Raw genomic sequence first — 227,822 nt, forward strand, 5'->3', positions numbered from 1 at the left:
TTCGGCTGCGAACAGCCAGAAATCCCCGGCCAGCGACCCTGGCGTCCGCGGCTATGCCGCGTCGCTCGGGAAAGCACCGCTCTGCCGGTGACGCACGCACTGGAGCGCAGCGAGCAGCGAGACCTCGGCTGTTCGACAGGGTTCGGCGCAACCCGTGAGAACGAAACGACCCGTCGAGGCCGCGGGAGCTGGGAATGCGGGGACTCGCTCTCTGAACTGCTTCCCGCTACCCGACACACGAGGCTCATCGACCGAAACTACCACGTCTCGGCTCCAGGACCCTCACCCCAAGTCCGCGTTGGGTTGGCAAGGCCACCAGCAAACGTAGTGAAACCACGAGAGAAGTCCACATTAGAACTCTTCGGCGGTAGCTCATCGACAATCGCCCATTCGACATCCGGGGATCTGAGAAACCGATACGCAGTGCAGGAATCCACGCCGATGAGTTCAAACGCTTAGATCCGCCCGAAAGACTCAACCAGAACCACATCTTTCCTCTTGGACTGCCCCGGTCGCTGGGAAATGGATTTGGGAGCGATAGATGAACGAAACGACGCCAAGATGAAAAGCATCCCTACGGAAGCAAAATTGTAACCGAAATATCGATCGACGGAGCCAATCGACATCGAAGCGTGATGTACCACAGAGGGTTCCAACCCCCAGACCACTGAAACCGTATCGAGAAACGGCCGGTAACCGAAGGCCTACAACCAATCAGCTGTCCGCGGATGCAATGCCAACTCATCTCGAACGCTGACGTGCCGTGAGTGGTTTTGAACCAACATATTACTGCCGCCCCATCACGGATGGACGATATCGGGACCGAAGATGCGCTCTGCCCCGGCCCCCATTCAGTATGGTGGAGCCGTGTTTTCGAACGATGACCCCCAGGGTTTGACCGCCGAAAAGAGGCCTTTGTGCACACGGGCATATTTGTTAGTGTATCGTCAAGACACGGCCCTGTGCAACGGTGAATTTAGTTATCCGTGTATATGCAACTATACGATACCTAGTATACATAGATTTACGGAATAAAAACCGCATCCCTCGGGGAGAGATGGTGATATCTACACGGATAACCCCTCTTATCGGCAATTGTAGGGACAGATTGAAGGTGGGACGAATCGAACGACCGAGCATGCCGGATGAAGAGTCGACGTCCCGAACAGCTGTCAAGACGTACGTCCCGGCCTACCAAAAAGATGCCTGGCAGTCCCATGCCGACGAACTTGGGATGAGCCAAAGCGAGTTCGTCAGGACGATGGTCCAGGCCGGACGGCGGCATTTTTCAGAGGACGAGACAGTTGACGCTACTCGGACACCTCAGCCGAAACCCACTGACGTTAGCCAGACAGGCGAAGGTGGCCTGGCCGATCGCGTCCGCGAGCAGCTGTCAAGCGCGGGCGCACTAACATGGGACGAGCTGGTCGCCGCCTTGACAGACGACATCGAGGCACGGCTCGAAGATACACTGGACGAACTCCAGGAGAAAAACGCCATCAAGTATAGTGGCCGTGAGGGCGGCTACACCCTGGTCGAACCATGAGTGCCGGTACTGCCATCCCAGAGGAGGTTGAAGATCCGATCGAGTACTTCCTGACGGATATTACCTACCAGGGAAAGAGCCAGCGGACGAGTGACGCTTACGAACGGGTCCTCAGGGACTTCGAAGCATCACTCCGTGAGAACGGCGAGAAGCCCCTCGCTGTGGCCTCACATCGTGATTGTATGGCGTGGATCCATTCCCAGCGAGAAGAACTCTCAGAGAGCACTGTGGCCACGTACGCGTCCTATCTACACCGATTTTACGCCTATATGACCCAGATCGGCGTCTTCGATTCGAATCCGATGGCGATCGTCGTCGAAGAGATGGACGAACGGATCGACGCTGATCCGGCTCGTCGCGACGTTTCGATCCCGGAAATGCAGGGCTTCGTCTCCGGAATCGATCATCCGCTGGACCGTGCGGTAATCGTCACGTTGCTGAAGACCGGGATGCGAGTCGGCGAGCTGTGTAATCTCGATCAGCGCGACCTCCATCTGTCCGATGATCCCCGCGAATCGGTAACGACACGACCCGCCCTCGATGGGCGACCCGACTCACTGTTCGTCGCAAGTGAGCCCTCCCGGGGTGCAACAGTGAATGGCGAGCAGCGGGCTGCCTCGAACAAGCGCCGGCGAGACACAGTCGTTCCTGTCGATGACGATCTGGCCGAGACGCTCCGGGCCTGGCTGGATGTTCGTCCTGACCCGGTTTCGTCCGCGCGTCCGCTGTTTACCAGTACGACGGACAACTGGGGCCAGCGGATCACGACTGATGGGGTACGTCACATCGTCACCAGCCACGCAAGTGAGCATGGGTGGTACGACAACGGTGGCGGTGTCGAGGAAAACGTCACTCCACATTACTTCCGGCACTTCTTCACCACACACCTTCGAGATCGAACCGGTGACCGTGGGATCGTGAAGTATCTGCGCGGTGACGTCGCCCAGGATATCATCGATACGTACACCCACGATTGGGGAGATCGGGTTCGTGACGTATACGAAAATCACATTTATCAGCTTCCGGTGGCTGCATATTGTACGATGCCAGAGACATAAATCACATATCGCTATATAGATATCGGCCCCATCCGGGACGCATGGTTGCACCCACAAACGCGACAATGAGCGCTAGCTGATCGGCTCGATACTGGTTTGGGTGAGGTACGAGCGAGCGGAGCGCGGTACGGCCTTCGTGTCCGTCACGTCGAACGCAGCAGTGTCGACGATATCGGCCGCGGATGTGCCGACGCGGAGTTCGTATGGCCCCTCTTCGACGACGAGGCTCATGGCCAAATCGTGGTAGGCAAGCCGAGTCATGTCGATTTCGAAGCTGACGCGCTTTGACTCGCCGGGTTCGAGATGCACGCGCTCGAAGCCGAGCAGTTCCTGGACGGGACGGGCCTGGTTCGGGTTCTCGGCGTGCTGGTAGAGCTGGACGACGTCGTCACCGGCGACGTCACCTGCATTCGTAACTGTGATAGTCGCAGTAAGTGTCCCCATCGGCGCGACCGTCTCGGCGTCGAGTTCGAGATCGCCGTACTCGAAGTCGGTGTAACTCAGCCCGTAGCCGAACGGATACAGCGGCTCGCCATCGTCGTAGACGTGCTCCTCGTTCGCGGAATTGGGTTTGCGGCTGTAGTAGACTGGCTGCTGCCCGACGGATTTAGGGATCGAAAGTGGCAGGTGTCCGCTCGGATTGTGGTCGCCGAACAGCACGTCCACGATTCCGTTGCCGCCCTCCTCGCCGGGTAGCCACGCGTGAAGCAGGGATGAGACTGTCTCGGCAATCTCCGGGATCGCGTGGGGTTTGCCGCTGACCAGCACGACGATCACCGGCGTCTCCGTCTCGGTGAGGCGGTCGAGCAGGTCCGCCTGCACGCCCGGCAGCCCGAGATCGGTGACGTCGCTCCCCTCACCGCTGGTCGGGATCATCGACTGGTTGCGGTGCGCGAGATCGTCGTCGGAGAGATCGACGGCCGAGCGTGCGCCGACGCAGGCGATCGCCACGTCCGCATCCGTGGCTGCCTCGGCAGCCATCTCGAACTGCTCGGTCGAGGGGCCGGACGTGGTACAGCCTTCGACGTATTCGACGGCGAACCCAGCGTCTATACCGCGCGTTTCGAGGGCGTCACGTGGCGTCGTCGCCTCGAAGTCGGTTTCTTCCTGATTGAAGTGCGCGGGGTATGCGTAATCACCTAGGAGTTCCTGATCGTCGTCGGCCTTCGGGCCGAGGAGGGCGACCGTGTCGAGGTCGCCTCCCAACGGAAGCAGCCCATCGTTTTCCAGCAGCGTGATCGACTTACGGGCCGCCTTCTGGGCAAGTCTGGCTTGTTCGTCGGTGTTGAAGGCTTGCGGGGCAGCTTCGGGATCGACGAACGGATCATCGAGCACCCCGGTTTCGATCTTCGCCCGGAGGACGCGACCGACGGCGGTGTCGATCGTCGCTTCGCTTACCTCTCCCGCCTCGAACGCTTCGAGCAGTGGGTCACCGTAGCAGTCGGTATTTGGCAACTCGACATCGAGACCGGCCTCCAGTGCGGCCACGCCGGCCTCGCGTTTGTTGGCGGCGACGCCATGTTCGCCATCGAGCAGAGCGACGCTGCCGTAGTCCGAGATGACTGGCCCCTCGAATCCCCACTCTCCCCGGAGGACGTCCGTCAGGAGCCACTCGGAACTGGCACAGGGGACGCCGTCGATGTCGTGATACGCGTTCATGATCGAGGCGGCGTCGCCGTTCCGGATCACCGCCTCGTAGGGGTAAAGGTGGACCTCCCGGAGTTCACGCTCACCGAGCTGGACCGACGAGCGGTTCTTGCCGCCTTCCCCCATTGCGTGGCCAGCAAAGTGCTTGAGTGTGGCGTGGACGTCACGACCGTCTCCCCGAACGGTGTCCGTGGCCTGTAATCCCGAAACGTAGGCACGCGCCATCGCTGCCACGAGCTGGGGGTCTTCGCCGAACGTCTCCTCGACGCGGCCCCAGCGGAGGTCGCGCGCGACGTCGAGCACCGGCGAAAGCCCGTGGACCGCACCGATCGCCTGCAGCTGGGTTCGGACCACGCCGGTGACCGATTCGAGCAGTTGCGGCGACCACGTGCTCGCCATGCCGATCATCTGCGGGAAGACGGTTCCCTGGGGACCCATGTAGCCGCTCAGGCACTCCTCGTGTGGAATCGCCGGAATCCCGAGCCGCGTTTCCTCGATGAGGTACTCCTGGAGTTGGTTCGTGAGTAGCGCGGCCCGTTTCGGATCGAGATCGCCCTCGCCGGCAGTGCGGGTGAGATGACCGATCCCGTCGCGCAGCTGTGCTTCGACGCCGTCTCTCTCGAGCGTTTCGTCCTCGATGAAATGCGACGGATTGGCCGAGCCGAGTTGTGCAACCTTCTCCTCGATGGTCATTCGGTCGAGCAGGTTCGAAACCCGTCGTTCAGTGCGTCCCGTGGTTTTCCGCTCCGAATGATCGTCTGATGGGGCCACAACGACGGTCCGTGCTCGGCACGCGGAGTTGAACGTTTCGGAGGCAGGGGGGACCGGGGAAGACGGTTACCGGACCGAGAAATCGAACTGGCCGGCGTCGACAGCCAGGACAACCACGTCATCCTCGTAGTCGATCGATCGGACTCCCTCGGGTGTGGGAGTCGCCTCGACGGATAGATCGACTCCCGATTCGGACACCGACCTACCGGCCGCGTCGGGGAGCCTGATGGTCGCCGACGTGTTCCAGGGCACCCACACCGACAGATCGTAGCCCCCGCCGGTCCGCTCCCAGTCGACGGCCAGTTCACCGTTGCGTGTCTCGTAGCTGGCTTCGACCCATTCCAGGTCCTCGACGAGCGAGGGCGCGATCGTGACGTGGTCAGTCACTGGCCGGTCCCCGATATGGATCCCGGCCAGCACCTCGTAGAAGTATTCCGAGACGTGTGTGAGCGGGGAGTGGTTCAGCGAGTTCATGCCCGAGCCGATGCTGTCGTCCGAATTCCAGCGCTCCCACATCGTGGTCGCGCCGTTACGCGCCATGTACACCCACCCCGGCCGTTCGGGCTGGCTGACAACCTCGTATGCCAGGTCGTCGTAGCCGTGTTCGGCGAGCGTCTGAATGAGTGGGCGAGTTCCCAGGAACCCGGTCTTGAGCTTCCCGCCGTCGGAACGGACCTCCTCTGCCAGCCCAGCCGCGACCGTCTCGACGTGTTCGTCGGGGACGAGCCCGAGGAACAGCGCCACGGCGTAGGAGGCCTGCGTCCCGGGCCGATAGCGGCCCGCCGCGGGTTCGAAGAACTCCTCGTTGAACGCCGTCCGGAGCCGATCAGCCCACTCGCGATAGCGGGCGGCGTCGCCATCATTGTCGACCACATCGGCGATCTTCGCGAGAACAGCCGTGATCTGGTAGACGAACGCTGTCGTGAACAGATCGTAGGGGAGGCCACGCCGACCGTCGGTGTTCTCGAAGGCCAGCCAGTCGCCGAACTTGCCGTAGGATGGGGGAACCAGATCGTCCTCGGTCACCGACAACCAGTACTCGACGTGTGCGCGCATGCCCTCGAACTGTTCTTCGAGAATGCGCTCGTCGCCGTCGTGGCGGTAGCGATACCAGGGAATCACGACGCGGGTAATCGTCCACGTCGGGTCGCCCGGGTTCTCCGGGGCCTTATTCGGAATGACGTCCGGCGCGTACCCCAGGTCGCTCGCCGCATCGTCGTGATCGTGCGCCCACTTCTCGTGGAAGCGTGCGGCGTCGAAGTTGAACGCAAGCGACTGGGCGGCGATCTGGGCGTCACCGGTCCAACCGAAGCGTTCGTCGCGCTGTGGACAGTCCTCCGGGATCGAGTGGGCGTTACCGGCCAGCCCCCAGACGGCGTTGTGCTGGACCTGGTTCAGGTCGTCATTCGAGCAGGCGAACTCCCCGCGTCGATCGATCGCCGTGTGGACGACCTTCGCCGTGACGGCGTCGGGATCAATATTGCCTGGGTATCCTTCGATCTGGGCGTACCGGAACCCGTGGTAGGTGAAGCGGGGTTCATACGTCTCGCTATCCGCTCCACGCGCGACATACGTATCAGTCGCGTCGGCACCGCGGAGATCGACCGTCGCGAGGTTGCCCTCCTCGGTCAGCGTTTCGGCGTGCTGGAACGTGATCTCGTCGCCAGCCGCCGGGTCCTCGATTTCGATTTCGAGCCACCCGGTGAGGTTCTGGCCGAAGTCGAGGATCGGCCCGTCCGGGTGTTCGTGGACCGCCTCGACGTCGAACGTCTCGACAACTTCCATGGGTTCGATCCGCTCAGGTCTGAGCGTTCCTCCCGGGGAGTCGACGATTTGGGCCCCGTCCCACCCGGACGCGTCGAAGCCCGGCTGTCGCCAGCCGTCGGCTTCGCGGCGGGCATCGTAGGTCTCGCCGTCGTAGATGTCGTTTTCGACGATCGGGCTCTCCCGGGCCGCCCAGTCGCCGTCGGTAGATATCCGGCGGGTCGTCCCGTCCGTGAACTCGACGGAGAGGACGGCCCTGGCTCGCGGGGAGCCGTCGGCAACCCAGTAGGCCCCGCGTTTGGCGAACCAGCCGCGACCGAGCCACAGCCCGACGGCGTTGTCGCCCTCGGTCAGCTGCTCGGTGACGTCGTACGTCGAGTAGAGGACACGCTTCTCGTACTCGGTCCAGGCCGGGTCGAGCACGCGGTCGCCGACTTTCTCGCCGTTGATCGAGAACTCGCCGTACCCGACCGCAGCGACGTGCGCACGGGCCCGTTCGACCGGCTTCGCCAGTTCGAACTCCCGGCGGAGCTGCGGCGACGTCGACGCCAGTCGCGAGTCGGTGTGGCCGTCCAGGAGATGCTCGCGGCCCCAGGTCGCCGTCTCGACCGACGAGGCGGTGTCCACCGCTGCACTCTCGGTCAGGTCTGCCCCATCGCCGTCCCGGACGGTGACGCCGGCGAGGGCGAAGCACTGCCAGGGGTGGACTTGCTCGGTCTTGCGGGAGTCGGCCGCGTCCCGGCGCGTCGAGGGGACGAACTCGAAGAGGTCGGTCGCCGTGATGCGGAGGTACCGCCCCCCGGCGTCGAGGCCGTCGTGGGTCTGGGGCGGCGTCGCGAGGTCGGTCGGGAGCCCATCGGTCGTGCTTTCGCCCTGGTCCGGCATCCTCCGCTCGGCGACGACGGTACTCTCCGCGAAATCGGGGTCCTCGGACAGTTCGATCCGGTAGGTCTCGGGGAAGCCAAAGCCAGCGAGTGGGTTCGACGACCAGTGGATCGTCACCGCCACATCGTCGGGGGTCCGCACGACCGAGATCGGATCGGCCGGCTGGAGCGTGATCTCCTCGACCGAGCGGGTCTCACCGAGGTCGATCTGGACCCACTCCTCGGCGTCCTCCTCGGGACGGTGCCACTGGCTGCGCCAGCCGTCGGTGTCGCCGACGCCGGGCTGGTGGGCGATCCACTCGCCCGACCAGTCCGCGGGACGGAGCGCCGTCGCGAACCTCGCCGCTTCGGCCCAGTCGGTCTCGCCTTCGTCCGTCCAGAGCTTCACCGACCAGTGGTACGTGGTGTCGGCCGCGAGGTCGGGACCGTCGTAGACGACGTTCGTCGCGCTGTCCGAGGTGATCTTTCCGGAATCCCACAGCGTCCCTTCGCCGTCAGCGACCGCGTCGGGGTCGCGACCGACGACGAGGCGGTAGGCCCGCTGGACCGCGCCGCGACGATCCGTCACGATACGCCAGGAGAAACGGGGCGGACGCGACGGGTCGACGTTCGTCGGCGATGTCTCGTACTCGACGCGGAGGTGAGTCGGTGTCGCGTCCGCCGGTGTGGCCATGGCCGCGGATGAGGATGGCAGCGGGCAAAACACTGTGGGTCGCGGGACAGCCCCTCACTCTCAGTCCTCGATCTCGCCGGTCAACAGATCGACGTGGTGACCGAGGTGCTCTTCGAGAAACGCGTAGTGATCGTCCTCGTATTCGCGAAGCGTCGCCAGCAGGTCGTCTTTGAACCGGAACTCCCCGTTTTCATCCGTGGCTGACAGCACCGAGCCGTAGGTGATGTGTAGCAGCTGTCGGCCGTCGTCGCCCTCGAGGATCGTGGGGAGTTCGTCGTCCGCCAGGTCGTCGATGTCCGGCACGTTCGAGAGGTCGGTGTTGACGTGGTAGGTGGCCTTGTCCTCCTCGAAGCGTTCGAGGGCGAACGCGTGAATCTCCCGATAGAGATCGGGATCGTGCTCGGCGACGACGCGGATCGCCTCGAGATAGCTCGTCCCGGCGGTCTTGACGTGCTGGTAGTCGCTGGCGTACTTCTCAAAGAAGGGGTAGATGCTGAACTTGTCCGACCCCGAGTGCAGCGAAAGGCGGTAGGGGCCGTAGGTCTCGGCGATCGCGACGTGTCCCCTGAGATGTTCCTCGAACTCGTCGCGGTCGCCGATGTAGTCGATGCCCTTCTCCAGGGAGCCGACGAACCGCGGGGCGAGGCTGGTCACCTCGACGCCGCGGCGGTCGAGTTCGCTAGCGATGAGGGCGTGTTCGAGGTGAGTCGTCGGCGTCTCGGTCTCGTCGACGGAGACCTCGAAGTCGAAGTCGCCGTCGACCGCCGCTTCGACCCAGCCATAGAGCTTCTCGGCAAACTCGATGGCCGCGTAATACTTCACCGCCGCCCGCTTGAGTTCGATCTCAGAGAAGGAGTCCGACCAGGTGTACCCGTCAGTCTCGGCCTCGAAGGTCTCCCCAGCGTAGCGATCAAGGATCGCCTCGCTGTCGTCGAGGTCGGCGAAGGCATCCTCGACTGCAGCCTCGCTCATCGAGTCCGCGTCGGCGACGACGTGCTCGCTCGGATCGCAGGTGAACATCGTGAAGCCGACCCCGGCCGTGCGTTCGACGTCCTCGCGGGCCATGAGGTGGTCGGCGTCGGCGACGAATCCGCCCTCGTAGCCCTCTTCGAAGACGCCGAAGATTGCCGTCGCGAGGACGTCCTTAGGCGAGCGCCCGGTTCGATCCATCTCGCGGATCGACTGCTGGGCGAACACCGGGACGAGGCCAGAGTCACGCACGGCGCGGACGTGGCCCGGCGTCGCCAGACCGATCCGGTCGCCGAAGCCGAAGGCCGACTGCCGACCGGCGGTTGTCGGTTCGAGCCAGGGGAAGACATCGGCCAGCGCCGTCGCGTTCCCGTAGGTCAGCGGGAAGACCTGGCCGTCGCCCTGGACTGTGCCACCGTCGAAGTCCGTGGCCGCCGGTCCCTCGACGTAGAGACGGCGGATGCCGTCCGCATCGTTGACGAGGGCGAACGTCGAGTCCCCCTCGCTGTAGACCGATCGTTCGTAGACAGTCACGTCCGGGGGTAACGCCGCCTGGAAGTCTTCGGTCGCCATGGCGGGTCGTTCTCCGGTGGGTCCCATAAGCGTTCATCCAGCCGGGCAGTGATATGAGCGAACGCAGAATTCGTTCACCAACGGCGTCGCAGAATCGACCGTTCAGTGAAGGGATTCGTGCTGGCGCTCGTGCTCATGACGAATCCCTGAATTCCGTGTCTTCCACCTCCTGATCGTACCCCTCTTTGAGCCACTTATACAGGAACGACACGACGAGTGCGAGAATCGGCAGGAGGATGATCAGCGACCCGACCAGCATCTCGGTTCCACCTGGTATCGGCATACGTCGGAGTTTTTTCCTATGCTGTTATATTTCTTTTTTGGTAGTTGTTGGGAGCTAACGACAAGCCATGAGGGGATCGGTGAACAGACGAAGAGACGGACCGAACCACGCGGTGGGGAAGATTGATTCGACCCTTCGCCGAAGGCCCTGCCATGGCGTTCATCGACGACGAGTACCTCCTCGAGACGGAGACGGCCGTCGAACTGTACGAGGCGATCGGCGACGCACCGATCCTGGACCCGCACAGTCACGTGGACCTGCAGGAAGTCGTCGCAAACGACGGCTGGTCGGACATCTGGGAAGTCCAGGGGGCGACCGATCACTACGTCTGGGAACTCATGCGAAAGCGCGGGGTCCCCGAGGCGAAGATCACTGGTGACGCCTCGAACAAGGAGAAGTGGCTCGCCCTCGCGGAGATTTTCCCCGAATTGGTCGGCAATCCGACCTACGAGTGGGTCCACCTCGACCTCAAGCGCCGATTCGGGATTGAGAAACGGATTTCGCCCGAGACAGCCGAGGAGATCTGGATGGAGACGAAAGACCTCCTCGATCAGCCCGAGTACAAGCCCCAGGCACTCCTCGAGGACATGAACGTCGAGGTGATGTGCTCGACCGACGATCCGACGGATGACCTCGCTCTTCACGAACGTGCGGCCGAAGAACTCGACGGGATCGCGGTCAAGCCGACCTGGCGGCCCGACCGGGCGATCAAGATCGCCGACGACGGCTGGCGGGATTTCGTCGATGAACTCGAAGAAGCGCGCGGGATCGAGACGACTACGCTCGATGGGTTCCTCGCCGCAATGGAAGACAGCCACGACCACTTCGACGACCACGGTTGCGTCGCAAGTGATCTGGGAATCAAGCAGCCGATCTCGAAACCCGTCAGCGAGGAGCGCGCCGCGCGGATCTACAAGCGAGCAATCGCCGGCGCGAACCTCGATCCCGACGAAGTCCGGGACTTCGAGGCGTTCATGCTCGAGCAGATCGGCGAGTGGAACCGCGAAGCCGACTGGGTGACCCAGCTCCATATCGGGGCTGTCCGGGACTACCGTCAGGACCTCTACGAGGAGTTGGGTCCCGACACCGGCGGCGACATCTCCACACAGGACATCGAACTCGTCGATGCGCTGGAATACTTCCTCAATACCTTCGACAGAGAGCTCGATATCGTCCTCTACACCGTCGACCCGACGCACTACCCGACGACAGCGACGATCGCGCGGGCGTTCCCGAACGTCAGCCTCGGCGCAGCCTGGTGGTTCAACGACAGCCCGTTCGGGATGGAACAACAGCTGAAGTACGTCGGGACGGTCGATCTCCTCTCGAACTATGCGGGGATGGTCAGCGATTCTCGAAAGCTCGTCTCGTATGGCTCGCGCTTCGAGATGTTCCGCCGGAGTCTCGCCAACGCCGTCGGCGACATGGTCGAACGCGGGCAGGTTCCCAAGCCGGAGGCCCGCGACCTCGTCGAACGGATGGCGTACGACCGGCCGAAGGAACTGTTCGGATTCTGATCGACTCCGCGCCAGACCGCTCTCTCCGAGAAGCCGGAACCAGTACTTTCCTGGGCTCTGCTTTCCTGGTGCTTGCTATGCGTGAGTCCCACGAGGAAGACGGCCGGTTCGAGGACGTGACGATCGGGTTCGTCGGCGGTGGTTCTCGCGACTGGGCGGCGAAAATGATGACGGACCTTGCCACGCAGGACACCCTCCACGGCGAGGTTCGCCTCTACGACGTCGATCGGGCGAGCGCCGAACAGAACGCGCGCCTCGGGAAACTGATCCAGGACCGCGAGGAGGCGATCGCCGAGTGGGACTACCGGGCCGTCCCGTCCCTCGCCGACGCGCTCGACGGCGCGGACGTCGTTGTCCTCTCGACGCAGGACCCGCCGGCCGAGACATTCGCCCACGACCTCGACATCCCCGCCGAGTACGGCATCTACCAGTCCGTCGGCGACACGGTCGGCCCCGGTGGGACGTTCCGAGCGATGCGGGCCATCCCCCAGTACCGCGAGATCGCGGCCGCGATCCGCGAACACTGCCCCGACGCCTGGGTACTCAACTACACCAACCCGATGACCGTCTGTACCCGGACGCTCTACGAGGAATTCCCTGATATACAGGCCGTCGGGCTCTGTCACGAGGTGCTCCACGTCAAGGACGATCTCGCCGAGTACGTCGAGAAACACCGAAACTTGGGGGAGGGTCAGTCGGTCAGCGGCGACGACCTCCGGGTGAACGTCAAGGGAATCAACCACTTCACCTGGATCGACGACGTCCGCTTCCGGAGCGAGGACGTCTTCGACGTGATCGACGCCGAACTCGATTCCCAGCGCCCACTCCTCGGCGGGTTCGAACCCGGCGACCTCGACGACGAGACGTTCTACGTCAACAACGACCGGATCGCGCTGGATCTCTATCGTCGCTTTGGGATCTTTCCCGCCGCGGGCGACCGCCACCTCGCCGAGTTCGTCCCGTGGTACCTGAACATCGACGATCCGAAAGACGTCCAGCGGTGGGGCATTCGCCTAACGCCGAGCGAGCATCGGATCGAGCACTGGCCGGCGAACGAACGGGAGCGCGAGCGCTATTTGGCGGGCGAAGAAGCGTTCGAGTTCACCGACACCGGCGAGAAAATGGTCGATATCATGACGGCACTGCTGGGCGGCGAGGAACTCGTCACGAACGTCAACCTTCCCAACCAGGGGCAACTTTCCGGGGTTCGCGAGAGTGCGGTCGTCGAGACGAACGCGCTGGTGACGGACGACGACATCGTCCCGCACGCCGCTGGGGAGCTTCCGGAGCAGGTCCGGAGCATGGTCAGGACACACGTGAGCAACCAGGAGACGCTCATCGAGGCCGGGTTCGACGGCGACCTCGATCTGGCGTACCGGGCGTTCCTGAACGATCCACTCGTGACGCTGCCGCCCGAGGACGCCCGAAACCTCTTCGTCGACCTCGTCGACGCTGAACGCCCCTATCTCACTGACTGGAATCTAGACGAGGCAACAGTCCTCGAAAGATAACGCCGGGTCGGTTATTGCTCGCCCGGGTCGTCAGGTCCGGCCCGGAGCTCTCGTAGTCGTCCAACGGCTTCCGCGACGGACAGCGGCAGTTCGTCGAACCCTGCCTGCCGGAAGATTTCGACGAGTTGAGGCGGCGAGACGCCCACGTCCCGCAGGAGATCCCCGTCGGTGAGCACTGCCCTGACCGGGCCGTCCCGGACGACCGATCCCTCGCGATCCAGCAGGACGACGCGATCGGCGACTTGTGGGACCAGGTCGGCGTCGGGCGTCGAGACGACGATGGTCGTGCCTGCCTCGTGCCGTCGATCGAGCGCGTCGAGAATCGTCGCCCGGTGGTCGGCGTCCACGTCGGCAACCGGTTCGTCGAGCAAGAGCAGGTCGGGCTCGACGGCGAGGGCGGCCGCCACCGCGGCCCGGCGCTGTTCGCCGCCGCTCAGCCGGAACGGTGGTTTCTCCAGCAGGCCGTCGAGATCGAACTCGGCGGCCAGGGCGTCAACTCGCTCATCCGCTTCCCGGCGATCGATTTCCAGTTGTGCCGGCCCGTACTCCAGATCCTCGCGGACGGTCGCGTTGAAGAGGTAATCGGCCGGCGTCTGCGGGCAGTGGGCGATCCGATCCCGAAGTTCGTCGGCCGGCTCGTCCGTTCCGAAGTACCGAACCTCGCCACTCGCGGGGTCGCGCAAGCCCGCCAGCAGCGAGAGCAGCGTGCTCTTGCCCGCGCCGTTGGGACCGAGGATCGCCACGCGCTCGCCCGCCTCGATCGTCAGGTCGATCCCCTCCAGAGCGGTCGTCGCGTCGGGGTACGCGAAGGCGAGGTCACGAGCGTCCAGAGCGTTCACGCCAGTAACACCCCCGCGGCGACGGTCGCGAAGACGACGAACGCGAAGGCGGCGTCGGCCGTCCCGACGGCCTGCCGGCGGGTGTACGCCCGGCCCGCTGTCCCGCCCCGCGAACGGGCCGCCCGCCCGACGCGCTCGCCGCGGTCCAGCGCTCGCAGGAGGAAGGTTCCGAGCAGCGAGCCGGCTTCACGCCAGGACTCCCGCAGCGTCGCGGGCCGGACCCGACGACTCCGCCTCGCGAGTACGAGCCGCGAGAGTTCTTCGAAGACGACCAGCAGGTACCGGTAGGTGATCGCCAGCAGCGTGACGGCCGTTCGGGGGACGCGGAGGGTCCGCAGAGCGCCCACCAGCGCGGCGAACCGCGTCGTCGAGAGCAACAGCCCGAGCAGCGAGACGCTCGCGCCGACGCGGAGGGTGAACGTCGCCACGTAGGTCGAACCCGGAACGGTGACCGGCCCGGCGAGTGTTGCGCCCGGAAGGAGGACGGCCTGTGGCGCGACGATCAGCAGCGAGACGGTCATCGGCACGCCCGTCCGGAGCGCGTGGGTGCCCAGCGGGACCCGGGAGAGGACTGCCGCGAAGACAGTCATTGCGAGCATCGCGGCGGGTGGCCCCGGCCGGTCGAACGTGACGGTGACGACCAGCAGCGCTAGGACGCCGAGCAGTTTCAGAACGGGGTGGACGGCCTGGAGCCAGCCCCGTCGATCGGCGACGCGCTCGTCGGCCAGGAGACCCCGCGCCCGATCGGTCAGCGTGCCCGCCGATCGGCTGACGGGATCAGCGCGGGTCACGTTGGGCGGTCAGCGGGCGGCCGGCGAGCCAGCCGATCACAAGGACGAGCGCCGCACCGACGAGCCCCGAGACGAGCGTCCCGACGTAGGGATCGACGCCCGCGAGCCCGTAGTCCGGAAGCAGGGCGGGCAGCGTCGAGACGGTGTGGGCGGTCGCGCCGGTCGCGCTCGCAGCGTGTTCCAGCGGTTCAGTGTAGCCAACCTGTCCAGCCGCCCAGGCAAAAAGCGGCGAGAGGACGACCAGGGCACCGACGACGCCGGCCCCGCGGCGGAGCAGACGTCGGCGGTCGATCGTTGGCGTCCGCTCGGCGAGCAGGTCGGGGCGGGTTTCGGCGACGAACTCGTAGGCCAGCAGCGTGATCGCGCCCTCGGCGATCCCCAGGAGGACGTGCCAGCCACCGACGATCGCCAGGACGGTCGTCAGTTCGTAGGCGAAGGCCTCGGAGATGCCGAGCATGACCGCCGCGACGAGGGCGGCCGCCGAGATGCCGACCCAGCCGGCGGCGAAGACGGCCCCGCGCTCGTGATAGGGGGCCAGCGCCCGGTAGACGGCGTAGCCGACGTAGACCTCGACGATCGCCATCGCGAAGACGTTCCCCCCCATGACTACCAGGCCGCCGTCGCCGAACACCAGCGCCTGGATCGCGAAGACGCTGGTCATCGCCAGCGCCGCGAGATGGGGGCCAAGCAGGATGGCAGCGAAGGCCCCGCCGACGAAGTGGACGCTCGTCCCGCCGGGGATGGGGAGGTTCAGCATCTGTGCGGCGAAGATCGCGGCCGCCGTGACGCCAAGCAGCGGCGCGCGCGGGCCCTCAAGGTCGCCCGCCGAGCGCCGCGCGGCCCACGCCAGGGCGACGACCGACAGCAGGCCAGCCCCGGCGGCGATCCAGAGGTCGAGGTATCCATCGGCGATGTGCATCGATGGACGGGAGTAGGCCACTCCAGGTAATAATACGTTTCGGAGTTTCGGTAATACTGGGAACGCGAGTTACAAGCCTGATATGGCCACCAGTCCAATCGGCCGTATGGCCGACGATCTCGACCGGGTGAGCCTCACCTTGCCGCCCGAGATGACCGACCGCCTCGACGGGATCGTGGCGGACTGGAACTATGGAAGCCGATCGGAAGCGGTCCGGGACGCGCTGCGGGACTTCTTTACGACGTACGAATGGGAGGGTGGCGACGAGACGCGCCATTACGGCACGATCGTTATCGCCCACGAACATGACCACGACAGTGACGTGGCGAGTCGGCTCCAGACGATCCAACACGAATACGCCGACGTTGTCACGTCAGTCCAGCACATCCATCTCTCGGAAGACCGGTGTATGGAAACCCTCGTCGTCGATGGCACCGCCGGCCAGATCGATGAACTCGCCAATCGCTTGCGAGCGCTTGCGGGCGTCAAGCAGGTGAAAGTCGTCGTAGTCGGCGGCGATGCCGACTCGGGCGACGGACATGAACACGATCAGGGCAGCCGCCGACCCGATCACGGTCACGAACACTGAGGCCATCGGTCACACGACACCGGTGAGTGCAGCCCCCCGGTCTTCTTAGGCTGAGGACTCGTCCGTCTGTCGTTGCCGTCCGGACTCCATGCCCGACTGCATGAACTGTGCGAGGATGCGACCGATACTCGACTCGGCCGTCCACAACGCCTCCTCCTCGGTGCCACCCTCAGCCCTCGCGACGGCAAGCAGGACCGTTGCCTCGTCGACCATCAGTGCCCGTCCGGCGAAATCCGCCGGATTGTCTTCCCCCATGACAATCACGTGGACGGGGTCAGCATCGAATCGATCACCGAGTGCCGGTTCAGCGGTGACAAGCACGACATTGACGCCCGTGGTGGCCCGTTCGCGTAGCGATGCCGCAATATCCGGGGAAAGGGACGATCCCGCCGGTGCGACGAATACCGCAGAGTCCCGGGCAGTTTCGAGCAGTGCGATGATACGTTCGTCGATCGGTTGCCGCCCGCGCACCGTCGAGACGCCCTGCACCCGTCGGTCGTGGGCTGCTTCGTCCTGTAACGCATCGAGGTTCTCGAAGGCACGCTCACGTTCACGTTCGATCCGTGCGGTGAGTTGCTCGCGTGCCGCTGTGAGACTCACTGGCCGGTATTCCTTGGGGGTGGACTGAGTCACCTCCACCAGCCCGCGTTCCGCCAGGTCGTCGGCCGCACCGTAGACCTGCGAGCGGGGCACGTCCGAGGTGTCGCTTATCGCTTCGGCCGTTCCCGATCCAAGCTGCTGGAGTGCAACGAAGACTCCCGCCTCGTACTTCGAAAGGCCGAGTCGCCTCAGGGACTCGACTGCATCTTGCGTGCTCATACAAAGACTGCCAATCCGATATTTGGGAACGAAACACATCAATCGAGCGGTTGTCCGACGGAGAGTCAGTATCCGATACCCGCCAGAGATGGTACCAAATGTCGACCAGGAAGGCATAGAAGTATTGGACTACCAATAGTTTTAAAAGGATATCCTGTTGATACTACACACTATGGCAGGCGATCTAGAACGCAACGAACAGGAGTATGAACGACACCGCGAAGAACTGAACGACGAAGTCGACGGCGGTGGGTGTGCGGAGACCTGGGAAACGCTCTCGGAGAAGCGAACTCCCGATGATGAGGCGAGTGACGAGCAGACTCAGGACGTCGAATCGATCCTGCTCGACATCGACTGTCTCCAGTTCACCAACGACAACAACGATTTCGAACTCGACCCCTCGTTTCGGCGTGCCTGGCGATCCGCGATCGACGATCTCGACGACTCAGCGCTCGATTCTGCCATTGCGGACATTTTCTCCGTCGACGAACCGGTCCAGATCGAGGAGACCGAACAGGCAGTCCATGCTAATCGAGACGGACGGCTGCTCGCCCAGTGGGTATCACATCCGGCGATGGTTGCCGACCTCGCCGCGTGTCGCGTGTTCGAACACCGGGATGACGACTGGGACGACCGGTCACCCGGGAAACGGAGCCAATTGGCCGGTAGCGTCCGACTGTACCTGGAGTTCTGCCCCGACTGTGGCGGGCGAGCGACCTTCGATACGGAAGTCGTGACCTCCTGCTGTAACGATTTCGAGGTCGCAACCGTCTCCTGTGATGACTGTGAGGTAACACTCTTCGAGATGCCGGTGTCTACAGCAGAATCGTAAGATCTGGATAAAATAGTGGCCTACCGACGGAGCGATCGGTTGTTTCACACCGGCCGATCACCCACGAAAGTGATCGACCGTCCGGAAGCACACGTAGAGGATAGCGTTGAGGATCCCCGTCAGCCAGAATATCGACCCGACACTCAGACCGAAAGCTCCGGGGCGGCTCGCCGCGATGATGTCGTCGAACACCCAGGCGACCGCGACGGCGATGATCCCCCAGACGAGCAGGATTGCGGCGATTCGTGCGCCCTCTTCGATGTAGTCGGTGAGCGGATTCGCATCGCTCGGAGTCGAATCGAGTGGCATACTCATCCGTCCGCTCTATCCGGGATAAGTCTTCCCCAGAACACTCACCGGTTCCCGGCCAGCCGTCGCCCGGCGTCCAGTCCCGTCTCCAGGGCCGCGTGCGTTCGTCCGGTTCCCGCGAGCCAGTCCCCCGCAAGCCCGAGATCATGAGCGAGGGCTTGCTCGAACAGCGCCGGATTAACCCGGTCACCCGGCAGTGCGTGCGTGAACCGTTCGTGATCCCACCAGTCCGGCTCGGCCAGTCGGTCGTCGCCGAGCAGGGTCGCGGCGTGAGTGCTCGCGGCGTCGGCCGCTTCCGTCGGCGTCGCGTCCGGGCGTCCGGCTGCCCAGGCTGGACTCAACTGGACGATCAGGATTTCCTCGCCATCGGGGACGTGGCCAGGTTTGCACGACTCCCTGGAGAGCCACCCGACGGCGTGTTCCTTGTCGGTGTTGACCAGGGCGTAATAAGGGACGTCAATTTCGAAGGGATAGTGCAGCGCGACCGAATCGATCGTTCGATAGGACTGTCGCTGCCGGGCGGCCACCAGCGTTTCTCGAAAGTCGGCTTCCCAGTCCGCGCTGGCGAGGAGATCCCCGGTCGGCGGCGTCACGACGATCGCATCGGACGCCAGCCGTTCGCCGTCGGCGACAACCGTCCAGCCGTCCGCCGTACGGGCGAGGCGGTCGACTGTCGTGTGCTCCTGAACTGTCGCTCCGCTGGCATCGAGGAACGCACGGACGATTTCGTCGATACCGTCACGCCCGGTCAGTTTGACCCCCTGATTCGGCCGGCCTTCCTCGATCTCACCGGACTCGTCAAAGATCCATACGTCGCCGGTCGTGACGGCGAGTTGCTTTCCGACGATCGAACGGAAGCGCTCTTCGACGCGGTCGTTCGGTGGATCGACGTAGTTGGCACCGTAATCGTAGACACAGCCGTCCCGGTGGCCCGAAACCATCCGGCCACCGACAGTCCCGGCCTCGAATACCGTCACGTCGGCCGCTTCATCCAGCGCGTGAGCGGCACCTGCCCCGGCAATTCCGGCTCCGACGATGCTTACCTTCGGTGTCACGCGTTTGGATACGGGAGCCAGCGGGTAAAGGAATGGGGCGGCCCCTAGAGACGGCCGTCAGCTGTCGCCGCATTCATCAGGTCGGCAACGGGTCCAGCGCCACGAATTCCAGGTCGTTCTCGGCCAGGAGTTCCTGCGCCCGGTCCGTCGCCGAGGGCGCAACGAGGACGCCACGAATCTCCCGGTCGGCGTGAAGATCGCGGGCCAGCGCCCCCACGTAGCGATCAAGTTGGCCGACGGCATCCGGCCCGACGCGTCGGCGTTTGAGTTCGACCACGACTGCCCGGTTGTCGCTATCCTCACCGTAGATATCTATCGCGCCGGCGGGCGTCGGTCGCTCGGTCGCTAGCGGTTGGAACCCGGATTCGATCAACCCGGGCGACTCCAGAACCCGCTCGCGGAGGTCTTCCTCCGTGCCGGACAGCGAGAGGTCCTCCGGATCAGTCACGTCGACGGTCGTGACGTATTCGATCGACTCGAACGTGACTTCGAGGTATTCCTCGGGGCCTGTCCGGTGACTTTCGACCTGAAGCTGGTCGTCCTCGACCCTCACGTCGTGCGTCGAGCCCGGTGGCTGCCAGTTGACCGGCTGGTGGCCTTCGTCGGTATGGACCAGGGCCGTGCCGTCGGGCTTGAGTACGAGCAGTCGATCCCCGGGACCGAGTGTGCTTTTCGCACGGCCGTCGTACTCGACGCGACACCGACCGAAGACCGTCACCATGTCGCCCCGATCGACGGCTCGCGCGACCCGTTCACGCGCAGTCTCTGCCGGCGGATCGACCACGGGCTCGCGGTTGCCCTCGGCTCCCTGCTTGCGTCCGTCGCCCGTGTCAGTCACGGCCCTCAGTAGCTCGTCCGGTCACAAAAGCGTCGCGAGTCGCGATCACTCCCAAATTTCCCGACCGCCATTTCGCGATTTCCCGCTCGTTGGCGAAGGCCAACCAGCAACTGCCGTCGTCCGGCCATGATCGACAGCTCGTTCGCACGGACTGCGTCGGCGACAGTCGCTTTCGCCCCTCGGAGCCAGGTTCGCAGTGCTGTCTCTTCCCGGGGGGAGTAGATCGCAACTACCGCCCCGTCACCGCATGGTTCCGGGACTGGCTTCCCCAGATAGTGCTCGACCGCCAGCCAACAGGCCAGAAACGCGGTCCACTCGCCACCTGCGCGGCGGTACATGCCGTCAAATCGGGCGAAATCCAGCGACCCAACGACGTCCCGAAGCGAGTCTGACTCGAACGGCGTTTCTCGAGGGGGTCGCCAGCCATCCGGTGGTTCGGTTCGGTCTTCCCGCCAGACTGTTTCACCACGTAGCCACCCACTCTGGCCGGAAACGACGACGAGGGCACGATGACTCACCGTAGCTTCCCCCGTTGGCCGTTGGCTATGGACGCTTGTCCGATCATAGCGGCCGTGGTTCCGGCACGGTATATGAATCTGCGGGGCGAAAGCGACGAATCACGAGAACGTCTTCGGCGTGGCCTATTTGACGTGGGATCCCGTTGTGTGGATAGATGCTGGAAGACGACTTCGGTCGCGAACTCACCGGCCTCCGGGTGTCGCTGACCGACCGGTGCAATTTCGATTGCGTGTACTGCCACAACGAGGGACTGGGCGACACGCGCGGGCCGATGGCTCCCGCAGAAGGCGAACTCTCGACCGGGGAGGTCGTCCGCATCCTCGAGGTCGCCAGCGACCACGGCGTCGAGGCCGTGAAGTTCACCGGCGGCGAGCCGATGCTCCGGGCCGACCTGGAAGAGATTGTCCGCCGGACGCCCGACGAACTGGAAGTCTCGCTGACGACCAACGGCACGTTCCTGCCCGACCGCGCCCAGGCACTCGCGGACGCTGGCCTCGAACGCGTCAACGTCTCACAGGACGCCCTCGATCCGGAGGACTTCGCGACGCTCACACAGTCGGGGGCTTACGACCAGGTACTCTCGGGCGTCGAGGCCGCCCTCGACGCCGGACTCGCGCCGGTGAAACTCAACATGGTCGTCTTCGAGCACACGGCGGGGTACGTCCCGGAGATGGTCGAGCACGTCGCCGACGGCGACGGCCTGCGCCTGCAACTCATCGAGTACATGCCCGAACTCGCCGGCCGGCCCGAGTGGGCGATCGACATCGACCGCGTCCACGACTGGCTGGCCGAGCAGGCCACCGACGTCACCGCGCGGGAAATGCACGACCGGACGCGCTACTGGATCGACGGCACGCCCGCGGACGACGCGGGCGGCCTCGTCGAAGTGGTCGACCCGGTCGGCAACACGGACTTCTGTGAGAACTGCCACCGGGTCCGGGTCACCCACGACGGCTATTTGAAGGGCTGTCTCAACCGCAACGACGACCTCCGGTCGCTGGGCGATCGCTCCCGGGAGGCCATCGAGGCCGCCCTGCGGGACACCGTCGCCGAGCGCGTCCCCTACTACGGCGAGTACCTGATTGAAGACGACAACGGCGAGTGGGTGCCCAATCCGGAATACGCGGACAGCGAGGGCGACCGTGCGCCCTACGAGTACGCCCGGGACGAGTCATCGGCGAGTGACGAGGCTGCGCCAGCGGAGGGCGAGGAGGCCGGGAAGGCGGCCCCCGATGGCGGTGACGTGGTCGGCGACGAAGACAGGTGAATGACATCACCAGCAAACTTTTGGAGATCCACTCTAACCCGTACGTATGAGTCTCACGACGGATGATTTCGAAGATCTTAAGGCAGCAGATCCGGACGACGACGAAACGATCCCGTTCGGAGATGCGCTGGCCGAGTTGGCGGTCGACGTTGACGTGGATTCCGTCGAGGCAGTTCGTGACGTTCGAGAGCGCCTCTGAAGGTCTTTCTTGAATGTGCCTGACCGGAAAAGTCAGTCCGCCCGCCCGCTCTCGGCCAGCGCCGCGGCAGTCTCGACAGGTGCCAGCCGGACCGCACACTGCTTGAAGTTGGGTTCGTCCGAATCGGGATCGGTCGCGGGAATCGTGAGTTCGTTAACCGCCGGGTGGTGGATCGGCAGCCAGACGATCCCCGGCGGGATCGCGTCGTCTTCGTCCACCTCGGTGGTCACGCTGCCGCGCCGCGAGGCGATCCGAACGCGCTCGGTCCCACTCGGGCCCGCGCAGTGGGTCTCGACGGTCTCGGGGTGGACCCGGGCCACGAGGGGATCGGGCTCCTCGGGGGCCGACCGCGAGCGAACGCCCGTGTTGTAGCCGTCGGCCTCGCGGGCGGTCGTCAGCGTCAGCGGGTACGCCTCGTCGGGCGGTTCGGGTTGCTCGCGGCCGGTCCCGCCGGCGAAGCGGGCCCGACCCGACGGGGTTGGGAACTCCCATTCGCCGTCTTCGCCCCCGTCGTAGCGATAGCCCGCGTCGGCCGTCTCGTCGGGTGCCGGCCAGCGGATCGCCAGTTCCTCGGCGAGGCGATCGTAGGAGATGCCCGAGCAGTCGGCGGCCGTGCCCGCGGTCAGGTCGGCGAACTCTTCGAAGACCATCGCGGGGTCGGTGTCCGGGAACAGATCGTCCCGGAGGGCGTTGCCGATCGTCGCGATGATGTCGAGATCGGTTCGGACGCCCGGCGGGAGGTTCGAGGCCGCCCGCACGCGGGAGACCCGTCGCTCCATGTTCATCGTCGTGCCCTCGCTCTCACCCCAGGTCGCCGCCGGCAGGATCACGTCGGCGTGCTCGACGGTCGCCGTCCGGAAGGCGTCCTGGACGACGAGGAAGGCCTCATCCAGCGCCGCCGAGACGTTTCCGGCGTCGGGCGCGCCCGCGACGGGGTTGGTCGCGACGGCGTAGACCGCCTCAACCGGGCCATCCTCGATGGCTTCGATGATCCCCACCGGGCCTGGCCCGGTCTCTGCGGGCAATCGCGCTTTCGGCACGTCCCAGGCATCCGCGATGACCTGGCGGTGGTGCGGGTCGTCGAAGGCGCGGTGGCCGGGCCAGGTGCCTTTCGATGAGCAGACCCGGGTGCCCATCGAGTTGGCCTGGCCGGTCAGCGAGAACGGGCCGGTCCCCGGGCCAAGGTTCCCGGTCGCCAGGCAGAGGTCGATCAGCGCGCCGGCGGTGTCGGTCCCCTGGACGGACTGGTTGACGCCCATGCCCCAGTAGATGAGCGTGTCCGATTCGAGCAGGTCGACCAGTCGATCGACTGCGTCCATGTCGACCCCTGCCTCTTCGGCAGCCACCTCGGGATCGGGGAGGTCCGCAACCAGTTCTTCGAAGCCAGTCGTCGCCTCCGCGACGAACTCCCGGTCGACGCAACCGGACTCGACGAGTCGCGCGAGGACGGCCCGCGCGAGGTCGAGGTCGCCGCCGGGGTCGGGCGCGACGTGGCCGTCGGCGGCCTCGGCGGTCTCGCTGTGGACGGGATCGACGACGACCATCTCGCTCCCCTCGTCGTCGGCGCTGTCGGCGAGCCACCGGAACATGACTGGGTGGGCCACGCGGGGGTTGGCCCCCCAGACGAGGTGGGTCTCGGCGTCGGGGATGTCGTCGTAGGTCGGCGGCGGGGCGTCGCTGCCGAAGGCGTCGTAGTACGCCGTGACGGCCGAGGCCATACACAGCGTCGTGTTGGCGTCGTAGTACTCGGTGCCGATGCCGCCCCTAGCGAGTTTGCCCAGCGCGTAGGCGGCCTCGTTGGTTTGCTGGCCGCTGCCCAGGACGGCGATCCGGTCGGGCTCGTCGAGTCGATCACGGAACTCGGCGACGATCCGGCCGATGGCGACGTCCCAGGTAGTGGCTTCGAGGTCGCCGTCCCGGCGGATCACTGGCTGTGTCAGCCAGTCACCCTCGGGTTCGGCAGTCTCCTTGATTCCGCGCCCGCAGGCCAGCCCCTGGTTGACGGGATGGGCCGAGTCGCCGCGGACGGTGTCGAGCCCGTAGCCGTCGTCGACGCCCATCTGGACGTGGCCACAGCCGACCGCACACCGCATGCAGGTCGTCGGTACCCAGTCGCTCACGGGGACACCGTCCTTCTCGCAGCCTGGCGGATCGGGCCGCGGCCACTCGTTCGCCCCCGGACACGGCTCCGACGCCCGTTCGTGAAGCAGTTTGCAAGCGAGTCAACTTCCTGTGTAGTGAGTGCTCGTGACATGATCAGTCACCGAGACGGCGCGGTCGCGTCACGTCACGTGTTTCGCCGGCCGCAGATTCGAGTGCAGCAGCGAGATCTCGGGCGCGATCCGGCGACAGCCTGAGCCGGTCCATGTGTTGATCCACGTGGGCCTGATCGGCCGGGTCGAGTTCGAACGCGAGGACGACTGCGTCGGGGTCGTCGCGCGGGGTGTACACGTCGAGGACGCCCACCCCCTCGTCAGTCCAGTCGGCTCCGCGAACGCTTCCCTGGACGTGGTCGAGGGTGGTGCTCGCTGTCACGTCGAGGAGTCGGCCCGCCATCTCAGTCACCCATCTCGATCGGCGTCCCGTCGGGTTTGGTCGGCGCTGGGCTCGGGCCGGAATCGAAGGGGTACCAGGACTGTTTGGCGTCGTGCAGACAAGGGTCCTCGTAGCCGGCGACCTCCTCGGGTTCGGCGAGGTCGACGATGGCCTCCTGTCCCGTGGCATCGACCCACTCCCTGAACGTCTGTCCCTCCTCGCGGAGTGCTGCATACGCCTCAACCATGTTGGCGATCATTCCCGGCACTTCGTCGGCGGGAACGCGCTGGCGGACCCACTCGATGAAACGGGGGTCCTCGCCGATCCCGCCCCCGACGCCGACGTCCAAGGCTTCGACCATCTCGTCGTTCTTGCGAGCACGCATCCCTTGCAGACCGATGTCGGCGGTCATCGCCTGGCCGCAGTCGGCGGTACAGCCCGAGTAATGGATCTTGATCCGGTCGACGTCGTCGGGCAGGTCGGTGTTCGCACCGAGCCAGCGTAGCATGCGGGCCATCCGGGCCTTTGTCTCGGTCAGTGCCAGCGAGCAGAACTCCGTGCCGGTACAGGCCATCGCCCCCCGGACGAACGGGTTGGGCTCCGGCGGGTACTCGGAGAGCAGCGGCTCGTTGAGCAGGTTCGCGAGGTTGCCGTCCGGCACGTCCATGATCAGGGGGTTCTGCCGGCGGGAGAGCCTGATCTCGCCGCTCCCGTAGGCGTCGGCCAGGTCGGCGAGTTCTATCGCGTCTTCAGCGGGCATTCGCCCCACCGGGACCGAGAGGCCGACGTAGTTGGTGCCGTCTTCTTGGTCGTAAACCCCGACGTGGTCGTGAGCGCCGCGCTCGACCGGCTTGCCCGCGTTGTAGGTGTACTCCCCGCGGAAGTCCGTCCCCGCCGGTTCGGGCTCGAAGGAGAGCCGGTCGACCATCGCCTCGCGGATCTTCTCGGTGCCCCACTCGTCGACGAAAAAGCGCCCGCGGTTCTTCGAGCGGTTCTCGCGGTTGCCCTCCTCGTGGTAGAGTTCGACGAACGTCCGGACGGTCTCGTAGGCCTGCTCGGGCCGGACGAACATGTCCAGCGAGCGGGCTTTGCGGGGCTCGCGGCCGCCCAAGCCACCACCCGCACGGACGTTGAATCCCTTGACTTCTTCCCCATCGATAATGGTGTGGGCCGCTTCGAGGCCGACGTCGTTGATCGAGTCCTGGGCACAGCCCTGCCGGCAGCCAGTCACCGAGATGTTGAACTTCCGGGGCATGTTGGCCAGGGCGTTGTCCCCGCGAATGCCGTCCTGGATCTCGTCGAGCAGGTCGCGGCTCTCGACGTACTCCTCGGCCTTGCCGGCGACCGGACACCCCGAGATGTTGCGCATCGTGTCCCCGCCCGCGGAGCGCGAGGAGACGCCGACGGCCTCGAGTTTCTCCCAGATATCGGGGATGTCCTCGAGTTTGAGCCAGTGGAGCTGGATGGATTGGCGCGTCGTGAAGTCGATCCAGCCGTTGCCGAACTCGGGGTTCTCGACCGGCCCCTGGGCGTACTCGCGGGCCACCTCGCCGATCGTTCGGAGTTGGTCGGGTTCGAGGACGCCCCCGCAGTTGGTCAGGCGCATCATGAAGTAGCTCTCCTGGCCGCCCCGATGATGGAAGACACCCCAGAACTTGAACCGCGAGAACCACTTCTCGCGTTCCTCCTCGGGGATGGAGTCCCAGCCCGTCTCGGCGAACTCCTCGATCTTTTCGCGCACTTGGTCGCCGTACATCTCCGCTTTCCAGTCTTCTTTCTTGTGTGGCATTGTGTCGATCACTCCGTCCGCAGTCGCTCGATCCGTCGGTCGATACAGGTCGAACCGCGACGATCCGCCGCATCAATCGTCACCACCCGGTGGTGCCGACGTCGTCCCGGCATCCGATCCGATGAAGCCAGCCTCGTTGGCCACATTGGCGATCTTCGGCCGGAACACCCAGGCCGTCAGCGCGACGATGGGGACCATCGACGCGGCGACCACCGTGTAGCCCATGTGGAGATTTGGCATCGCCGCCGAGGAGTACACCAGCGGGTAGACGATCCCGCCAACGGTACCGACGCCGCCGACGACGCCCGCGACCGCGCCGGAGCTGTTCGGGAACATCGCCGGGACCTGCGCGAAGATCGATCCCTCCGCGAACGCACAGGCCATCCCGACCATGAACCCGGCCCCGACCGCGAGCAGGACCTCACCCGAGAGGCCCGCAAACGTCATGCCGACCATCGTCACGACGACGAAACACAGCGTGACGAACGTCCACTGCTCGCGGTACCGGCCGGTGAAGACCGGCAGGATGTTCTTCTCCTTGCGGGCGAGCACGTCGCTGACGTAGCCGCCGATCGGCCGCAGCAGGCCGGCCGCGACCGAGAACGTCGCCGCGAAGTAACTCGCCAGCTCGAGACTCTGGTTGAACCCTCGGTCGTAATAGGTCGCCAGCCAGCCGTTCATCGATAGTTCCAGGCCGAAGGTCATCACGTACGCCAGCGCAAGCACGACCGTCCCGTAGCGCGTGGCCGTGTGGATCCAGTCGTCGAAACTGGCCTTCTCGGCGGTGGCCTGGCGCTTGTGCTCGCTCTTTGCGGCCTCGCCCAGCAGGTAGTAAGCGATGCCGAGGAAGATGGCGACGACGCCCGTGTAGAAAAAGGCCGCCCGCCAGCGGGTATCGAAGATCGGCCCGCTCCATCCGGCGTAGAATACGGTCGGGAGGATGAGTGCGCCGGCAGCCGCGCCGGCGTTGCCGATCCCGGCGTAGATCCCCTCGGCCATCCCGAGGTTCTCCTCCTCGAACCACTCCGAAACGTGCTGGATCCCGATGACGAAGGTGATCCCCGCCGTCGCGACGATCAATCGCTCGACGAAGAACACCTCGTAACTCTGGGCGAACGCCGAGGCCATCGAGAACACACCGACGTATACCAAGACGATCGCAAACACTGTCGGTGCGCCGAACTTGTCCGAAAGCCACCCCGTCAGGATCCGCCCGAACGGGGCCAGCCAGATCGCCGCGCTCGCCAGGATCCCGATCTCGGCCGTCGAGAGGCCGAACTCCTCGGCCATCGGCCCCGTGAAGGGTGCAAAGGAGAACCAGATCAGAAACGAGAAGTTGAATCCGATCGTGGCGAGGATCAGCGTTCGCCACTTGGTCATCCTGATCAGGCCCACGTCGATCCCTCCGCCGAGAATCCGGCGATGTCCGGCCACGACCGACCCGCCGCCCTCTCCGTCGGTGGGAGGATCTCCGCATCCGATATCTGACGAACGATTAATTCATGGCTATACTTTACAATCATCGTCCACCTTTCGGACCCAGTGGTGAGACTTCAGCTACTACCATTCGACTCTGTCGATCAATCGAACACTTATATCTGTTTTCAGCAAACACTCTAGGGAGATCGGTGAGACCTGTTTTAATAACCCCAAATATAAGGGGTTATAACGGTACATGTTCGGCACAGCGCAAAGGTGGCGCTACAGCGGAAGATGTTCGTCCAGCGACGGGCTAGGGGTCCGTCGCGACGCCCGGGCGACGAATCAATCCCTTCAAGTTACCCGCGAGCGTCGATTCACCCGTATGACAGACTGTCCGGAATGCGGGGCCGAGGTCTCCCTGCACGACGACGTCGAAGTCGGAGAGATCGTCGACTGTGCAACCTGCGGTGCGGAACTCGAAGTCGTCGCGGATGAGCCCGCGACGCTCGAACCCGCCCCGGAACTCGAAGAAGACTGGGGCGAGTGACGACGTTACCTTTTCGAGCAGACACCGACGACCAGCCCTAGCCCTCCCGCCAGATGACCGTGACCGTCGCGTCGTCTGTCTCGACGGTGTCATGAGAGAGACCGCGATCGTCGAGTTTCGGATAGAGGTGCTGTGGCGCGCGATCGTTGTACTGGACCAGTACTTCGTCCTCGGCGAGGTCGGCCGTCGCTTCCAGCGTTTTCTGCAACGGCTTGGGCGGGCCGAGGTTCCGAACGTCCAATTCGATGCTTGAGCGACCGCCCGGGGCCTCACTCGCCGCCACCGGATCCTCGGCGTTCATGGCGATCCCTCCGTGAGGGCATCGGGACCTGGAACTTCGCCAGTCTCCTCGAAGATATCTTCAAGACGCTGGAGGTCGTCGTTCAGCGACTCGCTCTCGTTGTGCATCTCGGCGACACGGACCCGAACGAGATCGTAGTCGTGACGCTCGGAAAGTCCGTTCCAGGCCCGGAACGCGCCGATCGCCAGGGAATTGCCCGCCGGACAGAACTCCGTCGTCGGCGTGAACTCCGCCCTGAGGACGCCATCTTCGTCGGCGTCCTCAGCGTAGCGAAAGCCAGCCATCGGGTGGCGTGTGTCGAGATTCAGCTTCGCCAGGTTGTAGCCGAAGGTCATGTCGTAGACGCCGCGTTCCTCGAAGAGGTCCCAGGTCGTCGCGTGAAAGTCGACGTGGTCTTCGCCCGCCAGGACGTCGTGCCCGTCGAGAAATGCGTCCGGTTCAGGCACATTCTCGGGGACAAACGACCCTTCCTCGTCGAACGTGTCGCTGCTTGCACCGAGTCGCTTCATGGTTTCACGTATGTCTCCGGGGCCCCCGGAGGTTGTGCCGAACGTGTTCGGGTTGCTTGCTGATATCGTCCTCTCACGCCGGTTGTCGTCAGGCGTCCTCGGCTGGCCCAGCCGACAGCGACGGGAGCAATAGCCCACTCAGCGAGTGCGGTCCGTGGTGGCGGACAGTGAGCGCGAGGTTGAGGGCGACGATGACAAAGCCAGCCCCAATAGCAACGACCCCTGCGAGTTCGATCGTGGAACCGACGTCTATGACTCCGCTGACGGCCTGAACGAGCACGCCAGCCAGGAGGACGACCAAATCCGCGCCGGCGAGCCGGCTGTCGTAGAGGTCTTCGACCATCGGCACGGGCTCGTAGCCGATGCGGTCGCTGTAGGTTTCCAGCCAGACCAGGAACGGCACAATGTGATACAATGTGCCGATGACGACGAACCCGAGCACGCCGACCAGCAGGACGGGCTCACTTGCCGGCGTACCGAGCACTGTCAGGCGGTTGGTCGGTTCGGCCAGCCAGGCCGGCAGTGTCAGCCCCGCCCAGGTGACCATTGCGACTGCCACGACCGCGTATCGCCTGAGAACGGTCGATATCTCGGTCCGGGCCCGGAATAGCTTCCGGGCGAGATAGAGTCCAACGATGGCGATCGATCCAGTCACGAAGACGACACCGATCCGGGCGACCGTGGCCTGACTGAGCAGTCGACCCAGGGCCAGGGCGGCGACGCCGAACGGGTACGCGACGAGTTCGCCGCGCTGGACGAGCCTGTCGAGGCGGTCGTCGTCAGCCTGCGTGAACATCTCGCCGAGTTGGTAGAGCGCGCCGATCACCGTCGTCAGAAAGGCCCCGAAGACGGCGACGGTCACGTGCGCGCTCGCCACGCCGGTTCGGGTGATCGCACGATCGACGAACAGCGGCTGGGTGTAATCAAGCGAGAGGAGGTACCCCAGTATCGTCAGGACAAAGAAAGCCAGCAGCGCGATGGCGAAGTGCCACTCCGTGATGTCGAGGGGCCGCGCCCGCCAGAGCGTTCGTGCGATGTTGTAGACGAATACCCAGATCCCGGCGACAAGCAAGGTGCCGGCGACGTGCAACATCGTCAGTTCGGCGGTAAGCATCGACGCGACGAAGCCGATCAGGCCGGCGACGACCAGCCAGGCTTCGACCGCACTCAGCCGCTGGGAGTACAGTCCAACGCCGGACCAGACGGGGACGAACTGGGTCATCGCTCCCATGATCGTCACACCGACGAAACCGGCGAGAAACAGATGGGTGTGAGCGATCCCCGAGAGTCCGATCGGGGTATCGACGGTCGCCGCAGCGAGTATCTGCCCGGCGAGTGCGACCAGCACCGCAAGGGCCACGTGATGGAGCGTGATCGCGACCGGCGGCCCCTTTTCAGTATCTACGTCCTGCGTGAGGGTACGCATACGTCCCCGTTGGACCGCTCGCATCCTGCCACATTTGCCGAACATGTTCGATAGCGTTCCACCAACCGCGTCGATGGGCAGCGATGGCACGGCGGCTTGCTATCGGGCCAGCGAAAATGGGGAAGGGAGCGATCCGATCAGGCTTCCTCGGGTTCGGGGGGTGCGTCGATATCGACCGCCGGCTCGTCAGTGTCGTCCTCGCCACGTTCGAGTAGCAGACCCGTGATTCCCGCGGCGAGAAGTCCAATGCCGGCCGCTCGCACCGCATCGAGATACCACGCTTTGGGCTCGAGTTCCTCGGGATTTTCGAAGCCACATAACGAGAGCCGTGTTGAAAGTTTCACCAGCTGTTTCGGCAGGAGGGCGGCGAGCAGTCCCTGCAGGGCGATCCATCCGTATCCAACGCGGCGGAGTATTCCGAGCATCGCGTTCGTTTGGACCCGGAAACCCCTCAACTTGTGGGTCCGGGACAGTAGGCACGATATCAGCCGTCGTCCAATAGCGATCAGTACGTACTCCGATTGGGATGCGCACTGAATCGGGCCTAATCCAGTCTTTGCGTTCCGAGACCCGGTACTGGTATTCCCCTAGTCTTCTTAGGTTTCTGGCAATAACTATGTGTATGGACTGGCTTGCATCGTGGTCAAATGAAGCGTGGCCTAAACAAGGGCTCGTCGCTGATTTCTGGGCATCGCTTTCCCGGTGGGAGCTGACACCCGGGCGTATCGCTGCTGTGTACCTCCTCTTTGGATTCGTCGGGCTGTATATCTCAGATGTCATATTTGCCAGTATTTTCGCCGAACCCCTTCGCAGTCAGATCCAGGCGCTCAAGGGCGCGGTCGAGATTCTGGTCACTGCCGGGTTCATCTACGCCATCAGTGTCGCGAGTCGCCACCAGCTCGAACGGACTAATCGCCGACTCGAACGGCGGAACGAGGAATTGCACGTTCTCCATCGAGTACTGCGGCACAACCTTCGCAACGACCTCAACGTGATCGAGGGCCACGCCGAGTACGTCGTCGAATCCCAGCGTGATGAGGAGGATCTATCCGAGCCATGTAAGACGATTCTTCGGAAGACGGAGGCGATCATCTCCTACATTCAACGTGCGGGCCAGATCAGACGGTTAAACGAACGGGAGTCCGTCGAGACGTACGACCTCCCGGAGATCATCCCTTCTGTCGTCGAACGCAGCGAAGCGATCACGGATGCAGTGGATGTGACGACCGAGATACCCGAGGAAGCCACGATCTGGGCCAATCATATGTTTCCGGCCGCGCTCGATGAACTCCTCACGAACGCGGTCATCCACGCCGACAGCGATACACCCCAGGTTTCGATCAGCGTCTCGAAGACTGATGGACCAGACGGAATGACCGCCGTCGATATCGCGGACGATGGTCCCGGCATCCCCGAGTCAGTCCGACGCGTCATCGAGTCCGACGAACACGACCAACTGGCCCATCTCAGCGGGCTCGGTCTGTGGTTCGTCCACTGGACACTCACCGACGCCGGTGGTTCCCTTTCGTTTGACACAGATGGAGACGGAACGACGGTCCGGATGCTGGTTCCGACCGCCGACAGTTCGTAACGAGCCCCATAGAAGACGCCGTTTTCGCTTCGCTGTTTGATGACGCCGAAAATCTCGCTGTAGCCTCCTCGACGGGCCCATGGTCCATGATTGTCCGATTTTGGAGCCAGAGCCCCCTCCAAGAAACAGGCAAAAATAACCGCATAATGCGACACAATTCGGCTTTGTCTTGCGTATGGGCCCATATCAATAACGATTTATCAACTTATATGCAGTGGACAGACGGTTTCGGACGGCGCTCATAATAGCCCCCAATATCGGGGTTGGCCACTCACGGGAAAACAGCATCTCTCGGAAAGAATATATATTGGCGGACCTGGTGACCTGGGCCCAGAGATTGAAAGAATCAAACTCTGTCCGAATATATTCCAACAAAGTGAATTATACCACGGATAAGTCGATATATTTTCGTCATGGGGCGCGGCAAGAGATGGGCCGAAGCAGGCAACTATGACCGGTAAGGTTCGAATACTGAGTACTGTCACATGAGTGCTATCGAATTCATCCCGCCGGCTGCGCTCGGCGACCGAGACGCGGCGATCGTCGACGTCCGCGAGGCGTCGGCGTACACCGACCTCGGTCACGTCCCGGGCGCAGCCAATATCCCCGTCGATCGGTTCCGGGACCCGACCGGGATCGCAAGGGGGATGCTGCCCGATCCGACGGACCTGGCAACGTGGCTCGGTGAGGCCGGAATCAGCCCCACCGATCCAGTGATCGCCTACGACGACGACTGTGGCGTCTACGCCGCTCGCTTCCTGGCAACGCTTGGGGCGTTCGGTCACGACGGCGACCTGTATCTCCTGGACGGGGACTACAGCGTCTACGAACGCGAGGCAGACGTCACGGTCGAACAGCCGGACATCGAGCCTGTCGAATACGAGCCGGGCGACCTCGACGAGACTCTTCTCGCCGACCGCGAGGACGTCGAGGCGGCAGTCGACGGCGAGGCGATCGTCGTCGACACCCGGACCGAACCGGAGTTCGAGCAGGCCCACATTCCCGGGGCCGTCCAGCTCGACTGGAAGGCTTTCGTCGACGACGAGACCGGACGACGACGGAGCGTCGAGGCGGTCGAGTCAACCCTCGCTGAACACGGCCTCGAACCCGATCGACCGGTCGTCCTCTACTGTAACACGGCTCGCCGACTGAGTTACGTCTTTGCGGTACTCGAAGACCTCGGCTACGGGGACGTCAGATTCTACGAGGGGAGTCTCGAAGACTGGCTTCGCACCGAGACCGACGACTGGGACCCCGCCGAGATCAAGCGCCGCGTCCGCGAACACGCCAACGAGGGACCGGAGACGGTCAAAGAAGCCCTCGGGGAGGACGCCGCGGCGAAGCTCAAGCTGGTCGGCCTCTACGAGCAGAAGCAAAGCGGCTATTTCATGTTCCGGACGAAGATTCCGGGCGGTGTCCTGACAGCCGACGCGGCCAGGGCGCTCGGGACGGTCGCCGAGGAGTACGCCACGCTGCCCGAAGAGCGCGACCCCGAACGGTCGCCGTTCGGTGACGGCTATCTCGACGTGACCACCCGACAGGACGTGCAGTTCCACTGGATCCGAATGGCGGACGTCCCCGAAATCTGGGAGCTGCTGGATCCGGCCGGCGTCTCGACGTTCCAGACCGGCGGCAACTCCGTCCGGAACGTCGTCTCGTGTCCGGCAGCGGGCGTCGCCGACGACGAGGTGCTCGACGCCCGCCCGGTCGCCGAGGCGATCACCGAGGCGTTTCTGGCCGACCGCCGGTACGCCAACCTGCCCCGGAAGCTGAAGGTTAGCGTCAACGGCTGTCGCGGGGCCTGTGCCCAGCCGGAGATCAACGACCTCGGATTCACCCCCGCGCGGAAGGGCGATCGGGTGGGCTTCAACCTCGCCGCCGGGGGCGGCCTCTCGGACAGTCCACGCGTCGCCAGCGACCTCGATGTCTTCGTCGAACGGGACCAGGTCGTGGACGTGGTGCGAGCCACGGCGGACCTGTTCATCGAACACGGGAGTTATCTCGACACGGCAGTCAATCGCCTGCGCTTTCTCGTCGAGGAGTGGGGGGCCGAACAGTTCCGCGAGGAACTACAGCGCTTTGCCCCCTTTGAGTTCGAATCTGCCGGTGAGGACCTCGTCACGCATCACCACCCCGACCACGTCGGCGTCCACGACCAGGCCGACGGAGACAAGTACGTCGGCCTCTCGATCCCGGTCGGCCGGATCGACGGGACGGACTTCCGGGGGATGGCCGATCTCGCGGGATCTTACGGGAACAGCGAGATTCGACTGACCACCCAGCAGAACCTCCTGCTTCCGGACGTTGCCGATGGGGATCTCGACGACCTGCGAGCCGAACCGCTCCTCGACGAGTACTCCCCCGATCCCGGGCCGTTCACACGCGGCGTCGTCACCTGCACCGGTCGGGAGTTCTGTAATTACGCCCTTGTCGAAACAAAAGCCCGCGCGAAACGCTGGGCCGCCGAACTCGACGAGCGGGTCGACATCGATCAGGATCGGGTCGGGTTGCGCTTCAGCGGGTGTACCGCTTCCTGCGCCCAGCCACAGATCGACGACATCGGCCTGCGTGGGGAAACTCGCCAGACCGACGACGGAGTGGAGAGTGCTGTCGACATCGCCGTCGGCGGCAAACTCGATGTCGATCCACAGTTCGCGACCTGGATCGCACCACGCGTCCCCATCGAGTCCGCCCCCGATGCGATCGAGCGACTGGTCGCGGTCTTCGAACGCGAAGGGCGCGATGGCGAGCAACTCCACGAGTTCTGTCGACGGGTGGACGATGATCGACTCGCGGAGGTACTGCATCCAGCAGCAATCGATCCTGTCGAAGCCGCTGCAAACGGAGGGCGAACCGATGCCGACTGAGAAATCACCACAGCCCCGTGCGCCCGCAGTGGGCGACGATCCACGGGAAGCGACGACCGACGTACAGCCACCGGACGGGAAAGTGCGCTTTCGCCACCTCGACGAGGCCGTCATCGAGGCCGATCGGTGTGTGCAGTGTGGCTCGTGTGTTGCCGCCTGCCCCTCGGACTCGATCGGAATCGCCGACAGCGATCGCCGGCCGACCCTCGTGAAAATGTGTACGGGCTGTTCGCGCTGCTGGGACACCTGTCCGCGGGCCGGCCTCCGGTATGAAAGACTGCCGACGCTCGACGGTGCCGATCCCGAAACGGTCGACGGCGGCATCGGTCCGATCGAGGACGGCTACGCCGCAAGCGCGGCCGCCGACGTGGCCGGCGCACAGCACGGCGGGGTCGTCACTGCATTGCTTGCGGCCCTGCTCGAATCCCCCGATGGGATCGACGGGGCCGTTGTCGCCACGGAAGCAACGGACGGCACCGGACTCGCCGAGCCGGCGCTGGCGACCACGCCAGCCGAGGTTCAGGAATACGCCGGGACGTTGTTCACCCAACCGCTGCAACTTGCAGCGCTTGAGGAACTGCTCGCTGCTGCTGACTTGCCGGCGGACCCGAGCCTGGCACTTGTCGGCACGCCCTGCGTGATCGAGGGTGTGGCTGCACTCGACCGGAGTCCCTACCGCGAGGATCGCTTCGACGAATCGCGACCGCTCGATCACGTCGACCTGACGATCGCACTCACGTGCACGCAAGCGCTGGACGACGAGGGCCTCGAACACGTCCTCTCCCGGGAGTACGACCTCGATCCTGACGACGTGGCGGGCCTGGATCTCGTCGGCCAGGGGATCCGGATCGACCTGACCGATGGCGGAGACGAGCGCGCCCCGCTCGGGGACTTTCGGGGAGCGATCTTAGACGGGTGTCTGGAGTGTGCCGACGCGACGGGGGGGACAGCCGACCTCACGGTCGGGACCGTCGGCAGCGCACAGGGGGAGTCGACGGTGCTGGTCAGGACCGAGCGAGGGGCAGCGGCGTTCGACCGTGCTGAGGCTTCACTCGACGCCAGGCCACTCGAAGCCCTCGCGCCCGTCGAACAGCTCGCACAGTGGAACGCGGATCGCGCCCGAGAGGCGACGGCCCGCGATATCGACCCCGAGGGCGACCTGTGGATCCCCTACAGCGCCCACCGGGAAGCGTACGATGACACCGACCGCGCGCCGGTCGCGTTCAACCCGGCACGCGTTCACCAGTACGAGGAGTGGTGCTAAGATGTCCGACACAAAACAGTCGACGACAGACGACGAGCAGACGGACGGAGCACAGTCCACTGAAGACGACCACCTCGAAGATGTCGAGGACGGGTGTGGGTGTGCGGAGGTCTGGGAACACCTCTCCGAACAGCGCGAGGACACCTAGGGGCGTCTCTGGAACGAAGGGGACACGGCAAACCGCTCGACACCATTATCAGCACACGGAACATATCCTCAGGTATGGGAAAGCGAATCGAAAAAGCGGTCAGTCGGGCAAAGTTCGCAGCCATCGGCGGGGCCATTGGGGCCGCTGTCGGCGGGTTCGTGAGCCGGAAGGCTGCCAGTACCGGAGCCGGCATCGGCGCGCTCGTCGGTGCGTCGATCGGTGAGAAGCGCGTCGACCTCGGCGAAATGGCCGAGAAGGTGACGGATCGCTCGGGCGAGTAACAGGGTTCACGAGAGAACCCCGGCATCTCAAAGCCTAAATGCGCCCGCGCCTCACACCGGAACAATGAACGGTAACAGCTTCGGTCGGCTTTTTCAGGTGACCACGTACGGCGAGTCACACGGTGAGGCGATGGGGTGTACGGTCTCGGGCGTCCCGGCGGGCGTCGAACTCGACGAGGACGACATCCAGCACGACCTCGACCGGCGCAAACCCGGCCAGTCGATGATCACGACCTCGCGGGACGAACCCGACGCCGTCACGATCAACTCGGGCCTGCAGGACGGCTACACCACTGGCACGCCGATCGGGATGGTCATCCAGAACAAGGATTCGCGTTCGGGCAAGTACGAGCCCTTCGTCACGGCCCCCCGCCCCTCCCACGGAGACTTTACCTACTCGGCGAAGTTCGGCACGCGCAACTGGGGCGGCGGTGGCCGGTCCTCGGCCCGGGAGACGGTCAACTGGGTCGCCGCGGGTGCCATCGCCAAGCAGGTCCTCGACCAGAGCGAGTACGATGTCCAGATCAAAGCTCACGTCAACCAGATCGGCGACGTCGAGGCCCCCGAGGTTTCCTTCGAGGAGATGCTCGAACACAGCGAAGAAAACGACATCCGGTGTGCTCACCCGGAAACTGCCGAGGAGATGCGCGATCTGGCCGAACAGTACCAACAGGAGGGCGATTCCATCGGCGGGTCGGTCTACTTCGAATGCCAGGGCGTCCCGCGGGGACTCGGCGCGCCCCGCTTCGACTCCATCCCTTCGCGACTGGGACAACTCATCTACTCGATCCCGGCGGTCAACGACTTCGAGTACGGGGTCGGCCGCGACGCCCGGACGATGGCCGGTAGCGAGTACAACGAGGACTGGGAATTTGATGAGAACGGAGACCCAACGCCCGTCGGCAACGACCACGGCGGGATCCAGGGCGGGATCACGACCGGCGACCCCATCTACGGCGAGATCACCTGGCATCCGCCGGTCTCGATCCCGAAAGCCCAGGAAACGGCCGACTGGGAAACGGGCGAGCGCAAGGAGATCCAGGTCGTCGGCCGCCACGATCCGGTCCTTCCGCCGCGTGCCGTCCCCGTCGTCGAAGGGCTCCTGTACTGTACGGTACTTGACTTCATGCTGCTCGGTGGCCGGATCAACCCCGACCGACTCGACGGCCGGCCCGGCGAGTACGACACCGACTACCATCCGTCGAGTCCCGTCAACGACCCCGACGACGCCGCGACGCAGGCCGAGACGATCGACGACGAGTGACGGCGACTCCTGTCACTCTCCAGCCGACGCGTCCCCAGCGACCAGCGACCCGTCCAGCGAGCGCCACCGACGGATCGCACACACCAGCGCGTCCAGGCCAACGATCGCGACGCCGACCATTCCGACCGCTTCGAGTGTCGGGTACTGGGCAAAAATGGACGTGAATTGCTGGATGGCGATGAACGCGACGAGGGACGCCACGCGGCCGATGCGACGCAGATTCATGGTCCAGTGTACGCGCGACAGAGCCAAGAACGTGTGGACTCCGGCAGCAGGCCGTTCGCCGCGACCGCGCGCGTTTTGAGTGGCCCGCCCTATCGACCACCCATGAGCCCAGACCTCCCGGATCCACGGAACCCCTACAGCATGGACGAGGACTGTACCAACTGTCCGGCACTGGTCGAATCACGGACCCAGGTCGTCCATGGCTACGGCGATCCGACGGCGGACGTGATCGTCCTCGGGTCGGCTCCGACCCCGGGTGCAGACCGGACCGGCATCCCGTTCACTGGCGACGAGACCGGCGAGACAATACAGGAAATTCTCGGGGCGGTCGGACTCAGTGATTCGCCACCCGACACCACTGAACCTGACCTCACGGAGGTCTATCTCACCTACGTCACGCGGTGTCATCATCCGGAGCGGGGGGCAACCGAGGAGGAACGGCACAACTGCGAGGGGTACCGGACGGCGGAACTCCGCCGAATCAATCCGGAACTGATTGTGGCTGTCGGGCAGGAGCCACTGGAAGCATTGGCGTTCGAGTACACGATGGAAAGCGCCGACGAACTTGACGTGACGGCCGAACACGCCACGACGATTCAGGGTCGCGGGTTCGAGATTCTGCCGCTGATCGAACCGGCGACAGCCAGCGAAGCCGAACTGACGGCCTTCCGCGAACATTTCGCCGACGAACTCGACCGGGACTACCGACAGACGAAAGGGCAGCGTCGGAAGTAGGTGTTCGCAGTTACCCGAACGAGCGAGCGTCCTTGACCGGAGGACCTCATACTCAAGCAGAACTCGGCCAGTGATGCATCGACGACCCAACACGAGCCTCGGGAACCAGCGCATACAAGAGCGCGAGTCACTCACCTACGCACATGGCCACCGTCGTCGTTCGCGCTGACGCACCGATTCCGGGGAGTGTGCTGCCACGACTCGTCGAAGGGACGCCACTGACTGAAGGTGACGTCGCCGACCTCTATCGGAGTGCACTACAGGACGTCTGTGAAGCTGTCGCCGGAAGCGGTGGGGACCTGCTCGTGAACTATCGCGAGCGCGAGGACCGCGACGAGGACGTCGAGGAAGTCCTTCGGGACGTGGTACCGACGGCGCTTGCCGATCCCGAGGCGGCACGCTTCGAAGTCCAGGTCGGCTCGACGCCCGGCGCCCGAATCGGCAATACAGTCACCCATCTGCTCGAATCGGAAGGCGAGTCCTCAGTCGCCATGCTGGATCCGACGGCCGTGCTGGCTCCCCGGCCCCGACTCGATCAGGCGTCGATGCAGCTTCGACGCAACGAGGTCGTCGTCGGGCCGGCGGTAAACGGCGAAGTATTCTACGCCGGCTTTACCGAACCGATCGATTTCAGCGACGTTGGGACTCGTCTGGGCATCGAAACGACCGTCGAGCGGGCAACCGACGCCGGCCTCTCGGTGAGTACCCTCGAGATGGCGCCGACGCTGCGAACGCCCGCACAGTTGCGTTCGGCCCTGCCGATTTTGCGCGCACGACGGGACGGCGGCCTCCCGGTTCCAGAACGGACGGTCGCGTGTCTCGACGCCCTCGGTCTCCGGACAGTCGAGACAGCGGACGGAGAAAACAGCATCGAACGAGCGTAATCGTCGGCGGCGTTACTGGAAGGTCTTGCCGACCTCGGGTTCGTCGAGTTCGTTCTCGCGTTTGTCGAAGCGCTGTTCGATCTCCTCGTATTCCTCACGGGTCTCTTCGTCGACGCTGGGGCCGACCTCGTTTAAGGCATGTTCGAAGTGGCTCTCGTCGATGAGGACGTTCCCCACACTGTCGTCGACCTCCTCGGGGTCGACGCTGTGGATGAACTCCCGGGTGGCAGCCATCGCGGCCTCGCGGGCGACCGCTTCGATGTCGGCACCGACGTACCCGTCCATACGGGCCGCCAGGTCGTCGAGATCGACACTCTCGGCCACCGGCTTGTCGCGGGTGTGAACCTCGAGGATCTTTCGGCGTGCTCCCTCGTCGGGTACCGGGACGTGAATGTGCCTGTCGAGCCGGCCGGGGCGGATGAGTGCGGCGTCGATGAGGTCCGGGCGGTTCGTGGTCGCCACCACGACGACGTCCTCCAGATCCTCGAGCCCGTCGAGTTCAGTCAGGAGCTGGGAGACGACGCGTTCGCCGACGCCCGAATCGCCCATGTTACGGCCGCGCTCGCCCGCGATCGAGTCGATCTCGTCGAAGAACACCACCGTGGGTGCGTTCTCCCGGGCCTTCGAGAAGACCTCGCGGACGCCCTTCTCGCTTTCCCCGACGTACTTGTTCAGGAGTTCGGGCCCCTTCACCGAGATGAAGTTGCTCTGGGCCTCGTTGGCGACGGCCTTCGCGAGCAAGGTCTTGCCGGTCCCGGGTGGGCCGTACAGGAGCACGCCCTTGGCGGACTCCATGTCCATCTGCTCGAAGACCCCCGGGTACTCAAGGGGCCACTGGATGGTCTCTCTGAGACGTTCGGTGGTGTCTTCGAGTCCACCGACGTCCTCCCAGGAGACGTCCGGGACTTCGACGAACACTTCCCGGAGCGCGGAGGGTTCGATGCCCTTCAGCGCCGCTTTGAAGTCGTCCCCGGTGATCTCCAGGTTTTCGAGGATCTCGGCGTCGATCTCGTCGGCTTCGAGGTCGATCTCCGGACGGATGCGCCGGAGGGCGTTCATCGCGCTCTCCTTTGCGAGTTGCTCGATGTCAGCACCGACGAAGCCGTGGGTCCGCTCGGCGTACTCGTCGATGTCGATCTCGTCGTTCAGCGGCATCCCGCGGGTGTGGACCTGCAAGACCTCCTTGCGACCCTTTTTGTCGGGCACGCCGATCTCGATCTCGCGATCGAAGCGACCGCCACGACGGAGGGCGGGGTCGAGCGCATCCAGGCGGTTGGTCGCGCCGATGACGATCACGTCGCCGCGCTCTTCGAGGCCGTCCATCAGGCTGAGGAGCTGGGCGACGACGCGACGTTCGACGTCGCCGCTGGTGTCGTCACGCTTGGGGGCGATGGAGTCGATCTCGTCGATGAAGACGATCGACGGGGCGTTCTCCTCGGCCTCGTCGAACATCTCCCGGAGCTGCTCTTCGCTCTCGCCGTAGTACTTCGACATGATCTCCGGGCCAGAGATCGTCGTGAAGAACGCGTCGATCTCGTTGGCGACGGCCTTGGCCATCAGCGTCTTGCCGGTCCCCGGTGGGCCGTGCAGTAGCACACCCTTCGGCGGCTCGATGCCCAGCTGGTTGAACAGCTCGGGATGGCGCATCGGCAACTCGATCATCTCCCGGACCTGCTCTAACTCGTCGTCGAGCCCGCCGATGTCCTCGTAGGTCACGTCGGGCGTCTGGCGGGCGTCCTCGGGTGCCTCACCGGTGATCTCCTCGGCCGGCTGCTGGCTAACCTCGATTTCGGTCTGCTCGGTGACGACGACCGTCCCTTCCGGGTCAGTCTCGGCGATCTTCAGCGGGATCTTCTGGCCACCGACACTGGAGACCGGGCCGAGCCCGAGCGAGAAGGGGACCGTCTGGCCGGTCGTCACGGCCTGCCCGGAGAGTTTGTTCCGGACGTGGGGGCCGATATTTCCGCGGACCCGGAGGTTCTGGGGGAGGGCGACCGAGATCGAGCGGGCGGGCTTGACGTCGGCCTTTTCGACGTCGATTCGATCGTCGATGCCGACGTCAGCCTCCTGGCGGAGTTGGCCGTCGATCCGGACGACGCCGTCGCCGGTGTCTTCGGGATAGCCGGGCCAGACTCGCGCGACGGCGCGGCCCTCGCGCCCTTCGAGAACCACGTAGTCGCCGTTCTCCAGGTCGAGTTGCTCCATCGCCGCGCGATCGATCGCGGCCAGCCCGCGGCCGGCGTCCTTCTGCTTGAGTGGCTTGACGGTGAGTTTCATCGTTTCACCTCGATAGTAAGGACGCCGTTTTTCATAAACGCTGTCACGTCATCGTGGTCGGGAACGGCCACGTCGTACTGCTCGTCGTCAGTGACGACGATTGCCGTGTCGCCGACCACGTCAACGGCGCCGTCGCGGCCGATATCGGCCACAAAGGTCGTCGCATCCTCGTAGTCGAACCGGCGGATCGCCGCATCGCCGACCGTCTGCTGTTCGAGTTCCATGCTAACCTTGAGTTAGTTCTAGTAGTATTTAAACTTGTCGCCAAATTCGACTCCACGTGGGGGCATATTCGAAGTTGAGTGGAAAAGCGGTTCACACCATACAGTCAGTGGAGATCGGGGTCCACTGCAACGGAGGTCAGTCGAGATCGAGATCCTCCGCAACGTGGCTGTGTTCCCCGGATGGGAACTGTCCGTCCTCGACGGCAGCAACGTAGTCATCGAGTGCGTCGGTGTAGGCCTCACGGACGTTGCCGAACGCCTCGGCGAAGGGAGGAGTCGACTCGCTGAGACCCACCGCATCGTCGACGACCAGCACCTGGCCATCACAGTCCGGGCCGGCACCGATCCCGATCGTCGGAATGTCGAGTGCGTCGGTGACAGCCGCCGCCAGGTTCGCGGGGACGTGTTCGAGCACGAGTGCGAACGCGCCGGCGTCCTCGTGGGCCGCCGCGAGATCGCGGATCTCCTCGGCCGCGTCCTGGGAAGTGCCCTGACGGGTGTATCCCAGCCGGTTGACGTGCTGGGGAGTCAACCCGAGGTGGGCCATGACCGGGATGCCGAGATCAGTCAGGCGCTCGGTCAACTCGACAGTATGGGGGCCGCTCTCGAGCTTGACCGCGTTCGCCCCCGCTTCCTTGAGCAGCCGGCCGGCGTTCTCGATCGAGTCGCCACGGTCGGCGCCGATACTTAAAAAGGGAAGATCCGTGACGACCAGCGCGTCGTCGGTTCCCCGGACGACCGCCGCCGTGTGACTTGCCATTTCTTCCATCGTCACCGGGAGTGTCGAGTCGTGGCCCAGTACCACGTTCCCGAGGCTATCACCGACCAGAATCACGTCGACGCCGCTCTCTTCGACCAGTTCGGCCGTCGTCGCGTCGTAGGCAGTGAGCATGGTAATCGGGTCCTCACCGGCCATCGCCCGGAGATCTCGCACCGTGGTCATGCGTAGTATTCCGTCACGGCTCGCTATTACGCCTTCGGGTCAGCCAGAACGATCCGCTCGGCCGGACCAAGCTGTCGGTGACCGACAGACGCAAGAACACGGCCGACACAAACGAAATTGTGGCCGAACCGAGTGCGCGTACGGATCCGGATGGTGTCGATTACGGGTGGGTCCTTCAGACAACGTTCGTCGTCACCATCGTCGTCGGCGCGCCGATCGTCGCCGTCCTCTCGCTCGACCAGTCACTGCCGACGTGGACGACGCGGGCGACCTTCGCCATCCGTGTGGGTGCGGTCATCTGGTTTCTGACCGCAGTCGGCGTCTTCGCGTACGCACGGCATCAATCCTGAGTCGCGGAATCGTTATCGCCTACCCGTCGATCCGGTCTGTGACATACTGAAACGCCATCCCGGCTCGCTGGGCTGTCCGCTCGTCTTTCGCCGAATCGCCGACGAACAGGGTCCGACTGGGCTCGACATCGAGCCGGTCCGCGATAGCCAACAGCGGCTCAGGATCGGGTTTCTGGGCCGAAAGCGTATCCCGGCCCACGACGGTATCGACGGCGTCGAGCAGATCGTGCCGTTCCAGCGCCGTGCGAACCGCCGCCTCGGCGTTCAGCGAGCAGACGCCGACCGGCACGTCGAGCGGAAGTTCGGCCGCGGCGGGCAATCGTTCCGCCGTCCGTGCGCCGACACGTTCGTGCGTCGCGACGACGTCAGTTGCCACGTCCAGTATCCCGGCAACTTCGGCGCGTTCGAGTAACTCCCAGAGACTCGCCCCCGTAGTGTCGATCCCCCGATCGCTGAGGCGGGACGCAACCTTCTGGGTCACCAACGTCCAGTCGACATCGAGCTGAACGAGGGTCCCGTCGAGGTCATAGATCACCGCCTCGTGCACCACTGTCATGCCATTGCATACGTCACCACGTCCCAAAATTGCTTCGTCACAGTTCAGCGGCCGAAACGCCGCTGACGCCGCTGGTAATCCCGAATGGCTCGAAGATAATCTCGCTCCCGGAAGTCCCGCCAGTTGACGTCGGTGAAGTACAGTTCCGAATAGACGGATTGCCAGATCATGAAATCGGACAGTCGTTCGGCTCCCGTCTTGATCACGAGATCCGGGTCCGACCGGAAGACCAGCCGGCGTTCGATTTCGGCTTCGTCGATGTCCGCGGGATCGAGTTCGTCAGCCTCGACCTCCCGGGCAAGTCCCTGGACGGCGGTCGCAAACTCGTGTTTTCCACCGAGTCCGATGCTGATCTGAATCGGCGCGTCGGCCCGGTGGTCGTCGCCGGGACCGCGGACCGCCATGTCCCGCGAGACGTCGATCGATTCGAGTTGCCGACGCAACGTGGGCACGGCGGCTTCATCGAGCACACTGACATAGAGGATAAGCTCCCGGGCACCGTATTCAAACGCCCACTCCAGGACGGATTCGAGGATGTCGTAGGCTCCCTGTTCCAGGAGATCCTGCTCTGTCAGAACGATCGCGACGCGTTCCGGGATTGCAGCGTCGCTCAGCCGGATTCGCGTCGCGAGATAGCGGTCGTACAACCCCACGACGACGGGTTGGCTGCCGACCAGTAAGAAGGTCACGGGATGGGATAGCGAGGACGACCGCGGGTCGGAACTGGTAAGTAGCTCTCGGGGAAACCGCCGGTAGTGACTTCCGCGCTCCGACGTGCGTCAGCGTTCGCACTCGTCGGGTTCGCGAGTGTGATCGCTCCCGTTGCGAACCGATTGTTCTCCCCGAACATCGGGACACTTCTGGCTGTCTCGCCGTTTTTGCTCCTGGCTGGGGGGTTGCACTTCGTCGAGTCGGGCGTCGTCTTCGAGCTGTTCGCGCGACCTGGCGACCGCCGGGATGGACAGCTCTACGGGCTGGCCGGCTTTTCGCTCTCGATCGCCGCACTCGTTTTGCTGGCGTTACAGTTCGACATGCCAGTGGCCGTTCCGGTGGCGGCCACGATGATCCTAAGCGTCGGCAATGTCGGCGCACGGCTGGTCCGGGCCACTGGCCGGGAACCGATCGCGGCGACGGCCGGTTTTGTCGTCGGTGGGTTCATCGCCGGTCTGGGCGGATTCGTGCTCTCGGGGTCGATCAGCGGCGTGCTCCCCTCGTTCCCGGTGCTCGTCTTTCTTGCAGCAAGCGGTGCCTTGCTCGCCGCATTGCTCCGCTCGATGCTGTTCGAGCGCGACGATCCGCTGGTAATCCTGTCGGTTGGACTCCTCCTGTGGCTGTTTGCGGACCTTTCGATCTCGGTGACGACAACCGGCATCGCGATCGCACTCGGCATCACGGTCGCACTCGGATACGTTTCGTATGCCCTCGAGACGGCGTCGCTCCCGGGCATGCTGACCGGCGTCCTTCTGAGCCTGTTGACGATCGTCATCGGTGATTACGGCTGGTTCGCCATGCTCATCACCTTCTTCGGCGGCGGCGGACTCGCGAGCAAGTTCAGGTACGACGAGAAGGTTACCCGGGGCATCGCCCAGGAAAACGAGGGTGCCCGAGGGAGCGGCAACGTGCTCGCGAACTCGCTGGTCGCGCTCTTTGCTGTCCTGGCTGCCGCGGCAAGCCCGCGACTGACTGGTGTCCATCCAGACCTGTTTCTGTTCGTCTTCGCTGGCTCGGTCGCGGCAGCGATGAGCGATACGCTATCGAGTGAGTTCGGTGGTCTCTACGACGCGCCGCGACTCATCACCACGTTCGAGCCGGTCGAACCGGGCACCGATGGCGGCGTGACGTGGCAGGGTGAACTCGCCGGCCTCGCCGGTGCCGCCGTCATTGCCGCCATCGCGTTCGTCGCCTTCGACACGATCACCGTCGGTGGCGCCGGCGTGATTGTCGCCAGCGGATTCATCGGCATGACCGTAGACAGCGTGCTGGGAGCGACCATCGAAGGGCAGTGGGTTGGCAACCAGGGCGTGAACTTCCTCGCCACGCTTTCGGCCGGGGTCGCCGGGGCCGCCCTTGCACTCGCCACGAGTATCGTGGTGGTGTGACGAATGGTGGCCCAGCCCACTGTGGACCTCAGAGACGTGCGACCCGAGGATCACGAACACCTTCGCCCAATCCAGAACGCTGCGATCGACGAACCGTCGCCCCAACTCCTCAGGGCCGCGGTCGACGGCCTCGGGATCGGCCTCGTTGCCGTCATCGATCGGCCGGTGGGATACGTCTTCGCGCTGGTTGGCGAAACCGCGGCGTATGTCCCCGAGATCGCCGTCGATCCGGCCCACCAGCGGCGGGGCATCGGGACTGCCCTTCTCGACGGCGTCGCCGAGCGAACGGCCAAAGCGGGGGCTTCGGCGCTTCGAGTGACTGTTCGCGTCGACGACGAGCGCGCGCAGGCCTTTTACCGGACACACGGCTTCCGCGAACACGAGCGCTTGCCGGAGTACTACGGGACGGAGCCGGCGGCCGGAATGGTTCTCTCCCGTCCGCTTTAGGCCGCTCCGGGAATCGTCACACGGACCGACGCCGGCTGCTTGACGAGATCGCCACGCTCGCTGGCGACGATCCGGGAGACCCCGCGTTGTGCGGAGACATCCAGTAGACGCTGAGTCACCGGGCCGTCGATGACGACCGTCCCGGGAACCGGGTCGGCGTCACGGATCGTGCCGAACGCCTCCTCGACCGGGGCTTCCGATAAGGTTGCCAGTGATTCATCGAGTAATCTGACCGCGCCGGAGGACTCGCCGATGACAGTCCGGACGTGATCTTCGAGTGATTCCGCGACGGTGAGCACCTCGTCAGTCTCCTCGGTATCCGACTCGGGCGTGACTTCGGTTCCGTCAATCTCCTTGCTTTCCGTGTCATCCTCGGAGAGAGTCCCATTGCCCGTCGTCGTTTCGACGACTGCCTCCCCGTCGCTGGGAACGGGCACCGCTTCGCCACCCTCCGTCGTGATCGTGTCATCCGTCACATCATCGCCGTCGGCTGCTGTCCCGTCGAGGGCCGGAGGATCCTCGCCAGTACTGTCAGTACCCGAGCCATTCGCTTCAGCGTCCGCGATGGCTTCCGGTGATTCGTCGCTCCCGCCTGACGTGCCAGTTTCATCCGGGGACGGCTCCTTCGATGAGTGCTCGGCCGTTTCTCCCGTTGTAGAACCCTCGTTGTCGGGGCTGTCGGGGGCAATATCCTCGAGGGACCCCTCGCCATCGGTGACAGACTCGTAGGGGACTTTCTCCCGAAGGGCGTCGGTAACGTCAGTCCGCGAGAGGTCCTCGACCGACCGGCCGGCCGGAGCAAAGGCGACGTAATCGACGCTGCCGACCTGTGCGAGTTCCTTCAGGATGAGATCGCCGCCGCGGTCGCCGTCGAGGAATGCCGTCACCGTCCGATCGTGAGTTAGTTCGGCGATCGGGTCCGGGACGTTCGTCCCCTCGACGCCGACAGCGTTCTTGATCCCGTACTGGAGAAGCGTCAAGACGTCCGCTCGGCCCTCGACGACGATGATCGCATCGCCGTCGGCGACTCTCGGACCTGCCGGGTATCCCTTGTACTCGGTAATACGTTCGACGCGGGCCCGGCGGCGGACCTCCTCGACGAGTTCGTGACTCGACATCACTTCCTCGTCGAAGCGCGCGAGCAACTCCTCGGCACGGTCGACGATCTGACGACGTTTTGCTGTCCTGACATCTTCGAGCTGCGTGATTTCCAAGGTCGCGCGACAGGGACCGACCCGATCGATCGCTTCCAGGGAGGCTGCCAGGATCGAGGTTTCGACGCGGTCGAGTCCGCTGGCGATCGTCACCTCGCCGATCGAGCGACCGCTTTCGGAATCGATCGTGACGTCGATGCGGCCGACCTTCGAGGATTCCTGTAACGTCCGGAGGTCGAGTTCGTCGCCGAGCAATCCTTCGGTCTGGCCGAAGATCGCGCCGACGACGTCACTCCGCTCGACCACCCCGTTGGCTTCGATCTGTGCGTGGATGAGATATTTCGCTGAATCTTGCATTGATGATCTGCCCGTCGTGCGGGCGTGATGTGATTGCCATGACCGAATCCATGGACGAAACAAGGTACGTGACGAGCCAGCAAATACCTGTCGGGAGAAAGACAGACGGCGGATGAAGTGTCTGCATGCGGGACTATCGGAGCCCCGCCCCCGTGGACCACCCCTCTCAACCATAATATGACAACTGAGTGTGAAAAGCGGTACCGGGTTTTGAATAGGTATTTTTATCAATAGTCTACATTGATGGGTGGTAGTAACTGTTAAGCCACTCTATCGGCAACACACGTCTACAGATGGCCGAACGGACCGTCGCGTTGTTTTGGGGGGTCGTGACACTCGTCCTGAGTGGACTTGCGATCCCGTGGTTCCTGTGGGGCACCGACAATATCGTTGCCGGCCTGCCAGTGTGGCTGTGGTGGCACGTCGGCTGGATGTTCCTGACGTCGCTCGTCTTCTACACATTCACCAGACACGCGTGGGGTGTCGGCGTCGAAAGGGGTGTCTGAGATGGCGAACGTCGCCCTGCAACTCGGGATCGTCGTCGGCTACTTGCTGCTCGCTCTGGGCGTCGGGTTGGTCGCGTATCGGCTGACCGAGCGCTCGGCGGAGGACTACTACCTGGCGAATCGGACGATCGGAACGGTCGTCCTCCTCTTTACGACCTTCGCGACGCTGCTGTCGGCCTTTACGTTCTTTGGCGGTCCCAATCTGGCGTTCTCGGCCGGGCCGGAATGGATCCTCGTCATGGGGCTGATGGACGGCGTCATCTTCGGGATCCTGTGGTACGTGATGGGGTACAAGCAGTGGCTGATCGGTCGGAAACACGGGTACGTCACGGTCGGGGAGATGCTTGGCGACCGCTTTGACTCCCGGACACTGCGCGGCCTGGTCGCCGGGATCAGCCTCTTCTGGCTACTGGAGTACGTCATGCTCCAGCAGGTCGGGGCCGGCCGGGCGCTGGAATCGCTCACTGAAGGGGCGATCCCGTACTGGGCGGGCGCGACGTTGATCACCGCATTTATGATCGGGTACGTCGTCCTCGCGGGGATGCGCGGCGTCGCCTGGACAGACACGTTACAGGGCGTGTTCATGCTCGTCCTCGTGTGGGTTGCCCTCGCCTGGATCGCCGTCTCGGCGGGTGGCCCCGGCGAGTTGACGGCGGCGATGGGCGAGGCCAACCCCGAGTTCCTCTCGCTTGGCGGCGGGTTGTACTCGCCCCAATACATGCTCTCGATGGCGATCGCGATCGGCTTCGGCGTCGCGATGTTCCCCCAGATCAACCAGCGCTTTTTCGTCGCCCGGAGCCAGCGCGTCCTCAAACGGTCGCTGGCACTGTGGCCCCTGCTGGTCATCCTGCTTTTCGTCCCCGCGTTCATCCTCGGGGCGTGGGCGACGGGACTCGGGGTCACGCCCAACGCCCGGGGGAACATTCTCCCGCCGTTGTTGAACGCCTATACGCCGACGTGGTTCGCCGCCCTGGTCGTCGCGGGCGCGATGGCCGCGATGATGTCCTCGAGCGACTCGATGTTGCTGTCGGGATCGTCGTACCTGACGCGGGACCTCTACCGGCCGTTCGTCGACCCGGACGCCAGCGACCGCCGGGAGGACCTCGTCGCCAGGCTGGCGGTCGTCGCCTTCGCGCTGATCGCACTGGCGATGAGCCTCGGGACGAACCTGACGTTGATCGAGATCGGCGCGACGGCCTTCAAGGGCTACGCCCAACTGACTCTGCCCGTGCTGGTCGCGCTGTACTGGCGCGGGACGACGCGGGCAGGGATGCTCGCGGGCGTCGGTATCAGCCAGGCGTTCTACCTGCTTGCGACGTTCACCGACCCCGTCCCGGCGACCTACGGGGGTTGGCAGGCCGGGCTGATCGGGATGGGGATCGGTCTCGTGCTGACGGTCGGCGTCTCGCTGGTCACCCGGGCCGCACCCGAGGAGAACGCCGATCGGTTCGTCACGCCCGAACGGACCGACGCTGAGTGAAGACTCTCGGCCGTTATCGAACACGGATGGCGTTCCCAGCGTTTCCGCCACCACGAATGTCCAGAACAACCACCGAGTTCGGGACAGGTAGGCCTGGATTCCGCTGAGCAACCGATTCGGGGATCAGATTCTTCAAAAATTGATTCGACGATACGTTTCCCCGACATTCCGCGACGTATGAGACTGGTTTTTTATCAAACCGGCCCGACATAGCGAGTATGCAAACACACATCGTCCCGGTCGGGTTCGACTACGACCGGCTCATCGCGCCGCTGGTCCGGGAGCAACGTACCGTCGATCGTGCGATCCTGCTGGAGGGAGCCATCGGCAACGAGGCCAACGCCGAATACTCCCGACTCCTGACGAGTCAACTCCAGAAGGACTTCCAGAACCTGCTGGGCTCGAAGACCGAGCGAATTCTCGTCGAGGACGTCTACGACTACGACGCCGCCTTCGAGCAGGGCTTCTCGCTCATCAGCGACGAACTCGATCGTGATCCTGACGCCGAAGTCTGGCTCAACATCTCCGCGATGCCCCGGACAGTCAGCTTCGCCTTCGCGACGGCCGCCCACTCGATCGCCGTCGAGCGCGAGGGTGACCGTCACCGGATCCACACCTACTACACCGCTCCCGAGAAGTACCTCGAAACGGAACTCGCCGAGGAACTCCGCAAGCAGATCGACCTGCTCGAGGACCTCTCGGACGACGTCGACGACGATCTCGTCGAGAAGCGCCTGGGAAGCGCACAGGATCTCATCGAGGAGTTCGACGAGCGTGGAACGACGATCGGAGCCAAGGAGATCAACGGCAGCTACATGGTCGAGATCCCCGTCGCTTCCTTCTCGAACGTCAAGCCCTTCGAGGAACTCATCCTCTTTACGCTGGGCGAACACGGCGAGTTCGAATCGGTCTCCGAATTGGCCCAGACACTGGCCGAAGACCTCGGCGAGGAGTACACCGACAGCTTCCGGTCGAAGGTGCTCTACAACGTCGATCGCCTCGGGCCCGGCGGGAAAGGCTACATCGAGCAAGAAGAGCACGGCAAGTCCTATCGGACGCGGCTCTCCCGGATCGGCGAACTCTGGGTACGCGCACACTCGGGTGAACGCCCCGATCGTGCGCCAGCAACGAATTGAGGCGAACGCGTTTCGGCACGGTCGGCTTACGCCGTCAGTGTCTCGGCGAGGTCGCCGCTCTCTTCGTGTTCTGCGAGAATGTCGCTGCCGCCGACGAACTCACCGTCGACGTACGTCTGTGGAATGGTCTCCCATCCGCTCTGTGCTTCCAGCGCAGCCCGGTACTCCGGGAGCGCATCGAGGACGTCGACAGTCTCGAAGTCGTCACGGTGGGCACGTATCAACCCGACCGCTCGCTGGGAGAAGCCACATTGCGGACGCTGCGGTGTTCCCTTCATGAACAGCACGACGTCATTTTCTTCGATCACGCGCTCGACGTATTCAGTGACAGTTTCGGCGTCAGTGGGAGTCTCAGTTGACATCGTCGGATTCAGCGCATCGGTCCGCCTATGACTTGGGGAACAGTCAAGGCATGCCTCTTTCTGCGACGTGCTATCAAATGACGTGTGGCGTTGGCTTGCGAGACGTCTCACTCAGCTTCTTCAGGCGTCCGGGTCGTCACCTTCAGGGCGTGGATCTCGGTCGTCATCGCCTCCCCCAAGGCGTCGTAGACCATCTCGTGTTGCTCGACGAGTGTTTTCCCGGCAAAGGCAGGCGAGACGACGGTGGCGGCCAGATGTTCCGTGTCGTTCGGCCGCGGATGGGTGACGGTCGCCGTCGCATCGGGGATCGCGTCCTCGATGCGGCGCTCGACTTCAGCGGATTCCATGTCCGTGCTGGCCGACGGGCGGCCAAAGGAATTGCGCTCGTGACAATCTGTGACGGACCGGCCGCCCCGGCCAGCGGCCGATCAAACACGAAACACTCAATCCGGATGAACTCACAGGGAAAGATATGTCACGCGTCCCGTCCGGCGTGGGCTCCGGATCGACGAACACGCAGTCTGCTCGCACCCCTCCTGTAGTAGGGGCGGTATAGCCCCACAGCTCCTTCTCACAGTCACGGACGGATCGCACGACGACCACTGACGCCACAAACCATGAGTACGGAACACGAAACTGACGACGAGCCGACCGACGAATCGACAGCCGAACCGTCGCTCGACGGGAGGTACGATCCCCGCGAGACCGAGCCCAGATGGCAGGACTACTGGGTCGACAACGACGTCTTCGCCTACGAGGAAAGCGAGACGCCCGACGCCGACACCCAGTTCACCATCGACACGCCGCCGCCGACCGTCTCGGGCAGCCTCCACATGGGCCACCTCTATCAGTTCACCCTCCAGGACTTCGTCGCCCGGTTCCGGCGGATGACCGACGACACCGTCTACTTCCCCTTTGGCTACGACGACAACGGCATCGCCTCCGAGCGACTCACCGAGCGCGAACTCGGGATCCGCCACAGCGACTTCGAGCGCCGCGAGTTCCAGGAGAAGACCCGCGACGTCTGTGCCGACTACGAGGACGCCTTTACCGAGGACGTCCAGTCACTCGCCATCTCGGTCGACTGGGATAACACGTACAAGACGATCGAACCCCGCGTCCAGCGCATCTCCCAGCTATCGTTCCTGGACCTCTACGAGCAGGGCAAGGAGTACCGCCAGCGCGCGCCGACGATCTGGTGTCCCGACTGTGAGACGGCCATCTCACAGGTCGAACAGGAGGATACCGAACAACACACCACATTCAACGACATCGAGTTCCCGCTGGTCGAGGACGGGAACGGCGAAGCCGACGACGGCGAGACGCTGACGATCTCGACGACGCGGCCCGAACTCCTGCCGGCCTGTGTCTCGATCTTCGTCCACCCTGATGACGACGCGAACGCTCACCTCGTCGGCGGGACCGCCGAAGTCCCCCTCTTCGGCCAGGAGGTCCCGATCATCGAGGACGAGCGCGTCGACTTAGAGACCGGTAGCGGCGTCGTCATGTGCTGTACCTTCGGCGACCAGACTGACATCGAGTGGTACCAGGCACACGACCTGCCCCTGCGGATCGCCATCGACGAATCGGGAACGATGACCGACCGCGCCGGCGAGTACGAGGGACTGTCGACGACCGAGGCCCGCGAGGCCATCATCGCCGATCTCGACGACGCGGGACACCTCCTGGAGAGTCGCGATCACCACCACTCGGTCCAGGTCCACGAGCGCTGTGAGACCGAAGTCGAGTATCTCGTGACCGAGCAGTGGTACGTCGACATGCTCGACTCGACCGACGACTATCTCGAGGCCGGCCGGGAGATGGACTGGTACCCCGAGAAGATGTTCACCCGGTACAAACACTGGATCGAGGGACTCGAATGGGACTGGTGTATCTCCCGCCAGCGTGACTCGGGTATCCCCTTCCCGGTGTGGTACTGCGAAGACTGTGGCGAACCCGTCTTCGCCGACCGCGAAGACCTGCCTGTCGATCCACTCAGTGACGACCCCCCCGTCGACACCTGTCCGGAATGTGGCGGCTCGGACTTCGAGCCGGAGAGCGACGTCTTCGACACGTGGGCGACCTCCTCGCTGACGCCGCTGATCAACGCCGGGTGGGATTGGGATGCGGACACGGAGACCTTCGAATTCGACAACCCGGAGCTCTATCCGATGAACCTCCGGCCACAGGGCCACGACATCATCTCCTTCTGGCTGTTCCACACCGTCGTGAAGTGTTACGAGCACACCGGTGAGATCCCCTTCGATACGGTGATGGTCAACGGGATGGTACTCGACGAGAACCGCGAGGCGATGTCGAAATCGAAGGGCAACGTCGTTTCGCCGGAGGCAGTCCTCGAAGACTTCCCCGTCGACGCCACGCGGTACTGGGCCGCCGGAACCTCGATCGGCGACGACTTCCCGTTCAAGGAAAACGATCTCGAGGCCGGCGAGCGCCTGCTACAGAAACTCTGGAACGCCTCGAAGCTCGTCGATCAGCTCGCACCCGGAAACAATTACGAGGAGCCCGAGGACCTCGCCGCGATCGACGAGTGGTTGCTGGCCAAACTCGACGCAACGGTCGGGAGCCTGACCGAGAAACTCGATACCTACGAGTTCTCGAAGGCCCGCAACGAACTCCGGACGTTCTTCTGGAATACGTTCTGTGACGACTACCTCGAAATCGCGAAACAGCGCAACGACGAGTCGGCGGCTTACACGCTTGTGACTGCCCATAGAACCTTCCTCAAGCTGTTCGCGCCGTTCCTGCCACACGTCGTCGAAGAGATCTGGCAGGCGAAATACGCCGAGCAGGTCGACGCGGCGTCGATCCACACGACCGACTGGCCCGAACCTCGCGGCTACGACGCCGACCTTGCCGCGGGCGAGACGGCGATGGCGACGATCGCCGCGTTGCGGTCGTACAAAACCGACCACGACATGGCGCTGAATGCGGATCTCGACCGCGTCGAAGTCTACGGCGACGTGACCGGTTTCGAATCGGCCATCCAGCAAGTCATGCACGTCGACGAGATCGCGGTCGTCAAGGACGATCCCGAGATCAGTACCGAGATCGCGGATATCGACCTCGATTACGCCACCGTCGGACCGAAGTACGGCGAGAAAGTCGGCGACATCGAAGGCGCCCTCGCGACCGACGAGTACGAACTCGACGGCGAGCAGCTCCGCGCCGGCGACGTGACGCTCGAAGCCAGCGAGTTCGAGGTGCGCGAGGAGCACACCTACGCTGGCGAGGGCGAACTCGTCGAAACCGAGGACGTAGCCATCGTCGTCCAGGCATAGAGACTGGGTGGTTTCGGGGGACACAACGAGGGCCGATTTTTCGATTGTCGGTGTGACCGCTGGACAGTCCGGACGTTTATATCCGAAAGTCAGGCGAATAGGTTCTGTTAGCGACGGAGGGCAACACGGACCTTCCGTCGTCAGTTGGGTGAGCGATGCATATCGAACAAACCTCTCCGATGGCCGGGCGACAGGACCGACGAAAGGACGAATCACGATCGAAGCGAGACTCCCGCCGATGACGGCGACCGCGCTTGCGATACTGCTGGGCGCAGGCTTCGGTCTCATTGTCGGGACCATCGTCGCCGGCACAACGGGAAGCATCGGGTTCGCCAGTCGATACGACAGGGGACATCAGCTGTCGACCGGTGCCGTCGTCGTTGTGGCGGGTTTGCTCGTCGGCGTCCTGTCTCTCCTGATCGTGACCGTCTCGCCGGGGATCGAATTCACTGCGACCGAACAGTACCACCTGTCATTCCCAACAGTTCGGGCGATGGTGGGTTTCGGTGTCGAACACGCGCCGTTTGTAGGCGTATTCGGGGTCGTGTCGACGCTGCTTGGAGTGTACGGGTACAGCCAGGGTGACCGGATCGCCGGCGATATGCCGGCAACCGAGACGTCCCCGGGATACAATCGACGAGCACTAGCTCCGAAGACAGTGGCCTCGGCTGACGCGACCGGAAACATCTCTCTCGACGTGACCCGCGATAACCGGCATGTCGAGAACGGCTACTCACTTTCGCGGGAACAGTGGCATGCCATCGAATCCCGGGCCTGGACAGTCCCGGTCGATCTGCCGATCGTGGAACTCGAATCGAGACTTGCGGCTCGTATTCAAACGACGGTCGGCGTCGATGTCTCCGCCGTTTCGATAGACCAGCAGGGACGAGCAACGGTTACCGCCGAACACTCCTCGAAATCGGTCGGGTCACAGTTGTCCGACGGGCAACGGGCAGTCACGGTGCGGACAGTCGTCCCCGCCGAACTGCAAGCCGGCGATCAGGTTACCCTTGTCAGTGACGCAGACGCTGTCGACGGTGTCGTTCTCGGGGTCGGTTCCGCTGGGAATCTGATCGATCCACCAGCGACCCAGCAACCGGAGACGTACCACGCCGGACCAGGGTCGCCGTCCGCTGGCCGGGCTGATCGAAGCGAAACCACCATCGAACAATCGGATCCCGCGACCGGCGAGGACCGTCGGGTTTCGGTTGCCGTCGATGTCGATGACGTCACCACGATCCTGACGTCGACGGGCGTCGATCTGTACGTGAACTCGTGTGATTCGAACGGGGCCTGCGGCGCATTTAGACAGTTGCAGCGCGCCGGACTGATTGTCCAGCACGTGACGGTCGACAAGCGGACCCGGGAACAGCTCGACGACCACGCCGGCGATATCGAGATCCTTGCATATCGTCGCCCGGCGGAATCGGGGGACCCAACTGCCTGGCAGTTCCGAACCGGCGAGCAGTCCGCACGCGTTGACGAATCCGACAGACCGATAGCTGAAAGTGAAGCCGACGGTGTGTCAGATCACTCCGAGAACCCACAACCGTCAGCAGCCGATACGACTGCGGGCGATATCGAGCCATCTATTCCGCCAGGAACGGAGGTATTCGTGATCGGCAACGAACGTGTCCTGGCTCGACTCGGTGAAGGCAAACCGGAGCTAGCCACGGGGGAAGCCCAATGACGGTTGCGTTGCTTCCTGTGATCGGCGGACTGCCGGGAGAACCCGCGCAACTCTCGGCGCTCGTCTCGCCGACCGTGCGCTCCGCAGCGATCAGTCTCGTCGGCTTCGCCGTTCTCGCAGTCCTCACAGCCGGCATCGGAGCGGTCGCCTATCGACGTCTCACATCGCGACCGATACCTCTCGGCACGGCCATCCTCCTTGGCTGGGTGTCCGTGGCAACCTGGCTTACGGCCCGAATTGCGGCCGGGAGCGCCATCGTGTCCGATCTATCGATCGTTCTCGATGCAACCGGCTATTTTCTGCTCGCGGCGTTCGGACTGAGTGGCGCTGTGTCGGTCGGCGGCCGACGACTTGGGGATGCCATCGCCGGTGAGGTCGCCGAGAGTCCACCCGACGAGCAGTCCGAACAGACGGCAAAGAGACGGCGCTCGGCGAAACAGGCTACAAGCGTTGAGCTGCCTGACAGGATCCGAACTCGATCCGGAAGCGAGCCCGTCGAAGAGGATCTGAAACGCGAACTCGAAGGGGATACGTGGCTGTTTCCGAGTGGACTCCCACCCGCAGCACTCGAATCGCGCTGCCGAGAGCGACTTGAACGGGACTACGGGATCGACCGTGTTGGGATTGAACTATCCGAAGACGGTGATATACGACAGCTCGCTATCGGGTATGAGCCGTCCGGGTTGAGTGTCACCCTCCCTCCCCGAACAGTCGGTGTCGCGATCCGAAAGGCAATGGTTCCGGACGCGGCACCTGGCGATCCGATCGAGCTATGGACGGCCGACGAGGAACGCGTCGAATTCGCCGGCAGCGCCACACTCCATTCGACACCTACCGATACCGCGACGCTCGTCCTTCCGGAACAGGCAGCCCGGACACTCGGCGATATCGATGGGTACAGCCTCACGACGAAACCGGCAGTCCCAGACGACGTCACTGATTTCCTGTCCGTCCTGCGGGCCTGTGACCACTCGATTACGATGCTATCGATCAGTTCGGGAGAACCACTGGAGGGCGAATTCGTCGGCTGGGTGGCTGTCGACGTGCTCGCGATTGTCAGGGACAGTACGGTACTCCCATTCCCTGACGAAACCGAAACACTTCGAAGCGGCGACGACATCTACGTCTTCGGCGGCCCGGCCGCGTTCGAATCGCTTGGGACGTTCGAGCGTGAGCGCCGATCGGAACTTCGGGATTGAGACGGCTGTAGTTTATATTCCGAAACGAACCCATAGGCCCCATGCTCGCAGTCGCAGGGACAAAGGGAGGCTGTGGAAAGACCACAACAGCCATCGGCATCGCCGAGGGGTTCGCTCGGGCGGACATCCCGGCAGTCGCCATCGACGCGGATCGACAGCTGCCGAACATCCACGTCATCGGTGGGGTCGACCGGGAGCCGACGTTCGCTTCCCTCGCTGACGGCGACGGACTCTCAACGGTGTCACCGAGTCCCCGGGAACCGACGGCCGGCCTGCTTCCGGCACCGTTACCCACCGAGGACGTCGCGCTCGAATCCGTGCTCGATCGCCTCGCAAACAGCTCGGTTCGGACCGTCGTCGATTGCCCATCGGGCGCTGGCCCGGACGCCGTCGATCCCCTCTCAGCCGCCGACCGTGTCATCGTCGTCACGACGGACACGACCCGAAGTATCGAAGGGGCAAAAGCGACGATCGACATGGCCGACCGTCTCGACGTCCCCGTCGCCGGGATCGTCCTCAATCAGTGTGATCGTGTGTCGCCGTCGCTTGTCGAAGCCATTGACCAGCCGATTCTGGCAGCGATCCCTGACAGGGAATCACCACTCGAACATCCGGAGACGTGCGAGGCCTACGATCGGATCGCATCGGAACTCAGCAACCGATGGGCTGAAACGAACGGGTCACCGGCAGCAGCCGATCGGCTCACGACCGGTATCGAACCACTCGATGCAGCACTCGGCGGTGGCATTCCACACGGCAACGTCGTCGCCGTACTCGCGGAGCCACCGAGCCAATCCGAGCAGCTTCTCTACGCGCTGACGGCCGCCCGCGGCACGTTATATCTCACCGTCGAACGCTCACGGTCGCATATCGAAGAATCGATCGACACAGCCCCTGTCACCGCCGGGAATCCGTCGATTCGACAGCTCGATGCCCCTGCTGTCTTGTCCGAGGCGAACGACTACGTCGAGAGCCTGCCGGATGGTGCCAATCTCGTCATCGACTCGATGGATGCCTTCGAGCGAACCGATCGCAAGCAGTTTCAGGCGTTTATGAACGGACTCGCCGAGCACGTGAGACGGACTGAGTCGGTCGCGTTCTTGCATTGCCTCGACAGCGAAAACCCGCCCGATCTCAGACCGCTGACGATCCACGTTGCAGATCTGGTCCTCGAGTTCGAGGCGTCGATGGACGTCACCGGAATCTCCCAGCAGGTGACCGTGCCCAAGGTCCGTGGCGAGCCACTCCCTGCGGAAACGATCGATCTTGATCTCGTCGCCGAATCAGTCCTCCCAACTCGAAGTCCCTCTCACGGGGACTGAATAGGGGGTCGGATCCGGAATCCGGCAAATCACTGAACCCACCGGCCGTCGATCCGATGGCGACACTCCGCTAGACTCGCTGCGAGTTCCTCAAATCGTTCGACTGGGAAACTCTCGGGAAACGCATCACGAACGGGCACCCAATCTTCCTGAGCCCTGTGAATAGTCGTCCGCTGGGGGACGTAAGTCACAGGAGCGTTGAATCGTTTCCGGACCTCGGTCCGGCGTCGTTCGTACGTGGATTCGTCGGTCTGATTGAGAACGACGGCAACCACTGGGGTCTCGAGCTTGACGGCGAGGTCGCGCGTCCGCGCTGCGTTGGCCAGTGCCGCCTCGCTCGGGTTCGTTACGAGCACCACAACGTCCGCACTCGCGATCTCACTGCCGACGTCTCGCGCCAGGCCGGCGGGGCAATCGATGACGACCGGACCAGACATCCGTTCGAGTCTTCCGACGACCGTCTCGAATGCCTGGAGATCAACTGCACGAGCCCCCTGAACAGTTCTCCCACAAGGAAGCAACTCCACGTTCCAGAACTCCTCGACCGCATCCATTGGATCGGCACGGCCAGCAAGCACGTCGTGAAGATCCGGACCGGTGCCACGAGGCAGGTCTGCAGTCGAGAGATCCCCATCGACCACGACGGCATCCAGTTCCGCAGCCAGATTCAGTGCGACCGTCGACTTGCCGACGCCGCCCTTGCCACCAGCGACTGCAACGATCATTGCCGATTTCGGACGATGTCCCTGGGCGGCCGCCACTCGTCAAGGTCACGAAGTACCGCCCCGGCGTCGTTTTCGAAGTCTGCTGGCGTTGCTCTGCGGATATCGACGACGGCTATCGGCGGGTCAGATGGTGTCGTCGGACTCGCAAAGCCAACTCCACGGGACTCTCCGGGCCGTAAAGCCGACTCCCAGCGGTCCCCATCCCATTGGGGCGCAGACACAGTCCCGTACTGGGGGTGCCAGGTTGGGCCCGCAAGTTGACTCGCAAGCCGGATTACCTGGGCTGTCCCGCGCGTGTTCGTGACTGTCGCCTGGACGAACGTAACTCCCTGTTCAACCGTCGTGTCGGCGTTCAATTCGACCATGTGTGAGTGAAATCTCCGGCCGATAACCGGGTCATTGCTGTCTGGCGACCACCAGCCCCCCACCCAGGAGCGCCACCAGTGCGACGGTCACCCCGAAGCCAGGGCCGTTGGTTGTTGTCGTCCCGTCGCCGTCCGGTGGGCCGGCAGTAGTCGCTGCGCTGTTGGAGTCACTGTCGCCACCAGCGGAACCGGTGGCTGTGGTGGTGTGGCTACCGGCATCCGACTGTACGGTTACCGCCTCGGTCAGGGAATCGTCGCCGGCTGTGACACCGAATTCGAGCGTTCCGGCAGCGCCTGCGGTCACGTCAATATCGATTTCCTGAGTTTCGCCGGCTTCGAGACTCGTGTTTTCAACCGTCCGCTCGTCGCCAGCAACGTCGAGGCTGACCGCCGTCGACCCACCGATATCACCGGTATTCCGCACGGTGGCAGTCACCGTCATCGTCTCACCCGTATCGACTGTTTCGGGCACGTCCAAACCAGCAACTTCGAACGTCGCTGGGGCGAGAATCGTCGTATTGGCCCGCCGCGTTGTCTCACCAAGCGACACCGCGTGTGTGATGGTGCGACCGGTGGGCTTCGATGCGTTCACGTCAAAGGTCTGGGTCGTTTCACCCGGTTGGACGCGAAGTCGATCCGCAACGATCTGTCCGTCGCCACGGAAAGTGACCGGAACCGAGACGGCAGTATCGGCGGTGTTCTCGAAGATCGCTTTCACGGCGTAGGTACCGCCGGGCGTGACGGTCTTCGGCGCGATGACGTCCCGGAGCCTGACGCTGTCGTTGTCGACGACAGTCAGCTCACCAACATCGTGATCGCCGAGAGTGATATCGTATGAACCCGCTTGTCCAACGGACCACGAGAACGTCGCTGTTGTCTCGTCGTGGCCGCCGACATGGACGGTATCCGAATGGACCGTCTCACCTTCGACGGTGGTCGAGATCGGCTCACTGCCGGGCATCCCACCGTCGTTTTCGAGCGTGGCTGTGACAGCAGCGGTCGAGTTGGCGAGGATCGCCGACGTGTCGAGTGCCGCGTCGGTCATGGAGATGTCTGCAGGCGTGCGAACGTCGAGCGTCGCCGTGTCGGTTTTGCCGTTGACGGTCACTGAAATGTTGGTTTTGCCCGTCTCGGCCGGGGTAAGGGTTCCATCTTCGATGGTGACGGCGTTGCCGTCGAGATTGTAGTCGGCAGTTGTCGTGGCCGTCGTCGTCGAGCCATCGTAGAGATCCAACCGGACGGTGATATCGGTCGTGTCCTCGACGCTGACGAGCGAATTCGTCAGCGAGACGTCGACGTCTTTGACGTGCTGTTCGAGAACCGGATAGCTATCCGTCGTCATGAAGTCCGTCCCGACGAACAGATACTCCATGTGCTCTTTCGCGGCTGAGCCAGTCATCTGCTCCGTCGTGAGGCCGGTAACGCTTCCCGGTCCCGCTCCGATTCCTTCTTCGATGCCGCTCTGTTCCGTGTCCCAATATGAAGATGAAATCTTGGGTGACCTAAATTCGTTAACTCGACCAACTAACCCGCCAATATCTTCACCACCTTGGACAGTACCGGTTGCATATGATCTTTGTACATTTTTCGAACTTTTACCGAGCATCCCAATTAAACCGCCTGCCGAAATGTCAGTTGACTCTATATTACTATGAGAAACGGATGAAGTGACGACACCACCAGTGCCAACATATCCAACCACTCCGCCAACATCTTCATCTCCCGTAACCCGGCCGTAAGTACTAGAACCGTGGAGGTTGGATTGATAAAGATCACCAACAATCCCACCAGTACCCCTTGATCCGCGTATCTCACCTGTTACAATTGACGAATTTATCTTTCCGTTTCTAAGGTGGCCAACAAGACCTGCAGTTAGAATATCTCCTTGAATGTCTACATTCTTAAGATGGACTGAACGAATAGAACCACCGTTAATCACTCCAAACAGACCAATATGATTTTCCGACATCCGCATTATTGTTAATTCATTGATTATATGACCATTACCATTAAATGACCCTTGAAAGGGTTCGTTCAAATCTGATCCAATTGGATCAAATCCTTTTCCACTGTTCCACTTTTCTGTCGAATTTGCCGCAATATCACTTCCAAGGACATAATTCGCTTCAAGATCCTCTTCCATGGCCTGTAATTCTTCCACATTATTAATTATATAAGGGTTATCTTGGGTTCCCGATCCATTCATTTTTTCAAGGGGAGTTTCTCCCGCTCCAAAGACAATCCCAGAACTCACTATGCATATCAAACAGATTCCGATGATAGCGATTGGAAGAGTTGTGGGAACCACTTTTGTGATTATATCGTTCATTATTAATGTTACAAAAATGTCCTTAGATAGTTATCGAATAACAACCAGTTTTTTCGTCTCTTCACTTGACTTATAATTTGAATCAGATGGAGGAACCACCTCGAATTCAAGATCTCCTCTAAATTGATCCGCCCGAAAGTCAACTTTTGGCTTTTTAGTACCAGTGTTATAAATTATGAATTTCTCCGAGCCACCCGTAGTATTAAGAACAGTTGGCTCATCCTTTAGAGTCAGACTCCCGCTCCGAACCAGAACGCGTGCACCCTCAACTGGCTCACCCTCGCTCGTCACGACACTCACGTTCGTGGATTCTCCGACTTCTACAAGTTCGTCACTGAACTCCACGGTCACCGTTTCGTCCTGAAAGCTGTCGTCGAACTGTCCAAGGACGTTCATCATGAGCGAGAGGGCGGCGACGCCGACGACCAGTGCGATGACTAGTCGGATCGGTAGCCCCTCGATCGCCCGTTCGTCCCCCGCAAAATCGTCGTTTCTCCGTCGCATACCATTCGTGGCTGCGCTATCTCTTATAAACTCCCGGACGCCCGGCCGTTCAAGTGCGATGGCGCGGCCACCGTCGCCATGACCTTCGTCATCGGCCGCGGGGAAGCGACCGACGAAGCACTGCCGAAAATGCGACTCGGTGCCTACAGAGCGCTCGACGGCAGTCACGGGGCCGACCTCTATCTCGATCTGGACGGCCCACACTCGATACTGGTCGTCGGCAAGCGCGGCTACGGGAAGTCATACACGCTTGGCGTCATCGCGGAAGGACTCTCGCGGACGGCTGGCGTCGCACCGACGGTTATCGATCCGATGGGGGTGTTCACCTCCCTGGCGAGCGATTCGAGCAGCGACTCGGGCCACGATTCGATTGCCGGGACAGTCATGGACGATCCAGCAGTCATCCCGGATTCGCTTGATCCTCGGTCGTGGTGTGCGCTTCTGGGTCTCGATCCCGAAAGCGGCGCAGGGAGTCTCGTCTGGCAGGCAGCACAGGAACGCTCGACGCTTGCGGGTATGGCTACCTCTGTCACCGAGCGCGATGCCCCCGCCCGGGACGAACGCGCTGCGGTCAATCACCTCCGACTCGCCGAATCCTGGGGCGTCTTCGACGAAAACGGCATCGACGCCGAGATGCTTTCGAGCGGCGAGATCACCGTCCTCGACGTCTCCGGGCTCGATTCCGCGCCGATGAACGCCGTCTGTCGCGGCGTTGGCGAGGCGCTGTACCGCGCCAGCGTGCGTGACACCATCGATCGCCTGCCGTGGCTGCTGGTCGACGAGGCACACACGTTCTTCGACGGCGTTGCCAGGAGTGCCCTCGAAACGATACTCACGCGAGGGCGTGCACCCGGCGTGAGCCTCGTCTCGGCGACCCAGCGGCCGAGTGCTGTCCCGGACGTGGGGATCTCTCAGTCGGACGTACTCGTCTCGCATCGACTGACTGCGGGGGCCGATCTCGATGCGCTCACGCGGGCGCAGCCGACGTATCTGAACGGGTCGCTTTCCGATCGAATGCCGACCGAACCCGGCAATGTCGTCATCATCGACGACGCGACAGAAACGGTCCACGCAGCCCAGGTTCGCGACCGCGAGACGCCACACGGCGGCGACAGCCCGTCTGTGAGCGAAATGGATGTATCGGACGGCAGTCCGTTCGGGAGCAAAACGGCCATGGATTAAATCATGCGGCTGACGCTCGTCCCTCGCGATTCGGCTCCGATGATGAGAGACAGGCCACTAATCTGTCGGTGCAGAGCGGACAAACTGCGTCGGTCAAATCCGCCGCGTTTCTCGACATACCGGTGGGAACTGTCTCGACAGATGATGAATGAGTGTGAGCGTCCCCAGACGCAATGATCCGATACGTTCTCGCGATAATCCTGACCACTGCACTGCTGGGAATCGGCGTTGCAGGCGTCGATCACGCCGCGACCGTCAGGAGCGAACAGCAGGTCGAAAATCAGATCGCCAAACTGGAAACGGCGGCGATGTCACTCCTCGAAACCGAAGAGCCGACACCACGGGGACAGAAGGGGCCACGACGCATCGTCGAACTCGATCTCCCGTCCGCTGGGTTCGCGTCCAAAACAGTCGACACGTTCCGAATCCGCCCGGATCCACGTGGCGTCTCAATCATCGAATACCGCGTTGACGAGCGAATGACACGAACGGAACACGTTGAGGCCACCATCAGGAACACGGACAGCTCGAACGGGATGACAGCGTTCGGTGACCACACAGGAACCGTGACAGTCGCCCTCTCACTTTCGCAAGCAAGCGACAGCCCTGACAACGATCGAGAGGTGTACATCGCCCTTCGTGTGGTGTCGAGAAATGAGTGATTCCAGTGGGGAATCGGCACTGCACCGTCGCGATCTGGACGTGCGGTGCGTGCGTTTATAATGGAGTGGGCAGCCAGCATCGCCATGCCGGATACGCCCGCTGGATCGTCGGCCACAGCCTTCGCCCGGAAGTTGGGGCTCGAAGCACTACTGGAGGTGATATCTGGAGACGGGGCAGACGCGTGTGACTGCCTGCCGGAACGAGACGGCGACCAGTTGCTCGTCGACGCAAGCGAGTGTGACGGCGATCTCGGGGCATCCCCGAACTGTCGGGAGACCGTCGTCGGGGAGCTCGTGGCCGATCCTGCCAAGGAGATCCTGGTCCGATCGAACGGCTTTCGCTATCGGTATCGACACGACGCAGCGGCGTTACTATCGGCTGCAGGTCGGTTTATCGGTCTGCTTGGCGACCGGGAGAACGCCGTCGAACAACGGGTCGTGACTGAGCCGCTCGCGGTCGCTAGCGAGCTCCGTGAGCGAGTCGATCCGATCGCGGACATCGGCGTCGAATCCGGACTGCTGGAAACGGCCGCCCGAATCGACGACGTACCCGACGTGCTGACGCCGGAACTCGGTCTCACGATCGGCCATTACTTCGTCGACAAATCGATCGACGAGGATTCCCGACTCAAGGCGGTCGTCTCCCTCGATACCGGCAGTGAAGCGCGGATATATGCACGTTCTGACGGCGTCCCTCTGTACGCGGTCGATCCGGTCGACCTCAAGCTGTCTGCGTCAGAGAGAGGGATTCTGCTGGATGGATACGAGCGGATCGCAAACGGCGAGATAGCCGGTGAGAGAGCCGCCACTCACGCGATCGAAGAGGCAAGCGACGGCGCAGTCGATCCGATGGTGGCGTCGATCCTTCGGAAACACACACAGGGGTACGGGATTCTCGAAGACCTCTTCGCCGACCCGGAAATTACCGACGTATACGTCACCGCACCGGTATCGCGGAATCCGCTCAGAGTGGTTCGCGGTGGCGAATCGATGTCGACGAACGTCTTTTTGAGCATCGACGGTGCACACGCCATCGCATCACGGATCAGACGAACGAGTGGGCGGGCGTTCTCGCGTGCGACGCCAACGGTCGATGCGAAAGCGACACTCGACAGTGAAACGGACGTGCGGGTGGCCGGGGTGACCAAACCGGTCTCCGACGGGATCGCATTCGCGTTCAGACAGCAGGCCGCGGACCAGTTCACCCTACCGAAACTCGTCCGGAACGGCACACTCTCTCCGGACGTCGCCGGGTTCCTGTCGGTCGCGGTCGAATCGAGTGCCGCAACACTCATCGCCGGCACGCGCGGGGCTGGAAAGACCACGCTCCTTGGCACATTGCTGTATGAACTCACAGCGGACACGCGAACTGTCGTGATCGAGGACACCCCCGAGTTGCCGATCGAATCGTTACAATCCGTCGGGCGGGACGTCCAGGCACTCCGAACGGGCACCGGCCACGGCCCGGAAGTGACGCCAGCCGAGGCCCTTCGGACGGCTCTGCGACTCGGAGATGGCGCGCTCGTGGTGGGCGAAATTCGCGGTGAGGAGGCCCAGGTGCTGTATGAAGCGATGCGGATCGGGGCAAACGCCAACGCCGTTCTCGGGACGATCCATGGCGACGGGGCGGACGACGTCTACGAGCGGGTCGTCTCGGATCTCGGTGTCGAACCCTCATCGTTCGCGGTTACCGATCTGGTAGTCACGACTCAGGCTACACCGACGCCACAGGGGCGTGATCGTCGCGTCTCCCGAATCGAGGAGGTGATATACGATGGCAGTGACGTGTGGTTCGAGCCGCTCTACGAGAGCGACGGCACCGCCGCACGACCGACTGGTCGGATCGAGCAGGGCGAGAGTCGATTTATCCATCAGCTGTCCGGTCCCGAGGAGGCTTACGCCGACGTCAGGGAATCGATCGCCGAGCGCGCCGACCGGTTGGGACGGCTCGCAGGGGACGGCCGAACCAAACCGACAGAGGTCGCCGGCGCGTACGCCGACCGCATCCGAGCCGACTGATGTCAGTTGGTTCCATGCTGCTGGTTGGTCTCGCACAGCTGTATCCCGTCGACGTCGATGTGAGTGCCGAACTCGCCGATTCGGTGACGTTTCTGGATTCGACCCATGCGCCGGAAACCTACGTCAGAGCCGGGTTCGGTGCCGGCATCGTCGGTGCAGTGGCTCCGGTTACCCTCGTACTCTGGCTGCCATGGTATGGCGCCACGTTCGCCTCGCTAATCTGCTCGCTGTCGGCGATACATGTGATACAGACGCTTCCACACGTACAGGCAGCGTTCAAACGGACCGAAGCGCTCGGCGACGCACCGAATCTGATCGGCCGGGCTGTCCTGCGAATGCAGATCGAACCCGCGACCGAATCCGCCGTCAGATTCGCTGCTGACACTGGATCGAGTTCGCTCGCGGCGAATCTGTCGACACATATCGACGCTGCCGTCGGCACACCACGAACTGGGCTGTTATCGTTCGCGGAAGAATGGGCCGACCGCTTTCCCGCGATGCGACGGTCGGCGTACTTGCTCGCAAGTGCACAGCAGGCCCCGGACGGTGAGCGAGCCCGGACGCTCGATCGGTCGCTCGCAGCCGTTCTGGATGGGACGCGTGATCGGATGGCCGAGTTCACGAACGCCATCCGTGGGCCGACGACGATGCTGTATGCCTTTGGCGTGATGGTGCCCCTCGCCCTTGTCGCGCTTGTCCCTGCCGTCGGGTTCGTCGGCTACGATATCAGCATCTGGTATCTCGTCGTGGGGTACGACATCGTCCTGCCGATTGGGCTTACCGGGGCGAGTCTCTGGCTGCTCAAACGACGCCCGATCGCGTTTCCGCCGCCGAAGGTAACGCGTTCCCATCCGGACGTCCCCTCTCGGTTGCTCCCGACGCTCCTGTGGGGGGCCATCGGCGTCATCGCCGGGTACACACTCGTGACGGTGCTGGGCGTGACACACCTGGCTCCAGTGACAGCTGCCGGACTCGGCATCGGAGCCATGTTGATCGCCTACGTCCGTCCGATCCTCCACGTCCGGACGCACGTTCGGGAGATCGAGTCAAATCTCACTGACGCACTCTATCTCACGGGACGGCTTGTCGACGACGGCAAATCCGTCGAGACGGCGATCCAGCGGGCTGGCGATCAGGTCCCGGCAGCGACGGGCGAGCTGTTCGAGCGAGCAGCCGGGCTTCAACGCCGGCTGCACCTGAGCGTCCAAGAGGCCTTCCTCGGGGAGTACGGGGTCGTGAAAGACGTACCCAGCCCGCGGGTCCGGGCGACCGTCGAACTACTCGCCATCGCGGCCGAGCAGGGCGCACCGGCCGGCCGCGCGATCGTCTCGATGGCCGACCACCTCGACGAACTCAGGGACGTCGAGGCACAGACGCGGCGACAGCTGTCGACGATTACGGATACGATCGACAATACAGCCACCTTTTTTGGACCGATGGTCGCCGGAGCAACGGTCGGGCTCGCTGGCGGGCTTTCAAACGATGGAACGGCAGTGCTTGCGGAGGCAACGACGTTGCCGACCGACCAGCTCGGCCTCGTGATCGGCGGCTACGTCATCTCGCTGTCGTTCATTCTGGTACCGCTCTCGGTCGCCCTCGAAGACGGTCTCGACAGGCCACTCATCGGGTACCGGGTCGGTCGGTCACTCCTCGGGGCCGTTCCGATCTACGTCATCACCGTGGTGGTCGTCGGCCTGACATTCTGAGTGTCTGCATCTCCGAGTTTAAGTACGATACCCGGGCCAGGGGGTGCAAGCGCATATGCAAGAGGACGAATCGCCGACCCGCGGACAGACCGAACCGCTGGCAGCACTCGCGGCAGTCGCACTCGTGTGTACGGCGATCACCCTGTATACCGGGTTGTATGGCGAGCTCTTCGACGGGGTCGGTCAGGACCGATCACTCGGTGAGGTCACGACCGAGCGGGTCTGGGAGGCGATCGGGGAGAACGCCATCTACGATAGTGACGACGATCTACCGACCCTGATCGAAGCCTCAACAGTCCCGCAGGGTGCGACCGTGAAAGTCACGGTAACGCACGTCGGCGACGGGGGTCGGATCGAAACAGCCGGGACAGCGACGTTCGACGCCCAGGGTGACGTGATCCGGACGGACCCGCCGACTGCCGCCGAGCGATACAACCGCTCAGTCCCGGTCCGAATCTCGCCGGGCGACGTCCAGCCGGGGACGCTCACGGTGGTGGTCTGGTCGTGATCGAGACGGACCGGGGGGTCAGTACTGTCGCGGACGTGACGCTCGCGATCCTGTTGGTCGTCGCTGCGATGGGCGTTCTCGTGACGGTCGTCGAACGCGAGGAAGCCGGCCACGACCCGATGACGGCGGAGTACACGGCCGAAACGATCGCGTCCGGGACGATGAACGTCACCTACGATGTCCGAGCGGCGCTCGAAGCGTACGACGGTCCCGGCGCGGCCCACGACGGGACGGACTACACCGACGAAGAGCTCCGCCGGCTCGCACATCGGCCAATGGTTGCTCACGCTGCAGCAGCCGCCGTGTTGAATCTCGAATTCGATCTCGGGAGGCTTCGAGGGGAAGCCGATCATGGGGCCGTCGAACTGTCCACGGAAGCCGCCGCATACGAACGCGCTGTCGATGAAGCATTCCAGACGCGCCTCGTCGAATCGAGTTTCGACACGCAGGTGATCGCCGTCTGGGAGCCACTCGACGGTGGACCACTGCGCGGGACGGCCGAGTTTGGCCAGCGCCCACCTCCACAGGCCGACGTAAGTGCCTCGACCATCACCGTCCCGGTCGACATGCCGTCGGTCCGGGAGCAGACAATCGATCGAGTCGACGATCCGGACGATTTCGACGTCGTCGCGACCGCCCTCGCCCGGTCGCTGGTCGAGGGATATCTGCCGGCCCGACGATCACAGCGAGCACTCGAAAGCAATGGCGTCGCCCGCGACCTGACGGCGTATCGATACCAGCGGTTTGCACAGGTTCTGGAGACTGAGACGAACGACGTCGAATCGACCGTCGCCCCCGCGCTTTCGCGGCGGACTGCCAACGCGACGAAAGCAAACGCGGCGTTGACCCGGGCCTTGGCGGCCCAGCTCGAAGCCTACCTCGAACCCGATGATTCCACGCAGCCAGCCGCCGGGCCGCTCGGGAACGCAACAACCGCAGCCGAGCGCATCTCGACCGGGGCAGTGCGTGTGACGGTGAGAACATGGCAGTGAGAGACAGCACCAAAAGTCCAAGGGCGCGTCGACAGGCAACTGCGACTCCCCACAGACAACTGGGGAACGATACTCGTGGACGGGTGCCGTTCGCGATCATCGGCGTCCTGCTATTGCTCACGAGCGTCACGTTCGTTGGCCACACCCTGACGCGATCGGCGGTAACTCCGAACGTCGACGCGAGCGTCGCCATCTCCCAGACGGAGGGCGTCACCCAGTCAGCGATCCGGACCGGCGCACAGCATGGGATCGAAACCGCCGCGTCCCAACCGTTGACCGAGACGAGCGATACCAGGTGGGGAGCGGTCCTCAATGCGAGCGACCCGGACACCGCCAGGGAGTCACCGGACAAACTGGTCGACGGGAAACTGGCATCCGGGACGTTCCGGAACTATCTCCGGGCGATGATCTATCTCGAAGTCCGATCGTCGCTGGAACGTGCTGGACAGCGGGTTGGCGACGTCCGGACGAATGTCTCGGTACCGAACGTGGGGAGTCCCGCTGCACTCCGGGCAGCGATCGATCGAGTCTCGCTTGGGGAGCCGGCCGAAGGCGTTCTCGAAGTGACGATCGAGAACGTGACAATCACCGCTCGGTCCGAGGGCCGGGTGATCGACGACCGCGAGACGGCGATCTCAGTGTCGATCGCAACGCCGATCATGCAACTACATCAGCGTGTCGAACGGTTCGAACGTGCCCTCGATGCTGGCGTGACCGAACGCGGTTTTTCACAGCGGTTCAACGCGCGGATCTACGCACTGGGCTGGGCACGGGGATACGCCCAGAACTACCAGGCACCGATCGCTCAGGTCCTCGCCAACAGACACATCGAACCCGCCGCAAACGACGCCGTCTACCGGACCCAAAAAGACGTCTTCGGCGCGGCCGACCCGGAGCTACAGGACGCCAACAGACTCGGCTGGACCTGTATGGCATTGAAAGACGGCGGGGCGATGTTCGACGAATACATGGGATCGAACGACGTCAGCTACCGGAACAGCACCTATACCGGTGACGAGCTGGTTTTCGATCGTTCGAACGGATCGGATCTCTCGGCCAGCGTCCCGACTGACGGCAAAGGTGTGGCAGACACACTTTGTTCAGGGGCGGAACTGGCGCTCGGCGATCAGGTGACCGGTGAGCTACCGGAAGCTCCGGGAACCCGTGACCTCCTCGGGGACGCGCCAGGGATGAACGCGACCGATACCATCGGCGTCAACCAGACTGCCTATGTGCCCCTTGCCAGGATGGCATCCGCGGATAGTACGCATTCCATCGACAGTGCCATCGACCGGATCTATACGATCGATGGCCGGGCGCATACTCGAAGCACAGTCGTCGATCCGCTTGACCTCTCCGGGAGCGCCACGTGCAACAACTCGGCCCACGCAGATGGAACGTACACGGTTACCGATCGGATATCAGTCGATGGCGAATCGATAGCAGAAGCTACCCCACAGGAAGAGTACTACGAGGCGACGTCGACTGTCGAAGCGAGGGTGACGAAGTACAAAAAATGTCATCCAGAGCCTGAGAACCCGATGATAGCCACTGATACCATGGAGCTGGAGGTTACAACGACGTTCGGGGAAGCCGATGCGAATCCGGCCGCCGAGATCGACGCGATACACTCGGTCCCGATCGGCGAGAACAAGTACAATCGAGGGAGTCGGATCGCCGGATTGCCGAGTGATTTCAGGAACTACGCCGGTGGGGGCAAAAAGGTGACAGCGTCGTTGCTCGGTGCTGATATCAGCCCGCACGCACACGCATCGTGGGTCGAATCAGCGGTACCGAACCGGATCGAGAGTGTAGCGGACGTTAGTGCAGGGATCGACGCCGAGTTGAACGTCAAGAAACGAGTAACACTCGATCACGAGAAGTTTCTCGACGCGAAACTCGCTGCAGCGATCGCTTCCGATCTCGCCGAGATGCAGCGGGACGCCGCGGCCATCACACACGAGTATTCGCGGACGGACTTGCTCAAACGCGGTGAGCAAAGTCCGTTCACCCGCCTCATCGAAAAGACAGAGACAACACTGAGCGAGCAATACCTCGACCGAACGAAACCCTACGATAGCGTGGGCCAGAAAGCGATCTACGAGGCTCGGTATGCCTATCTTCAGGCGTTGCTTGCGGAACTCGAAACTGTCGAGGACGGCCACGAAAGCGCAGTTGAGGGAATCGACGACAAGTTCGAAGCGGTCGATTTGAGTCTGGACAAAGCGCTGACCTTTCTACAGGCAGGAATCGCAGCCAAAGAACCCGATCCAGTCCCACTCGATTCATCGAATCTGACCGGGACCATCTCCTACGAGGTCACGGGCGCGCCGACCTACCTCGTCGCGGCAAACCTCACCAAACGGGATGTCCCGGCGATCGAGGCAAACACCACGTTCACACCACTTGCAATGCGAAACGAGGAGCTATTCGATTCCCCGCTCGACGACATCGTCGACGGCACTGTCGGGGCCGTGCTGAACGCGATCAACCTGGGGGGGCCGGACGCGACAGTCCCCATCAAGACGGCTGGGGATATACTCATGGCCGGGAATCTCGCAGAAGCCGCCGGCGATAACCCGATCACGAACAGGAGTTTCGAGCGGTCCCTGGACGCCTTCGAAGATAGCGTCAGCGAGTCGGTCAAGACGGTTAGCGAAACTGTCGCTGAGGACACGGTCCGCCAGTTGTATCCCACAGAAGCCGCAGCCTGCGTCGTGGGTGAGAATACGCGTGGCCGGAGAGTCGCGTGTTCGAGCCAGTATAGCGAGTCGCTGATCGAGACGATCAGGACTGCTCACGCGGAGATCAAACGGAGCACAGACACGGCCCTGGACAGCTACGACACGACGGCCCAACGAGCGGTCGCGATCGGCAACGGCACGGCCACGGAACGGATCGTTACAACGGTCACGCAAACCATCGATTCGGACGCCTATCGCCATCCGGCATTCACCGAGTCGTACGATGACGGACAATGGCGTCTGCTGGTCGAATCAGCGCTTCGCCCGGCGATCGAGAACGCCAGTGCGATCGAAGTTGACGTCGGGAAGAACAAAAACGTCGAAATCATCGAGGAGACGGTCAAGTCGAAGATCGGCGATGTCGCGTCGGAGGCTATCAAAAAACGGCTCGGCGATGTCGCGAAAAAGGCCAGCAAGCGGGTGAGCGACAAGATGGAGCAGTGGGCCGGATCGTGGTCGAAAAAGGCGAAGCGACCGGCCAGAATCGCAGCGGGGCTGCCGCTGCTGCCGGTTCCCACTCACTGGTACGCGACGATGAACGCCTGGGACGTCACCATCGCCGGCGAGTACGCACGCTTCGAAGTGACAGCGAACGTCGGGTCGCCAACGGAGACGACCGCGACGACGTACGTCCGTGAGAACCGGACCGTTACCGCCGACATCGCCGGTGAGTCACGCAGACTCGGCAGCGTCGAACCGATCAACTTCACTGGCCGCTCCGTCCTTATCGTCATCACGCCGACCGGCGTCGGTGTCGGTGATACCGACGGTGAGAACCCCGAGTGCTCGCCGACGTATCCGGAAGTGGGCGTCGTCGATCCGGAGGCCATGTCGTGTGCTCGATTCGGCCTGGGTGGTGGATGAAATCACATGGACTTCGAAGCACCAGTCGACGCGTGGTATGTCTGGATCGGCGTCGCCGTCGTGAGCGTGACGCTGGTTGGGTTCGTGCTTGGATTGCCGTCCCAGCCGCCGCCGGACGCAACGAAAGCAGTCAATACGATCGATCGAGTCGCCGGGGCAACCCAGGAATCAGCAGCGATCTATACCCACGACGCCGCCGAAATCAGGATCGATACCCGACGAGTTGCAATGCGAAACGACGGTGGCACCACCCGTGAGTCCGTCGCCTTTGGCTCACTCACACCAGTGAAAGCAGTCGAAAACGCCACTATGCGGGAGGCATTCGACAGAATCGTTCACGGTCAGCGGCCGGAATCCGTCATCGCAGAATACAGTTTCAACACGACGGCATTGCTCTCGAAAGCCGAGCGGACGCGCAAGCGGATCGACACCAACGGTGTCGCGTGGCGGCGGACCGACGGCGAGCTCGTCGTGCGTCGGATCGAGATCGACGGGACATCACTCGTGCTCATAGACGCATGAACGACAACCGAACTGCAGAGATCAGGGACGGACAGGGGACGACGACCAGCAGGGACATGGTGAATATATGAAAATTAACACGACAGTTAGCGAGGAAGTGGGAGGGGAACCGCTCAGAGCCGACAGTGGGGGGACGAACAGCCGTGACTGATATCGACAGCCTCGAACAGCGGCTCGCAGCCATCGAGCGGACCGTCGTCGACGGAGACCACGATGGGACAATGATCGATGTAGACGCGACATCGAACGCGGACATCGAACAGCTCGAATCCAGACTCGACGCACTCGATGCACGGGTCGCCGACCTCGAATCGACCGTTCAATCGATCGATGGCTACGTTTCGAACGTTGAATCGGTGAACGAGGACGTCGAACGCCGCGCGGATTCGGCGATCGCGACGGTTGATCGACTCGAACACCGGCTCGAAGAAGTCGAAGAGATGGCGACCGAGACGGCAGAGCGCCTCACGGAAATTCAACGGCATGGAGGGGAAAACGACAGTCCGGAGGCCGACAGAGAAGCTAGCAATCTGTCCGACCAGACAGCCCGGAACACCGCCAGCGCAGAGACAGCCACCGCAGAGACAACAAGTCAAGAGGCAAACCCCATTCGTGAATTTGTAGGATCGATCCAGCGGGGAGTCACATCGATCCGGGACAGGCTCACGTAGCTGCGTGGGAATCCACACGCTTCGATAGAACAGTCCCCGTTATGTCTGGGCTCGATACGTCCCAAGCGCGAGTACGATCGCTGCCAGCGTAAGAAAGACTGCGGCGGCGGCAGCCAGATCGTGGGCAACGACGGTGTGATCGAACGCGCCGTCGACGTACGGCTCAGCACGAAGCACGGTGTGATGGGGCCCGTCCAGTATCGGCCAGAAGTAATCGACCAGGTCGTTGAATCCGTACCAGGCGGTTGCGCCGCCGATTGCCGGCAGTGTGAACTGCGCGTAGCGATGAATCAGGAATGCCTCAACAGCCATCGCGAGGTGGCTCGTAATCAAGAATACGTACAGCCAGGTGGCGATTCCCTCGGGGCCATTGACGAACAGTTGCACGAACGGCGTCCAGAACCCCAGCTTGATACAGCCAAAGAAGGCGAGCACGTGCAGCCAGTTGGCCTGGAGATCCAGCCGCCAGGCGATCAGCGAGAGGGCGATGAGCAGGGTTGCGAGTGGGCTATCAGGGATCAGCGGCCAGGCCGAGAGGGGGGCAGCGCCAAGTTGCCCCTCGAGTAGGGGCGGCTCGACGTTGAGTGGCCGTCCGGCATAATACCAGAGCCCGAAGACCGTCCCGACGAGGTTGACGATCGCGATCGGCCACGCGAGCCGGAGGCCGATATCCTCGAGCCAGGTGGGAAGCGGTGCGATGAAGCGTGACCGCTTGTGGGTCGGCGGAAGTTCGACGTCAAAGAAAACTCGGAGAGTCCGTTCGAGGCGACGACCGACACCTGCCATAGACGCCTGGACGGAAGCCGCGCTCAAAACGATAGCGGTCGCGGGACCGTCTCTCGGGCAGCGTCGAGACGCCGCTGTGAGTCACTCACGCCATTCGTGGCCACAGGACTGACACTCGAAGTAGCGCCAGTCGGTGCCACCGGGGACGATGTCGGTTCGGACGCGATCACGGTCGTCGCTGCCACATGCCGGACAGCACCGGAGTTGGGATGTTTTCGTCGACATTGACATATCCTTCGACACGATCATTAAAAATTGTTAGAGAAGCGGCAATCCGCGCACCGTACGTTTTTCCGGGCAGGTGACGGACCAGGAACATGGACGAGATCCGGGAACTCGATGGGACGACGATCGAGCGTATCGCAGCGGGAGAGGTGGTCGAGCGCCCGGCCTCGGTCGTCAAGGAACTGGTCGAGAACAGCCTCGACGCCGACGCTTCCCGGCTTCGAGTCGCCGTCGAAGCCGGTGGGACTGAATCGATCCGGGTCAGCGACGACGGCGTCGGCATGACTGAAGACGACGTGCGTTCGGCGGTCCGTGAACACACGACGAGCAAGATCCAGGACATCAGTGATCTGGAATCCGGTGTGGGGACACTCGGATTCCGGGGTGAGGCGCTGCACGCGATCGGTGCGGTATCACGAATGACGATCACGACACGCCCTCGCGGTGGCGATCGCGGGACCCGACTCCGCGTCGAGGGTGGCGACGTGACGGCCGTTGGGGCCGCGGGCTGTCCCGAGGGAACGACCGTCGAGATCGAGGACCTCTTTTATAATGTCCCGGCCCGCCGGAAGTATCTCAGTCGGGACGCGACCGAATTCGACCACGTCAACACGGTCGTGACCAATTACGCACTGGCCAACCCCGACGTCTCCGTCGCGCTGGAACACGACGGCAGGGAGACCTTCGCCACCACGGGACAGGACTCGCTTCGCGAGACGGTCATGGCCGTCTACGGCCGCGACGTGGCTGAAGCGATGATCGACGTCGACCCCGGTGAATTGCCAGATGGACCACTCGACGGCATCGACGGACTGGTGAGCCACCCCGAGACCAATCGGGCGGACCGTGCGTACGTCGCAACCTTCGTCAACGGTCGGTACGTCCGCTCGAACGCGGCACGCAACGCTATCGTCGAAGCCTACGGCAATCAGCTCGCTCCCGATCGCTATCCCTTCGCTGTACTTGATCTGTCACTGCCCGCGGAGACGGTCGACGTCAACGTTCACCCCCGGAAGATGGAGGTCCGGTTCGCCGACGAAGCGGGACTTCGCGAGCAAGTGCGGACGGCCGTCGAGGAAACGCTGCTGGCGGAAGGACTGGTCCGCTCGAGCGCGCCCCGGGGGCAGTCGGCCCCTGAGCAGACTGAGATCGATCCCACGGCGTCGGCAACCCCCACCAGTTCGCCCGACGATGTGAACGATGACCAAAGCGAGCCCGCAGCGACCAGTCCTGCTGAGGAGGATCCGGCCCGGTCGACCCCCGGGCAGTCGACTGATTCGGCTGGAGGCGCAGACGAATCAAGAGAGAAGCGGACTACGGATCGCCGCCCGTCCACGGGGACAACGCCCAGTAGCGGCGACACTGCCGAACACGCATCCGATTGTGACACCGCGACAAGCGCACAGACGGACGATCCGACAGCGGACACCCGGCCACCGACATCAGCCGGTCGGACCTCATCTCCCGAAGCCGGGGCGTTCCCGAACGGCGCGACAGAGGGGTCGAAAACAATCAACAGCGGTGCACAGACCCGTCTCCAGGCTGGCGAACAGCCCCTCGATCGGGAGTTCGAGTCACTCCCGTCGATGCGAATTCTCGGCCAGTTACACGGGACGTACGTGATTGCCGAGACCGATACTGGCCTTGTGTTGATCGATCAGCACGCGGCCGACGAGCGGATCAACTACGAGCGCCTCCGGGAAGCGTTCACTGGGGAAACAACGACCCAGGCGCTTGCCGAACCGGTCGAAATCGATCTCACCGCGCGAGAGTCGGCCCTGTTTGCGGATTTCGAGCCGGCGCTCGCGCGACTCGGGTTCAGCGCCGAACGGATCGACGATCGGACTGTCGCCGTCACGGCCGTCCCCGCACTGGTTGCCGAGACTGCCGACCCCGAACTGCTTCGGGACGTGCTCTCGTCGTTCGTCGACACCGACGGTGATCCGGCGGCAACCGTCGAGGCGGCGGCGGACGAGGTCCTCGCTGATCTCGCCTGCTATCCGTCGATCACTGGCAACACGTCGTTGACCGAGGGATCGATCGTCGACCTCGTCGACCGCCTCGATGCATGTGAGAACCCGTATGCGTGCCCACACGGTCGCCCAGTCATTGTCGAGATCGACGCCGACGAACTCGCCGAACGCTTCGAGCGGGACTACCCCGGGCATACGACCAGGCGCCTGGATTGAACGACAGAACGGGAGATTGGATTCGGGTATCCGCCGGGGGCGGCCCCGTAATTTCGTCCGGTCGTCCCGTCGGAAAATGTGCTCGCCGTCTGAAAACAATTAAGCATGATGCCTCGGATGACTACGTTATGTCTACTCTCATCACGGTCGGTGAAACGCCACTCAGACTGAGTCCGCCCGGAAACCGCCGATTCGTCGGCAGTGAGACGGCCCGGATGACTGCGACAGGGACCGAAAGCAACGTGGCGATCGCGGCTGCCGCGCTGGATGCGGACGCAACCTGGGCGTCGAAGCTGCCGGCGACCCAACTTGGCAAACGCATCGTCAGCGAACTCAGGGAATACGGCATCGAAACTGACGTCTCCTGGACTGATGAGGGGCGTGTCGGACTCGAATTTCGACAGCCGGGTGTCCCGCCGAGAGAGCCCGTGATCATTCACGATCGTGCGGGGGCAACGGCCGAATCGATGACGCCGTCGGACATTCCGATGGACGCTGTCGAGACGGCCGACGGCGTCTTCGCATCCGGGAGTACGGCAGCACTGTCGGAGACGGCAGCAGAGACGATCTCGGCCGTTCTCCGGGCCGGTGGCAACGGCGATGATCTGGCGGTCTTCGAACTCGACTATCGGCCGCGTCTCTGGTCGCCGGAGGCGGCCAACGACGGGCTGACGCCGTTGCTGGAGCACGTCGACGTCTTGATCGCCACAGAGGACGAGTTGCGGACCGTCTTCGGACGGACCGGTGACCCGCGCGAGATAGCCCATGGAATCGCTTCAGAGTGGGACCTCGACATGCTCGCGATGACGCGGGGCGAATACGGTGCACTCGTCATCGACGACAGCGTCGTCCACGAAACCGAGAGCGTCGAGGCGGAGACCGTCGATGCCGCCGGGCAACACGACGCCTTCAGTGGGGCGTTCGTCCAGCGGCTTCTCGACGGCGATCGTCCGGACGAAGCACTCGCCTATGGCGTCGCCGCAGCCACATTGACCCGGACGACCCCGGGACCGATCCCCGCGTTCGACCGAGCGGACGTCGAAGGTGTCGTGGAACAACTGCAATAGGCGGTTCCCATCTGAGGGGTCGACTGGCCGATCAACGTGAGAGGAGTGCGCGCAACTGGGCACGCGAGAACAGCGAGGATGGCTCGTCCATGTGAACGCCGATTTCGCCGGCGAAAAGTCCGAGTCCGACACGCTGAATCGGTCTCGGCAGTGAGTAGCCACGACGGACCCAGGTTCCGAGGCGGATTTCCCGGCCCAGATCCCGCCGCCAGGCGCGTTCGTAGTCAGCCAGCGTGGCGGGGTCGGCTGGATCTATCTCACGTGCGGCGTGATCGGCAGCCGTCATCCCGTAGCGGATCCCGCCGCCGGTGAACGGCTTGGTCTGGGCGGCCGCATCGCCGAGCAGAAACGCCCGATCGCTCGTGACTGACTCCGGCGGGCCGATCGGGATCAGTCCGGAACACCGGCGATCCGTCTTTACGCCGTAAGAGTCGGTAAAGGTCTCGAAGCGCTCGCTTGCGGCTTCGCCCGGCGGCACCGCAAGCCCGTACTCGACGCCGGCGTCGCCACGGGGGATCCGCCAGGCGAAAAACCGGGGGACAGTCAGGTGAACGTCCACGAAGTCACCCCCGTCGGGATCATCGTCGAATCCCAGGACCCCGTGGAGAAGTTCGGCAGGGTCCGGGAGAGAGACGGCGTCCCGAACCCGGGACTGTGGGCCGTCACAGCCCGCAACCATCCGAGCGCGATGGGTTTCGACGCCATCCGGGCCGGAAACCGTCACGACGACGCAGTCGGTGCGTTCCGCAACGTCGGTGACCGTGTGTTCGTCCCTGACCTCCGCGCCAGCCTCGCTTGCAGCGCGGGCGAGCACCTTGTCCAGTTCGACGCGATCGATGACGTGTGAAATGACGGCATCCTTATAAAACGGGTACGCACGGCTGTCCGGGCCGCCGAGATGAAAGCGCGCGCCGTGTATCTCGTTTTGATGCAGCTGATCGCGGTCCTCGGGCGGCACGAACTCCAGGACGTCCGTACTGACGTGGCCCGAACAGGCCAGTGGCTCGCCGATTTCGCCCTGTTCGAAGACCAGGACATCGTGTCCATCACTGGCAGCCTGGCGGGCATAGCGACTGCCCGCGGGTCCCGCACCGACCACGATCACGTCACGCATATACTGGCGAAACAGGTCGATGCCTATAGGTCTTGACGGTCCGGCGCGTTTCGAACCTTCTCCGCCAGGCAAACTTACAAACGGGATGGACGCGAATCGAGGACTATGGCAGCCACGATCGACTCCGAGAAGGGCTTCGGGCTGACGATTCTCTTCGGCGTCCTCGCACTCGTCGGGGCGCTGGTTATGCTTCTGGGCGCAGCCGATAATCTGGTCGCCGCAACGGGTTTTGCCGTCGCGGTCGGTGCCGGATCGGCGGCCGTCGCCGCCCGTCACACCTTCGCGTGAACAAACGGCTTTTATCGCTACAGCCGTACTTTCGAGTATGGTCGAGTTGAGCGAGGAGGAACGGCGCATCCTGGAGTACCTGCGCACGCAGGTCGCCAGCGGTGACAGTTACTTCCGCGCGAAGAACATCGCCGAGAGCATCGGGCTCTCGGCCAAGCAGGTCGGCGTTCGGCTCCCACATCTCGCCGAGAAGGCCGACGAAGTCGACATCGAGAAGTGGGGACGAGCGCGTTCGACAACCTGGCGAGTCACTCGAAGCTAACGGCGGATTTTTTGGCATCCCGCCCCAGGGATCGGTATGTCGATCCGTCTGGAGCAGGTAATCGAAGTGTCAGCGACGCCAGAGGAAGTGTGGCGGTTTATCGCTGATCCGGAGCAACGGGCCAAATACATCAGCGTCGTCGAAGATTACAGCGTCGACGGCGATCGGTCTGCGACCTGGCACATCTCGCTGCCGATCCCTGTCATCAACCGGACGATCACTGTCGAAACCGAAGACGTCGAGCGTCGAGAGCCGGAGTTCGTCAAGTTCGTCGGGCGCTCGAAAGCGGTCCGGGTCGTCGGCGAACACGAACTCACGCCGACGGAGACGGGCACGCGCCTCACGAACACCTTCACTGTCGAGGGGCGGATCCCTGGCGTCGAACGGTTCTTCAAAAAAAACCTCGAAGCCGAGTTCGAGAACCTCCGGGACGGGCTCGATGCGTTTCTGGACGGCGAGTGAGTGAAATCGCCATGAGTGACTGGGTTTCTCGGGATCGGGATGCAGACATTTATTTGTCCAGAGATCGAAAATCCGGGTGCCGGCGCGGCGCTTTTCTCGCCTAGCCGGCAACGCCCGCCACGCATCCGCCACGCTGCTCGGCCGCAAGTCGACGCCGGTTGTCCGGACAACCGGCACCCGCCTCCTCGTCGGCCATCGGCCCGGATTAGACCTGTGACGGCTCGATCCGCTCGCGAGCCGCCGCGAAGTCCTCGCTCTGGATCATTACCTCCTCAGCGCGTTCGTTGGCGACGGCTGGCATCTGGTCGTCAGCGACCCGCCTGATCGCGCGCATCGACGCATCCCGGACCAGCGCGTCGAGATCCGCCCCGGAGTAGCCGTCGGTCGCTGCCGCGATCTCATCGAGATCGACAGCTTCTCCCAGCGGCTTCTCAGCCGTGTGCACCTCGAGGATCGCCCGCCGAGCCGCCTGGCTGGGCGCGGGGACTTCGATATGGGTTTCGAGCCGTCCGGGCCGGAGGAGTGCGTCGTCGAGTGCCTCCCGGCGGTTGGTCGCCGCCAGGACGACGAGGTTCGGATCCTCGCCCGCGGCGTCGAGTTCGGTGAGCAATTGGGAGACCACACGCTCGGTTACCTCGTGACCCTCGCCACGTCGGGCGGCGATCGCGTCGATCTCGTCGAGAAAGACGATCGTCGGCGCGGTCTGGCGGGCGCGCTCGAACAGTTCCCTGACTGCCTTCTCGCTCTCGCCGACGTATCGGTCCAGTAACTCGGGACCAGCAACGCGAATGAAGTTGACGTCGGTCTCTCCAGCCAGCGCACGAGCCAGTAACGTCTTGCCGGTGCCCGGCGGACCATAGAGGAGGACGCCTGTTGGTGGGTCTGTATCGGTCGCTTCGAACAGCGGGCCGTACTGGAGCGGCCATTCGACGGCTTCCCTGAGTGTGTCTTTGACGTCATCGAGACCGCCGACGTCTCCGAAGTCGACGGTCGGCGACTCGGCGACGTAGGCCCGCATCGCCGATGGCTCGACGGCTGCCAGCGCCTGTTCGAAGTCAGCCCAGGTGACAGAGGGATCCTCGCGTTCGCGCTGGAGGGCGGCCATCGCGGCCTCAGTGACCACCGACGCCACGTCTGCCCCGACGAACCCGTGCATCCGGCCGGCGAGGCGATCGAGATCCACGTCATCGGCGAGCGGAACGCCACGGGTATGGACTTCGAGAATCTCCTCGCGACCCTCTCGATCGGGGACGCCGATTTCGATTTCGCGATCGAAGCGTCCCCCGCGCCGCAGCGCCGGATCCACGGCATCGACGCGGTTGGTCGCGCCGATGACGACGACCTGGCCGCGGGATTCCAACCCGTCAAGCAGGGTGAGCAACTGCGCAACCACGCGGTTTTCCATGTCGCTGTCGTCGTCGCGCGCGCCGGCGATGGAGTCGATCTCGTCGATGAACAGGATCGACGGGGCCTCGTCGTCGGCCCGTTCGAAGGCGTCCCGGAGCTGTTCGGCACTTTCGCCCTTGTACTTCGAGACGATCTCCGGCCCGGAGATGGCCTCGAAGTACGCGTCGACTTCGTTAGCGACGGCACGGGCGATCAGTGTTTTTCCCGTGCCCGGCGGACCATAGAGCAGGACGCCCTTCGGCGGGTCGATCCCGAGGCGGGTGAACACGTCGGGCTCGGATAGCGGGAGTTCGATCATCTCCCGGACCCGGTCGAGTTCGTCGTCGAGTCCACCGATGTTTTCGTAGGTGACGTCGCCTGGTTCGTTCGTCTCTCCCGACCCCTCGGTCCCGGTATCGGGACTGTCGTCGGCAGCCATCGGCTGTCCCACGGAGATCGTGGTCCCATTGACAACCCTGACGGTCCCCTCCGGGTCCGTGTCTTCGACGTGGAAGGTCCCGACCTCCGGGACGGTCACCCGGTCACCGACCTGGACGGGGGTGTTCCCGAGTCGATCGTCGATCGTCGACTCGATGCTGCCTTCGATCGTGCCGTCGATCGGTCTCAGGTCGACTCGGTCGGCGTCCTGCAGCGATGCTCGCCGGAGCGTCACCTCCGAACCGACGGTCACCTCGGCGTTGGATCGCGTGTCGGCGTCGATGCGAACGTACGACCCAGTACCGTCCTCGGGCCAGACTTTCGCGACAGTCTGGCCGTCACCCTCGATGCGGACCGGGTCGCCACTCAGGACGCCGAGTTGGTTTCGAACTGGTTCGGGAAGCCGGGCGATACCCCGGCCCGCGTCGCGCTTTTTCGCCCCCTTGACGGTGGCCGAGATCCCGTCGTCGGCGTCTACCATGCAGGCTCATTTGAGTCGCTGGCCCTTGAGAATTCCCACCGCGTGATCGTATAACCGACAACCACGAAAACGCCTTTATTCACGCACAACGGACGCATACATATGGTAACAGAAACCGAGCGCGACGGCATGACCTGGTACCAGTGTGAGGGCTGCGGGATGCTCTTTGACAGTCGCGAGGACGCCCAACAACACGAGGACAACTGCGACGCCGAGGACCCTTCGTACATCCAGTGACGGCGGCACCGACAGCGGATCTGTCGATGGCACCTCGGTTGTCGGTCATGCACCGATCTCCCAGTGTTTGCCGGATCACTCGCCGTCTTTCGCCGGGGTGAGTTCGAATGATCGCTCGCCCATTTCGTTCTCCTCGAAGACGAACACCCGGCCGTCGACAGCCTCGAAATCCGCTTCGATGACGATACGCTGGGCCTCGTTGCGCGCTCGTACCCCGGGGAAGACGGTCGTCTCCTCGCCCGGTTCGAGCACGACGCGGCCGACGCCGGTCGATTCGAGAATTTCGGCTTCGGTGATTCGATCGTTGACGTACACCAGGACACCCTCCGTCTCGCTTTCGGCCGTCACGAGGACGTGGACCTGTTTGCCAGGCATCGTCCGTATCGATCCTTCCTGTCGGTTCGGAATCCCGTGATAGAACGTCTCTCGCCCGTCGACGTACTCGACGACGACCCCCTCCTCGGTCAACTCGACACCGACAGTCTCCGGTGGGACATCCGCTCGAATGCTCATATCGGGGCTGGGAACCGTGGATGGAAAAACGCCCCGCTGTGGGCGAACCAGCACACGTAAATATCGCCGCGGAGACCACAGCGTACATGGACGGGACGGCTGTCGCGCCGGCCGCCGGGACGGTCCTCAATGCGCTGGCGACGGGGACGGGATCGGCGTTCGCCATCGACGCGGAATTGCGCGCCGAGGTGAGCCTCGAACCCGACGGGCCGGTCACCGGGACGATCGCGGGCGAGCCCGACGGCGACACGACGTTGATCGAACGCTGCGTCGCGTTGGTCACCGATCGGTTCGGGGACGGCGAGGGTGGGACAGTCCGCACAGAGAGCGACATTCCGCTGGCTGCCGGCCTGAAGAGCTCAAGCGCTGCGGCAAATGCGACGGTTTTGGCGACGCTATCAGCACTTGACGCGACGTCGGAAGTATCCCGGGCGGACGCCGCACGCATCGGCGTTCAGGCGGCCAGAGAGGCCGGCGTCACCGCGACGGGAGCGTTCGACGACGCGAGCGCGAGCATGCTCGGGGGCGTTACGGTGACGAACAACCACGAGGACGAGCTGCTCGCCCGCGACACTGTCGAGTGGGACGTGCTGGTGTGGACGCCGCCCGAGCGAGCTTACAGCGCCGAAGCCGACATCGAACGCTGCCAGCAGGTCGCGCCGATGGCTGACCTGGTTGCCGACCTCGCGCTCGATGGCGCATACGAGCAAGCGATGACCGTCAACGGCCTGGCGTTTACGGCAGCGCTTGGGTTCTCCCCGGAACCGCTGATCGAGGCGATGCCCCACGCCGCCGGGGTCTCGTTGTCGGGGACTGGCCCGAGCGTCACGGCAGTCGGAAACCGGGATGATTTAGAGCGCGTCCGCGAAATCTGGGAACAACGAGAGGGCACGACATGGCTAACGACGACACAGACCGACGGTACCCGGACGAGATGAGTCTCGACGAGCTCCGCGAGGAGATCGAATCCATCGATCGCGAGCTCGTGGAATTGATCGCGCGACGGACGTACGTCGCCGATACGATCGCGGCAGTCAAGGAGGATCGAGACCTGCCAACGACGGACGAAAAACAGGAACAGCGCGTGATGGACCGTGCCGGCGAGAACGCCGAACAGTTCGACGTCGACGCCAACCTGGTAAAGGCCATCTTTCGGCTGTTGATCGAGTTGAACAAGGTCGAGCAGCGGGAAAGTCGATAGCGGCTGGTTGGGAGTTTTTCACTCCTCGACAGCGGATCGGATCTCGGCGGCGAGTTGTGCGTACTGCTCGGTTCCGGCTCCTTTTTTGATGTATCCGGTGAACGACTCCTCGTCGAGTTGGGCTTCGACATCCTCACGTTCTCGGCCGCTGAAGACGAAAAACGGCATGTCCGAATCCACCCCGCGAACAGCCTCCAGAAATGCCGCTCCAGACAGTTCCGGCATCGTATAATCGCTGATAACGCAGTCCGCAACAGTCGGGTCTGACTCGATCGTGCGGAGTGCCTCAGTTGCGCTCTGGTAGATCCTGACGTCGAGGTCGTCATCGGCCCGTTCGAGAAACGTCGCCGTAATGTCGAGGATATCGCGATCTTCGTCGACGAGGAAGACTGTGATTTCGTCTGGCATCGCCGTACGTCCCCCTTCATGCGCTATCCTATGTAATGTATCGGACTAAAAATCAAATATGATAATTAGGAGGGCTCGCGACCCGGCGATGCCAGTGGCACCCACACTGTCGAGGACCGGGGACCGATGACAACCGGAATGGGGACTTTCGGCTGCTGCAATCGGCGATTCATCTGATTCCATCCAGGGCGGCGGATACGCAGGTGTCCCGGGGTTGCAGACACGACTGCTCAGCCCCATTCAAATATGAGAATTAGTACCGATACCGCCCTCATTACCTGGGAGCGTCCAGAGTCGCTCCAATATTCAAGGGCGTCGACACCGTAGCAATGCTATGTCACTCTACACTGGCCGTGGCGACGAGGGAAAGACAGACCTCCACTCCGGCGACCGGGTCTCCAAAACGAGTCCCCGCATCGAGGCATACGGAACAATCGACGAACTCAACGCACTCATCGGGACGATCCACCCGACCGAACACGACGACGTGGCGGAGGTCCTTCGGAGCGTGCAAAATGATCTTCACGTGGTACAGGCGGAGTTCGCCACGCCAGCGGCGACTGACGACGATCCACTGATCGAAACTGAACACGTCGCGCAACTCGAAGCCTGGATCGACGGGTTTGATGCTGATCTACCGACGCTTGAATCGTTTGTCCTGCCTGGCGGGGGCGACGGCGCGAGCGCTCTCCATCACGCCCGGACGGTCTGTCGACGTGCGGAACGCCGCGCCATCGCGCTCGCGGAGACAGCGGACGACGGCGTTCGGAAGCCGCCGCTGGTCTACCTCAACCGGTTGTCGGACCTGTTGTTCGTCCTCGCCCGGACGCTCAACGACCGGGCGGGGGGTACGGAACCGACCCCGACATACTGACTCCTCCGGGACCGCCACAATGATTTTATCGCTGGTCCCCGTATCAATAGATATGAACAAGCACTTCGAAGACGCACGGTACTACCTCAAGCGAGCCGGCGAAACCGCAAAGAAGGGCGTCGAGGAAGAACTCGAACCCGTCCGGGAACGATTCACGGAGCTGACCGGCGAAGACGAACCCGAGCCGGAACCTGGTCGCTTAGAGAAGATACGTACAGACCTCAAGGGGGTGCAGGAGAACGCCGAGGGGGAGGCCAAGGAAGCTATCAAAGACGCCCGGAAAAAGATCGACGACTACCGGACGGAGTGAGAGCGCTAAAGCAATTCTTAAGTTCGCCCTGCCAGTAGCGGGTGATGCGGGTTGGTGATCTAGTCCGGTTATGATACCTCCTTCACACGGAGGAAGTCGGCAGTTCGAATCTGCCCCAACCCACTTTTGCCGCGAACAATCCGTGAGCGGATGTAATGTAGGCAGATTCGAATGCAATAATGTACCCAGTGAGATCGACTGGTCATCGGATATTGCACTGCGAAGAGTACTATCTCCCGATTAGAACGAAGAGTATCGGATTCGAGAACCTCGGAGGCAGATATATTACCGTCTCTATGCTAGGCGGGGTATGAATGAGCCGTCGTCGATCGACGTGTTACTCGTCGACGACAGTGGATTCTTTCGGACTGTCGTCTCGGATAAACTGGCCGGTTGGGAAGGGTTATCGGTCCGAAAGGCGAGTTCAGGGCCGGAAGCCCTGGAAGTGTTGGAACGTGAAGCGATCGATTGCGTCGTGAGTGACTTCGAAATGCCGGAGATGACCGGCCTCGAACTGTACGAACGCGTCGAAGCGGCGTACGGTTTGCCGTTCGTGTTGCTGACCGGCCAGGGCGACGAGGAAACTGCGAGCCGCGCGATCGGCACCGGTGTCGATGACTATCTGCGGAAAGCGGAAATCGCCGAGAGCGGACAACTGGACCTGCTGGCGAACCGCATCCGGAACGTCGTCGCACAGCGCCAGGCACGCGAGAAGTACGAACTGTTGGTGAACAACACGCCCGACGAGATATCCCAGGTCGGCAAGGACGGGACGATCATGGCAGCCAACGAGGCGACGGCACGGTCGTTCGACACAACGCAATCTGCGCTGGTCGGAAAACACCTGACGGATATCCTCCCGAAGGAGACGGCGGCCAGCCGCCTAGAAGAGGGGCGGAGAGCCCTGACGATCAATTCGGCAGTCACATTCCAGGACAGCGTCGGGTATCGCCACTTCCACAACGTCGCCGTGCCAGTGAGCGTCGGCAGCGAAGCGGACTCCTTCCAGTTGATCACGCGGGACATCACCCAACAAAAGCGACGCGAACAGCAACTCGAAGAGCGGACCGAGAAGTTAGCGGTCATCAATCGGCTCGTCCGCCACGACATCAACAACGACATCCAGTTGCTCATCGGGTGGGCCGATGGCGTCAGCGACCACGTCGACGAGGAAGGCCAGGCGTATTTAGACCGCATCCAGAACACCTGCGACCACATATCGGAGTTGACGACGATCGCGCGTGACTTCGTCGAGTCGATCGGGAGCGACACCGATCTGGAGTACTCAAGCGTGAATCTGCGGTACATCCTCCAGTCCGAAGTCGAAAAGGCCGAACGGCGACACGAGAATCTCGTCGTTTCGGTCGACGGTGAGGTCCCAAAAGCAACCGTGAGAGGGAACGAACTCCTGTCGTCGGTGTTCGGCAATCTCCTGAGCAACGCTGTCCGTCACAACAACGGGAGCGAACCGCGGGTAAACATCCGCGTCGAGGAGGGCGAGACGGACGTACGAGTCCACGTCGCGGACAACGGCCCCGGTATCCCTGAAGCGACTATCGACGGGATCTTCGGCAAAGGTGAAATGGGTCCCGAAAGCCCCGGAACCGGGATCGGTCTCTATCTGGTTCACACCATCGTCGATCGCTTTGGCGGGCAGGTCAGCGTCGAAAACACTTCAGATGGACTCGCTGGCGAGAAAGCGGCTGTGGCCGCGGACTCCACCGGCTGTGTGTTCACGGTCGAACTCCCGAAATACGTCTGAGCACTCGGTGTAGGGCAGTTTCTCGGGTACAGCTGGGTATGATGGTGCCTCGAAACGACGGACCCATGCAGGGTCGAAGTGTGCTAGCTGCGTCCGGAGTGGTGGCCCAACCAGACTGAATACGTGCCGGATCTGCCGTGTACAGAGAATCGTCGGCTCCGGAACTCAACCGAGGTGTGGCTCGTTCTCGGGATCGTTGAGAAGTTGGCGGACGCCCTGGCGGATGGCCTGGTCACTCGAAACGGACGGTTCCCAGCCGAGCGCGGCGAGTTTCTCGATCGAGAGGCGCATCTTGGGCACGTCGCCGGTCCAGCCGCGGTCGCCGCCGGTGTACTCGTAGTCGGGATCGACGCCCATCTCGTCGCTAATGATATCGGCGATCCGGTTGACCGACGTGGTCGTGCGCGTGCCCAGATTATAGGTGTTGACCGCGTCGTCGGCGTGCTCGACCACGTAGCACATCGCGTCGATGCAATCGTCGAGCGACATGTAGGATTTCTCCTGGCGGCCGTCGCCGCGAATGGTCAGCGTCTCCGGGTCCTCGGAGAGTTTATATATGAAGTCGGGGACGACGCCTGCACCGTATCGCGGGCCGACGATGTTCGCGAACCGGAAGTTCCAGACCGAGAAGTCATGGCTATGGGCGTACACCGACAGGAGACTCTCCTCGGATAGCTTCGCCGCGCCGTACTCGCTGATCGGTTCGAGCGGGGCGAAATCCTCGGGCGTGGGTCGCGGCGCTTCGCCGTAGACAGTCGAGGAAGACGTAAACGCGATATGCTCGACGCCAACGTCGCCCATGCGTTCGAGAACGTTGTAGGTCATCTCGCCGTTGGCCTCGAACTGCTCGCGTGGCGCGTCGGCGTTGACGTATTTGTCCGCTGCGAGATGAAAGACAATGTCGACGTCACCCGTAATAGCGTCGGCGACGACCGCCTCGTCGGTCAGATCACCCTCGATGAAGGTCGCTTCGTCAGGCACGGACGACCGGATGCCGTTCGATAGATTGTCGACGACGGTAACGTCGTTGTCCGCCACCAGTCGCCGGGTGAGTGCCGCACCGATCAGTCCGGCACCACCGGTCACGACGACCTGCTTGTCAGTCAGCTCCATGTCCCCAAGCCAGGGCATAGCTGGAAAAACATATCGGAGTGGCCATGGCCGAGGGGGCTTTCCCTGAGCCGTTCGTGCAGTCCGCGAAATTCCCACGGCGGCCTTTTTGCTGGTCGAGTCAAACAGAGAGGTACATGGTCGATTTCGAAGGGGGCTATACCGTCAGTTCCCCGGGTCGCGTCAATCTGATCGGGGGCCACACTGACTACACACTCGGGTACGTGATGCCACTGGCGACGGATCTGCAGACGCGACTCGAAGCGACCGTGAGCGAGGACGTACACGTGTCTTCGAGCGCGGTCGAATCGAGCTATTCGTTCGCGACCGACGATCTGGAACCGGTCGAGGACTGGGTCGACTACGTCAAAGGCTGTTATGCTATCTTACAGGCGGCGGGATACGATCCCGGCGGCTTTCGCGGCGACATCACCACGACACTGCCGATCGGGGCCGGGTTGAGTTCCTCGGCAAGCCTGGAGCTTGCGGTCATGGCACTGTTGAACGAGGCATACGACCTTGGCCTCTCGCGGGAGCGAATGGCGCGGCTGAGTCAGCGCGTCGAGAACGACTACGTCGGGGTCGCCTGTGGGATCATGGATCAGTTTGCCGTGGCACTCGGGCAGGACGGCCACGCACTCTCGATCGACACTGAAACACTGACGTACACGCCAGTCCCGTTTCCGGACGGAATCGAGATCCTGGTCTTTCACACCGGTGTCTCCCGGGGACTGGTCGAGTCGGCCTACAACCAGCGTCGGGAGACCGTCGAGGGTGCGCTCGAGAAACTGGACGTCGATTCGTCGACGGCCGTGACCGAGGCCGATCTCGTCGGACTGCCCCCGCGAGAGCGAGAGCGACTCGGGTACGTCGTCCGGGAGAACGCTCGCGTCCAACGGGCGCAGGCGGCACTCGAAGACGGGGAGATTCAGACGTTCGGGGAGATACTTCTCTCCGCACACCAGGACATCGCCGACCACTACGACGCCAGCTGTAAAGAACTGGATTTCGTCGTCGAGACGGCCCTCGAGGCTGGAGCCTACGGGGCACGATTGACTGGTGCTGGTTGGGGTGGGGCGGCGATCGCCATCGTCGACACTGAAACCGTCGAATCGGTCGCCACGTCCATCGAAGCGGCGTATCGAGAACAGTTCCCGGAACACGATCCCCACTACTACCGCATCGAAGCTTCGGACGGCGTCCGAGTGACACGCACTGGTTGACCGACAGCCCTACCGTGATCGATCGTGTGGGCGACGTCACTCACCGTCAGGTTCACGGACCGTAAGTACCGGGACGTCGGCTGTCCGAACCAGTTTCTCGGTGACGCCACCGAAGAGATACCGGTCGATCCCGGTCCGGCCGTGGGTTCCGACGACGATCAGATCGATCGGGTTCGCCGCGACGTACGAATCGATCTCTGCGTGGACGGAGGAACCGCGAACGACGGTCGTCGAGACGTCGGAAATCGACGCCTCCCTTGCCACCTCACCAGCGGCCTCGACGGCGTCGTGGGCACGCTCGTCCATTCGATCCCGGCTGGCCGTCGAGCGGACGTTGGCGTCGTGACGTGAGGGTTCGACGACCGAGAGGGCGGTCAGCGGGACGTCGGCCACGCTGGCGAGGGTAACGGCAACGTCGAGTGCCGCTCTGGCAGACCGGCTGCCGTCGGTCGGCACCAGCACTCGACGGTAGGGATAGCGCAACTCGGCGTCAGGACAGGCAGTCAGCACGGGAACGTCCGCAAGCCGGATGACGCGCGCCGTGACACTCCCGAGGAGGAGTCGTTCCAGCCCAGTCCGGCCGTGGGTCGGCATCACGATGAGGTCGACGTCTTCCGCGTCGGCGTATTCCAGAATCCGCTGATAGGGGCGCCCCGACCGGATCGCCGTCACCGGGTCGAGTCCGCGCTCGCGGACGCGATCGGCCGCCAGCTCGACCAGCTCGGTCCCGGCAGGCTCCTCCAAGTCGGCCGCCGTCTTCTCGTCCTGAACGGTCAGTACGTGGACGCTCGCATCGTGGTCGGCAGCGAGATCCAGCGCGTGTTCGAGCGTCGACATCGCCCCCGCGCTCCCATCGGTCGGAAAGAGAACTCGATCCACCATGTGTCTACGAGAACTGACAGCGGGAGGTGCCAAAAGTGTGCGTGCCGAAGGTGCTTGAAGGCCGTGGCCGACGCTCCGCTCAGAACGCCCGATCGTACTGTGGCGGTACGTCGACGCGATCCAGCGCGTCGAGTTGGTCGGCAGCGCGGATCGTGAAGTACGGGTCCCGAAGGTGCTCTCGGCCTACGATCGCGAGATCTGCCCGACCGTTGGCGACGATGCCGTCGGCCTGTTCGGGCGTCGTGATCTTGCCCACGGCCCCGACGAGCAGGTCCTCGGGCGTGCCGTCGCCGATCCGCTCGGCGTGCGGGACCTGATAGTTCGGTCCCGCTTCGTCGGGATACGAGGCGGGGGCAATCCCGCCGGAACTCACGTCGATCAGATCGACGCCCGCCTCATAGAGGCCCCTCGCCAGTCGGACCGACTGCTCGACTGTCCAGGACTCGCCATCGTCGATCCAGTCAGTCGCGGAAATCCGAACGAAAACGGGTTTCTCGTCGGGCCAGACGTCCCTGACTGCGGAGACAACCTCCCGAAGGAATCGCGTTCGGTCCTCGAAGCTCCCACCGTATTCGTCGGTCCGGTCGTTCGTCGCCGGCGAAAGAAACTCGTGGAGGAGATACCCGTGAGCGGCGTGGATCTCTGCAATCTCGAACCCGGCCTCGAGTGCGCGTTCGGCCCCGGTCCGAAACGATTCGATCACGGTCTCGATGTCGTCGTGATCCATCCGCCGATGGGGCGGGGCTTCGCCGTCGTACGGCCAGGCGTTGCCGCTCGGGCCGATCGTCTCCCAGCCGCCCGAATCGGGCTGGACGGGAGTGCTTCCTTCCCAGGGTCGACGCTTGGAGGCCTTCCGGCCGGCATGAGCCAGTTGGATCGCTGGAATCGAGCCTTCCTTGGCGATGAACGCCGTGACCGGCTGCCAGGCCTCGACGTGCTCGTCCGACCAAATGCCGGTATCCTCGGGTGAAATCCGGCCGCGGGGTTCGACCGCCGTCGCCTCGCTCATGACGATCCCAGCACCGCCGACGGCCCGGCTGCCGAGGTGGACGCGATGCCAGTCAGTCGGGAGACCGTCCCGATCTTCACAGGAATACTGGCACATCGGCGAAACCATCACACGGTTCGGCGCGGTCGTGTCACGCATGTCGAGCGGCGAGAAGAGATCGGGTGTCATCAGACTCGGATTGGGCTCCGGGACTGATGAACGTCCCGACTCGGGTGACACCGGTCCCAGTAGTGGGACTGCTGGTCGGATATGTTTGGCAATGATTGGCATCCAAGGAAGATTTACAAGGGCTCGACCGCGTAGATTTCATATGGCCGCATACGGCCGGCCGAACCTGAGAGACCTGTTCGACGATTCTCCGACGCCCCACATCGCCCACCCGCCACGGACTCATCATCGGGATTTCTATCTCGCCACCGACGGGTCCTTCCACGGGAACACGGGTGGTCTCGGCGTCGTGATCGAGACCCGTGATGGCGAGTGTGTCGCTCGCCTGTCAGTTCCGGATAGCGTTCCGGACAACAACATTGCGGAATATCGGGCACTCCACTTCGGACTGGATGTCCTGGCTGCCAGGACACCGTCCCGCTCTCGCGTTGGCGTCCTCGTTGATCACGACGAACTGGCGGCAAACGTCAACGCGGCCATACTGGACTTCGAGACGCCCGACGAGCCGTCCCCACACCGGATGTCGATTCCGCCGTCCATTACCAACCACTGGCGGGGCATCCAAGCGCGGGTGAGCGGCTTTCACGAACTCAGGGTCGCCCGGATCGAGAGCGACCGTAATCCCGCCCATCCGCTGGCGAACGCGCCGGAAGAATACGCCCACGTGAACGACGAATGCGAACAGTGTCTGCGCCCCGAGCCGCCGGCAGATGGCGACCGTCGTATCCCGCCGCCCTCACGCGCAGACCGACCAGCCAGTGATTAGGCGACTATCGCTACGTTTCCGACTGTGCGTCGACCACAGCGACACCGGCAAGGTGGACGATATCCTCGACGTCGTCGCCACGCTGGACGACGTGCACCGGGCAGTCCATGCCGGCCAGCATCGGCCCGACCGCGTCGGCGCCGCCGAGCTCTTCGAGGAGTTTGTACGCAACGTTGCCCGCTTCGAGATTCGGGAAGATCAGCACGTTCGCCGGTTCGTCGAGATCGGCAAACTCGTAGGTACCTGTCAGGACCTCTTCTACCAGCGCCGTGTCGGCTTGCATCTCACCGTCGACCGGGAATGTCACTGAGGGATCGCTCCTGAGGCGGCGAGTTGCTTCCCGCGGAACAGCCGTGTGTTCGTCCTCGACACTCCCGAAATCGCTATAGGATAGCAATGCAGCGCGAGGATCGACGTTGAACTGTCGAGCCAGGTCGGCCGTATGCTGGGTCACCTCGGCCAGCACTGCCGCGTCCGGTTCGGGATTGACGGTCACGTCGGCGACGAAGATAACTCGATTCCGGAAGGTGAGCATGTACACGCCTGCTGCGTAGTTGGCATCCGGGGCCGTCCCGACGACCTCAAGCGGCGGTCGGAGCGCGGAAGGATAGTGATCGGTCGCGCCCGTCAGCATGGCGTCCGCATCGCCGGTTTCGACCATCGCACTCGCGAGATAGTTGCCGTCGGTCAACAGTTCACGGGCCTCGTCCCGGGTGACCCCCTTTCGGTTGCGAAGTTCGTACAGTCTATCCGCATAACAGTCGACGGCATCGCCACCGGGATCGACGATCGTCGGATCGAACGAGAGCCCGAGTCTGTCGGTGCTGGATCGAATCTCGGCACGATCGCCGACGAGGATCGGCTCGGCGATGCCGCGGTCGAGAAGTTGGTACGCGGACCGGATCATCGTATCGTCAGCCCCTGCCGCGAGGACGATCCGCTGTGGGTCGCTTTTGGCTTTGTTGAGAATGATCCGCATCATCTCTCTGGATTTGCCAAGGCGCGCTTCGAGGGACTCGACGTACGTCCCGAAATCGGGCTCCCGTCGTGCGGCACCGGACTCGACTGCGGCCCTGGCGACGGCCGGGGCGACTTCGAAGAGAACCCGTGGATCCAGCGGTTTCGGGATCACGTATTCCGGGCCGAACTGGATCGGCTCGCCACCGTAGGCTTTCACGACGGCATCGGGAACGTCCTCCCGGGCGAGTGCCGCGAGTGCCTCGGCGGCCGCGACTTTCATCTCCTCGTTGATCCTCCGGGCGCGGGCGTCCAGTGCGCCCCGGAAGATGAACGGGAAGCCGAGAACGTTGTTGACCTGGTTCGGGTAGTCAGATCGGCCGGTCGCAACGATCGTGGTGCCCTCCCCGGCGGCTTTGGCGTCGTCGTAATCGATCTCAGGGTCCGGATTCGCCATCGGAAACACGATCGGATCCGCGGCCATCGAGGCAACCATCGACCGATCGACGATCCCACTGACCGAGAGGCCAACGAAGACATCCGCGCCAGCCATCGCGTCGGCCAGGTCACCCGCCGGCCCTTCGGTCGCAAACTCGGCCTTGTACGCGTTGACGTCGCCGGACTCGGCCCGCACGTCGGTGACGATTCCGCCGGAGTCGACCATCGTGATCGCCGATCCGGGGACGCCGAGCGATTCGAAAAAGCGGGCGGTCGCGATGGCACTCGCGCCAGCGCCCGAAAAGACGACCTCCAGCTCCGAAAGGTCCTTCCCGAGGATATCGATGGCGTTCAACAGTGCCGCGCCGGTGATGATGGCCGTCCCGTGTTGGTCGTCGTGAAACACCGGAATCGACAACGACTCCTGAAGCTTTTCTTCGATGGTGAAACACGCTGGCGCACCGATGTCTTCCAGGTTGACGCCGCCGAACGTGGGTTCGAGTGCCTCGACGACGTCGATCATCCGTTCGGGATCGTCGGCGTCGACCTCCAGATCGAAGACATCGATGTCGGCAAAGCGCTTGAACAGCACTCCCTTGCCCTCCATCACCGGTTTGGATGCGAGCGGGCCGATGTCGCCCAGTCCGAGCGTGGCACTGCCGTCCGAGACGACGGCGACGAGGTTGCCCTTTGCCGTGTACTCGAAGGCGTCGGCGGGATCCGCGTCGATCTCCCGACACGGCCCGGCGACGCCGGGCGAATACGCGAGGCTGAGATCCCGCTGGGTGTTTGTCGGCTTCGTCGTGGCGATCTCGAGTTTGCCGGGCGGGTCCCGTTGATGGTAATCGAGTGCGTCCTCTTCGAGGCCCATACGGGGAACCTCTCAGGCATGGACTAAAAGGTAGGTGACAGTCGCCAAATCTTGCGATGGCGCGGAAACGACCGGGACGACGTTCGGTCGCCGGAATGACGGAGGCTAAGTGAGTTCCGGACGAAGGGGACGCCATGAACCGTCGATTTCGCTCTCTCGTCGCCACGACGCTGCTGTTCGTCTTCGCGACGATATTGCTGGGCGTCGCCACGAAGTCCTACGGCGCTGGGCTGGCCTGTGAGGCGCGCTGGCCGGTCTGTGACGGCGGACTCCTGAATCTGTTTCCGGAATCGTTCCCGAGTTTCTTCGAGTGGATCCACCGGGTCGTCGCCGGCATCGGCGGGCTGTTCATCGTCGGGTCCGCCATCGAATCCTGGCGTCGTGAGACGCCCACGAGGATCCGGTACGCACTGACCCTCGGTGCGCTGTTGACGCCGCTGCAGGTGCTGCTCGGCCAGCAGACGGTGACCAACTTCGGGATGTCCGAAGTGCTGACGGCGCACTTCTGGACCGCTTTCACCATCTTTGGGGCGTTCGCCTTCGCGTTCGTCGCGACCTGGGCGGACTCGATCCGGTCGACGCATCTCGCCGCCGCTGCGGTCGGGGGGCTCGTGCTCTTTCCGGCCAACGTCCTGTTGACGCCACCGTTCATCAGCAGCTACACGCCCGTTCTGGGCACCCTGCAGTACGCGGTGTTGCTCGTGTTGGTCCTTGCTGTGCTCGTCCTCGTCGTCGTGGGCCGCGAGAAATTGTCCGGCACGTTCCGACACGCGCCGCTCGCTTCCCTGGCCGCGTTGCCGGTCGCGGTCTATCTCGGCCGCCATCTGATCGCCGCCTCACCACTCCACCAGACGGCGTATCTGCTCGCCGGTCTCGTCGTCTATGGCGGATTGGTCGGGAGTACTGTGGGTCTATGGCGGACTGAGAATAGCGCCGACCGGATCTAGACGAAGTCGCCGAGACCGGTCTGTTGATCGTCGGCCTCATCTTCCTCGACGCTCGTCTCAGCCTCGTCCGGAGCACTGCGTTCCTCGGCTTCTTGTGAGTCGATCGGTTCCGGTTGGCCGTCCCGTTGCTCACCGTCAGTGCCCTGGGACGACGAATCGCCGGTTTCACCCGGGTCGAACGCGCCTTCCGAGGCGTCGACGGCGGCCGTTTCCCGGCGTTCTGCCGCGTCCTCGACGATCGAAGCGATCTTGTTCGTGTCCGCACCGCTGCCCGTAATGAACGCCACGTGGTCGGCGTCGAGATCGTAGGCCGCCGTCATCGAAACCGTCAACTCGCGGTTCTTGCAGTGGTGGGTCATCGTCTCCAGATACGGCAACACCTCGCGGCGCGCGGTGGACATGCTGACGCCGCTGGTCGTCGCAATGGCGCGGGCGACATCGTCGCGCGTGTCCCGTGCGCCCCTGGTTCGACCGAGCTTCGACCAATAGCTCGGCGGGCCATAGCGCGTCCAGCCGCCCTTCTCACCGCTGCGTGCGGCCGCGACACCGGCTGTCATGGCGTCGGACGCATATCGCCAGAAGGAGTAGTTCTGGGTAGCCCGCACGCGACCGAGCCACCGGTCGGCGTTCGCGAGCGAGCGGTAGGCACGTGCCAGTTCCGCGCCCTCGTAGTCCTTGGGCACGTTGTCCTCGATCCAGGAGATGAGGTCGTCGGGCGTCTCGTCGACGTCGTAGGACGCTTCGAGGGTTTCCTGGGCGTCTGCTTCCTTCAGGACGGTATCGAGAAACGAAAAGATGTCAGTCGTCCGGTCGCGTTCGCTGGTCACGACGTCGTCTTCGGTCACCGTGTCCCGGCCCTCGGCGATGGCCTGCAGATCGTTGATCGCTCCCCGAAGATCACCGTCGTTCATCTCCGCGATCTTTCGGAGTGCCTCCTTCTCGAAGCCGACGTCCTCCTGTCGGCAGATATCACGGAGGACAGGGACGATCGACCGGGTGGAGACGTCCCGAAACTCGATGTCCCGGCAGGCGTTCCGGAGGCCCTTGCTCATCTCGTAGAACTCGTTGGCGATGAGGACGATCGGCTGTTGGGCCTCCTTGACCAGGGCCGTGATCGCCCGCGTCCCGCCGCGGTCGACGTTGCCGTGGAGGTTGTCGGCCTCGTCCAAGATGACGAGTCGCCGCCCTGATCCACCCTGGGCGAGCGTGCCGCTTTTGGCAGCCTCGCCCGCGACCTGCTCGATGACGTCTTTGGTCCGGGAGTCACTGGCGTTGAGTTCGATCGTCGGCCAGTCCATGTCGTTGGCGAGGGCGTGGGCCGCCGAGGTTTTCCCGATGCCAGGCGAGCCATAGAGGACGACTGCCTCGCGGTGGTCGGGCCAGGACTCGGCCCACTCCCGGAGGGCGTCGCGGGCCTTGTCGTTGCCCCGCACCTCCGCGAGCGTCGAAGGACGATGAATCTCCGTCCAGTCAGTCATTGTCGGGGGAAGGTGCGACCGGCGTTTAGCTTCTGCGGTGACGGCCGGAAGGGTGAGTCACTCTTCGAGAACTGTCCTCAGATCGAGTCGGGATGTGACTTGATCGTAGGTGTCGTCGCTGGAGACGATTGTCTCGCCGTCTGACTCGATATAGTGGAGCGCATCAAACGGTGTAAATCCGTAGTCATCGACGTACGTTGCCGCGGTCACGACCGTTTCGACGTCGCCGTCAACCTCAACAAGCGCGGCAGCGTTCGTCACGACTCGCTCTGCCTCCCGATCTTCGCGGTACGCGACGAGGAGCAGTTCAATAAGTGTCAGCTGAGATGTCCAGAGGTCCTCACGGTGAGTGGTATACACCTCCTCGGCAGCCTCCCCTAACCAGTCGTCGTCCTTGATCAGTGCGAGCAGAAAGTCAGCCTCGACGTACATTCACCGACCGGCCTCCTCGATGGCACCCGCCCGTGCCCCCTCACGAAGTTCACTGGCCGTCTTCTCTACGTCCGAAAACTCGTCTCGAAGCGCCCCAAGCGGATCGTCCGCGACGGGAACCAGCTTGATACCGTCATGGAGAGAAACAACGTAGTACGTCTCACCATACTCTTCACGCACTTCTTTTGGCAACGTCAACCGCCCCCGGTCGTCAAGCGTCGCTTGGGTCATGTTCGCTACTACGAGGGGCGAGTCAATAAGTATTCCCCAGATGACCACCCACACCCAAAAAATTACTATTTACCCACCAGTGCTGGCATAGATGGACGGCAACCCAGCGTCTACCAATCAGATCGCCCACAGCGTCGTCGTCCAGAAGTCATAGAACGCATCGTCCAGCGCCGGTTCGGGATCGCCAGTGGCGTCGACAGTCGCCGTCGCGTCCGCTTCGTCGGTAAACGCGTCCAGCACGGTCCCCTCGCCGACGACGTACAGCCGGTCGGTCGAGCGCTCCTCGAGGGCTACCTGGCACCGTTCGAGGTGTGAGTCGATCTGCTCGTCGCGAAGGCGTTCAAAGCGCGCCTGCGAGAAGCCACCTTTCGAATGATTCCGCCCCAGATCACTGTCGAAGCCGTGAAATGCGATCCGTTCGCGCCCGTGGTACTCACCCATGGCAAAGAGGTCAGAACGGACCAGCGCCAGGGTGAATTCCCCCGTCGGCTCGAAATGCGATCGATCGAAGACGAACCCGTCATCCCAGGTGACGAACGGGTCGGGCTCGATCGGCGGGTCCAGCGCCACGCTGAGGAGGCCGGCGTCGTCGGTGAACACGAAGCACGGGGCGGCCCGGGAGACAAGGCTCGCATGGTCGCCGAAAGCATCGCTGACAGCGTCCGGGAGCGGCCCGTCGTCGACGAACGCGGTTAGCGCACCTTCGGGACCAGTTTCGAACGAATCGAGACGGTCCAGGACCGACGTGAGCCGGTCACCGCGGAGTGTCTCACGGCGTCGAACCGACAAGTCCCGATCCGATCCAGAGAGCCGTTCGACGCGATCCTGTAGTTCCTGGACCCGGTCATCGAGCCGGTTCGCGCGGCGTTCGGCCGCCTGGCGCTCCGTCTCGATGTCCGCTCGCCGGTCGGACTCAGCGTCCAACTCCCGCTTGAGATGGCGATTTTCGTCTTCGAGTTCCTCGATGCGCTCCTTGAGCCGGGCGCGCCCGAGTAGCTCGTCGAGCATCACTCTGACTCGACGGGCCTGACGGGTTAAATCCCCGTGGGTTGCCCGCCATCAGAACGGAGTCCCGACGGGGCGCCGGTGAATCTATCAGGCGGATCCACGCTGCTGGTCAGCGATAACAGCTGATCGGCTCGATCCGCCGTCGCGAGCAGCACTTCCCGCAACGATGGCGGATGCTCGACCTGGGACTCCGATAGTATCTCGGGAGGCACTGCGAGTGTGTCCGCCGGTACGGACTCGACGCCAGTTACCGGGAAGTGCTGCTGGTCGAGTTTCATCACCAGCGGCGTATCTCGACCGCCCGTATCCGGGTCGTAGAGTTGTCGTCGAACCGATTCATACTGATCTCTGGCTATCGCTGGGGTCTCTCCATCACGCGGTTCGACGTACAACCGGCCGAGGTAGTAGGCTCCCGAGAACGGTTCGAACATGCTATACAATAACATACACCACACCATCGGATATAAATCTTCGGCAAACCGGTCCGAACGAACCGATAGGTGGCGGTTGGTAGTGAAAATTCCGAGCATCAAACGGATGCAGACCATAGGATGAACGCTATTGGACGATATGAGCCGCTCCTTTCGATCGCTGAACGGTGCAAACAAATATCCGGGTTTATACGTGGACAGACACAAGCAGGTGATATGAGATATCGGGTTCCCATTGCCGTGTTGTTGCTTGCGATCGGCGTTGCAGTGGGGCCATCGCTTGCGTCCGCCGTCGTCGCTTCCGCAACTGACGGGCCGGTCACCATCGCGGGAGACCCGGTCACCAACACGACGACAAACGAGAGTGTATCCTCCACTAACGAGACAGCTCCGACACTCGGGAGCAAAATGAGTGCGTTCATGCAATCAAGTACCGTCTCAGCCGATGCATCTGTCGAAAGCGGTATGTGGAAGGCGGGGGTGGCACGAGCGAACGCATCGACAGCTCGCGATGCAGTCGAACGACGTACCGCATCGCTCGAACGGCGACTTCAGGAGCTCAGGACGCGACTTGCCGCCCTCGAAAACGAAAGCGTCGACGTGCGGAATCCGAATTCCGCCGCGACCGTCTCTCGGCTCGCCGCAAGGATTCAGGCGCTGGAACGATCGATCAACGAAACGGGAGAGACAGCGCGGTCGATTGGTGTCAACACGACACGTCTCGAAACGCTCCGATCGCAGGCGTCGAACATGAGTGGCCACGAGGTCGCATCGATAGCCCGGAATCTCTCCGGGGGCCCCCCACCGGGAGTGCAGCGAGGCCCGCCGGTTGAACCGCCCGGCCGATCCAATGGATCCGACAATACCGGTCCAAACGGGCCCAACGGACCGGTGGCCCCCTCGGAGCCGAATGGCGCGACGGCACCCGGAACGAACGGTTCAACCCAGGGGGCAAACGGCACGATGTCAACGGGCCCGAATCGGACGAAGGCACCGGCGGCGAACGGAACTACCCAATCCACAGGAAACGAGACAGCGCCCGGTCCGAGCGGCGGTGATGGAAAAACGCCGGGCCAGGGTGGCGGCATGGCAGCGCCATCAAGTTCTGAAAGTGCAGCAAACGAAACTCGGTCCCCCGCAAACGGGAACGCTGAGAACAACGGGCCCGACAGGAACCGCTCACCAACCGGGATCGACACTGAACCGTCGTTCGGGAGCATACTAGCGGACATCTCACTCGGAGAATTAGCCAAGGTGGGGGACCGGACAGGCGGAGTTTTCACCGACCACCAGACGTCGGTCGGGGCCTGGTGAGTCAATTACTGGAACTCCTCAACGACGGGCAGTACCGTGATTGCCGAACACGCATAGAGGAATGCAGAATAGTATAGCCACGTGGCCACCAGTTCGCGGGGTGGACCCTCCCAAAAGATAGAGTTATATGTTAGAATCACTAACGTCACGTGAATGGAATCCGCCGAGTTACTCGATCTTCTGGGAAACGCGAACCGTCGACGCATCCTGCGTCTGCTGGCGCGCAAACCCTGCTACGTCACGGAGATCAGCGACTACCTCGGCGTGAGTCCGAAGGCCGTCATCGACCATTTACGACAGCTCGAAGAAGCCGGCCTCGTCGAGAGCCGAACCGACGAACGCCGTCGCAAGTACTTCTATATCTCACGCGGGTTCCGACTCGAAGTCACGGCCTCGCCGTACGATTTCGGGACCAAAACCGCGTATCCGGCCAGTTCCGGGTTGGACATCACCTCGTGTAAGCACCTCTCGATCGACGTCGACCCGGACGGTGCGTCCGAGTTGCCGGAACTCGCCGTCGAGATGCGTCGGCTCCGTCGGCTCCGCAACGAACTCTCGCTCGCCCAGCGGTGGGTCCAGGGCCGGCTGACGGACGTCATGGAGCGAGTTAGCGAGGAGATAGACGACAGCGACGATCGTCTCTACGTCGAGGTCATGGGAGCGATCGCCGATGGCGGTGCCGATCTCGATTCGATCAGTCGCCAGGTCGAGGTTCCGCCGCCGGTCGTCGAGGACATTCTCGGGTCGCTGCAATCGCGTGGCGTCGTCCATCGTGACGGCGATCAGTGGATGCTGCGACGGTAACTCAAATATCTCGCGTCAGTCCGGAGCGCAGATCACGGCCCACGTAGTGGCCGATCACGGCCGCGAGCAGGCCGCTGCTGACGCCGAACAGCACCACCAGGTCACTACGACCGGCCAGCGCGATGACCAGGAATTCCATCACAGCACCCAGTACGGCCGTGGCCGCGCCCGCGAGTCCGAGTTCGAGGTACTGCCGGCGATCACCCACGAGGCCAAATCCGAGTCCAACGGCGAAAATACCGACCAGCGCGCCGAGTGTATCGACGAAGGGAATCGCGAACCCGAAGCCGATCGCCGCGACGATACTTGCAACGAGGGCGGTCCCGAACGTTCGCACGGAAAAGAGTTGCCCCAGTCGGGAGCGAATCGATGCGAACGGCCGAGACACCGCTCCAGCGACAGCCGACCCGAGGCGATCACGGAGACCTGAGACCAGCCCCGAGTCAGCGTCCGCCGAGCGTGGGGCGTCAGTCGAGTCGCCCGCCACGTCGTCGACATCCGGGCCGGTGTCGAGGAGCTCTTGGAGGTCCTCGGTATCGACTTGCGATCGCTCGCGCGTTCGCTGGTCGGATCGCTCGGCCATACCCTTGCTGGGGCGGCCAGCGATATGGGCCTTTCCCGTGAGAGAAAGATGGTTTGAAGTCCACCGGTCCGGTAGCCCGGAGCATGAACCCAGGAGATCGCGTGGCGGTCGAGGACGGCGGCCGGACGTTCGAGGGTGTGTTACTCCCCTCCTCGGACGCGGAGACGCTCGTCGTCAAACTCCCGAATGGCTACAACGTCGGGATCGACCGGGCAACGGCCGAAGCAGACGTCCTCGAATCGGACGTCTACGACATCGAGCCGGGGGAAGCAAGCGAGGAATCGAAAATCGAATTCGACGAGGACCTCCCGACAATCTCGTTGATTTCGACCGGCGGCACCATCGCCTCCACCGTCGACTACCGGACCGGCGCGGTCACGGCGCAGTTCGACGCCGAGGACGTCCTCCGGGCCGTCCCCGAGCTCGCCGGCCTGGCCAACTACCGTGGGCGCGTCGTCGCGAACATTCTCTCGGAGAATATGACCCCCGATGTGTGGGTCGACCTCGCCCAGGCCATTCACGAGGAGATCGAAGCCGGGGCCGACGGCGTCGTCGTCATGCACGGCACCGATACGATGCAATTCACCGCGAGTGCGATGGCGTTCATGCTGGAAACGCCAGTGCCGATTGTCTTCACCGGCAGCCAGCGATCGGCCGATCGCCCCTCCTCGGACAACGTGATGAACGCCGTCTGCGCGGTCGAGGCCGCCAAAAGTGACGCCGCGGAGGTCATGATCGCCATGCACGCCTCCGAGAGCGACGACACTTGCGCCCTCCATCGAGGCACCCGCGCCCGAAAGAACCACACCTCCCGACGCGACGCCTTCGAGACGATCGGCCGGGAGCCCCTGGGGGAAGTCGACTACGAGACGAGCGAGGACGACGCAACCTCGGACAGTCGAGCGGCCGACGGCCGCGAGATTGCGTTCAACCGGGCGTACGAGGAGCGCGGCGACACCGAACTGGCACTGCGGGCTGACCTCGAAACCGACGTCGACCTCGTGAAGTTCACGCCCGGTGCGGGTCCAGCGATGCTCGACCCCGTCGATGGATCGGCGGGCGTGGTGATCGAAGGCACCGGGCTGGGCCACGTCAACACGGACTGGATCGACCGGATCGACGCGCTGGTCGAGGACGGCACGACGGTCGTGATGACCAGCCAGTGCATCGACGGCCGGGTCTGCGATCGCGTCTACGACACCGGGCGCGATCTGCTCGACGCCGGCGTGATCGAGGGCGAGGACATGCTTCCCGGGACGGCGATGGTCAAGCTGATGTGGGTGCTGGCCAACCGCGACGACCCCGCGAGTGCGATGTGCGAACCGCTGGCCGGCGAGATCACCGACCGATCGACACCCTGGGAATAGGGAAGACGACTCGAAGCGCGTTCTGTCGTAACCTGTTTACTCGAAAACAAACGCCGCACCGGTGGGGATGCCGTTCTCCGTGGCTGCCCGATCAGCGCCGACGACGGCCGTGGTTCCGTCACCGGCGAGTGCCAGTGACCGCCCGAATCGACCGTCCGACCGGCCGTCCCCGGCGTCGAGTACCGTTCCCCGAGGCCACGATCCTCCCGACCGAGTGACGGCCTCGACAACATTCTTCCGTTCGGTACTCGGCCTGACGATGAGGGCCCTCTCGCCGTCGGCGGAGAGCGCGACGTGTGCGTTCTTCCCGGGGTTGTCCGTCTGGCCGGGTGAGAGTGTCGCCGACCGGGTCCACTCGCCGTCTACCCATTCGAAGACGGACGCCGGGCCGCCGTAGTCCCCGACGACCGCCATGGTGCCGTCACTGGAGATGCCGATCACACCGTCGCGGTACAGGAAGGTATCGTCGTCGATCGGGAGCGTCGATGCTTCGGCCCAGGACTCCTCAACGCGCTCGAAGACGGTGACCGAACCGCCCCCCTGGGAGGCGACGAAGGCTTTCGACCCATCACCTGTGAGTGCGACCGCCGATCCAACGTGGTCTGGCCCCCGCCGTTCCTCGGAGGCGAATTTCGCGGCCTGGTGCCACTCGCCGCCGGATCGCTCGAAGACGAACGCCGCTCCCGGTGTCGGGCCGATCGAGTCGTTGACGGACGCGACCACGTCGTCGACGGCCGATCCACCGGAGACCGGCGGGCCGCCGCTGGTCGTACTGAAGACGTGGTAGGGTGCGCCGGCCAGCACCGTCCCCCCGTCGGTCGAGACCGCGACGGATTCGCCGAGCGCATTGGCAAACGCTACTGACCTGTCGGTGGCGTCATCCGCCACGTCCTCGATCAATCTCGCCTCCTGGCTCCACTCGCCGTCGACCCGTTCGAAGACGTACACCGCACCCGATGTCTGCATCTCGCGTCGCTCGTCGAACCCACACCCGACGACGGCCGTCGTGCCGTCGGCCGACAGCGCCACGCCGGCCCCGAACGAGTAGATGTCTCGCGAGGCGTCGGGAACGAGTTTTTCAGCTTGGGTCCAGGACTCATCGGCGCGTTCGAAGACGTAGACTGCGCCCGTTTCCGTTCCACTGGAGGTGTCGGCTTGATACGCACTGACCAGAATCGTCGATCCGTCCCGGGAAACGGCGACTTCGTTGCCGAACAGATCGTCCGCAGTGCCGTCATCGGGCCAAAGCGTCCGTCGGTTGCCAAAGGACTGGCCGGGGGCGGCAATGCCGCTGCAGCCAGCAACCGCCGTGAGACTGGCTGTGCCAACGAGTTTGAGGGCGGTCCGACGGCTTGGGTTCATATTCGGAGGCAGTATTCGCCCCGTATTATTTTTTGGGTGATACTTCCGGAAGACGGTAGCCATCTCCGTCGTGACGGGCGCTGGGCCACGCGAACCCTCAGTGTCCGCGTTGGGGAAATCAGGCGCGTTCGTCCCCGTTCGTTTCCGCTGTCGACTCTCCTGTGGCCTCCGTGGTCTCTTCGGGACCCGCATCTACTGCCTCACTCGTCTCCGCTGTCTCTTCACTCGTCTCACCTGTCCCCTCACCGGTTTCGTCCGATTCCGTAGACGCCGGTGTCCCCTCGCCCGGTGTCTCGTCACCCGACTCACTCGATCCAGCGGGCGACTGTTCGGTCCGTCCGTCGCCGTCAGCGTTCGCCGACTCGTTGGACTCGACCTCATCATTTTCGCCGGATTCACTGTCAGCGTCGGTCGATCCGTTCGGCCCCTCGGATGGATCCTCGGGTGTTTCAGCGCTCGTCTCGGCCGATCCGGTGGACGATTCCTCGGATTCGGAACTAGCATCGTCGACTGGCTGGGCGGACTCGACAGATTGGGACGCACGGACCTCGGAGATGGTGCTTGATGCGGACTCTCCCTCGCCGACGCCTTCGGCAGTGCCGGCCGCCTCCATCCGACGGATAGCGTCGGGCCGGGCGATGACGTACACCGAGTCACCGCCCGAAAGCACGCGGTCGCTGGCGGGCAGTGCCTCGATGCGATCGTCCGGGCCACCGGCGTGGATCGCGACGACGGTGGCATCGAGCGCCCCGACCGGCACCCCGGCCAGCGAACTTCCCTCAGCGATCTCGACGACACCGAGGGTCTCGTCGGCTGCCCGGAGCAGTTCCGTGAGTTCGCGATCGGCCCGTTCCTCGACGGGGAGGGTGGCGAGTTTGTACCGCGCCTCGGCCGACAGCTTCGAGGCGTCGGCGGCGTCGATCGCAAGCGTGACGACCTCGCCGGCCGTCCCCCGGACCTCGGCGTTCAGGAGTCGGCGCTGTGGATCGCGCTCCCACACCTGGACGAGATCGCCGGCGCTGGCCGCATAGGCGGGATCGGCGCGGATCGCCATCGCCGCGCTCTCCGGGGGTAGCGTCGGCCCGATCCCCGCGGCACGACTCCCCAGTCCAAGGTGCGTGACAGTGCCGCCGTCGTCGATCTCGATATCGACGTGGCCGACGCGATAATCCTCGCGCAGACGACGGGTGAGTCGGTCGCGCAACTCCTGGACGGTGAGGCCGCGTGGAAACACGAAGGTCTTCCCTTCGAGGGTCGCCCTGGTGTCGGCGTCGACGGGATCGTACCCCGGCACGTCCTCGATTTCGTCCGGAAGGTTGACAGTGATGACCCGACCGACAGCCCGGACGACACGACTCACCGAATCGTCGAGTGCGACCTGATCGGTCCCGCCGAGCACAGTTTTCGCCAGGTGATCGCCCACGGTGATTCCGAGCAGCGCCGCGGCCGTGCCGACCGCGAGGGCGCTCACGTTGAACATCGCAGCGCGGACGGTCAGGACGGCGGCCCCACCCGTTGGACCCACGACCTGTCCGAGTGCTGTCATAGCATTGAGCAGTAGGGCGACCGCGCCAAGGGCGATGAGAACGGCCGGCGGGTTCGAGACGCGCTCACGGGCGTACCAGCGGTACGCGATCGCGACGCCGCCGGCTACCGACGCGGCGACGACAGCGAGCCCGCCGATTTCGGCGGCCGCTTCCAACACGGTGCTCGCCCTGGCGCTGATCTGCAACGGACGGGCGGGTATCACGCTACCACCGCCCCGAGACTGTCGAGTCCGTCACGCGTTCCGACGACGTACAGCTCCGTCCCTGGTTCAATCGAGCGAGTCCCCGGCGGGTCGAACTCCCACCCACTCCCGTCCCGGACGGCCAGCACGACGACGCCAAACCGGTCCCGGAGGCCGGCCGACCCGAGCGTCCCCCCCGCGAGTTCGCCGCCCGCCCGGACGGTCAGGCGGCGAAACCGCTTGCCTGCTCGCCGAAGCAACGAGATTAGCGCGTACTCCCGGCGAGTGCCCCGCGCTTCGACGATGATCGTCGCCCGGTCCGACCGGAGCAGCGCTTCGGCGTCGGTCCGACCGACAGCGACGGTTACCTGGCCGTCACCGCCGGTTGTCGTCGGTGCACGGACCGATTTGGCGGGCTGTTGCTCCGGTCCGGAAGCCGATTCCACCGGTTGCTCCGGCGAGTCCGCCGGGCGGGGCGGGCCACTGTCGTCGTGGGAAGAGCGGGCACTCAGGACCGTCCCGCGGACCTGTGCGTCGGCCGTCGCGACCGTCACCACGTCCCCGCGGGCGAGACCGGTCGGAACCAGCGCGTCGACGGAGACGGCGCGTTTGCCTGACTCGACGCGCTTGGAAAGCCCCGAGAACGGCGGTGCGGCCGCGACGGTCGCCCGGCCGCGCTTGTCGATCGCGACCGAGACGTCACCCAGGGCAAATTCGTTGGTGAGTCGCTCCGCGAGTCTGGTCTCCAATTCGGGCAGGTCGAGATCGGCCGGGAACGTCCACTCGCCGGCCCGTATCTCCGCCCGGAGATCGTCCGGCAGCGGGGGGTAGCCTTCCACGTCGGCCACCTCACCGGTCACCCGCACGCGGACCTCGTTGCTGCCGACGGATTCGATCAGATCGAGAGCGAGCGTCCGTTCACCGAGGGTCCGAAGCGAGAGCTTCCGCGGCATTGCCGCGCCGAGTTGGTCGCCCTTGCTGTGGGCGTACAGCACCATCATCATGATTACCAGCAGGGCGAGGAGGATCGTCGGCGCATTGGCCGACCCCGTGATCGAGGGGTCCGCAAGTGCGAGCAACCCACCGTTGACGCCAGCCAACGCGACCCCGAGGACGACCACACCGAACCCCGGCAGCGTGACACCGGTGAGATATTTGAACAGGAACCCGAGCACCCAGGCGACCAGCGCCGGGATGATGCCGGTAAGCACGCCCAGGTAGACGCCAAAGAGCAGGGCAACTGGTAGCGATGGCATGTGCGCTGATGGACGGCCCTCGCTCAAATCAGTACCGGCGATCACCCTCTCCACCTGGCATGCTCCCGCCGTCCCGGCAGACTTTACTCCCGGCCTGCGGTGTGTGCGACTATGGACGAGATTCGGGATTGGTTGGGCTCAAGGCCGGCGATCTATCTGACGTCAGTCGTGGCCGTCCTGTCGGTCGCGACGGGGCTCGTACACGTCGGCTCAGCGTCGGTCTCGGGCCCTCTCGCGGAGATAATCCCGTCGACGCTTCAGCAGACTGCCGGATTTACCGGATCACTGACCGGCTTTCTCATGTTGGCGTCGGTCTTTGGCCTTCGGCGACGACTTCGGATCGCGTGGTTCTCGACGGTTGTCCTGTTGCCGGTGACAGCTTTCCAGGGACTCGTGCAGTCCTCGGTCGTCTCGATGCCGCTGGTCGTCCTCTCGGTGCTGTCGGTCCCGACTGTCCTGTTGAGTTACCGGCGGTTCGACCGGAAGATCGACCTCTCGCTCTCACAGCTTGCGGCACTGGCCGCGCTCGTCGGAACGATGACCTACGGCACTGTCGGCACCTATGCGTTGCGCGAGGAGTTCGCACAGGTCGAGACACTCACGGACGCGCTGTACTACACGGTCGTGACCGCGTCGACTGTCGGCTATGGCGACGTGATCCCGTCCAGTTCCGACGGCACTCGACTGTTCGCGCTGTCAGTCGTCGTTCTCGGAACGGCGTCGTTCGCGCTCGCCCTCGGCTCGCTGATCGGCCCGATGATCCAGGCCCGGTTTGCACGCGCACTCGGCACTATGACACGCACACAACTCGACCAGCTCGAGGATCACGTCCTCGTGCTGGGGTACGGCGACCTCACGGAACCGATCCTCGAAGAACTTCAGTCCGAGACGGCCTTTATCGTCGTCACGCCCGACGACGACGCGGCAACCGCACTCGGCAATCGGGACATCAATGCGATCGTTGGCGATCCCAGCGACGACGAACCCCTTCAGCGGGCCGGCATCGATCGCGCCCGCGCGGTGCTGGTGGCAACCAACGACGACGCCCAGGATGCTCTCGCGATCCTGACCGCGAGACAACTCAATCCCGAAGCCCGGATCGTCGCCGCCGCGACTGACCGCGCAAACATCGAGAAGCTCCGGCGAGCGGGGGCCGACTCGGTCATCAGCCCGGCAGTTATCGGCGGGCATCTTCTGGTCCAGTCGGCCATGGGCGGGGACGGTATGGAATCGATCGCCGACCGACTGCTCGCGGTCAAGGACGAAAACGATCTCTGAGATACAGGGAGCCGGGACCGGCCCCAACCACGGCATTCCGATCAGTGACGGAGCGCTAACGGTCGTCGACGTAATTCCGATCGACGATCGCGACATCAGTCGCTACGTCTTCGAGGCGTTCGAAGGTCGGCGGCGAGACGAACCGCGAGGTCGTACTCCGGTCCTGACTTGAGCCGATGATGACCAGATCGTATCCCGGCGCGTTCTCCGTGAGAAACGACTGGAGATCCTCGGCCGCAACCCGGGTTTCGATCCGACCGGTAAACGTCTCGACGAGGTCGGCGAGCAATTCCTCGGCCTGGCGACGTTGTTGGGCTGCGGTAATACAGTGACACACGCTGACGTGACCGGTCCGTCCGGCGAGCCGCGTCGCGAAGTCGATCATGCTGTGGGCAACGCCTTTCGTCCGGACCGGGACGAGGATTCGCTTCCAGCGGGTGCGACCCTCGTGAGACCGATGGACCAGCACGTCGATATCACCAACGAACAGCTGTTTGATCGTCGGCGACAGCCCGCCGTGGCGTTCCTGGTACGGGACGGCGATCAAGTCACAGTTTGCCTGCTTGGCAGTGCGGGAGATCGTATCTGCAGGTGAGTCACCGTCGGCGGCGACGATCACGTCACATGGTACGCCAACCTTCGTCTCGATACGGGCAGCATCGGTTTCGAGACGGTCCGCCGCGGCCGAGACGGCGTGTTTCTCCGCAATATCGTCGAGCGTCGCTGCATCGAAATCGGCCGCTTCGAGATCATCCCGATCCGCTTGAGTCAGCGACGCATCGCCCGCGTTCGCCAGCCAGTCCGCATCGCCGCTGTAAGTCGCGTCAGTGTCGATGAGTTCGCGCTCGACGCTGGCGACCGCTTCGTCGTCGACGATGTCGAGCAGGACGACTTTGCCGGCGTCGTGGGCCCCAGCGAGTCGAGCGGCGAGCATCGCCGTCGCGTCGGCCTCCTCACAGAGCAACGGAACGAGCACGCGGTCGTCGCCGCGGATCGAATCGTAGAGCAACTCCGCCCGGTTTTCGTAGACGCCACGACGCCAGGCAACGAAGACACCGGCGACGATCGTCGACGACACGAAGACGCTCAGGACGTACTCGATCTGTGCCGTCCCGGTGACGTGAACGAGCAGCGCCGTCGAATACGCCGATGCCTCGCGCAGGTTTAACGCCCACGTGACGGCCCCGGTCAGAAAGAGGCCAAGCGCAACCGCCCCACCGTGAACCTGATACTGTCCCGGTGGGACCTGATACCAGTACCGGGCCGTCACGGCGAGTGCGATCCACCCACAGAGTGCGCCGGCGGTCAGCCCCCCGATGAACCGGCGTGGGGAGGACGCGGGGCTTTCCGGGTTCGTGAACAGCGAGTACGACCCGGAGGCCAGCGGCGGGAACAGCAGATACGGGAGAATCCCGAGAAAGTTCGAGAGCCACGTCACGACACCCATCAACAGCGGGATCGCAACGAGGACCGAAAGGTGGACGAGATTCCGGGTGTGCTCGACCCAGCGGCGAAACGCGCCGGCTCGATAGCGCATGCGCCGACGCAATCTGCGGTAGGCAGCCCCCGACCGTCCACTCATGTGACTCGGCTATTCGAGCCGTGCATGAAAACTCCCCCGATTCCGTCAGCACCGACTGGGTTACAGTTCCGTCACGGCCGTGAGCGCCATCTCGATCATTCGTTCGACGTTATCGTGTGCTTTCGCCGGCAGTTCGTCGTCCTCGGTTTCGCCCTTCTGGGTCCCCTCGACCAGATTCCCGTCGACGGTGCAGATCGCGCCCGAGCGAAGTCCCTTCCGACGCGCCAGCGAGAAAATCGAGGCCGCTTCCATCTCGACAGCGAGCAAGCCAGCGGCTTCCCAGTCGGTGACGGCCGAGTCGTCCTCCGCGTAAAAGGCATCGTCTGTCACGATCGGCCCGACGTGGACCGGCTCGTCGCGTCGTCTGGCCGCCCCAACCAGCGTCGACACCACCTCGTGGTCCGGGACGGCCGGAATCGTCGCCGACTCGTAGCGTTTCGTGGTCCCTTCGTCCTTGGCCGCGCCGGTTGCGACGATCACGTCGCCGATCTCGATGTCGGACTGGAGTGCGCCGGTCGTCCCCACGCGCAGGAACGTCTCGACGCCGACGGCCGCGAGTTCCTCGATGGCAACTGCCGCCGACGGACTCCCGATCCCGGTCGAACAGATCGCCAGTTCCCGGCCCTCGTAGGTCGCGGTGACGATCCGGTATTCGCGGTTGTGCGTCACCGTTTCGACGTTCTCACAGTGGTCGGCGATGCGATCGACGCGGCCCGGATCACCGGGAAGCAACACGACGTCGGGCAGGTCGCCCTCCTCGACGAGCAAGTGCGGTTGTTTCGCCATGCGTGTGGCTGTGATCGCGGGGACTAAAACAGTTGAGAACTGCCATCACTCCGCGCCGTCGCCCCCGTCACGACGATCGCCCCCGGATTATCCCAGCGTGAACAGCACGAAGTTGTTCACCGCCGGTCCGAGCCCGACAGCCGTGATGACAACGAAAAAGAGGCTGCCGTAGGTCGGTTCCTCCTCAACGTAGTCGGCAAACGTGACGACAACGAACGTCGCGATGAGTACCTTCACGACGAGAAACAGCCATCCGGAGCCGATGTATGCGGCTGTCGGCAGCGAGCCGGCGAAATCCATGATCGCCGCCGGGATCGGCGTTCGCTCAGTCGATCCCAGGATGTCGTAGCCGATCATCGTGATCACACCGTCGAACGTGTGGGCGAAGACGACGGCCGCGCCGGCGATCCCCGTCCGAGCGACCGCCCCAGTCCAACGGAGACTTACCAGGAAGTACGTGACTGCCGTCACCGCAAGCGAGATTACGAACGCGAGGGTCGGCCACATCGGCGAGAACTCGACCGCCGGAGCGATCCCCTGCCAGACCATCGCGCCGAGGAAGACGATCAAGACACCGAGACCAGCCGCCCCGAGATACGTCCCGACGCGACCGAGATTGCCCGTGGCTGTCCCGAGGAGGATCAACAGCAGCCAGACAGTCGCCACCAGGACGTAGGTCGTCACGTACACTGTCGGAGCTGAAAACAGCGGCGCGACCCACGCCGGGTACAGTCCCGGCACCTGATAGAACCCGTGTGCGATCCCCCCGATCGCCATCCACGGAAGCAACGCAACGACGTGTCGTTTCCCCACCGGCGGCTCGAACCCAAACAAAAGCAGTGTCGTCAGCAGCGCCCCCAGCCCGAGTACCACCAGATACGGCAGCCCCGGAGCGACCAGCCCGCTTGGAAGAATTGCCATATGTTGGTTTACTTAGGCATCCATGGAAAACGTTCCGGTCTTGGGAAACCGACGCTTCATTGTCGTGGATCGAGTTCGCCAGTCCGGTGTGGACCCACGACGGAAATGAGGGTAGTGTTCAGATAAGGGGTTGAATTGAGTGAGACTGCTCTGAAAGCCCTCGCCAGTTCCGGTCCCGCGACTCGCTGCGCGCTTCGAGCCTTTCAGGCTCTGCAGTGCTTGCATCGTCGGGGTTCCCGGAACTGACTCGCCCTTTCAGTCCACCAGGATTCGGTTGTGTAGCCGGCAAAAAGTCGCTCTTTGATCGGTGCTTATCTGAACACCGCCGAAATGAGACAGTTGACCTTTATGTCCTCCGGGTTCCTCCCAGACGTATGCTCCCGGAAGACGTTCCCGCACGAATCGAACACACCGTGCTCGGCCCGGAAACGACACCAGCTGCCGTCATCGACGTGCTCGATGACGCGATCGAGTACGGGATGGCTGCCTGCGTCCCGCCGTGTTACGTCGCCCAGGCGGGTACATACGCACCCGAGGTCAGACTCGCGACTGTCGTCGGGTTCCCCCATGGACAGCATGCGTCGTCGGTCAAAGCGGCCGAGGCAGCCCAGGCCGGCGACGACGGTGCCGACGAACTCGACATGGTCTGTAACATCGGGCAGCTCAAAGCCGGCGAAGACGAGCTCGTGAGGACGGACATTGCGGAAGTCGTCGCGGCCACGTCGCTGCCAGTCAAAGTCATCGTCGAAGCACCGCTGTTGACTGACGCCGAACTCGACCGCGTCGGGCAACTGACCGCTGAAGCTGGCGCTGACTTTCTCAAGACATCGACCGGATTCAACGGCGGTGCGACAGTGGCCGATGTCGAGCGGCTGAGTCGGTATCTTCCGGTCAAGGCCAGCGGCGGGATCGGCTCCTGGGAGAAAGCAAAGGCGATGTTCGAGGCCGGGGCTGAACGGATCGGAGCCTCACGCGGCGCGACGATCGTCGACGAATACAGACAATCCGAGTCGTAAACTACGCCACCCTACTCGCGTCGCCCTTCCGACTGGCGTCGGAAGTCCTCGCTCTCTTCTCACGGGCGCGAAGCGCCCGTTCGAACGGTCAAGAGGGACCTCCGGTCCCTCACGACTTGAGGCCGGAGGCTCCGCCTCGAAATTGCTGACACGCGGGGCGAAGCTACTCATTTCTCATCACAGCTGACGGTTCGGATAAATGACGCGAGAAAATCGAGGGCGTCGTCAGTGACGACGCAAGCCGATCATCGCCACGGCGAGCGTGGCGACCACGGCGACGACGACGCCGAACCCGGGACCAGTCGAGGTGGTCGTCTCGGTGGGTTCGTCGGTCGTCTCAGTATCGTCCTCGCTCGATTGGTCGGTCGGTTCATCGGTGGACGACGACTCACTCGTCTCGTCGTCGGTCATCTCATCGTCGGATTGCTGGGCGTCGTCGTTTGCTACCGGCAGCGCCATACTCGTCTCGGCCGAGGAGTCCGGGACCGTGACGGACTGTGTCTCGGTGTCCCATTCTCCCGGCAGGTAGATGTTCGTCTCGTCGGAGATCATCTCGTGTTCCCGGAGCGTGGTTTTGTCGGGACTGTCAGACTCGACGACGTTCTCCAGTCGGACGTACGTCGTTGCACTGTCGCCTTCCGCATCGACGTAGATCTGTTCCATCGAGCCGGCGTCCATTTGTTCGTCCATCAGGCTCGTCAGCGCCGAGAGGTTGCCGAATTCGGCGTGTCCATCCATAGCCACGGCGGTCTCGTTAACCGAGGCGTCGAGGCGCGAGCCAACGAAGTCAGCCGCGTTGAGTCGCGCGAACGGGTTGATGTCAGGCGTCCCTGCGACGGAGGAAGACTGTTCGAAACTCCGTTCGAGGCTCTGGAGGGTCTGTCCGTACATGTCCTCGCGCTGGACGAGGAACGACCCGTTCATGACCACCTGATCGGCCTCCGTGGCTGCGTCGAAGGCGAACCGCTGGGTGCCGACCGCCGGCAGGTCACGGGCATCCCGTTCGGCGACGTACGCCTGCCAGTTGTCGGTCCGCTGTTCCATCGAGGCATCCGCCTGGATGGCTCCGTCAGTCGTCGTCGAAACGGCGATATCCCACGATCCAGTCTGTGAGTAGTTCGCCGATTGCATGGCTGCGAACTGCGCTTCGAGACGATCCGACTGGTTGGCGATCATGCCACTATCGTCGGTGGCCTCCATGACATCCATGTACGCGAGCATGAGCTGGTCGTAGCCGTCGACAGCCACGTCCCAGCTTGCGGATCCGGATCCCTGATTGACGTCAACTGAAACCGAGACTCGGTCGATCGAGACGTCGTCAAGTTCGACGTCGAGGTCGTTCATCGAGTCGCCGAACTGTGGGCTCTCGGACAGGGACTCCGCAAGCCCCTGCTGGAGGAATTGGTGGATCCCCTGGAGTTCGACGGTGTATTCGACATCGAGATGTCCGCCGTCCTCGGTCGACTCGAAGTCATACGCGTCCATCGTGAGATTGCTGGACCCATTGACCATCTGTGCGACCATCGAGAACTGCCCCTCGAGGGACTCGGTGGCCTTCTCGCGAGTGTTCCACTGCTCGGCCGCGAACGAGCTGACGTTGTAGGACTGGCTGGCTTCCAGCACGTGTCCCTTCTCGGTCGCCCGCAGGTCGAACGAATGCTCCTGGGCGTCCATGCCGAGCGCGGCCGACCAATTGGCACTCCCCTGCATCTCGAGGGCCGAACCGCTCGTTGTGGCCGTGCCAGTGGTCGTGAACTCGTCGAACAGCATCGTGAGGGCACTGGAGTCCTCGGGGAGGGCAACGGTCGCTTCGAGGTCCATGTCGCTGCGGGAGTTCTCGGCATTGGTGGTGCTTTCGATGGTCGCATCAAGCGACTGGAGGTTCTCGGGCCGTGGCATCGCGAGCGAGCCCGACGCGTTGACTTGTGACTTGTTGGCGGCCATCGCGAACTCGCCCGTCACGTTTGTCTCGACTGGTTCGTGGTAACTGCCATACACCAGTCCCTCCGTGACGTTCATCCCGAGTTCACCGGTGCCCGCGGCACCCTCACTCTGAGAGACGACGATCACGCTGCCATCGTCAGTGACGTATGCCCCATCCGCAGTGTCTGTCTCGTTCGTTATCGGTACGCCTGGATCCCCATTGTCCGCAGCCGCGACGGCTGTGCCGGCGAGGACACACGCCGCGACCACTATCAGGACGGCAAGGTTTCTCTTCGTCATCGTTGCGCCTAGGTGTACTGTAATCGGCCCAATAATTGTTACGACACGATACCTGTCGAGAAACAACGCGTGAACAAGTACCACAAGATGGGTGTCTGAGACCACCGCTTTCGCCGTGCTTTTGCCTCCCGGACCGTAGTGACACCTACGGATGGCCCGCTATCACATCGAGACGTACGGGTGTACGTCAAACCGCGGCGAGAGCCAGGCGATCGAGCGCCGGCTCCGCCAGGGCGGCCACTACCCCGTCGACAGTCCCGCGCGGGCCGACGTCGCGATCCTCAACACCTGTACCGTCGTCGAGAAGACCGAACGGAACATGCTCCGACGGGCAGCGGAACTCGACGAGGGGACGCCCGGGGATCTCGTCGTCACCGGCTGTATGGCGCTCGCCCAGGGCGAGGCGTTCGACGATGCCGACGTGGACGCCGAGATTCTCCACTGGGACGAGGTCCCCGAGTACGTCCGCAACGGCGAGTGTCCGACGGCGACACCGGATACCGACGCCGTGCTCGACGACGTGACTGGCATCTTGCCGATCGCCAGGGGCTGTCTCTCGGATTGTTCGTATTGCATCACCAAGCAGGCCACCGGCACGATCGACTCCCCGCCGGTGGCGACGAACGTCCAGAAGGCCCGTGAACTCCTCGCGGCCGGCGCGCGCGAGATCCGGATCACGGGCCAGGACACCGGCGTCTACGGCCTCGAAAACGGCGAGCGAAAGCTCCCGGAGCTCCTCACCCGCATCTGTGAGCTCCCGGGCGAGTTCCGCGTCCGAGTCGGCATGGCGAACCCGAAAGGCGTCTACGGCATGCACGAGGAACTCGCCGATGTCTTCGCAGCCCACGACGAACTCTACAACTTCCTGCACGCGCCGGTCCAGTCGGGCAGCGACGATGTCCTCACTGACATGCGCCGCCGTCACCGGACGCCGGAGTTCGAGGAGATCGTCGCGGCCTTCGACGACCGCCTTGACTACTGGACGCTCGCGACAGACTTCATCGTCGGCTTCCCGACCGAAACCGACGCGGACTTCCAGCAGTCGCTGGAGCTCCTTCAGGAAGTCGAACCCGAGAAGGTCAACGTGACGCGTTTCTCGAAGCGTCCAGGGACGGACGCCGCCGAGCTGGACGGCCTCGGCGGGACGATCAAGAAAGAGCGGTCCTCGGCGATGACCGATCTGAAGATGGACGTCGTCGGCGCGGCCCACGATGCGATGGTCGGCGAGGAGCACACGGTGTTGCTGACCCAGGACGGCACTGAGGACTCGCTGGTTGGCTACGACGAGGCCCACCGTCAGGTCGCCATCCCTGAGGCAGAATCGATGGGGCTGGAGTTGGGGGACTTCGTCGACGTCGAGATCACCGGCCACAACACCGTCTATGCGCTCGGCGAGCCGATCCGCGCCGTCGCGAAGACGGCCTGATCAGGCTGCCTCGCTGGCCCCGTCACGGACGGCGACCGACGCGTATCCGACTACTTCGTCTCGCGAACCGGCGGTGTCGCCGCTGGTGGCGTGTGCGAGGACGTCGACCTGACTGTCCGCACCACTCGCCCACAGCATCGCGGCGATCGCCCCGTAGCCACAGACCGACAGTCCCTCGCGTTCGACGGTCTCGATCAGCCCCGCCGGATCGGTCGCGTCGATCCGATCCAGCGCCAGTTCGTCGCGGTCGATCGCCACCTCGTGTGGCTCGTAGTGGGTGAAGTCACTCGAAGCGATAACGACCGCCCCCTCGCCGGCATGTGTTTCGAGGACGTCACCGAGTGCTTGGGCCACGTCGGCGTCCTGTCGTCGGAGGGAGATCGGGAGCACCGCCAAATCGTCGTAGAGGTGTTGCAGGAAGGGGAGTTGGACTTCAGCGGCGTGCTCGCTCGCGTGGGCACGGTCATCAACACTTGCGTCGGTCTCGGCGACAATTCGATCGCGGAGGCCGTCGTCGATCGGAACTGAGCCAAGCGGCGTTCGCCACTCGTCGTCGCCGGGAACGGCAACGGCCGCGCCGACGCCCGTGTGGTTCGGCCCGACGATGACGACCGTCTCGGGCGTTCCGGACTCGGCGAGTGCCGCGTAACTGTGGGCGGCGACGGGACCGGAGAACGGCAGGCCGGCGTGTGGCGCGACGACTCCGGCGATGTCGGGCGAGCCCGCCGCCGGCGTCGGTACCGATCCGGGACCGATCTCGTGGGCGAATGCTGCTTCGACCTGCTTGCGGAGCGACGGCTCGTCGCCGGCGTAGAACCGTCCGGCGACCGCGGGTTGGCGGGTGCTAGCCATCTCGCTTACCTCCGAGCGGTCCGTCGAGACAATGCGTCGCTGTAATGGTGGTGTACGGGCGAGCCATACGAGACAGTACGACCGCCAGTAGTTCAACGTTGAGGGGGATCCCCCCGATCTCGCGACAGATTGGGACAGCGTTCAGGGGCTGGTTTCGTTCGCGGCGCGCTCGTCGTCGGGCGCGACGATCTGGGTGTCCTGGCCGCGTTCGACCGGGATACGATCGACGATGTCGCCGTTCTCGTCGGTGATGAGGACGTAATAGAGGATGTTCTCGTCGTCCGGTGCCGGTTCGACATCGGTCCCGTTCTCGCCGGGTGTGAGGTCGCTATCGTCGATGTCGCCACGGAGGAACTCCCGGATCGCCGCGTCATCATTGAGTTCGATCGCATTGTTGGCATCGGCGTTGACGAAGACGCTACGGGTCACATCTGTGAAGTCGACCGGCGCGACCTTGATGTGCCACCAGAGGTCGCCGTCGACAGTCACCGGTACTGGCTCAGTGACCACGAAGTTATCTCCCCAACCAGTCTGGGAATCTGCGTTCCGGGCCATTCCCATCGCTTTTTCTGGCCCCGTCAGCGTCTCCTCGTCGGTGCCGAAGTAGGTGTACTCCCCGGTGTCGGCGTCGGCGAACCACACCTCATCGAGGCCGCGGGTGTCCTCGCCGTAGGGTTCCATGGCCGTGACGTAGGACATCTGCTCGCCCTCGAGATCGATCACGAACGGCTGTTCGTTGTCGGCACCCTCCGGCAGAGCAGCGACCTCAATTTGTCCCTCGTGTGCGCCGATGACCGGCATCTGGTTGATGATTCCCTCGCGGTACCCCAGCGAACCCGTCTCCGAGCGCGTCAACGTCATCGGATAGAGGCGCTGGCCATCGAGAATCTCGTTCGCCTGTGCCTCCTCGGGTGTGAGATGTTCGATGGTCCCGTCGGGATGGACCAGGGCCCCGCCGTTCCATTTCGGCGTCGTGTGCGGGAACGGAAGGAGGTGCCACTCGTGGCCCGTCTTCGGATAGTAGAGGTACGGCGTGCCGTCGTGGCTGAACTCGACGGCATCGTCGTTGTACTTCGAGAAGAACCCGCCGAGTTTGACGTTCCACCGTGCCGAACGGTGCAGCCACATCCCCTCGCCGTACGTGAAGTCTTCTTCGTAGACGTTGATCTGTTGGGCGTCCATCGACGTCATGTTGGCGACGAGGACGCCGCGTTGGTTGTCCAGTAGCTTGTTCCGGGCGCCGTCCGGTTCGATGGGATAGGACCACGCCAGCGAGCCGTCTTCCTGTCTGGCGATGTCGCTCGTCCCGAGGCGGTGCGTTCGGTAGGACACCGACCCGCGGGTCGTCACGTCCGAGACTTCACGCGGAATAACACGCGGGTTGTTCGCATTGGCCTGTGGGAACTCCTGAACCTCGGTCGCGTCGGCCATCGTCTGCTGGGCCAGGGTCCGCTGTTCGAGCGCGCCCGCCGGCACGCTTGCGAGGATCGAGAGGACGAACAGCACGCTGAGGACAGCCCCCAAAATCCGAAGTTTTCGCATCGCCGATCCACCACCCACCACGATCCCGTCGACTGACGTCTGGTCGTCCTCGAACAGCATCGAGACAAGGTTCGATTCTCGTTTCTCACGTTCGAGTCGCCAGGGCGGGTAAAACCACAGTATCAGCGCCGTGACGGTGCCACCGCCAATCAGGACCAGTCCGGAGGGGGAAAACAGCGCGGCGTAGACCACACCGTGGACCAACGGCCGAACCAGGAATACGATTCCCACGACGATCGCGAGTATCACGATTCGCTTTCCCAGGAAGTACGGCAGCGGGGACCCCGACGACGGGGCATCCACGTCGGACCCATCGTCGTCACCGGAGATGTCGATGTCAGCCATGTATGGGGGATCGGCCGGTTCGATTAAATACTATGGGTTGTCCGGATCGTCGAGTCCTTCCTTACCGCGATTTCGATTCCTCCCGTCGAAGGCGCGGCGGTTCGGTCTCATCTGAGAGAAAGATGCTGTCGGCGTCGGGGTCGAAGTACACTTCGAGCGCGCGAAGTGCGCCGGCGTACGCCGAAATCATGATGAAGGCGAACACGAACACGGCAGGCAGGACAAGTTGGAGGACCATACCATCAATAGGGACCCTCGTTCCCGAAAACCTTGATATTTCGGCCGCGGCCGAACGCCGTCATCTCACGCCCCAAAACGATTACTCGTGACCGGAAACCGGAACTGGCTCGTACGGTTCTTCCAGATAGGCCTGATCGGATTCGCTGAGGTCGATCTCCAGGGCTTCGACGGCGTCTTCGAGGTGCTCGACGCTCGTCGTGCCGACGATCGGCGCGTCGACGGCGTCCTGATGGAGGAGCCACGCCAGCGCGATCTGGGCCATCGTCACGCCGTAGTCGGCAGCGAGTTCGGCGACGCGCTCGTTGATCTCCCGGCCGCCGCCATCGAAGTAGGGGTGTTCGCGGGCGTAGTCGTCGGTTTCGCCCCGGGTCGTCGCGTCGAATTCCTCGTGTGGCCTGGTGAGATAGCCACGCGCCAGCGGACTCCAGGGAATGACGCCGGTCCCCTCGCGGTCACAGAGGGGCAGCATCTCCCGTTCCTCCTCGCGGTACAGCAGGTTGTAGTGGTTCTGCATCGTCTGAAATCGTTCCAGTCCCTCGCGCTCGCTGGTCGCCAGGGCGTCGGCGAACTGGTGGGCCCACATCGACGAGGTGCCGACGTGACGGGCCTGCCCGCGGCGGACGGCATCGTCGAGTGCCGATAGCGTCTCCTCGATCGGCGTGTCGTAGTCCCAGCGGTGGGTCTGGTAGAGGTCGACCGTCTCCATGCCCAGGCGATCCAGCGAGTTCGACAGTTCCTGTTCGATGGCCTTCCGGGAGAGGCCGCCCGAATTCGGGTTCTCGTCGTCCATCTGGAAAAAGCCCTTCGTGGCGACGACCTGCTCGTCGCGGTCGTAGTCGGCCAGCACGTTCCCGAGGACACGCTCGGACTCGCCCAGCGAGTACATGTTGGCCGTGTCGAAGAAGTTGATCCCCAGGTCGATCGCGCGCTCGATGATTTCGCGACTCTCCTCCTCGTCGAGGACCCACTCGCGCCAGTCGCTGCTCCCGAAGCTCATGCAGCCCAGACAGATCCGGCTGACCTCCATGCCAGTGGAGCCGAGGGTCGTGTACTCCATGGACGGGGCAGGTCCGGCGAAGAGAAAAGGGTTCGCCCACGGGACCCATATATTTGACCGAGGCCAAATTATTTGAACAAGCGGCGGCAACCACGCACAGAGATGGACGAATCGGAACAACGAACGTGGACGGACACGCTCAGCGGTCGGGAACGGGTTCGCCGAGCCATCGAGGCGCTGGAGGGGGCGACACCGGTGGGCGAAATCGCCGACAGGGCGGACGTCTCCCGGGCGACGGCCGACGACGAACTCGAACAGCTGGCGAGCGACGACTGGGTCAGTGAAACGACAGTCGAGGGAACCAAAGCGTACGATCTGAACCCCGTTCGCCTGCTTTTCGACGAGGTGACGGATCTCATCGAGGAGCATTCACGGAAGGAGCTCGAATCACAACTCGCCGAGTTGACCGAGGAGCGAGACCAGTTGGCGGCGGAGTACAATGCCGACTCGCTTTCGGAATTCCGGAATCAATTGGCCGAAGCGGAGTTGAATGCGTCCGAGATCCGCGAGCGGCGCAACGTGATCGAGACGTGGGAAGCGATCAACACTGAGCGTCGGCTCGTCAGGCACGCCCTCCAGCTGTACGACGACGTAACCGAACTGTCCTCGCCACGGACTGACGTTCCCTCGACCTTCGCATAATGGTCGTCTTTCTCGCAAACCGAGGGAACCTCCAGAGCAAGCGCCTCCACGACCGCATCCGCAATCGGCTCGACGGCGAACTCACGGACGTGCGACGGCGACGGGCCGAACCGCGAGATGCTGGCCAGTACCGCGTGGTCGGTGAGGTGGATCCCCGACAGTTCCTCGAGAATCCGGACTATCCGGCAACGACGGCACGGATCGAAGTCGGATTTCGCCTTCGGACGGGCGACTCGTCCGAGCACTACTGGTTCAACTGGATCGAACCGGACCGGGACGTACTGGTCGGGTGGCATCAGGACGACACGCACGACAATCTCGGTCCGGTTCACGTTCAGGTGAATGACGGATCGAGGACTGTCGAGCACAGACCGACCCGGTTCATCGACGCGCATCCACTCGACGTTCTCGAACGTCGGTTCGACGCGTTGTCCGATCTCGTCAATGCTGTCGAGTGGGATGATGGACGGCCAGTCGGTTTAGACACCGCCGTCGAGTCGCTGTGACTCTTGAAGAAGTGGTGAGCGTCCACGGATAGCGCGAAACGGTCCCTGAAACAGCTCTATTCGGCCAAGCCACGCGGGAAGTTCCCGATTGTCGCCTCGCGGAAGCCATCCTCGTCGAAGTCAGCGTCGAGCCACTCGCTCAGCTGTTCGGCGTCGGCCATTGCGTTCTTCAGGCACGTCGAGGCCCCGGGCGAGGGCGTGATGTTGAAGATGACGTCGTTTCCGGTGATCTTGGCCTCGCCCATGTCCAGGGACTTCGTCTCCGTATTGACGATCTGCGGGCGGACGCCGCCGTAGCCCTTCGCGCGTTCGATGTCACTCGCTTCGACGGTCGGCACGACCTTCTGGACGTGCGGAAGGAAGGCCCGTTTGCCGACCGCGGGCAGGTCATAGAGCAGGTTCTCGAGGACGTACGGCAACAGCGTCCGATCGGCGAGGATGTTCGCGTAGCTGAGGAACGAGTCCGGCGAGAGTTCGAAGACGTCGAAGAAGTCGGCGACCGTCGAGAGCCGCCCGCGTTCCAGGGCGGGCACGACCTTCGCCGTCGGGCCGAACCGGGTCAGTCCCTGGTCGTGGACCTCGGCGTCGCCGTGGACCGCCGCGAAGGGGAGTTTCGCCATCTGGAGGGTGTAGACCTTGCCGTTCAGCAGGCCCTCCTCGGCGACGAAGAAACTGCCCGCGACCGGGAGCAAGGACATGTGCTCGCCGTAGCCCATCTCCTTGGCGATCTGGAGGCTGTGGGAGCCGGCGGCGACGACCGCCGCGTCGCTCTGGTACCACCCGCGCTCGGTCTCGACCAGGAACTCGTCGTCGGTTTCGTTGACCGACTCGACTTCCGTGCCCGTGAAGACGTCGACGCCCTCGTCGCCTTCGACTTCACGGACGAAGTCGATCGCGAGTTCGCCGTAGTCGACCGTGTAGCCGTCGGGCGTCTGGAGGGCGAGCATCTCGGTGTCCGGCTCACGCCCCTCGACGACCTTCGGTTCGATTGCTTCGATCTCCTCACGGTCGATCGCGTCGAGTTTCGGGAAGAGATCGCCAAAGCCCTTCTCGTGATAGCGGGCGTCGAGACGGTCGACTTCCTCGTCGCCGACCGCCAGTGCCATCTTGGAGCGCTTTGCGTGCATCTCGCGGTCGGCGTCGTTGGCTTCGAGGTAGCCGGCGACCATTTCGGCACCCTCCTTTACTTCCTGGGCTTTCTCCAGGGAGTAATTCGTCTCGATGTCCCCAAAGTGCAGCGTCTGGGAGTTGTTCGTGTGGTGGGAGTTGATCGCCGCGATATCAGGCTCCTTCTCGAACAGTGCGACCGACTCGATGTCGGTGAATTTCGAGACCGTATACAGCAACGACGCCCCGCTGATGCCCCCGCCGACGATGACCAGGTCGTATTCGCCTTGCATGGTAGAAGTGTCCACAAAGATGGGTGTCGGACACTTATGTCATCGGGCCGGGGAAGCCACTGCCTCGATAGCCATAGCCCACACTGCCAGCCAGGACCACGACGACAGACACTTCACGGTCATTTCCCTACCACCGGTCATGCCAGAATATCCGGTCATCGTCCGCGAGATCGGCGGCCAGAATCGACTGGGAGTCGAGGAAGCCGACGATCTGGAGGCGGATGTTCGGGAAATCGTCACCGAGGGATACGAACAGATCAACGTCGAGCGGCGGGACGACGGCGAGGTAGTTGGAACAGTGGTGGCGAGTGACGATCGCCAGCGGATCGAAGACGTCCACTGGGACGCCTAATCGAGCCGATTCGCCGGCTTCTCAGCGAATCAGGGTCCGGTTGGGGCGATCCACTTATCGGCCTGACAGCCGTTCACTGCACAATGAGTACCGAAACCGGCGATCGCGATGCGATGGGCGACCAGTCAGGACGGACTGTCGTCGTCACGGGAGCCAACAGCGGAATCGGCTTCGAAGTGACGAAAGCCTTCGCCGAGAGGGGTGCTGACGTGGTCATGGCGTGTCGAAGTCTCGATCGCGGGAATGCGGCCCGGCAGGAGATACGGAACGAAGCCGAGGTCGACGACGCAGCACTCGCGGTCATGGAACTCGATCTGGCCGACCTCGATTCGGTGCGATCGTTCGCGGAGGGCGTCCGATCGACGTATTCGGATCTCCACGTCCTGTGTAACAACGCCGGCGTGATGGCGATTCCGCGGAGTGAGACCGCAGACGGCTTCGAGACCCAATTCGGCGTCAATCACCTCGGTCACTTCGCGCTCACGGGTCTCCTTCTCGACCGGCTTCGGGACACCGAAAGTGAGACGCGGATCGTTACCCAGAGCAGCGGCCTTCACGAGCGAGGGGAGATCGATTTCGATGACCTCCACGGCAAGAACTCCTACGACCGGTTCGACGCCTACGCCCAGTCGAAACTCGCGAACGTGCTGTTCGCCTACGAACTCGATAGACGGCTTCAGGCGGCCGACGCGGACGTCACGAGCGTCGCCTGCCACCCCGGTTTCGCCGCGACGAACCTCCAGCGACGGGGGCCCGAACAGTCGGGTTCACGGCTTCGACTATGGATGATGAAAATTGCCAACGCCGTCTTCGCCCAGTCCGCCGCCACGGGCGCACTCCCGATGCTCATGGCCGGGACCGATCCTGCCGTCGACGGCGGAGAATACGTCGGGCCGGGCGGCTTGCTGAACATGCGCGGTACCCCGGAGATGCAACGATCCAGTGACCGGTCCTACGATGAGGAACTCGCCAGGGAACTCTGGGACGTCTCGGTCGATCTCACTGGGGTGGGCTATGACCTGCCGGATCCCCGCCAAACGGATGCTGCTGGCGCGGACTGATCGCAACGGGAGTGTCTCACCCAGCGGCTTTCAGACGGTGTCTCCCACCTGCCCGACCCACGGACACAGCGGGTCGCTCGCGAGCGGATTTCCGGTAACGGCGTGGGCGCGGGATCGCGAACCGCCACAGAGATCCAGATACTCACACTCCCCACAGGAACCGACGAACTGGTCAGTATCGCGGAGTCGCTCGAACAGATCGGCGTTGCGGTAGATGTCCACGAGGCTCCGGTCCGTGACGTTCCCACCGCTCTGCGGGAGAAAGCCTGACGGGTAGACCTCGCCCTCGTAGCTGACGAACACGAAGCCCTTCCCAGCCCGCGTCGAACCGACGCGGACGCCATCGCCGGACTCCCGACGTTCGAGTTCGTCGGCAACCCGCCGGTAGTGTGGCGCTTCGACCGTGATTACCCGATATGGAGCCGCCTGGCCACGGCGATAGAGCCACTCCATCACCTCGACGGTCCGCTCGGGATCGAGCTGGGCGAGTTCCTCGCCGCGGCCGATGGGGACGAGGAAGAACACTTCCCACATCGCGGCGTCAAACGCTTCGACCATGTCGGCGATCGCGGGCAGATCCTCGACGGTGTTCGCGGTGACGGTCGTGTTGATCTGGATCTCCATCCCTGCCTCGCGAGCCTGGCGGGCGGCCTGCTCGACGCGGGCAAACGAGCTGTCCTCGCCGCGGAACTCGTCGTGGGCGTCGGCGGTGGCCCCATCCAGTGAGAGCGCGATCCGCTCGACGCCGGCGTCGGCGAGTTTGCCGATCACGCTCTCTGTCAGGTTTGCCGTCGGCGCGGGCGTCACAGCCGTCGTGATGTCACGGTCGGCTGCGTGATCGAGCAGTTCGAAGAGGTCCGGCCGCTCCAGGGGATCGCCGCCGGAGAACACGAGAATCGGCTGTGGGCTGGCGAAGTCAGCGATCGAGTCGATGAAGTCTTTCCCGTCCGCCGTCGAGAGCTCCGCCGGGTCGCGTTCCGGTTGTGCTTCCGCCCGGCAGTGATCACATTCGAGTTCGCAGGCCTGGGTCACCTCCCAGGTGACGATCAGCGGGCGCTCGTCGTAGTTCCGGGTCCCGGGATGACCGCCAGGGTGGCCCGGATTCGACGCTCCGGGAGGGCCGCCGTGACCCCGGCTCGATGCCGACGGCGGGTCGTCACCATGTGGATGCTCCTCGGTCATTCGTCTCGGTGGATTGTCGTCCCAGATCGTCAAAAGCCCATGGTCGATTCCCACCGGTCAGGACCGCTCCAGGATCAATATCGTTCGGTATCGATCCGCGTCACATAGCGGCGCATCGCGGCGTACCCGACGACGGCACTCAACGTTACACCAGCGACGGTCGCGATCGTCACCGTCGTCGCGCTGCCGACAGCGAGTTTCGCCGCGACAGTAGCCAGGTGCTCGGGCAACAAGGCGAGCGCGCCGAAGGCACCCAACACTAGCACCGAGTACAGTAGCTGTGCCTGCTGGCGTTTCCCGGTCAGCAGCCCCAGGACGATCCCGAAGACGACGACCAGGACTGCGGTGGCTGCCACCAGAAGTACCAGTGCCGGGACGTTCCGGATCGCGATGCCGTTGGCACCGAGCAACACGATCCAGAGGATCGCCTGAAGTGGTGCCAGGATCGCCATCCCCAGTGCTTTCCCGTCGACGATATCCACGAGAGAGACCGGCGCGACGCGCAGGAGTTCGAGCGTCCCGCGTTCGATCTCCTCGGTGATCGCGTCGACGGCGATCGACCCGCTGATGAACGGAGGCAAGAACAGCAGGAGCGGCACGAGCACGGTGTAGGTGAACCCGAAGTACGGACTCGAACTCGTCTCTGCCGGAAGCGTGACGGGCGGCGCATCGAGGAAGTCACTTCGGTCGATCCGCTCGGTCCGTTCGAGCTCTTCGAGGACCGACCGAAGCTGGACGACGACCAGCGTCGACTCGATGCTCCCCTCGGGGACAGTTGCCGTCACCCGTATCTCTCCCCCAACCGTTTCGGCGTGTACTAGCCCCCGGACGGTCCGAGCCTGGAACCCTGCCATCGCCTCGGCCCGGTCGGCGTACGGCGTGACCTCGACCCCGTCGACGGCCGCCGCGGCGTCTTCGAGTTCGGCCGTCGCGTCACCTGAAACGCCGATATCGATCCCGCTTGCCTCGACGGACCCGGGATCGTACAACGAGGTCAGGCCCACGACGAGGAACGACGAGAACGCGGCGATGAACAACTGGATGACCAGCGCGAGGATGATCGTCTTCTCCCGGGAGAGCGAGGCCACGTCCCGCTTTGCGATGGTCAATCGGCTATCGCCGAGGAACGAGTCGCTCGATCCGGATTCTTGGTCAGGCAAGGAACGTCACCACCGTGAGGTTGTAGGCCAGGTGAATGACGATCGCGGCCAGGAGTCCGACAGCGTATCCACGTCGGCTCCGGGCCGCCCCGATGGCCGAGGTCGTCGCCGTAACCGCGTGCAGCGCGAGCGGCGCGAGCAGGAGTCCAACGGCCAACAGCGGTGAGACGCCGTACTCCGCACCGCCGGTGACGAACGCGGCCTGCTGGACGGCCGGCAGATCGGTCCCGAGCAACTGGACGATGAGGCCGAGTTTCTCCGCGAGGAAAAAGCCGAGTCCAGATAGCGACCCGACGACGACCGCGTTCGCGATCGTCCGTTCATACTTCCGGTGGACGAACCCGGCGTAGAGGTGGAGACTCTTGGCGATCTCCTCGATGACGGCGACGGCGACCAGCACGAAGACCACCGCAAGTTCAGGTGCGCCGAGCCAGATCGGATAGGCCATCGCGACCGCGACCAATTCGATCACGAGGACGAACGGCAACAGGATAATCGAGAGTTTCGCCGCGCTCGTCCGGCGCTTGATCCGACCGGACAGTGAATCAAGCACTTTCAGCGGGACCGGCCGCTGGGTGAACATGTCCTCCTCGCGGTACAGCCCCGCGCCGAGGCCGAACAGCACGGCCGCCGTCAAAAGCGGCGGGAGCGTCGAGAAGACGAACTCCATGAGTCCGACCGCCTGACCCTGGATATCCCGGACGACGATCGTCAGCGGCGAGATGAGTGCGATCGGCGTCACGTCGGTGAAAATGGCTGGCACGAACGCGTAACTGGTCAGGCCGACGGTGATCGTGACCGTCAGGAAGGTAAGCTCCTTGAACGACCGGGCGAACATCCCCGCGAGAAACGTCGCCCCGAGGAAGAGGAGCACCAGCGGTATCACCGCCAGAACGGAGATGACCCCGTTTGCCCCGTCGGTCGCAAAGACGACGAGCCCGGCAGTGATGAGTACCTCGAAGGCCATCGCCCCGAGGAAATACGGCAGCGTCTTCCCGGCGATGATATCCCCGCGAGTGACCGGTGAGACCAGCATGAGTTCACCGCGGCGTTTGAGTCGTTCACTGAGAATCGAACTCCCGTAGGCCTGAATGATGAAATTCAGCGGGAGGACGAAGACGAACGCCAGCACGAGCGAGCCAAACGGGAAGGGGGGCGCGATGTCCGACGGCGACCCGGTCGTGCTCCCGCCACCGAGGCTGCCAGCCAACCCCCCGAGGCCGCCGGCCAATCCACCCCCACCACTGCCCGTAGTGTCACCGTCAGTTCCACCGGCACCACCGCCGGTATCGCCATCGCCGGCTCCAGGGGCGTCTCCGGATGCATTGCTGTTGCCACCGGTGTCGTCTCCGCCGGACGCTCCTCCGTCGCTGGCTCCGTCGTCAGTGCCTGTAGAATCAAGCGGTCGCCGCTCGACGGAGGTCAGCGTCACTGAGACTGGGTAGGCTGCAGTCTGGTTATCGTCCTGGTCCATCAGCCAGTCGTTGTACGCCTGAACCGAACTCCGCAGTTCCGTCAGTGCAGCGCTCCCCTTCGGCGAGTCGGTGGGTGTGACCACGGTTCCGTCGATCAGTAGGTCGACTCGGCCACTCGAAATGCCGTCCCGAGTCGGCGGCTTGACGGCGAACGTCGGGTCTCGCTCAACCACGTCGTGGTAGGGGCTGGACTCGTCGACGCCGACGCGGTACAGTCCGGCGTCGAGTGCGACGCCCTGGCTGGCAATGAGTGGCGCAAGCGCGCCGAGGACGACGAGCGCACCGATCGTGACAGCCGCCGTCCGGCGGTCGATCCCGCCGGCGTTCTTCGTGACTTCCCACCAGCCGATCCGGAGGACCTTTCTGAGACGCACGTTCACTCCCCCGGTTCGACGGCACCCGTGCCCGTCGTCCCGGTCGCGGCCGCACGGGCGGGTTCGTCGGCGACGTTCAGGAACACCTCTTCGAGACTCGCCTCCTCGGTCCGGATATCGACTACCTCGCCATCACGGTCGGCGGCCGCGGATCGGGTTTCCTCGACCTCGTCCATCGTGGCGACGCTGCGAACGTACCGTCCGTTCTTTGCTTCACTGCCGGGCAGTTCGACGGTCGTGTAGACGTGATAGGTCGTTTTGCCGTGCTCCTCCCGGAGGGTTTCGAGTGGTCCCCGGGCGACGATCGAGCCCTCGTTCATGATCGCGACCCGATCACAGATGCTCTCGACGTGAAAGAGATTGTGGGCGCTGAAGACGATCGTCTTGCCCGCCTCGGCGAGTTCGGTCGTGAACTCGATGATGAAGTTCGTCGTCAGCGGATCAAGACCGCTCGCGGGTTCGTCGTAGATCAACACGTCGGGATCGTTGATCAGCGACCGGGCGATCGCGACCTTCCGTTTCATGCCCTTGGACATGTCTCCCAGCGGCCGATCGCGGTGCTGGAGATCCAGTCTGTCGAGCGTGTCGTGGATACGCGTGATCGCCTGGTTCTCGGGAACGTCGTAGAGGTCAGCGAAAAAGGAAAGGTACGAAATCGGCGTCATCTCCTCGTACAGCGGCGACTCCTCGGGGAGAAAGCCCAATCGCCGTCGCATCGCCGAATCGTCGGCCGCGAGGCCGGCGATCCTGACGTCGCCCGCAGTCGGTTCGATCAGGCCGGCGAGCATCTTCAGCGTCGTCGTCTTGCCCGCGCCGTTGGGCCCGATGATGCCGAACACCTCGCCGCGGTCGACCGAAAAGGTACTCCCCTCGACGGCCGCGAAGCCGCCGTACTCCTTGCGGAGATCGTCTACCTCGATCATTGACCGTTCTTGCGGTCGGACGAACCTATATGTTGGCTCCAGTCATCAGATTCGATATTGGGACAGGCCCGACGGCCGAACGCGGGCCGTCACCGAGCGAGGATCGGCCCGCGAGTGACCTCAGAACATTGGAAAGGAAACTACCAGTAACATTCTCTGGAACCGACAGCGTGGAGTACTATTCGACGATCTTCAGCCTTTGAGGCCATGGTAAACCCAGATATACGGGAGAGGTGTGTATGATAACGTCATGACAAAATATGACTTCGATGGCCGCGTCGCGGCCGTCACGGGCGGAGCTTCCGGAATCGGCCGAGAGACAGCGATTCAGTTCGCCGAAAACGGAGCCGCGGTCGTGATCGGGGATGTCGACGACGAGAAAGGTGGGGCCGTCGTTGCCGACATCGAGGACGCCGGCGGCGAGGCCGTCTACGTTCGGACGGACGTGACGGAGATGGACGAGGTCGAGGCGATGGTCGAGACCGCTGTCGAGGAGTTCGGCCGGATCGACTACGCGGTCAACAACGCGGGTATCGGCGGTGACCAGGTACCGGCGGGCGATGTCGAGGAAGACGGCTGGGAGCAAGTCGTCGACATCAACCTCAACGGCGTCTGGCGCTCGCTGAAAGCCGAACTTGCGGAGATGACCGACCAGGACGACGGCGGCGTCGTGATCAACATGGCGTCGGTCCTCGGGAAAGTCGGCTTCGAGAACTCCGCGGCGTACGTCTCGGCCAAACACGGGGTGCTCGGGCTTACAAAAACTGCAGCCTGGGAGTACGCCGAGGACGGCATCCGTGTCAACGCGGTCTGTCCCGGGTTCATCGAGACCCAGATGCTGGACGACGCCGGCATCACCACCAACGATGACGTCCGCGAGTGGATCGCCGGGATGCACTCTGAAGGGCGTCTCGGACAGCCCGATGAGATCGCTGACGCGGTCATGTGGCTGTGTTCCGACGGGGCTTCGTTCACCAACGGCGAGGCACTCACCGTCGACAGCGGCTTCACCGCTCGATAACAGTAACTTGATTCGGCGGGGCAGTTTTTATCGGTGTGACGCGCTAACGTGACACGATGTCAGTCCAGTTTGATTTCAGCGATTACGTGGTACTGGTGACCGGTGCTGGCGGCGCGCTCGGGAGTGCCACAGTCGAAGCGTTTCTCGATGCGGGCGCGACAGTGTGTGCCGCCGACGTGATCGGCCCGGACGACGAGGGATACCCCCTCGATCCCGACCAGGATCGACTCCGGACATACCAGGCCGATTTCACCGACGAAGCGGCCGTACAGGCCGCCGTCGAGGACATCGTCGCCGAACACGGTCGGTTGGATACCCTCGTCACCGTGGCGGGCACCTGGCAGGGCGGCGATCCCGTCGAGGAGACGAGTACTGAGACGTTCGATCTTCTCGCTGATGTGAACGTCCGGACGGCGTTTCTCGCTGCCAAGCACGTCCTTCCCCACCTTCAGACGACCGGCGGGTCGATCGTGACGGTCTCCTCGACGTCGTCGCTTCAGGGTGGTTCCGGGGACGGGCTCTACCGTGCCTCGAAGGCCGCCGTTCGATTGCTAACTGAATCCATCGCTGCCGAGAACGAAGGGACGGTCAGGGCGAATACCGTCATGCCCGACGTGATCGACACGCCGGCTAACCGGGAGATGATGCCCGACGCCGACCACGACGCGTGGGTCGACCCCGCGGATATCGCCGACGTGATTCGGTTCCTGTGTAGCGAGGCGGCGTCGCCGATCACGGGCGGCGCGATTCCGCTCGATCACTCGGGGTGATTCCCGCCACGACTGTCAGCTGTCGTGCGTTCCGAACGGCTGTGCATTCCATCCACGTATACGCTCCGAAAAATAGACGCCTGTCCGAACGGACCCGGCAAATATCGACGACTTAATTGGGACGGGTACGGAAGGGACGTGGCGTATGAGTGTCGACGAAACAGAGGGAGGATCGTGGTCGACCCGGATCGGGTTCATCCTCGCGGCAGTGGGATCGGCAATCGGACTCGGGAACATCTGGCGGTTCCCGTACCAAGTCCACGCCAACGGCGGCGGCGCCTTCTTGATCCCGTATTTCGCCGCGTTGCTCCTGGCGGGCATACCGGTGCTCCTTGTGGAGATCTGGCTCGGCAGTGAGACGGGACTGACGACGCCGCTCGCGATCCGCGAGAAGTTCAAAGAGAGCGAGTTCCTCGGGTGGTGGGCCGTCCTGAACGGCTTCATCGTCAACGCCTACTACGTCGTCATCCTGGGGTGGTCGGCGGCGTTCATCGTGTTCTCGATCACGCATGGCTTTGATCTCGCCACCGGGGATTTCTTCACCAACTTCAAGTCCTTCCTCACGTCGTGGTATCCGGTCGCCGGCGTGATCGCGATCTGGGCGGTGAATTACGTGATCCTGCAGTTGGGCATCGAGGACGGCCTCGAACGGGCGAACAAACTGTTCGTCCCGTTCATCTGGGTGCTCGTCATCCTGCTCGCGGTTCGGGGGATGCTGCTGCCCAGCGGCCTCGAAGGTCTGGAGTTCTATCTGACGCCTGACTTCGGGGCGTTGACTGATCCGGGTATCTGGATCAGTGCGTTCGGACAGATCTACTTCACACTCAGCGTCGCATTGGGGATCATGATCACCTATTCGTCCTACCAACCGGAGGGCCAGGACATCACCAACAACGCCTTCATCATCGCCTTCGCGAACTCCGGCTTTGCATTCCTGGCTGGCTTTGCGATCTTCCCGTATCTGCTCGCGGCGGACGCTGGGGCGACCGACAGCATCGGTCTCGCCTTCGTCGTGCTCCCGCAAGCGTTCCAGACGATTCCGTTTACACCGATCGTCGGCGCGATATTCTTCCTCTTGCTGACGCTTGCGGGACTCTCCTCGTCGCTCTCACTCGCGGAGGCCCAGGTCGGCCCGCTCCGGCAAAAACTCGGATTCGGCCGCGCGACAACTGTCAACGCCGTGTCCCTGGCTGGCGTCGCCCTGAGTCTCGTGATCGCCCTCGAAGGACCGCTCGGGTTGCTCGGCAGTGGGGAAGCGGTCGGCGATTCGCTGCAGTTGCTCTCGATGTTCGATACCTCGAGTGCGACCTACACGCTGCCGATGATCGCGCTGGGCGAGACACTCATCTTCGGGTGGGTCTACGGCGTCGGTGCGTTCGACGGCGGCCAGCGGATCGCCACTGCCGCCAATGCTGTCAGCGACTTCTCGATTCCGCCGCGGCTGTACGCGGCCGTCCTCCAGATCGTCGTCCCGACGGCACTGGGCTATACGATCCTCTCCCAGATCGTCGTGGATGGCAAAACCGGCCTGATTGCGCCGCTGGTGATTATTTTCTCCGCGGCGATATCCTCTTATGTCACCCAACGGGCGGACACCGTCGCCGCGAACGGAGGTGATGGTGCATGACGGCGATCGATCCGGGGGCGCTCGCGATGGCCATCTTCGGCTTCGTGTTCCTGTTTGGCGGCCTCGCCGTGACGCTGTGGATAGCCCTTCAGTCGGGTGGATATAGCGACGACGAATCGATGGATGGCGACAAAGCGACAGCGGACGATGAGTGATCGCGACGCCTGGACGACCCGGATCGGGTTCATCCTCGCGGCCGTGGGATCAGCTGTCGGACTGGGGAACGTCTGGCGGTTCCCCTGGATGACCGCCGAGAACGGCGGGAGTGCGTTCCTGGGCGTCTATCTCGTGATCGTGTTCGCGATCGCACTCCCGGGTTTGATCGGCGAGTTCGTCATCGGCCGACGCGGGGAGCGCAATCCCGTCGGGACGTTCGAACGACTCCAGTCGTCGTCGTGGCGACCCATCGGCTGGATCGCAGTGTTCACGTCGCTGATCGTCCTGACGTTCTACAGCGTCGCCGGTGGATGGGTGCTCCGGTACGTCTTCGACAGCCTGGGTGGCGACCTTCTTTTAAAAGGCATCGGCCTCGCCGAGACCACCGCCTTCGGCGCGCCGAGCGCGCACTTCGGGGCGATATCGTCCGGTCCTGCCGCCCTGGTCGCGCATCTCGTCTTCATCAGCTTCACCGGCGGAATCGTCTATTTTGGCATCGCCGACGGCATCGAACGCGCGACGAAGGTGATGGTGCCGGCGATCGTCGCCCTGTTGGTCGGCCTCGCCGTGTGGGCGTTCACCCTGGACGGGGCTGGCGCTGGCCTGTCGTATTACCTCTCGCCGGATTTTGACTACCTCGCAAACAACTTCGTGTCCGTCGTCGAGGCCGCAACCGGACAGGCCCTGTTCACCCTCTCGGTGGGCGCGGGTGTCATGTTGACCTACGCCTCCTATCTCGACGAGGATCGGTCGCTGTTCGTCGACGGCGGATCGATCGCCGTGCTCAACACCGCGATCGGCGTCCTCGCTGGCTTCGTCGTCTTCCCGATCATCTACTCCTTCGGGTCGATCGAAGCGGGGACGGGTGGCCCGGGCGTGATCTTCGTCAGCCTCGCACAGGCGTTCAGTCAGTTGCCCTTCGGGCGAGCGCTCGGGGCGATTTTCTATCTCATACTCGCGATGGCGGCGCTGTCGAGTGCGATCTCCATCATGGAGGTGCTCGTCGCGTACCTCGTCGACGAACACGCGATCGAGCGCGAACGGGCGACGGTCGGCATCACGCTGTTGTTCGCGTCAACCGGCACGGTGTGTGCGCTCAGAAGCGACGTGTTCGCGCTGTTCGCCGACAATCTCGCGAACCTCGGTCTCGCGAGCGGCCTGCTGGCGTTCCTGCTGTTTGCGGTGTGGATCCTGCGCGAGGAGGCAACCGAGGAACTCCGCCTCGGCGGCGGGAGCGTCACTGACGCGCTCGCGCGCCCCTGGGCCGTGTTGATCGCAACGGTGCTCCCGATCTTCCTGGCGTTCTCTATTTTCAGCGGCCTGCCAGCCGCGCTGACGACGCTCGGAGAGGTACTCGGCGGCGTTCCCGCATGGGGCTATCTCGCCGGCGCGATCGTCGTGATCGGCCTCGCCCACGCGCTCGTCTTCCGGTCCGAGATCGCAGCGATCGCCGAGTGATCGGTCCCGAAACCTCCCACGCTTGGACAGTCCCGCCGCCGGCATTCTGCTCGTACTCGGGGGACTCTTGTTGTTATCGATCGTGAGGATCTGCCACACTCAGGACGGACGCAAAGAGGTGAGGAAGCCGATCGGTGAACTCGGCTGGATCGGTGACCGGTATCTGGAAATCGGCGGCGAGTCGGTCGTCGTCACACTCGGCGTTTCGCTAGTGCTTGGCATCGACCGGTACGTCCAGTTCCTTCGGGGAGACTTCGCCAAATTCCGTGCGGACCTGGGCTGAATCGCGGCGGTCGTCCCACCGAGTCGTGGCTCATCGGACGTAATACGCCCCGCCGCCACCGGCGAGCCGACCCAGATCGGCCTCTCGTCGATAATCCTGCTGCTGGAGTTCACGGAGTGCGTCTGCGAGTTTCTGCCCGTCGTCTTCGTCCCACGTGTCCGGATCGGCGATGGGCACAACGAGCCACCCGCTGCCGACGATCTCTGTGGCGTGTAGCGCCGCCATGTCGATGTCGTCGCTCGGTTCCGTCGTCATGTTCTCGAAAACCCACCTGGTCGCACGCTCGCCGACCGGCAGGAGAACGTGGGCCGCGATCGCACGGACTTCGGCCTCGAGGAACGTCTCCTCGCGAGTGTACTCGTCGTCGCTCGGTGCTCGCTCGGGCACACTCGGGTGAAGGTACGAGAGATACGTCGAATCGACCGTCGGTGGCGTCCCTGCCTTCCGAAGCAATCCGCCCCGAACCAGCGCGTCCTGCAAGCGGTCCGCGCCAGCTGTTTCCGTGAACGGCACGCTGGTCGTGACGCCGCCGTGAATCCCTGGATGGTCGCCGATCACCTGGAAGTCCGCCTCGACGTCACCGTATCCGGGGACGAATCGCTCATCGTCAGGATCGAAACCGAATGGATTGAACGCCGCGTCCGAAACGTAAGTCACGTCGTCCACTCGGCACCTGGGTTGCATGAATCTCTCGATCACGGACGATCGGGGATACCTCGACCCCGCTTACGCCAATTCGACGTCATCCGGGAGGGCGATCGGCACGGACCCGAGCGTGTAGGCTTCGGTGTTGCCACCGGGCCGCACGCGAAAGACGACAGCCGGCCGGTGACCGATCTCGGGCTGTTCGTCGAGGATTCGAGCCCATTCGCCGTCATCGAACGACGAGCAGTCGACGAACAGCGTCACCCCACCGCCGTGATCGGCGAGTTGCCCACCGGTCTTGGTCGCGACAGTCTCCTTGATCGCGGCGACGGCCGACCCGGCCGAACGTTTCGAGGGGGGAAGCGGGCGCGTCACTTCGACGAGTCGGCCCGTCTGTTCGTCGCCGTCGACCCGGAAATCGATCGAGTGGCCCGAGGACACCTCGTTTTCGGGGGCGAGATCGTAGCCCGCTTCGTCTAAGAGTTTCGCGACGGTAAACTCACTCATCGTCGCGCTCATCCGCGTCAGGTTGAGCGTCTCCGCGGTCCCGAGTTTCGCCGCCATCTCGTAGCGATCCGGGAAGACGCCGCCCTCCAGTAACTCCTCGTAATAGGACAGCGCCGTCTCACGGTCGCAGTCCGGAAACCCCGCGGCGTGGTCCCTGAAGAACTCCCGGGAGGTGTGTCGGCCGTCCTTCGAGAGCAACACCGGCAGGAAAAACCACGAGAGCGTCGGATACTCGGCGAGCCAGGGGGCTTCCTCGTGGAGTTGTGCGAGCAGTTCGCGTTCGGCCCACTCGGCCACGGCGTCGGGCACCTCCTCGAACGTGTACTTCTCGGTCTGCCAGAGCGCCCGCGGCGTCTCGGTGTTGCCCATCCAGTAGGCGACGTCGTCGCTCCAGGTGAACAGCGCCACGTCGCCGTTGTCCATGTCGAACCGGCGGGCGTCGTACCCCTCGGGCTGGCGGAACCACGGTCGGCCCATCGTCGCACCGATGGCCTGGTTCAGCGACTGATAGAGGGCGGATCGAACGCGGTCGGCGGTCCAGCGCTCGTTCGAACGCCGGAATCGAAGCGGCTTCGCCACGGAAACGGATAGTCCAGTGACTGATTTACGTGTTTGGTTACCGCCGGTCACCAACGACCTGGTCAATCAGGGTTTCGAGGGCGCCCTGAATCGACCCGTTCGAGGCGATCACCTGGCGGGTGCCATCCTCCAGCGCCCGATCCCGAACCCCGCCGCCGGCCTCTCGGAGGATGACTTCGCCCGCAGCGACGTCCCAGTCGTTGATCGACAGCACGACGTAGCCGTCGGCGCTCCCATCCGCGATCTGGCACATGTTGAGTGCGGAGCTCCCGGGCCGTCGAACCATGCTCTCGCGTTCGAGGAGGGATGTCGCGACCGCGAGGTCCGACGCGAGCCAGGCCCGACTCCGCTCGCTCAACCGGGCGAACGCCATGCTACCGGCCAGCGTGTCGCGTTCGGAGACGGCGATCGGCTCGCCGTCGAGCGTGTGGTCGTCGCTCCGGTAGGCCCCCTCACCAGCGGCGGCGTACCACGTCCGCCCCAGGGCGGTATCGGGCGAGTGGACGACGCCGACGACACCTTCGCCGTCGATCCGGAGGCCGACCGAGACGCAGTAATAGGGATACCCGGTCGCGAAGTTCGATGTGCCGTCGATCGGATCGACGATCCACTCCCGGCCTTCGCCGGTGACACCGATCTCGTTTTCCTCGCCGACGACGCGATCATCGGGGAAGGCCTCGCCGATCACGTCGGTGACCCGCTGTTCGCACTCGCGGTCGACGGCGGTGACGAGGTCGTTCCCGCTGCTCTTGGATTCGGTATCCTTGGAGTCACGGAAGTCAGTGCCAGCGTGTTCAGCGGCGATCGATCCGGCCTCGCGGGCCGCCCGGAGGGCGACCTGGAGTTCCTCGGAAGCGTCCATGTCCCCGGTTGCGTCCGGGGTGGGTTAGCCTTGACGTTCCAACTGAGTGGCGTCGTCTTGCTGTCAAGCTCCAATCCGTCGTACCGGCGTACGGTGAATTGCATGGGACATCACCGTCTCCAAGCCCCCTCACTCGGCGACGCCACGGGCCAACGACTGCATCTCGCCGACGAACTTCCGACGCAACGAGGAGTTTGCCAGCGTGAGCGCTGCGTAGACGACGACACCCACCACCAGGATACCGAGCAACCGCGGCAAGGTGTCGATCGGGATGACGACACCGATGGCGTGAATGGCCCCGGCCATCACGGCGGCCGCACCGGTCAGCCATCCGATCTCGAGCCACGGGAAGTCGATCGTCACGAACCGCGAGAGGAAGTACGCGTGCAGGACGGTGTTGAGGACGAACGACGAGGCCGTCGCGACCGCCGCGCCGGCGATGCCGAACTCCAGGATGAGCACGACGTTCAGGACGAGGTTGACGGTGATGGAAGCGACAGTCGCGTAGGCGGCCAGGTCCGGCCGGTCGACCGCCTGCAGCGACCGACCGAGGATCGTATGCACCGACTGCAGTAGTTTCTCCCCCATCAGGATGATCAACACGACCCATGCGACGGTATACTCCGGCCCGAAGACCAGTCCCAGGATCTCCTTCGCGTAGACCAGCGTGATGAAAAACGAGGGGATCACCAGCGCCATCGAGGGCGTGATCGTCTTCCGGATCATGTCCTCGATCCGGTCGTAGGCCTCCTCGGCGTCCCAGCGGCTGGCCTGGGGGAACAGCGTCGTCGCGATCGAGCGGCTCAACAGCATCACGACCAGCGTCACCCGCCAGGCGATCTCGTAGGCCCCGACGTCGGCCTGGGTCATCAGCAGACCGATGATCGCGACGTCCATCCAGGAGTAGAAGTACCAGCCGACCCGCGAGATCACGCCCCACCGGCCGTACTCGAACAGCGACCTGGCGTGCTCGAGCGAGACAGTCCCGAGCGGGATCGACACCCGATACCAGCCCCAGACCAGCATGACGCTTAGCCCCGCGAGCAGGCCGTAGATCAATGCCTCGACGCCCATGCCCTGGCTGACGAGCAGTCCGCTGACGCCGAACCAGACGGCCCACCGGGTCACCCGGAGGATCGCCGTCTCGCCGACCCGGAGTTCGCCACGGAGGACGATGGTCGACAGCCGGGAGACGTCCTGGATCACGATGGCGATAGCGAGAAAGACCGCGAACTCCGCGCCGATGTAGCCGTTGATAGCGTCCTGGAAGACGAGGATGAGCCCTACCACCAGCGCCATCGGGACGAGTTTGACGGCCAGCGCACTCGTGAGATACGTGCTCTGCTCGCTGCCCTCGCTGATTCGCTTCTCGATAGCCCCGCGGAAGCCGAAGTCCGCGGGGATGGCGATCATCCCCAGGAGTGCCTGAAACAGGAAGAACATCCCCATCTCCGAGGCCCCCAGCGCCCGCGCGAACACCGCGATTCCGAGAAACCGGATCGTGGTCCGGCCGACGTTGCTCGCAAACAGCTTGAGACTAGAGCGTGTGAAGTCCATCGCTACACCCCCCGTCGGTGTCGCGGGCCGGTCCCTGTCAGCGACCGCGACGGGATGGAACGACCACCGTGCCACCAACCGATTCGCTTCCCCCACGCAGCCGTCCCCTGTTTCACGGGCGATACCTCCGCGACCCGTCGCTACGCGTAGACAACAGCATAAAAAATCGTCTCCCTCACGCCTTCCTATATCTTTCGAGATACAGAAGTGACAACGGGTCCGATAAAGGGGGGAGCGATCGGACCGACACCTTCGACAGGCTGGCGTCCAAACACGACATATGACAGCGACGGAGCAGACGGATGGCGACATCACCGCCACCTACGAGGAAACGGAATCCGAACGCGTACTCGTCTTCGAGCGCCGTGGAAAAACGGCCGCTATCGCCCAGAACCGAGAAGGCTATGCGATGTTGAAGGTCCGACCGACAGCCGAGGATGACGAACTCGAACGCTACTACGGGTTCGACATGGCGTTGGATCACGCTGGGGAGCTACTGGACGTTTCCCCGGCACAACTGCCGGTTCCTGAACCGGCCGAAGACATGGGGATGTAGCAGGTACGTGCTTCCAGGGAAGACGCCACAGCCCCCTCAGGTGGTCGAAACAGCCGTCGAGGGGGCCTCGTCGATATCGTCGGCGACGACCCCGACGAACGCGGCGGGATGTTCTACGTGTGGGAGGAGCTTTGCGTCGTCGAAGACGACCAGGCGGGAGTCGGTCTTCTTTGCCAGCGCACGACCGGCGGAGACGGGCGTGATATCGGCGTCACGTCCCCAGACGAGTGTCACCGGGGCGTCGACCGCAGCGAGTGTTTCCGCCAGCGACGCATCCGGATCGAGGTAGCCGCTGACGAACGACGCCGGGGCGTAGCGTGCGCCGGGCTGGTGGGCCGTCTTCCACTGGTATTCGAGGGTCTCGTCCGTCAGATTATCCATGTTCGCGTAGCCGTGATCGCGGTGGAAATATTTGATCCCCGGTTTGCTGACCAGCAGATTGAACAGGCCGGTACCCACCAGCGGCGCGCGGAACACCGTCCGGAGCCACGACCGGGGTGAGTCGCTCATCGTCGAGTCAGTCGGGGCGATCAACACGAGCGAATCGACATCCGTTTCGGCCGCGGCGCTGGCGGCGTAGCCACCGGACAGCGACGACGCGACGATCCGCGGTTCCTCGACGAGACTTCGAATGGCGTCCCGCAGGAACGTCTCGTACAGCGACGACGAGTACAGCAGCGGTGGGCGATCCGACCGGCCGAAGCCGGGGAGATCAGGGGCAATGACGTGGTACTCCCGGGAGAGGGATTCGAACACGTTAGCGAACTCGCGGCTGGAGGAAGCCGCCGAGATGCCATGGACCAGCAGGACATCAGGATTGTCAGGATCGCCAGCCTCGGTGTAGGTAATGTCGAAGCCGCGCCAGCGGTAGGTTCCGTCGGCCCCGACCAGTGGCGGTTCGAGGTCGCCGGCACGGGCCGTGAGAACGCGATTGACGCCAGCGATCACGCCGGCAGTGCCGACAGCCGTCGTGAGGAGGTTCCGGAGCTTCATACCAATACTCACGGGCGTACCCGGCATATAGGTGATGCTCCGGGGAGTCGCTCGCGGTCGGACTACCGCGAGTTCGTTCGGAACGCCGACCGGACCGCGACGGCAAGCGCGCCGCCCGTCCAGACGACTAGCCCGGCGAGTGCAGCCGGCGGATCGACGCCCCCGGCGATCGTGTCGCCAGCCACTGGTCCAATGGCGACTTCGAGGACGAGTCCGCGATAGGCCGAGAGCGGACTCACAGCGACGAGCGTCGACAATGCCTCCCCGGGAACGAAGCCGCCCGCGAGACCGGCCACGAACCCGATATCCAGGCCGACGACCAGTACCAGAACGCCGCCGATGGCCAGCGTGATCGCGTTGCGGGTCGTCCGGGCGATCGCCGAGACGGCGATGGCGACCGCAAGCGCCACCGGCACGAAGATCGCGGTCAATACGACCGTCCGCAGGTAGACCAGCGGGGAATCGGCGGTCGCGTGGGTCGCCAGGACGGAAATGGACTCCGCACGGAACACACCCACGGATCCCCCGGCGATCAACAGGGGAACGAGAACGACGACAAGCACTGTCGCCAGCCGACCCAGGAACACGCCGAAGACGTACGATCGAGCCGACAGCGGATACGTGCGAACGACGGCGAGTTCACCCCGGACGCGATCGTCGAGGATCGACCGGTAGCCGACCGCGAAGGCCACCACGGGCACCAGCACTTCAAGCGGTGTGAGCAGCGATAGCGACAGCGAGAGATAGCCACTGCCCCGAGTCGTCCAGGCGATGGCGAAGATCACGAACGCATAGCCCGCACCAACCGCGAGGAGCGCTCGACTCCGGACAGTCGCGTCGAAAGCGCGCTGGGCCACTGCGATCGTCCGGGTCCAGGATTCGTTCATCCGCGATCACCTGTTGACCCCATCATCGCCGATCACCCGCCCCGGCCCGGACGCCGATGGCGTCCTCGCGGTCGATCAGAGCGTCGATGGCGGCCCCCAGTGAGTCGGTGTCCGTGTCCGCCCTCACTGCCTGGGACGACCCTCCGGCGACGAACTCGCCGTCGTCGAGGACACGGATAGCGTCGGCGATACGCGCGGCCGCGTCGAGATCATGGGTCGCCATGAGCACGGCCGCCCCATCGGCGGCGAGATCAGCGATCACGTCGGCGATGTGTCGACGAAGTTGGGGGTCGAGACCACTGGCCGGCTCATCGAGCACCACAACCGGTGGCGAGCCGACGGTCGCCTGTGCCAGCCCGAGGAGCCGAACCATCCCGCCCGAGAGATGCTCGACCCGGCGGTCGGCAACGGCTTCGAGCCCCACTTGCTTGAGGATCGAAGACTCGTCGACATCCATCACCACGAGGGAACCGTAGAATTCGATCGTCTCGGCGACCGTGAAGTGGGGGCGAAACGCCGGGTGCTGGGGGAGATACCCGACCTCGCGTGGGGCATCGGTTCGTCTGGTAACTGTCCCGTCATCCGGCGTTCGGAGGCCAGCCGCGATCGAAAGGAGCGTCGACTTCCCCGAGCCATTCGGCCCGAGCAGACACGTCACCGAGCCGGGCTGGACGTCGAGTGACACCCCGTCGAGGACGGAGACATCCCCAAACGCTTGCTGAATTCCCTGGAGCGTCAGGACGGCTTCCTTCCCGTCATGCGAGTCCGGTTCGCCATCAGTCGACTCGGCATTACTGGACTGTCCGGCAGCTCCGGAACCACTATCGCTCACGGCAGCACCCCCTCATTGGCAGCCGATCCGTTCCGTGCCGCCGCGATCTTGTCGGGATTGATCGGCTCGATCCGCGGCTCGTCGTCGATCACGTTCGCGGACCGGAGACCTGGAACAGCGGCCTGGAAGCGACGAAGCACCGCGACGGCGGGCGAAGTCGCGAGCGTCGCCGCTCCCTCGGACGTCCCCACGGCGCTGTCGACCGGCCCTGTCGGTCGAAATGCCCGGTCGAACCGGCCGTCAGCGTCGGCATCACGGCCCGGAAGAGGCCCCCAGTAGTTGCCTGTCCACACCCGAACCGGGCCGCGTCCGGTGTCGACGTATCGATCGTTGTCGATCACGTCGTTGCCCGTCACGCGGTTGGTCGGGACGATCGTCCCCGTTCGAAGGCCCACCTCATTGTCGAGCAAGACGTTATATTCGACGGTCGATCGCTGGGCACCGAGATCCATGCCATAGCGATTAGCCACGAGCGTGTTGTTGGCTACGAGCGAGACGCTCCCGCCCACCGAAATGCCCACGTCACTCGCCGAAACCCGATTGTCGAGGATCGCGTTCGATCGCGGTCGCGTCATGACGACGACGCCGATGTCCGCGTCCCGGACAGTGTTGTTCGCCACCACCGTCCCGGACGTGTACATCTCGTGGACGCCAAAGCGCATCCCGGTCATGCGGTTGTTTCGGACGACGAGTCCGTCGGCGTGGTGGGTGTAGACGGCGTCCCGGCCGCCGGTGAACGTGTTGTTTTGGACCACGATCCGGGAGTCCATCGCGAGGACGCCCATGAACCCGTCCTGCCAGTGGGTTGTCCCGTCGATCGCGATGTCCTCGACGACCACGCCGTCACTGTCCCGAACGATTGCGCCGCTTGCTGGCGTCTCGATGGCGACATTCGACAGCAGCGAGCGGTTCGCCCCGTCGAAGACGACCGCGGCGTCGCCGTAGCCGTAGGTCGTCCGAACACCCTCGTCCCAGTCGCCGGCGGTCCCGGACGCGTTGGCTGGCGTGCCCGTGTTCGCCCCACCCACACCGGTGATCGACAGTCCGGCGAGGCTGACGTTCGGTTCGGTTACCCGAAACACCGTCCCGTTGTCGCCGACGACGCGCGTCCGTTCGCCCGCTCCCCGGATCGTGATCGGCTTCTCGACGGTGACGTTCCCGTCGTAGATTCCAGGCGGCAGTCGGATCGTGGTGTTCGGCGGCGCGGCGTCGATCGCTCCGGCGAGCGTCGGGACATCCTGGCCGACCGTGACTGCGACTGGCCGATCCAGCAGTGGCCGACGGTGCGTGACGGTCCGGTCGGCCCAGGCCGCGCGATCTGTCGACGCGTTGCGGAGCCACGACGACCGCGGTTCGTCCTCGCGCGGGTGGAGGTCCTCCCAGTCCCGAACACTGCCCCCGTATCGCTCGGCGAAGTCCCCGGCGTCGGTCCCATCGCTGAACGGGACGATCGCCGGACCGCCAGGGGTCCGCGCGGGAGTCTCGACGACAAATGACGCCTCGCTGGCTCGCGTCCACCCGACTGCGGGATCGGACGCGACGGTGAGATAATCGTCGTCAGTGAGTCGGGGATCGGCACCCGAGTAGTCACTGACGTAGATGGCCACGGGACGCCCGAACTGCCGGGTCGTGGCCTCGCGGGACAGCGCCGAAACTGCCGAGTCAACGCCATAATAGCCGACGATGTACTGATACTGGGAGTAAAACACCTCGACCCGAGGGATCTCAGTGCCCGCGGCGCGGGCCTGCTGGACGTCGACGCCCGTCAGGCCGGTCGTGAGCGTGTCCGAGAACGGCACCGGCTGTGCGCTCGCGCTCGCACCGGGATCGGCCGCGAACGCGAGGCTCGCCCCGCCGATCACGACCCCGAGCACGGCGAGGACGAGCGTGACGCGCATCGCTACGTCTGGGCCAGTTCGCCGATCATCGATCTGGTCACGTCGCCGAACTGTGCCCTCGACCCGCCGTACTCGTCGGCAAACGCCGTCGCGTCGTCATCGCCGGAGAATCCAATGAGGTCCCGGCCCATCGCGCCCTCGACGGACGACGCCACGACGAACGTAACTTCGGAAGCGTGCGTGAACGCCTCGGCCGACGGATGCGTCGAGATGAACGTCGTGCCGTCGTCCGTGAAAATCTCGTATTCGACGCTCGAATAGTCAGTCACGTAAAACGCTGCGCGGGACCAGCCGCGGTCGCGGCGCTCGAAATCGTACTGGAATGCCTCCCAGGTACTGTCGAATCGAGCCGGGTTCTCGTGACCCGACGGGTCGTGGTTCCGGTAGAACACCTCGGCGCTCGGGCCGGGATGTTGGGGGATGATCATGCCACAGACGTCACAGGCGTCGTCGTCACGCACGGTGACCGGTTCGGGGGTTTGCGTCGAGAGACAGCCCGCGGCGCTGACCGCCGCGCCACCGCCGATCGCCGCAAGAAGTCCTCGCCGTGTGAGCCCATGCTGCACACACTCGGCGTGCTCCCGTGCGCTGACCTGTCCCTCGTGCCCACGGGGCCCAGGCACATAGCGACAGCCGTCCCCAGACCGCTCGCTCCTCGTCATACGCCAGTATTGGGAGTGTGCCACAATGAATCCGGTGGTCGCTCCCTGCAATTCTTTCGGATTCGCGAACGGTTTAGTGCGCTGGATGCAAGTATGCGAGCGTGAACAGACGACAATATCTCGGGGCCATCGGCGGTGGGATCGCCGCGCTTTCGGCCGGGTGTTCGACCGCCGAGTCGGATACCACAGTGACGAGCGAGCGTTCGATCGATGCATCGAATACCTATCTCGATACACCCGATCTGCGGGCCGAACCGTCGATTCTGCCGTATCCAGCGTACGGACAATCACTTCCCGATGTCACGCTGTCAGATCCGCTTGCAGGCGACTCCGTCTCGATCGACAGCGACGGTCGCGACACGCTGATCACGTTCTTCTATAGCCACTGTCAGACGGTCTGTCCCCGGTTGATCTCTGCTCTGCGAAACGTGCAGGCGAAGGCAATCGAGGACAACCGCATCGACACGACGGCCTTCCAGGCAGTCACGTTCGATCCCGAACGCGACGACGCGGACCGGCTGGGAGGCTACGCCGACCGAATGAACGTCGCCCTGGATGAGAACTGGCGGTTTCTGGCCCCGGATTCGCCCGAAGACGCCAAGGAGATCGTCATGGACGAGTTCGGCGTCCGGTTCGAGCGGACCCATCCCGAGGAGATGGACAAGTACATGTTCACGCATCGCTCGCTCATTTTGCTGGTCAACGCCGATGGATACGTCGAACGGTCCTACACCGACTCGACGCCGTCGTGGCAGTCGATATACGACGACCTCCGGACCCTCCGAGATCGGGAAGCATAGCGATGCGACGGCGCGATCTCCTCGCTGGCGTGGGCGGCGCGGCGGTCGTCGGGGCTGGCGGGTATCTGGCGGTCTCCACCGACGACGGCAGAATCGATCCAGTCGCCGTCGACACATTCGAGACGCCGAACAGCGCTGCTTCCGAACTGCGGGTCCCCGTCGAAGGACAGGTCACCGTCGTCGATTTGTTCGCGACATGGTGTCAACCGTGCAAGCCCGCTCTCGACGCACTCCGGACGGTCCAGGCGGAAACCACTGACATCGCGTTCGTCTCGGTCACCAACGAAGTGCTGGGCGGAGAACTCTCCCGGGACGACGTGCTCGCGTGGTGGGACGCGTACGGCGGGGCCTGGCCCGTCGGCCACGACCCCGAGGGGAGCCTGCTGGCGAGTCTCGGAGCATCGACGTTGCCATACACGGCTGTGGTGGACCCGAACGGGCGAGTCGTCTGGGCGGAGACGGGCGTCCCGGACCCGGAACGAGTGAGCCAAGCGATCGACGACGCCCGGCCATGAGCGGCCTCACGCTCGGGGCGACCGTCGCCTTCGCAATCACGACCGGCGCAACGACGTTTTTCGCGCCCTGTGCCTATCCACTGCTCCCGGGGTACGTCGGCTACTACATGCAGGCCGAGTCCACGGAGGGCGAGTCGCTACTCACTGGGGCTCTGGTCCGCGGCCTGGCAGCGAGCGTCGGCGTGCTGGTGACCTTCGGGCTGTTGGCCGTCGCGGCGATCACGGTCGGCCGGCCGCTCCAGGCACATCTCTCGGCGCTCGAAGTGGTCGTCGGCGTCCTGCTGGTGTTGTTCGGACTGGTGACGCTGTCAGGCCGGACGATCGGCTGGCACGCGCGACTGCCCGAGAGAACCACGTCGATCAGTGGATTCGTCGGGTTCGGGGGACTCTACGCGATCGCGGCGACGGGCTGTGTCGCCCCCGTCTTTCTGGCTGTCGTCTCCCAGGCACTGACGTTCGGGCCGGCTGGGACAGCCGCAGTCCTGGGTGGATACGCTGCTGGGATGGCGGTGCTGATGATCGGAGCCACCGTCGCAGTCGCGGTCGGCGTCGAGATCACGACGGATCGGTTCGCGGGATTGACCGAGCGCATGACGCCGATTGCGGGCGGGATTCTCGTCGCGGCCGGCCTCGCCCAGATCGCCCTCGCGCTGTTCGTCTACAGCGTCTAGGCGTGCCGGAAGCCGAACACAAAAGCCGCCGGCGGTCCAGGGTCGCGTATGCAGACAGATTCAGGCTCCTGGCTCCGCCGCGTGGCCCGGGAGCGACCGCTCGGCGTGACGGCCGTGCTCTCGGCGATCGGGTACGCCCTCGTGGCGGGCGCGTTCGCGGGGGCGATCCCGCTGTTCCCGCCGCTCGAACGGTCGACGGTCAACCTCTTCGGTCACCTCATCGCCGTCGTCAACGCGAGCGCGCTAAGCGCGATTCTCGTCGGCGTCTACTTCATCACGCACGACGAAGTCGAAAAACACCGCGCGGCGATGCTGACGGCGTTCGCCCTCATCGCCGTCTTCCTGGTGCTGTATCTCTGGAAAGTCGGCGGCGGCTTCGAGAAGTCGATCACCGTCACCGGCCCCCCGGAGATCGCCTACCTGCTGATGCTGGCCGTCCACATTATTCTGTCCGTCGTCGCCGTCCCGGTCGTCCTCTATGCGGTGATTCTCGGGCTCACGCACACGCCGGCCGAACTTCGATCGACGGCCCATGCCCGGGTTGGGCGGATCGCCGTCGCCGCCTGGTCGATCAGTCTCTTCCTTGGGATCGTGACCTACGTCATGCTGAATCACGTCTACGGCTGGGTGCCCCGCGAATCCGCCCTGCTCCTGGTCGCCGTGCCACGACCGGCGTGGGATCTGGGCTGGGGATCCGGCGGTCGCGAATAGGTGCGAAACCGACGAGAACAGGAGGTCGTTTACGCGACGCTGATGTGCTCGACCGGCAGCGCCTCGGCGTCGAGATCGAGGTCTTCGGCGAGCAGGCCGGCCACGAGATCGCGGGGGAACGACTGCTCGTCGTCTCCCAGGACGTTCGAGAGTTCGATACCACCGGGCAGTTCGTCGCGTCGATCCAGCGCAGTAGCGAGTTCGGCTTCGCTCGTCACCTCGCCGTCCAGCTCGGACCGGAGGGCCTCCAGTGCAAGCGCGGCCTCGATGGTCGACACCAGATATTCCCGGGCCCTGGCGGTCGGATTCGACAGCGACGGGATCGTCGAGAGATACTCGGCCGCACTCGTCTCCGCGACATCGCACTCGTCGCTCAACCAGGACTCGATGTCGCCATGCGTGGCGTCGGTCGAGAGCGCCTCGACAGCGTCGGCACACAGATCGGCTTCTTCGTCGGCGATCTCGTGGAAGACGTTACCGACGACGACGGCGTCCGCGCCGGCTTCGAGGACGGCCTCGACGTTCTCGCGGGAGTCCAGTCCGCCACCGTACCAGAGCCGCGACCACGACAGCGCATCCGAGACGTCCTCAAGGATCTCGACGGCTTCCTCGCCGCCAAACGTCCCCGAATACTCGAGATACACGATCTCTGATTCGAAGACCGTCTCGGCCACCATCGCACGCTGTTTGGCCGCCCGGGGACTGAGCAGATCGTCCTCAGTCACCGAGGCCTCCCGGGCCGCAGCACTGTCGAGGTTCATGATGATGTACGCCTCGAAGACGGCTTCCTGGAGCGTCCACGCCGAGAACAGCGAGACGACCCGCCGTTCGAGGCCCTCTCCGAGCGGGATCGGGAGCTTGTCGTCGAGGTACTCCGGACCGAGTTCCTCCCTGAGGTACTCGATTCCGGAGCCGAGCGTCCCGACAATGGCCTCAGTGTCGCCGTTGAGCACCTGTGGGACGGCAAAGTAATCGGCCTGCTCGCGGGTCCGCTCGGTCACCTGTCGGACGCCGCTTGGCTCCTGAATGGCAGGGCGCGGCCGTCCGGAAACGAGTTCGAGGGTCTCCTCGGTGTTCTGTCCGGTCACGTCCTTCGAGCCCCCGACCTCCAGGGCACCCGTGTGCTGGAGATAGAGCGGAAACAAAAGCGGGAGTTTCTTTTCTTCTTCCGGGTCGATCTTCGTGATGTGCTCCCACTCAGCGGGCACGGGGTTCGTGTCCACGGGGAGAACCGTTCGACCGGCCAGGGAGATCGTTCTCGTCGCCGACTCGAAAGTGCGGGCGATAGCGTCGAAACTCGGCATTGATAGCTGGTTGTGGTCGCCCCGGTATTATACCCCCCGTTCTCGACTGTCGGGTCCGTTCGATCGATCCAACAAATATCCGCGCCGACGCTCAAAACAGGACGTTCGAGACGGGAAACAGCAGGGGGACCACGTTCGACGAGAGGAGACTGGCCATCTTGTTCACGTCAAGCGGCCAGGTCGGGGCGTCCTGGAGGGCAGCCCACTCGGGCCCCTCCGAATCGTCGAAAGAGTGGATCCGGTCGCCCGCGGCCGGCGTCCGGGACGCGTCAGTCTCCCGATGGGTCCCCTGGTACTTTCGAGCGATCCGGTGTTTGTCCCGGACCATCTTGGCGTGCATCGACCAAAACGAGTAGTAGCCCCACGCGCCGGCACCGAGCGCGTACCCGACGACCGGGCCGACGAAGCTGATCAGCCAGACGGCGGTCGCCAGCGGATCGCCGATCGCCATGACGCCCTCGGGCGGAACGGCCCGGCCGCCGACGACGTACAGCCGGTAGACCAGATAAAGCCCGGCCATCGAGAGGAGCAGGTTGATCCGGATCGCAAAGCGGCCGAGATCCCGGAAGCCGCCGTACCCGTCGACGTGGAACGGTTCGTAGGTTAGATCGACATCGCTGTACTCCCCGTTTGCGTTCAGGAGCCGGTTGAAATACCGGACGACGACCAGAAACTGGAACGCAACAGTGCCGAGGACGGCGTTGAGCGAGGCGTTGACGACCAATCCAAGCCCGTACTCCAGTTCCTGTGGGCCGTTCCCGATTAGCCAGATGATGGCAAACTGGGCAGCAACGAGCACACCGAACACCCGGGACGGGGAGAACCCGTAGGCGCTCAACCGGAGGTTATCATGGAGGTCAGTCAGGAAGTGCCGGTAGGCCAGTTCGTCACCCACGATGTCGTTGGTCCGCGTGCCAAGCGTGACAAACAGATGCTCGATCCGAAGCGTCGCTTCGTAGAGAAACTGTCCGGCAACGAGCAACAACAGAAGATAGCCCGAGACGAAGACGACGTTCGGGGCAACGCTGCTGGGATGACCGGCAGAGACAGTCAGAAACACCGACGCCCCGACGCCGGCCAGCAGCCCCCCGACGAGTCCGTAGATGGCAAGTGCGGTCGGGAACTCCCGGTACTCGACGACGTCGACCATCGACAGCAGCCAGAGCAACACCGGCGTGATGGCGAGATAGAGTCCAAACAGTCCCGCATCCGGCCCCGCGATCGTCGGGACCAGGTCAGTAATGGGGGCCACGGATGGGTCGATCCGCGCCCCACCGACGAGGAGGGCACTCGCCACCAGAATCACGAACGGTGTGTGCCGGAGGAGCTGTCGTGGAACCCCGTCGATAAATGCGAACTGTGCCTCCTCACCGGTCTCGCGGTAGGTTCCGTCCGGCTCGCGCTCGACCCGCTCGAACGTCGGCCGCGCACCCGACTCGGGGCTGACCGCAAGAAACGGAAACGAGTCGCGGCGAGTGACCTGAGGGACGATCTCACAGATCCGGTGGAGGTGCAAGTCCGAGCCGCCGTCGGTCCACCGGATCCACAGCGACCCGAGCAGTTCGTCGTCGTCCGGCCGATCGGCCCGCCAGTCCTCCCGCGCCGTCGACCTGTCGGTCGCGTCCGGCTCACCCATTCGTGGTGGGTTTTCCTGCGTAGGCGGTGAAAAAAGTTCCTGTGAACCAGCCGAATGGATACGATTCGTTCGTATAAATAAATCTATAGGAACTTGCCGGAGTCGAAGTAGTGGGCGAGCACATAACCGCCGAGGAACATGCCGCTGCCGACGTTCCCCAGGAGGTGATTCTCCAGGCGGACGTACCACGCCAGAATCGCGATTCCGGCTACGAGAATCGCGATCCCGGCAAGAAAGCCAAAGACAGCGGGTCCATCCGGCAGGATCGCCCGGAGTTGCCAGAGGACGCCGCTATCCGCGTCGCCCGAATCGGCGGCCCCGTTCATCGTCGGGGCGTCGGCACTCCCCTCACTCATGTCGTCGACGAAGACGCCCTCCTCGGCGTAGTGAGCGATGAGATAGCCGGACCAGGAGGTGAACCCGGCGACGTAGACCAGCAGCACGTGGCCTTGGCTGGCCCAGATGAAACCCGAGGACATCGAGGCGGCGGTGACCGCTAGGCCGACGATCAGGCCCAAAGCACTCCCAACGCGAGCAAGCGACGAGTCACGTGGGCGTGTCCCGGCAGCCATCTCAGAGCGTCACCCCGTTGATCCCGATGTGCCCGAAGATGTACCCCCCGATGCAGACGACGCCAGCGGCGACGCCGAGGGTCGCGTCCCAGGACTGGATCGTGAGGGCGAACAGCCGCATCCCCGCGCCGAGGCCGACGACGCCCAGAACGACGAACCCACCGCGGGCCAGGAGGACGCCGTCGACGCCACCCGAGCCACTCGTGGCGAGTTTGTCGGGGCCGTCGTCGGGAACGGGAACGAACGCCGAAACGAACGATTCGTCGGGATCGAGGTACGTCCCGACCTGCGTGAGGTGATACCCCGCGAAGAAGATCGCAAAACCGATCGAGACAACGCCGACCCTGATCGCCGGATTCGAGCCGTCGAGCAACGGGAGCGACGGCGAGAACGCCGACAGCGTCGCGGTCCCCGCACCGATGCCGATCACCAGGTTTCCGGTCAACGCCCAGAACAACGCCTTCGGCTCCGGTAACATGCACGAGTCACGCCGGCAGGTTCACATAAAGCCACCGCTCCCGTCGATTTCGGCCGCGGTTGTGCCGCCAGTGAACCCTAGACGTCCCGTTCGGTAATGAACTGTCCGAGAGCTTGGAGTTTCGCTCGCTGTGGCGAGTCCGGGAGCTCGGTGATCGCCCCGCGAGCCTCCTCGATCAGGTCGTTCATCCGCTGCTCAGCGAACGCCATGCTCCCCTCGGCTTCCAGGATTTGCATGACCGTCCGGACGTCCTCCTTGGTCGTCTCGTCGAACGGTTTATCGAGGATGTCATACACTCGCTCGTCGTCGGCGTGGACAACCATCAGCGTCCGTTTGCCGGCCCGGACGTCGTTGCCTATCTGCTCGCGGCCCTTGCCCTCCTGGAAGTCCAGCAGATCGTCCCGGATCTGGAAGGCCGGCCCCAGCGACGTGAATCCGGAGAGGTCGAGGTCCGAGTCGGCGAGGGCCAGCGGCGCGTCGACACAGAGTTCCAGCAGCGCGCCCGTCTTGCGCCGGACCATCGTCATGTACTCCTCGACGGTGATGTCACGACGGTCGGCGAAGTCGATGTCCATCTGCTCGCCGTTGGTGACCGTGATGACCGTATCGAGCGCGAGATCACGGGTTTCGGCGGGGAAACACAGGATCGCCTTCGCGAACATCATATCGCCGAGGTTGATCGCGCTCCCCTCGCCGTGTTCGGCCCACAACGTGGGTTCGCCGCGGCGATACTCGTCGCCGTCGATGATGTCGTCGTGGACCAGCGTGAAGTTGTGGAGGAGTTCGACCCCTGCGGCGATGTCGAGTGCGTCCGCCCGCGGGACGTCGACCATCTCCGAGACGAGGAACACGAGCCCCGGTCGGATGCGCTTGCCGCCGGTATCGATCGGATACCAGAGGCGCTCGGCGTACTCGAACTCCTCGAGCCACTGGCGTATTCGATCGTCGACCGTCGGTTTGACCTCGTCTTGCAACCAGGCGAAGACGTCTTCTTCGTCAGTCATTATCTCCACCGTCAGGCGCAGGGAACCTCGGTCTTTCGGTCGGTGACAATTAGCCCTTCCCCGGGGTTCGCTCACTCGCCGGCGGCGGCCCCGGGCAACACGGTCGGATCGCCGGAGCGATAGATATACTCGGTGGCGATGCCGGTCAGCGGCGAGTCCGTCTCGGTCGCGAACGTCTCGGCGAGATCGAAGTACCCCTCGCTGATCGAGACGATCCGGTCGTAGGCCGTCTCGGCGTCCTCGGCGAGGACGTATTCGGCGGTGACAGGCGTGAGTTGCCCATCGACACGGTCGTCGGCGTAGTCGTCGACATCGTCGAGCCAGATCTGGGCGCCGATGATCGCCAGCACGATCGAGCGCTTGAACGCCTCGTCGACGGGCAACCCGGCACGCCGATACATCTCGATCATGCCGTCGTAGATGACGCCGACCCGGGCGTACTGGGTTTTGAGATAGGGCAACGCCTCGATGTCTTCAAAGAGCGTAACCTCCGCGTCGAATTCCGACAGGGACGCGTCGCGGTACTCCGTTCGGATGTCCTCACGAGCCGAGGAATCACCGTCACGGGCAGCCCGAAAGAGGTCCCGGAAGTGCGGATCGCGATCCTGGTGGCGCTCCGAGAGGTCGACGGCCCACTCGTAGATCTCCCGGACTTCCCCGGGGAGGCGGTCAAATGTCGCATCGAGCTCCGACGCGAGGGTCTCCTGGGCGATCTCGGCGACCCGGCGTCGCTCCGCCGGAGTGATGTCGAAGCCGACGGAGAAATCCTCGAACTCCGCGTCGTTGATCGCATCCCGCATGTCACCGTCGATCAACGCGGCGAGCACGAGCCGAGTGAGGTAGTCCCCACCATCGACAAGATCCTGTGGGGAAGTCGGGCCGGTGGCCCACTGCTCTTCAGTGATCGACTGTCGAAAACTGACCGGTCCGGCCACGTCGTTCTCGGCGAGGTCCGTGGCTTCTGGAGTCTCGTCCTCCCACATACTCAACGCGACGGGATCGGCACCGTCGTCGGCGCGATTCCTCGCCGTCCGATAGATCTGACCGAGTGTCAACTCGGCCGGCATCGTCAACTTGGTATCGTAACTGAACGAGACGGCCCCAGGAGCCACGTCGAAGGCATCGGCGATCGCGTCTTCGACCGGCTTGAAGGCATCGTCGATCATCGCTTCGGTCCGTCGATCGACGATGCGTTTGAGCTGAATACTTTCGCGATCGAAGACGCCGGAGCCGGCATAATACCCGAAGACGGCCTGGCCAGTTGTCGGTACTGTGTCACGCTCGGCCAGCCAGCCGGCGAATCGCCGGCGAAGTGTCGTCCTCATTACGAGATCACCATCCGAATCCGGCCTGATCGTCGCCGGCACATTGGTGGCGTTCTGGCCGGTGTGAATATCATCTTTTCGCCACGGCGGCCACTCCGTCACGGGACCGTAAAGCCCGCCAAAAAATGCAAAACAAGTGTTAAGTGGCAATATTTCCTACGGATACACGGCAGTTTTTTGTGAACCCCAAGTTTACCAATGGTTCATGTCCGCAGACGCGTACGACATCGTCATCGTCGGTGGTGGGACTGCTGGTGCGTTCGCAGCCGCCAGTGGCGCCCAACAGGATCTCGATGTCGTCCTCCTGGAGCGAAAGAGCGAACAAGAGGCGGGACACATCGCGTGTGGTGACGCGATCAAGGGCAAGAGCACGTTCCCGGATGTGATCGATCTGGACTATCTACGCGAGGAAGCGTTTACCAACGAGAACATTCAGAAGGCAGTGTTCGAGGTGCCCGACGGCGGCACGATCGAGTATCCCTTCGCCACCGGCTCAGGATCGATCGTCGACCGGAAGCGCTACGGCGAAGTGTTGCTCGAAGAGGCCGACCGCGTCGGGGCGGACTTACACTTCGACACCGTCGTCCAGGACGTCGTCCAGACCGACGACGGCCGTGTCGAGGGCGTGCAGGCGACCCGGAAGGGCGACCGGAAACGCTACGACGCCGAGGTCGTGATCGACGCCGCGGGCGCGCTGTCGCTCCTGCAGGACAAGGCCGACCTCGCCGACGCCACCTTCGATACGAACGTCACCCACCGACAGTTCTGCTCGGCCTATCGCGAGGTCATCGAGGTTGAGGAACCGGTCGACTTCGAGGACGCTATCGTGTTCAAACCGACCGAAGAACTGGGGTATCTGTGGTACTTCCCGCGGACGCCGACCGAGATCAACGTCGGGCTGGGCTTCCAGATGGACCAGGAACCGATGGAACTCGTCGAGGTCCTTCGCGAAGATATCGAAGACCGCGAGGAGTTCCAGAACGCCACAGTCACGGACAAACTCGGCGCGGCGCTACCGACCCGGCGGCCCTATGACTCCGCGACTGCGCCCGGATTCATCGCAATCGGTGACGCTGCGGCCCACGTCAACCCGACCACTGGCGGCGGGATTCCGGGTGCGGCCAAAGCCGGGCACTGGGCAGCCGAGGTCGCTGCCGACGCCATCGCCGAGGGGGACGTCAGTGAGGCCGCGCTGTGGGAGTACAACCACCGCGTCCTGACGGACTTCGGCAAGCGGTTTGCGGCGATGGATCTGTACAACATCTTCGGCACGACACTGTCCGTCGAGGACATCTCAGACGTCATCTCGGCGCTGCCCGCCCAGCAACTCATCGACATCCTCGGCCGGAGCGGGACCTCCTCGATGGGCTGGGGGCTGAAAATCAAGACGATGGTCCAGACGTTCGGTCACTGGGGGACGCTGTACGACGCATACAAAGTCAACCAGCGCGCCTCACAACTCAAAGCGATCTACGACGAGTATCCGACATCGCCCAGCGGGTTCGAAGACTGGCGGGAGAAGCGCGATGCCTTCATGGACGACTTCTTCGCGGAGTTTGGGGCCGATCCGAAATACTGACGGCCAATTGACGGGCGGCCGGGAGCCGTATCCGCACCCTTTTTTCGGTGTGCCTGCTACGGCTACCCGATGACAGGCCAGACGACTCACGACGACGTGCCGGTTCGCGATGCCATGCCCATGCTCGGGCTTGGGACCTGGCAAAACGAAGCCCCCGAACAGTGCGCCGAGAGCGTCCGGACGGCCCTGGAAATGGGGTATCGCCACGTCGACACGGCCAAGGCGTACCACAACGAGGCGGCCGTCGGCGACGGCATCACCGCCGCCGACGTCCCGCGTGAGGATATCTTCCTTGCAACGAAAGTTTGGGCGGGCGATCTCGCCTATGCGGACGTCATCGAAAGCGCCGAACGGAGCGCCGATCGCCTCGGCGTCGAGACGATCGATCTGCTGTACATCCACTGGCCGTCACACGCCTATGACCCCGAAGAGACGCTGCCTGCGTTCGACGAACTGGTCGACCGTGGCGTGATCGATCGCGTCGGCGTGAGCAATTTCACCCCCGAACAGGTCGAGCGCGTCCAGGAGGTACTTGATGCACCCCTGTTCGCCAATCAGGTCGAAATGCACCCCTACCTACAGCAGGATGAACTCCGGGCGTTCGCCGCCGAGACTGATCTCAACCTCGTGGCCTACTCGCCGCTCGGACGGGGGACCGTCCTCGACGACGGAACGCTCGCCGACATCGCTACAAAACACGATGCAAGCGTGGCACAGGTCAGCCTGGCCTGGCTGCGAGAGAAAGGGGTCACGGCGATCCCGAAAGCGACCAGCGAGGCCCACATCCGGGACAATTTCGAGAGTGTCGCACTCGACCTTGCGGACGAGGATATCGCGGCCATCGACGATATCGAGCGGACCGACCGCCAGATCAACCCGGACTGGGCACCTGCCTCCTGGTAACTCGGGTCCAAGCGCCGGGGACGGCTCGTAGCAATTATACGCACTGGCGATCAATCGGCTACACATGTCGGGCGGGAACGCGACGGGAATCGTCGCCGGGATTCGTATCGACCTCAAGCGGCTCCACGAGACGTGGATGGAGATCGTCTATCCACGCCAGCGCAACGCGGCGGACACCGTCCTCGGGAAGTGGACCCCCAACTCACAGTCGGGCTGGTTCGCCTACCGGCTGTGGGGTGCCATCGGGGCGCTGCTGGTCGCAATACTCTACCCACTGGTGTTGCTTGGCTACGTGTTCCGCGCCCAGACGAGACGCATCGACCTGGCGGCGGCCCGGATCGGCGCGATCGGCGTGTTCGTCGTCCTGGCCGTGCTATGGGGGGCGCTGAGTGCGTTCGCCAGATATCAGTTCTCCACCAGCGGGTTCATCGCCGTCCTGGCGGCAAGCGTCGTCGCGATCGTCGCCGGTCTGCTCGCCTACGTCTTCAGCCGCATCGGCGGCCGAGTGACGACCGTCCTCCTTGCGTATCCCTTCGGTGTGACCGCGCTCTTGCTTCCACCCGTCGTCGCCGCGCTGTACTCGCCGACGCTCGCCGAGACTGTCTTCTCCCGGAGTGAAGCGATCGCCCGGTGGATCAACGACACGCTGCTCGACGTCTACAACATAAACGAGCGCCTGCGAAGCACGTACGACCTCCGTGGAGTCGCTCACGCGGTCATGTGGTTCGCCATCTCGATCCCCGTCGGTTGGCTGCTGGGGACCGTGGTCACGCTGGCGAACTACGTCCGCCCGAGTACCTGAGAGGGGTCAGTCCGGGTTTCTGTTGACTCCCGTGTGGTACTATCACGAATTCCCGATGCTGATCGATCGCGGGTCGATCCCGTCCGCACCGATCCGAACCGTCTCGTCGTCGGTACCGACCAGCATCGTCCCGCCGGCGAGTAGTGGAGCGAGAACCCCACCGACGACGGTTCCCGGTTCAGAGAGGGTGCTATCGATGGCGACGCTATCGGCGGCCGTGAGAGACGCTTGATCGAGGAAAGCCTCAGCAGCTTCGACCAGCGTCCGGTGATCGAACTGCCGGTCGTCAGTAATCAACAGTGGTGTGTCCGGCGAAACCGTTTCAGGTGGGGCGATCGGCGTCTCGCTCCAGACTTCGGTTTCGAAGTGGACTATAGACGGATTCTCCGGCGGCCCGCCGTAGGCGATCGACGTACTGGCCGGTCCCGGTTCGTAGTCGTCCATCCAGGCGGCCGGGCCGACCAGCGCGTCGGCTTCGAGGTCCCGCGGTGGATCGAACCGGACGGTCGCGCCGAGCAACGCCGCGCCGAGCAACGCGAAGATGACCTCCGGAATCGGCGTGTCTTCGGTTCGTGACGGCGGCGTTCCCGGTTCGTAATCGGGGTGTTTGGGCGCATCGACGACACCGACGATCGATCCGTCGTGGACGCCATAGAGCCGGAGCAGATTCGCCGTTTTCCAGGCAGTTGCACAGACGCTATCGTAACTGTGTGATCGCGCCCGGTCGCCGACCACCCGATACGCGAGGTCGTCGCTCCGTCTTGCCGGGGCAACCAGATCGCCGATCACCGCTGCGTCCATGGGTGGCGTTTGTGGGCAAGCGCCAAAAGCGTTCGCGGACGGGGCCACCACGACGACATGCGCGCCGGGACCGGAACGCTAAACAGGACGGCTGACACCTGCATGAACATGGACGACCAAGCGTTCACGCTGACGCCCGGGCGGGCGTGGCTCGCGATGTTCGGGGCCGCGATCGTCGCGATCGGGGGCGCGTCGATCGCGTTCACGCGGCAGGTGTGGGACGAGTTCATCTGGCAGTACTTCTGGGGGCCGGTGTACGCCGACGCCCACAACGCCGGCTGTGCGATCAAAGACGGCGGAGAGACGCTGCTGGGCGGTAGCGGTTTCGCCGAGAACTGCGGGATCGCGATGGAACAGGGCCACATCGTCGCCGAACCGGGCTATACCCTGGTTTCGGAAGCGGGTTACATGGTCATCGGACTGTTCTTCCTGATCGGCGTCTACCTGCTCCTGAAGAATCTCGACGTTTCGTTCGGTCGGGAGTACTTCTACGCGCTGTTCCCGTTCATGCTGTTCGGCGGCGCGCTCCGGGTCGTCGAGGACGCGACCGACGCCGCCGTCGAGGCCGGCGTCGAACCGGTCGCCTCGTATCCGCTCAACACGCTGTTCATCAGCCCGATCATCTACTTTACCGTGTTCGGGATCGCCATCGGCGCGCTCGTCGGGAGTCTCCGGCTCGCCGATCGTGGGATTGTCTCTTCGGCCGAACGGGCACTCGGGATCATCGGGAGCGTCGCCTTCGGTGTGACGTTTGGCTATCTGGTCGTGCTCGGAGTGACCGTCGAACACGTCGACTTCCTCCCACACGTCCTGCTCATTATCGTCGGCGGCGCGACGGCGATGGCCTACGGCGTCTACGCCCTCACCGAGCGGTTCGCCCCATACATCAACAGCGGGACCGGCTACGTTGGATTGATCGTCCTCTGGGCGCACGCGATCGACGGCGTCGCGAACGTTCTCATCACCGACTGGGCGGACACGCTTGCCCTCCCCGTCTCGTATTACCCGAAGCATCCGGCCAACGAGATCATCATGAACGTGACCGAAGCGGTCCTGCCGGCCGGGATTTTCGAGGCGATCGGCAGCGCGTGGCCATTCCTGCTCGTGAAGCTCGGCGTCGCCCTGGGCATCGTCTGGCTGTTCGACGAGGCGTTCATCGAAGAGAATCCCCGGTACAGCTACGTCCTCCTGGTCGGGGTCGTCGCCGTCGGCCTCGGGCCCGGATCCCGTGACATGCTCCGGGCTGCGTTCGGCATCTGAGAATTTTGCCAGCAAGTCGTTGCTGTCTGCTCAAGGGAACGGATGGAACGCACGGTCCGGCCGTGCCTCGAATCCGAGACGGTCCGGGACTGTTTCGAGTCGTTCACCGAAGTACGGATCGCCGAGAAACAGCGGCTGGGCCGACGGAACAAGCACGCGAACGGCCTCGAATCCGATCGCTTCGATGTCGCGGGGCGTAAGTCGCACCGCGTACGGCGAGAGACCGGCGTCGGTGACCCGTTCGACGACGGCCGACAGCGCCTCACCCCCATCGTCGGGCGCATCGGGTGCGACATCGGCTGCCGGGACAGTTCCCGCGGCGTCGACGAAGTCCGCGACAACGTCGGGGAATGTCGCGTAGTCACCGATCGCGCCGCTGGCGTCGACGGCACCGTCCGGCCCCATCTGGCGGAGTTCGAACCAGTTCTGGACCGCTTCGGCCAGCGCCGAGCGCGCAGCGGCGGCGGGATCGAGATTCGCGCTCGATCCGAGGGCGAACCGGGGCCACTCGCCGTCCGCCCGGTGGACGGCAACCGCCACGACCGGCACGTCAATATCCTGGGTGAGCAGGAGTGGCGTGACCGAGAGCCCCTCGACGTTTACCCGCCTGGCGAGCGTCTCGAAACGATCGTCCGAAACGTCGAGTTCCAGCGGTTCGAACGTCGAATACCACGACAGCATCGACGCGTCGCGCTCGATCACTTCGTACAGTCCCGACAGCAACGCCTCGACCATCGCGTTGCCAAAGCCGAGCCCGGTCGTGTTCGCGGGCCGGAAGCGATCGTCGGACGGCGGATAGACGGTCACCGACGCCGGCACCTGCACCCCCTGGCCGGTTGCGAGATCCTGCCCCTCGATCCAGTCATAAGGGCCGTCTCCGGGCGGCTCCGGCGTCACGAACGACGACGGCGCGATCGGTCGGGCCAGCTCCTCCATGGCGGCTGTCCGGAAGCTTTCACGCCGATAGACGCCGGCACTGTATCGCTCGTAGGCTTCCCCGAGCGCTTTCATCAGTGCAGCGTTCCAGTTGACGTCGACGCCCGCTGCCGGGCCAGTCGAGGAGACGTCGCTGAACCCGTCCGTGTCGCCGTTCCGGGCGAGGTAGTAGGGGGCAGGGAAGGACTCGATCTCGCCGACCTCCTGGACGATCCCGAGACGGTCATCGAGCCCCTGCTCGGCCCGCGCGATCGTCGCCTCAAGGTCGCGGTCGACGGCCGTTCGCTCGATGGTCCGTGACGGCTCCGTCCCGCATGTACAGTGCGGGACAGGGAGCAAGCGGCGCGTCGCCTCCGGAATTTCCGTCACGAACCCGAAGACCTCCGGGGCGTCGACGGAGCGATCAAGCGTGCTCGCAGCCACCCGGCCGGCGATTGCCCCGGCGAACCGTGCCGTCGTCGGCGGTGGGGCTTCCGTCGGCTCCTCCGCCGGATCGACGTTCGCCCGGACGCGCTTGCGGAGACACTCGTAACACGCCGTCTCCGGCCCAAATCCGGTGATCGCGGCGTCGACAACCGGGACGCCGCCGACACCGCCGAGTTCGATCGCGATCCAGGATGCTTCTGTTTCGAGCGCGCGCTCGTTCGCCCGTTCGAAGGTGCCTGCACCGGCAACGTCGACGACGATCCCCAGGTCGTAGTCCTCGATTTCATCGGGTTCACACGTCGACACGGCGCTATCAACGTCACCGAGCGCGGATTCGACCGCCTCGACGGCCGGACCGGCACCCACGAGACCAACAGACATGGTCCTCCGTGGATGCCCGAGCGGCAAAAAGGTCGCGCTACTCCGAAAGCAGGTCAATGGCAACGCCGGCAAGTTCCGTCGCGTCAGCGTGCTGGAGTCGTTCGTCGCCGAGCAGCAGGCGGAGTCGGGGGCGGCCGACGTCGATCGGGACCTTCTCGGTGTTGAGCAGTCCCTTGTCTTCGAGTTGGGTCTTCGTCCGGGAGAACGTCGCCTTGCTCGCGAGGCCGACGTCCTCGCCCCACTTGCTGATGTCATAGAGCAACTCGCGGTTCCGGGCGGCCACGAGCAGACTGATCGTCACCTCGTCGATTCCCTCGCCGTCGCTACGGGCGGTCGACAGCGAGTCGAGGACGGCGTCGAAATCCGCGCGGGCTTCCTCGCTGATCTCCGCGGCGAGCGTGGATCGAACGCGCGACAGCGGCGGCGTCCGAAGCGTGAACTCGCCGGCTGTCTCCCAGCGGTCAGCGTAGAATTCAGCGGTCGAGGAGACGAACGACCCGTCGTCGGTCCGGAGTCCGGCCGCCCCGTCGGTCGCTGTCACGAGCGAGACGACGTTTTCGTCCGTCACGAGCAACGAGTTGACCGGCTGTTCGTCGAGCAGCCGTAGCGACAGCGTCCCCTCGTCGATCAGATCCGCGGCCGTACTTGCCACGATGAAGTCGTCCATCACCTGTTTGAGCGGGCGCTCGGGCGCGAGAAGTCGAACTGTCGGCGGCGAGTCGAGGGCATCCAGCGTGTTGACGAGAGCGACGATCGTCTCCTGGGCCGGATTGACGACGTAGATGTCTTCGGGAGACGAAACAGTCTCTGCGAGGACGTGTTCGATGTCAGACGCGATCGTATTCTCTATTGTCATGAAGTGGCCTGTCTTAAAGGCCACTAATATTTAAGGATATCGCCGTTGAGATATATCGTTCATCAAAAGCGGGGCCTCATCGAAGATTTACAGGTTGACCCGGACCAGGCCCAGCGTCGAAAGAGTAGCTTATTCAAGACTGGCCATCGAGGAACAGATATGGACGACGACAGCGTCCGTGAGACGGATCCGGCCGTCGCCGACGCGCTGGCCGGCGAACGCGACAGACAGGAAGACACGCTCGCGATGATCGCAAGCGAGAACCACGTCAGCGAGGCGGTCCTCGAGGCCCAGGGGTCGACGCTGACGAACATCTACGCCGAAGGGTATCCGGGCAAACGCTACTACGCCGGCTGTGAGTACGCAGACGACGTCGAGGAACTCGCAATCGATCGCGCCGAGGAGTTGTGGGGAGCCGACCACGTCAACGTCCAGCCACACTCGGGCAGCCAGGCCAACATGGGCGTCTACCTGGCCGTCCTCGATCCCGGCGACAAGATCCTCTCGCTGGATCTGACCCACGGCGGCCATCTCTCTCATGGCCACCCGGCGAACTTCGCCGGCCAGGTCTACGAGGTCGAACAGTACGAGGTCGACGCCGAGACGGGCTATCTCGACTACGACGGCCTCGCCGAGATCGCCGACGAGTTCGACCCGGACATGATCGTCTCGGGGTACTCCGCGTACCCCCGCGAGGTCGAGTGGGAACGAATTCAGGACGTCGCCGACACAGTCGACGCCTATCACCTGGCCGATATCGCCCACATTACGGGCCTCGTCGCGGCGGGCGTCCACGCCTCGCCGGTCGGTGTCGCCGACTTCGTGACCGGGTCGACCCACAAGACGATCCGGGCCGGCCGCGGCGGCGTCATCATGTGCGACGACGAATACGCCGACGACATTGACTCGGCCGTCTTCCCCGGTATGCAGGGCGGCCCATTGATGCACAACATCGCTGGGAAGGCCGTCGGCTTCGGCGAGGCACTCGACCCCGAGTTCGAGGAATACGCCGAACAGACCGTCGCCAATGCGAAGGCGCTCGCCAACCGCCTGCAGGAACACGGCCTCGAACTCGTCTCCGGCGGAACCGACAACCACCTCGTCCTGATCGACCTCCGGCCCTCGCACCCGGACACGCCGGGCAAGGACGTGGAGGAAGCACTCGAGGACGCCGGAATCGTGCTCAACGCCAACACCGTCCCCGGCGAGACGCGCTCGGCGTTCAACCCGTCGGGTATCCGTGCCGGGACGCCCGGTCTGACGACCCGTGGTTTCGACGAGGACGCCTGCCGCGAGGTCGCCGACCTGATCTACGAGGTGGTCGACGCACCCGGCGACGAGGGCGTCATCGCCGAGGTTTCCGAACGCGTCGACGAACTTACCGACGAGTACCCGCTGTACGCCTGATTCCGCGCGGACCCATCGACGAACGCTGAATCGTCGACGCTGAGAGTTCTGCCCGTTGCCGCCGAAATGGTGTCGACAGGGGATACATTCGCATTCGAAATACTTAATCACAGACTGGTGTAATTACCCGGGTATGGTGGATCTTACCCGCCGCCGGCTTCTCGCCGGTGTCACCACGACCGCCCTGGCTGGTTGTATGGGTGACCCCAACAACCAGTCATCGGCCCCTCCAGCATCGACCGCTTCGGACACAGAGACGCCGACACCGACAGACGAACCAACGCCGACTGAAACGCCCACACCCGAGACAGACGAAATTACCCTCCCCGAGGATCTGGTTGCAGTGCTTGATCCGATCCCGGAATCAGTCGACGGCACGTCGGTGTCTCGGATCCGGAGCACTGCCCCATCCCCGGACAACGACGAAAGCTTCAATCAGTTGCCGGCGTTCGGATCAGTGTCACAGATCGGTCTCGAACTGGACGAGATCGATCGTGCCGCGGCTGCCAGATACGGCGACTACCAGACACAGATCGTTACGATAGTCGGCTCGTTCGACGCCGAGAAGCCGACGCTGCCCGAAGAGGCCCCGATCGAACAGCTCCATCGCGAGGACGGCCGTTTGATCGTGGCGATGGACGACACCAAAGACGGCTGGAAGGACGGGTTGACGGCGGCGACCGAGGCGGCGGGCGACGGCGAGCTTCCGCTGTCCGAGGACGCCCGACTCGCGTTATCACCGGTCAGCGAGTCAGCCGTCATCCAGTTGCTGCCATCGATCCCTGCGGACGAGACCGGGCAGCTCGACGGGGTCAACACCGACGTGATCGAGGCCTTCGCCTTCGGTGGGGATCGACTCGATCCGATGACGGCACGCGTCTCGATCACGACCGTCTACACCGAGCAATCGGACTTCGACACCGAGGAATTCAAGACGTTCGCCAAAAATATCGGCGCGGGCAACACTGACGACTTAACGGTCGAGCGCGACGGTCGCGTCGGCATCGGGACACTCACCGTGCAAGCGCCGACCCAGGAGATCCGCGAACGGGCACCGGATCCCCACCTCACGGTCAGCTACGAGCAGGAACGCGGAACGGCCAGGCTGGAGCACTACGGTGAGCAACCGCTTCAAACGGAGTCGTTGACACTGTTTGTCGACGACGAACCGGTCGAAGACGCCTGGAACGGCGACCCGATGGAGCCCGACAGTTCGATCTCCGTCGACGCCGATCCGCTCTCGTCGATCATGATCGAGTGGACCGATCCCGAGAACCCCGAATTCGAACGGATCGTCTTCCACGATGTGATCGCCAGGGGAGTAACCTTCGAGGAAACGTACGATATCGAATCAAAAACGCTGACGGTGACGTACACCGGCTCCGAACCGGTCGATCGCACGGACCACGTCGAAATCGAGCATCGGTCACCCGAGGAAGACGAACCAAGCAGCGACGAGACGACCGAATCACTGGCGGATCGTCACGACCGACTGACTGAAGGAGACCAAATCACCATCGAGGGCGTCGCGTTCGGCGATCGAGTAACGTTGATGGCCACCCACAGCTACGAGCGAGCGGGGGCCAGTGGATCGCTGTCGTCGTCGGTCTACACCTTCCGGGCACAGGTTCCGGGACACTTCAGACTCGATACGGAAGAGGGGCCGAGACTCGTCTACTACGGCAAGGAGGGCCGTGATCCGGCGAACTTCCGGGTGACTGTCGGCGGCGAGGAGCCTGCAACGGGATTTGCTGAGAAATACGACACGCTCGAACGGGTCGATACGTTACAGCTCGACGCCGAGACGGGCGATGAAGTCGTCGTCGAGTGGGTCGGCAACGGCGGGCCGACGGAAACGTTCAGCGAGTACGTCCGGCCGCCAGCGTCCTTCGAGCTGACGCGGACCACCGACGGGTTCGAAATCGTCTACCGGAGCGAAGTGACCTACGACGCTGATGCCTTCGCCGTCCGAACGGGTGGTGGCGAGTCCGATCCCGTCTTCGCTGATGACTACGACACCCTCGAAGGCGGCGACAGCGCCCCCATCGAACTGGACGGGACAAGTCCTGTCCACGTGTACTGGACGGAGCCGGAAGAGCGGATCACTCTCACCTGGCTCCACCTGGACAATATGCTCCAGTTTGAGCTTGACGGATCCTCGCTGGTGTTCTCGGGCCAGGGTGAGTGGCCCGCCGAGGAGTTCGATGTGACCGTCGACGGCGAGGACGTCGATGGATTCACGGACACCGTCACGAACGGCGACAGCATCGATCTGAGCGCCGAAACTGGATCCACCGTCGAGGTCACGTGGACCGGGGGCGACGAGCCGACGAGTGTCTTCTCGGAGACGGTCCATCCGGCCTTCGAGTTCACGTTCGCGTACGACGCCGAGAGCGAATCGCTTTCGATCACCTCGAAGACGGATGCGGAACTCGACCCCAGTGAGCTTGAAATCGTCGTCCACCGCAGTGACGATCGGCAGACGTACGTCGACGCCTGGAGGGAAGCGTACGATGTCGTCGAGACTGGTGACGCGGTTACGCTGTCGGTTTCCGGGGTCGAGGCAGCGGTGGTCGAACACGAATCCTGGAACGTCTACGCCCACAAGGAACTGGAGTAAGTGCCCAGCTGGTCGCGTCCATTGGACACGCCACCCCGACAATCGGGGCGAGCCCGGGCACGGATACTGGGCCTTTATGTTCCGCGGCCGCCCTGAATTCCGTAATGGCAAACAGCATCGACGGGAACAGAGTGGCACAGTCGATCCGCGACGACCTCGGCGACGCGATCGGCAAACTCGAGAGCGAAGGCGTGACGCCGACGCTGGCAACGGTATTGATGAGCGACGATCCGGCCAGCGAGACGTACGTCTCGATGAAGCAGGACGACTGCGCCGAGGTCGGCATCGAGGCGATCGACGTCGAGATCGATCCCGAGGCACCCGCCGAGGAACTGTTCGACGAGATCGATCGACTCAACGCCGACGAGACCGTCAACGGCATCCTCGTCCAGATGCCGGTCCCCGATCACGTCGACAAGCAGTCCGTTCTCCGTCGAATCGACCCCGAGAAAGACGTCGACGGGTTCCACCCCGAGAACGTCGGTCGACTGGTCGCGGGCGACGCCCGATACAAACCCTGTACGCCTCACGGTATCCAGATGCTGCTTGATGATGCCGGCGTCGATCCCGAGGGCAAGGACGCGGTAATCGTCGGCCGGTCGGACATCGTCGGCAAGCCGATGGCGAATCTCCTCCTTCAGAAAGCGGACGGCGGCAACGCGACCGTGACCGTTTGTCATTCCAGGACCGATGACCTCGCGGCGAAAACCCGCGAGGCGGACATCGTCGTTGCGGCCGCGGGCGTCCCGGAAATGATCGACGGCGACATGCTCACCGAAGGCGTGACGGTCATCGACGTTGGGATCAACCGTGTCGATGCGGACACCGAGAAGGGCTACGAACTGGTCGGCGACGTCGATTTCGACAGCGCAGCGGGGAAAGCAAGCGCGATCACGCCGGTCCCCGGCGGTGTCGGGCCGATGACGCGGGCGATGTTGTTGTATAACACTGTCAAAGCCGCTGGCCTCCAGCACAACGTCGACGTGACGCTTCCCTGAGCAGCAGACTGCATACGCGCTATCGCTCCGGATCGAGTTCCGTAAGCCGGTCACGGGCGCGGTCGAGCGCGTCCGGATCATCCTCGATCAGGTAGGCACCGACTGCCCGGGCGGCCTCGATCAGCGCTTCAGCCCGCTCAGGTGGGATATCCCCGTCGAGAGCAGCCACCCGTGCCCGGTGATCTTCAACGCTGCCGAGGACGGTTCGGGCCTGGTCGTCGGGTTCGTCTTCGAGATACTGACGGAGGTCTCGCCGATAGTCCTCGACCGTCGCGGCGGCAGCGAGCCCCCGATGAGGAATCAGCGAGTCGGGCACCGACGACGGGTCCGGTCGCGTTCCCGATTGTGCCCCGTCCAGCAGTGCGAGCAAGTGATGCTGCGCGGCCTCGGTAACGTCCATCGATCGGGCGATGGCCCGGCCGACGTGTTTGAGTTCCATCGTCGCGACGAACTGCTCCGAAAGGGGCTGGAGTTTCCCTGCGTCGATGAATCCATGAAGGCGGACGAACTCGGATGCGCTCTCGGCGGCGCGGGTCGCGACCGTCCCGATCGGCTCAGAATCGACCGCCGCACGAGCGTGTCTCAGGTCAAGTGAGACTGGACTGGCAGTGTGGCGCGTCCGCTCGTCGACGCCGACGCTGCGTAGGCTGCCACAGTCGGGACACTCGACACTGCCCGTCTCGTAGTACGTCCACCGACGACCACAGTTTTGACACTCGCGTTCGCCACGAATCCGCATACCTACTCAAGATGCCTCCGAGTATAAAACGGGCCTGCTACCTCGACCCGACGCCGAACGACACCGCTGTGTCGCCCGGGGGTCACTGGTTCCCCCGAGCGGCGCTAAATATCGACTGAGGTCGGTACTTTTAAGTCCATCCATCGGTGATGTTATGATGACGCTTCGCTTGGAGGGCCGAAGCGTCAGCGGGGACCAATTCAGGGCGGCAAGCGTTCACGCGGGACTTTTCCCCGCGTGAACTGCTTTCCACTCTTTCGATACTCGGAAGCGATGTGTCCGTACCCTGGCCGATCCGATATATTCCTTAGACGACTACTCCGGTAACGTAACTTACCAGTCGTCTTGACGATACGGGATGGATATGATACCAGTTCACAAGATTTGGGTGATTACTCATATCTATTATCTTTTGAAGAGGTGAGGATCGGCGGCAATAGCGACGTGAAAACCGAACGTCTCGGTGAACGAAGCGGTATATTTATACCAACCCGATAATAATCATGATGTGGACTTTACCGATGTACGACCTGACAGGATTTCAGCGTGACCTCCTATATGTCATCGCGGGGGAGGAGGAACCGCACGGGCTGGCGATCAAGGATGAGCTTGAAGACTACTACGAGAAGGAGATCCATCACGGCCGTCTCTATCCCAATCTCGACACGCTTGTTGACAAGGGACTTGTCGAAAAGGGCCAGCGCGATCGGCGGACGAACTACTACAGTCTAACACGTCGAGGGCGGCGTGAGATCGAAGCACGAAGCGACTGGGAAGACCAATACATCGACCTGTAACGGAACCCACCGAACGCCCAGTTTAAAACTGGTAGCGGCGATCGTCCGGGTCGCCTTTCTGGGGGAACTGATTCGCGCTAGTCATCTCGTCGAATGTCATCCCAGAGAGGTATTCGTCGTAGGTGACGTCGTACCCACTCCGGAGGTGAAAATCGAGCGTCCCGGTCTCGACGGTGCTCTGAAAGAGCATGTGGACGGCACGCCGCAGGAGTTCGTCAGTCGACTCCGGCTGGAGTGCCGCTTCGAGCATCGCAAGCTCGTTGCGGGTCTCGCGGTCAAGATCAACGGCAATCTCCTCGCCCAGCGCACTGTACTCCGCAGTGACGTCCTCGGACAGCGCGTCGAGTGTCATATCCGAACCTGTCGATGGGTGGGCAAACTCCTTTCGGCTCGGCGGTGGGTGAGAGCGGATGCCGACCGACTCTCGCCGGGGGAACTGCCGGTGACGCCAGAGGTAAACGCCGGAATTGCCTACGACACGTCGATGAGTGAGGCCGCCGTGAATCTGCCTGCCGACAGAGATTCGATCCAGCGTGCGCTAATCGAGTGGTACGAGGCCGACCACCGCGAGTACCCCTGGCGCGAGACCGACGACCCGTACGCGATCCTCGTCTCGGAGGTCATGAGCCAGCAGACCCAGCTCGACCGCGTCGTCGACGCCTGGGCGGACTTCCTCGATCGCTGGCCGACGGCCGCGGACCTGGCGGCCGCCGACCGAGCCGACGTCGTCGCATTCTGGTCGGGACACAGCCTCGGGTACAACAACCGGGCGAAGTACCTCCACGAGGCGGCAAGCCAGGTCGTCGAGGACTATAACGGCGAGTTTCCGGACACTCCCGACGAACTGTCCGAACTCATGGGCGTCGGTCCCTACACCGCCAACGCGGTCGCGAGCTTCGCGTTCAACAACGGCGACGCCGTCGTCGATACCAACGTCAAGCGCGTGCTGTATCGTGCCTTCTCGATCCCCGACGATGACGCAGTGTTTGAGGACGCCGCGAGCACGCTCATGCCCGGCGGGGAGTCCCGGGTCTGGAACAACGCGATCATGGAACTGGGCGGCGTGGCCTGTGAGAAGACGCCGCGCTGTGACGAGGCGGGCTGTCCCTGGCGGGAGTGGTGTGACGCCTACGCGAGCGGCGACTTCACCGCGCCGGATGTCCCGACTCAGCCGAGTTTCGAAGGGAGTCGGCGACAGATGCGGGGGCGGGTGATCGCCGCGTTAAAGGAACACGATGACCTCGCGATCGATGACCTCGGGCCGAAAGTGCGGGTCGATTACGCGCCGGAGGGCGAGTACGGCCGCGAGTGGCTTCGAGATCTCCTCGAAGATCTGACTGACGATGGACTCGTCGAGACGAGTCAAAAAAGTGGCGAGACCGTGGCCCGTCTACGGCGATGAGCCTTCGTGGGGGTTCACTCGCCCTCCAACCCCTGCTGAGCGATGCGCTGGCTTGCCTCCTCGAGGAACTCCTCCGGCAGCGCGCCGATCTCGCCCGCCTGCACCCGCCAGAGGTTGGCGTAGAGGCCGTCCGCGTCGATCAGGTCGTCGTGGGTACCGCGCTCGACGATCCGGCCGTCCTCGACGACGAGGATCGTATCGGCGTCCCGAACCGTCGAAAGGCGGTGGGCGATGACGAACGTCGTCCGGTCGGCCGAGACGTCGTCGATGGACTGCTGGATCAGCAGTTCCGTCTCGGTGTCGACGGCGGAGGTCGCCTCGTCGAAGACCGTGATCGCCGGCCCCTGGAGCAGGGTCCGGGCGATGGCGACGCGCTGGCGCTGGCCGCCCGAGAGCTTGACGCCGCGCTCGCCGACCTCGGTGTCGTAGCCTTCGGGCATGTTGGTGACGAACTCGTGGGCCTGAGCGCGCTTTGCGGCCTCGACGACCTCCTCGCGGTCGGCGTCGAACGCGCCGTACTTGATGTTTTCGGCGACGCTACCGTCGAATAAGAAGTTCTCCTGGCCGACGTAGCCAATGGATTCCCGGAGGCTCGACAGTGTCACATCCCGGACATCGTGGCCGTCGACCCGCACCGCGCCCTCGTCGACGTCGTACAGCCGCAGGAGGAGTTTGACGAAGGTGGTCTTGCCCGCGCCCGTCGGCCCGACGAGGCCGACGGTCTCGCCCGGTTCGACGTCGACGTCGATGTCCTCGAGGACAGTCTGGGTCTCGTAGCCGAAGGTCACGTCGTCGAACTGGACGTGACCCTCGACGTCCTCGAGTTCCGTCGCGTCCTCGGCGTCCTGGATGTCGACGGGGAGGTTCATGATCCCCAGAATCCGCTTGGTCGAGGCGCGGGCGTCCTCGTAGCGGTCGATGATGGTGCTCATCTGGGCGAGGGGCTCGACCAGGCGCTGGGTGAGCAGGAGGAAGATCACGAGGGTCCCCTCCGAGAGATCGCCGGTCAGCGGGCCGGGTGGCCCCTCGAGGATCCAGACCCCGCCGACGATAAACGTCGCGACGAACGAGATGGAGGTCAGCGCCTGGAGGCCGGGCCGGTAGATGAAGTTCAACCGCAGTGCGAGCCAGTCGAGCCGGAAGTATTTGTAGGAGTGCTCGCGGACGCGTTCGTCCTCGTGATCCTCGGTGTTGGCGGACTTGATGACCTCGATGCCGTTGAGATTGTTCTCCAGGCGGCTGTTGAGGTCGCCGACGGACTGGCGAACCTCGGTGTAGCGTTCCTCGGCCAGTTGCATGAACCAGTAGGTAAACACGGCCGCAAGCGGGATGACCGCGAGCGTGACCACGGCGAGTTGGCCGTTGAACCAGAACAGAATGAGCGAGATGCCGACGATGAGGACGCCAAGCTGGATCGACTCCCCGAACATGTTGTCGAGAAAGCGCTCCAGTCGGTTGGTGTCGTTCGAGAGGATCGACATGAGTTCGCCAGTCTGGACCTCGTTGAAAAAGTCCATATCCAGGCGCTGCATCCGCTGGTAGGTCGCGGTCCGGACCTCATGCTTGACGCGATGGGAGAAGAGGTTCAGCGACGACGCCCGGACGAAGTTGAGGACGGCCTGGCCGATCATAAACACGGCCATGAGGGCGATCACGAACCAGAACTGATCCATCGTCTCGTTCGGGAGCACCGTCCCCGGAATCAGGGGCAGCGCGAAGGGTTCGCTTCGGAAGATAGCATCGAGCGCTACGCCGAGAAGGACAGGTGGGACGAGGGAGGCGAACCGGGAGCCGATCGACGCCAGGATTCCGACAAGGAACCATCGGCGACTCCCGTGGCCGTAACGCTGGAACAGCTGCCACAGCGGGTGTTCGACCGCGTCACGATATCGTTCGATGTACTCGATGTCCACGTGATCGTCTGTGCTCATTCTGGGTCAGAGAGACGCCCCTCTCTCCGAGCAGGCCCCCGTTAACACTTTCGCGACTCGTAGCCGCAGAATCACGAGCAATCGACCGGTTGAGGGGCGGAGACGAGAACACCTACATCGACATGAAGTCGACGCCGTCGATGTCGAGGCCCATCTCGCCGTCCCCGCGATCCCAGTCGTACTCGTTGCGGATGATCGCACAGAGCGTCTCGCGGGGTTGATCACTGTTTTCGACCACAGAGTCGGTCCGCTCCAGATATTTTCGTACTGTAGTCCGGGAGAGGTCGAGCGCCTCGGCGATCTCCGATCGGGTGGCACCGCGGGCTGCCCGGAAGACGATATCGGCGCGCGTCGCGTCGTCGATGGCCGCCGGCATGGATATATCTATGCAATACGAACAGATAACGGCGTCGAAGTCCGGATTCGAGGCCGATATTCGGCCCATTTCCCACCCGTATCTACGCAATTTGGGCAGATAGCCGAAATTACTTTCATCCATTCGGGATTCGCCACGGGCATGGCAGACGGGACAGGTCCGACTGGCTTCGAGGCAAAACGCGAGACGAACGACGCCCTTGACACCATCTGGATGGACGGGGAGTTCCGACCCTGGGAAGAGGCGACGATCCACGTCCTCGCACACGCGCTGCACTACGGGACGAGCGTCTTCGAAGGAGTCCGCTGTTACGAGACAGCCGACGGGCCGGCGCTGTTCCGGTGGGACGCCCACCTGGATCGCCTCTATGATTCGGCCGCCGTCTACGATCTGGATATCGGGTTCGACCCCGAGGAGTTGACAGCGGCGACAATTGAGCTGATCAAACGCCAGCAGCTCGATTCGGGTTACGTCCGGCCGATCGTCTTCTACGGCTACGACCGGCTGGGCGTGAGTCCGACGACGCCGACGAGGGTCCCCGAGCGGGTCGCGATTGCCGCCTGGCCGTGGGAATCATACCTGGGAGAGTCGGCCCTCGAGGACGGGATCGACGCCGGCGTCTCCTCGTGGCGAAAGTACGGCCACGACGCGATCCCGCCGACGGCGAAGACCACCGGCGCGTACGTCAACGGCGTGCTCGCGACCGACGAAGCGGCGCGCAACGGCTACGACGAGGCGATCGTCCTCAACGGCGAGGGCAACGTCGCCGAGGGCCCCGGCGAGAACCTCTTTCTCGTCGACGACGGCGAGGTCTACACCCCCGGACTCGCCGAGGCCGCGCTCAATGGAGTTACCCGGCGGAGCGTCATCGAACTCGCTCGCCAAGCGGGATACACCGTCCACGACGACGCCCGGATCGGCCGCGGCGAACTCTATACGGCGGACGAACTGTTCTTCACCGGGACGGCGGCCGAAGTGACGCCGATCCGGTCGGTCGACGGCGTCGAGATCGGCGGGGGATCGAAGGGGCCGGTGACCGACGACCTGCAAACCCGCTTTTTCGATCTCGTGTCGGGACCGATCGCCGATCACGAGGGGTGGTTCACGCGCGTGCGCTGACTCCAAGCCGGTGGTTCGCGTCGCGTTCCGATCGCAGCATCCCGTTCGCAACCACGAAAAACTATCACGCACGCGTCAGTGAGAGACACCATGAGCGAGACGCACGTCGTCGGGATCTGCGGCAGTCTGAGAGACGGCAGTTATACCCGAAAATCACTCCGAATCGCGCTCGAAGCGGCCGAAAACGCCGGCGCAAGCACGGAACTGCTCGACCTCCGGGAGTGGGAGTTGCCGGTGCTCGACGCTGACGCGGACGACGCGGGCGAGGCCGACGCGTTTCGCGATCGGGTGCGGGCAGCGGACGCGGTACTCCTGGGGACGCCGGTCTATCATGGCTCGTTCAGCGCGCCGCTGAAGAACGCCCTGGATTACTGTGGGTTCGACGAGTTCGAGCACACGACCATCGGCCTACTCGCCGTCGCCGGCGGGCGCTTCCCGATCACCGCCCTCGAACATCTCCGGACGGTCGGGCGCTCGCTGGACGCCTGGGTCATCCCACACCAGGTCGCGATCCCGCGCGCGTCGAGTGCCTACGAGGATGGTGACCTCGTCGACGAGGAACTCCGGGAGTGGATCGAAGTGCTTGGCCGTGAGGCCGTCGAGTACGCCCACATCGAGCCGGATCCCGCGTCCTTCGAGAGCGGCGAGAACGTTGGTGCCGACGATTAAGTAATCCATCCGGTTCGAGGGTCGCCGACCCGAGCACCTTGACGGGACCCAAACCGACAAAGCCCCCGGAGGACAACGACTGGTCGTGACGCAGTGGGTCGATCCGGCAGGGCACGGTCGCGAACGCGGACCGGTCGGGTTGTTCCGGGCGTGGATCGGGATACTGACCACGCCGCGCAAGTTCTTCCGGCAGGCTGTCGCGCCGGGCGATCAGGCACCGGGGCTGGTGTTTCTGGCCGTCGTCGTTGCGATCGAGGAGAGCGTGCGGTACGTGCTGGTCCCGGGTGCGGCGCCAGTCGTGGGAAACCGTCCGGTGGCGACGGCTGTGCTGGCTGTCCTGGTGACAGTCGTCCTGATCGCGCCGACTGGACTCCACCTGCTGGCGGCGATCCAGACCGTCCTGCTGTGGCCGGTGGCGGCGGATCGCGCGGGCATCAGCGAGACCGTTCAGGTACTCGCGTACGCCACTGCCCCCTGTGTGGTAGCTGGGGTGCCGTGGCCCCCTCTTCAGGTAGTAGCTGCCGGGTACGGCTCCCTGCTGTTGATCCTCGGCCTGTCGACAGTACACGATGTCAGTTACGTGGAAGGGACACTCACGGGCGTGATCCCCGTGGTGCTGCTGTATGGCGTCGCCTTCGGTGGGTTCGATGCGCTGAGCGCCGTCGTCTGAGCGGTGGTCTTCGACAATCAGGGCCAGCGACGTTTCGACAACCGTTTTAGGCCGGACCCGTTTGCTCACATCAATGGGTTCGTGTATCATCTGCGGTACGTCTGTCGAAGGGCACATCTGTGACATCCACGAGGAAGACGCGGTCTTCGAGTTTCGTGGGAGTACACCGGAACAGTTGACGCCGGGTCGATACTACCGCGGCACGGTCGACGGCTTCGCCGAGTTCGGCGTCTTCGTCGACATCGGCGATAGTGTCACTGGACTGTTACACCAGAGCGAGCTGGATAGTCGACTGGAGAGTCTCGACTGGCAACCCGGCGATACCGTTTACGTGCGCGTCACGAACGTGCGCGACAACGGCAACGTCGACCTCAGCTGGTCGATCCGCCAGGCCGATGAGGAATTCCGCGGCGTCTTGATCGACGATCCGGACGAGGATCACGAGTTGTTGCCCGAGGAGACAGACGAACCGATCGAAGAGGAATCGACACCCGAAGACAGTGCTGAATCAACCGAGACCGAGTCGACGGAATCGAAACCGGCTGAAGCGACTGCGGCCGGTGCCGTGCGGACGCGTGACGAAGCTCAGACCGGCGGCGGGACCGTCGGCGCGGAAGAATCTGAACCGGAACCAGCTACGGAGACATCGGTCACGAACGAGTCGGCGGAGGCCGAAGAAACTGCCGACACGGCAGATTCCGAGAGCGAACTAACCGAAACTGAACGCACCCCGGAACCACCGAGCGTCGATGTCGGCGACCTCGACGGGTGGGTCGGCGACACCGTTCGGATTACCGGCGAAATCGTCGACGCCCGCCAGACGAGTGGGCCGACCGTATTCGAACTCCGGGACGGCACCGGGAGTGTCGACTGTGCGGCGTTCGTCGAAGCCGGCGTCCGTGCGTACCCGAGTGTCGAGGAAGGTGCCGTTGTGCAAATCGACGGCGAAGTCCGCGAACGCCGCGGCGAGCTCCAGGTCGAGACCGAGGAACTGGAACTGTTCGACGAGGACAAACGCGAGGCAGTCCTCGAAGAGATCGAAGCGACGCTCAGCGAACGCGCCCGCCCCGACGAGATCGACCCGCTCGTCGACGACGAGGCGGTCGCCGCCGAAAGCGAATCGATCCGTGACGTCGTCGGCGAGATCCGGCGGGCTGTCCTCGAGGACCGGCCGGTGATCGTGCGCCACAGCGCGACGACCGACGGGTACGTCGGGGGCGCGGCGATCGAGCGCGCCGTCCTGCCGCTGGTTCGCGATCGCCACGACCGTCGTGACGCGGAGTATCACTACATCGATCGGCGGCCGCTCGAAGGTGACGTCTACGGCCTCGACGACGCGACCACCGACGTGACGCGGATGCTTGGCGACCGCGAGCGCCACGACGAGAACCTTCCCCTCCTGGTGTTCGTCGCCGTCGGCGGGACCGAGGAGTCCCTCGATGGGTTCGACCTGCTTGACGTCTATGACGCCCAGCGGGTGGTCATCGACACCGTCGCCGAACCGGCCATCGTCGAGGCTGTCGACGCGGCACTCGCCCCGCAGGCCGATGCAACCTCGATTGCCGTCGCCGACGGAACGACGCGTGGGCCGACCGCGAGCGCGCTTGCGGCGACGGTCGGTGCTCACGTCGAGGAAGACGTCCGACCCGATCTGGCGCACCTGCCGGCCGTGAGTTACTGGGGCGAAGTGCCCGACGCCTACGCCGAGGCTGCCGCCGAGGCCGGCTATGACGGGACGGCCGTCAGCGAGATCCGCGAGGCAGTTGCGCTCGAAGCCTACTACCAGTCCTACGAGGACAAACGCGAACTCGTCACGGACCTGCTCTTTGGCGGTCGCGAGACCACCGACGCCGACGTCCGCGGGCTGGCGAGTCACGTCAGCGAGCAGTTCCGTGAGAAACTCGACGTCGCCGTCGAAACGGCCCAGGAGAACCTCGACCGACGCAGTGTCGGCGACGAAACGATCGGCGTGCTCGACATCGATCGGTTCACCCACACGTATGACTTCCCGCCCGCCACGCTGCTGCTCGACGAACTTTACCGCCGGAGTGACGATCTGACGGCGATCGTCGGCGTCGACGAGGACGAACTCCACGTCCGGAGCGGCCACGAACTCGACGTCCGCCAACTCGTCGAGATGGCCGACGAGACCGTCGAAGGGGCCGACCTCGAACCGCTCAGCACCCGGTCGCATCGCATCGAGTTCCTCGCCGGCCAGCGCTCGACGGTCGTCGACGCCGTGCTCGACGCGATCGTCGACAGCATCTGATCGCGGCTGCTTTCTCTTCCGTTCGCTATCGCCCGTAGCGACACGCTTATTCGGGCGAAACGGCGACGTTGAGCCACGCAATGAGCACCGACGCGCCCGAGGCAGTCGAGGATCCGTTCGAACGCGCCTGCGAGGAGTTGATCGACCGGATCCTGAACGGCGATCTCGACCGCGACGGCCTCGAAGCTGCCAAGCGGGACGTCTGCTCGAAGCACTCCTCGCCGACGGTGCCGAAGAACTCGGATCTGCTCGACCGTGCGCCGGACGGTCGCCGCGATGAGCTGGCGGCCGTCGTGCGCCGCAAGCCGATGCGGACGGCCTCGGGCGTCTCGCCCGTGGCGATCATGACTTCACCGGAGAATTGCCCGCACGGGAAGTGTCTCTACTGCCCGGGCGGGCCGGATTCGGAGTTCGAGAGTGCCCAGAGCTACACCGGTCAGGAACCCGCCGCGGCCCGCGGGGTGCAAAACGACTACGACCCCTACGGACAGGTGACGTTGCGGCTCCACCAGCTCCGGAAGATCGGTCACCCGATCGAGAAGGTCGAACTCATCCTGATGGGCGGGACGATGACCGCCCGTAGCCACGACTATCAGGAGTGGTTCGTCAAGCGGGCACTCCAGGCGATGAACGAGTACGATCCGAATTGCGATCCCGAGCCCTCCGAAACAGAGAGCTTCGCCCAGGACCCCGAAGCGTATGACTTCCGCTATCTGGAAGATGTCATCGCCGACAACGAGACGGGATCGATCCGCAACGTCGCCACCACCTTCGAAACCAAGCCCGACTGGTGTGGCCCCGAACAGGTCGACCGGATGCTTCGGCTTGGCGGGACGAAGGTCGAGGTCGGCGTCCAGACCACCTACGAGTCGATCAACCGCGAGATGCACCGCGGTCACGGCGTCGACGCGAGCATCGAGGCCAATCGTCGTCTTCGGGACGCGGGGTTCAAGGTCGGTTTCCACATGATGCCGGGCCAGCCTGGCATGACCGAGGAGATGGTCCGGGAGGACTTCCGGCGGCTGTTCGAACGGCCCGAGTGGCGGCCGGACTACCTCAAGATCTATCCGACGCTCGTCGTCGGCGGGACCGTCACGTACGATATGCATCGCCGCGACGAGTTCGACCCCCTCACCAGCGAGGAGGCCGCCGAACTCGTCGCGGACGTCAAGCCGATGATCCCCGAGTACACGCGCCTCCAGCGAGTGCAGCGCGATATTCCGGCCCCCCTTATCGAGGCTGGTGTCCAGAAGTCCAACCTCCGCCAGCTTGCCCGCAAGCGCATGGAATCGCGTGGCGAGTCGTGTTCGTGTATCCGGTGTCGGGAAGTCGGCCACAGCGACGAGGAACCCGGCGACGTGACGCTGGACGTCGAGAAATACGAGGTTGCCGGTGGTACGGAGCACTTCATCAGCTTCGAGGATCGCGATCGAGATCTACTAGTCGGGTTCGCACGTCTCCGGTTCCCCGGCGAGGTCGTCCGGCCGGAACTCGAAGAGGCGGCTGTCATCCGAGAACTCCACGTCTACGGCAGCGAGATCCCGATCGGCGAGGCAGGCGAGGACGGCAGCGACTGGCAACACCAGGGCTACGGTCGTCGGCTCATCGAGCGCGCGGAGGAACTCGCCGCCGACGCCGGATACGGGAAGATCGCCGTCCTCAGTGGGATCGGCGCGCGCGAATATTATCGCGAGCAACTCGGGTATCGCCAGGACGGCCCGTACGTGAGCAAGCGGCTGTAATTCAGTTTTTGTCCAGGAGCGGAGCACGTCGCTGTGAGATTCGATTCGTTCCACGCCAGCAGCTACTGGGTGGGGAAAGGCATATGATGTCTGTGCGTGAATATACATGCACAGGTGATTGAGCCATGCCAAACATGACGATCCGCGTTCCTGACGACCTGAAAGCGTCCCTCGACGAACACCCCGAGATAAACTGGAGCGAGGTGGCCCGCCAATCCATGCGGGAATACCTCGCCCGGCTGAACGTCGCCGACGAGATCGCCTCCCGGAGTGAACTGTCCGAGGAAGACGCCCGCGAGTTGAGCGAGGACGTGAAGGCGGACATCGCAGCCCACTACCGTGATGACGAATGAAGCTGGTCTGTGATACGAACGTCGTCTTCTCCGCGTTGATCGCCGGCGGGAAAACCCGCGAGTTGATTCTCAGTGACCGAACCGATCTCTACGCGCCGGAGTTCTTCTTCACGGAACTCGACAACCATCGAGCGGAAATCCAGGAGAAGTCCAAGCTCCCGGGGGACGACCTGGACTTGCTACTCGCCATGTTGTTCGAGGAGACGGATATCGTCCCACGTGAGGAATTCGAACCGGAACTTCAGAAAGCACGCCACCACATCGCCGGAGCCGATCCCGACGACGTTCCGTTTCTTGCCCTCACCCTTCATCTCGATGTTGACGTCTGGAGCGACGATAGCGACTTCGAGGACCAACGAGCCGTCACCGTCTGGAAGACCCACGACCTCGTCGAGCGTTTCGACTGAGCGACCACGAGCGACACGCTTACCACGCGCGCCCGACCAGTCCGGGCATGGACCGCAAGCGGGAACTCACCAGCGTGGACTGTGCCGCACTCGCCGGGGAACTCCGGGCGTTCGTCGGCGCGTACCACGAGAAATCCTATCTCTACGACGACGATCTGCTCCGCCTCAAGCTGAGCGGCCCGAACTTCGGCCGGATCGAACTGCTGATCGAGGTCGACGACCCCAAGCGCGTGCACACGATCACTCCGGATCGGGTTCCCAACGCGCCCGAGCGACCGCCGAACTTCGCGATGATGCTCCGGAATCGGCTGGAGGGTGCACAACTCGAGAGCGTCGAGCAGTTCGAGTTCGACCGCATCCTCCAGTTGCGCTTCGAACGCAGCGACGACCACACGACGATCATCGCCGAGCTGTTCGGCGACGGGAACCTCGCCGTGCTCGACGAGACGGACACCGTCATCGATTCGCTGGAAACCGTCCGGCTGCAATCCAGAACAGTCACGCCGGGCTCTCAATACGAGTTTCCGTCGGCGCGGTTCAACCCGCTCACCGTCGAGTACGAGACCTTCGTCGAGCGGATGCGACAGTCAGACGCAGACGTAGTGCGGACGCTGGCGACTCAGCTCAACTTCGGCGGGCTCTACGGCGAGGAACTCTGCTCGCGGGCCGGCGTTCCCTACAACCAGGCCATCGAGGAGACCACCGACGCGGAGTTCGAGGCACTGTACGACGCAGTGAATGACCTCTCGACACGACTCCGCGAGGGCGATCTCGACCCGCGACTCTACTTCGAGACGGACGACCAGGAGACGCCAGTCGACGTGACGCCGGTACCGTTGGTCGAGTACGAAGAGAAGCCGAGCGAGCCCTTCGACTCGTTCAACGACGCCCTCGAAGCGTACTTCCTCGGTCTGGAACAGGAGCCCGACGAGGAGGAAACCGGATCGAATCGACCGGACTTCGAGGCGGAGATCGAGAAGCAAAAGCGGATTATCCAACAGCAGGAAGGGGCCATCGAAGACTTCGAGGAAGACGCCGAGGCCCAACGCGAAAAAGCCGAACTCCTCTATGCGAACTACGATCTCGTCGACGAGGTGCTTTCGACGGTCCAGGACGCCAGAGCGGCCGAAACACCCTGGGACGAGATCGAGGCGACGCTTTCGGCCGGCAAGGACCAGGGGATCCCGGCCGCCGAGGCCGTCCGCGATGTCGACGGCAGCGAGGGGACAGTGACGGTGCAGATCGACGACCACCACATCGAACTCGACGCCGATACCGGCGTCGAGAAGAACGCCGACCGCCTCTACCAGGAGGCAAAGCGCATCGAGGGCAAGAAGGCCGGCGCGGAGGAGGCGATCGAGAACACCCGCGAGCAACTTGAGGCGGTCAAACAACGGCGTGAGGAGTGGGAAGCCAGCGACGGGGACGATGGTGACGAAGCGGACGGCGAGAGCGAGGAGGGAGCCGACGTCGACTGGCTGACTCGCGAATCCATTCCGATCCGGACGAGCGAGGAGTGGTACGAACGGTTCCGGTGGTTCCATACCAGCGATGGCTTTCTCGTGATCGGCGGCCGAAACGCCGACGAGAACGAGGAACTCGTCAAGAAGTACCTCGATCGCGGCGACCTGTTCTTCCACACCCAGGCCCACGGCGCGCCGGCGACCATCCTGAAGGCGACCGGGCCGAGCGAGGCCCCACCCGACGACATCTCGATCCCCGAGTCCAGTCGCGAGGAGGCCGCCCAGTTCGCCATCTCCTACTCGACGCTCTGGAAGGAGGGCAAATATGCGGGTGACGTCTACTGCGTCGGCCCCGACCAGGTCACCAAGACGCCCGAGAGCGGCGAGTATCTGGAGAAGGGGAGCTTCGCCATCCGGGGCGATCGAACCTATTACGACGACACGCCGGTCGGCGTGGCTGTCGGGATTACCTGCGAACCCGAGACGCGTGTGATCGGCGGCCCGCCGAGCGCGATTGCGGGACAGGCCGAGACTGCGATCGAAGTCGAACCGGGGCGGTACGCCCAGAACGACATCGCCAAGCGACTCTACCGGGAGTTCAAGGGCCGTTTCGCCGACGAGAGCTTCGTCCGGAAGGTCGCCAGTCCCGACCTGCTCCAGGAGTTCCTCCCGGCAGGTGGCAGCCGGATGGTCGAGGAGTGAGGGCGTCAAGAGAGCGCGCTCCGACGACGAACCAGCAGGCACTTACTCGCCGCACGCTCACTCCGAGACATGCGCATCGCCGAGCGGGAGCGCGTCGAGGGCGGTCGCGAGCGCCTGACGCTCGTCCCCGAGAGCCTCGACGACCTCTGGCATCTCACCTACGTGATCGAGCCGGGCGACCGGGTGGCCGGCGACACGACGCGCCGAATCCAACGCAACGACGACCAGATGCGGGACACGGGTGGCGAGCGTGAACACATCTGGGCGGCCCTCGACGTCGAGGACGTCGAATTCGCCCGCTTCGCTGATCGGCTCCGGGTCAGCGGCGTGATCGACGACTGTTCGCGGGAGGATCAACTCGGCCAGCATCACACGATCAACGTCGAGCAACACGACGAACTCGACGTCGAGAAGACCTGGAAGCCCGACCAGATGGATCGGATCGAGGAGGCCGTCGAGGCGACCGACGTCCCGGACGTTGCCATCGTGACCGTCGAGGAGGCCCAGGCGTACGTCCACACCGTCGAACAGTACGGCACCGAGGAACGGGCGTCGATTGCGGGGCCGACCGGGAAGGGCGAATACGCCAGACCCCGTGAAGAGTTGTTCGGGGAACTCACGGACGTGCTCAAGCGAACGGACGCCGACGCGATCATCCTCGCCGGCCCGGGTTTCACCAAGCAGGACGCGCTCGCCTACATCGAAGACGAGGCACCGGAAGTAGCTGACTCGATCCGCACGGTCGATACAAGCGCCGTCGGCGATCGGGGCGTCCACGAGGTGCTCAAGCGCGGGGCCGTCGAGGAGGTCCAGGAGGAAACCCGCATCGCCGAGGAGGCGACGCTGATCGACGAGTTGATGGAACGGATCGCGACCGGCGCGAAAGTGGCCTACGGCCCGGATCCAGTGTCTGAGGCCGCCGAGTACGGTGCCATCGAGCACTTGCTCGTCCTCGATGAACCGCTTCGCCGGGCGCGTGGCGACGGCGACCAGTGGGACATCGATGTCGATCGCGCCATCGAGCGGACTGAGCAGCAAGGCGGGGACGTGACCGTCTTCTCACGGGAGTTCGATCCGGGACAGCAACTCTCGAATCTCGGCGGGATCGCCGCGCTGTTGCGATATCGCCTGAATTAGTGATAACGAGCTTCCAAAACGATTTTTTGATGTGGGTGTGATGCTAAGCCGACGGAGTATACTCACCCGAAATGTCATTCGAGAACCAGCCGGATTTCGCCAGCCAGGTTGCCGATCTGAATCGATACGGTCAGGCACTCAATAGTTGTGAGAGTGTCGACGAAGTCGTCTCGCTCACACTGGAAGCGGTGTCGCTGTTGTTTGATTTTCCCTACGCAACGTTCGTCGTGGTTCGAAACGGACATCCGGAAGTCGCAGACAGTACGAACCCCCACTTCGATCCAGGGGACGAGTCGACGCCGGTGGTGACCCAGGCCATCGACACCGGCGAGACGGTTCGTCGGACGGGAGACGAAGCCGGTGTGGTTGAGGATTCGGACGTAACGGCTACGCTTGCCGTCCCGGCGAGTATCGTCGACGAGGTCATCGTGGTGCTGGTCACACGAGCGACATCGGTCGACGAGATCGGCGCCGAACACGCCGAACCGCTCGAAATTCTCGCCTCCCACGCCGCCACCGCGATCAGTAACATCCGGTCGAGAGAACAACTCGAACGCGCACGAAAGGATCTCGAAACCCGCAAGGAGATGATCGAGCTGTACGACCGGCTCCTGCGACACGACCTGGGCAATGATCTGCAAGTGATCTCCGGATTCACTGATTTCGTCGCGGACAGCGTCGACGGTGAAACCCTGGAGTACGTCGAACGCATCAACCACGCGGCCGAGGACGCGGCCGACCTCATCGAACGCGTCGGAGATCTCGTCTCCACGCTGGAGGAGGCCGACGAACCCGAGCCCAAATCACTCCGGCGAGAACTCGAAGAGACAGTCTCGACTGTCGACACACAGTACGACGATCTCACTGTCGAGTTCGACCCCGCGGACTTCGAATGCCAGGTGTACGGTGGTGATCTACTCGATTCGGTGTTCACGAACATCCTCTCGAACGCGGCGATCCACAACGACGAACCCGTAACGGTCTCGATCTACGCTGAGGAAGTGAATGCGGATGCGGTGGTCGTCGGCCTGGCTGACGACGGTGCCGGCGTTCCCGGGGAGATCCGCGACGAGATCTTCGAGATGGGGCGAAAGGGGCCGGACAGCGAGGGGACCGGTCTGGGGCTGGGATTCGTCCGCGCGTTGACCGAATCCTACGGTGGGACGGTCGAACTCCGTGAGAGCGACGCCGGCGGGGCCGACTTCCGGGTCGTTCTCGAGCGCGCCTGAGGGGTGCGTGGCTGACACCCGCGGCGATACTGTTAATCTCCAGCGACGACAACGCCCGGCTATGGCGAGCATTCCCGCCGCGTTTCAGGACCTCTTCGAGAAACGGACCTTCGCCCATCTGACCACGATGACCGCAGACGGGAAGCCACACACAACACCCGTGTGGGTCGACTACGACGCCGACGACGACCGGATTCTGATCAATACCGAACGCGGGCGACGCAAGGAGCGGAACGTGGCCCGCGACCCGACAGTTTCGGTGAGCATGACAGACCCGGACAACCCCTATCGGTTCCTGTCGGTGACCGGCGAAGTCGAATCGACGACGACCGAGGGCGCACGTGAGCACATCGACGCGCTCGCACAGCGATATCTCGACGAGGAGGAGTATCCGACACCGATCGAGACCGAGCGGGTCATTCTTCGGATCAGCGCTGTGGAAGTCATCACGGGTGACGTAGAGTGACCCGCCTGGCCTACAACTCGGCGGTCAACCCGTCGCGAGCGACGGCGACCGCGCCGTCGTAACGCTCGCGAACCGACGCGACCATTTCCTGATGACGACCGTCAGTGTGGGGATAGAGGTGCGTGAGATATAGCGTCCCAACAGTAGCGTCGGCTGCATCGAGGGCTGTCCCCAGTGACGCAGGCGTCGCGTGGTTGTCCGTCTCGATGTCGTCCGGGAACGAACAGTCGTGAACCAAAACCTCGGCCCCGTCGGCGACGGTGAGAAATTCGGGAACCGCCACGGTGTCGCCGCTGAAGACGACTGCGGGACGGTCAGTGCCGGTCGGCGAGAGTCGGTAGCCAAAGCCGGCCATCGAGTGGTGGATCTCCCGCGCCGAAATGTCGAAACCCGCGAGCATCGTCTCACCGACCTCGATGTCGGCCACCGTCGGCTCGACGTGTTTCCGGAGGTAGCCGTGGATATCGAGGAGTTCGTCGAGGAGGGATTCGGTACCGGATGGGCCGACGATCCGGAGCGGCGGGGCGTCAGCCAGCCAGCGGGCCTTCAACAGGGGTAGTAGATCCGCGACGTGGTCGAGGTGGTGATGGGTGAGAAGGACGGCGTCGAGGTCGGTGTACCCTGAGTCGGTCGCTGCCAGCGCGTCGAGGATACCGCTCCCGCAGTCGATCAGCAGTCGGTTGCCGTCGGCTTCGAGCAACAGTCCGGTCTGGTTGCGGTCGCCGGTGGGCATGGCACTCCCCGTCCCCAGAAACGTCAGTTGCATACTCGTGGGTGCGCCGACGAACACAAAAGCATTCCCGGGACTATGGGGGCTATTTGAGGAGATCGTCCCGCAAGTTTTTGTCTCGACTCCGGTAAGGACGAGCAAGGAAATGTCTCACCGAGATCGGTATTCCTCCCAGGCAGTCCAGGAGATCTGGCAGTTCGAGTGGGATCGCAAAGACATCTACGAGTGTCCACCGGACGCCGAGAATCCGACGTACGTTCTCGGCATGTTTCCCTATACGTCCGGGAACCTCCACATGGGCCACGTCCGCAACTACGCGATCACCGATGCCTACGCCCGGTATCGGCGGATGTGTGGGGACGATGTCCTCCAACCGATGGGCTGGGATGCGTTCGGGTTGCCCGCCGAGAACGCCGCCGAGCGCCAACTGACGGACCCCCAGTCCTGGACGGAGACCTGCATCGAGGACATGCGCGAGGAGATGGAGGCGATGGGGTTTGGCTACGACTGGAGTCGGGAGTTCACGACCAGCGACCCCGAATACTACCAGTGGAACCAGTGGTTCTTCGAGCGGTTCTACGAGGAAGGGCTGGTGGAGTACGAGGCTGCCGCTGTCAACTGGTGTCCGAACTGCGAGACCGTGCTGGCGGACGCCCAGGTCGAACCGGCACCCGACGAGGACGACCACGATCACGACGCCGGCGTCGACGGGCCGGTTTCGAGCCAGGGTGTCTGCTGGCGGTGTGAGACGCCGGTCGAGACCCGTGAACTCGACCAGTGGTTCTTTTCGATCACCGACTACGCCGAGGAGTTGCTTGCAGGCCTCGACGAACTCGACGGGTGGCCAGAGAGCGTCCGGGAGATCCAGCGCAACTGGATCGGCAAACAGGACGGGGCGAACGTGACCTTCGAGGTGCCCGAGTACGGCACCGTCGACGCGTTCACGACCCGTCTGGATACGATCTACGGCGCGACCTTCCTCGCCGTCTCGCCGGGTCACGAACTGGCCCGTAAACTGGCCGCGAAAGACGATGCAGTGGCGACGTATCTGGACGGAACGCGGGGACGATCGGAAGCCGAGCGGCGGTCAACGGCGAGTGGCGTCGAAACCAGCGTCCGCGCGATCCACCCACTGACCGGCGAGGAGATGCCGATCTACGTCGCCGAGTACGTCCTCGACGACGTGGGGACGGGGGCTGTCATGGGCGTGCCCGCCCACAACGAGCGCGATCACGCCTTCGCGAGCGAACACGACCTGCCGATCGAGCCGGTCCTGAAAGGCGATACCGACGAACACGACTTCTCCTCGGCCGCCGATACCGGCGAGGGCACTCTCGAAAACAGCGAGGCGTACGACGGCCTGGACACCGAGACGGCCCGCGACCGATTGCTCGCCGACCTGGATGTCGCCGAGTCCGCCGTCACCTATCGGCTGCGGGACTGGCTCATCTCCCGGCAGCGCTACTGGGGGACGCCGATCCCGGTCGTCCATTGTGAGGCGTGTGGCCCCGTCCTGGTTCCAGAGGACGAACTCCCGGTCGAGTTGCCCGAGTACGAACCGACAGCAGGGAACCCGCTGGCCGAGAACAGCGAGTTCGTGGAAACGACGTGTCCGGAGTGTGGCGCGGACGCCCGCCGGGAGACCGACACGATGGACACCTTCGTCGACTCGTCGTGGTACTTCCTGCGATTTCTCTCGGCCGCACAAGCGGACACGCCGTTCGACACGGACCAGGCAGCCGAGTGGCTGCCCGTCGACGTCTACGTCGGCGGCGAGGAACACGCCGTCCTCCACCTGCTTTACATCCGGTTTTTCGCCCGCGTGCTCTCCGATCTCGGTCTCCTCGAGGAGAGCGAGCCCGTCCAACGACTCGTCAACCAGGGGACGGTACTGCACGGCGGCGAGAAGATGTCGACGGCGAAGGGGAACGTCATCACGCCCCACGAGTACGGCCCGGAGACGACCCGATTGTTCGTCCTCGGGGCCGCTCACCCGCGCCAGGACTTCGAGTGGACCGCCAAGGACGTGAGTTCGGCCTACGATCTCCAGCAACAGCTCTACGAGATGGTACAGTCGTTCGTCGGGCGCGAAAGCGATCGGGGCGAGCGCGAGCCCAGAGACGACTACCTCGACCGGGAGATCGACCGGACGATCGCCGCAACGACCGAAGAGTTCGACGCGTTCCGATTCCACCGGGCGATTTCGGAGATTCGATCGCTTGCGGGCGTGCTCGGACAGTACACCGAAGTGGGGCCAGTCCACGAAACAGTGTATCGACGTGGACTCGAGACGATTGCGGCGCTGATCGCGCCGATCACTCCCTATCTGGCCGAAGAGCTCTGGAATCTGCTACGATGTGACGGGCTCGCCGCCGAAGCCGACTGGCCACAGCCGGCGGCGGCGGTCGGCGACTACCGGATCGAGCGCTCGCTGATCGAGACGACGCGGGCCGACGTCCGGGACATCTGTGAGGTTGCCGGGATCGACGACCCCGAAGCGATCACGTTGGTCATCGCCCCCGAGTGGAAGTACCGCGCCTACGAGACAGTTCGGAGGGCCGATCCCGAGAGCGCGGTCGTCAGCGAGGCGTTCGAAGACGACCTTGTCGCCGACCACCGGGACGTAGCGGGGCCGTATCTCGCCGACTTACAGGAGCGTCGTCGGTCGCTGGAACCCGTGCTTGAACCGACCACTGAGCAGGCGGTCCTGGAACGGGCGGCGTGGCTGCTCCGAGAAGAGTTCGACGCGTCGATCAGCGTCGAGACGGCGGAAGCGACGCAAGACGCTGACCTGGCCGAGCGTGCCGATCCCGGCAAACCCGCGATCCACATCGAGTGAGCGGCTGGTTAGTCCTCGGCGACATCAGCCAAAAGCGTCGTCTCGACGTACCGGTCGAGTTCGCGACGAGTCTGGTCGAACAGTTCCCACTCGCCCAGCGTGACACACCGATCGAGCGTGCCGTACAGTGTCGAATAGAGGAAAGCAGCCGTCCGATCGGCATCGACTTCGACAAAGGTTCCTTGTTCGATACCGGCCTCGATCGTCTCGGTGAGCTCGGCGACGATGAGCGCGTCCGAGCGTTCGAATTGATCCCGATATGCCGGGTTGTGCGGCGTCTGGGCGCGCATCTCGAGCAGCGCCTGGAAGAACTGTCGCTGTGCCTCGTCCGGATCGGACGGGGCGAGTTTCTCGAAGAGCGCGGTCAGTCGCTGTCGGGGTTCTGTCATCTCGGTGTCCTGCAGATCGGCCTCGAGTCGATCGAGTAAATAGGCCAGAAAGTCCGCCAGGAGATCGTCCTTGTCGTCGTAATGATAGTACAGCAGCGACTGACTCTTCTCGAACTCCTCGCCGATTCTGGAGATGGTTGTCCCGGCGTACCCGTGGGCACACAGTGCTCGATAGGTCGCCGCCATGATCTCCTCGTCGGTCGAGTCCGTCGTCTCGAACCACCCGGTCACTGTATCACCCCCTGCCACGGTTGTGGTCGCCGGTCACGGAACCGTTTCGAAGCGGAAATCGGCTTCCGGTCGGCGTCCGTCCGGGTCACGGGATGCCGACCGATCGGGTTCGTGGCGACAGCAGTCGCCGCAGGTAACTCACTCATGGATGTTGGGGCGATGTTCGACGGCGTTCGGACACCGTGAGGTGGCAAACGACCGAAGCGTCTCGGTCGCGGACGACTGTGGGAGTGGATCCAAAAGCCCCCGGAGACGATCCGGATCGCCGACAGAGACGACATCACTAGCCGACCACTTGCCGGGCATCGTCTCGGCGACGACATCCGTCTGGTCGTCGGCAGGAGACTGTCCGTCAGGTCGCCAGCGAGCGATCCCGAGTGCCGCGCCGGCTTCTCGGAGCGCCGATCGCGAATCCGGGTCGCTACCTCCCAGCAGTCCGGCGATATCACCCGCCGTCGCCATCACGATCGGATCGATCGGGACCGAGTCCGGCGCTGAGGAATCCTCGGCCCGTGTTTCTTCCAGTCGGCTCCACAAGGAAGCAAGCCGTTGACTCGCGTCCGAGAGTGAATCGAAACAGGCCTGCCGGACTGACGGGTCACTTTTGACGGATCCCATCGCCGTGTACGCGAGCGAATGGAGATAATCGCTGGTCAACAGCGCCTGGTCACGGTCCAACGCCCCAGTGTCGAAGCCGGCCGCTTGAGCGTTAGCTACTGCCTGTCCGTAGACGAGTTCGACACTCGTTGCTGCCGGGAGGATGTCCTCAATATCGATGTCCGCCGAACCAGTCTGTGCGCCCACGACGAGCCACTGGCCACGGATCCGGTCCGACATCTTTCCAAGCAATGTACGTGCATCGTCGACGAGGGCGTCCGGTGCGCTCGGCAGGACAGATCCGAGATGATCGTCGACTGTCTCGCCGATCACACCCGGATCGAGTGGATCGGACGAGCGCATGCTACCCACTGGCGTATTGTTCCCCATGCCGATAATTGAACGGTTAGTCAATGATCAATCTTTGGATTTTATGTATCAGCTGTTCGCGGAGACGGGGGGTAGGTTCGAAGCTCGGGTGCTGAACTCCCGAGAAAGCGGAACTATTTGAACGAACATTCAGTAAATTCCGGAAAGCCTATAACCAACTCGCCCGGAAAGGCGATACTACGAATGACTGGTTTCAGATATCGTATTGGAGGTCCACAATGAGCCTGACCGACAGGGTCGTCGACGCGATCACCGATCATACGAAAGCAGCGATCGCGGTGATGCTCGTCGTGACAGTCCTCGTCGGCGCGGGGGCCGCTCAGGTGGACCAGACGTCGTCGCTCGATCAGTTCCAGTCGGACACACCCGAAGCAGCGGACCTGGATTATATCGACCAGAACTTCTCGACTGGGGCTGAAAACACGACCACGGCACAGATTATCGTTCGTGGGGAGAACGTCCTCAGCAACGAGACGTTGATCGAGACGGTAGAATACCAACAAGCCCTCAGGAACAACGCGACTGTCGGGCCCACCTTGGCCGAAGGGTCACCCACAACCGGTATCGCCAACGCGATCGCAACGGCCGCGATCCAGCGCGAACGAGGGGCCGAGTTGCAGGCCACGCTCGCGGAGTTCCGGCAGCTGAACGCGACCGTCCAGGAGCAACGGACCCAGCTACAGGAACAACGCGCTGCGCTCCAGGCGAATCGAACTGAATTCAACCAAACGCGGGAGGCGGTCGCGACGCGAGCGGCCCAGCTGAACGCGACGGCCCAGAGCCTCCGGACCGCCCTCACTACACTCCGTGAGGACCCATCGGCGAGTGTTCGGGACCGGTTCGACGCGGTGGCCCAGAATGCGCCAGTGACGTTGAACGAAACCCACTACGCGACGTTCCGGACAGCCGCTCAGGATCTCCGGAACGCGACCGACCAGGAGTCGATCCAGTCGGCGTACGAACTCGGCACGCAGGGGGTCCTCGCCGCGGAGTACCAGACCCTTCAAACTCGCCAACAGTCCCTCGAAGCGTGGGGCCAGGCCCTCCAGGAACGGGGCGCTGCCCTCCAAGAGCAGGGAGCGTCACTTCGCGAGCAGGGTGAACGCCTCGAAGAACTCGGCGCGACCCTCCAGGAGCAGCGTGCAGCCCTCGAGAACGTCTCCGGGATCACACTCGACGAGCAGATCACCCAACTTGCGTCGATGAACACCACCGAGCTCGAATCGACGATCGAACTCGTGCTCGGCGACGGCGAAAACGGTGGCGGGAACGGCGCCCTGGGGCTGATGTCCAGCGAGTACGAGCAGGGATCGACGACCGCCGAGGCGACGATGCTGCTGGTCACCCAGCGGACCGACAGCGCTGTCGCGCCCGGCGGGACTGTCTCCGACCGGATCGTCGACTCCCAGCTTGCGATGCAGGACCTCGGTGGGGACTTCGACGAGGAGTATCTGGTCTTCGGGAGCGGGTTGATCACCGACGAGATCAACCGCTCGATGAGCGACAGCATGCTGATCGTCGGCCCGCTCGCGCTGATCTTCGTTCTGGCAGCGCTGGCGATCGGGTACCGTGACATTCTCGATATCCTGCTTGGCCTGTTCGGTATCGGTGCGGTCCTGATCTGGACGTTCGGGTTCATGGGCTGGGCCGACATCAGCTTCAACCAGATCTTCATCGCCGTGCCCGTACTGTTGATCGGGCTCTCGATCGACTACGCGATCCACATCTTCATGCGCCATCGCGAGCGACGCAACGACGCGGACCGCGGTCCACGCGAGGCGATGCGGGTCGCATTGGGTGGCGTCGGCGTCGCGCTCACGCTGGTGACCGCGACGACAGTCATCGGCTTCCTCTCGAACCTGACGAGCCCGGTCCCCCCGATTCAGGACTTCGGTATCGTGAGCTCCGTCGGAATCGTGGCTGCGCTGTTGGTCTTTGGCGTCCTGATTCCGGCGCTCAAAGTCGAACTCGACGAGGTTCTCGAAGGCTTCGGCATCGACCGCCGCAAGCGAGCGATCGGAACCGGTGGCGGCCGACTCAGCCAGCTACTCAAAGTCGGATCGATCGGCGCACGGAAGATCCCCTACGTGATCATCGTCCTCGCCGTGTTGCTCTCGGTCGGCGGTGCCTACGCAGGAACACAGGTCGACACGAGCTTTGCTCAGGAAGACTTCCTCGCCGAGGATCCACCGGGATGGATGGAAGACCTCCCGGAGCCGTTCAAACCCGGCGAATACACCGCGAAGAACAACCTCCAGTACGTCAACGAGCGGTTCGTCCGGGAGGACTCACAGGCCCAATTGCTGATACGCGATGATGTCGCGACAGCCGACGGGACTGAACAGCTGGCCGAGGCACGAGGGACGATCGCGGAGAAGGACGTCACGCAGAAACTCCCCGGCGGTCAACCCGACGTGCGGTCACCCCTGTCGGTAATAGAAACCGTTGCCGCCCAAAACGAGACGTTCAATGCGACGTTATCCGCTGCGGACACCGACAATGACCGCGTTCCGGACGAGAACGTCGCCGGCGTCTACGATACGCTCTATGACGTCGCACCCCAGCAGGCCCAGTCAGTCCTCTATCGGGACGACGGGGAGTACGCGGCTGCCCGGATCGTCGTGACGATCCAGGGGACTGCATCGAGTACTGACGTAACCGACCAGATGCGGTCGGTCGCCGATTCGCTCTCGGAAAACGGCCTCGAAGCGTCCGCCACCGGCCAGACGATCATCTTCGAGATCGTCCAGAATCAGCTCCTGGAGACGGTGATCCAGAGTCTGTTGATCACGCTCGTGGCCGTCTTCGCGTTCCTGATGGTCGTCTATCGGATCAGTGATGGCAGTGCGACCCTCGGGTTCGTGACGCTGCTGCCGGTCGTCCTCAGCGTGGCGTGGATCCTGGGGACGATGTACGCCTTCGGCATCCCTTTCAACGTGATGACGGGGATGATCACGAGCCTGACTGTCGGGCTCGGGGTCGCCTACAGTATCCACCTCAGCGAACGATACAACCAGGAGCTCGAAGAGACCGGTTCGGTCTTCGAAGCCCTCGACCGGGCAGTCACCGGGACCGGCGGGGCACTGCTGGGTAGTGCCGCGACGACGGTCGGTGGGTTCGGCGTGCTCGTGTTCGCCATCCTGCCGCCGCTCCAGCAGTTCGGGCTGATCACCGGCCTGACGATCATCTATGCGTTCCTCGCGAGCGTGCTCGTCCTCCCGAGCCTGCTGGTCGTCTGGACGCGCCTCTTTGGCCCCGAAGACGCGTTCGGGGGCGGCGGAGACTCCGACGATGACACAACCGATATCGAGACCGCGGAACCGACGGATGCCCCAGGACCGAGCGTCGAACGCGATCTCGCGCCCAGCCACGTGGCTCCGGGTGGCGAGGTGGCAGTGACGCTTTCGATCGACAACCCACCGGAACGACTTGCGATCAGAGAACGGCTGGCCGGTACCGAGCTGGCACTGTACGGGACAAGCCCCGATCCGACGGAGTTTGCGACCCAGGGATCGACGTTGTTTCTGGCCTTCGAGGACGTCGACGGCCGCATCGTCGTCGAATACGACGCGACAGTGCCGGCGGATACCGCCGGCGGCACGACTCTGCCGATCGACGGTGCCGTCTTCGTCGACGGTGACGACATCGCGATCGAGGGGGCGGATTCGGTTGCGGTCGTCACCGATGTCCTCGAGCGCGTCCTGGCCGAGGGACAGGTCACCGACAACGATCTGCGACTGGCGGCCGATCACTTCGCGACAGGACAACTCTCCGACGACGAGTTCGAGCGCGTCTGTCAACTGTGGGTAGCGGACCAAAACTGAGACGGCCATCAAAATCGGGCGAACCGGTGGCGACAATCAGCGATCGCGACGCACGCGCTCGCCGGGTTCGGTACGCACGCCGCCCGAAAGCGTGACACCGGGTTCGAGGCTCGTGTTGATACCGGTCTTGACGCCGTCGCCGACAACGACACCGAACTTTCGCCGTCCCGTCGAGAGCCGATCGCCTTTGACTGTGAGTCCAACGTCGTCGCCGTCGTGGCGGAGGTTCGCGACGTTCGTTCCGGCCCCGAAGTTCACGTCCTGGCCGAGGACGCTGTCGCCGACGTAGGAGAGATGCGGGACGTTCGTCCCCGACCGGATCACGCTGTTTTTGATCTCGACGCCGTTGCCGACGTGGACGTTCTCGCCGAGATAGGTCGCCCCGCGGAGGTAGGTGTTCGGGCCGACCGACGCGCCGGCACCGACGTACACTGGCCCCTCGATCACGACGCCCGGTTCGATCGTTGCGCCGTCCTCGACGACCACGGTCCCCCGGAGGTCAGCGTCCTCACTGACCGTCCCCTGGACGTCGCCATCGAGTTCAGCCAAGAGGGTTTCGTTGGCTTCAAGCAATTCCCAGGGACGGCCGACGTCACGCCAGCGTGAAAGCGTCACCGGCGTCACTTCGTGTTCGTCGATGACGCGGGAAACGACGTCAGTGATTTCGTACTCGCCGCGCTGGCTCTCTGGAACGTCGAGCCAGTCGATGGCCGCTTCCGGGAAGACGTACGCACCGGTGTTCGCGAGGTTCGTCGGCGGGTCGGCGGGTTTCTCGACGATGTCGGTAACGATGCCGTCGGTGACGGAAACGACGCCGTAGTTCGACGGATCGGCGACCTCGTAGGTCGCCAGCGAGGGGGCGTTGTCGAACAGCTGTTCGATCGCCCCCGGATCGTAGAGATTGTCGCCGTTCAACACCGCGAACGCGCCGTCGAGTTCCGGGCGGGCGGCCCGGACGGCGTCGGCGGTGCCCGCCTGTGTCTCCTGGACGGCGAACGTGACCGGCACATCGCGATACGTCTCGCCGAAGAACGACCGAACTGCCTCGGCCTCGTAGCCCACGACGACGACCAGCTCCGACGCGCCAGCCTCGACGGCTGCGTCCGCGACGTGGGCGACGAGCGGCCGCCCGGCGACGGGGAGCATCGGTTTCGGCGTCGACTCCGTCAGCGGTCCCATTCGGGTGCCCTGGCCGGCAGCAAGAATGACAGTTTGCATGGTCGATCTGTTTACCGGCCAACCATTAACAGTGTCGTCTCATCGTGAAACAACGGCACTTCGACTGGCCGTCGTCCGGTTGCAGACGAGTGGCGGCACAGATCAGGGACGGCTTTGGCAGGCAACCCGACAGAAACGATTCTGCAATCCAGTGAGCGTGGTCCGGATCGGGGGAACATAGCTTTATAGAGTTTCCCGGCGATTGAGGCGGTATGAACCGTCGAAATCTGACGAATCAGTTCGTTCTCGGGGCGATCATGATCGTCGTCGGCGTGACGTTGCTCGTCGAGACCACCGACACCTACGACGCGTCGATACTGCTACAGTACGTCCCCTCGTTGTTCGTCCTCCTGGGGGTGTACGCCCTGATCAGCAGCGACTTTCGGAACCTCTTCGGGCCGATCGTGGTCGTCGCCGTGGCCGGGGCCTGGCAACTGGTCGCCCTGGATTACGTCGCGGCCGAGCAGGTCACGCAGCTCTGGCCGTTGCTCCTCGTAGCCGTCGGCATCTCGATCATCGCCGGTCACTTCCGGGGGGATTCGCGGGTGATCACCGACACCTACATCAGCTCGGTCGGGGTCTTCGGGGGCAGTGGGCAACGCACGACTACGGCGGCGTTTGCGGGCGCGGACCTGACGGCGCTGTTCGGCGGCGTCGAACTCGACCTCCGGGAGGCGAACATCGAGGATCGACCGGCGACGATCAACGCGACCGCCATGTTCGGTGGCTGTGAGATCGCCGTCCCGCCGGCGTGGAACGTTCGGATGGACATCCTGCCGATCTTCGGCGGGGCCGAAGACGAGCGGAAACGTCACGAACGTGACCACGACGAGGTTGATCTCGTCGTGACGGGCTTTGTGGCGTTCGGGGGCGTCAGCGTCACGGATTGAGCAATGTTTTTGTCCCCGGCCACGAAGTGAGGGGGGTCTGACGTGGGTCTCGCTCACCCGCCAGATGCACATGCCATCCTGCTAGGGCCGGGTGGACCCTGTTCTCGCCGCGATGGACGCATACTCCACGTCCCGAATCGCCATTGGGCGGTCGGACTCGGGACAGCCCGTTCGGCGACAGTCCCGTCCACTCCGAGGCGTCGACCGTCCCGAGTCAGAAACACACCCACGGCAAACCCATCGAACCCCACGACCGCAAACCATCGCGTTAATGAATCCACTGGCGGTACACTGTAGCATGAGCCACGACGCGTTCCCCACCGAGAATCCCGCAGTGGTGACCTGCGGGTTGCCATACGCCAACGGCGACCTGCACATCGGCCACCTGCGAACCTACGTCGGCGGCGACGTCCTGACCCGTTCCCTGGAGAAACTCGGCCAGCAGACGGCCTTCGTCTCCGGGTCGGACATGCACGGGACCCCGATCGCCGTCCAGGCGATTCAGGACGATATCGACCCCGAAGCGTTCGCTCTGGAGTACCACGAACAGTACGAGGAGACGTTCCCGCAGTTCGATATCGACTTCGACAACTACGGGCACACCCACCAGGAAACAAATCGGGAATTGACCCACGAGATCGTCGAAACCCTGGAGGCGGAAGGCTACATCGACGAGCAGGAGATCAAGGTCGCCTGGGACCCCCAGGACGACCAGCCGCTGCCCGATCGGTACGTCGTCGGGACCTGTCCCTACTGCGGCGAGACCGCCCGCGGTGACGAGTGCGACGAGGGCTGTGGGCGTCACCTCGAACCCGGCGAGATCGAGGATCCCGTCTCGAAGATCTCGGGCAACCCCGCGGAGTACCGCGAGCGTACCCACAAATTCTTCACGGTCTCGAAACTCGCGGAGTACCTCTCGGAATTCCTCGACCGCCTCGAGGGAACCGCCAACGCGAAAAATCAGCCCCGCCAGTGGATCGAGGAGGGCCTACAGGACTGGTGTATCACCCGCGATATGGACTGGGGCTTCGACTATCCGGAGGTTGACGACGCAGGTGAGGACACTGTCGACGACCTCGTCCTGTACGTCTGGGTCGACGCGCCCATCGAGTACATCGCCTCGACGAAGCAGTACACCGATCGAGTGAGTCCCGAGACCTACGACTGGGAGGGGGCCTGGAAGGCCGACGAGCCGGCCGGCCCCGATAGCGGGGAGATCATCCACGTCATCGGGCGGGACATCATCCAACACCACACCATCTTCTGGCCCGCCATGCTCCACGTCGCCGACTACAACGAGCCACGCGCCGTCGTCGCCAGCGGGTTCATGAGTCTGGACGGCGACGCCTTCTCGACGAGTCGCAATCGCGCGATCTGGGCGCGGGAGTACCTCGATGAGGGCTTCCATCCGGACCTCCTGCGGTACTACCTGACGACCGTCGGCGGCTTCCAGGACGACATCGACTTCTCGTGGGATCGCTTCCGCGAGCGGGTCAACGGCGAACTCGTCGGCACGGTCGGTAACTTCGCCTATCGGTCGCTGCTCTTTGCCGACCGCAACTACGGTGGTACGCCCGATGTCGAACTCTCTCCGGAAGTCGAGGATCGCATCGAGGCAGCCATCGACGATTTCGAGGCGGGCGTCAACGACTACTCGATCCGGACGGCCACCCAGGCGGGGGTTGAACTCGCCCGCTTTGGCAACGAGTACATCCAGCGCCACGAGCCCTGGAATCTGGACGACGACGATGCCGCGCCGGTCATCCGTGACTGCGTCCAGATCGCCAAGGCCGTCGCCGTCTTGCTCCAGCCGACCACCCCTGACACGTCCCGACGCCTCTGGGAACAACTCGACGAGGACGGGTCGATCGCGGACGTGACCCTCGACGCCGCACTCGAAGCGCCACCTGCCGAGTTCGACGAACCGACGGAACTGTTCGAGAAAATCCCCGACGAGCGCGTCGAAGCACTCAACGAGAAGCTCGAAACCCGCGTCGCGGAAGCGACCGACGGCGAGGCCGAAGACGACGCGGAAACCGAAAGCGACGACGGCGACGGGGCCGAACCGACTGGCATGGATCTCGAACCACTCGCCGAGGAACGGATCGGCTTCGATGACTTCCAGGAACTCGACATTCGCGTCGGCGAGATCGTCGAGGCCGACCCCATCGAGGACAGCGACGATCTCGTCCGGCTAGAAGTCGACATCGGGCTCGAAACTCGCCAGGTCGTCGCGGGGATCAAGCAACTCCACGACGTCGAGTCCCTCCCCGAAACCCGTGTCGTCCTGCTCGCGAACATGGAAAAGGCCGAACTGTTCGGCTACGAGTCAAACGGGATGGTGCTGGCTGCCGGCGAGGAGGCCGACCTGCTGAGAACCCACGAGGACGCGCCGCTCGGATCGAAAATTCGGTAGTGACGCCACAGCCAGGTTCCGGCGGATTCGGGAACGACCAAGCACTTTAGCCGCGTGATCCGATAGTCACGGTATGGACGACGACGAGTGGAACGATGACCCAGTCGAGTTCGACGAGGCGGGGGACGGACGGAACGGGGAACCGGGAGACGGTGCGGACGACACCGCAAGTGACGACGAGTGGCGGTTCACTCTCGAGGATCTGGCCGATGACGACGGGGAGGACGACACGGACGGGTTCTCGCTGTACGCCGAGATCGAGGCTGGCTCGCCCTCGGCGGAGAACGCGCTGTTTGTCGGGCTTGGCCTCGCGTTTGGACTGGTCGTCGTCTGGCAGCTACTGTTTTGAGTCCCGCCCCGGCGAACCGGACCAGTTGGGAGAACGACTGGTCGGTGACCGAACTGTTAACCCGGTTGGGGTCTAACTCGCGGGCATGGTATCGGTCCTGGGCGCAGACCTCTCGCTAATATTGCTGTTGGTAGGAGCGCTACTGGTCATTGGGGAAGCGTTCGTCCCGGGGGCACACTTCATCGTCCTCGGGATCGCGCTGCTGGTCGCCGGCCTCGTTGGCCTCGCCCTTCCGTCGTCGCTCGGGATCCTCTCGGTCGTGATCATGGCCGGGTTGGTGTTGGGTGTCGGGAGTATTGCGCTGTATGCCTACCGTCAATTCGACTTCTACGGCGGGAAAGGGGCCGGCCAGACGAGCGATTCTGACTCGCTCAAGGGGAAAACAGGTCATGTGACCGAGCGCGTCACCGGCACGGGCGGCGAGGTCAAACTCGACAGCGGTGGGTTCAACCCGCACTATCAGGCCCGGGCGTTCGACGACGAGATCCCGGAAGGCGAAGAGATCATCGTCGTCGATCCGGGTGGCGGCAACGTCCTTACGGTCGAATCGATGGCCGTGCTGAGTTCCGACGATATTGAGGCGGAACTCGAACGGGGCCGCGAGGCGGGCGAGCAGTCACAGGCGACGGACTCGGGCTCGTCGACACGGGAGGCTGGAGACGAATCCGTAAACGAACCGACGGGCGAACTCGACCGCGAAACCGAATCCGCGTAAGCGGCGGCCGTCGGCTCTGGGATATTCCGTCGGCACGAGCCCAACACTTTTGTTGTGTTCCTCCTAAGACAAGTGCGTATGTTATCAAGTATCCCGCTACAATTGGGGGGTGCGGAACTGTTCCCCATTGTCGCCCTGGTACTGCTGGCAATTGCTGTGGTGACCGTCTGGCAAATGGTGGTCATCACCGATGCCACGGAGAAGAAGGCCCTCACGGTACTCGGGGAGTACCGGAAGCTGCTGGAACCCGGGATCGCGTTCGTCCCGCCGTTCGTCTCGGCGACCCACACGTTCGACATGCGGACACAGACGTTGGACGTGCCACGACAGGAGGCGATCACGCGTGACAACTCGCCGGTGACCGCCGACGCCGTCGTCTACATCAAGGTGATGGACGCAAAGAAGGCCTACCTCGAAGTCGACAACTACAAGCGCGCCGTCTCGAACCTCGCACAGACGACACTCCGTGCGGTGCTTGGCGACATGGAACTCGACGACACGCTCAACAAGCGCCAGGAGATCAACGCCAAGATCCGCAAGGAACTCGACGAACCCACCGACGAGTGGGGGATTCGCGTCGAGAGTGTGGAAGTCCGGGAGGTCAACCCGAGCAAAGACGTCCAACAGGCCATGGAGCAACAGACCTCCGCCGAGCGCCGCCGGCGTGCCATGATCCTCGAGGCGCAGGGTGAGCGTCGTTCCGCCGTCGAGGAGGCCCAGGGTGAGAAGCAATCGAACATCATCCGCGCCCAGGGTGAAAAGCAGAGCCAGATCCTCGAAGCACAGGGTGACGCCATCTCGACCGTGTTGCGCGCCAAATCCGCCGAAGCGATGGGCGAGCGCGCAGTCATCGAGCGTGGCATGGAGACCTTAGAGGAGATCGGCAAGGGCGAGTCGACGAAGTTCGTCCTGCCCCAGGAGCTGACGTCGCTCGTCGGCCGGTACGGCAAGCACCTCACCGGCAGCGACGTCCAGACGGACGGCGAATCGACCCTCGAAGGCCTCGACTTCGACGACGAGACCCGCGAGATGCTCGGCCTCGACGACATCGAGAAGATCCTCGGCCAGATCGACCAGGAGGCCGAGGTCGACGTCGAAGAAATGGAAGAGCAGGCACAGGCGGTCAAATCCGGCAAAGAAACGGCCGACATCAAAGATCCGGACGAGGTCATCGAGGAGATGGACAACGAGTTCAATACCGACGAGGAGTCCTGAGAGGATCGCGTCGGTCAACCTTTGACGCCAACGGGTTGACGAACACAGCCCCGCTTTTCGTGACGAACGTCGGATCGAGCGAAGGCGTTTTGTAACTCGATGCTAATGAGTGAACAATGGCTGGGGATGGTGTCGACGAGAGCAAGCGCGCGACGCTCCGTCGGTTCGCCGCACTGGGGGCCGCCAGTCCACTCGTTCGACTGGCGGATTCGGGGAGTGACAGCACCGCCCCGGGAGCGATCGTCGGGTACCTGTCGACGACGCCGGGGGCACATTTCTCGAAGCTTCGTGACGATCTCCAACTCGGGACCGGCGAGACACAACATCACCTTCGCGCGCTGCTACAGGACAACACGATCGAAAGTCAACGCGACGGTGAATATCGACGGTTCTTCCCGGCGGATCGTTTCAGCGAGTTCGAACGGACGGCACTCGGCTATCTCCGTCGGGATACCTCCCGAGGGATGATCATCGAACTGCTCCGGGATCCGAGTGCCACCGCGAACGAACTCGCCGAACGGCTGGATGTCTCGAACCCGACCGTCAGCAAACACGCGACACAGCTAGAGGAAGCCGGCCTGCTGACACGCGAGGACGGGTACGCGCTTCGCCACCCCGAGACGCTATTGATGCTGGTCGTCAGATACGCCGAATCATTCGGCGAGGACGCCATCGTCTTTGCCGCCGAAGCTGACGAGTACGTCGCCTACGACGGTTGAAACAGTTGCTCCGGCCGGGGCTCTCCTTTCAGGCGTCGACCATCCAGGTCGTCGAGGAGGAGTACCCCCACTTCTCGACGGTCAAATCGTACTCGCCCTCCTGGAGGGCGGCCATGTTGGTCCCGACTTCCTTCGCCGAGAGACCGAGTTCCTCGCCGATGAGCCTGGACTTGAAATACGTCTGGTCGTCTGCGTTGGCTCGCAGGTAATCAAGGATCCGGCGTTGTTTCTCCGAGAGCGGTCCATCGTCGTGGGTGCCAGCCGCACTCGTACTCATGTTTCACTGTAGTGACGAGAGTGGTATAGGCGATTTGGTATGGTCGGTTAATCGACTCATGTCTTGCGATTATCTCCGTGGCAGATGGTGTGTGGCCGTCGGGAGAAGCCCAACGGGCCTGAATGTGGTACGACTGGGAAACGATATCGTCGGTCAGATGTCCTCTTCGATGATCTCGCCCACGGCGAAGTTCGACTTCACTTCGGTGACTTCCACCTTGACGCGGTCGTTGATCTCCGCGCCGGGGACGATGATGACGTACCCGCGTTCGACGCGAGCGATGCCGTCGCCCTGCTTGCCGATATCCTCGATCTCGACGTACCGGATCTCGCCGCTCTCGACTGGCGGCTGTGGTTCGCTCGGCGCAGTATCGGTGCTCGGTTGCTCGTCTGTCGGTTCGTCCTCGCCCGAAATCAGCGCAATCCGATAGGTCTCACCGGGTTCGATCGAACCGGTTTCGATCTCCCGTCGCGGTACCTCGACGACATACCGGTCGTCCTCGGCAGTTACGTCCGCACTGAACAGACACAAGAGTTTCTCTGAGATTTCCAAGGTTAAACCTCCGTTCCCGGCGTCGGAGGCCTCCCTAAAGAACTTGTCGACCGCCTTGTGGTGTGGTGTCACTCGCTGATGGGCGTGCCATCCGGTCGCTTCTGCCCCTCGGAGTCGTGGACGACCACGCCGTCGACATCGCGTGGCTCGTAGTTGTCACGGACGCCGATAGCCTCCTCGCGTTCGCGGATCGCCCGTCGTTTGAGCGTGGCCGCCAGTTCCTCCGCGTCCTCCCGCGAGATATCGCGTCCCAGTCCCTCACATTCGTGGGCGTGGACCGGCCCCGCACGATCGACGACACTTCCCATCGGCGAGGTCGTCCCATCCCCCTCATCCTCGATCGAGAGACTGAACGGGTAGGTCCGACAGATGAGCGGGCGGCGGTCGTAGATCGAACATGCCTCGTTCTCGTCGTCGTAAAACGTACAGTCCCCGCAGGCATCGGTCTGGAGTGCCCACTCGAAGGTTTCGCCGGTCGTCGGCTCGCCGTCAGTTTCCGAGAGGCCAAAGGGCATTGGCCGGGCGACATCGCGCCAGTTATCCGCGCCCTCTCGTTGGATCTCTCTGATCTCGTCGGGGAAGACCGTCGCTGTGTGTTCCGCCTCGCCGAGTCCGCGACAGCAGTGGCCACACCGGGTGCACTCGAAGCCGATCGACTCGATCGCGTCCGCGATGTCTGCGACGTCGACATCCCGGGCAGCGGCACGTTCGGCTTCGAAGGTCATGGGCCCGATAATTCGTCGAAACGCAAAAGCGCGTCGGGAAGGACGGCGTCGGGGGCAGGAAGCCGGATCCAGAAAGAGGTCGTTTACTCGGTCGTAAGGTAGTATACCTGTTTGCGGGCGTCACGGTAGCTGTATCGCGAGGAAACGAGGTCAGCATCCTCCAGGCGGTTTAGCGCGTATCGGACGGTCCGATCCGGCAGCAGCGATTCGGTGGCGAGTTCGCCCTGTGAGAGCGGTTGGTCCGTCTCCAGGACCTTGGCGATCAGCTTCGCACTCGGCGGCAACTCACGGAGGCGCTCGCGAAACTCCCCCTCCGTGAGGATGATCTCCGTCCGTGACCCGTCTTCGATCGTCGTGCTCATATCCGGATTGAGTCGGAACCGACGGATAAGCATTGGCTATATGGAGGGTATAATACCTTGTATTCTTGGGCATCCCCTTATATTGCCTGTCGCGGATCGATCCAATACCGTTTTAATCACCCCGTGGTGAACAATCCATAGCGTGAAAGGACAGGAGTGGTACCAGGCCGACGAGATCGCCGAGGCCTACGAGGAGAAGCGGTTTTCGGGTGGCGGTCGGCTCATCGATCGGCGGGAAAAGCAGGCCGTACTGGACGCCATCGGACCGGTCGAAGACTCGCGCGTGCTCGAAATCGCCTGCGGGACCGGTCGATTCACCGTGATGTTGGCCGAGCGTGGGGCGGACATCGTCGGCCTCGACATCTCTTCGGCGATGCTCCAACAGGGTCGCCAGAAGGCCCAAACTGCCGGGGTCGAGTCCCATCTCGATTTCATGCGGGGCGATGCCGGACGGCTGCCGTTCCCTGACGACCACTTCGACGCGGTCATCGCGATGCGGTTTTTCCACCTGGCGGATACGCCGGCATCGTATCTCAGCGAGATGCGACGGGTCTCCAAAGACGTCGTGTTCTTCGATACGTTCAACCGCTTTAGCACCCGGTCGATCTACAACTGGGCGTTGCCGATGGGATCGCGGTTGTACTCCCGATGGGAGATCGACCGTTTGCTCGGGGAGGCCGACCTCGATCTGGTCGGGGCGACCCACGACTTCATCGTTCCGTACGGGCTCTACCGGGCGATCCCGGACAGCCTGGCATCGGCGTTCCGGACACTTGATCGAGCGGTGGGTCGAGCCCCGGGCGGCGATCGCCTCTCGTCGGTCTCGTACTGGCACTGCCAGGTCTAAGCTGACGGTTGGTTGTCAGAGACGATCGATCACGCGATGTTTTTAGTCATCCGGATCTATATTGAGGTGTATGGAACTCTCGGTAGTCGTCCCGACGCTCAACGGACGAGAGCAACTCGCACGGACGCTCGACTCCGTCAACGCACACGTCTCCGAGGGTGAGGTGATCGTCGTCAACGGCCCCTCGGCGGACGGGACGACCGGAATGGTCCGTGATCGCGAAGACGTCGATGTCCTCGTCGAAATCGCGGACCGGTCGACCAACGCCGCGCGCAATGCGGGCATCGACCACGCGACCGGGGACGCGATTGCGTTCGTCAACCAGGGGCTGTCAGTCACTGACGACTGGGCAACGGCGATCCGTACGGGCCTGAGCGAGACACCGATCGTCACTGGACCGACTCACAAACGCGTTCGGGCCGGAAAGACGACCGAGTGCGCCACATCACGGACCGTTGCCGGTCGGTCCATCACGTACGTCAATCCCGACAACATGGTCATCACGCGGAAGCTTCTCGCCGATCTCGATGGGTTCGACGAATACCTGGACGTCAACGACGCACGTGACCTTTCACACCGGGCGGCCGGGATGAATCGGGCCGTCTCATGGCGGTCGGACATGGCCGTCGAGCGGCCGGTCGGTGCCGACGGTGGCACCAGCGAGACGAACTGGAACCGGGAGTATCGATCGCTCGCGTACCTCCTGGCGAAAAATTACGGATTTCGACCCGCCGTGGTCGCGAGCGTCTGCCAGCAGGCTCTTTCGGACGCTAGTGGTGGGCTCCGTGACGTCCTCGCCGGGAAGAAGTCGGCCACGGACTGGTTCAGTTCCGGCCAGGGCGTTGTGACTGGGATCCCCGTCGGTTTCAAAGACGGGCTGGCCGCCAGAGCCAGGGACCGAAGCGACCGTCGAAACCCGGGTGGCCGCTCGACCGGTCGAAATCGTGCCGTGGCGGTCTACGATTCGCGGTGACTACGGGGCAAGTGCGTCGATCACACGGCCCGGATTGTTCGAGAACGCTTTTCGCATTGCGTCTTCCGGAACGTCGAGTGTGAGGATCTCCATGATCGCCACGCTGGGGTGAGCACTCGGCGCACCACTGCCGAACAGCACGCGATCCGGATGTTCCCGGAGTGCCCGTTCGAGTGGTTCCCGGAGCCTGACGAAACTCGTGTCGAGATACAGATCGTCGTGATCGTCGAGGAGTGCGATCGTCCGTGCCATCCGGTCACGATCGAGCGGATACCCACCGAAATGGGCGATGATCGTCGGAAAGTCGGCAGTCAACAGCGTCCGTTCGATGGAGTCCGGCCCGAACGCCTGACCACCGTGAACGAGGACTGGCAGCCCGACTGCTTCGAGCGCGTCGATCACTGCTTCGTCGGGTAACCCGTCGGCCGGCGGGTGCACTTTGAACCCGACAAACCGATCGTCGTAGGCGAATTGTTCGATGTCCTCGGGGGCCGTATGCTCCGGGGCCCGGCTTGTGGCCAGGTTACGGAGTCGCGCTCCCGTCCCGCCGGTGGGGTCACGCGGACCGTTGATCCGGGCCAGCGCGACGAAGGGCCGCCCCACGCTCATGCGTGCGATCGCATTGTTGGCTTTCAGATACGATCCGTCACGTTCGCCCGGATAGACGAGCGATCGGACAATCCCGGCCTGGTGCATCTCCCGTTCGAGCCGCTCAGGTGTCCCTGGGCCGTCCCCCGACCGCTGGTCGGCGTCGGGTTCGAGACGGACGTGGGTGTCGACGACCCTGAACCCGTGCTCCAACTCCAGCATCTACCAGACCGTCGAGCGGTCCCGACATTAAATCATCGCTCTCCGTGATGAGCCGGACCACGCTGCAGCCCGATGCCGCCCGGTTCAAAACACTTATATAGAACCGCAAACGAGGGATAAGACGAGGCTACACATATGTCACAATCCGGTCAGCAGCGCATGGGTGGATCGCCCATGTTCATTCTCAGCGAGGACTCTCAGCGGACACAGGGAGACGACGCACAGAGTTCGAACATCTCCGCGGGCAAGGCCATCAGTGAGGCCGTACGGACGACGCTTGGTCCACGCGGGATGGACAAGATGCTCGTCGCGGACGGCGACGTCGTCATCACGAACGACGGGGCGACGATCCTCCAGGAGATGGAGATCGAGCACCCGGCGGCAAACATGCTCGTCGAAGTCGCCCAGACACAGGAGGAAGAAGTCGGTGACGGCACGACGACTGCCTCCGTGCTGGCGGGCGAACTCCTGAGCAAGGCCGAGGAGTTGCTCGAGGACGACGTCCATCCGACGACGATCGTCGAGGGGTATCACGAGGCGTCCTCGCTCGCCCGCGAGGCGATCGACGATCTCGTCCTCGACGGCGATCTCGATGCCGAGGACTTGATCACCGTTGCCGAATCGAGCATGACGGGCAAGGGGACAGGCGACGTCGCCGCGGGCCCGCTCGCGGAGACGGTCGTCGATGCCGTCGATCACGTCCGAACCGAGGACGGCGCTATCGACCGCGATAGCATCACGATCCACGCCCAGGTGGGTTCGAGTTCCAGCGCGACGGACCTGATCGAGGGCGTCATTGTCGACGAGGAGCCGGTACACAACAACATGCCCCGGTCGGTCGCGGATGCGTCGATCGCCGTCGTCGACGGGGACCTCGACCTCTCGGAGAGCAACATCGACGCGGAATACAACGTCAACAACGTCGACCAGCTCAACGCCGCGATCGAGTCCGAAGAGGAAGATCTCCGGAGCCAGGCCCAGAGCGTCGTTGACCTGGGCGCTGACGTCCTGTTTGCGAGTGGCGACGTCGAGGACCGGGTCGCGTCGTATCTCGCCAAGGACGGCATCCTGGCGATCGATGGCGTCGACGACCTCGGCGCGATCATCAGCGCAACCGGGGCAACGCGTGCCTCGGCCGTCGAAGAGCTCGAAACCGACGAACTCGGGAACGCCGACTCCATCTCGGTCGAGACCTACGGCGACGACGACCTCACGTTCATCGAGGGCGGTGCCGCCGCCAAGGCGGTCACGGTCTTCGCCCGCGGAGGCACCGAACACGTCGTCGACGAACTCGAACGCTCGATCCGGGATGCACTCGACGTCGTCACGGCCGCGATCGAACGCGGCGGCGTCGTGCCCGGGGCCGGCGCGACCGAGATCGTCATCGCCGACTACGTGCGCGACCACGCCGCCGGTGTCGAAGGCCGCAAACAGCTCGCCGTCGAGGCCTTCGCCGACGCCGTCGACGTGCTTCCGCGCACGCTCGCCGCCAACACCGGCATGGACCCCATCGACGCGCTGGTCGACCTCCGTGCCGCCTACGAGAACGAGACGCTCTCGGGGATCCTTTCGGGTGGCCAGAGCGGCGAGGTTGCCGACCCGCTCGAAGCTGGCGTTCTCGACCCCGCCGCAGTCAAGCGCGAGGCGGTCGACTCGGCGACTGAAGCTGCAACCATGATCGTCCGCATCGACGACGTCATCGCCGCGAACTGATCGGGACGATCCGTTCGGGATCCACGCACCCGCTCTTTGGCGGAAGGACGGCCACGTCGACTCAACGGAGGTTTTTTCGGGACACACTTGCTGGATTAGGTATGCGCCGTCGTGAGTTGCTTGCCGTCGCCGGGACCATCGGATGTGCCGGATGCGCCGACCTCTCGTCGATCGACGAGTCGACGACAGCCTCGTCGTTTCCACCCGCGACGGCCGTCTGGCACGTCGTGCCCCCGTATCCGTTCCGGTTCGACGGCGAAGTGACTGTCTCGGACGGGACAATCAAAGGGTGGGTACTCGACGACACCATCTCGAAGCGTGTTTCCGTGACCGGCGAAGTGATCGACGGAGGCCCCGTCAGCGTCTACTTCTCGGAATATCGGATCGAACAACCCGAGATCCCGGAATCCCCCATCGAGGAATTCACGGACGTCTCGACCATCGAAACGGCCGTCGAGTTCCCCGACGGTGGCGGATCATTTTTCTTCGCGGCCGACACCGTTACCACGATCGATCTAGAGATCGAAATCGAGACGGTGTAGGGACGATCATCCGGCCTGTCGTCCGGTCGCTGGGCCCGAAAAGCGATCGGCTGACGTGCCTTGGGTGTCAAGAGAAATCGTGTTCAATCGGGATTCGCTGGCCGTCATGACTCTCGTGGTCGGTCTCGTCGGGCTCAGTCACGCGGGATTCACCTGGCCACACGCGGCGACAATCGCGCTGTTCGGTGGCGGGGCAATAGTCGCCTTTGTCGCCGAAGCCATCGTAATCAACCGCGGACTGCTACACCATCATATCGATCCGAAACTGGTGGGCGTGCCGGTGTACGTTCTCTTTGGCTGGACCGGTGTCGTCTATGTTGCGTTTCGCGTTGCCCTGCTGTGGACCGACGGCTGGCTTGCCGTCGGGACCGGTGCTGTCCTCGCGACCGGCTACGACGCCCTGGTCGATCACCGGGGCGTCATAGCGGGTGCCTGGACGTACACGGACGACCTGCCTGGCCCGCGATTCCGTGGCGTGCCGTGGTGGAATTACGCCGGCTGGTTCGTGATCAGTTCGGTCACGGCGGCTCTGGCGCTGCCGTTCCTGTGATCGGAGGGTTTCAGGGCCAGAGACGTTACGTCCAGCGCAACCGGACCCGCGACCCGGGTGAGACGCTGAATCGTTCGTCGCCCCGCCCCTGGTTGACGGCGAGTTCGACATTCCCGTGACTCCCGACGGTGACGAGTCGGTTGTCGACCTCGACCGCGGCGTAGGTTCGCCGGGCGGGTGCCCAGACGCCGTTGACGGTCACTGCCTCGCCGAAGCAATCGGCCAGCACCTCGCCCGGCACGTTCGTGATCGCGTTGCCGAAGTCATCGACGACCAGGATTTCGCCGTCGACACCGTCTTCGCGGATCGTGGGCTCGGGGAATGTCAGGCCCTCGTATTCCTCGACGGGCACGAATCGATCGCTGGTTTCGAACCCGGACCGACCCGCCTCGTGGATCGTCGCCGCCGCCGGTGCGAACACGTCCCGGCCGTGGAAGGTGACGCTTTCGGGATCGTCATATACGTATTCAAAAATCTCGATCCCACCGCTATCCTCATCAGCAAGCGCGCGGGCAACCGGAATCAACACGCCGTTGTCGGGGCCGACGAGGACGTGCTCGCCGGCCCGAATCGCGAGGGCTGCCCGGTCGGTTCCCACGCCGGGATCGACGACGACCAGGTGGACAGCCGGCGGGAAATACGGGAGGACTTCACGGAGCCAGAATGCGGTCGCCCGGACGTCCTGGCGGGGAAAATCGTGGGATATATCGATCAGTTGGGCGTCGGTCCGGGCGGCAAGGACGCCCTTCATCGCTGCGGGATACGGAGACCCGAAGTCGCTACTGAGGGTGATCATGACTGTACGGACGGTGAGCGAGGACAAAAGATATCGGGGCTGGCGGCGTCGCGGAGCCAACAGTCAATCGCTCGGGGATTCGTCGGCTTTGGCTTCCCAGCGTTCGACGACGTCGGACTGGGAAATCGTTCGGAGGCGCTCGACGCCGTTGCATTCCTCCAACACCTCGACGACGGCGTCGGGCACCCGGTCGCGCCACTGATCGCCCTCGATGATGCGCTCGCGGATCTCGCTGCCCTCCAGGCGCTCGCGGTCGAACATCCGCGACTGCCGGACCTCGATGCCGGCTTCCTCGAACAGTTGCACCACCAGCGGGTTGTTCGAATACGCCAGATCGAAATTGGGGCACATGCTCTGGACGTGGCTGACCCACACCGAGTGCCGATCGAGGTCCTCGATGGGGACGACGTAGGTCGGGAGGTCGAATTCGGCGACGGCCTTGTTGACCATCATGATGCGCTCGCCGGCGGTAAACGGATCGTGGACGGTGTGGGAGTCCCCGGCGCTCCCGATCCCGAGGACGAGTTCCTCGACCTCCCCGTCGGCCGCGATACGTTCGACCATCGTGTGATGGCCGTTGTGATAGGGCTGAAAGCGGCCGATGTAGAATCCGCGTGTCATATACCCAGTTCCAGGACGTGGGCTTTCATAAACCCGGCGAGTCGTCGCTCGACGGATTCTTACCGCCAATCCGAACGCCGTCTATCTGTTTTCCCGCGACCGGCAAACCCGGTCGTGAGGAGAAAGTATATCAATCGACAGTCCCTGGATCATCGTACTTGACCCGTTAGAATGAGCGAAAACAAGGATACTGCCGACGATGCGCCGCCCGAGCACGAGGAGGTGTCCGTGTCGGACGACGGCCAGGTGGACGGGTCCGACGCGTCGTCCGAGCGATCGACGGGTGCTTCTGACCAAACAGAGGTCGAGCAGCCGGCAGAGCGGGCTGACGCGACGGACGTGGCCGACCCCGACGAGTCGGATACCGACGAGGAAGTAGCTGATCTCGGGAGCGACGTCACACTCGACGACGAGTCGACAGTCGTCGACGGCGAGGACGACGTACTGGGTGGATTGAACATCGACTCGACCGAGGATATCGAGGTGCCCGAGCGGTTGGTCGATCAGGTTATCGGGCAGAGTCACGCCCGTGACATCGTCCTGAAGGCGGCCAAACAGCGCCGCCACGTGATGATGATCGGCTCGCCCGGGACGGGCAAGTCGATGCTCGCAAAGGCGATGAGCCAGCTCCTCCCCAAAGAGGACCTCCAGGACGTTCTCGTCTATCACAACCCCGACGACGGCAACGAGCCAAAGGTCCGGACAGTGCCCGCCGGGAAAGGCGAACAGATCGTCGACGCCCACAAGGAAGAGGCCCGCAAGCGCAACCAGATGCGGTCGTTCCTGATGTGGATCATCATCGCGATCGTGATCGGGTACGCACTGTTCGCCGGCAATCCGCTGTTGGGCGTGCTCGCAGCGGGCGTCATCTATCTGGCGTTCCGCTACGGGGCGCGTGGTGGCGATTCGATGATCCCGAACCTGCTGATCAACAACGCCAACGAGCAGACCGCGCCCTTCGAGGAGGCGACGGGTGCCCACGCCGGTGCACTGCTCGGCGACGTCCGCCACGACCCCTTCCAGTCCGGCGGCATGGAGACGCCCAGCCACGACCGTGTCGAGGCCGGTGCGATCCACAAGGCCAACAAGGGCGTGCTGTTCGTCGACGAGATCAACACGCTGGACATCCGCTCCCAGCAGAAGCTGATGACGGCCATCCAGGAGGGCGCGTTCTCGATCACCGGTCAGAGCGAACGCTCCTCGGGCGCGATGGTCCAGACCGAACCCGTCCCGACGGACTTCATCATGGTCGCGGCGGGCAACCTCGATGCGATGGAGAACATGCACCCGGCCCTGCGGGACCGGATCAAGGGCTACGGCTACGAGGTCTACATGGACGACACCATCGAGGACGAGCCCGAGATGCGCCGGAAGTACGCCCGGTTCGTCGCCCAGGAGGTCGAGAAGGACGGACGGCTCCCACACTTCACCGAGGAGGCCGTCGAAGAGGTTATCCTCGAAGCCCGCCGCCGGGCGGGCCGCAAGGAACACCTCTCGTTGAAGCTCCGGAATCTGGGCGGACTCGTCCGGGTCGCTGGCGACATCGCCCGCGCCGACGACAAGGAGTACACCGAACGCGAGGATGTCCTCCAGGCCAAAGACCGCTCGCGTTCGATCGAACAGCAACTCGCGGACAACTACATCGAGCGCCGCAAGGACTACAAGATGACCGTCAACGAGGGCAGCGCGGTCGGCCGCGTCAACGGCCTGGCGGTGATGGGCGAGGACAGCGGGATCGTCATGCCCGTCATGGCCGAGGTCGCCCCCTCCCAGGGCCCTGGCGAGGTCATCGCGACCGGGAAACTCCAGGAGATCGCGATGGAGGCCGTCCAGAACGTCAGCGCGATCATCAAGAAGTTCTCCGACGAGGACATCTCGGAGAAGGACATCCACATCCAGTTCGTCCAGTCCTACGAGGGCGTCGAGGGCGACTCCGCGTCGGTGACGGTCGCGACGGCCGTCATCTCCGCCTTAGAGAACATCCCCGTCGAGCAGAACCTCGCGATGACCGGCTCGCTGTCGGTTCGCGGTGACGTCCTGCCAGTCGGCGGTGTCACCCACAAGATCGAGGCCGCCGCCAAGACCGGCCTCGACACGGTGATCATCCCGAAGGCCAACGAGCAGGACGTGATGATCGAGGACGAATACGAGGACCAGATAGAGATCATCCCCGTCAGCCACCTCTCGGAAGTGCTGGAAGTCGCGCTGGCTGGCGAACCCGAAAAGGACAGCCTGGTCGATCGGCTGAAGTCGATCACCGGCCAGGCACTCGAACGGAAGATCGGCCAGACCAACCCCAGCCCGCAGTAAGCGTGACCCGCTGGGCCGCCTTCGTCGGCCTCACCGGCGTCGTCGTGTCACTCGTCGTCGTTCTTGCCTCACTCACCCAACGGCTACTCGACGCAGAGTCGTCACAACAGTCGACCGTCCGGCTGCAGCCGACGGGTTTAGACCCCGCCGTCACGCGGTCGCGATGGGTTCGGGTTCGGCCGGCCGGTCGATCGACGCCGACTGGCGGAACCACGTCGCCACGCGCTTCGCCGGCGTCGATCCCGACAGTTGCCCTGTTCGTCAACGTGGTGCTCACGCAGGGCGTTTTCGGCAGCGTGCTCCTGGTCGGTGCGCTCGTGTTTTCGATCCCGCTCTCGGCCTTTGGCGTCGGTCCTGCATCGCTCGGCGCGGTCGCGCCGGCCCTGGGCCTCGGAATCGCCCTCGGACTCGGACTCTGGATCGGGAGCGAACTCGCAGTCTCACTCGCCGATGCGGTGGGTATCGATTACGACCAGGGGTTGCGAGCCATGTTGACGCCGACGACGCGGGGTGAGTGGGTCCTGTTGTTCGGCGTCGTCCTGCCGATCGTCGCCGCCAGCGAGGAGTTCATCTTCCGGGCGGCTGCCATCGGCGTCCCGGCGACCGGACTCGACGCCTCACCGTGGGCGCTCGCGGTCGTCTCCTCGCTCGCTTTCGGCGTGGCTCACGGCGCACAGGGTCGGGCTGGGGTGGCCGTGACGGGACTCCTTGGCCTGGCGTTGGCAAGCGTCTACATCGCCACGGGGAGTCTCCTGGTGGTGATCGTCGCCCACTACGTGGTCAACGCGACTGAGTTCCTCGTCAACGCAACCGGAACTGACCCGATAGCGACCACCACCGTCACCCGGTAGTCGCCCCGGTGATCGCAGGCTGGTTCGTAGATCACTGCTTCAGGCCACCCCCTCGATCGATCGCAACTTCTGTTCGACCGCTGGCGGTGCGGCGCTCGGGCCGTCCCGAACCCGGTGGTCGGGGATAAGGAGTGGAGCCGGATTCTCTGCCAGTGCCGTCCGGACGAGACGGACATCCTCCTCGGAGTCCGGATCGAGCCCCGGCGTCATCCGCGCGAGTTGCTCGACGGTGATGCCCTCTCCATACGGGATCGACCGTAGCGTCTCCAGGACCTCACGGTGGTCGCTCGCCATCGTCAGCGCTACCGGCGTCGATTCAAAGGAAACCGCTTCGCCCTCGAAGTAGGCCTCGATCCGGTCCAACAGTGGGTGGTCGTCCCCGGCGTCGGCAGACGGCGTCTCCGGGAACGAGACGGCGATCACCCGGTCGCCGGCGACGCCGAGCTGGACATTTCGGTCGAGATAGTCGATCTCCCGGGCGTAGATGCCGGCTGGTTCGTCCATATGCCCCGAACGGTCGACACCGACTTGAAGATATCCCGTCGCGTTCGATGCCGGCTGCCGCACGCCGAACAGTGCGGTCAGGACGGTGGAGCCGCTTGGCGTGGGGTCGGTCGATCCGCGTGCTCCGGCGGATCATCGGTCCGATGCCAGAGTTCGCCAAGACTCCGGCGGTCGACGATCGTGACCCCCGCCGAGATCGCTGTCTTGAACGCCGCGGGGTCGACAGGGTCGGTCGTTACGAGCACCGGCCACGGATCATGCTCGGGTCGGTCCTGCCCGTGGGCGATCCCGCTGACGACTGCCGAGTCGACCGGATCGCCGTGGCACCGAACCCTCAAACGCAGGGTAGCCTGGACACCTGATCGCGTGGCGAGGAGTTCGGGGGCGTCCGGATCGGGCCGGTCGATCGTCCAGCCGAGGTTTCGCCAGATCCTCCGGACTCGTCGAAGCAGCGTCTCCGCGTCCAGCGTCCGGAGCCGTCGGACGTACCACCCGTGTGACTCACGAACAGACCGGGGAATCGCGAGTGTCCCCTTACCGTCGTGGGCCGGCCGATGGATTGCGAGTGCCCCGTCACTGTTGTCGACCGGTCGATGGACCGCCAGCGTCACGTCGGCCCCGTTCGATGGGGCAGGGATGGCGAGGATGCTATCGCCGTCGGAGTACTGTCGGTGAACCGCTGGCAGTACCTGATGGGTGCGAACTGGCAGTATCTCCTGGCGATCCCCACCAGCGAGTGGCCGGATCGCCGTTGTCGTTTCGGTGGGGATGCGGGGTCTCTGATCTGCGGCCTGCGTGGACTCGCTATCAGCCGCTGGCAACCGCTCGATGCGACCTTCGAGGACACGCAGTTGCGAACGCAGACCGTCGACCGCGTCCGGATCGAGTTCCCGTGCGATCTCGATCGCAGCTTGCAAATGCTCGCTGGCTTCGGCGTAGGCCTCGCGGGCGGTTGCGGAAGCACCGGCCCTGGTGAGTCGAATCGCAGCTACCCGGTGTTGGTCGGCTGCCCTGGAACGGGCGGCTAGCAGTTCGTCGGCGACCGTGGCCAGCCGTGCTTTGATCTGGCTGTTGCCACCGGCGAACCGCGACTCCGCCCGCCCCCAATCCAGTTCCAGAACCGTTCGGTAGCGGTCGAACGCTGCTCGCCAGTGTTCGGCGGCCTCGCCGGGAAGTGACGCGTCTACCGCAGCCCGATGACGTACCCTGGCGACCTGCATCGGGGCGACGGCCAGCCGGTCGAGGTCGCGGTCGATCGCGGACAGCATTGTCAATACCTGGGCTCTGGCTTCGTCCGGGAGTTCGTCCCGGTCCAGCAATGCCTCGCAAATCTCTCGGGCTCGTTCGAACGTATCGGCGGCCCGTTCGTAGGACTCCCCACGCCATGCCGTCCGGGCGCGTTCACGCTTCCGTTCAGCCCGGGCAAGCAACAACCGCCGACGCTCCTTGCGGTAGCGATCGTAGGTCGCCCTGACCCGATCCTGCATTGCCGGAACGTCCGCGGGGAAGGCTTCGACGGCCTCACGCACGTCATCGAAGCGGTCCGCGGCCTGATCGAGTGCCGCCGTGGCCGATTCGAATTGGCCGTTTCGCAGATCGCGTGCTGCATCGACGATCGCGTCTTCGGCCTCGCCGAGCAGGCGCTCGAAGCGAATGCGGCGCTGTGACGCTTTCGAGAGATACGTCTCGACAGTCTCTGCATCCGTCGTCTCGGGTGAGATTTCCCAGACGTGGTCGCCGATCCAGAACCGCACAGTCGACTTCCGAAACCCGGTGGACGCCGCAACGTGATCGATGTCGGTCAGCGGGATCGTTACCGGATGGTCACCGCCATCGTCTGTCGCCCCACCGACGACAAGGACCACGCGATGGGTCGTCAGTGCGACCAGCGTCCGATAGCCCGACCCAGGTTCATGTGTGGTTTGCCCTTTTGGACTTTCGTGGCGAACACCGCTGGCATCCGTCGCGAAGACGACCTGCGGTTGTTCCCGGGAGTCGAGATGGGATTCGAGCGGCGTCTCGGCGAGATAACCGTCGCGGAGCAACCCGCCGCTCCCGGTTTCCGTCAGGAGTGCTTCGCCGACGATCCCCGCGTCGTCGGTTGTCATGCAATTCAGTTCACGCCCGACTGTCTTAAAAGATGAGGCGAGACGTCCGGGATTGAGGACCCGTTCACGAGGGGCGGGGCAACTGCGAGTCGGTCCGATCGTCCAGCCGTCGGCCGACCGACTGACGGATGTCTGACTGGCATTTACGGGGATGGTCTCAAAAGAAGCCGTCAATGCCTCGGCTCGCACTCTCGCTCCCGGCAGAACTCGGATCGCTGCAGGAAGACGTCTCACGTGGGACAAGCAACCGACGGTCACTCTCGGAGTGTCGTTCGGCCGACCGGTCGGGACCACTCGATCGAACGGACGAGACGCCACAGATCGAATCGTGGCTCGCCTGCTGGAGCGATGGGGAAGCGTCCGAGAAAACCAGGTAGGAGGGTTACGACGAGTCGGCGAGCCTCGCCGCGATACGTTGGGCGCCGACCGTCGCGGCCAGGTCCGGATTCTCCGCGGCGATCACCTCGACTTCACGGTTGAGTGCGTCGCTGACGCGCTCGGTGAATTCGTCGACGATCCCCGGGATACAGGCCATGCCACCCGTCAGAACGATCGGCCGATCGAGGGCGAGCTGGTAGACTTTCATGTGGTCGTTGGCGAGTTCGGGCAGGAAGGTATTGGCGAACTCATCGACCACGTCGTCGAGGTATTCGTCGACGGCGTCCATGACGCTGCGCTCGATCGTGAACTCGTGTGAGCCGCCACCGGGTTGCTGGATCACGTCCGTGAACGGCTCGAAGCTCTCGAAGTCAGCATGCTCTTCTTTGTACTCGCGGGCGGTCTGAGTGTCGATGTTGACTCGCCCCTGGGTCTCGGCCTCGACGTAGTTTGTGATCTGCCTGTCGACCTCGTTGCCGGTCACCGCGCCGGTCGTGAACGGCGCGAGTTGCTCACCCCGGCGGTAGGCGGAGGCTTCGAGGTTGGTCGAGCCCATATTGATCGCGATGAAGATCTCGTTGATCGCCTCCAGATCGTCGCCGAAGGCGGGGATTGCGCCACACAACGACTCAGGGTAGCTCTCGATGAACGACTTGCCGACGGCGCTGTTCTCGACGACCGAGCGGAGATTGGCAAGCCCCGCTTCGTTGTCGATCGTCGGGATCGCGTAGACGACCCCGCTTTCGGCGGGGATGTCGTTTTCCTCGACCAGCGACTGGAAGAACCGCTCGGTCAACTCCGCGCCGTCCTCGTCTTCGGGCAAGCCCGACCGGAGCATGAACTGGACGCGGTCGGGGTACTCTTCGGCAGCCTCCTCACCGTAGAGAACGCGTTCCTCGCCGGTAAGTGCATCTTCATACGTTGCCAGACAGGTCAATGTCCGGACTGTTTTCATTTCGCCGTCCTCGGGGTAAGAGATGACAGTCCGTGTACTCCCAAGCTTGACTCCGACGGGCATCGGTTCGCCCGTTGCCTGTTCGTCCTCGGCCTCGGCGTCCGGTGACGACTCGTCGTCCGTGTCAGCGTCGTCAGCACTCATACGCTCGCGAGTTGACTCTCCGAAAGTATATACCTACTGTCGCTGCTCTCAGGAACGATACTGGCGCCGGGGATCGATTTCTCAGGGTGCAAGCCGGTTCTTCCGGTCTTTCATGTGTTCGTTGTAGTAGTCGAAGGTGAGCGGTGCCCACTCCGCGGCGAGCTCAAGGATGTCCTCGGTCATCTCGCGGATCTCCCACTGGGCGTCGGCGGCCGCGCGCATGTCGCCGATATGCATCAACATCCGGGCGTTCAGCGTCATCACGATGTTGACTTTCGTGCCGATCGGCAGCACCATCCGGGCGTCCTGGGCCGGCACGCCGAGATCCAGCAATTCACGATAGGACTCGAAGGATTGTTCGAGTGCATCCCGGTAAGCGGTTTCTCGTTTTTCCAGAACAGTATCGTCGTCCAGGTCCTCGTATTCCTCGGCAAACTCGGCGTTACGGCCAGTAACCCCCGGGTCGGAGAGGCCGGGAATCGCGACGACCGCCTCGCCGGGTTCGGGCTCTTTCTCGTCGAAGGAGACGTACCGCATCGACTGGATGTCGAAGGTGACGTGGCGGTGGCGCGTGATCTGGGCCATACACGATCGGCTGACGCCCTTGATCGCGAAGGTGGCGTGGGGATGCTCGAACGGGCCGTAGTGGCCGTGTTCGAGCAGGTGAGAGATGATCGTCTCCTTTTTGTCCTCGAGCGTATCGCCGCCGACGGATTCCATCGTCTCTTCGAAGGTCTGGTCGCCGACGAACTCCGAAAGGTAATCGTTACGTGCGGCCGAACAGATGAGTTCCTCGGGATCGTCGGTGGCTTCGAGCAACTGAACGTCCATGTACACTCGGCCGGCCGGCAGGTAGATAAATCCACTTTTCGCGGCGGGCACCAACGGGCGGGACCACTGCGTGAGGAGACCAAAAGATACGCGACACCGGGGTCCCGAAACCCTGTATGAACGAGAATGGGGACGAGGAGCCACTCAGCGATCGGCGGCGTCGGGAGTTGCTAGAGCGGGTCGAACGCAAGACCGCAACGGTCGGCCAGCAATTGCCCCAGTCCGTCGAGATTCAGGGGACCGAGATGAACCTAAAGGAATTCGTCTGGGAGACCAAACGCCAGGGGACCGTCCCGCCGGAGATGCGCGACCGCGTCCGGAAGGTGCGGGCGAAACTCACGGCCGAGCGCAAGGATCGGAAGGAACGACTCGAATCAGGCGAGTTGACCGAAGCGGCAGCCGAAGAACTCGCCCAGTCCATCGTCGGCATCGACCGGGCGATCTCGGCGCTGAAGAACCTCCACGAACCTGACCTCGAAGACAGTGCCCGACAGGCGAAAGTCGAGAGTTCCCGGCGGTGGGTCTCGTTTCTGGACACGATTCTGGACTGACGCGAGCGGCGAGAGGAGTCCGACTCTGAGACCGCCATCGAACCTACTCGAACAACCACACCCAACCACGAAGCGTCAGCGGCAGGACCGCGATCGCCGTGATGTACGAGAGGAAGGTGCTGATCCCGGTCAACAGGCCGAACTCGCCCAGGATCGGGTTCACTGCGATCGTCATACAGAGCGTGCTGCCGGACGTGGTGAGGACGCTTGCGGTGATCCCGCCACCGGTCCCGCCGAGGGTCACGAGCAGGGCCTCCTGGACGTCACCACACTCGTCGTACTCGTCGACGAACCGGTGGACGACGTGGACCGAATAGTCGATGCCGAGCCCGATCGATATCGAGAGAATCGTCGCTGTCAGGGCATTGAACGCAATGCCCAGCACCGGCATCGTCCCCACGAGAAGCACGATCGCGACGGTGATGGGGACCATCGTGACGACGCCCAGTGACGGGCGATCCTCCAGCAGCCAGAAGATGACGATCAGAAACACGGCCGAGAGCCCAAAAGCAACGAGGAAGCTCGAGACGGCCGATTCCATGAGCGCTTCCGTCAACGCCCGGAAGACGACGATATCGCCGGTCGCAACCGCGTCGTGTCTGGCGTTTGCTGCCAGTTCCCGGGCGTCCTCAGTCACTTCTTTCTGGCTTGCGCTGGCTTTGACCTGATAGACGACCTTGGTCGCCTGCCGATCTTCGGTGAGGTACTCCCGGGCCTGTTCGCCGGATTCGGACGCCAGCAACTCGTCGTAGATCGGCTCCAGGTTTCGGTCAGGGACGTCGTTTTCGGTGAGGTCGTTGCGCTGGAGACGGGCCGCGAACCCCTCGTCATTCTCGGCGTGTGATCGGATCACGTCGATGATGCCTTCTGAGACGGCGCGACCGTCCTCCCGGACGAACGAGTCGGGCGGATCCGTGCCGGTTCGATAGATCGCCTCCAGGGCGTGATTTCGCTGCAGTGGCCCCTCGAGGTAAAGCGTCACCTGTTCGGTGTTGGTCGTCTCGAAGGTATCGGTGATGTAATTCGAGGTGGCCGTGATCTCGAACTCCGAGGGAGCGATTTCGTCGGGAAGCACGTCGATCTGCGGTGGATGCTCGGCATACGGCAGGAAGTCGTCAGTCTCGAACTTGGACTGGACGTTGGTCGCCGAGTGGGCGGCCCCAGCGGTCACCAGCAGGATGATCGCCACGAGGACGACCGGGTGGCGCTTGGCCATCACGGCGCTGGAACGAAGCGCGGTCCCCAAACGCGATCCCTCGCCGCCAAGCGGCGTCATCGAGAACTGCCCGATGCCGTGGGCCGCGCGCCAGTGATCCGTGCGGACTTTCAGCGCCGGGAGGAACACACCAAAGACCGCGAGAGTGAATACCATGCCGATCGCGACGACCAGGCCGAACTCCCGGACGGGTGCCAGCGCGCTGGTGACGTTCGCCGAGAACCCGATGACGTTCGTCACGGCGACGATGAAGAACGCCACGAGCAGCCCTCGCGTGGCGGTTGCCATGCTTTCGTCGACCGACCGGCCGTCGACACGCTCCTCGCGATACCGATTGACCGCGTGAATCCCGAAGTCGATGCCGACCCCGAGCAACAGGACGGGGACAGCGATCATCATGAGGTTGAACGGGATCCCAACCAGGCCCATGAATCCGAACGTCCAGACGATGGCCATGAGCAGACTGATCAGCGCGAGCACGAGGTCGATCGGATCGCGATAGGCCACAGTTAGGAAAGCGAGGATCAGGACGATCACGACCGGCACGATCAACGACAGCGACTCGAAGATGGCCCGGTCGAACCCCGCCTGCTGGATCGCCGATCCGAACACGCGCACGTCGCCGTCGCCGGTCTCGGCAGTCACTTGCACGCGCTGCTGGACGGCTTCAAGCGTCGAATCGTCTCCCTCCGGAACCGCGTGAGAGACGAGTACCATCGTCGCCGATGCCCGGGGCTGGTTGGGGTTGAGGTCCTCGCTCAGCAACTGGGTTATCCCCGGTCGTCGGTCGAGCAACGTCCGGGCCGCGTCCCGGACTTCCGCGGGCGTCGCTGTCTCGATGGTCCGGCGCTGGGCCGCCGTCGTCGTCGCAAAGGGATCGAGGACGCTTGCAGTCCCGGACGCGATACCGGTCACCGCACGCACCCGGAGCGACGGATCGGCTTCTAGCTCCGCCTGGAGTTCGAGCAGCCGAAGCAGCGACGGCTTCGAGAACACATTCTCGCTGGTGAGGACGACCTGCGTCGAGTCCTCACCGGCCTCGAAGGTCGATCCGAACTGATTGTCGACGAACGCCTGGGTGTGATGTTCGGGGACGCTCTCGAAGAACCGCTGGGTACCGGAGTCGATGCCCACGCCAGGGATCCCGAAAGCGAACCCAGCCGTCACCACGAGAAAGGCCAGGACAACGCGGCCGGGCCGATCGACGATCACCCGACCGATCCCATCGACGACCCGCTCGTGATCAACAACCGAGGTCACGGCCATCTCACTCGGATTCGTCGACGTCCAGTCGGTCGCTGGATCCATTCCCCGAAGTCACTCGCTGGCGCAGACGACTCCCGATGGCCCGTAGTCGAGAGGCTGCGCCGACGTACCACCCAAGGGCGATGATGGCGACGAATGCGCCGACACCGCCGAGCACGACGGGGACCCCGAGCGATGACTCCGTCCGCTCGATGACGACAGGGATACGGTACGTATCCGAGAGGGCGCTCTCGCCACGCTCGTCGTCGAACCGGAACTCCATCGAGGCCGAATAGGTCTTTTCACTAGCGCTCCCGTCGGCCGTAATATCGAGTGTGATCGTCGTCGACTCGCCGGGGTCGAGTGCCGAGATGAACGCCGAATCGTCGCCGCTGTCGAGTGGGTCGTCGGTGAAGAGACTCGCCTGGATGTTCGACAGCGTCTCGTTGCGACGGTTGGTGACCGTCAGCGTCAGTGGCCCGGACTCGCCGGGGGCCAACGTCCCGGTTGTCCGTTCGAGTGCGAAGGCGTCGCGACTGGCCCCGATGGTGACAGTCACGTCGCGTGTATCGGTCTGTCGGACGTCCATCTGTGGATCCCGATAGCGGGCGGAGAGTTCGAAGATACGAGGGCCGTGCTCGGCTTCCTCGGTGACGCCGACACGGTAGCGAACGGTCGCGGACTCGTTCGGGCTGAGTGACCCGACAGCATAGCGGCTGTTGTAAAAGTTGACGTTCCGATCCTGGGTCGAGGCCGTAACGACCAGGCCCTCGACGGAGCGATTTCCGGTGTTGGTCACCGAAACGTGCAGGTTGCCTTCCTCCCCGACGAAGAGGTCACTCCGGAGGCGGTCGAAACTGAACCGTTGTTCCGGGAGCGGCGTGATACCGACCGCTCGCGTCTGCTCCGGCATATCGTCGCCAGCCTCGTTCTCGTAAGCGACCGCCAGGTTCGCAACGTACTCCCGGACGATGGCGTCGTCGTCGAAGCCTGCCCGGAAGGAAACTGTCCGGGTCTCACCGACTGCCCACTCGCCGACGTAGGATTGGGCGGTCGGCGTCCCGGTCTGTGGCGGCTCGACGGTAACGCCCTGCGCTTCGATGGGTTCGGCCCCGCCCGTGCCGAAGAACATCGCGTCGGCGTCCGAACTGGCCGTCACGACAGACTGGGTCGCGTTCACCGGCCCATCGTTCCGAAGCGTCAGCGTCACCCGACCGCTGCTTCCCACGGGGACGTCGTGGTCGATCGACTCGACGACGAACTGTGGTTCGCCGGAGGGTCTGAACGCGACCTCGGTGGTCCATTGATTGTCGTTGTCGTCAGCGTCAGTGTACTCGAAGTCCACGTTCAGGGGGTAGGACCGATTGACGGCGTTCGCGGTCGCGCCGACCCGAAAGGTAAGCCGACGGGTGTCGTTCACACCCCACTCAGAGACGGTAGCAGTCCCTGACCGGGAGGACTCGGAACCGACATAGATCTCCGAGTCCGGCGTCGACGCCGTCACCGAAACGTCCGAAAAGTTCGTTTCAGCAACATTGTCGACGACGACAGTGAGCGTCCCAACGCCGTTCGTGGGCACGTCGTGGGTACGACTGACCAGCGAAAAATCGTCGTGTTCGCCCGGGACGAACTGGAGGAACTCGGTCCGGGTGTTGTCGTTATCGGCGGCGTCAGTGTACTCGAACTCGAGGTCGATCGGATACGGTCGGGCGAGTGCATCGTCGGTCGTTCCAACCCGAACCGTCACGTTCCTGGTCTCGTTTTCGTGCCACGTCCCGATGGCAGTCGTCGACGACCGTGAGGACTCGTCGCCGAGGTAGACGTCAGTCGCGGTCGTCGAGGCCGTCACGGTAACGTCTTCGATCGTCTTGCGTGCCATCTGCTCGAGTGAGACCGTCAGTGTCCCCTCCCCATTGCGGGGCACGTCGTGGGTGACGTTGACCACGTCGAACCGGGTCCGGTTCCGCGGCGTGATCCCGATCGACTCGCTCGCCGTCTGCTGGGCGTCGTCGCTGTCGACATACTCGACCGTCACGTCGACCGGATACTCCCGGGCCACGGCGCTGTCAGCAGTCCCCGCACGGAACCGGAGCGTTTTGGATTCATCTGCCCCCCACGAACCGACATTTGCCTCCGCTGTCGCAGTTCCGGACCCGAAATACAGGTTCGAGTCCCCCGAAGACAGCGAGACTGTCGCCTCCGTCACATCCTCGTCGCCGGCGTTGCTCATCTCGACGGCGACGGTCCCCTCACCGCCCAGCGGGGCGTCGTGAGAGACGGCCTCGACCTCGAAGCGGGGTTGTGGCTGGATCTCGACGGTGATCGTGTCCGTATCGGAGCGCTCGGCGGTCGTCTCGTCTCGCAGCCGGTACTCGCCGGTTTCGCCTTTCTCGTAGGTGGCGCGTGACGTGTGCCGATACTCGCTGGTGACCTCGAGTTCGTACGTTCCGGCCGCTGCGTCCTCGTCGACGACGACACTGAACACCTGCGGGTCGGACGCGTTCCCGTCCTGCAGTGTGCCGGCGGGTTGGGCGTCGGTCTCGACGGTGAGCGGCGCACCCCTGGTATCAGTGACGTTGACGGAAATCGAACGGGCCTCTGTGACACGGTCGCGCATCTCCTCGGTGTAGGTGCCGTTACTCCCGAAAGTCGCATCGTTTTCGAGGTAGATCGAGATGGACCCACTCTCACCAGGGTCGAGACGAGCGTCGGGGGCCGACGCGGAGAGGTCCGGCGTCCCTTCGACAGTCGTGACGTTAGCGGCACGCGCAACGCCCACACCGAACGAGACGACGCCCGCCACGGTACTTCCGACGATCATCGTGGTGAGAACGATTGCCGTCACTTTCCGTCGCGGCGCAACTGATCCAGAATGCCCCATCGTACGTTTGTGTTCTTCGAGGACCGACTAAACGATTTGCAAACGCTAAACAACTATCTATACGTTTATTTTGGTTAGTATCGATAAGAGTGCCGGGTGATGTCTCCTCTGTGTGCTGAATTCACTCGCTCAGGTTCGGGACAAACAAACTCGTCGAAGTGTATATAGGTGATCGAGGCGGATTTTCGCTCATGGTTAACCTGTGTGACCTTGGATTGTCGAGCTACGAGGACCAGGCATACCGGACCATGCTGGGTCACGGCCCGGTCTCGGCGATGGACCTCGCCCAGGCGAGCGATGTCCCGGAGGGGCGAATCTACGACGTCCTCGATAGCCTGGAGACCCGGGGGCTGGTTCGCTGCCAGACTCACAGCCGACCGAAGCAGTATCTCGCGGTCGAACCGGAAGCGGCGATCGATCGACTCGTCGAAACCCGTTCCAGAGAACTGCGCGAGGAGATCAATCGCTACGAAGTCGTGGGTAATCGACTCATCGACGAGCTCTCCGCGGACGGATCCGTGTCCGAACAGTTTCTGACGACGGCGATCGGCGTCGAGGACGCAACCGAGTTGTTACTCGAACGCATCGCCGTCGCCGACGAGCAGGTGGTGATGGTCGCGGACATCTTCACATCGGAGTTCGACGTCGCCGAGATGGGGCCGGACATCCTCGATCACATCGCCGACGCCATCGAACGCGGCGTCGACGTCTCGATGCTGGTTCCCCATCGGCTGGTCGACGCCGTACCGGGCGGATTTATCGACCGAATCGAACGCGAACCGTTCACCGACGACGGCTTCGCCGTGCGGACGACCGACCAGCTGTATGGGGCGTTCTTTCTTCTCGACCACGTCGAGCTGTGTTTCGATGTCGTGAACCCGATGGAACGTGACGCGATGATCGGACTGATCAACGTCAAAGACCCATCGTTCGCACTCGAACTGGAGTCACAGTTCCGAAAACACTGGGAAGAAGCTACTCGGTACGAACCCGGACTGTAAACGCGCGTCCTGCCCTGGGCTGACGCGGTTGTGAACAGGCGAAATTACAGCTCGACCCATTCGCTCGGTTCGGCGGTCAGCCCACGGACGCGAGCTTCTCGCTTCCCGTCGGTTTCGCGGATCTCGATCATGCCGTCGAAGGCCTGCTTGATGACCTGGAGCGTCTGCTCGTCGTGTGCGCTGGCGTCGATCGTAAACAGACCGAGGTATTCGGCCGCCTCCAGTCGCGAAGAGAGAACGTGACAGAACTTGAACACCGTCTTGCGGTCGGTGTAGGTCAGCATCGTCGACAGCGAGGACAGCGCAAGCCGTCCCCGATCCGCCCCGCGGCCATGGAGGGCTTCGAGTCCTTCCGTGATCCCGATGCCGATGCCAGTCAGGTCGCCGGGCGAGCCCACGTGATGGACGAACGCATCGCCCGTCTCGGACTCGGTGGTCTGTTGATCGCCGGCACAGTCGATGACGCCGAGTTCGAACTCGTCGGTGCCGGCTCGATCGGCGAATTCGTCAATGACAGTCGTCGCTCGGTCCCCCGTCGAGACGATGATTGCCCCCTGATTGTCCGTGACGCCGTCCGCCAGAATATCGTAGGCCAGCCCCTGCTTGCCGGTCATCGCGGGACCGGTGATCAGAATGCTCGACCCGGGCCTAACAGCCTCGAGGGGCTCTACATCGAGTACTGATGAGAGGTCGTACATTGTCCCAGGTTGATCAGTGTTCGTCGCCATTGCTCAACTCCCGAAGCGTTGCGATGAAGTCCTCGTCGTCTTCGACGCCGCCCAGCGTGTCCGAGAGGTCATCGTTGAGAGCGTCGACACGCGAAGACAGTTGCTGATATTCCTCACTTTCGGCGAGTTCGGCGTGGCTCTTTGTCGCTTCTAGCGTCGCTTGCTTTTCGACCAGCGAGTAGTACTCCTGTAGTAGATCGTCATAGGTCGA

General features: G+C 63.7%; 213 protein-coding genes, 1 tRNA gene and 1 pseudogene (1 of these 215 cut by a window edge). 109 read left to right on the forward strand and 106 right to left on the reverse strand.

Annotation, left to right across the window (positions count from 1 at the left end; translation table 11 throughout):
* Positions 1–1,138: 1,138 nt before the first annotated feature.
* Both HBNXHr_RS07330 and HBNXHr_RS07335 read left to right on the forward strand, forming a co-directional pair.
* Positions 1,139–1,546 (forward strand): DUF5805 domain-containing protein, encoded by a 408-nt coding sequence (locus HBNXHr_RS07330; RefSeq protein ID WP_275881652.1) that lies wholly within the window; start codon positions 1,139–1,141, stop codon positions 1,544–1,546.
* Complete coding sequence (locus HBNXHr_RS07335) at positions 1,543–2,604, forward strand: tyrosine-type recombinase/integrase (RefSeq protein WP_275881653.1); 1,062 nt, start codon at positions 1,543–1,545, stop codon at positions 2,602–2,604. Before HBNXHr_RS07330 ends, HBNXHr_RS07335 begins: the two co-directional genes overlap by 4 nt.
* A 72-nt stretch (positions 2,605–2,676) precedes the next feature.
* Here HBNXHr_RS07335 and HBNXHr_RS07340 read toward each other — a convergent pair whose 3' ends face one another.
* The 4 genes from HBNXHr_RS07340 to HBNXHr_RS07355 all read right to left on the reverse strand — a co-directional run bounded on the left by HBNXHr_RS07340 (position 2,677) and on the right by HBNXHr_RS07355 (position 10,168).
* Entirely contained in the window at positions 2,677–4,944 is a 2,268-nt protein-coding gene (locus HBNXHr_RS07340; RefSeq protein WP_275883700.1) for a glycoside hydrolase family 3 N-terminal domain-containing protein, read from the reverse strand.
* Between the two features lie 144 nt (positions 4,945–5,088).
* Positions 5,089–8,343 carry a family 78 glycoside hydrolase catalytic domain gene (locus tag HBNXHr_RS07345; RefSeq protein ID WP_275881654.1) on the reverse strand — a complete coding sequence of 1,085 codons (3,255 nt, stop codon included), beginning with the start codon at positions 8,341–8,343 and terminating at the stop codon, positions 5,089–5,091.
* Between the two features lie 60 nt (positions 8,344–8,403).
* Positions 8,404–9,885 carry a tagaturonate epimerase family protein gene (locus HBNXHr_RS07350; RefSeq protein WP_275881655.1) on the reverse strand — a complete coding sequence of 494 codons (1,482 nt, stop codon included), beginning with the start codon at positions 9,883–9,885 and terminating at the stop codon, positions 8,404–8,406.
* A 133-nt stretch (positions 9,886–10,018) separates the two neighbouring features.
* Positions 10,019–10,168: a hypothetical protein gene (locus tag HBNXHr_RS07355; RefSeq protein ID WP_275881656.1), complete on the reverse strand. Its 150-nt coding sequence runs from the start codon at positions 10,166–10,168 to the stop codon at positions 10,019–10,021.
* 152 nt (positions 10,169–10,320) lie between these two features.
* On the opposite strand from HBNXHr_RS07355, the gene uxaC reads away from it, so the two are divergent.
* Together uxaC and HBNXHr_RS07365 are read left to right on the forward strand one after the other, a co-directional pair.
* Positions 10,321–11,685 (forward strand): glucuronate isomerase, encoded by a 1,365-nt coding sequence (uxaC, locus tag HBNXHr_RS07360; protein ID WP_275881657.1) that lies wholly within the window; start codon positions 10,321–10,323, stop codon positions 11,683–11,685.
* Between the two features lie 77 nt (positions 11,686–11,762).
* On the forward strand, positions 11,763–13,196 hold the full coding sequence (locus tag HBNXHr_RS07365; RefSeq protein WP_275881658.1) for a glycoside hydrolase family 4: 1,434 nt from the start codon (positions 11,763–11,765) through the stop codon (positions 13,194–13,196).
* An 11-nt stretch (positions 13,197–13,207) separates the two neighbouring features.
* Here HBNXHr_RS07365 and HBNXHr_RS07370 read toward each other — a convergent pair whose 3' ends face one another.
* The 4 genes and pseudogenes from HBNXHr_RS07370 to HBNXHr_RS07385 all read right to left on the reverse strand — a co-directional run.
* Positions 13,208–14,035, reverse strand: coding sequence for an ABC transporter ATP-binding protein (locus HBNXHr_RS07370; RefSeq protein WP_275881659.1), 828 nt, complete (start codon positions 14,033–14,035; stop codon positions 13,208–13,210).
* Positions 14,032–14,826, reverse strand: a complete 795-nt coding sequence (gene cbiQ / locus HBNXHr_RS07375; protein ID WP_275881660.1) for a cobalt ECF transporter T component CbiQ — start codon at positions 14,824–14,826, stop codon at positions 14,032–14,034. Before cbiQ ends, HBNXHr_RS07370 begins: the two co-directional genes overlap by 4 nt.
* Positions 14,813–15,142 carry a PDGLE domain-containing protein gene (locus tag HBNXHr_RS07380; RefSeq protein WP_345893722.1) on the reverse strand — a complete coding sequence of 110 codons (330 nt, stop codon included), beginning with the start codon at positions 15,140–15,142 and terminating at the stop codon, positions 14,813–14,815. The genes cbiQ and HBNXHr_RS07380 overlap by 14 nt, the downstream gene beginning before the upstream one ends.
* Positions 15,137–15,745 (reverse strand): annotated as a pseudogene (locus HBNXHr_RS07385) (energy-coupling factor ABC transporter permease); the annotation flags it as partial. The gene HBNXHr_RS07380 and the pseudogene HBNXHr_RS07385, both read right to left, overlap by 6 nt.
* Positions 15,746–15,851: 106 nt before the next feature.
* On the opposite strand from HBNXHr_RS07385, the gene nikR reads away from it, so the two are divergent.
* Positions 15,852–16,334, forward strand: coding sequence for a nickel-responsive transcriptional regulator NikR (nikR, locus tag HBNXHr_RS07390; protein ID WP_275736601.1), 483 nt, complete (start codon positions 15,852–15,854; stop codon positions 16,332–16,334).
* A 45-nt stretch (positions 16,335–16,379) separates the two neighbouring features.
* On the opposite strand, the gene HBNXHr_RS07395 is transcribed toward nikR, so the two are convergent.
* On the reverse strand, positions 16,380–17,153 hold the full coding sequence (locus HBNXHr_RS07395) for a helix-turn-helix domain-containing protein (RefSeq protein WP_275881661.1): 774 nt from the start codon (positions 17,151–17,153) through the stop codon (positions 16,380–16,382).
* 172 nt (positions 17,154–17,325) lie between these two features.
* Between HBNXHr_RS07395 and HBNXHr_RS07400 the strand changes: the two genes are divergently transcribed.
* Complete coding sequence (locus HBNXHr_RS07400; protein ID WP_275881662.1) at positions 17,326–17,985, forward strand: hypothetical protein; 660 nt, start codon at positions 17,326–17,328, stop codon at positions 17,983–17,985.
* A 57-nt stretch (positions 17,986–18,042) separates the two neighbouring features.
* On the opposite strand, the gene HBNXHr_RS07405 is transcribed toward HBNXHr_RS07400, so the two are convergent.
* The 4 genes from HBNXHr_RS07405 to HBNXHr_RS07420 form a co-directional block, all read right to left on the reverse strand.
* Positions 18,043–18,294, reverse strand: a complete 252-nt coding sequence (locus HBNXHr_RS07405; RefSeq protein ID WP_275881663.1) for a hypothetical protein — start codon at positions 18,292–18,294, stop codon at positions 18,043–18,045.
* Between the two features lie 44 nt (positions 18,295–18,338).
* Positions 18,339–19,349 (reverse strand): FAD-dependent oxidoreductase, encoded by a 1,011-nt coding sequence (locus HBNXHr_RS07410; RefSeq protein WP_275881664.1) that lies wholly within the window; start codon positions 19,347–19,349, stop codon positions 18,339–18,341.
* A gap of 76 nt (positions 19,350–19,425) precedes the next feature.
* Positions 19,426–20,133: an endonuclease NucS gene (nucS, locus tag HBNXHr_RS07415; RefSeq protein ID WP_275883702.1), complete on the reverse strand. Its 708-nt coding sequence runs from the start codon at positions 20,131–20,133 to the stop codon at positions 19,426–19,428.
* 59 nt (positions 20,134–20,192) lie between these two features.
* Complete coding sequence (locus HBNXHr_RS07420) at positions 20,193–20,525, reverse strand: hypothetical protein (protein WP_275881665.1); 333 nt, start codon at positions 20,523–20,525, stop codon at positions 20,193–20,195.
* A gap of 335 nt (positions 20,526–20,860) precedes the next feature.
* On the opposite strand from HBNXHr_RS07420, the gene moaA reads away from it, so the two are divergent.
* Positions 20,861–21,973, forward strand: a complete 1,113-nt coding sequence (gene moaA / locus HBNXHr_RS07425) for a GTP 3',8-cyclase MoaA (protein WP_275881666.1) — start codon at positions 20,861–20,863, stop codon at positions 21,971–21,973.
* 46 nt (positions 21,974–22,019) lie between these two features.
* Positions 22,020–22,172 carry a hypothetical protein gene (locus HBNXHr_RS07430; RefSeq protein WP_275881667.1) on the forward strand — a complete coding sequence of 51 codons (153 nt, stop codon included), beginning with the start codon at positions 22,020–22,022 and terminating at the stop codon, positions 22,170–22,172.
* Positions 22,173–22,204: 32 nt separating this feature from the next.
* On the opposite strand, the gene nasA is transcribed toward HBNXHr_RS07430, so the two are convergent.
* The 4 genes from nasA to HBNXHr_RS07450 form a co-directional block, all read right to left on the reverse strand.
* Positions 22,205–24,292 carry an assimilatory nitrate reductase NasA gene (nasA, locus tag HBNXHr_RS07435; RefSeq protein WP_275881668.1) on the reverse strand — a complete coding sequence of 696 codons (2,088 nt, stop codon included), beginning with the start codon at positions 24,290–24,292 and terminating at the stop codon, positions 22,205–22,207.
* A gap of 136 nt (positions 24,293–24,428) precedes the next feature.
* A complete protein-coding gene (locus tag HBNXHr_RS07440; protein ID WP_275881669.1) occupies positions 24,429–24,728 on the reverse strand; it encodes a DUF6360 family protein in 300 nt (99 codons plus the stop codon).
* A gap of 1 nt (position 24,729) precedes the next feature.
* On the reverse strand, positions 24,730–26,496 hold the full coding sequence (locus tag HBNXHr_RS07445; protein ID WP_275881670.1) for a ferredoxin--nitrite reductase: 1,767 nt from the start codon (positions 26,494–26,496) through the stop codon (positions 24,730–24,732).
* Positions 26,497–26,568: 72 nt separating this feature from the next.
* Positions 26,569–27,876 carry an MFS transporter gene (locus HBNXHr_RS07450; RefSeq protein WP_345893723.1) on the reverse strand — a complete coding sequence of 436 codons (1,308 nt, stop codon included), beginning with the start codon at positions 27,874–27,876 and terminating at the stop codon, positions 26,569–26,571.
* Positions 27,877–28,300: 424 nt separating this feature from the next.
* Between HBNXHr_RS07450 and lysW the strand changes: the two genes are divergently transcribed.
* Positions 28,301–28,465, forward strand: coding sequence for a lysine biosynthesis protein LysW (gene lysW, locus HBNXHr_RS07455; RefSeq protein ID WP_275881672.1), 165 nt, complete (start codon positions 28,301–28,303; stop codon positions 28,463–28,465).
* A 37-nt stretch (positions 28,466–28,502) separates the two neighbouring features.
* Here the strand turns inward: lysW and HBNXHr_RS07460 are convergent, their stop codons facing one another.
* From HBNXHr_RS07460 to HBNXHr_RS07475, 4 genes are all read right to left on the reverse strand, one after another.
* Positions 28,503–28,766, reverse strand: coding sequence for a DUF2249 domain-containing protein (locus tag HBNXHr_RS07460; protein ID WP_275881673.1), 264 nt, complete (start codon positions 28,764–28,766; stop codon positions 28,503–28,505).
* Positions 28,763–29,275: a hypothetical protein gene (locus tag HBNXHr_RS07465; RefSeq protein WP_275881674.1), complete on the reverse strand. Its 513-nt coding sequence runs from the start codon at positions 29,273–29,275 to the stop codon at positions 28,763–28,765. Before HBNXHr_RS07465 ends, HBNXHr_RS07460 begins: the two co-directional genes overlap by 4 nt.
* Positions 29,276–29,363: 88 nt before the next feature.
* Complete coding sequence (locus HBNXHr_RS07470; protein WP_275881675.1) at positions 29,364–30,701, reverse strand: hypothetical protein; 1,338 nt, start codon at positions 30,699–30,701, stop codon at positions 29,364–29,366.
* A 137-nt stretch (positions 30,702–30,838) separates the two neighbouring features.
* Positions 30,839–31,126, reverse strand: a complete 288-nt coding sequence (locus HBNXHr_RS07475; RefSeq protein WP_275736616.1) for a hypothetical protein — start codon at positions 31,124–31,126, stop codon at positions 30,839–30,841.
* A 308-nt stretch (positions 31,127–31,434) separates the two neighbouring features.
* Here HBNXHr_RS07475 and HBNXHr_RS07480 point away from each other — a divergent pair, with 308 nt between their 5' ends.
* The 6 genes from HBNXHr_RS07480 to aroC all read left to right on the forward strand — a co-directional run bounded on the left by HBNXHr_RS07480 (position 31,435) and on the right by aroC (position 38,116).
* The gene (locus tag HBNXHr_RS07480) at positions 31,435–32,292 is read left to right on the forward strand and encodes a HAMP domain-containing sensor histidine kinase (protein ID WP_275881676.1); all 858 of its coding nucleotides are present in this window, start codon (positions 31,435–31,437) and stop codon (positions 32,290–32,292) included.
* A 485-nt stretch (positions 32,293–32,777) separates the two neighbouring features.
* A complete protein-coding gene (locus tag HBNXHr_RS07485) occupies positions 32,778–35,159 on the forward strand; it encodes a rhodanese-like domain-containing protein (protein ID WP_275881677.1) in 2,382 nt (793 codons plus the stop codon).
* Positions 35,149–36,423 carry a Coenzyme F420 hydrogenase/dehydrogenase, beta subunit C-terminal domain gene (locus HBNXHr_RS07490; protein WP_275881678.1) on the forward strand — a complete coding sequence of 425 codons (1,275 nt, stop codon included), beginning with the start codon at positions 35,149–35,151 and terminating at the stop codon, positions 36,421–36,423. The genes HBNXHr_RS07485 and HBNXHr_RS07490 overlap by 11 nt, the downstream gene beginning before the upstream one ends.
* 1 nt (position 36,424) lies before the next feature.
* The gene (locus HBNXHr_RS07495; protein ID WP_275736620.1) at positions 36,425–36,571 is read left to right on the forward strand and encodes a hypothetical protein; all 147 of its coding nucleotides are present in this window, start codon (positions 36,425–36,427) and stop codon (positions 36,569–36,571) included.
* Positions 36,572–36,645: 74 nt separating this feature from the next.
* A complete protein-coding gene (locus HBNXHr_RS07500) occupies positions 36,646–36,852 on the forward strand; it encodes a YMGG-like glycine zipper-containing protein (RefSeq protein ID WP_012795244.1) in 207 nt (68 codons plus the stop codon).
* Positions 36,853–36,916: 64 nt separating this feature from the next.
* Complete coding sequence (gene aroC, locus HBNXHr_RS07505) at positions 36,917–38,116, forward strand: chorismate synthase (protein ID WP_275881679.1); 1,200 nt, start codon at positions 36,917–36,919, stop codon at positions 38,114–38,116.
* 12 nt (positions 38,117–38,128) lie between these two features.
* Here the strand turns inward: aroC and HBNXHr_RS07510 are convergent, their stop codons facing one another.
* Positions 38,129–38,341: a hypothetical protein gene (locus tag HBNXHr_RS07510; protein WP_275736622.1), complete on the reverse strand. Its 213-nt coding sequence runs from the start codon at positions 38,339–38,341 to the stop codon at positions 38,129–38,131.
* Between the two features lie 102 nt (positions 38,342–38,443).
* Between HBNXHr_RS07510 and HBNXHr_RS07515 the strand changes: the two genes are divergently transcribed.
* Both HBNXHr_RS07515 and HBNXHr_RS07520 read left to right on the forward strand, forming a co-directional pair.
* Positions 38,444–39,076: a uracil-DNA glycosylase family protein gene (locus tag HBNXHr_RS07515; RefSeq protein ID WP_275881680.1), complete on the forward strand. Its 633-nt coding sequence runs from the start codon at positions 38,444–38,446 to the stop codon at positions 39,074–39,076.
* 143 nt (positions 39,077–39,219) lie between these two features.
* The gene (locus HBNXHr_RS07520) at positions 39,220–39,960 is read left to right on the forward strand and encodes a hypothetical protein (RefSeq protein ID WP_275736624.1); all 741 of its coding nucleotides are present in this window, start codon (positions 39,220–39,222) and stop codon (positions 39,958–39,960) included.
* A 12-nt stretch (positions 39,961–39,972) separates the two neighbouring features.
* Here HBNXHr_RS07520 and HBNXHr_RS07525 read toward each other — a convergent pair whose 3' ends face one another.
* The 3 genes from HBNXHr_RS07525 to panB all read right to left on the reverse strand — a co-directional run bounded on the left by HBNXHr_RS07525 (position 39,973) and on the right by panB (position 43,404).
* A complete protein-coding gene (locus tag HBNXHr_RS07525) occupies positions 39,973–42,237 on the reverse strand; it encodes a CDC48 family AAA ATPase (protein ID WP_275736625.1) in 2,265 nt (754 codons plus the stop codon).
* Positions 42,234–42,461, reverse strand: a complete 228-nt coding sequence (locus HBNXHr_RS07530; protein ID WP_275736626.1) for a hypothetical protein — start codon at positions 42,459–42,461, stop codon at positions 42,234–42,236. The genes HBNXHr_RS07525 and HBNXHr_RS07530 overlap by 4 nt, the downstream gene beginning before the upstream one ends.
* A gap of 136 nt (positions 42,462–42,597) precedes the next feature.
* The gene (gene panB, locus HBNXHr_RS07535; protein WP_275881681.1) at positions 42,598–43,404 is read right to left on the reverse strand and encodes a 3-methyl-2-oxobutanoate hydroxymethyltransferase; all 807 of its coding nucleotides are present in this window, start codon (positions 43,402–43,404) and stop codon (positions 42,598–42,600) included.
* 77 nt (positions 43,405–43,481) lie between these two features.
* On the opposite strand from panB, the gene HBNXHr_RS07540 reads away from it, so the two are divergent.
* Positions 43,482–43,754 (forward strand): DUF5822 domain-containing protein, encoded by a 273-nt coding sequence (locus tag HBNXHr_RS07540; RefSeq protein ID WP_345799477.1) that lies wholly within the window; start codon positions 43,482–43,484, stop codon positions 43,752–43,754.
* Positions 43,755–43,773: 19 nt separating this feature from the next.
* Here HBNXHr_RS07540 and HBNXHr_RS07545 read toward each other — a convergent pair whose 3' ends face one another.
* Together HBNXHr_RS07545 and HBNXHr_RS07550 are read right to left on the reverse strand one after the other, a co-directional pair.
* Positions 43,774–44,310: an HAD family hydrolase gene (locus HBNXHr_RS07545; protein ID WP_275736628.1), complete on the reverse strand. Its 537-nt coding sequence runs from the start codon at positions 44,308–44,310 to the stop codon at positions 43,774–43,776.
* A gap of 44 nt (positions 44,311–44,354) precedes the next feature.
* The gene (locus HBNXHr_RS07550) at positions 44,355–44,963 is read right to left on the reverse strand and encodes an undecaprenyl diphosphate synthase family protein (protein WP_275740897.1); all 609 of its coding nucleotides are present in this window, start codon (positions 44,961–44,963) and stop codon (positions 44,355–44,357) included.
* A gap of 102 nt (positions 44,964–45,065) precedes the next feature.
* Here HBNXHr_RS07550 and HBNXHr_RS07555 point away from each other — a divergent pair, with 102 nt between their 5' ends.
* Together HBNXHr_RS07555 and HBNXHr_RS07560 are read left to right on the forward strand one after the other, a co-directional pair.
* Complete coding sequence (locus tag HBNXHr_RS07555; protein WP_275881682.1) at positions 45,066–46,409, forward strand: DUF92 domain-containing protein; 1,344 nt, start codon at positions 45,066–45,068, stop codon at positions 46,407–46,409.
* Between the two features lie 3 nt (positions 46,410–46,412).
* Positions 46,413–46,856 carry an N-acetyltransferase gene (locus HBNXHr_RS07560; RefSeq protein WP_275881683.1) on the forward strand — a complete coding sequence of 148 codons (444 nt, stop codon included), beginning with the start codon at positions 46,413–46,415 and terminating at the stop codon, positions 46,854–46,856.
* On the opposite strand, the gene dnaG is transcribed toward HBNXHr_RS07560, so the two are convergent.
* On the reverse strand, positions 46,853–48,367 hold the full coding sequence (gene dnaG / locus HBNXHr_RS07565; RefSeq protein WP_275881684.1) for a DNA primase DnaG: 1,515 nt from the start codon (positions 48,365–48,367) through the stop codon (positions 46,853–46,855). The two genes, HBNXHr_RS07560 and dnaG, sit on opposite strands and share 4 nt — an antisense overlap.
* Before the next feature lie 293 nt (positions 48,368–48,660).
* On the opposite strand from dnaG, the gene HBNXHr_RS07570 reads away from it, so the two are divergent.
* From HBNXHr_RS07570 to HBNXHr_RS07580, 3 genes are all read left to right on the forward strand, one after another.
* On the forward strand, positions 48,661–48,873 hold the full coding sequence (locus tag HBNXHr_RS07570; RefSeq protein WP_275736632.1) for a DUF3311 domain-containing protein: 213 nt from the start codon (positions 48,661–48,663) through the stop codon (positions 48,871–48,873).
* Between the two features lies 1 nt (position 48,874).
* Positions 48,875–50,353: a sodium:solute symporter family protein gene (locus HBNXHr_RS07575; protein WP_275881685.1), complete on the forward strand. Its 1,479-nt coding sequence runs from the start codon at positions 48,875–48,877 to the stop codon at positions 50,351–50,353.
* 218 nt (positions 50,354–50,571) lie between these two features.
* Positions 50,572–51,489, forward strand: a complete 918-nt coding sequence (locus HBNXHr_RS07580; RefSeq protein WP_275881686.1) for a DUF6293 family protein — start codon at positions 50,572–50,574, stop codon at positions 51,487–51,489.
* 26 nt (positions 51,490–51,515) lie between these two features.
* Here HBNXHr_RS07580 and HBNXHr_RS07585 read toward each other — a convergent pair whose 3' ends face one another.
* Both HBNXHr_RS07585 and HBNXHr_RS07590 read right to left on the reverse strand, forming a co-directional pair.
* A complete protein-coding gene (locus HBNXHr_RS07585) occupies positions 51,516–51,851 on the reverse strand; it encodes a glutaredoxin family protein (RefSeq protein WP_275881687.1) in 336 nt (111 codons plus the stop codon).
* A 107-nt stretch (positions 51,852–51,958) separates the two neighbouring features.
* A complete protein-coding gene (locus tag HBNXHr_RS07590) occupies positions 51,959–52,198 on the reverse strand; it encodes a BolA family protein (protein ID WP_275881688.1) in 240 nt (79 codons plus the stop codon).
* 270 nt (positions 52,199–52,468) lie between these two features.
* On the opposite strand from HBNXHr_RS07590, the gene HBNXHr_RS07595 reads away from it, so the two are divergent.
* The 4 genes from HBNXHr_RS07595 to HBNXHr_RS07610 all read left to right on the forward strand — a co-directional run bounded on the left by HBNXHr_RS07595 (position 52,469) and on the right by HBNXHr_RS07610 (position 59,364).
* Positions 52,469–55,153 (forward strand): valine--tRNA ligase, encoded by a 2,685-nt coding sequence (locus HBNXHr_RS07595; protein WP_275881689.1) that lies wholly within the window; start codon positions 52,469–52,471, stop codon positions 55,151–55,153.
* A 238-nt stretch (positions 55,154–55,391) separates the two neighbouring features.
* A complete protein-coding gene (locus HBNXHr_RS07600) occupies positions 55,392–56,843 on the forward strand; it encodes a hypothetical protein (protein ID WP_275881690.1) in 1,452 nt (483 codons plus the stop codon).
* Entirely contained in the window at positions 56,840–58,042 is a 1,203-nt protein-coding gene (locus tag HBNXHr_RS07605) for a hypothetical protein (RefSeq protein WP_275881691.1), read from the forward strand. The genes HBNXHr_RS07600 and HBNXHr_RS07605 overlap by 4 nt, the downstream gene beginning before the upstream one ends.
* 41 nt (positions 58,043–58,083) lie before the next feature.
* Positions 58,084–59,364 carry a P-loop NTPase gene (locus HBNXHr_RS07610; RefSeq protein WP_275881692.1) on the forward strand — a complete coding sequence of 427 codons (1,281 nt, stop codon included), beginning with the start codon at positions 58,084–58,086 and terminating at the stop codon, positions 59,362–59,364.
* A 29-nt stretch (positions 59,365–59,393) separates the two neighbouring features.
* On the opposite strand, the gene HBNXHr_RS07615 is transcribed toward HBNXHr_RS07610, so the two are convergent.
* The 3 genes from HBNXHr_RS07615 to HBNXHr_RS07625 all read right to left on the reverse strand — a co-directional run bounded on the left by HBNXHr_RS07615 (position 59,394) and on the right by HBNXHr_RS07625 (position 63,287).
* The gene (locus tag HBNXHr_RS07615) at positions 59,394–60,089 is read right to left on the reverse strand and encodes a P-loop NTPase (protein ID WP_275881693.1); all 696 of its coding nucleotides are present in this window, start codon (positions 60,087–60,089) and stop codon (positions 59,394–59,396) included.
* 396 nt (positions 60,090–60,485) lie between these two features.
* On the reverse strand, positions 60,486–62,597 hold the full coding sequence (locus HBNXHr_RS07620) for a PGF-CTERM sorting domain-containing protein (protein ID WP_275881694.1): 2,112 nt from the start codon (positions 62,595–62,597) through the stop codon (positions 60,486–60,488).
* A gap of 216 nt (positions 62,598–62,813) precedes the next feature.
* A complete protein-coding gene (locus HBNXHr_RS07625) occupies positions 62,814–63,287 on the reverse strand; it encodes a hypothetical protein (protein ID WP_275881695.1) in 474 nt (157 codons plus the stop codon).
* 78 nt (positions 63,288–63,365) lie between these two features.
* On the opposite strand from HBNXHr_RS07625, the gene HBNXHr_RS07630 reads away from it, so the two are divergent.
* From HBNXHr_RS07630 to HBNXHr_RS07670, 9 genes are all read left to right on the forward strand, one after another.
* Complete coding sequence (locus HBNXHr_RS07630) at positions 63,366–64,469, forward strand: DUF87 domain-containing protein (protein WP_275881696.1); 1,104 nt, start codon at positions 63,366–63,368, stop codon at positions 64,467–64,469.
* Between the two features lie 173 nt (positions 64,470–64,642).
* Positions 64,643–65,131, forward strand: a complete 489-nt coding sequence (locus HBNXHr_RS07635) for a hypothetical protein (protein ID WP_275881697.1) — start codon at positions 64,643–64,645, stop codon at positions 65,129–65,131.
* A gap of 84 nt (positions 65,132–65,215) precedes the next feature.
* Entirely contained in the window at positions 65,216–67,150 is a 1,935-nt protein-coding gene (locus HBNXHr_RS07640; protein ID WP_275881698.1) for an ATPase, T2SS/T4P/T4SS family, read from the forward strand.
* The gene (locus tag HBNXHr_RS07645; RefSeq protein WP_275881699.1) at positions 67,150–68,856 is read left to right on the forward strand and encodes a secretion system protein; all 1,707 of its coding nucleotides are present in this window, start codon (positions 67,150–67,152) and stop codon (positions 68,854–68,856) included. Before HBNXHr_RS07640 ends, HBNXHr_RS07645 begins: the two co-directional genes overlap by 1 nt.
* Before the next feature lie 55 nt (positions 68,857–68,911).
* On the forward strand, positions 68,912–69,364 hold the full coding sequence (locus HBNXHr_RS07650) for a hypothetical protein (protein WP_275736648.1): 453 nt from the start codon (positions 68,912–68,914) through the stop codon (positions 69,362–69,364).
* Entirely contained in the window at positions 69,361–70,356 is a 996-nt protein-coding gene (locus HBNXHr_RS07655) for a hypothetical protein (RefSeq protein ID WP_275881700.1), read from the forward strand. Before HBNXHr_RS07650 ends, HBNXHr_RS07655 begins: the two co-directional genes overlap by 4 nt.
* Positions 70,357–70,439: 83 nt before the next feature.
* Positions 70,440–73,964: a hypothetical protein gene (locus HBNXHr_RS07660; protein WP_275881701.1), complete on the forward strand. Its 3,525-nt coding sequence runs from the start codon at positions 70,440–70,442 to the stop codon at positions 73,962–73,964.
* A 6-nt stretch (positions 73,965–73,970) separates the two neighbouring features.
* Complete coding sequence (locus tag HBNXHr_RS07665) at positions 73,971–74,486, forward strand: hypothetical protein (RefSeq protein ID WP_275881702.1); 516 nt, start codon at positions 73,971–73,973, stop codon at positions 74,484–74,486.
* 143 nt (positions 74,487–74,629) lie between these two features.
* Entirely contained in the window at positions 74,630–75,157 is a 528-nt protein-coding gene (locus HBNXHr_RS07670; RefSeq protein ID WP_275881703.1) for a hypothetical protein, read from the forward strand.
* A 39-nt stretch (positions 75,158–75,196) separates the two neighbouring features.
* Here HBNXHr_RS07670 and HBNXHr_RS07675 read toward each other — a convergent pair whose 3' ends face one another.
* Together HBNXHr_RS07675 and HBNXHr_RS07680 are read right to left on the reverse strand one after the other, a co-directional pair.
* Positions 75,197–75,943, reverse strand: coding sequence for a DUF1405 domain-containing protein (locus HBNXHr_RS07675; RefSeq protein ID WP_275881704.1), 747 nt, complete (start codon positions 75,941–75,943; stop codon positions 75,197–75,199).
* A gap of 81 nt (positions 75,944–76,024) precedes the next feature.
* Positions 76,025–76,168 (reverse strand): hypothetical protein, encoded by a 144-nt coding sequence (locus tag HBNXHr_RS07680; protein ID WP_275736654.1) that lies wholly within the window; start codon positions 76,166–76,168, stop codon positions 76,025–76,027.
* 92 nt (positions 76,169–76,260) lie between these two features.
* Between HBNXHr_RS07680 and mutL the strand changes: the two genes are divergently transcribed.
* Complete coding sequence (gene mutL, locus HBNXHr_RS07685) at positions 76,261–78,357, forward strand: DNA mismatch repair endonuclease MutL (protein WP_275881705.1); 2,097 nt, start codon at positions 76,261–76,263, stop codon at positions 78,355–78,357.
* Between the two features lie 128 nt (positions 78,358–78,485).
* Positions 78,486–79,424, forward strand: a complete 939-nt coding sequence (locus HBNXHr_RS07690) for a sugar kinase (protein ID WP_275881706.1) — start codon at positions 78,486–78,488, stop codon at positions 79,422–79,424.
* Between the two features lie 31 nt (positions 79,425–79,455).
* On the opposite strand, the gene HBNXHr_RS07695 is transcribed toward HBNXHr_RS07690, so the two are convergent.
* The gene (locus HBNXHr_RS07695; RefSeq protein ID WP_275881707.1) at positions 79,456–80,538 is read right to left on the reverse strand and encodes a geranylgeranyl reductase family protein; all 1,083 of its coding nucleotides are present in this window, start codon (positions 80,536–80,538) and stop codon (positions 79,456–79,458) included.
* 105 nt (positions 80,539–80,643) lie between these two features.
* Here HBNXHr_RS07695 and HBNXHr_RS07700 point away from each other — a divergent pair, with 105 nt between their 5' ends.
* The 3 genes from HBNXHr_RS07700 to HBNXHr_RS07710 are packed head-to-tail and all read left to right on the forward strand — an operon-like array spanning position 80,644 to position 81,550.
* Complete coding sequence (locus HBNXHr_RS07700) at positions 80,644–80,826, forward strand: hypothetical protein (protein ID WP_275736658.1); 183 nt, start codon at positions 80,644–80,646, stop codon at positions 80,824–80,826.
* Positions 80,827–80,863: 37 nt separating this feature from the next.
* Positions 80,864–81,088 (forward strand): hypothetical protein, encoded by a 225-nt coding sequence (locus HBNXHr_RS07705; RefSeq protein WP_275736659.1) that lies wholly within the window; start codon positions 80,864–80,866, stop codon positions 81,086–81,088.
* 36 nt (positions 81,089–81,124) lie between these two features.
* A complete protein-coding gene (locus tag HBNXHr_RS07710; protein WP_275736660.1) occupies positions 81,125–81,550 on the forward strand; it encodes an SRPBCC family protein in 426 nt (141 codons plus the stop codon).
* A 205-nt stretch (positions 81,551–81,755) separates the two neighbouring features.
* Here HBNXHr_RS07710 and HBNXHr_RS07715 read toward each other — a convergent pair whose 3' ends face one another.
* The gene (locus tag HBNXHr_RS07715) at positions 81,756–83,855 is read right to left on the reverse strand and encodes an AAA family ATPase (protein WP_275881708.1); all 2,100 of its coding nucleotides are present in this window, start codon (positions 83,853–83,855) and stop codon (positions 81,756–81,758) included.
* Positions 83,856–83,957: 102 nt separating this feature from the next.
* Here HBNXHr_RS07715 and HBNXHr_RS07720 point away from each other — a divergent pair, with 102 nt between their 5' ends.
* Positions 83,958–84,092 (forward strand): hypothetical protein, encoded by a 135-nt coding sequence (locus tag HBNXHr_RS07720; RefSeq protein WP_275736662.1) that lies wholly within the window; start codon positions 83,958–83,960, stop codon positions 84,090–84,092.
* A gap of 75 nt (positions 84,093–84,167) precedes the next feature.
* Here the strand turns inward: HBNXHr_RS07720 and HBNXHr_RS07725 are convergent, their stop codons facing one another.
* On the reverse strand, positions 84,168–84,605 hold the full coding sequence (locus HBNXHr_RS07725; protein ID WP_275881709.1) for a DUF5796 family protein: 438 nt from the start codon (positions 84,603–84,605) through the stop codon (positions 84,168–84,170).
* Between the two features lie 86 nt (positions 84,606–84,691).
* Between HBNXHr_RS07725 and HBNXHr_RS07730 the strand changes: the two genes are divergently transcribed.
* Both HBNXHr_RS07730 and HBNXHr_RS07735 read left to right on the forward strand, forming a co-directional pair.
* Complete coding sequence (locus HBNXHr_RS07730; protein WP_275881710.1) at positions 84,692–85,543, forward strand: shikimate kinase; 852 nt, start codon at positions 84,692–84,694, stop codon at positions 85,541–85,543.
* A complete protein-coding gene (locus HBNXHr_RS07735; protein ID WP_345799478.1) occupies positions 85,501–85,806 on the forward strand; it encodes a chorismate mutase in 306 nt (101 codons plus the stop codon). Before HBNXHr_RS07730 ends, HBNXHr_RS07735 begins: the two co-directional genes overlap by 43 nt.
* Positions 85,807–85,824: 18 nt before the next feature.
* Here the strand turns inward: HBNXHr_RS07735 and HBNXHr_RS07740 are convergent, their stop codons facing one another.
* Entirely contained in the window at positions 85,825–86,214 is a 390-nt protein-coding gene (locus HBNXHr_RS07740) for a response regulator (protein WP_275736665.1), read from the reverse strand.
* A 334-nt stretch (positions 86,215–86,548) separates the two neighbouring features.
* Between HBNXHr_RS07740 and HBNXHr_RS07745 the strand changes: the two genes are divergently transcribed.
* From HBNXHr_RS07745 to HBNXHr_RS07760, 4 genes are all read left to right on the forward strand, one after another.
* The gene (locus HBNXHr_RS07745; protein WP_275736666.1) at positions 86,549–87,088 is read left to right on the forward strand and encodes a cob(I)yrinic acid a,c-diamide adenosyltransferase; all 540 of its coding nucleotides are present in this window, start codon (positions 86,549–86,551) and stop codon (positions 87,086–87,088) included.
* 52 nt (positions 87,089–87,140) lie between these two features.
* Complete coding sequence (locus tag HBNXHr_RS07750) at positions 87,141–87,398, forward strand: hypothetical protein (RefSeq protein ID WP_275736667.1); 258 nt, start codon at positions 87,141–87,143, stop codon at positions 87,396–87,398.
* A gap of 48 nt (positions 87,399–87,446) precedes the next feature.
* Positions 87,447–87,521, forward strand: a tRNA-Val gene (locus HBNXHr_RS07755).
* A gap of 187 nt (positions 87,522–87,708) precedes the next feature.
* Positions 87,709–89,160, forward strand: a complete 1,452-nt coding sequence (locus HBNXHr_RS07760) for an ATP-binding protein (protein WP_275881711.1) — start codon at positions 87,709–87,711, stop codon at positions 89,158–89,160.
* Positions 89,161–89,325: 165 nt separating this feature from the next.
* Here the strand turns inward: HBNXHr_RS07760 and HBNXHr_RS07765 are convergent, their stop codons facing one another.
* The gene (locus HBNXHr_RS07765) at positions 89,326–90,273 is read right to left on the reverse strand and encodes an NAD-dependent epimerase/dehydratase family protein (RefSeq protein ID WP_275881712.1); all 948 of its coding nucleotides are present in this window, start codon (positions 90,271–90,273) and stop codon (positions 89,326–89,328) included.
* Positions 90,274–90,407: 134 nt separating this feature from the next.
* Here HBNXHr_RS07765 and HBNXHr_RS07770 point away from each other — a divergent pair, with 134 nt between their 5' ends.
* A complete protein-coding gene (locus HBNXHr_RS07770; protein WP_275881713.1) occupies positions 90,408–91,493 on the forward strand; it encodes a galactokinase in 1,086 nt (361 codons plus the stop codon).
* A 36-nt stretch (positions 91,494–91,529) separates the two neighbouring features.
* On the opposite strand, the gene HBNXHr_RS07775 is transcribed toward HBNXHr_RS07770, so the two are convergent.
* Both HBNXHr_RS07775 and HBNXHr_RS07780 read right to left on the reverse strand, forming a co-directional pair.
* On the reverse strand, positions 91,530–92,375 hold the full coding sequence (locus HBNXHr_RS07775; RefSeq protein ID WP_275881714.1) for a universal stress protein: 846 nt from the start codon (positions 92,373–92,375) through the stop codon (positions 91,530–91,532).
* Between the two features lie 79 nt (positions 92,376–92,454).
* Complete coding sequence (locus HBNXHr_RS07780) at positions 92,455–93,552, reverse strand: NADH:flavin oxidoreductase/NADH oxidase (RefSeq protein ID WP_275881715.1); 1,098 nt, start codon at positions 93,550–93,552, stop codon at positions 92,455–92,457.
* Positions 93,553–93,694: 142 nt separating this feature from the next.
* On the opposite strand from HBNXHr_RS07780, the gene HBNXHr_RS07785 reads away from it, so the two are divergent.
* Positions 93,695–94,318, forward strand: coding sequence for a ribonuclease H (locus HBNXHr_RS07785; protein ID WP_275881716.1), 624 nt, complete (start codon positions 93,695–93,697; stop codon positions 94,316–94,318).
* Positions 94,319–94,328: 10 nt separating this feature from the next.
* Here the strand turns inward: HBNXHr_RS07785 and HBNXHr_RS07790 are convergent, their stop codons facing one another.
* Positions 94,329–96,584 (reverse strand): NADP-dependent malic enzyme, encoded by a 2,256-nt coding sequence (locus HBNXHr_RS07790; RefSeq protein WP_275881717.1) that lies wholly within the window; start codon positions 96,582–96,584, stop codon positions 94,329–94,331.
* A 134-nt stretch (positions 96,585–96,718) separates the two neighbouring features.
* Between HBNXHr_RS07790 and HBNXHr_RS07795 the strand changes: the two genes are divergently transcribed.
* A complete protein-coding gene (locus HBNXHr_RS07795) occupies positions 96,719–97,531 on the forward strand; it encodes a COX15/CtaA family protein (RefSeq protein ID WP_275881718.1) in 813 nt (270 codons plus the stop codon).
* Here the strand turns inward: HBNXHr_RS07795 and HBNXHr_RS07800 are convergent.
* The 5 genes from HBNXHr_RS07800 to HBNXHr_RS07820 form a co-directional block, all read right to left on the reverse strand.
* On the reverse strand, positions 97,528–99,009 hold the full coding sequence (locus HBNXHr_RS07800; protein ID WP_275881719.1) for a replication factor C large subunit: 1,482 nt from the start codon (positions 99,007–99,009) through the stop codon (positions 97,528–97,530). The genes HBNXHr_RS07795 and HBNXHr_RS07800 overlap by 4 nt on opposite strands.
* Positions 99,010–99,066: 57 nt before the next feature.
* Entirely contained in the window at positions 99,067–99,441 is a 375-nt protein-coding gene (locus tag HBNXHr_RS07805) for a PIN domain-containing protein (protein ID WP_015790733.1), read from the reverse strand.
* Entirely contained in the window at positions 99,442–99,672 is a 231-nt protein-coding gene (locus tag HBNXHr_RS07810) for an AbrB/MazE/SpoVT family DNA-binding domain-containing protein (RefSeq protein ID WP_275736678.1), read from the reverse strand.
* Between the two features lie 117 nt (positions 99,673–99,789).
* Positions 99,790–100,680, reverse strand: a complete 891-nt coding sequence (locus HBNXHr_RS07815; RefSeq protein WP_275881720.1) for a Vms1/Ankzf1 family peptidyl-tRNA hydrolase — start codon at positions 100,678–100,680, stop codon at positions 99,790–99,792.
* Positions 100,681–100,706: 26 nt separating this feature from the next.
* Positions 100,707–101,111 carry a DUF5802 family protein gene (locus tag HBNXHr_RS07820; protein ID WP_275881721.1) on the reverse strand — a complete coding sequence of 135 codons (405 nt, stop codon included), beginning with the start codon at positions 101,109–101,111 and terminating at the stop codon, positions 100,707–100,709.
* 1,467 nt (positions 101,112–102,578) lie between these two features.
* Between HBNXHr_RS07820 and HBNXHr_RS07825 the strand changes: the two genes are divergently transcribed.
* Positions 102,579–103,229, forward strand: coding sequence for a metalloregulator ArsR/SmtB family transcription factor (locus HBNXHr_RS07825; RefSeq protein WP_275736680.1), 651 nt, complete (start codon positions 102,579–102,581; stop codon positions 103,227–103,229).
* A 1-nt stretch (position 103,230) separates the two neighbouring features.
* Here HBNXHr_RS07825 and HBNXHr_RS07830 read toward each other — a convergent pair whose 3' ends face one another.
* Positions 103,231–103,812, reverse strand: coding sequence for a hypothetical protein (locus tag HBNXHr_RS07830; protein ID WP_275881722.1), 582 nt, complete (start codon positions 103,810–103,812; stop codon positions 103,231–103,233).
* Between the two features lie 83 nt (positions 103,813–103,895).
* On the opposite strand from HBNXHr_RS07830, the gene gatD reads away from it, so the two are divergent.
* Entirely contained in the window at positions 103,896–105,179 is a 1,284-nt protein-coding gene (gatD, locus tag HBNXHr_RS07835; protein WP_275881723.1) for a Glu-tRNA(Gln) amidotransferase subunit GatD, read from the forward strand.
* A 36-nt stretch (positions 105,180–105,215) separates the two neighbouring features.
* Here gatD and HBNXHr_RS07840 read toward each other — a convergent pair whose 3' ends face one another.
* From HBNXHr_RS07840 to HBNXHr_RS07850, 3 genes are all read right to left on the reverse strand, one after another.
* The gene (locus tag HBNXHr_RS07840) at positions 105,216–106,541 is read right to left on the reverse strand and encodes an FG-GAP repeat protein (protein ID WP_275881724.1); all 1,326 of its coding nucleotides are present in this window, start codon (positions 106,539–106,541) and stop codon (positions 105,216–105,218) included.
* Between the two features lie 118 nt (positions 106,542–106,659).
* Positions 106,660–108,291 carry a hypothetical protein gene (locus HBNXHr_RS07845; RefSeq protein WP_275881725.1) on the reverse strand — a complete coding sequence of 544 codons (1,632 nt, stop codon included), beginning with the start codon at positions 108,289–108,291 and terminating at the stop codon, positions 106,660–106,662.
* A complete protein-coding gene (locus HBNXHr_RS07850; RefSeq protein ID WP_275881726.1) occupies positions 108,288–109,526 on the reverse strand; it encodes a TrkA C-terminal domain-containing protein in 1,239 nt (412 codons plus the stop codon). Before HBNXHr_RS07850 ends, HBNXHr_RS07845 begins: the two co-directional genes overlap by 4 nt.
* A gap of 111 nt (positions 109,527–109,637) precedes the next feature.
* Here HBNXHr_RS07850 and HBNXHr_RS07855 point away from each other — a divergent pair, with 111 nt between their 5' ends.
* Positions 109,638–110,804 (forward strand): NAD-binding protein, encoded by a 1,167-nt coding sequence (locus HBNXHr_RS07855; RefSeq protein WP_275736686.1) that lies wholly within the window; start codon positions 109,638–109,640, stop codon positions 110,802–110,804.
* A 55-nt stretch (positions 110,805–110,859) separates the two neighbouring features.
* On the opposite strand, the gene HBNXHr_RS07860 is transcribed toward HBNXHr_RS07855, so the two are convergent.
* The 3 genes from HBNXHr_RS07860 to HBNXHr_RS07870 form a co-directional block, all read right to left on the reverse strand.
* Complete coding sequence (locus HBNXHr_RS07860; RefSeq protein ID WP_275736687.1) at positions 110,860–112,386, reverse strand: HPP family protein; 1,527 nt, start codon at positions 112,384–112,386, stop codon at positions 110,860–110,862.
* Between the two features lie 60 nt (positions 112,387–112,446).
* A complete protein-coding gene (locus HBNXHr_RS07865) occupies positions 112,447–113,172 on the reverse strand; it encodes a nucleoside phosphorylase (protein ID WP_275881727.1) in 726 nt (241 codons plus the stop codon).
* 87 nt (positions 113,173–113,259) lie between these two features.
* The gene (locus HBNXHr_RS07870) at positions 113,260–114,093 is read right to left on the reverse strand and encodes a DUF63 family protein (protein ID WP_275881728.1); all 834 of its coding nucleotides are present in this window, start codon (positions 114,091–114,093) and stop codon (positions 113,260–113,262) included.
* 374 nt (positions 114,094–114,467) lie between these two features.
* On the opposite strand from HBNXHr_RS07870, the gene deoC reads away from it, so the two are divergent.
* Positions 114,468–115,109, forward strand: a complete 642-nt coding sequence (gene deoC / locus HBNXHr_RS07875) for a deoxyribose-phosphate aldolase (protein ID WP_275736690.1) — start codon at positions 114,468–114,470, stop codon at positions 115,107–115,109.
* Between the two features lie 225 nt (positions 115,110–115,334).
* On the opposite strand, the gene HBNXHr_RS07880 is transcribed toward deoC, so the two are convergent.
* A complete protein-coding gene (locus HBNXHr_RS07880; RefSeq protein ID WP_275736691.1) occupies positions 115,335–117,332 on the reverse strand; it encodes a PGF-CTERM sorting domain-containing protein in 1,998 nt (665 codons plus the stop codon).
* A 151-nt stretch (positions 117,333–117,483) separates the two neighbouring features.
* Here HBNXHr_RS07880 and HBNXHr_RS07885 point away from each other — a divergent pair, with 151 nt between their 5' ends.
* Positions 117,484–118,758: a tRNA (N(6)-L-threonylcarbamoyladenosine(37)-C(2))-methylthiotransferase gene (locus HBNXHr_RS07885; protein WP_275881729.1), complete on the forward strand. Its 1,275-nt coding sequence runs from the start codon at positions 117,484–117,486 to the stop codon at positions 118,756–118,758.
* Here the strand turns inward: HBNXHr_RS07885 and amrB are convergent, their stop codons facing one another.
* The 4 genes from amrB to HBNXHr_RS07905 form a co-directional block, all read right to left on the reverse strand.
* On the reverse strand, positions 118,759–119,610 hold the full coding sequence (amrB, locus tag HBNXHr_RS07890; protein WP_275881730.1) for an AmmeMemoRadiSam system protein B: 852 nt from the start codon (positions 119,608–119,610) through the stop codon (positions 118,759–118,761).
* Between the two features lie 141 nt (positions 119,611–119,751).
* Positions 119,752–121,497 carry a hypothetical protein gene (locus tag HBNXHr_RS07895; RefSeq protein WP_275881731.1) on the reverse strand — a complete coding sequence of 582 codons (1,746 nt, stop codon included), beginning with the start codon at positions 121,495–121,497 and terminating at the stop codon, positions 119,752–119,754.
* Between the two features lie 61 nt (positions 121,498–121,558).
* Positions 121,559–121,735 (reverse strand): hypothetical protein, encoded by a 177-nt coding sequence (locus tag HBNXHr_RS07900; protein WP_275736695.1) that lies wholly within the window; start codon positions 121,733–121,735, stop codon positions 121,559–121,561.
* An 81-nt stretch (positions 121,736–121,816) separates the two neighbouring features.
* Positions 121,817–122,794: an aldo/keto reductase gene (locus tag HBNXHr_RS07905; protein ID WP_275881732.1), complete on the reverse strand. Its 978-nt coding sequence runs from the start codon at positions 122,792–122,794 to the stop codon at positions 121,817–121,819.
* A gap of 102 nt (positions 122,795–122,896) precedes the next feature.
* Here HBNXHr_RS07905 and HBNXHr_RS07910 point away from each other — a divergent pair, with 102 nt between their 5' ends.
* Positions 122,897–123,436 carry an ArsR family transcriptional regulator gene (locus HBNXHr_RS07910; protein WP_275881733.1) on the forward strand — a complete coding sequence of 180 codons (540 nt, stop codon included), beginning with the start codon at positions 122,897–122,899 and terminating at the stop codon, positions 123,434–123,436.
* Entirely contained in the window at positions 123,436–123,942 is a 507-nt protein-coding gene (locus tag HBNXHr_RS07915) for a hypothetical protein (RefSeq protein WP_275881734.1), read from the forward strand. Before HBNXHr_RS07910 ends, HBNXHr_RS07915 begins: the two co-directional genes overlap by 1 nt.
* A 56-nt stretch (positions 123,943–123,998) precedes the next feature.
* On the opposite strand, the gene HBNXHr_RS07920 is transcribed toward HBNXHr_RS07915, so the two are convergent.
* A complete protein-coding gene (locus tag HBNXHr_RS07920; RefSeq protein ID WP_275881735.1) occupies positions 123,999–125,342 on the reverse strand; it encodes an FAD-dependent oxidoreductase in 1,344 nt (447 codons plus the stop codon).
* A gap of 139 nt (positions 125,343–125,481) precedes the next feature.
* Between HBNXHr_RS07920 and HBNXHr_RS07925 the strand changes: the two genes are divergently transcribed.
* Both HBNXHr_RS07925 and HBNXHr_RS07930 read left to right on the forward strand, forming a co-directional pair.
* Positions 125,482–125,694: a hypothetical protein gene (locus HBNXHr_RS07925; RefSeq protein WP_275736702.1), complete on the forward strand. Its 213-nt coding sequence runs from the start codon at positions 125,482–125,484 to the stop codon at positions 125,692–125,694.
* Between the two features lie 83 nt (positions 125,695–125,777).
* The gene (locus HBNXHr_RS07930; RefSeq protein WP_275881736.1) at positions 125,778–126,755 is read left to right on the forward strand and encodes an oxidoreductase; all 978 of its coding nucleotides are present in this window, start codon (positions 125,778–125,780) and stop codon (positions 126,753–126,755) included.
* 30 nt (positions 126,756–126,785) lie between these two features.
* On the opposite strand, the gene HBNXHr_RS07935 is transcribed toward HBNXHr_RS07930, so the two are convergent.
* From HBNXHr_RS07935 to HBNXHr_RS07950, 4 genes are all read right to left on the reverse strand, one after another.
* Entirely contained in the window at positions 126,786–127,937 is a 1,152-nt protein-coding gene (locus tag HBNXHr_RS07935) for a radical SAM protein (RefSeq protein WP_275881737.1), read from the reverse strand.
* A gap of 74 nt (positions 127,938–128,011) precedes the next feature.
* A complete protein-coding gene (locus tag HBNXHr_RS07940; protein WP_275881738.1) occupies positions 128,012–129,097 on the reverse strand; it encodes an ABC transporter permease in 1,086 nt (361 codons plus the stop codon).
* Positions 129,090–130,946, reverse strand: coding sequence for a PrsW family glutamic-type intramembrane protease (locus HBNXHr_RS07945; protein WP_275881739.1), 1,857 nt, complete (start codon positions 130,944–130,946; stop codon positions 129,090–129,092). The genes HBNXHr_RS07940 and HBNXHr_RS07945 overlap by 8 nt, the downstream gene beginning before the upstream one ends.
* 2 nt (positions 130,947–130,948) lie before the next feature.
* Complete coding sequence (locus tag HBNXHr_RS07950; protein ID WP_275736707.1) at positions 130,949–131,869, reverse strand: ABC transporter ATP-binding protein; 921 nt, start codon at positions 131,867–131,869, stop codon at positions 130,949–130,951.
* 250 nt (positions 131,870–132,119) lie between these two features.
* On the opposite strand from HBNXHr_RS07950, the gene HBNXHr_RS07955 reads away from it, so the two are divergent.
* From HBNXHr_RS07955 to HBNXHr_RS07980, 6 genes are all read left to right on the forward strand, one after another.
* Positions 132,120–132,890, forward strand: a complete 771-nt coding sequence (locus HBNXHr_RS07955) for an SDR family oxidoreductase (RefSeq protein ID WP_275736708.1) — start codon at positions 132,120–132,122, stop codon at positions 132,888–132,890.
* A 56-nt stretch (positions 132,891–132,946) separates the two neighbouring features.
* The gene (locus tag HBNXHr_RS07960; protein WP_275881740.1) at positions 132,947–133,660 is read left to right on the forward strand and encodes an SDR family oxidoreductase; all 714 of its coding nucleotides are present in this window, start codon (positions 132,947–132,949) and stop codon (positions 133,658–133,660) included.
* A 145-nt stretch (positions 133,661–133,805) separates the two neighbouring features.
* Positions 133,806–135,287 (forward strand): sodium-dependent transporter, encoded by a 1,482-nt coding sequence (locus HBNXHr_RS07965; protein ID WP_275881741.1) that lies wholly within the window; start codon positions 133,806–133,808, stop codon positions 135,285–135,287.
* Positions 135,284–135,442 (forward strand): MetS family NSS transporter small subunit, encoded by a 159-nt coding sequence (locus HBNXHr_RS07970; protein ID WP_275881742.1) that lies wholly within the window; start codon positions 135,284–135,286, stop codon positions 135,440–135,442. The genes HBNXHr_RS07965 and HBNXHr_RS07970 overlap by 4 nt, the downstream gene beginning before the upstream one ends.
* Entirely contained in the window at positions 135,435–136,901 is a 1,467-nt protein-coding gene (locus tag HBNXHr_RS07975) for a sodium-dependent transporter (protein ID WP_275881743.1), read from the forward strand. Before HBNXHr_RS07970 ends, HBNXHr_RS07975 begins: the two co-directional genes overlap by 8 nt.
* A gap of 118 nt (positions 136,902–137,019) precedes the next feature.
* A complete protein-coding gene (locus tag HBNXHr_RS07980) occupies positions 137,020–137,184 on the forward strand; it encodes a hypothetical protein (RefSeq protein WP_275881744.1) in 165 nt (54 codons plus the stop codon).
* A 30-nt stretch (positions 137,185–137,214) separates the two neighbouring features.
* Here HBNXHr_RS07980 and HBNXHr_RS07985 read toward each other — a convergent pair whose 3' ends face one another.
* The 4 genes from HBNXHr_RS07985 to HBNXHr_RS08000 all read right to left on the reverse strand — a co-directional run bounded on the left by HBNXHr_RS07985 (position 137,215) and on the right by HBNXHr_RS08000 (position 141,334).
* Positions 137,215–137,868, reverse strand: coding sequence for a uracil-DNA glycosylase family protein (locus tag HBNXHr_RS07985; RefSeq protein ID WP_275881745.1), 654 nt, complete (start codon positions 137,866–137,868; stop codon positions 137,215–137,217).
* A 42-nt stretch (positions 137,869–137,910) separates the two neighbouring features.
* Positions 137,911–138,915, reverse strand: a complete 1,005-nt coding sequence (locus HBNXHr_RS07990) for a DUF5784 family protein (RefSeq protein ID WP_275881746.1) — start codon at positions 138,913–138,915, stop codon at positions 137,911–137,913.
* 37 nt (positions 138,916–138,952) lie between these two features.
* Positions 138,953–139,777: an inositol monophosphatase family protein gene (locus tag HBNXHr_RS07995; protein WP_275881747.1), complete on the reverse strand. Its 825-nt coding sequence runs from the start codon at positions 139,775–139,777 to the stop codon at positions 138,953–138,955.
* A 129-nt stretch (positions 139,778–139,906) separates the two neighbouring features.
* Positions 139,907–141,334, reverse strand: coding sequence for a flippase (locus HBNXHr_RS08000; RefSeq protein WP_275881748.1), 1,428 nt, complete (start codon positions 141,332–141,334; stop codon positions 139,907–139,909).
* Between the two features lie 280 nt (positions 141,335–141,614).
* Here HBNXHr_RS08000 and HBNXHr_RS08005 point away from each other — a divergent pair, with 280 nt between their 5' ends.
* Complete coding sequence (locus HBNXHr_RS08005; RefSeq protein WP_275881749.1) at positions 141,615–141,890, forward strand: hypothetical protein; 276 nt, start codon at positions 141,615–141,617, stop codon at positions 141,888–141,890.
* Between the two features lie 36 nt (positions 141,891–141,926).
* Here the strand turns inward: HBNXHr_RS08005 and HBNXHr_RS08010 are convergent, their stop codons facing one another.
* The 5 genes from HBNXHr_RS08010 to HBNXHr_RS08030 all read right to left on the reverse strand — a co-directional run bounded on the left by HBNXHr_RS08010 (position 141,927) and on the right by HBNXHr_RS08030 (position 147,123).
* Positions 141,927–142,883 (reverse strand): alpha/beta hydrolase, encoded by a 957-nt coding sequence (locus HBNXHr_RS08010; RefSeq protein WP_275881750.1) that lies wholly within the window; start codon positions 142,881–142,883, stop codon positions 141,927–141,929.
* Between the two features lie 62 nt (positions 142,884–142,945).
* Positions 142,946–143,770 carry an ABC transporter permease subunit gene (locus tag HBNXHr_RS08015; protein WP_275881751.1) on the reverse strand — a complete coding sequence of 275 codons (825 nt, stop codon included), beginning with the start codon at positions 143,768–143,770 and terminating at the stop codon, positions 142,946–142,948.
* A 22-nt stretch (positions 143,771–143,792) separates the two neighbouring features.
* The gene (locus tag HBNXHr_RS08020; RefSeq protein ID WP_275881752.1) at positions 143,793–144,602 is read right to left on the reverse strand and encodes an ABC transporter ATP-binding protein; all 810 of its coding nucleotides are present in this window, start codon (positions 144,600–144,602) and stop codon (positions 143,793–143,795) included.
* Positions 144,599–146,500: a NosD domain-containing protein gene (locus HBNXHr_RS08025; protein ID WP_275881753.1), complete on the reverse strand. Its 1,902-nt coding sequence runs from the start codon at positions 146,498–146,500 to the stop codon at positions 144,599–144,601. The genes HBNXHr_RS08020 and HBNXHr_RS08025 overlap by 4 nt, the downstream gene beginning before the upstream one ends.
* Positions 146,501–146,502: 2 nt before the next feature.
* On the reverse strand, positions 146,503–147,123 hold the full coding sequence (locus HBNXHr_RS08030; protein WP_275881754.1) for a nitrous oxide reductase accessory protein NosL: 621 nt from the start codon (positions 147,121–147,123) through the stop codon (positions 146,503–146,505).
* Between the two features lie 140 nt (positions 147,124–147,263).
* Here HBNXHr_RS08030 and HBNXHr_RS08035 point away from each other — a divergent pair, with 140 nt between their 5' ends.
* The 4 genes from HBNXHr_RS08035 to HBNXHr_RS08050 are packed head-to-tail and all read left to right on the forward strand — an operon-like array spanning position 147,264 to position 149,859.
* Positions 147,264–147,962: an SCO family protein gene (locus tag HBNXHr_RS08035; protein ID WP_275881755.1), complete on the forward strand. Its 699-nt coding sequence runs from the start codon at positions 147,264–147,266 to the stop codon at positions 147,960–147,962.
* A gap of 2 nt (positions 147,963–147,964) precedes the next feature.
* Positions 147,965–148,477, forward strand: a complete 513-nt coding sequence (locus HBNXHr_RS08040) for a TlpA disulfide reductase family protein (protein ID WP_275881756.1) — start codon at positions 147,965–147,967, stop codon at positions 148,475–148,477.
* Entirely contained in the window at positions 148,474–149,148 is a 675-nt protein-coding gene (locus HBNXHr_RS08045; protein WP_275881757.1) for a cytochrome c biogenesis protein CcdA, read from the forward strand. Before HBNXHr_RS08040 ends, HBNXHr_RS08045 begins: the two co-directional genes overlap by 4 nt.
* A gap of 48 nt (positions 149,149–149,196) precedes the next feature.
* Positions 149,197–149,859, forward strand: coding sequence for a DUF420 domain-containing protein (locus tag HBNXHr_RS08050; protein WP_275881758.1), 663 nt, complete (start codon positions 149,197–149,199; stop codon positions 149,857–149,859).
* 29 nt (positions 149,860–149,888) lie between these two features.
* On the opposite strand, the gene HBNXHr_RS08055 is transcribed toward HBNXHr_RS08050, so the two are convergent.
* From HBNXHr_RS08055 to HBNXHr_RS08080, 6 genes are all read right to left on the reverse strand, one after another.
* A complete protein-coding gene (locus HBNXHr_RS08055; RefSeq protein ID WP_275881759.1) occupies positions 149,889–151,082 on the reverse strand; it encodes a heptaprenylglyceryl phosphate synthase in 1,194 nt (397 codons plus the stop codon).
* Between the two features lie 172 nt (positions 151,083–151,254).
* Positions 151,255–152,799, reverse strand: coding sequence for a hypothetical protein (locus HBNXHr_RS08060; RefSeq protein ID WP_275736728.1), 1,545 nt, complete (start codon positions 152,797–152,799; stop codon positions 151,255–151,257).
* 83 nt (positions 152,800–152,882) lie between these two features.
* Positions 152,883–153,371, reverse strand: a complete 489-nt coding sequence (locus tag HBNXHr_RS08065) for a hypothetical protein (protein WP_275881760.1) — start codon at positions 153,369–153,371, stop codon at positions 152,883–152,885.
* Position 153,372: 1 nt separating this feature from the next.
* Positions 153,373–153,849, reverse strand: coding sequence for a hypothetical protein (locus HBNXHr_RS08070; protein WP_275881761.1), 477 nt, complete (start codon positions 153,847–153,849; stop codon positions 153,373–153,375).
* A 77-nt stretch (positions 153,850–153,926) separates the two neighbouring features.
* Positions 153,927–154,853, reverse strand: coding sequence for a polyprenyl synthetase family protein (locus tag HBNXHr_RS08075; RefSeq protein ID WP_275881762.1), 927 nt, complete (start codon positions 154,851–154,853; stop codon positions 153,927–153,929).
* Between the two features lie 71 nt (positions 154,854–154,924).
* Complete coding sequence (locus HBNXHr_RS08080; RefSeq protein WP_275736732.1) at positions 154,925–156,178, reverse strand: hypothetical protein; 1,254 nt, start codon at positions 156,176–156,178, stop codon at positions 154,925–154,927.
* Positions 156,179–156,383: 205 nt separating this feature from the next.
* Between HBNXHr_RS08080 and HBNXHr_RS08085 the strand changes: the two genes are divergently transcribed.
* The 3 genes from HBNXHr_RS08085 to HBNXHr_RS08095 all read left to right on the forward strand — a co-directional run bounded on the left by HBNXHr_RS08085 (position 156,384) and on the right by HBNXHr_RS08095 (position 159,462).
* Positions 156,384–157,757 carry a geranylgeranyl reductase family protein gene (locus HBNXHr_RS08085; RefSeq protein ID WP_275736733.1) on the forward strand — a complete coding sequence of 458 codons (1,374 nt, stop codon included), beginning with the start codon at positions 156,384–156,386 and terminating at the stop codon, positions 157,755–157,757.
* A 114-nt stretch (positions 157,758–157,871) separates the two neighbouring features.
* Entirely contained in the window at positions 157,872–158,660 is a 789-nt protein-coding gene (locus HBNXHr_RS08090) for an aldo/keto reductase (protein WP_275883703.1), read from the forward strand.
* A 64-nt stretch (positions 158,661–158,724) separates the two neighbouring features.
* A complete protein-coding gene (locus tag HBNXHr_RS08095) occupies positions 158,725–159,462 on the forward strand; it encodes a hypothetical protein (RefSeq protein ID WP_275736734.1) in 738 nt (245 codons plus the stop codon).
* 42 nt (positions 159,463–159,504) lie between these two features.
* Here the strand turns inward: HBNXHr_RS08095 and HBNXHr_RS08100 are convergent, their stop codons facing one another.
* Positions 159,505–160,263 carry a hypothetical protein gene (locus tag HBNXHr_RS08100; RefSeq protein ID WP_275881763.1) on the reverse strand — a complete coding sequence of 253 codons (759 nt, stop codon included), beginning with the start codon at positions 160,261–160,263 and terminating at the stop codon, positions 159,505–159,507.
* Between the two features lie 108 nt (positions 160,264–160,371).
* Between HBNXHr_RS08100 and HBNXHr_RS08105 the strand changes: the two genes are divergently transcribed.
* Positions 160,372–161,523, forward strand: a complete 1,152-nt coding sequence (locus HBNXHr_RS08105; protein ID WP_275881764.1) for a DUF63 family protein — start codon at positions 160,372–160,374, stop codon at positions 161,521–161,523.
* A 30-nt stretch (positions 161,524–161,553) separates the two neighbouring features.
* On the opposite strand, the gene HBNXHr_RS08110 is transcribed toward HBNXHr_RS08105, so the two are convergent.
* Both HBNXHr_RS08110 and HBNXHr_RS08115 read right to left on the reverse strand, forming a co-directional pair.
* The gene (locus HBNXHr_RS08110; protein ID WP_275881765.1) at positions 161,554–163,266 is read right to left on the reverse strand and encodes a YcaO-like family protein; all 1,713 of its coding nucleotides are present in this window, start codon (positions 163,264–163,266) and stop codon (positions 161,554–161,556) included.
* A gap of 37 nt (positions 163,267–163,303) precedes the next feature.
* Complete coding sequence (locus tag HBNXHr_RS08115) at positions 163,304–164,122, reverse strand: DUF5821 family protein (protein WP_275881766.1); 819 nt, start codon at positions 164,120–164,122, stop codon at positions 163,304–163,306.
* A 159-nt stretch (positions 164,123–164,281) separates the two neighbouring features.
* Here HBNXHr_RS08115 and glyA point away from each other — a divergent pair, with 159 nt between their 5' ends.
* The 3 genes from glyA (at position 164,282) to HBNXHr_RS08130 (ending at position 169,147) form a co-directional block, all read left to right on the forward strand.
* Complete coding sequence (gene glyA / locus HBNXHr_RS08120; protein WP_275881767.1) at positions 164,282–165,529, forward strand: serine hydroxymethyltransferase; 1,248 nt, start codon at positions 164,282–164,284, stop codon at positions 165,527–165,529.
* A 133-nt stretch (positions 165,530–165,662) separates the two neighbouring features.
* A complete protein-coding gene (locus HBNXHr_RS08125; protein WP_275881768.1) occupies positions 165,663–168,149 on the forward strand; it encodes a hypothetical protein in 2,487 nt (828 codons plus the stop codon).
* A 104-nt stretch (positions 168,150–168,253) separates the two neighbouring features.
* Entirely contained in the window at positions 168,254–169,147 is an 894-nt protein-coding gene (locus HBNXHr_RS08130; protein ID WP_275736741.1) for a bifunctional methylenetetrahydrofolate dehydrogenase/methenyltetrahydrofolate cyclohydrolase, read from the forward strand.
* A gap of 19 nt (positions 169,148–169,166) precedes the next feature.
* On the opposite strand, the gene HBNXHr_RS08135 is transcribed toward HBNXHr_RS08130, so the two are convergent.
* Positions 169,167–169,886 carry a TFIIB-type zinc ribbon-containing protein gene (locus HBNXHr_RS08135; RefSeq protein ID WP_275881769.1) on the reverse strand — a complete coding sequence of 240 codons (720 nt, stop codon included), beginning with the start codon at positions 169,884–169,886 and terminating at the stop codon, positions 169,167–169,169.
* A gap of 521 nt (positions 169,887–170,407) precedes the next feature.
* Between HBNXHr_RS08135 and HBNXHr_RS08140 the strand changes: the two genes are divergently transcribed.
* Positions 170,408–170,683 (forward strand): PadR family transcriptional regulator, encoded by a 276-nt coding sequence (locus HBNXHr_RS08140; protein WP_275736743.1) that lies wholly within the window; start codon positions 170,408–170,410, stop codon positions 170,681–170,683.
* Between the two features lie 22 nt (positions 170,684–170,705).
* Here the strand turns inward: HBNXHr_RS08140 and HBNXHr_RS08145 are convergent, their stop codons facing one another.
* On the reverse strand, positions 170,706–171,035 hold the full coding sequence (locus HBNXHr_RS08145) for a hypothetical protein (protein WP_275736744.1): 330 nt from the start codon (positions 171,033–171,035) through the stop codon (positions 170,706–170,708).
* A gap of 132 nt (positions 171,036–171,167) precedes the next feature.
* Here HBNXHr_RS08145 and HBNXHr_RS08150 point away from each other — a divergent pair, with 132 nt between their 5' ends.
* Complete coding sequence (locus HBNXHr_RS08150) at positions 171,168–172,085, forward strand: A/G-specific adenine glycosylase (RefSeq protein ID WP_275881770.1); 918 nt, start codon at positions 171,168–171,170, stop codon at positions 172,083–172,085.
* A 14-nt stretch (positions 172,086–172,099) separates the two neighbouring features.
* Here HBNXHr_RS08150 and HBNXHr_RS08155 read toward each other — a convergent pair whose 3' ends face one another.
* Positions 172,100–174,016: an ABC transporter ATP-binding protein gene (locus tag HBNXHr_RS08155; RefSeq protein WP_275881771.1), complete on the reverse strand. Its 1,917-nt coding sequence runs from the start codon at positions 174,014–174,016 to the stop codon at positions 172,100–172,102.
* Positions 174,017–174,128: 112 nt separating this feature from the next.
* The gene (locus HBNXHr_RS08160) at positions 174,129–174,392 is read right to left on the reverse strand and encodes a helix-turn-helix domain-containing protein (RefSeq protein ID WP_275881772.1); all 264 of its coding nucleotides are present in this window, start codon (positions 174,390–174,392) and stop codon (positions 174,129–174,131) included.
* A 141-nt stretch (positions 174,393–174,533) separates the two neighbouring features.
* Here HBNXHr_RS08160 and HBNXHr_RS08165 point away from each other — a divergent pair, with 141 nt between their 5' ends.
* The 11 genes from HBNXHr_RS08165 (at position 174,534) to HBNXHr_RS08215 (ending at position 186,618) form a co-directional block, all read left to right on the forward strand.
* Positions 174,534–175,511, forward strand: coding sequence for a branched-chain amino acid transaminase (locus HBNXHr_RS08165; protein WP_275881773.1), 978 nt, complete (start codon positions 174,534–174,536; stop codon positions 175,509–175,511).
* Positions 175,512–175,601: 90 nt separating this feature from the next.
* The gene (locus HBNXHr_RS08170; RefSeq protein ID WP_275881774.1) at positions 175,602–176,180 is read left to right on the forward strand and encodes an NAD(P)H-dependent oxidoreductase; all 579 of its coding nucleotides are present in this window, start codon (positions 175,602–175,604) and stop codon (positions 176,178–176,180) included.
* Positions 176,181–176,265: 85 nt separating this feature from the next.
* Complete coding sequence (locus HBNXHr_RS08175) at positions 176,266–176,850, forward strand: YIP1 family protein (protein WP_275881775.1); 585 nt, start codon at positions 176,266–176,268, stop codon at positions 176,848–176,850.
* Positions 176,851–176,923: 73 nt separating this feature from the next.
* The gene (locus HBNXHr_RS08180; protein ID WP_275881776.1) at positions 176,924–179,119 is read left to right on the forward strand and encodes an OB-fold nucleic acid binding domain-containing protein; all 2,196 of its coding nucleotides are present in this window, start codon (positions 176,924–176,926) and stop codon (positions 179,117–179,119) included.
* Between the two features lie 80 nt (positions 179,120–179,199).
* Positions 179,200–180,861, forward strand: coding sequence for a tRNA uridine(34) 5-carboxymethylaminomethyl modification radical SAM/GNAT enzyme Elp3 (locus HBNXHr_RS08185; RefSeq protein WP_275881777.1), 1,662 nt, complete (start codon positions 179,200–179,202; stop codon positions 180,859–180,861).
* Between the two features lie 134 nt (positions 180,862–180,995).
* On the forward strand, positions 180,996–181,214 hold the full coding sequence (locus HBNXHr_RS08190; RefSeq protein ID WP_275881778.1) for a hypothetical protein: 219 nt from the start codon (positions 180,996–180,998) through the stop codon (positions 181,212–181,214).
* Positions 181,211–181,621, forward strand: coding sequence for a PIN domain-containing protein (locus tag HBNXHr_RS08195; RefSeq protein ID WP_275881779.1), 411 nt, complete (start codon positions 181,211–181,213; stop codon positions 181,619–181,621). Before HBNXHr_RS08190 ends, HBNXHr_RS08195 begins: the two co-directional genes overlap by 4 nt.
* A 47-nt stretch (positions 181,622–181,668) precedes the next feature.
* Positions 181,669–183,786 carry a ribosome rescue protein RqcH gene (rqcH, locus tag HBNXHr_RS08200; protein WP_275881780.1) on the forward strand — a complete coding sequence of 706 codons (2,118 nt, stop codon included), beginning with the start codon at positions 181,669–181,671 and terminating at the stop codon, positions 183,784–183,786.
* Positions 183,787–183,855: 69 nt separating this feature from the next.
* On the forward strand, positions 183,856–184,923 hold the full coding sequence (locus HBNXHr_RS08205) for an mRNA surveillance protein pelota (RefSeq protein ID WP_275881781.1): 1,068 nt from the start codon (positions 183,856–183,858) through the stop codon (positions 184,921–184,923).
* A 71-nt stretch (positions 184,924–184,994) separates the two neighbouring features.
* Complete coding sequence (locus HBNXHr_RS08210; RefSeq protein ID WP_275736756.1) at positions 184,995–186,152, forward strand: ATP-binding protein; 1,158 nt, start codon at positions 184,995–184,997, stop codon at positions 186,150–186,152.
* Between the two features lie 61 nt (positions 186,153–186,213).
* Positions 186,214–186,618 (forward strand): PPOX class F420-dependent oxidoreductase, encoded by a 405-nt coding sequence (locus HBNXHr_RS08215; RefSeq protein WP_275881782.1) that lies wholly within the window; start codon positions 186,214–186,216, stop codon positions 186,616–186,618.
* Between the two features lie 10 nt (positions 186,619–186,628).
* Here HBNXHr_RS08215 and HBNXHr_RS08220 read toward each other — a convergent pair whose 3' ends face one another.
* Positions 186,629–187,384 carry an MBL fold metallo-hydrolase gene (locus HBNXHr_RS08220; protein ID WP_275881783.1) on the reverse strand — a complete coding sequence of 252 codons (756 nt, stop codon included), beginning with the start codon at positions 187,382–187,384 and terminating at the stop codon, positions 186,629–186,631.
* A 109-nt stretch (positions 187,385–187,493) separates the two neighbouring features.
* Here HBNXHr_RS08220 and leuS point away from each other — a divergent pair, with 109 nt between their 5' ends.
* Positions 187,494–190,187 (forward strand): leucine--tRNA ligase, encoded by a 2,694-nt coding sequence (leuS, locus tag HBNXHr_RS08225; RefSeq protein WP_275881784.1) that lies wholly within the window; start codon positions 187,494–187,496, stop codon positions 190,185–190,187.
* Between the two features lie 8 nt (positions 190,188–190,195).
* Here leuS and HBNXHr_RS08230 read toward each other — a convergent pair whose 3' ends face one another.
* Together HBNXHr_RS08230 and HBNXHr_RS08235 are read right to left on the reverse strand one after the other, a co-directional pair.
* Entirely contained in the window at positions 190,196–190,807 is a 612-nt protein-coding gene (locus tag HBNXHr_RS08230) for a TetR/AcrR family transcriptional regulator (RefSeq protein ID WP_275881785.1), read from the reverse strand.
* Positions 190,808–190,945: 138 nt separating this feature from the next.
* A complete protein-coding gene (locus HBNXHr_RS08235) occupies positions 190,946–191,794 on the reverse strand; it encodes a hypothetical protein (protein ID WP_275881786.1) in 849 nt (282 codons plus the stop codon).
* Positions 191,795–192,012: 218 nt separating this feature from the next.
* On the opposite strand from HBNXHr_RS08235, the gene HBNXHr_RS08240 reads away from it, so the two are divergent.
* Positions 192,013–195,618, forward strand: coding sequence for an MMPL family transporter (locus tag HBNXHr_RS08240; protein WP_275881787.1), 3,606 nt, complete (start codon positions 192,013–192,015; stop codon positions 195,616–195,618).
* Positions 195,619–195,654: 36 nt separating this feature from the next.
* On the opposite strand, the gene glmU is transcribed toward HBNXHr_RS08240, so the two are convergent.
* Positions 195,655–196,836 (reverse strand): bifunctional sugar-1-phosphate nucleotidylyltransferase/acetyltransferase, encoded by a 1,182-nt coding sequence (gene glmU, locus HBNXHr_RS08245; RefSeq protein ID WP_275881788.1) that lies wholly within the window; start codon positions 196,834–196,836, stop codon positions 195,655–195,657.
* 212 nt (positions 196,837–197,048) lie between these two features.
* Between glmU and HBNXHr_RS08250 the strand changes: the two genes are divergently transcribed.
* From HBNXHr_RS08250 to HBNXHr_RS08275, 6 genes are all read left to right on the forward strand, one after another.
* Positions 197,049–197,726 carry a LiaF domain-containing protein gene (locus HBNXHr_RS08250; protein ID WP_275736764.1) on the forward strand — a complete coding sequence of 226 codons (678 nt, stop codon included), beginning with the start codon at positions 197,049–197,051 and terminating at the stop codon, positions 197,724–197,726.
* A gap of 298 nt (positions 197,727–198,024) precedes the next feature.
* Entirely contained in the window at positions 198,025–200,142 is a 2,118-nt protein-coding gene (metG, locus tag HBNXHr_RS08255; protein WP_275881789.1) for a methionine--tRNA ligase, read from the forward strand.
* A 73-nt stretch (positions 200,143–200,215) separates the two neighbouring features.
* The gene (locus tag HBNXHr_RS08260; protein ID WP_275736766.1) at positions 200,216–200,491 is read left to right on the forward strand and encodes a hypothetical protein; all 276 of its coding nucleotides are present in this window, start codon (positions 200,216–200,218) and stop codon (positions 200,489–200,491) included.
* Positions 200,492–200,576: 85 nt separating this feature from the next.
* Complete coding sequence (locus HBNXHr_RS08265; protein WP_275881790.1) at positions 200,577–201,206, forward strand: NfeD family protein; 630 nt, start codon at positions 200,577–200,579, stop codon at positions 201,204–201,206.
* Positions 201,207–201,284: 78 nt separating this feature from the next.
* A complete protein-coding gene (locus HBNXHr_RS08270; protein ID WP_275881791.1) occupies positions 201,285–202,421 on the forward strand; it encodes an SPFH domain-containing protein in 1,137 nt (378 codons plus the stop codon).
* Positions 202,422–202,537: 116 nt separating this feature from the next.
* On the forward strand, positions 202,538–203,140 hold the full coding sequence (locus tag HBNXHr_RS08275) for an ArsR family transcriptional regulator (RefSeq protein ID WP_275736769.1): 603 nt from the start codon (positions 202,538–202,540) through the stop codon (positions 203,138–203,140).
* Positions 203,141–203,168: 28 nt separating this feature from the next.
* On the opposite strand, the gene HBNXHr_RS08280 is transcribed toward HBNXHr_RS08275, so the two are convergent.
* From HBNXHr_RS08280 to HBNXHr_RS08295, 4 genes are all read right to left on the reverse strand, one after another.
* Positions 203,169–203,417 carry a hypothetical protein gene (locus tag HBNXHr_RS08280; protein WP_275736770.1) on the reverse strand — a complete coding sequence of 83 codons (249 nt, stop codon included), beginning with the start codon at positions 203,415–203,417 and terminating at the stop codon, positions 203,169–203,171.
* A 153-nt stretch (positions 203,418–203,570) separates the two neighbouring features.
* A complete protein-coding gene (locus HBNXHr_RS08285; RefSeq protein ID WP_275736771.1) occupies positions 203,571–203,969 on the reverse strand; it encodes a TRAM domain-containing protein in 399 nt (132 codons plus the stop codon).
* A gap of 68 nt (positions 203,970–204,037) precedes the next feature.
* Positions 204,038–204,694: a YkgJ family cysteine cluster protein gene (locus tag HBNXHr_RS08290; protein WP_275881792.1), complete on the reverse strand. Its 657-nt coding sequence runs from the start codon at positions 204,692–204,694 to the stop codon at positions 204,038–204,040.
* Between the two features lie 83 nt (positions 204,695–204,777).
* Positions 204,778–205,056, reverse strand: coding sequence for a helix-turn-helix domain-containing protein (locus tag HBNXHr_RS08295; RefSeq protein ID WP_275736773.1), 279 nt, complete (start codon positions 205,054–205,056; stop codon positions 204,778–204,780).
* A gap of 142 nt (positions 205,057–205,198) precedes the next feature.
* Here HBNXHr_RS08295 and HBNXHr_RS08300 point away from each other — a divergent pair, with 142 nt between their 5' ends.
* Entirely contained in the window at positions 205,199–205,903 is a 705-nt protein-coding gene (locus HBNXHr_RS08300) for a methyltransferase domain-containing protein (RefSeq protein ID WP_275881793.1), read from the forward strand.
* Between the two features lie 70 nt (positions 205,904–205,973).
* Positions 205,974–206,876 (forward strand): glycosyltransferase family 2 protein, encoded by a 903-nt coding sequence (locus tag HBNXHr_RS08305; protein ID WP_275736775.1) that lies wholly within the window; start codon positions 205,974–205,976, stop codon positions 206,874–206,876.
* Here the strand turns inward: HBNXHr_RS08305 and HBNXHr_RS08310 are convergent, their stop codons facing one another.
* Positions 206,877–207,686 (reverse strand): amidohydrolase family protein, encoded by an 810-nt coding sequence (locus HBNXHr_RS08310; protein WP_275881794.1) that lies wholly within the window; start codon positions 207,684–207,686, stop codon positions 206,877–206,879.
* A 159-nt stretch (positions 207,687–207,845) separates the two neighbouring features.
* Between HBNXHr_RS08310 and thsA the strand changes: the two genes are divergently transcribed.
* From thsA to HBNXHr_RS08325, 3 genes are all read left to right on the forward strand, one after another.
* Entirely contained in the window at positions 207,846–209,399 is a 1,554-nt protein-coding gene (thsA, locus tag HBNXHr_RS08315; protein WP_275883704.1) for a thermosome subunit alpha, read from the forward strand.
* A gap of 101 nt (positions 209,400–209,500) precedes the next feature.
* Positions 209,501–209,941 (forward strand): hypothetical protein, encoded by a 441-nt coding sequence (locus tag HBNXHr_RS08320; protein ID WP_275736777.1) that lies wholly within the window; start codon positions 209,501–209,503, stop codon positions 209,939–209,941.
* A gap of 106 nt (positions 209,942–210,047) precedes the next feature.
* Entirely contained in the window at positions 210,048–210,491 is a 444-nt protein-coding gene (locus tag HBNXHr_RS08325) for a carotenoid biosynthesis protein (RefSeq protein ID WP_275881795.1), read from the forward strand.
* A 25-nt stretch (positions 210,492–210,516) separates the two neighbouring features.
* Here HBNXHr_RS08325 and HBNXHr_RS08330 read toward each other — a convergent pair whose 3' ends face one another.
* A complete protein-coding gene (locus HBNXHr_RS08330; RefSeq protein ID WP_275881796.1) occupies positions 210,517–211,287 on the reverse strand; it encodes an SAM-dependent chlorinase/fluorinase in 771 nt (256 codons plus the stop codon).
* 63 nt (positions 211,288–211,350) lie between these two features.
* A complete protein-coding gene (locus tag HBNXHr_RS08335; RefSeq protein ID WP_275881797.1) occupies positions 211,351–211,908 on the reverse strand; it encodes a nicotinamide-nucleotide adenylyltransferase in 558 nt (185 codons plus the stop codon).
* 171 nt (positions 211,909–212,079) lie between these two features.
* On the opposite strand from HBNXHr_RS08335, the gene lonB reads away from it, so the two are divergent.
* Positions 212,080–214,218 carry an ATP-dependent protease LonB gene (lonB, locus tag HBNXHr_RS08340; protein ID WP_275736781.1) on the forward strand — a complete coding sequence of 713 codons (2,139 nt, stop codon included), beginning with the start codon at positions 212,080–212,082 and terminating at the stop codon, positions 214,216–214,218.
* 2 nt (positions 214,219–214,220) lie between these two features.
* Positions 214,221–215,069, forward strand: a complete 849-nt coding sequence (locus HBNXHr_RS08345; protein ID WP_275881798.1) for a CPBP family intramembrane glutamic endopeptidase — start codon at positions 214,221–214,223, stop codon at positions 215,067–215,069.
* A gap of 39 nt (positions 215,070–215,108) precedes the next feature.
* Here HBNXHr_RS08345 and HBNXHr_RS08350 read toward each other — a convergent pair whose 3' ends face one another.
* Positions 215,109–215,573, reverse strand: a complete 465-nt coding sequence (locus HBNXHr_RS08350; RefSeq protein ID WP_275881799.1) for an MGMT family protein — start codon at positions 215,571–215,573, stop codon at positions 215,109–215,111.
* Between the two features lie 77 nt (positions 215,574–215,650).
* Complete coding sequence (locus HBNXHr_RS08355) at positions 215,651–217,681, reverse strand: hypothetical protein (RefSeq protein WP_275881800.1); 2,031 nt, start codon at positions 217,679–217,681, stop codon at positions 215,651–215,653.
* Positions 217,682–217,854: 173 nt separating this feature from the next.
* On the opposite strand from HBNXHr_RS08355, the gene HBNXHr_RS08360 reads away from it, so the two are divergent.
* Positions 217,855–218,058: a hypothetical protein gene (locus HBNXHr_RS08360; protein ID WP_275736785.1), complete on the forward strand. Its 204-nt coding sequence runs from the start codon at positions 217,855–217,857 to the stop codon at positions 218,056–218,058.
* Between the two features lie 5 nt (positions 218,059–218,063).
* Here the strand turns inward: HBNXHr_RS08360 and HBNXHr_RS08365 are convergent, their stop codons facing one another.
* A complete protein-coding gene (locus HBNXHr_RS08365) occupies positions 218,064–219,158 on the reverse strand; it encodes a rod shape-determining protein (RefSeq protein ID WP_275736786.1) in 1,095 nt (364 codons plus the stop codon).
* An 81-nt stretch (positions 219,159–219,239) separates the two neighbouring features.
* Complete coding sequence (gene thyX / locus HBNXHr_RS08370; RefSeq protein ID WP_275736787.1) at positions 219,240–219,989, reverse strand: FAD-dependent thymidylate synthase; 750 nt, start codon at positions 219,987–219,989, stop codon at positions 219,240–219,242.
* Positions 219,990–220,105: 116 nt separating this feature from the next.
* Between thyX and HBNXHr_RS08375 the strand changes: the two genes are divergently transcribed.
* A complete protein-coding gene (locus HBNXHr_RS08375; protein ID WP_275881801.1) occupies positions 220,106–220,540 on the forward strand; it encodes a DUF5788 family protein in 435 nt (144 codons plus the stop codon).
* A gap of 43 nt (positions 220,541–220,583) precedes the next feature.
* On the opposite strand, the gene HBNXHr_RS08380 is transcribed toward HBNXHr_RS08375, so the two are convergent.
* Complete coding sequence (locus tag HBNXHr_RS08380; RefSeq protein WP_275881802.1) at positions 220,584–223,064, reverse strand: MMPL family transporter; 2,481 nt, start codon at positions 223,062–223,064, stop codon at positions 220,584–220,586.
* On the reverse strand, positions 223,024–225,882 hold the full coding sequence (locus tag HBNXHr_RS08385) for a hypothetical protein (protein ID WP_275881803.1): 2,859 nt from the start codon (positions 225,880–225,882) through the stop codon (positions 223,024–223,026). The genes HBNXHr_RS08380 and HBNXHr_RS08385 overlap by 41 nt, the downstream gene beginning before the upstream one ends.
* A 191-nt stretch (positions 225,883–226,073) precedes the next feature.
* Between HBNXHr_RS08385 and HBNXHr_RS08390 the strand changes: the two genes are divergently transcribed.
* Positions 226,074–226,883, forward strand: a complete 810-nt coding sequence (locus HBNXHr_RS08390; RefSeq protein ID WP_275881804.1) for a helix-turn-helix domain-containing protein — start codon at positions 226,074–226,076, stop codon at positions 226,881–226,883.
* Between the two features lie 44 nt (positions 226,884–226,927).
* Here HBNXHr_RS08390 and HBNXHr_RS08395 read toward each other — a convergent pair whose 3' ends face one another.
* Complete coding sequence (locus tag HBNXHr_RS08395) at positions 226,928–227,581, reverse strand: hypothetical protein (protein ID WP_275740908.1); 654 nt, start codon at positions 227,579–227,581, stop codon at positions 226,928–226,930.
* 13 nt (positions 227,582–227,594) lie between these two features.
* Positions 227,595–227,822: the 3' end of a response regulator transcription factor gene (locus tag HBNXHr_RS08400; RefSeq protein WP_275736792.1), read on the reverse strand. The gene runs 357 nt beyond the window's last position; 228 of the gene's 585 nt are visible here — the last part of the coding sequence; its start codon lies off the right edge, out of view — the gene reads right to left on this strand; it ends in the stop codon at positions 227,595–227,597.

Origin of the sequence: Halorhabdus sp. BNX81, from assembly GCF_029229925.1 — an archaeon.
GTDB lineage: Archaea > Halobacteriota > Halobacteria > Halobacteriales > Haloarculaceae > Halorhabdus.

What these genes read in the sequence shown, in the direction of transcription:
- HBNXHr_RS08125 (WP_275881768.1), top strand. Translation starts at nt 165,663, where the DNA reads ATGGTGGATCTTACCCGCCGCCGGCTTCTCGCCGGTGTCACCACGACC.
- HBNXHr_RS07720 (WP_275736662.1), top strand. Translation starts at nt 83,958, where the DNA reads ATGGTAACAGAAACCGAGCGCGACGGCATGACCTGGTACCAGTGTGAG.
- HBNXHr_RS08215 (WP_275881782.1), top strand. Translation starts at nt 186,214, where the DNA reads ATGGCGAGCATTCCCGCCGCGTTTCAGGACCTCTTCGAGAAACGGACC.
- HBNXHr_RS07870 (WP_275881728.1), bottom strand. Translation starts at nt 114,093, where the DNA reads ATGGCAATTCTTCCAAGCGGGCTGGTCGCTCCGGGGCTGCCGTATCTG.
- HBNXHr_RS07935 (WP_275881737.1), bottom strand. Translation starts at nt 127,937, where the DNA reads ATGACCGAGGAGCATCCACATGGTGACGACCCGCCGTCGGCATCGAGC.
- HBNXHr_RS07350 (WP_275881655.1), bottom strand. Translation starts at nt 9,885, where the DNA reads ATGGCGACCGAAGACTTCCAGGCGGCGTTACCCCCGGACGTGACTGTC.
- HBNXHr_RS07825 (WP_275736680.1), top strand. Translation starts at nt 102,579, where the DNA reads ATGGAATCCGCCGAGTTACTCGATCTTCTGGGAAACGCGAACCGTCGA.
- HBNXHr_RS07600 (WP_275881690.1), top strand. Translation starts at nt 55,392, where the DNA reads ATGACGGCGACCGCGCTTGCGATACTGCTGGGCGCAGGCTTCGGTCTC.
- HBNXHr_RS08205 (WP_275881781.1), top strand. Translation starts at nt 183,856, where the DNA reads ATGCGCATCGCCGAGCGGGAGCGCGTCGAGGGCGGTCGCGAGCGCCTG.
- HBNXHr_RS07815 (WP_275881720.1), bottom strand. Translation starts at nt 100,680, where the DNA reads ATGCTCGACGAGCTACTCGGGCGCGCCCGGCTCAAGGAGCGCATCGAG.
- HBNXHr_RS08155 (WP_275881771.1), bottom strand. Translation starts at nt 174,016, where the DNA reads ATGAGCACAGACGATCACGTGGACATCGAGTACATCGAACGATATCGT.
- HBNXHr_RS07695 (WP_275881707.1), bottom strand. Translation starts at nt 80,538, where the DNA reads ATGCGTGACGTGATCGTGGTCGGTGCGGGACCCGCGGGCAGTCGCTAT.
- HBNXHr_RS08365 (WP_275736786.1), bottom strand. Translation starts at nt 219,158, where the DNA reads ATGAGTGCTGACGACGCTGACACGGACGACGAGTCGTCACCGGACGCC.
- HBNXHr_RS07675 (WP_275881704.1), bottom strand. Translation starts at nt 75,943, where the DNA reads ATGGCAGGTGTCGGTCGTCGCCTCGAACGGACTCTCCGAGTTTTCTTT.
- aroC (WP_275881679.1), top strand. Translation starts at nt 36,917, where the DNA reads ATGAACGGTAACAGCTTCGGTCGGCTTTTTCAGGTGACCACGTACGGC.
- HBNXHr_RS08355 (WP_275881800.1), bottom strand. Translation starts at nt 217,681, where the DNA reads ATGACAACCGACGACGCGGGGATCGTCGGCGAAGCACTCCTGACGGAA.
- HBNXHr_RS07580 (WP_275881686.1), top strand. Translation starts at nt 50,572, where the DNA reads ATGCAAACACACATCGTCCCGGTCGGGTTCGACTACGACCGGCTCATC.
- HBNXHr_RS07610 (WP_275881692.1), top strand. Translation starts at nt 58,084, where the DNA reads ATGCTCGCAGTCGCAGGGACAAAGGGAGGCTGTGGAAAGACCACAACA.
- HBNXHr_RS07345 (WP_275881654.1), bottom strand. Translation starts at nt 8,343, where the DNA reads ATGGCCACACCGGCGGACGCGACACCGACTCACCTCCGCGTCGAGTAC.
- HBNXHr_RS07830 (WP_275881722.1), bottom strand. Translation starts at nt 103,812, where the DNA reads ATGGCCGAGCGATCCGACCAGCGAACGCGCGAGCGATCGCAAGTCGAT.
- HBNXHr_RS07805 (WP_015790733.1), bottom strand. Translation starts at nt 99,441, where the DNA reads ATGTACGTCGAGGCTGACTTTCTGCTCGCACTGATCAAGGACGACGAC.
- panB (WP_275881681.1), bottom strand. Translation starts at nt 43,404, where the DNA reads ATGACCACGGTGCGAGATCTCCGGGCGATGGCCGGTGAGGACCCGATT.
- HBNXHr_RS07735 (WP_345799478.1), top strand. Translation starts at nt 85,501, where the DNA reads ATGGCTAACGACGACACAGACCGACGGTACCCGGACGAGATGAGTCTC.
- HBNXHr_RS07790 (WP_275881717.1), bottom strand. Translation starts at nt 96,584, where the DNA reads ATGGGCCTCGAAGAGGACGCACTCGATTACCATCAACGGGACCCGCCC.
- HBNXHr_RS07625 (WP_275881695.1), bottom strand. Translation starts at nt 63,287, where the DNA reads ATGCGACGGAGAAACGACGATTTTGCGGGGGACGAACGGGCGATCGAG.
- HBNXHr_RS07905 (WP_275881732.1), bottom strand. Translation starts at nt 122,794, where the DNA reads ATGGAGTACACGACCCTCGGCTCCACTGGCATGGAGGTCAGCCGGATC.
- HBNXHr_RS08210 (WP_275736756.1), top strand. Translation starts at nt 184,995, where the DNA reads ATGTCATTCGAGAACCAGCCGGATTTCGCCAGCCAGGTTGCCGATCTG.
- HBNXHr_RS08325 (WP_275881795.1), top strand. Translation starts at nt 210,048, where the DNA reads ATGACTCTCGTGGTCGGTCTCGTCGGGCTCAGTCACGCGGGATTCACC.
- HBNXHr_RS07510 (WP_275736622.1), bottom strand. Translation starts at nt 38,341, where the DNA reads ATGAATCTGCGTCGCATCGGCCGCGTGGCGTCCCTCGTCGCGTTCATC.
- HBNXHr_RS07525 (WP_275736625.1), bottom strand. Translation starts at nt 42,237, where the DNA reads ATGAAACTCACCGTCAAGCCACTCAAGCAGAAGGACGCCGGCCGCGGG.
- HBNXHr_RS07450 (WP_345893723.1), bottom strand. Translation starts at nt 27,876, where the DNA reads ATGACCAAGTGGCGAACGCTGATCCTCGCCACGATCGGATTCAACTTC.
- HBNXHr_RS07975 (WP_275881743.1), top strand. Translation starts at nt 135,435, where the DNA reads ATGAGTGATCGCGACGCCTGGACGACCCGGATCGGGTTCATCCTCGCG.
- HBNXHr_RS07630 (WP_275881696.1), top strand. Translation starts at nt 63,366, where the DNA reads ATGACCTTCGTCATCGGCCGCGGGGAAGCGACCGACGAAGCACTGCCG.
- HBNXHr_RS08250 (WP_275736764.1), top strand. Translation starts at nt 197,049, where the DNA reads ATGAACCGTCGAAATCTGACGAATCAGTTCGTTCTCGGGGCGATCATG.
- rqcH (WP_275881780.1), top strand. Translation starts at nt 181,669, where the DNA reads ATGGACCGCAAGCGGGAACTCACCAGCGTGGACTGTGCCGCACTCGCC.
- HBNXHr_RS07915 (WP_275881734.1), top strand. Translation starts at nt 123,436, where the DNA reads ATGGTCGTCTTTCTCGCAAACCGAGGGAACCTCCAGAGCAAGCGCCTC.
- mutL (WP_275881705.1), top strand. Translation starts at nt 76,261, where the DNA reads ATGGACGAGATCCGGGAACTCGATGGGACGACGATCGAGCGTATCGCA.
- HBNXHr_RS08305 (WP_275736775.1), top strand. Translation starts at nt 205,974, where the DNA reads ATGGAACTCTCGGTAGTCGTCCCGACGCTCAACGGACGAGAGCAACTC.
- HBNXHr_RS08235 (WP_275881786.1), bottom strand. Translation starts at nt 191,794, where the DNA reads ATGGGGAACAATACGCCAGTGGGTAGCATGCGCTCGTCCGATCCACTC.
- thsA (WP_275883704.1), top strand. Translation starts at nt 207,846, where the DNA reads ATGGGTGGATCGCCCATGTTCATTCTCAGCGAGGACTCTCAGCGGACA.
- HBNXHr_RS08270 (WP_275881791.1), top strand. Translation starts at nt 201,285, where the DNA reads ATGTTATCAAGTATCCCGCTACAATTGGGGGGTGCGGAACTGTTCCCC.
- HBNXHr_RS08135 (WP_275881769.1), bottom strand. Translation starts at nt 169,886, where the DNA reads ATGCGGATTCGTGGCGAACGCGAGTGTCAAAACTGTGGTCGTCGGTGG.
- HBNXHr_RS07680 (WP_275736654.1), bottom strand. Translation starts at nt 76,168, where the DNA reads ATGTCGACGAAAACATCCCAACTCCGGTGCTGTCCGGCATGTGGCAGC.
- HBNXHr_RS07500 (WP_012795244.1), top strand. Translation starts at nt 36,646, where the DNA reads ATGGGAAAGCGAATCGAAAAAGCGGTCAGTCGGGCAAAGTTCGCAGCC.
- HBNXHr_RS08375 (WP_275881801.1), top strand. Translation starts at nt 220,106, where the DNA reads ATGAACGAGAATGGGGACGAGGAGCCACTCAGCGATCGGCGGCGTCGG.
- HBNXHr_RS07560 (WP_275881683.1), top strand. Translation starts at nt 46,413, where the DNA reads ATGGTGGCCCAGCCCACTGTGGACCTCAGAGACGTGCGACCCGAGGAT.
- HBNXHr_RS07585 (WP_275881687.1), bottom strand. Translation starts at nt 51,851, where the DNA reads ATGTCAACTGAGACTCCCACTGACGCCGAAACTGTCACTGAATACGTC.
- HBNXHr_RS07545 (WP_275736628.1), bottom strand. Translation starts at nt 44,310, where the DNA reads ATGACAGTGGTGCACGAGGCGGTGATCTATGACCTCGACGGGACCCTC.
- HBNXHr_RS07985 (WP_275881745.1), bottom strand. Translation starts at nt 137,868, where the DNA reads ATGCAACCCAGGTGCCGAGTGGACGACGTGACTTACGTTTCGGACGCG.
- HBNXHr_RS08050 (WP_275881758.1), top strand. Translation starts at nt 149,197, where the DNA reads ATGCAGACAGATTCAGGCTCCTGGCTCCGCCGCGTGGCCCGGGAGCGA.
- HBNXHr_RS07860 (WP_275736687.1), bottom strand. Translation starts at nt 112,386, where the DNA reads ATGAGTGGACGGTCGGGGGCTGCCTACCGCAGATTGCGTCGGCGCATG.
- HBNXHr_RS07495 (WP_275736620.1), top strand. Translation starts at nt 36,425, where the DNA reads ATGTCCGACACAAAACAGTCGACGACAGACGACGAGCAGACGGACGGA.
- HBNXHr_RS07420 (WP_275881665.1), bottom strand. Translation starts at nt 20,525, where the DNA reads ATGTACCGCCGCGCAGGTGGCGAGTGGACCGCGTTTCTGGCCTGTTGG.
- HBNXHr_RS08350 (WP_275881799.1), bottom strand. Translation starts at nt 215,573, where the DNA reads ATGGACGAACCAGCCGGCATCTACGCCCGGGAGATCGACTATCTCGAC.
- HBNXHr_RS08380 (WP_275881802.1), bottom strand. Translation starts at nt 223,064, where the DNA reads ATGGATCCAGCGACCGACTGGACGTCGACGAATCCGAGTGAGATGGCC.
- HBNXHr_RS08280 (WP_275736770.1), bottom strand. Translation starts at nt 203,417, where the DNA reads ATGAGTACGAGTGCGGCTGGCACCCACGACGATGGACCGCTCTCGGAG.
- HBNXHr_RS07430 (WP_275881667.1), top strand. Translation starts at nt 22,020, where the DNA reads ATGAGTCTCACGACGGATGATTTCGAAGATCTTAAGGCAGCAGATCCG.
- HBNXHr_RS08220 (WP_275881783.1), bottom strand. Translation starts at nt 187,384, where the DNA reads ATGCAACTGACGTTTCTGGGGACGGGGAGTGCCATGCCCACCGGCGAC.
- metG (WP_275881789.1), top strand. Translation starts at nt 198,025, where the DNA reads ATGAGCCACGACGCGTTCCCCACCGAGAATCCCGCAGTGGTGACCTGC.
- HBNXHr_RS08185 (WP_275881777.1), top strand. Translation starts at nt 179,200, where the DNA reads ATGAGCACCGACGCGCCCGAGGCAGTCGAGGATCCGTTCGAACGCGCC.
- moaA (WP_275881666.1), top strand. Translation starts at nt 20,861, where the DNA reads ATGCTGGAAGACGACTTCGGTCGCGAACTCACCGGCCTCCGGGTGTCG.
- HBNXHr_RS07395 (WP_275881661.1), bottom strand. Translation starts at nt 17,153, where the DNA reads ATGAGCACGCAAGATGCAGTCGAGTCCCTGAGGCGACTCGGCCTTTCG.
- nikR (WP_275736601.1), top strand. Translation starts at nt 15,852, where the DNA reads ATGGCCGACGATCTCGACCGGGTGAGCCTCACCTTGCCGCCCGAGATG.
- HBNXHr_RS07705 (WP_275736659.1), top strand. Translation starts at nt 80,864, where the DNA reads ATGGTCGAGTTGAGCGAGGAGGAACGGCGCATCCTGGAGTACCTGCGC.
- HBNXHr_RS07530 (WP_275736626.1), bottom strand. Translation starts at nt 42,461, where the DNA reads ATGGAACTCGAACAGCAGACGGTCGGCGATGCGGCGATCCGCCGGTTC.
- HBNXHr_RS07865 (WP_275881727.1), bottom strand. Translation starts at nt 113,172, where the DNA reads ATGGCGAAACAACCGCACTTGCTCGTCGAGGAGGGCGACCTGCCCGAC.
- HBNXHr_RS07635 (WP_275881697.1), top strand. Translation starts at nt 64,643, where the DNA reads ATGATCCGATACGTTCTCGCGATAATCCTGACCACTGCACTGCTGGGA.
- HBNXHr_RS07850 (WP_275881726.1), bottom strand. Translation starts at nt 109,526, where the DNA reads ATGCCATCGCTACCAGTTGCCCTGCTCTTTGGCGTCTACCTGGGCGTG.
- HBNXHr_RS08260 (WP_275736766.1), top strand. Translation starts at nt 200,216, where the DNA reads ATGGACGACGACGAGTGGAACGATGACCCAGTCGAGTTCGACGAGGCG.
- HBNXHr_RS07590 (WP_275881688.1), bottom strand. Translation starts at nt 52,198, where the DNA reads ATGGAATCCGCTGAAGTCGAGCGCCGCATCGAGGACGCGATCCCCGAT.
- amrB (WP_275881730.1), bottom strand. Translation starts at nt 119,610, where the DNA reads ATGGCTAGCACCCGCCAACCCGCGGTCGCCGGACGGTTCTACGCCGGC.
- HBNXHr_RS07730 (WP_275881710.1), top strand. Translation starts at nt 84,692, where the DNA reads ATGGACGGGACGGCTGTCGCGCCGGCCGCCGGGACGGTCCTCAATGCG.
- HBNXHr_RS08025 (WP_275881753.1), bottom strand. Translation starts at nt 146,500, where the DNA reads ATGCGCGTCACGCTCGTCCTCGCCGTGCTCGGGGTCGTGATCGGCGGG.
- HBNXHr_RS08170 (WP_275881774.1), top strand. Translation starts at nt 175,602, where the DNA reads ATGAGCGAGACGCACGTCGTCGGGATCTGCGGCAGTCTGAGAGACGGC.
- HBNXHr_RS07930 (WP_275881736.1), top strand. Translation starts at nt 125,778, where the DNA reads ATGAGTACCGAAACCGGCGATCGCGATGCGATGGGCGACCAGTCAGGA.
- HBNXHr_RS07770 (WP_275881713.1), top strand. Translation starts at nt 90,408, where the DNA reads ATGGTCGATTTCGAAGGGGGCTATACCGTCAGTTCCCCGGGTCGCGTC.
- HBNXHr_RS08265 (WP_275881790.1), top strand. Translation starts at nt 200,577, where the DNA reads ATGGTATCGGTCCTGGGCGCAGACCTCTCGCTAATATTGCTGTTGGTA.
- HBNXHr_RS07620 (WP_275881694.1), bottom strand. Translation starts at nt 62,597, where the DNA reads ATGGAAGAGGATCTTGAAGCGAATTATGTCCTTGGAAGTGATATTGCG.
- HBNXHr_RS08360 (WP_275736785.1), top strand. Translation starts at nt 217,855, where the DNA reads ATGCCTCGGCTCGCACTCTCGCTCCCGGCAGAACTCGGATCGCTGCAG.
- HBNXHr_RS07760 (WP_275881711.1), top strand. Translation starts at nt 87,709, where the DNA reads ATGAATGAGCCGTCGTCGATCGACGTGTTACTCGTCGACGACAGTGGA.
- HBNXHr_RS07925 (WP_275736702.1), top strand. Translation starts at nt 125,482, where the DNA reads ATGCCAGAATATCCGGTCATCGTCCGCGAGATCGGCGGCCAGAATCGA.
- HBNXHr_RS07335 (WP_275881653.1), top strand. Translation starts at nt 1,543, where the DNA reads ATGAGTGCCGGTACTGCCATCCCAGAGGAGGTTGAAGATCCGATCGAG.
- HBNXHr_RS07795 (WP_275881718.1), top strand. Translation starts at nt 96,719, where the DNA reads ATGAACCGTCGATTTCGCTCTCTCGTCGCCACGACGCTGCTGTTCGTC.
- deoC (WP_275736690.1), top strand. Translation starts at nt 114,468, where the DNA reads ATGCTCCCGGAAGACGTTCCCGCACGAATCGAACACACCGTGCTCGGC.
- gatD (WP_275881723.1), top strand. Translation starts at nt 103,896, where the DNA reads ATGAACCCAGGAGATCGCGTGGCGGTCGAGGACGGCGGCCGGACGTTC.
- HBNXHr_RS07820 (WP_275881721.1), bottom strand. Translation starts at nt 101,111, where the DNA reads ATGTTCGAACCGTTCTCGGGAGCCTACTACCTCGGCCGGTTGTACGTC.
- HBNXHr_RS08085 (WP_275736733.1), top strand. Translation starts at nt 156,384, where the DNA reads ATGTCCGCAGACGCGTACGACATCGTCATCGTCGGTGGTGGGACTGCT.
- HBNXHr_RS07800 (WP_275881719.1), bottom strand. Translation starts at nt 99,009, where the DNA reads ATGACTGACTGGACGGAGATTCATCGTCCTTCGACGCTCGCGGAGGTG.
- HBNXHr_RS08180 (WP_275881776.1), top strand. Translation starts at nt 176,924, where the DNA reads ATGGGTTCGTGTATCATCTGCGGTACGTCTGTCGAAGGGCACATCTGT.
- HBNXHr_RS07840 (WP_275881724.1), bottom strand. Translation starts at nt 106,541, where the DNA reads ATGAACCCAAGCCGTCGGACCGCCCTCAAACTCGTTGGCACAGCCAGT.
- HBNXHr_RS07740 (WP_275736665.1), bottom strand. Translation starts at nt 86,214, where the DNA reads ATGCCAGACGAAATCACAGTCTTCCTCGTCGACGAAGATCGCGATATC.
- leuS (WP_275881784.1), top strand. Translation starts at nt 187,494, where the DNA reads ATGTCTCACCGAGATCGGTATTCCTCCCAGGCAGTCCAGGAGATCTGG.
- glmU (WP_275881788.1), bottom strand. Translation starts at nt 196,836, where the DNA reads ATGCAAACTGTCATTCTTGCTGCCGGCCAGGGCACCCGAATGGGACCG.
- HBNXHr_RS08160 (WP_275881772.1), bottom strand. Translation starts at nt 174,392, where the DNA reads ATGCCGGCGGCCATCGACGACGCGACGCGCGCCGATATCGTCTTCCGG.
- HBNXHr_RS07710 (WP_275736660.1), top strand. Translation starts at nt 81,125, where the DNA reads ATGTCGATCCGTCTGGAGCAGGTAATCGAAGTGTCAGCGACGCCAGAG.
- HBNXHr_RS08060 (WP_275736728.1), bottom strand. Translation starts at nt 152,799, where the DNA reads ATGGGTGAGCCGGACGCGACCGACAGGTCGACGGCGCGGGAGGACTGG.
- HBNXHr_RS07575 (WP_275881685.1), top strand. Translation starts at nt 48,875, where the DNA reads ATGGCGAACGTCGCCCTGCAACTCGGGATCGTCGTCGGCTACTTGCTG.
- HBNXHr_RS07665 (WP_275881702.1), top strand. Translation starts at nt 73,971, where the DNA reads ATGGACTTCGAAGCACCAGTCGACGCGTGGTATGTCTGGATCGGCGTC.
- HBNXHr_RS08010 (WP_275881750.1), bottom strand. Translation starts at nt 142,883, where the DNA reads ATGAAGCTCCGGAACCTCCTCACGACGGCTGTCGGCACTGCCGGCGTG.
- HBNXHr_RS07785 (WP_275881716.1), top strand. Translation starts at nt 93,695, where the DNA reads ATGGCCGCATACGGCCGGCCGAACCTGAGAGACCTGTTCGACGATTCT.
- HBNXHr_RS08150 (WP_275881770.1), top strand. Translation starts at nt 171,168, where the DNA reads ATGAGTGAGGCCGCCGTGAATCTGCCTGCCGACAGAGATTCGATCCAG.
- HBNXHr_RS07445 (WP_275881670.1), bottom strand. Translation starts at nt 26,496, where the DNA reads ATGCCACACAAGAAAGAAGACTGGAAAGCGGAGATGTACGGCGACCAA.
- HBNXHr_RS08065 (WP_275881760.1), bottom strand. Translation starts at nt 153,371, where the DNA reads ATGGCTGCCGGGACACGCCCACGTGACTCGTCGCTTGCTCGCGTTGGG.
- HBNXHr_RS08115 (WP_275881766.1), bottom strand. Translation starts at nt 164,122, where the DNA reads ATGACAATAGAGAATACGATCGCGTCTGACATCGAACACGTCCTCGCA.
- HBNXHr_RS07605 (WP_275881691.1), top strand. Translation starts at nt 56,840, where the DNA reads ATGACGGTTGCGTTGCTTCCTGTGATCGGCGGACTGCCGGGAGAACCC.
- HBNXHr_RS07640 (WP_275881698.1), top strand. Translation starts at nt 65,216, where the DNA reads ATGCCGGATACGCCCGCTGGATCGTCGGCCACAGCCTTCGCCCGGAAG.
- HBNXHr_RS08105 (WP_275881764.1), top strand. Translation starts at nt 160,372, where the DNA reads ATGGACGACCAAGCGTTCACGCTGACGCCCGGGCGGGCGTGGCTCGCG.
- HBNXHr_RS07895 (WP_275881731.1), bottom strand. Translation starts at nt 121,497, where the DNA reads ATGGCTGACATCGACATCTCCGGTGACGACGATGGGTCCGACGTGGAT.
- HBNXHr_RS07570 (WP_275736632.1), top strand. Translation starts at nt 48,661, where the DNA reads ATGGCCGAACGGACCGTCGCGTTGTTTTGGGGGGTCGTGACACTCGTC.
- HBNXHr_RS08145 (WP_275736744.1), bottom strand. Translation starts at nt 171,035, where the DNA reads ATGACACTCGACGCGCTGTCCGAGGACGTCACTGCGGAGTACAGTGCG.
- HBNXHr_RS07440 (WP_275881669.1), bottom strand. Translation starts at nt 24,728, where the DNA reads ATGGCGGGCCGACTCCTCGACGTGACAGCGAGCACCACCCTCGACCAC.
- HBNXHr_RS08330 (WP_275881796.1), bottom strand. Translation starts at nt 211,287, where the DNA reads ATGATCACCCTCAGTAGCGACTTCGGGTCTCCGTATCCCGCAGCGATG.
- HBNXHr_RS08075 (WP_275881762.1), bottom strand. Translation starts at nt 154,853, where the DNA reads ATGACTGACGAAGAAGACGTCTTCGCCTGGTTGCAAGACGAGGTCAAA.
- HBNXHr_RS07955 (WP_275736708.1), top strand. Translation starts at nt 132,120, where the DNA reads ATGACAAAATATGACTTCGATGGCCGCGTCGCGGCCGTCACGGGCGGA.
- HBNXHr_RS07645 (WP_275881699.1), top strand. Translation starts at nt 67,150, where the DNA reads ATGTCAGTTGGTTCCATGCTGCTGGTTGGTCTCGCACAGCTGTATCCC.
- HBNXHr_RS07765 (WP_275881712.1), bottom strand. Translation starts at nt 90,273, where the DNA reads ATGGAGCTGACTGACAAGCAGGTCGTCGTGACCGGTGGTGCCGGACTG.
- HBNXHr_RS07465 (WP_275881674.1), bottom strand. Translation starts at nt 29,275, where the DNA reads ATGAAGCGACTCGGTGCAAGCAGCGACACGTTCGACGAGGAAGGGTCG.
- HBNXHr_RS07810 (WP_275736678.1), bottom strand. Translation starts at nt 99,672, where the DNA reads ATGACCCAAGCGACGCTTGACGACCGGGGGCGGTTGACGTTGCCAAAA.
- HBNXHr_RS08385 (WP_275881803.1), bottom strand. Translation starts at nt 225,882, where the DNA reads ATGGGGCATTCTGGATCAGTTGCGCCGCGACGGAAAGTGACGGCAATC.
- HBNXHr_RS07920 (WP_275881735.1), bottom strand. Translation starts at nt 125,342, where the DNA reads ATGCAAGGCGAATACGACCTGGTCATCGTCGGCGGGGGCATCAGCGGG.
- HBNXHr_RS08040 (WP_275881756.1), top strand. Translation starts at nt 147,965, where the DNA reads ATGCGACGGCGCGATCTCCTCGCTGGCGTGGGCGGCGCGGCGGTCGTC.
- HBNXHr_RS08390 (WP_275881804.1), top strand. Translation starts at nt 226,074, where the DNA reads ATGGTTAACCTGTGTGACCTTGGATTGTCGAGCTACGAGGACCAGGCA.
- HBNXHr_RS07960 (WP_275881740.1), top strand. Translation starts at nt 132,947, where the DNA reads ATGTCAGTCCAGTTTGATTTCAGCGATTACGTGGTACTGGTGACCGGT.
- HBNXHr_RS07595 (WP_275881689.1), top strand. Translation starts at nt 52,469, where the DNA reads ATGAGTACGGAACACGAAACTGACGACGAGCCGACCGACGAATCGACA.
- HBNXHr_RS08240 (WP_275881787.1), top strand. Translation starts at nt 192,013, where the DNA reads ATGAGCCTGACCGACAGGGTCGTCGACGCGATCACCGATCATACGAAA.
- HBNXHr_RS08110 (WP_275881765.1), bottom strand. Translation starts at nt 163,266, where the DNA reads ATGTCTGTTGGTCTCGTGGGTGCCGGTCCGGCCGTCGAGGCGGTCGAA.
- thyX (WP_275736787.1), bottom strand. Translation starts at nt 219,989, where the DNA reads ATGGACGTTCAGTTGCTCGAAGCCACCGACGATCCCGAGGAACTCATC.
- HBNXHr_RS07780 (WP_275881715.1), bottom strand. Translation starts at nt 93,552, where the DNA reads ATGACACCCGATCTCTTCTCGCCGCTCGACATGCGTGACACGACCGCG.
- HBNXHr_RS08000 (WP_275881748.1), bottom strand. Translation starts at nt 141,334, where the DNA reads ATGGACTTCACACGCTCTAGTCTCAAGCTGTTTGCGAGCAACGTCGGC.
- HBNXHr_RS07475 (WP_275736616.1), bottom strand. Translation starts at nt 31,126, where the DNA reads ATGCTCGGAATACTCCGCCGCGTTGGATACGGATGGATCGCCCTGCAG.
- HBNXHr_RS07365 (WP_275881658.1), top strand. Translation starts at nt 11,763, where the DNA reads ATGCGTGAGTCCCACGAGGAAGACGGCCGGTTCGAGGACGTGACGATC.
- HBNXHr_RS08070 (WP_275881761.1), bottom strand. Translation starts at nt 153,849, where the DNA reads ATGTTACCGGAGCCGAAGGCGTTGTTCTGGGCGTTGACCGGAAACCTG.
- HBNXHr_RS08275 (WP_275736769.1), top strand. Translation starts at nt 202,538, where the DNA reads ATGGCTGGGGATGGTGTCGACGAGAGCAAGCGCGCGACGCTCCGTCGG.
- HBNXHr_RS07405 (WP_275881663.1), bottom strand. Translation starts at nt 18,294, where the DNA reads ATGCCACTCGATTCGACTCCGAGCGATGCGAATCCGCTCACCGACTAC.
- HBNXHr_RS07950 (WP_275736707.1), bottom strand. Translation starts at nt 131,869, where the DNA reads ATGATCGAGGTAGACGATCTCCGCAAGGAGTACGGCGGCTTCGCGGCC.
- HBNXHr_RS08090 (WP_275883703.1), top strand. Translation starts at nt 157,872, where the DNA reads ATGCCCATGCTCGGGCTTGGGACCTGGCAAAACGAAGCCCCCGAACAG.
- HBNXHr_RS08295 (WP_275736773.1), bottom strand. Translation starts at nt 205,056, where the DNA reads ATGAGCACGACGATCGAAGACGGGTCACGGACGGAGATCATCCTCACG.
- HBNXHr_RS07340 (WP_275883700.1), bottom strand. Translation starts at nt 4,944, where the DNA reads ATGACCATCGAGGAGAAGGTTGCACAACTCGGCTCGGCCAATCCGTCG.
- HBNXHr_RS08095 (WP_275736734.1), top strand. Translation starts at nt 158,725, where the DNA reads ATGTCGGGCGGGAACGCGACGGGAATCGTCGCCGGGATTCGTATCGAC.
- HBNXHr_RS07400 (WP_275881662.1), top strand. Translation starts at nt 17,326, where the DNA reads ATGGCAGGCGATCTAGAACGCAACGAACAGGAGTATGAACGACACCGC.
- HBNXHr_RS07725 (WP_275881709.1), bottom strand. Translation starts at nt 84,605, where the DNA reads ATGAGCATTCGAGCGGATGTCCCACCGGAGACTGTCGGTGTCGAGTTG.
- HBNXHr_RS08080 (WP_275736732.1), bottom strand. Translation starts at nt 156,178, where the DNA reads ATGAGGACGACACTTCGCCGGCGATTCGCCGGCTGGCTGGCCGAGCGT.
- HBNXHr_RS07970 (WP_275881742.1), top strand. Translation starts at nt 135,284, where the DNA reads ATGACGGCGATCGATCCGGGGGCGCTCGCGATGGCCATCTTCGGCTTC.
- HBNXHr_RS08100 (WP_275881763.1), bottom strand. Translation starts at nt 160,263, where the DNA reads ATGGACGCAGCGGTGATCGGCGATCTGGTTGCCCCGGCAAGACGGAGC.
- HBNXHr_RS07855 (WP_275736686.1), top strand. Translation starts at nt 109,638, where the DNA reads ATGGACGAGATTCGGGATTGGTTGGGCTCAAGGCCGGCGATCTATCTG.
- HBNXHr_RS07745 (WP_275736666.1), top strand. Translation starts at nt 86,549, where the DNA reads ATGTCACTCTACACTGGCCGTGGCGACGAGGGAAAGACAGACCTCCAC.
- HBNXHr_RS07995 (WP_275881747.1), bottom strand. Translation starts at nt 139,777, where the DNA reads ATGGACGCTTCCGAGGAACTCCAGGTCGCCCTCCGGGCGGCCCGCGAG.
- HBNXHr_RS07715 (WP_275881708.1), bottom strand. Translation starts at nt 83,855, where the DNA reads ATGGTAGACGCCGACGACGGGATCTCGGCCACCGTCAAGGGGGCGAAA.
- HBNXHr_RS08045 (WP_275881757.1), top strand. Translation starts at nt 148,474, where the DNA reads ATGAGCGGCCTCACGCTCGGGGCGACCGTCGCCTTCGCAATCACGACC.
- lonB (WP_275736781.1), top strand. Translation starts at nt 212,080, where the DNA reads ATGAGCGAAAACAAGGATACTGCCGACGATGCGCCGCCCGAGCACGAG.
- lysW (WP_275881672.1), top strand. Translation starts at nt 28,301, where the DNA reads ATGACAGACTGTCCGGAATGCGGGGCCGAGGTCTCCCTGCACGACGAC.
- HBNXHr_RS08310 (WP_275881794.1), bottom strand. Translation starts at nt 207,686, where the DNA reads ATGCTGGAGTTGGAGCACGGGTTCAGGGTCGTCGACACCCACGTCCGT.
- HBNXHr_RS07470 (WP_275881675.1), bottom strand. Translation starts at nt 30,701, where the DNA reads ATGCGTACCCTCACGCAGGACGTAGATACTGAAAAGGGGCCGCCGGTC.
- HBNXHr_RS07485 (WP_275881677.1), top strand. Translation starts at nt 32,778, where the DNA reads ATGAGTGCTATCGAATTCATCCCGCCGGCTGCGCTCGGCGACCGAGAC.
- HBNXHr_RS07750 (WP_275736667.1), top strand. Translation starts at nt 87,141, where the DNA reads ATGAACAAGCACTTCGAAGACGCACGGTACTACCTCAAGCGAGCCGGC.
- HBNXHr_RS08395 (WP_275740908.1), bottom strand. Translation starts at nt 227,581, where the DNA reads ATGTACGACCTCTCATCAGTACTCGATGTAGAGCCCCTCGAGGCTGTT.
- HBNXHr_RS07965 (WP_275881741.1), top strand. Translation starts at nt 133,806, where the DNA reads ATGAGTGTCGACGAAACAGAGGGAGGATCGTGGTCGACCCGGATCGGG.
- HBNXHr_RS07700 (WP_275736658.1), top strand. Translation starts at nt 80,644, where the DNA reads ATGGCAGCCACGATCGACTCCGAGAAGGGCTTCGGGCTGACGATTCTC.
- HBNXHr_RS07650 (WP_275736648.1), top strand. Translation starts at nt 68,912, where the DNA reads ATGCAAGAGGACGAATCGCCGACCCGCGGACAGACCGAACCGCTGGCA.
- HBNXHr_RS07355 (WP_275881656.1), bottom strand. Translation starts at nt 10,168, where the DNA reads ATGCCGATACCAGGTGGAACCGAGATGCTGGTCGGGTCGCTGATCATC.
- HBNXHr_RS07880 (WP_275736691.1), bottom strand. Translation starts at nt 117,332, where the DNA reads ATGACGAAGAGAAACCTTGCCGTCCTGATAGTGGTCGCGGCGTGTGTC.
- HBNXHr_RS07615 (WP_275881693.1), bottom strand. Translation starts at nt 60,089, where the DNA reads ATGATCGTTGCAGTCGCTGGTGGCAAGGGCGGCGTCGGCAAGTCGACG.
- HBNXHr_RS07520 (WP_275736624.1), top strand. Translation starts at nt 39,220, where the DNA reads ATGGCCACCGTCGTCGTTCGCGCTGACGCACCGATTCCGGGGAGTGTG.
- HBNXHr_RS08015 (WP_275881751.1), bottom strand. Translation starts at nt 143,770, where the DNA reads ATGAACGAATCCTGGACCCGGACGATCGCAGTGGCCCAGCGCGCTTTC.
- HBNXHr_RS07775 (WP_275881714.1), bottom strand. Translation starts at nt 92,375, where the DNA reads ATGGTGGATCGAGTTCTCTTTCCGACCGATGGGAGCGCGGGGGCGATG.
- HBNXHr_RS08190 (WP_275881778.1), top strand. Translation starts at nt 180,996, where the DNA reads ATGACGATCCGCGTTCCTGACGACCTGAAAGCGTCCCTCGACGAACAC.
- HBNXHr_RS07490 (WP_275881678.1), top strand. Translation starts at nt 35,149, where the DNA reads ATGCCGACTGAGAAATCACCACAGCCCCGTGCGCCCGCAGTGGGCGAC.
- HBNXHr_RS07885 (WP_275881729.1), top strand. Translation starts at nt 117,484, where the DNA reads ATGGCCCGCTATCACATCGAGACGTACGGGTGTACGTCAAACCGCGGC.
- HBNXHr_RS07460 (WP_275881673.1), bottom strand. Translation starts at nt 28,766, where the DNA reads ATGAACGCCGAGGATCCGGTGGCGGCGAGTGAGGCCCCGGGCGGTCGC.
- HBNXHr_RS07910 (WP_275881733.1), top strand. Translation starts at nt 122,897, where the DNA reads ATGGACGAATCGGAACAACGAACGTGGACGGACACGCTCAGCGGTCGG.
- HBNXHr_RS08320 (WP_275736777.1), top strand. Translation starts at nt 209,501, where the DNA reads ATGCGCCGTCGTGAGTTGCTTGCCGTCGCCGGGACCATCGGATGTGCC.
- HBNXHr_RS07330 (WP_275881652.1), top strand. Translation starts at nt 1,139, where the DNA reads ATGCCGGATGAAGAGTCGACGTCCCGAACAGCTGTCAAGACGTACGTC.
- HBNXHr_RS08140 (WP_275736743.1), top strand. Translation starts at nt 170,408, where the DNA reads ATGTACGACCTGACAGGATTTCAGCGTGACCTCCTATATGTCATCGCG.
- HBNXHr_RS07515 (WP_275881680.1), top strand. Translation starts at nt 38,444, where the DNA reads ATGAGCCCAGACCTCCCGGATCCACGGAACCCCTACAGCATGGACGAG.
- HBNXHr_RS08005 (WP_275881749.1), top strand. Translation starts at nt 141,615, where the DNA reads ATGACAGCGACGGAGCAGACGGATGGCGACATCACCGCCACCTACGAG.
- HBNXHr_RS08335 (WP_275881797.1), bottom strand. Translation starts at nt 211,908, where the DNA reads ATGACACGCGGATTCTACATCGGCCGCTTTCAGCCCTATCACAACGGC.
- HBNXHr_RS07900 (WP_275736695.1), bottom strand. Translation starts at nt 121,735, where the DNA reads ATGGTCCTCCAACTTGTCCTGCCTGCCGTGTTCGTGTTCGCCTTCATC.
- dnaG (WP_275881684.1), bottom strand. Translation starts at nt 48,367, where the DNA reads ATGCAAGATTCAGCGAAATATCTCATCCACGCACAGATCGAAGCCAAC.
- HBNXHr_RS08165 (WP_275881773.1), top strand. Translation starts at nt 174,534, where the DNA reads ATGGCAGACGGGACAGGTCCGACTGGCTTCGAGGCAAAACGCGAGACG.
- HBNXHr_RS08195 (WP_275881779.1), top strand. Translation starts at nt 181,211, where the DNA reads ATGAAGCTGGTCTGTGATACGAACGTCGTCTTCTCCGCGTTGATCGCC.
- HBNXHr_RS07690 (WP_275881706.1), top strand. Translation starts at nt 78,486, where the DNA reads ATGTCTACTCTCATCACGGTCGGTGAAACGCCACTCAGACTGAGTCCG.
- HBNXHr_RS08130 (WP_275736741.1), top strand. Translation starts at nt 168,254, where the DNA reads ATGGCAAACAGCATCGACGGGAACAGAGTGGCACAGTCGATCCGCGAC.
- HBNXHr_RS08290 (WP_275881792.1), bottom strand. Translation starts at nt 204,694, where the DNA reads ATGACCTTCGAAGCCGAACGTGCCGCTGCCCGGGATGTCGACGTCGCA.
- glyA (WP_275881767.1), top strand. Translation starts at nt 164,282, where the DNA reads ATGGACGACGACAGCGTCCGTGAGACGGATCCGGCCGTCGCCGACGCG.
- uxaC (WP_275881657.1), top strand. Translation starts at nt 10,321, where the DNA reads ATGGCGTTCATCGACGACGAGTACCTCCTCGAGACGGAGACGGCCGTC.